The sequence below is a fragment of the Myroides sp. TSA_177.3 genome (genome assembly GCF_052691955.1).
On record NZ_JBQZGD010000004.1, the window covers coordinates 1 to 230,686 of the forward strand.

The following is a 230,686-nucleotide window of genomic DNA, read 5'->3' on the forward strand; positions in this document are numbered from 1 at the left end:
CTAAAGATCATCACCTGCGGAAGTAGCTCAGTTGGTAGAGCTCCAGCCTTCCAAGCTGGTTGTCGCGAGTTCGAGCCTCGTCTTCCGCTCCAAAACTTGATGAAAGTTTCTAAAGATCATCACCTGCGGAAGTAGCTCAGTTGGTAGAGCTCCAGCCTTCCAAGCTGGTTGTCGCGAGTTCGAGCCTCGTCTTCCGCTCAAACAAAAAGCCTGCATTAGCAGGCTTTTTTTATTTTAAATCACTTAGATCTGTATTCGGTGCAACTTCATAAGCTGCTTTGCCTTGTTCAAAGATACGGGCATGGAGTGTTCCTTCTAATATAATGCGGTCACCAGAAACTTTCAACCAGCTTCCTTCTCTTAGTCCTACAACGGGTTGAGAATTTATCGTGTGAAATTCATTAATTCTCGTTTCTCTCGTTTCTCCCATATGGGTAGATCCTTCAATCGGATCCAAATAGTGTGGGTTGATATTGAACGGTACAAAACCAAAAGTTTTGAACGAAGGTGGATAAGTGATAGGCATATCGTTGGTCGTTTCCATCGTTAAACCACAAATATTGCTTCCAGCACTACAACCTAAATAAGGTGTTCCGTTGTTGACCACTTCCGTAATGGTCTGTACTAAATCGTGAGCATATAACTGCTTTACCAATAAAAAAGTATTTCCACCGCCAGTAAAAATTCCCGCAGCTTCTTGAATCGCTTGCTTAGGATCGTCAAATTCGTGCAATCCTTTTACTTGCACATCAATAGATTGAAATGCTTCGCGTACTTTTGCTGTATATTCGTCGTGACTAATTCCACTTGGACGGGCATACGGAATAAAAACAAGTGTTGAACCTGCTTTGAAATGATTTTGTAGTGTTGGTAGTAAGTACTCCAGATATCCTTGATTGTAGATTGTTGAGGTACTGGCTATAATTAAGTTTCTCATGATTGCTTTATTAAGTAGAACAAAAATAGACTTTATTCGGCAAATGAAAAAAGTTGTTTCTTCTGGGTGAATTTTATATTTAACATAACTTTACACGATTAAAATTTTGCTTTATGCTTTTATAAGATATTTTTACGGACTTCATTAATATATTAGTAGATGAGATTAGTTTTAACCTTTTTATTGTTGATAGTAGGAGTAAGCGTATGGGCCCAGAATAGAGTGCCTTTGCAAGGGAAAATCGTATCTCGAAGCAAGGACTTGAAAGGGATTTATGTCTCAAATATCAATACAGGTGATGCCTTGGTAACGGAACCAGGAGGGTATTTTTCAATTCAAGCACAAGAAAAGGATACCTTAATGTTTTCAGGCCCCTTGTTTATTGGTTATCGCTATGTATTGGATGATATTGATTTTAAACGCGATATTGTTTTAATTCCGCTTGAACCCAATGACCTCAATCGACAGTTAAACGAAATTGTTATTACTCATATTTCCTCTTCTTCTTTAGGATTAGTTCCAGAAGGTGCTAGGCGTTATACGCCTGCAGAACGCCGATTGTATACCGCTACTTCGGGATCGGGAATTATTCCTATCAGTGCAATTGTCAATTGGATTAGTGGACGTACAGCTATGTTGAAAAAGGCATTGAAGTATGAAAAACAAGAAATGAGAAAAGATAAGTTCTTGAATATCATGGACGAATATGTGTTGATTAAAGATTATAGTATTCCTAAAGACTACGTCGTTGGTTTTGCCTACTATGTTTCGGATGATGATATTATGTCTGGTTATTTGAATGCAGGTATTACTGAGAAAGATAAAATCTCTTCTAGAACGGGAGTTTTAGCCTTAGAATTTTTAGATTTATTAGGAGATAAAATAAAGGAAGAGCCTCAGCAGAAGAATTTAACAATAGAACAAGTAAATTTAAACGAGCAGAAAGCAACTAAAAAATAATAAACGTTGTAGATTTGTATCTTAACTAAAAATAGAGTTATGTTTGGAATAGGAGGAGGAGAACTGTTTTTTATCATATTAGTCATTTTAATGCTTTTTGGTTCTGATAAAGTACCAGAAATGGCCAGAGCTTTTGGTAAATTTATGGCTCAAGTGAAAAATGCTACAAATGATATCAAACACGAAATCAACAAAAGTGCCGACGAATCAGGTATCAAAAAAGATATTGAAGACGCCTTGAATATAGAGGCTGATATCAACCCTATCAAAGATATCCAACAAGAAATTGAGAAACAAAAAGAGGATATCGAAAATATTACAGGGCCAATTAAAAGAAGAAATTAATGCTAGATCAATTAGTACAATTAGATAAAGAACTACTTATTTATTTTAATGGATTAGGAAGTGAAACTTTCGATCCCTTTTGGTTGTTTATTACGAAACAATTAAACTGGATACCCTTTTTTGTGCTATTGGTTTATTTAACCTATCGCAAAGTCTCTCTGAAAAAATTAGGAGTTATTATTTTGCTATTAGCGGGCTTGGTTGCCTTCACAGATCAGATGACGAATTTAGTGAAATACGCCGTTGCTCGTCCTAGACCTTGTAATACAGAAGATATTCAAGCGTTGATTCGCGTTGTAAAATGTAGCCCATCATTGAGCTTCTTTTCTGGACACGCGTCAAATTCCATGGCAAACATGCTTTTTATGTTTATGGTGCTCAGACGTTACTATAAACATGCCTATTTGGTATTTATCTTTCCTTTAGTATTCGCTTATAGTAGAATCTATTTGACCATGCACTTTCCATTTGATATTTTAGTGGGATATTGTTTTGGTTTGTTATCAGGAACGCTATTCTATCAAATCTTTTTGTGGATTGAAAGAAAATACAACGATAAATTGATATAATAAAAAAGGGATTTGGCTCAAACCAAATCCCTTTTTTTATCGTACTCTCGAAACAGTTAACCCATCTCGAATCGGAAGTAAAATCGTTTCTACTCGAGGATCGTCCTTTAATAGTTTATTGTATTGATCTAAGGCAAGTGTACTTTTATCATTGGCTTTGATTTCTTCAATCACTTTTCCTGACCACAATACATTGTCGGATAAAATAATTCCTCCAGGATTCATTTTGTTAATAATCAATTCAAAGTAATTGCTGTAATTCTGCTTATCAGCATCAATAAAAACTAAATCGTATTTTTTGTCTAATTGAGGAATGATATCTAAAGCACTTCCTACGTGTTGTGTAATTTGTTTACCATAAGGAGATAAATCAAAATACTTGCGTTGAAAGTCATATAGTTCTTCATTGACATCAATAGTGTCTAACATTCCTTCAGGTTGTAAACCTTCAGCTAGGCTCAAAGTTGCGTATCCTGTAAAGGTTCCAATTTCTAAAATATGAGTTGGACGAACCAATTTAGCAATCATACTTAAAAAACGCCCTTGAAAATGACCGCTTAACATTCTCGGTTGTACTACCTTTTGATGCGTCTCTTTGTCAAGTTGTGCCAATAGTTCAGGTTCATTTTCACTGTGGTTTGCAGCGTAATCTTCGAGTTCTTTGGATATAAAGTGCATATAAGAAGCGAATTTAAATTAAGAAAATCAAGTTGCAAAGATAAAAGGCTTTTTGCAATACGGGACTATTTTGTTGTTTTTATAAGAATGCTAGCAAAATCCGTCAAACAAGGAAAAAAAATGGTAAATTTAACTACCAACTAGAATCAAATGTTATGAAAATACTATGGAAATTCCTGAAAGGACTGGCTATTCTTATCGTGGGAATCGTTATTTTAGCTTATGTGTTTAAGGTCGATTACTTATTTACAGCGGTGCGAACCATCTATTTCAATGGATATAAAACAGCATTCTTGGATGATTATCACTATTTCCCAACACGAGACATTCCAGCAGGAAAAGCACAACCCTGGCCTGTGGCTAAGGATTATAATTCCGTTGAACCTACTGCCGTTTTAGCAAGTACTCATAAAGATCTGCAAACCATTGCTTTTTTAATCATTAAGAATGATAGCGTTTGGCATGAAAGTTACTATGATGGGTATACCGCCAATAGTAAAACTAATTCTTTCTCTATGGCAAAGAGTGTAGTGTCAGCGGCTTTAGGAAAAGCTTTGCAACGAGGTGAAATCAAGAGTTTAGATGATAAAGTGATTCAGTATCTTCCAGAGCTAAAAGGAAAATACAAGAATGAGGTAACAGTTGGAGATTTATCTTCGATGGCTTCTGGTTTGGATTGGGATGAAGGGTATTACAGTCCCTTTTCAGTGGTTACACAAGCTTATTTTGATAAAGACCTGCGAGCAGTGATGTTGGGCTTGGATATCAAAGATCAGCCAGGGAAAGAATTTATCTATAAAAGTGGAGATACTCAATTATTGGCCATGGTTTTGGAAAAAGCAACCGGACAAACGCTTGCTGCTTATGTGTCAGAATATTTTTGGAAACCAATGGGAGCTGAAAATGATGCGTTATGGCAAATCGACCACAAAGGAGACGGAATAGAGAAATCATATTGTTGTTTTACAAGTGGAGCCAGAGATTTTGCGCGATTTGGTAAGTTGTATAAAGACTTTGGAAAGTGGAAGGGAGAACAAATCTTAGACAGTACATTTGTGGCTAAATCGATTGTCCCTCGATTTGAATCTAGTCCAGAATATGGCTATGGTTGGTGGTTGAAAAATTACAAAGGACAAGATTTCTTTTATATGCGCGGGCATTTAGGACAGTTTACCATTGTATCGCCAAAAGATAATGTTATTATCGTTCGCTTAGGTCATATTAAAGGACTACAAACAGAGGAGGACCCACATAGTAATGATTTGTACACCTATATTGATGAAGCGTATGCCATGTTAGCGCAACGAAAAAAATAATTATGCTAGATCGAATTAATTTATCTCACATCTTGTTTTTAGATATTGAAACCGTTCCACAAGAACAAGATTTTCAACAGCTCCAAATGGAAGAGCAAGTATTGTATGAAGAGAAAACGCGTTACCAACGCAAAGGAGAAATTACAGCAGAAGAGTTTTATACTCAAGCGGGAATATGGGCAGAATTTGGTAAGATTGTTTGCCTTTCGGTTGGTTATTTTACGTATAAAATGGGAGATCGTCAATTCAGAACCACTTCTTTCATTGGAGAGGAGGTGAAAATTCTTACGGACTTTACGAATCTACTAACGTCTTACTTTAACCGTGGAGAACACTTATTGTGTGGGCATAATGCAAAGGAGTTTGACTTTCCGTATATCGCAAGAAGAATGATTATTCACGGACTAAAAGTACCTGCGAAATTAAATTTAATGGGAAAAAAACCTTGGGAGGTTCCGCATTTAGACACCATGGAAATGTGGAAATTTGGCGATTATAAACATTATACCTCGCTGAAATTATTGACGCACATTTTGCAAATTCCCTCACCGAAGGATGATATTTCAGGAGCAGATGTAGCTCAGGTGTACTACCAGGATAACGACATAGATCGCATTGCACGCTATTGTGAAAAAGATGTCATTGCAGTGGCGCAAATCTTACTGCGTTTACGTGGAGAAAAAATCCTAGAAGAAGATGAAATTATAGCGGTATAAAAAAAAGAGTTAAAAATATTGGAAAACTTGCTTTTTATAAAAAAATAATTTCTAGCTTTGTAAGCAGTAAAAAAATAGAGAAAAAATATATTATGTCAACAATTCAATCGTATTTTCATAAATCAATGTGGTGTTCTACACAAGAGGTGAGTGGATTGGGATTGTTATTTTAAATAGATATAATAATTAGATATACGTAAGCCTCTGTTTGTAAACAGGGGCTTTTTTTTTAAATCATACGCAATGAGACAGCAAATTCAGTATTTATCGAACCCAACATGTTATATGTGGATGTTTATTAAACATTCGCCTAATCGCTTGTTACCAGAACTGAAGCAAAAATCCTAGCGTTTTTTAAATAAAAAATGATTAAGTGTAATATTTCAAGTCCTTTTGGTAACGTACGACGACCAAAAGGACTTTTTTTTTGAGGTAAAGTGTCGTGATTCAAGTAAAAACAAAAAAGCAAAATGAGTAAAAAAGTAGTAAAAGTATTAGGTTTTTCAGTACGAGAAAGTCAGTTGGCAATCAAGACAGCGAACTTTTCATTTACTGTAAAAGATGGAAAAGAGTTGGTCAAAGAAGCCCAAGTGGATTCAGAAGAATTGATCTTAGCTAAATTAGCGGGAAGTATCCATGCAATTGGAAACTTAATCGGTTCGACTTTGAACGTGGATTTGAAATCAATTCAGATTGAGGTAAGTGGCGTATTAGATGAAGCTTTGCAACAAAAACATTTGGATGCTGGGGTTTTTAAAAAAATTGATGTGATTGTGAAACCAACATCAACGGCTTCTATTATTCTATTGAAAGAATGGATAGATGCAGTGAAATTAGCTTGCCCAGTTTTCGCTAATTTTAAAGAACAAACCCCAACTATTGTAACGTTGGTAAAGGAATATGATCATGTAAATGTAGCTTAGTATGTCTGACTTTAGTTTTTTAATTGTGATTTGGTGTTCGCGGTAGAGCGAATAGCTTCTTGCTCCGGCATTAAATCACAATTAAATATCTTATTTTTGTTTAAGACACCGTTAACTCATTTTTATGTCAGAACAAACACCGCTACTTCACGTAAAGGATCTTCAGATTAGTTTTCAACAGAACAAAAATTGGAAACCAATTGTACAGGGAGTGTCTTTTGATTTGCACACCAACCAGATTTTTGGTATTGTGGGTGAATCAGGATCGGGAAAATCGGTCAGTTCTTTGGCATTACTAGGTTTATTACCTGAAAAGCAAAGTAAAATTGTCGGGCAAATCGTGTTTGAAGGACAAGATTTAACAACTTTTACGGAAGAGGAATACCGACAAATTCGAGGGAATAAAATCGCTATGATTTTCCAAGAGCCTATGAGTGCGCTGAATCCTTCGATGCGTTGTGGATATCAGGTGGAAGAAATGCTTCGTTTGCATACCCATTTGAGAGGAACTGCCTTAAAAAATAAGGTGATCGAATTATTTGCTCAAGTAAAATTGCCTGTTCCAGAAGAGGCTTATACTAAATATCCGCATCAATTATCAGGAGGGCAAAAACAACGGGTGGTGATTGCTATGGCGATTGCTTGTAAACCGACGCTGTTAATTGCCGATGAACCAACGACAGCTTTGGATGTTACTGTTCAAAAGGACATTATCTTATTGCTGAAAGAGCTACAAGCGGAGACACAGATGGCCATGATCTTTATCTCCCATGACTTAGGTTTAGTTTCTAGTATTGCGGATGAAGTAATGGTTATGTACCAAGGAAAAGTAGTTGAAAAAGGAGCTACCCAAGCTGTTTTTACTACACCTCAAGAAATTTATACCCAAGCTTTAATTGCCGCTCGACCTTCGAGTGAGGTGCGATTAAGACGCTTGCCTACCATTCAAGATTTTATCGAAAAACGCGTAAGTACTGCGGTTGTTTCTCAAGCAGAACGCCGAGAATTTCAGGAAAAAATCTATTCGAAATCACCTTTGTTAACCGTCAAAGACGTGGGGAAGGAATATGTCTCTACCGTTGGATTATGGGGCAAGAAAACGTTTCGCGCCTTAGATCAAATTAACTTCGAAGTATATGAAGGGGAAACATTGGGATTGGTTGGAGAAAGTGGTTGTGGAAAATCCACGTTAGGGAATGCCATTCTACAACTAGACCCCGCTACTCAAGGGGCTATTTTTTATCAAGGAAAAGATATTACACAAATAAAAGGCAAAGCACTTCGTGCATTGCGCAAGGATATTCAAATCATTTTTCAAGATCCTTTTTCTTCTTTAAATCCAAAGCTGACGGTTGGACAAGCGATCATGGAACCCATGATTGTACATGGACTATTTGGCAATAAAAAAGAGAAGAAACAAAAAGTACTTCAACTTTTGCAACAAGTAGGTTTAACGGAAGAAGCCTTTGATCGTTATCCCCATGAATTTTCTGGGGGACAACGCCAACGTATTGGAATTGCACGTACGATTGCCGTTCATCCCAAATTAATTATCTGTGACGAATCAGTCTCTGCATTGGATATCTCGGTTCAAGCGCAAGTGCTCAACTTGTTGAACGAACTAAAAGAACAATATCAATTTACCTACATCTTTATTTCACATGATTTAGCTGTTGTTAAGTATATGTCAGATCAAGTCATGGTAATGAACAAAGGACAAATCGAAGAAAAAGGAGAAGCCGATGCTTTGTATGCGCATCCTCAATCCGCTTATACGAAAAAGTTGATTGCTTCTATTTTGGAATAATGTTTTTATATTATTGTTTTAATTAAGTTAAAATAGGTTAACTTTAGCTTAATTAAAATAATAAATTATGAAAAAATACACCTTTCTAGCGGGGATGCTTTTAATGGCTACCTTTTCGTGGGCTCAAATAGGCCCTATTCAAAATAATAATGTTTTTCCTGAGTTCGGAAAAGTTGGAATTGGAACTATTCACCCCCAAAGTGCATTACATATTAAAGGGGGTTTATTCTCTTTACAAGGTTCTGAACCTGAGAAAGCAGATCTTTGGATTGATGGAGGGAGACTTTTTATTGGAAATGTAGATCAAAATGCTCTAGGAGATTTTAAGGAAATAAAATATAAGTCAGATGGCTCTTCCATGATTGAATCTCGTTACCCTTTTTACAGACTAGTATTTAATACACCAAATTTCGATCGAAATGTAGTTGACATTGCCTTTGCACATGCCAATTTGGCTTTTTCAGACTTAGCAAAAAAAGGAGATGGTGTGTATCGCTATATCGGGAAGGGAAATCTTATTTTTGGTAATGAAAATGGTTATTCTACTAATACAATAAAATTTACAACCAAAGCTTCAAATGAAACCAAGGCTTCTACCAAACTCTTCATCGGAAATAATGGAAATATTGGAATTGGTACAGAATCACCGGATGCAAAACTTGCGGTTAATGGAGATGTGCATGCTAAAGAAGTGCGAATTGATTTAACAGGATGGCCAGATTATGTTTTTGAGGAGGCTTATGTTTTACCAACAATCGAGGAAGTAGAACGTCATATTAACGAAAAAGGGCATTTAATCAACATTCCTTCTGCAACTGAAGTGGAAACTGGTGGTTTACATGTCAGTGATATGATTAAAAAACAACAGGAGAAAATAGAAGAACTGACGTTGTATATCATTGAATTGAATAAACAACTACAAGAAGTTAAGGCAGTAGTTAATCAAAAAAACTAGACTCAGATGAAAAAAATATTCATACTTTTTGTATGGTGTTTGGGATTATCTGCTCTAGGTCAAGAGAATTTAATTTACCAACAGATACAAAATGAAAAGCTGAACGGAGAAAAATTCACTCTGGTTCAAGGGGCTTTTAAGCCTGATAAATTAGATCCTACTGTAGCGAAAGAGTTTAAAAACAGCAAAGAAGTTGATTTTTTTCAGTTTGATGCAAAAGCAATTTCACATAAAGAACGCTCATTTAGCTTGGATTTACCGTTACACAATAAAACTATGACCTTGGAATTAGTAGCTGTGGATGATAGTTTCTATGATTATGAAGTGGTTATAGATAAAGGGAAAACTATTCCAGCAAATCGAAATATTAAACATTATCGTGGGGTAATTAAAGGTGACCCACAAAGTTTGGTAGCAATAAGTTTTTTTGAAAACGAAATGGGAGGAATTATTGCCGATGAAAAAGGAAACTATAATATTGGATCTTTGCCAAGTAAAAAAGAAGTTATTTTTTATAAAGAAGATAATCTTGTAATGAAAGCTAAAGGAGTATGTGGTGTAAATTATTTAGATGATAATAAAAACGATATTTCGAAGGAGGAAACTTTGGTAAACGAAACAACTTCTCTTTCTAAAAGCAACTGTGTGAAAATCAATTTGGATGTTGGATACGATGTGTATTTAGATAAAAATTCTAATTATACCGCAACGGAACAATATATTTCTACTCTTTTTAATCAGATGGCGGTTTTATTTCAAAATGAAAATATTCGTATTGAAATTTCGGATATGTGGATTTGGACCACTCCAGATCCTCTTTTTAATGCTAGTGATAATAGCGCGCGTCTAAATCTATATTCTAATCATTTATCGGGTAATTTTAACGGTAATGCTAGTATGTATTTGACTAATAGAAGTGATGGAGGAATAGCGAGAAATAATAGTAGTGAAAGTCAATTATGTACAGATAAAAGTAGAAAAATTTGCGTGTCTGGGATATATGGTTTTGTTAATTCTTTGCCGTTGTATTCTAGACCAATAAAAATAATGACACATGAACTAGGCCATGTTTTTGGATCTCCTCATACGCATGATTGTGCTTGGAATGGAAATAATACAGCAATAGATGGATGTGGAGGAGCATTAGGTTCACAATATCGAGATACTAATTGCGCTGATGCTCCTATACCAACAGTTGGGACAATAATGAGTTATTGTAATCATTTAGATAATTCTAGTGTAAGTTTTAGTGCAGGATTTGGACCTCAACCTGGAGACAAAATTAGAACCGTAGTGAGTAATTCAACCCGTTGTATAAATGAATGTGCTACACAGTGTATGTATGACGCATGGGCAAATTCTACAGTATTCTGGTTAAACTCAGATACTAAACAAGTGTCGAATCATATTTTAGCTACAAATAAGATTAAAGCGGGTGGTAAAGCTTCTTATTCAGGTAAATCTATTCTATTGAAAGAAGGGTTTCATGCGATGGTAGGCTCCAGATTTGTAGCAAGAGTTAATCCTTGTACTGAGACTTCTAACGCTGTAATGATGACCAATAGTATTGATGAAGGGATAGAAAATGATGAGGTAACATCTTATATTTCACTCTACCCAAATCCAACCTCAGATCAAGTTACCGTAACCTCAGATCAAGCTATCGTGTTCTGGGAGTTATTTAATGAAATTGGACAAACAAGTAGTCGTGCTAAAGTAAACCACCAGAAGGAGTTTCAAGTGGACCTTACCCAGTTGAAAAAAGGGTTGTATTTGATTCGATTTACGATGGAAGATGGAACAAGTAACAGTCAAAAAATAATGAAAAAATAAAGATGAAAAAAATATTCCCTTACGTACTATTACTTTTTGTTGTGTTGACTTCTTGTAACACAGACGATACAGCAATTCCTTCTTACACTAAAATAACTAAAGAAGAAAAAGAATTATTATTAGGTGATTGGCGATTGAGCGACTATTCCAATACGGAAGGTGATAAGATCGACTTGACTAGAGAAGGACTCTTTGTTCGATATACCTTTACGACAGATAGAAAGGTGATAATTGCAAATGAGTCAAACAAACCGATTGGATCCGCTAGTAATTCCTATTACTTGACTGAAAATGGAACGATGGAATACACGTTTGCGTACGTGAAAAGCTGGGATGAAACAGTCGCTAAAAAAGAGCGATTGCATTTTGAATCCATGTATGATGGTAATCCGAATCTTCAATTTGATATTGAAGTGACACAAAATAAATTAATCTTAACGCATTATGCAGGGGAAATACTTGTATTTGAAAAAATACAAAAAGGAGTAACCTATCCGAAAATTTCAGAAGAAAGTAAAAAATTACTCTTAGGTACCTGGCGTTTAAAAGAAATGGGTGATTTTATGGGTAGAAGAAGGGTGCTTACTGATGAGGAAGTGGTGTTGTATGAATTTAGCTATTATGACAAACTGTTTGTAACGAATCATTCGGTTTCAAAAGAGGGCACATTTGATAGTTTTATACAATCGAGAGTTTCAGATTATGGTTATAAGTATGATTTTGAATGGGAAGAACAAGAAATAATAGTAATAGATGGTTTGGGAGGTTATTTAATGGGAGTTAATCAAGATGCTTTATCTCTTATCGTATCTGATGGTGCTAGGCTTAGGTTTGAACGCATAAGATAAAGAATTAAAAAAGGTCAAAAGCATTGCTTTTGACCTTTTTGATTTATTAAAACCCTTGGTATTCTACTTCTTTTTCGTCGAAAACGATGCCGTTTTCTTCTAATTCTTTTAGAATCGGAGCATATACTTCCTCTTCAATTGGCATTTGTACTCCGGGTGTACTAATAATGCCTTTTAATATTTTTAAAGCTGCAATAGCCAATGGTAAACCAACTGTTTTTGCCATAGCTGTATAGGTCTGATCATCGCCGATACAAATCATCGTAGAGTCAATCTGTTTTTTCTCTCCGTTTAATTCATAACCAATCTTGTGGTACATCACAATCATGTCTTTGTCATCAGGATCCAATGTCCAACTGTCAGCTAATATTTTTTCCAAAATCTGTGCTGGAGTAGCGTTTTTTAAACCAATGATTTTGTTCGGATTGAAAAGGTCTAGTTCTAATAACTTCTCCCATGCAATATCATCTTGGTCAATGTTTAATGCCAATCTCAATTTTGTCTCTACGGTATCCGTCGGATGGTACGGTAAATACAAGTTGATAAACTCACGATATGACATGGTCTCTGAATGGTCGATTACATAACTATCGTCTGTAATTCCCAATTCAACAAATAAGTTCCAGGCTCTTGAATACCCTACGCGGCGAATAGTACCTCTAAAGATCGTTTTCGCATCATCTAAGCCATAAACGCTTTGGTATTTCAATGAATCGCGGTTCGCATACGCTTCAAATTTGCCATAACCTTCCACATTTAAGAACTCCGTACGTCTAAATACTTTGTTGTACGGAATGTATTTGTATTGTCCTTCTTGGATAAATTTAGCAGCACCACCTTGTCCAGCTAAAACCACATTACGCGGGTTCCAAGTAAATTTATAGTTCCATAAGTTGTTGTCTGATTCAGGAGCCATTAATCCCCCGCAAAAAGATTCAAACGAAATTACTTTTCCTCCTTTTGCTTTTACTTCATGAATAATTTTCATGGCACTCATGTGATCGATTCCTGGATCTAGTCCTATCTCGTTCATGAATACAAGGTTATTGGCTTTTACTTCCTCGTCCAAAGCTGCCATAGCTGGACTGATATAAGAAGCGGTAGCTAGATGTTTTTTAAACTGAACACAATCTTTCGCTAATTCGATGTGTAAAGCGGCTGGTAGCATCGAGATAACAATATCTGATTGCTGAACCAAAGCTTGTCTTTGTTCGGTATTAAATAAGTCAAATTCCTTTGCCGTAGCATTTGGATGTCCCATTGCTTTTTTCTCTGCTAAAGCTAAAGACAAATCACAAATGGTTAAATGAAGGTTTTCTGTCGTAGATTTTTCAAGTAAATACTTAATAAGTGATGAGGCAGAACGGCCAGCGCCTACGATTAATATTTCTTTCATTATTTTGTTTTTGGTTGTTTTACGAGTTACGAAAGTAAGGAATTATATAATCATAGGGGCAAAATTTTTGCTAAAAAAGTTTGGAATAAAATTGTCTAAGTGAAGATAATAACGGGCGTTTTTTTCTCGTTAAACACAAAACGAACAGTAGTTTTTAATGGAAAGAATGTGTGGTACGGATATCAGATCGAAGAAAAAGGAAAGAAAAAGGCTTCTATCGATTTTTAATAAGATAGCGTCTTGTTTGATGAACCCTTTTTTAGTTTGGTAAAAAAATAGAAGAGGAGTGAAAAACAAGTAAAAAAAATAAAGAAACCTCAAATTGTGAATAATAGACAACTCCTTCGGGACATGGGGTGTACATTTATTTTTAAGCTTTCTTCGGTGTCGTTTGGTGGATAATTTGTATCTTCGAAAGAAAAATAAATGGGACGAAAAATTATTATAACAGCTACATTATTAGGAGCTTTAGGTATTATTTTAGGCGCCTTTGGAGCACATGGTTTGAAAAAGATTGTCAGTGAAACGGCAGTAGCTTCTTATGAAGTTGGTGTTCGCTATCAGATGTATCACGTCTTTTTTCTCTTGTTTGTCGGTCTTTCTTCTTTCTTCACTGATGCAGTGAAAAAGCGATTGTTTATCTTGACTTTAATCGGAGTAACCTTATTCTCAGGGTCTATTTATCTACTAACGTTCAATGGATTGCCAGGATTTAACGTAAAATTCTTGGGGCCAATTACACCTATTGGAGGAGTTTTCATGATTTTAGCCTGGGTGTATGCTGCAATTCAGACCCTTAAAATGGGAAAAAGTACGAAAATCTAGTTTTGTGCATCGTTATATTAAATTTATTTCTAAGTTTGCATATTAATTAAAAAGACAACATAACATAATGAAAATGGCTAATACGCAATCAATTTCACTTGAAAAATATGGTATTAAAGATGTTGTAGAGATTGTATATAATCCTTCCTACGATCTTTTATATAATGAAGAAATTAAGTCTGACCTACAGGGGTTTGAAAAAGGACAAGTAACTGAATTAGGAGCTGTAAATGTTATGACAGGTGAGTTCACTGGTCGTTCTCCAAAAGATAAATATATCGTAAAGGACTCAGTTACTGAGAATACCGTATGGTGGAATTCTCCAGAATCTCCAAATGATAACAAGCCGATTGACCAAAAAACGTGGGAAGCTTTAAAAGCAACTACGGCAGAAGAGTTGTCAGGAAAAAAACTTTATGTTGTTGACGCTTTCTGTGGTGCGAATGAAAATACGCGCTTGAAAGTAAGATTCATTATGGAGGTAGCATGGCAAGCACATTTTGTGAAAAACATGTTCATCCGTCCTACAGAAGAAGAATTGGCAAACTTCGGTGAGCCTGATTTCGTAGTAATGAATGGTTCTAAAGCGACATTTAAAGATTACAAAGCATACGGATTAAATTCAGAAGTATATATTGCGTTCAATCTAACTGAAAAAGTTCAAATCATTGGTGGTACTTGGTATGGTGGTGAGATGAAAAAAGGATTGTTCTCTATGATGAACTATTATTTACCATTGCAAGGAATGGCTTCAATGCACTGTTCAGCAAACAAAGGTAAAGATGGTGATGTGGCAGTATTCTTCGGATTATCAGGAACAGGAAAAACAACGTTATCAACAGATCCAAAACGCGAGTTGATTGGTGATGATGAGCACGGATGGGATGACGAAGGAGTATTCAACTTCGAAGGAGGTTGTTATGCAAAAACAATTAGCTTAAGCAAAGAAAACGAGCCAGATATCTTTGGTGCGATTCGCCGTGATGCTTTATTGGAAAACGTTACTGTTGATGCGAATGGTGTTATTGACTTTAATGATGGTTCTGTAACACAAAATACACGTGTTTCTTACCCAATTGATCACATTGAAAATATTGTAAAACCAGTTTCTAAAGCAGGTCATGCAACGAAAGTAATCTTCTTAACTGCAGATGCTTTTGGAGTAATGCCTCCTGTTTCAAAATTGACACCGGAACAAACTAAATATTACTTCTTATCTGGATTTACAGCTAAATTAGCAGGTACAGAAAGAGGAGTTACACAGCCAGAACCAACATTCTCAGCTTGTTTTGGTAAAGCATTCTTGTCTTTACACCCAACAAAATACGGAGAAGAGTTAGTGAAGAAAATGGAGGAGCACAATGCGACTGCCTATATGGTTAACACAGGTTGGAACGGAACAGGAAAACGTATTTCTATTAAAGATACACGTGCGATTATTGACAGAATCTTAGATGGTTCTATCGAAAATGCAGAAACGAAAATTATTCCTATTTATAATTTTGTTGTGCCAACAGCTTTAGAAGGAGTAGATACAAATATCTTAGATCCTCGTAACACATACGGTGAAGCAAAAGAGTGGGAAGATAAAGCAAAAGATTTAGCTGCTTTATTTATCAAAAACTTTAATTTGTACACAAATAACGACGCTGGAAAAGCTTTAGTTGAAGCAGGACCACAGTTATAGTAGATATCAAAAAAGAGAGCTTAGGCTCTCTTTTTTTGTTATGAGTAGTTTGGGTTAAGGGTTATGAGGTATGGGTTAACGGTTGTCTTAGAACCACTCTTACCACAACTCATTACCATAACTTACAACCCACAACTCACCCCCATAACCCATAACTCACGACCCATAACCCAAAAAAAAAGTCTTCCTTTAGGAAGACTTTTTTATATTTATTTATTCACTTTCTGAATGTATTTTTCAAGAGCCATGGTCATAGATGGTGCTTCCGGTGATGGAGCCATAATATCCACGCGTAAATCGTGATCTAAGGCTTCTTTTTGCGTTGTTGTACCAAATACTGCAATTCGAGTATTGTCTTGAGAGAAGTCAGGGAAATTCATGAATAATGATTTAATTCCCGTTGGACTAAAGAAAGCCAAAACATCGTATTTTACATCGGCTAAATCAGATAAATCACTCATTACCGTTCTGTAAAATGTTCCTGGAGTCCAATCTACTTTTAATTCGCCTAAAATAGTAGGTACTTCCGCGTTTAATTGATCTGAAGCCGATAATAAGAATTTCTCATCCTTGTATTTTTTAATCAAAGGAGCTAAATCAGCGAAATCTTTCTGACCAACATAAATTTTTCTTTTGCGATATACCACATATTTCTGTAAATAAAAAGCGATAGCTTCTGATTGACAAAAATACTTAAGTGTTTCAGGCACTTTATAGCGCATTTCTTCTGCAACACGAAAGAAATGGTCAACGGAGTTTCTACTCGTTAAAATAACCGCTGTAAAGTTATTTAAATCGATCTTCTGTTGTCTTACGTCCTTAGCAGGTACACCTTCAACGTGTATAAAAGGCCTAAAGTCAATTTTTACTTTATACTTTTGTTCGATCTCAAAGTATGGAGAGTTTTCTACTTTAGGTTCTGGCTGAGAAACCAAAATTGTTTTCACTTTCATAGTTTAATTCTTATTTAGGCTCTAAAGTTTTTAAATGCAAAGTATATTATAAAATAAGGAGCTATTTCAAGGGTGCAAAGATACAAAATAAAATAGAACAACTTATTTAATATCGTTTTTCGATTGTTTTTTATAAATATAACGTATAAACCAAGATTTGTTAAGATTAAAGCAATTCCAAGTAGAGTTATTGCGAATTGGTTGACTATATCGTTGTAAAATAAGAGTAAATCTATTCCCAAAAGATACATACCAATGTAATTTCTATAGGTTGCTTTTTGTAAATTAAAATGGTCTACAAAATCTTCTATCTCAAATGTAATGCCAATTATCTTGTCGATTAAATATTTTCCTATGACAAAAAAACAAGTGAAATTCAAGATTTGGATATACGACAACAAGGTATATTGCTCTATAAACCCAAAGGACTTCGCTGCAATTTGCAAAAAGAAGGTAATGGATAATAACTGAATGGTCAAAAAGGAAAGCGTAAAACTATTGCGTAGATTGGTATTGTCTTTGTAAATCTTCAAATACTTATCCGAAATTACCAAACGAGTAAACTCTGCAAAGCGAACACTAAAAATAGTTCGATTAATAGCAATGATGGAGAAGCCCACGAAAAACAGTAGGGTAGCCCAATCCTTGTTGGCAACAATTCGCTCAGTTAATAGTAAGTTGTCCATATCATTTGCAAAATTAGTAAAAAAATGCATTTGTGAGACTTTGTTAATTATTTAAGGGTTAACTTTCTATAAAAAGGTTATTTTTGTATCCAAAGTAAAGACAATGAACGCAGGACTAGTTATTATTCCTACCTACAATGAGATCGAAAATATCGCGCAAATTATTGAGGCTGTACTCGAATTACCCGAGTGTTTTCACGTGCTTATTGTAGACGATAACTCTCCTGATGGTACGGCAGCAGCGGTTGAACAGTTGCAAGAAAAATACAATGCGCTTCATTTGCTCAAGAGAGAAGGAAAAAATGGATTAGGTACGGCTTATGTAGATGGTTTTAAATGGGCACTACAACGCGATTATGCCTATATTTTTGAAATGGATGCTGATTTTTCTCACAATCCCGCTGATTTGAGTCGATTGTTAGCAAGCTGCCAAGAAAAGGGCGGGATGGTAATTGGATCAAGGTATGTGACGGGAGTGAATGTGGTCAATTGGCCTTTGAACCGCGTATTACTCTCTTATGGAGCATCAATTTATGTACGTTGGATTACCCGTATGCCAGTGAAAGATACAACAGCAGGTTTTGTTTGTTATACAAAGGAAGTTTTAGAAACGATTGATTTAGATAGAATCCGATTTGTAGGTTATGCCTTTCAAATTGAAATGAAATACAGAGTATACGTCAAGCAATTCCCGATTACGGAAGTACCAATTATTTTCACAGATCGAACACGAGGGGAATCTAAAATGTCAAAAGGGATTATCAAAGAAGCTATTTTTGGAGTAATGAATCTAAAAATTAGAAAACTACTAAACAAACTATAATGAGCAACTATTTAATAAAAAATGGAAGCCTTGTCAATGAAGGTATCGTTCAAAAAGGAGATATTCTGATTCAAGAAGGCAAAATAGCAAAAATAGCACAGACTATCGAAGCAACTCCCGATATGCAAGTGATTGATGCAACAGGAAAATATGTTGTTCCTGGAATGATCGATGATCAAGTACATTTCCGTGAGCCAGGCTTAACGCATAAAGGAGATATTGCTTCAGAATCAAGAGCAGCTGTAGCTGGAGGGATTACTTCCTTTATCGAACAACCCAATACAGTTCCCAATGCGGTTACGCAAGAATTGTTGGAACAAAAGTACGAAATAGCGTCTTCAGCATCGTATGCGAATTACTCGTTTATGATGGGGGGAACCAATGATAATTTAGAAGAATTACTACAAACAAACCCACGTAATGTAGCAGGGATTAAATTGTTTTTAGGGTCTTCAACGGGAAATATGTTGGTAGATCGTCAAGATGTACTAGAAAAAATATTTTCCAGTACTTCGATGTTGATTGCAGTTCATGCAGAAGATGAAGGAACAATTCAAGCAAATTTACAACAACATAAGGAACAATACGGAGATGACATCCCTGTGCGATGCCATCCAATTATTCGCAGTGAAGAAGCATGCTATATCTCTTCGTCTAAAGCAATTGAATTAGCAAAGAAAACAGGAGCACGATTACATGTGTTTCATGTATCTACAGGGAAAGAAACAGAGTTATTCCGCAATGATATTCCATTAAAAGACAAGAAAATTACGGCAGAAGTTTGTGTACATCACTTGTGGTTTACAGATAAAGATTATGAAACAAAAGGAAACTTCATCAAGTGGAATCCTGCTGTAAAAAAAGAAAGTGATAGAGAAAAGCTTTGGGAGGCTTTGTTAGATGGTCGTATTGATGTTATTGCAACTGATCACGCGCCACATACGAAAGAAGAGAAAGCAAAAACATATACACAAGCTCCTTCTGGAGGTCCTTTGGTTCAACATGCTTTAATTTCCTTATTTGAAGCAAAAAAACAAGGGCGAATTACAGTTGAAAAAATTGTAGAAAAAACAGCGCATAATCCAGCTATTTTATTTCAAATAGAAAAAAGAGGATTTTTAAAAGAAGGTTATCATGCAGATATCGTTTTAATTGATCCAAATAGCAGCTGGGAAGTAAATCAAGAGAATATTTTGTATAAGTGTGGATGGTCTCCATTTGAAGGAGAGACATTTTCATCTAAAGTGACCCATACTTTTGTTAATGGATGCTTGGTGTATGAAAATGAAGAAGTAAAAGAAATTCGTTGTGGGCAAAGATTGCTTTTTGAACGTTAGTATAAGTAGAAAAATGAAGCAGGTAGTTATAATTTGTTGTATGGCTTTGTTGTTGTTTTCTTGTCAAAAAGATTTAGACAAACCCAACCCATTTATTGAGCAATCAAAAATGGAGGATATTCTATATGATGTAGCGTTGTTGTATGGTATGCAAACAACCAATGCTTTTGCATCAGATACCGTAAAAGCAGTGCAGATCAAAGATATTTTCGATAAATATCAAATTGATAGTTTGACGTTTACAGCAAATAATCGCTACTATGTAAAGTTGAAAAAGGGTGTGTATTTTGATATGCAAACGCGTGTTATGGACCGACTTAAAAAAGATAAAGAAGGAATGGATTCTTTATTGTCAAAAAAAGAATTGGAATTAGCTCCTGTTGCTGCTATTGCAGTTGATTCTATGCCTGTTTTAAAGGCTGATACAGATAAAGTAGAGCCTGTGCCAAATACAGAAGCGGTTCTAGCACCTAAAAAGGCAAAAATAAAGAAGGTTAATGAGACTATGCCTACAATGAAAAGGAAGATATTAGAGCCAGAGGAAGTTAAAAAATAAAGTATTATTAGTTGAATCCTTTACTGATATCAACTAAAAATTCTTGATAAGAAGAGAATGTAAAATCGAGCGTTTGTTCAATTTTAGAAGCATCATAAATAAAACAACTGAAAGAAGCTTTCGCGATAGCACGTGTAAAGCTTCTTTTTTTTCTAGTTAGTATAGAAACAAAAGCATCTAAACGCCAAGCTAAAGCAAGGCCAAACGGGCCTATTTCAAAACTAGCGGGTTTCTTTTGGAGTAAAGCAGCCATATAGTGTAATAGCTCGCGGTTTTTTAAATTATCAGAAACGAGAATATAACGTTCATTCTTGTGTTCACTTTCCATCAGTTGATACATAGCTGATACGACATCTTCAACGGAAACAACAGCCGTAGTCCCAGTTGTATAAAAAGGAAATCCTTGATGTACTTTATAAAATAGTTCGCTACTACCTTCTCTGTAAAATCCGCGTCCAAAAATGACTCCAGGATTGACAATAACGACGTCAAGCCCTTCTTGAGTTCCACGCCAAACTTCCATTTCACCACCAAATTTACTCAATGCATAATCACTGTGATAAAGGGCAGGGTTCCATTCTGTTTGCTCGGTAATGGGAGTAGAGTAATGCAAAGATTCGCCTAAGGCTGCAATAGAACTTATATGACACAATTTTTCAATGGAATGTGCAAGACAAAGGTTGACAATATTAGCTGTTCCTTCAATATTAGTTTTGCGCAGGATTTTTTCATCTCGGGGATCAAAAGAAACCATAGCAGCACAATGGTAAACATGGGTGATGCCTTCAAAAGCGTCTTCTAATGCAGGTAAATCTAGGATATCTGCTTGTTGCCACTGAATGCCTTCGAATAAGTCAAGGACTTGGTGTAGTTCAAATACGTGTTTGGTTTTAGCAATACTCTGTGTATTGCGATAAATAGCACGTATTGATCCTGCTCCTTGTTGGAGAAGATGTAATAGAAGATGACTTCCAACTAAGCCTGTTGCACCAGTAACTAATATCATAATGAACAAATGTAAAGGTTATGTTTTAGAAAGTGAAAGAATTGAACTAAAAGTTTGAAAGTAACGCCCGTATTTTCAGTGTATTGTTTTGAAGCATCTGAAAGCAATAAAAATAGAGATGTGACAAAAAAAAGTTCTAATAGCGTAAGGAATTGGACTATCTTTGCATAAAATATAATTAAATGAAAAATTTTATTGAAGAAGTGACTTGGAGAGGAATGCTCCACGACGTTATGCCAGGCACTGAAGAACATTTGTTGGAGCAGATGCGTGCGGCATATGTGGGAATTGACCCAACAGCGGATTCATTGCATATTGGACATTTAGTAGGTGTAATGCTTTTAAAGCATTTTCAAATGGCAGGACATAAACCAATTGCTTTAATTGGTGGTGCTACAGGAATGGTAGGAGACCCATCTGGAAAATCAAATGAAAGAAATCTATTGTCAGAAGAAGCTTTGCGTCATAATCAAAATGCGATTAAAGCACAGTTAGAGCGCTTTTTAGATTTTAATTCTGGTGCAGAAAATGCTGCGGAACTCGTAAATAATTACGATTGGATGAAAGATTTTTCTTTCCTAGAATTCATCAGAACAGTTGGTAAACACATTACAGTGAACTATATGATGGCAAAGGATTCTGTGAAAAAACGCCTAAATGGTGAATTCCAAGATGGAATGTCATTTACAGAGTTTTGTTATCAATTGTTACAAGGATATGACTTTTTACATTTGTTCCAAGCGAAGCAAGTTACTTTGCAAATGGGAGGTTCAGATCAATGGGGGAACATCACAACGGGTACAGAATTAATTCGCCGTACGATTAGTGAGAAAGCGTATGCTTTAACTTGTCCTTTGATTACTAAAGCAGATGGAACAAAGTTTGGTAAATCGGAAGGTGGAAATATTTGGCTGTCTGCAGAATATACTTCTCCTTATAAATTCTACCAATACTGGGTGAACGTGTCAGATGCAGATGCTGAAAAATACATCAAAATCTTTACGTTTATTGGACGTGAGGAAATTGAAGCATTAGTAAAAGAACACTTAGAAGCACCACATTTACGCGTATTGCAAAAACGATTAGCAGAAGAAGTGACAACGATGGTTCACGGAACTGAAAATCTTGAAAATGCAATTAAAGCTTCGGGTATCTTGTTTGGAAATTCATCAGCGGATGATTTAAAACAACTAGATGCAAAAACATTTTTAGAAGTGTTTGACGGAGTTCCTCAAGCAGAAATTACAAAGGCAGATGTGGAAGCAGGTTTGCCAATTATTGAAGCACTAGCTGGGAAAAGCGGATTCATGCCTTCAAATGGAGAAGCGCGTCGTTCTTTGCAAGCGAATGCTATCGCAGTAAATCGCGACAAAGTAACAGAAGAATACGTAGTCACTACACAAGATTTGATTAATGATCAATTCATCCTCTTGCAAAAAGGAAAAAAGAATTACTTTATTTTACATGTAAAGTAATCAATATAAGTATCATAGAATTAAAAAAAGGTTACCTCTATACAGTTGAGGTAACCTTTTTTTTATAAATCTACCATATACGTGGTATTTACTCTTGTTCTTAGAGCTACTATCTTTGCCTTATCAAAAAACAAATAATAGTTGCTTGATGTTTCATAAAGTTGTGAAAATACAAAGCCTATAATTTAAAAAGTAGTAGTATGCAGTCTATAGTTTTTTTATCGAAAACGACTTCTTTTCTTTATTCTAATCAACATGAAGGGCCTTCTTCCATGTCGATGAAGTGCTGCATGAACTGGTGTTGTTGCTAGCGCAACTTTTATCTTATCTCGGATGTTGAACAGAAACAACATCTCAATCATTTTAAATCTATCACTTTATTATTAATGTATTGCTAGAAACATCTGGCAATCAAAGGGACAATTTATGCAAAAAATTTTACAAATTGTTTTTGTGCTGATGGGGGTTTATCAGTTACAAGCACAGGAGTTTACACTAAAAGGGGCTGTTTCCGATATCGGAGGAAGCTTGCCTGGAGTAAGTGTAACTGTAGTAGAAACAGGTAAAGGAGTTGCCACTGATTTTGATGGAAATTATGCCATTAAGGTGGAGCCCAACCAAACGATTGCGTTTTCTTTTATTGGTTATACCACGCAAAAAGTGAAAATTTCCAATCAAACGGAATTAAATATTTATCTAGAGGCACATGCCGAAAATCTAGAAGAAGTTATTATTCAAGTACCGTATGGTACGGCCAATAAAAAAACGTATACAGGATCAGTTGGATTAGTTAGCGCTAAAACGATTGGACAAACTCAAGTGAGTAATGTTTCAAGAGTTTTAGAAGGTTCGGTAGCAGGGGTTCAGTCTTTTGCAGCAAGTGGGCAACCCGGTTCGGAAGCGGAGATACGCATCCGTGGGATTGGTTCGATTAATGCAGATAGTAAACCTTTATACGTAGTAGATGGAGTGCCTTATGAAGGGGGTCTATCTGCTATTGCTCCGGCAGATATTGAATCTATTTCCGTATTAAAAGATGCGACAGCAGCTACTTTATACGGTTCTAGAGCAGCGAATGGGGTGATTATGATCACAACCAAAAGAGGGGTGAAGAACCAAGAGCCTCAAATTGAAATATCTGCGAAATACGGAACTTCTAGTAGAGCGCGTAGTGATTATAAAACATTGGGAACAAATCAATACATGGAGTTGTATTGGGAAGCAATGCGAAATGGACGTATGGATACAACAGGGGAAGATTGGGCAACCGCTTCTCAGTATGCAACGGATAACTTAATAAATAATTTAGGGATTAATCCTTATGGATTAAACAATCCTCAACCTGTTGGGACGGATGGAAAATTGCGTCCAGGTTTACAACCGCTATGGAATGATAATTGGACAGATGCGTTATCTCAATCCGCTAATTATACCGATGTGAATGTTCGTGTATCAGGGGGTGGAGCAAAATCAAGATATTTCGTGTCAGGAGGTTTTTTAAACAACCAAGGGTACATTAAAGAATCAGGATTCAAACGTTTTAACTTCCGTTCTAATATTGTCATCGATGCTAAGGATTGGTTGGAATTGGGATTGAATGCTTCTGCTTCACATTCTATTCAAGATTATCCAAAACAAGATGATAGTGCGATTGGAAACGTAATTGGCTTTGGACGTAATATGCCTTCTTTTTATCCGATTTATGAGCGTGATTTAACTACTGGGGCTTATCTGTTAGACCCAGAAACAGGAAAGCGTATTTATGACTTTGGAACGTATAGAGCAAGTTCATATGCCCGTCATAACTTAGTTGCGACATTACCATTAGACAAAGCAGAAAATAAATTTGACATCGCAACAGTGCGTACCTATGCTCAAATTAAGTTCTTGGATAATTTGAAGTTTAAAACATCATTGAACATCGATTACAACAGTGAGTACAAACACAATGTAACCAATCCAGAGATCGGACCGTCTAGTGCTACAGGTGGAGGAGTAAGTATGCGCAATACTCGTACTGTTAGTATGACGTATAATAACGTACTGAATTACGATTTAGATTTAGATGATAAAAATAGTTTAGCCTTCATGGTTGGACAAGAGTATTACCAATTCAAGTCAAACTATTTTGGCGGGGCTAGAGAACAAATAGCGATGTTAGGGTATGATCAGCCAGATGCAGCATCTCGATTAGTTGATTTTTATGGTAAAGCAGATGAATATAAAATGTTGAGTTTTTTCGGAAATGCACAATATTCATACGATAAAAAATATTATTTATCAGCTTCTTACCGTGCAGATGGATCTTCTCGTTTTGCTAAAGCAAAACGTTGGGGTGGGTTTTGGTCTGTAGGAGCTTCATGGAGAATTATTGATGAAGACTTTATGCAGAGCTATCGCGATACGTGGTTGAATGAATTAGTGTTCCGTGCTAGTTATGGTGCACAAGGAAATGATAAGGTAGGATATTATGCTTACCAAGAGTTATACGATATCTACAACAACTTAGGAAATCCTGGATTAGTAGCGTCTCGTTTAGAAACACCAGAATTGAGCTGGGAGTCGAACATGAACATGAATATCGGGTTTGATTTTGCTGTATTGGATAACCGATTAAGTGGTACAGTAGAGTATTTTGAGCGTTCTTCTAAAGATTTGTTGTTTAGTAAATCGATTGCTCCGTCTTTAGGATTTACTTCCATCTTAGAAAACGTTGGGAAAATGAAAAACTACGGATTAGAGCTTTCATTAGAAGGATATCCAATCCGAACTGCTGATTGGAAATGGAAATTAGGGATGAACATCACAACCTATAAAAATAAAATTGTTTCTCTTCCATCAGATGAAATGTTTTCGGGAACAAAAAGATGGGCTAAAGGAGGTTCGCTATATGATTTCTATTTGCAAGAATGGGCAGGACCAGACCCACAAACAGGGAAACCAAGATGGTATGGTACAGATGATCAAGGAAATCGCTATATCACGGACAATTACAGTAGTTTAAAAGATACAGACAAAGTGAAAAGTGGAAATTCACTACCGAAGTTTTCGGGAGGATTCAATACAGACTTAAGTTATAAAAATTGGCAAATCGTAGCGAACTTCTCTTATAATATTGGTGGTAAAATTTACAATGGCGATAAAGCAGGTTTAATGAGTAATGATCCAGGTGGAGGAACTTGGAGTGTGGATATGTTAGATCGTTGGACACCTGAGAATCCATATGCAAATGTAGGTCGATTGACTACTGCGGATTCAGGAAGATGGACATACTCTTCTGATCGTTTCTTAGTAGATCGTTCATTCTTGAAATTGAAAACACTTTCTCTTGCGTATAATTTCCCACAAGAGTGGTTAGATAAGGTAAATATCGGACAAGCTTCGTTATATTTACAAGCAGAGAATTTATTTACATGGACCAAACAACAAGGATTAGATCCTGAACAAAATTTTGATGGTACAACATACTATCGTTATCCTGCAATGAAAACCATTTCAGTAGGATTAAATTTAAAACTTTAAGCACATGAAAAATTATATCAATTATACAAAAGTTTTATTCTTACTACTTTCTTTGGGATTGGTTTCTTGTGAATTAGAAACTTCGCCAACAGATGCCATGGAGAAAAAAGAAGTATTTAAAACGGTTTCGGGTAGCGAAAAGGTTTTAAATGGAAGTTGGGGGCAATTGATGGAAACATTCAATTCGTATGCGAACCCTGGATTTGGGTCCTTTTTACGTGCCAGCGATGCAATGGGGAATGATGTTGTATTGCAAACCAATAAATATGGTTTTGGATCACATTATCAATTCAATGCCTTGTATGGAAAAGGGGGGACAAATTCATTGAGTTGGAGTCTGGCCTATAAGACTATCAACAACATGAATAATATCTTGGCTAATATTGATGAGGCACAAGGTGATGGAGGAGAGAGAAGAAGAGTGAAAGGTCAAGCATATGCTTTGAGAGGATTTATGTACTTGCATTTAGCATCATCTTATGCTTTTGCGATTGACCATAATCCAAATGCTTTAACCGCGCCGATTTACTTAGAACCAACTACAGCTAAATCACAGCCTGGAAAAAGAGCAACCGTAACGGAAGTGTATAACCAAGCGCTTAAAGATTTGGAAGAAGCCTTGGTATTAATTCCTGAAGGATATGTTCGTGCACAAAAGTTTCAATTCGATAACAATGTAGTTTTAGGTTTATTGGCTCGAGCAAATTTATACGCTAGAAATTGGGAAAAGGCGAAAGAATATTCGGATCGCTTATTAGTGAAGAATGATTATTTGATGAATGAAATAGAGTATAAATCGGGATTTAATGATGTCAATAACCGCGAGTGGATTTGGGGACATCCACAAACACCAGATCAAAGTGATGCGTCGTACCAATTCCATTTTTTAGATGTTACATCAAAAGATAGCTATTACTACAGCTTTAATGCTGATCCGTACTTTAAAGATTTATTTGAAGATGGTGATTATAGAAAATCAATGATTAATTGGGCGCCAGATCCAGGTGCTGATCTAGCGAAAGCTTCTGTAGTTTGGATGCGTTATGGTAAATTTAAATTTAAAGCAGGTCAAATTGCGGATATTGTATTGATGCGTACATCAGAGATTTATTTAATCAATGCGGAAGCAAAAGCACGCTTAAATGATGGAGATGCAATAAATAAATTAAATGCAGTTAAACAGGCTAGAAATGCTGCTTTGGCAACAAACTTATCTGGAAATGATTTACTAGAAGCAATTTGGCTTGAAAGAAGAAAAGAATTATTCGGAGAAGGATTTAGCTTGGTTGATATTGTAAGAAATCAAAAAGCAGTAGTTCGAAAAAAATATGAACAAAGTAAGGTGGAGTATACGTATGTGGTACGCGATGCAAATGGCAATGAGGAAACAATAACAAAATTAATGACCGCTAATGGGCATTATGCGCTGAATTTCCCAGATCAAAGTCCGTTTGTGGCAAATAGCCCGTATTATTTATACCAAATACCAGCAGTAGAAGAGAGAGAGAATCCGAACCTATAATAGTGAGTGGTTCATTAGTTGTTTATTTTATTCAATCAGTAATGGTGGAAAAGGCTGTCTATTTAGGCAGCCTTTTGCTGTTTATTCCTAATATTATTTCACTAATTTTGTACAACAAAGGTAAAATATGGTGCATATTGCTATTTTAGAAGAGAAAGAATTGGTTCGTTTGGGAATAAAAACGATAGCAGAGCAGGTTGCGCAAGAAGAAATCGTTTGGTATGATTTACAAACCGTGCAAGATATTCGTATGTTCTTGAAAAAGAATAGTTCAGGCTATGTGTTTTTTAATCCAACAACCTATCAATTACTACAACAAGTAGATGTGATTTACGAGTTGAAAAATACGTATGAACGCAGTATATGGGTAATGTGGTTAGAAGAGCTACCTGAGATATGGTTAAAGAAAATGTTGCATATGAAATCTGTTAATGGTTTTAATTTATTGCAACAAAAAGATTCATTACAGGAAATCAAAAAAGGGTTAACGACAGTATGGCGTAGAGAAAATTATATTGCCGCTTGTGTACAGGAAGTCTTTAATTCGTATAAAACGACAGCTTTTAAAGTGGATCAAATTTTGACTAATGCAGAACGAGAAATTTTGAAAGAAATTGCGACAGGTAAAATGACGAAAGAAATTGCAGCAGATCGCAATATTAGCATCCATACCGTAATCACCCACCGAAAGAATATTTTTAAAAAATTGGAAGTGAATAGTGTGCATGATGCTACACGATACGCTATTCGAGCAGGAATCATTACCGTGAATGACTATTATATTTAGATACAAAAAAAACTGCCAAGGCAGTTTTTTGTTTTTTATATCGGTAATGGATTCTTGAAGATATCTTGATTGATTGTATCAATATAGTTCAATACTTCATCGCGTCCTGTTTTGTCTTCGGAAGAAGTGATAAAATAAGGAGGCATTTCTTCCCAAATACCACTTAACAGTTGCTTTTTATAATCGGCAACTAATTGAGGTACTTTCGTTTTTCCTACCTTATCGGCTTTGGTAAAAATGATAGCAAAGGGAATACCAGATTCTCCTAAATACTCCATGAACTCTAAATCAATCTTTTGTGCTTCATGTCTGATGTCAATCAAAACAAAAGCAGAAACTAATTGTCTGCGTTTTTCAAAATACTCTGTGATGAATTTCTGAAAAACACCTTTTGTTTTCTTCGATACTTTAGCATATCCATAGCCTGGTAAATCGACTAAAAACCAATTTGAATTAATCTTAAAGTGGTTAATCAATTGAGTCTTTCCAGGTCTTGAAGAAGTCTTCGCTAAAGATTTTGAATTGGTAAGCATGTTGATTAAAGAAGACTTTCCAACATTGGATCTTCCTATAAATGCATACTCTGGTAAAGGCTCATTCGGGCACTTACTTACTTCAGAGTTACTCATTACAAATGCTGCGGTGTTTATTTTCATTGTTTTATATGTTGCGTTCGTTGAACCACTTATTCAATAGTTCATTGAATTCGTCTGGGTGTTCCATCATAGCGGCATGTCCACACTTATCAATCCAATATAGGTTTGAATCAGGTAGCAATTCGTTAAATTCTACAGCAACTTCCGGTGGAGTTACTTTATCGTTTTTTCCCCAAATTAAACAAGTAGGAACATTTATTTTTGGTAAGTCCTTAGACATATTGTGTCGAATTGCACTTTTGGCAATCGTCAACGTTTTAATCAACTTCATGCGATCATTTACAGTAGCAAAAACATCATCTACGATTTCTTTTGTTGCTACAGCTGGATCATAAAACACATCTTCTGCTTTTTTTCGTATATACTCATAATCCCCGCGCTTTGGATAACTATCACCCATAGCACTCTCGTATAGCCCTGAACTTCCTGTCAGCACCATAGCTTTTAGATATTGAGGATACATTTTAGCAAAATACAACGCAATATGACCTCCAAGCGAGTTACCCAATAAAATAACATCTTTATAACCAATGCGCTCAATAAAGTCTTTGACAAACTTAGCAAAGGCTTTGACATTCGTTTTTAAAATGCTATTGGTATATAAAGGCAGTTCAGGAATAATAACTTTATAGCCTTTTTGAGGAAAGAAATTTGCAACTCCATCGAAATTACTAAGTCCTCCCATTAATCCATGTAAGATGATAATTGGTGTTCCTTCACCAACTTCCACATATCGGAATTTACCGTCTTCTTTTAAAGTTCGCTCCATTAGCTCTTACTTGCGATTTTTAAATTCTTACAAATATACATTTTTAATAGAGACAAATATTGTAATAAAAGGATAAAATACAGGAGGAGGTGAAAAAGAAAAGAGGATAGCTGTAGTTCTTTAGGGAAGATGATGCGTTTATGTGCTAGAAAGGCGCATGGTATCAGTAGGTTAGTTGTTGGTTTATCCCTTAGTCCTGGGTTGAAAAGTTCTTTCGTTTTTGCTTTGTTTCTTTTGTGAAGAAGAGGGATTGGACCTCAAAAAGACAAAATCCTCTTGAAAATAAACGAGATTCTCAAAATTTGCATTAAAACAACTTTTTTCGACTAAAAAAGAGATTAAAATAGGGGCTGTTGCTCGAAAAAGGAACATATAAAATGCAAAGAATTAGAGGTGAAAAAACGTCGTTTTTTGCAAAAAATAGTTTCGGCGTTTTTGGTAGATAAATTCGATAATGATTGTCTTAAAAAGAGATTTTGAGTTAAAACAATGGTAAAAAAATAATGACAGGTTGCGAGATGAAAAACGCCGAATAGTATAGGGATAAGTATGTTCAAATCAAGGAGTTTGATGTAAAAACGGCTAAGTATAAGCAATTAATTCGGCTATTGAAGTCAGTAAATACGCGATTTTTAGAAAACTTATTAACAAAGTGGGTAAAAGTGGGTAAAAGTGGTAAAAAAATAATTACATTTGCTAAGTATATATATATAAACAAATTTTGACGTCGATTATTGGTACATACGAGTGTAAAGTCGATACCAAAGGTAGGGTATTGGTGCCTGCTTCTTTGAAGAAGCAGTTGCCTGCTATGGCCGATGGTTTTGTACTGAAAAGATCGGTGTTTGAGACGTGTTTGGAATTGTGGCCAATGGCTGAATGGGAGAAGATGATGTTGAAGATCAACAAACTGAATCCTTTTGATAAAAAAGTAGATACGTTTATTCGCGCTTTTATGGCGGGAGTTAAACTTGTAGATATTGATGATGCAGGTCGTTTGCTAATTGCAAAGGATCTGTTGCAGTTTGGAAGTATTACGAAAGAAATCGTAATGGCATCCAAAGTGAATATCGTCGAAATATGGGATAAAGACCTGTATGAAGCTACTTTAGAACCAGAGGATTTTGATTTTGGAGCGTTGGCGCAAGAAGTAATGAGTAATATTAGTTTTGATGAGTAAAGATTTATACGCATATCATAGACCTGTTTTGTTAACCGAAACAGTGGATGGATTAAATATCCGTCCCGATGGCGTTTATGTGGATGTGACATTTGGTGGTGGCGGACATTCAAGAGAAATTTTGAGCCGCTTGGGTGAAAATGGGAAATTATTCGCATTTGATCAGGATGATGATGCAGTGAAAAATGCAATTGATGATCCTCGATTCGTCTTGATTAATCAAAACTTTAGACACTTGAAACGCTATTTGAGATTTTATGGTGTACGCGAAGTAGATGGAATCTTAGGTGATTTAGGTGTTTCGTCTCATCAGTTTGATGTTGCAGAACGCGGTTTTTCTACTCGTTTTGCAGGGGACCTCGATATGCGCATGAATCAAAAAGGTGAATTATCAGCGTATCATGTAGTCAATGATTATGACGAGAAAGATTTGCGATATGTGTTGAGCGTATATGGAGAGTTGAACAATGCGGGTGCAATGGCGCATACCATTGTTAATGCACGAGCAAATGGAGAGATAAAAGATACGGATCAACTGAAACAAGTATTGGCTCGATTTCTACCTGCACACAAGACAGCTAAGATTTTAGCGCAAGTGTATCAAGCTATTCGAATTGAAGTAAATCAAGAGATTGAAGTACTAAAAGAATTGTTAGAACAAAGTGTTGAGGTGCTGAAGCCAGAAGGAAGGTTGAGTGTGATTTCATATCATTCATTAGAAGATCGCTTAGTAAAGCGCTTCATGAAGAATGGAATGTTTGAAGGGGAACCAGAACGCGACATGTTTGGAAGATTTGAAGTTCCGTTGAAACAATTAGGAAAACTCATTGTTCCGACAGAGGAAGAAATAGCAGTAAATAACAGAGCTCGATCAGCGAAGTTGAGAATTGCCGAGAAAAAATGAAAAAAACAATAGCAAGTCCAGTAGATGTAATAAAAGCTAAAATTCTCGTGAACGAGAATTCCGCGAAGACGTGGGCCTTTATTATATATGTGATTGTGTTAGGAATGATACTGATTGGAAACACCCAACGATACGAATCGAAAGTGTTTAAAATTGGAAAATTAACCCACGAAGTGAAAATGCTCCGTGCTGAGTTTGTCGCAACGCGATCAGAACTTATGGAACTGAAAATGGAATCGACAATTACTCGAAAATTAGAAGAAGAAGGAATATATCCTTCTGAAACACCACCGCAAAAAATTAAGGTGTTGAGGGAGGTAGACAATAAAACATTTTGGAATAAACTATGGCCCTAGGTAACAAAAATATTTATGTCAATATTTATGTCGTCACTGCGATAGTATTGCTACTAGCAGGAGGGGTAATTTATAGGATGCTATTAATTCAAGGAGTAGAAGGGAGTGAGCTTCGTCAAAAAGCGCGAAGTGAAAACCGAGTGAAAGAGGAAATAATAGAAGCCAATAGAGGAAATGTTTATTCTGCTGATGGAAGCTTATTAGCCACATCAGTGCCGGTCTTTGAAATACGTTTTGACGGGGTTGCACCCAAACAAGAAAACTTTGAAAAAGAAGTAAAACCATTAGCGGATTCGCTAGCTGTGATGTTTCGCAAACCAAGCGCATATTATGAAAATATGTTGCGAAAAGGTAGAGCATCTAAAAGCCGATATATTCTTATCGCTCGAAATTTGAGCTATGTTGAATATGTGCGAATCAAAAATTTCCCTCTTTTTAAACGAGGAGGAAATGGTGGAGGTTTTATTTCTTCTCAAAAAACGGTTCGCCAGCATCCAATTGGAAGAATTGCAAAACGTACCATTGGGTATGAACGCAAGAATGAAGATGGGACATTCGGAAGGGTTGGAATTGAAGGCGCTTTTACAAATTATCTGAGTGGATATGACGGAAAGCGTAAAATGCAAAGTTTAGCGAAGAATCAGTGGAAACCAATTAATGATGAGAATGAAATTGAACCGATTGATGGAAAGGATATCATCTCAACCATTGACGTGTACATTCAAGATATTGCACATCACGCTTTGTTGCAGTCGTTAGAGAAGTACAGCGCAGATCACGGTTGTGTGATTGTAATGGAAACGAAAACGGGCGCTATTCGTGCAATTTCGAATCTTGGACGAGATGAGAAAACGGGAGGGTACTATGAAACGGTGAACTATGCAGTGGGAGAAAAACACGAGCCTGGTTCGACGTTTAAATTAGCCTCACTTTTAGCATTGTTAGAGAAAAAGCAAATAGATACGGCTCGTATTTATGATACAAATGAGGGAGTGGTTCGCTTTTATAATGCAAGAGTACGCGATTCCAAACATGGAGGATATGGTAAAGTTTCCTTAGCAAGGGGAATTGAATTGTCTTCGAATACTGTAATTACACAGGCAGTAGATGAAGCATTTAAAAATGACCCGAAAGTTTTTACGGATTATTTGAGCTCTTTGTGGATGGATAAGCCCTTGGGATTAAAGATAAAAGGAGAAGCAATTCCTTATGTACCTAAGCCAGGAAAAAAAGGATGGAGCGGATTAGCCTTGCCTTGGATGGCTTTTGGATATGGTTTATCAGTAACGCCTTTGCAAACCTTGACCTTATATAATGCAGTAGCTAATGATGGTGAAATGGTCAAACCTTATTTCGTGTCTGAAATCAAAGAATTTGATCAAACGATACAAAAATTTGATAAGGTTGTGTTGAATCCGCAAATTGCCTCACCAGATGTTATTCATCAAGCGAGAGCAATTTTAGAAAATACAGTGAAAAAAGGAACAGGTAGAAAACTGTACTCACCAAACTTTTCTATGGCTGGTAAAACAGGAACCGCACAGGTGAATTATGGAAAAGGAAAAGGATATGGTTCAGACATGTACTATTCTTCTTCTTTTGCTGGATATTTTCCAGCTGATAACCCAAAATATTCGTGTATCGTCGTGATTCATAAACCCGATCGATCTAAGAGTTATTATGGAGCGGATGTAGCAGGACCTGTATTCAAGCGAATTGCGCAGAAAATATATACAGATGTTCCTACAACGAAAGAAATGAGAGACTCCAATGAGGTGCCAACAAGTATTGTAGAAAGTTATCAATCTTTCTTGGTACAAAATCAATTTGGAGAGGCAATGATGCCAGATGTAAGAGGAATGCAAGTCATGGATGCCTTGCCTTTATTGGAGAACTTAGGATTAAAAGTTCAAGTCAAAGGGGTAGGAAAAGTCAAAACGCAATCAATACTAGCAGGACAAAAAATAGATAAGAATCAAAAAGTAGTTTTAGAACTATCGTGAAAAAGATAAAAGACATATTATACAAAGTAGAGATACAGTCTATTGTTGGATCGACAGATGCAACAATAGACCATTTGACTTTTGACTCACGTCAAGTGAAGTCAAACACTTTGTTTATTGCCATAGTAGGTGAAGTAGTGGATGGGCATGCCTATATCAAGCAAGCAATTGAGCAAGGAGCAACGGCTATTGTATGTCAAGTTTTGCCAAGTGATTTGGTAGAAGGTGTAGTCTATGTTGTTGTAGAAGACAGCAACAGAGCTTTAGCGCTTATCGCAGCTAATTTCTATGACAATCCTTCACATAAATTAAAATTAGTTGGTGTAACGGGAACGAACGGAAAAACAACAATCGCAACATTGTTGTATAATATGTTCACCAGTTTAGGATATAAAGTAGGATTACTATCAACAGTAAATATCCGCATAGGAGCAGCGCTTTACGAAACTTCTCATACAACGCCTGATTCAATTACTATTAATGCGTATTTGAATCAAATGGCAGAAGAAGGATGTGAATTCTGCTTTATGGAAGTGAGCTCACATGGTGTGGTTCAACATCGTACATTCGGACTTCATTTTGAAGGAGGAATTTTTACGAATTTGACGCATGACCATTTGGATTACCACAAAACATTTGCCGCTTATCGCGATGCAAAAAAAATGTTCTTTGATCAGTTAGGGAAAACAAGTTTTGCTTTGACTAACCTAGATGATAAAAACGGCCCTATAATGGTACAAAATACCAAAGCAAAGGTTTGTACGTATGCGTTGAAAAACATGGCGGATTACAAAGGGCAAATTCTAGAAAGTCAATTTTCTGGGATGTTGATGAAAATCAACCAGCAAGAATTGTGGGTACAGCTAATCGGTGCATTCAATGCCTCTAATTTATTGGCGGTATTAGGTGCAACAGTAGAATTAGGCGTGCCACAAGAAGAAGCATTGGTACACTTGAGTAAGTTAGCAAGTGTGGAAGGTCGTTTTCAATACATTGTTTCATCTAAGCAGGTGACAGCAATTGTTGATTATGCGCATACTCCGGATGCTTTAGCTAATGTTATTGCAACAATTAATAGCATTCGCACCAACAATGAGCAACTGATTACGGTTGTTGGATGTGGTGGGAATAGAGATAAAACAAAACGCCCAGAAATGGGTAAAATAGCATCTGATTTGAGTAATAGAGTAATCTTTACTTCAGATAACCCTCGATTCGAGGAGCCTGCAGCGATATTGGAAGATATTGAAGCAGGAGTTGAACCACAAAACAAAATGAAAACGGTTGTGGTTGAAGACAGAAAACAAGCGATTAAACTAGCTTGTCAACAAGCCACTGCGGGTGATATTATATTGATTGCAGGGAAAGGGCACGAAACGTATCAAGAGATAAAAGGAGTAAGAAGTCATTTTAGTGACTTAGAAATAGTAAAGGAGTTTTTAGAACTATAGAAAAGGAAGAATAGTTATGTTGTATTACGTATTTCAATACTTAGAAAGTTTTTTCAAGATACCTGGAGCAGGCGTGTTCCAGTATATTACGTTTCGTTCAGGTATGGCGATGATCTTCTCTTTGTTGATCTCCATTATTTACGGAAAGCGAATTATCTCGCGTTTGAGAAAAATGCAAATTGGAGAAACAGTTAGAGAACTAGGTTTAGAAGGACAAAAAGAAAAATCAGGAACCCCAACAATGGGTGGTGTTATCATCATTATTGCAACTTTAATCCCTGTATTATTGTTTGCGAAATTAGATAATATCTATGTGTTGTTACTTATTTTAACAACCATTTGGATGGGAGCTATTGGGTTCTTAGATGATTATATTAAAGTATTTAAGAAAGATAAAGAAGGGCTAAAAGGACGATTTAAAGTGGTGGGCCAAGTTGGTTTAGGACTTATTGTTGGAGCAGTTTTATATTTTAGCCCAGCGGTTACCGTTCGAGAAGTACCATCGAAACACATGCTAAGTGAAGTGGCGATAAGTCAATACGATGTGAAATCTACAGCAACAACAATTCCTTTCTTTAAGAATAACGAGTTTGATTACAGTATGTTAATCAGTTGGATGGGAGAGGACGCGCAGGATTATGCTTGGTTGATTTTTATTCCCATCGTTATTTTTATTGTAACAGCGGTGTCTAATGGGGCGAATTTAACAGATGGAATTGACGGCTTAGCCGCTGGTACCTCTGCAATATCCACTTTTGTGTTGGGTATTTTTGCCTTTATATCGGGGAACGTAATTTTTGCAAATTACCTCGATATCATGTATATCCCCAATTCAGGGGAAATGACCGTCTTTGTCTCCGCGTTTATTGGAGCATTGATTGGATTCTTGTGGTATAATACATTCCCCGCTCAAGTATTTATGGGCGATACAGGAAGTTTAACCATCGGAGGAATTATCGCAGTATTAGCGATAGCCGTACGCAAGGAGTTATTGATTCCAGTGTTATGCGCTGTGTTTTTTGCAGAAACACTATCGGTAGTATTGCAAGTGAGTTATTTTAAATACACGAAAAAGAAATATGGTGAAGGAAGGCGAATATTTTTAATGTCACCCCTACATCACCATTTCCAAAAGAAAGGATACCACGAAAGTAAAATCGTTACCCGTTTTTGGATTATCGCGATTCTTTTAGGTGTATTCTGTGTGATTTCATTAAAACTGAGATAAGACATGAGAGTGGTTATTTTAGGAGGAGGAGAAAGTGGCGTTGGAACAGCTTTATTGGCTATTGAAAAAGGATATGACGCTTTCGTTTCAGATTATGGAATCATCCAAGAAAAATATAAAGAAGTTCTTATACATCATCATATCGATTGGGAAGAACAACAACATACAGAAGCGAAGATATTAAATGCAGATGTGGTTGTAAAAAGCCCTGGAATTCCAGATAAAGCGCCAATCGTAAAAAAAATTGTAGCAGAAGGAATTAAAGTAATTTCTGAAATAGAGTTTGCTTATCCTTTTAATGATGCGTTGTCGGTTGCTATTACAGGAAGTAATGGAAAGACGACAACTACGATGTTAACGTATCATGTTTTACACCGCGGTGGATTAAACGTCGGCTTAGGTGGAAATATTGGTCAAAGTTATGCGGAGCAAGTGAAGGTGGATCCTGCAAAATGTTATGTTTTGGAGTTAAGTAGTTTTCAATTAGATGGTATCGAAACCTACAGACCCCATATTGCAGTAATCACTAATATTAGTCCCGATCATTTAGATCGATACGACTATAAATATGAGAATTATATCGCTTCAAAGTTTCGAATTACGATGAATCAGACCGAAGAGGATTACCTGATTTATGATTATGACGATGTGGAGATTCAGAAATGGTTGAGCGAACATGAGGTAAAAGCACATAAATTACCTTTTTCTATTAAACATAAACTAGAAGAAGGAGCTTATGTGGAAGACGATAAAATTATAGTGAATATGAGTGATGAAAAATTTGTATTACCTATTAAGGAAGTGGCTCTCGAAGGGATGCACAACTTAAAAAATGTTATGGCAGCAACAACAATAGCACAGTTAAAGCGAATTCGAAAAAATGTAATACGTGAAAGTTTGTCAGATTTTCAAGGAGTTGAACATCGTTTAGAGAAAGTACTGAAAGTAGAAAACGTCCAATATATTAACGATTCGAAAGCAACCAATGTAAACGCTACTTTCTTTGCTTTAGAAAGTATGAAAACACCAACGGTTTGGATTGTTGGGGGCGTAGACAAAGGAAATGACTACGATGAGTTGATGCCTTTAGTACGTGAAAAGGTAAAAGCAATTGTTTGTTTGGGTATTGATAACCAAAAAATAAAAGCGGCATATGAAAAGGTTGTAGATGATCTAGTAGAAGTACAATCCATGCATGATGCAGTTGTTCAGGCAAAAGCTTTAGCTGAAGGTGGAGATACTGTTTTACTATCACCAGCTTGTGCAAGTTTCGATTTGTTTACCAGCTATGAAGATAGAGGAAGACAGTTCAAGGAGGAAGTAATGAAATTATAACAATAGATAAATTAGAGGTAGATGATGAAAAAATTACTTTCATTATTACACGGAGATAAGATTATATGGGCATTAGCAATTTTATTGGCCATGCTTTCTTTTTTACCAGTTTATAGTGCAAGTACGAATCTAGTTTATACCATCGGAACGGGAAAGGCAACGACTGATTACTTGTTTCGACATTTCGTTCATTTATTTATTGGAATTTGCATCATGTGGTATTTTCACAAAAGAGACTATGCGCTCTTTCGGAAAATCGCCATTATCGGTATGCCCATTATTGCATTGATCTTGTTGTACACCTTGTTGAAAGGAAATACAATTGGAGGAGCCAATGCAAGTAGATGGCTGAAGATTCCCTTATTAGGGCAGTTTCAACCTTCTTCTACAGCAGCTATTATCTTGCTGATGTATGTGGCGCAATACCTCACCGGCATTAAAGATGAAGTCGTGTCTTTTAAAACATCTTTTTGGCAATTATGGGTTCCCGTATTAGTCATTATAGGATTGATTTTACCAGCCAACTTCTCTACAGCCGCTTTGATCTTTTGTATGGTCTGTGTTTTGGTATTTATTGGAAAATATCCTTTTAAATACTTGCTGTCCATCATCGGAATTGGCGCTTGTGGGATGCTGATGTTTGTGTTAGTGGCTAAAGCTTTTCCAGGGGCATTTCCCAATCGTGTGGATACTTGGATTAGTCGTATTGACCGCTTTACCGGACCGGATGATGGAACACGCGATTTGTATCAAGTAGAAAATGCAAAGATGGCAATTGCTAATGGTGGTTTATTTGGGGTAGGACCTGGTAAAAGTGTTTTGAAAAACTTTTTACCTCAGTCATCTTCGGATTTTATCTATGCCATCATTGTCGAAGAATGGGGATTATTCGGTGGATTAACCATCTTAGGAATTTACCTTTTGCTGTTTTATCGCTTTTTAATTGCGGTACATAAAGCACCCACGCTCTTTGGAAAATTATTAGTCGCCGGATTGGGATTCTATCTCATCTTTCAGGCATTAATTAATATGGGCGTAGCCGTTTCGCTTTTACCTACAACAGGACAAGCTTTACCGCTAGTCAGTAGTGGAGGAACCGCTATTTGGATGACGTGTTTTGCTATTGCCGTAATCTTGAGTGTAACCAAGAAAGAAGCAGAAATACAAGCCGAAGAACAAAAGAAAAAAGAAGAGGAAGCATTGGAACAAGAAATGCTACATGATTTACATATCGAACGATTAGAAAAAAATAGTATAGAAGAATAAAAGCAAATGGAACGTAAACCAAAGTTTATTGTAAGTGGAGGAGGAACAGGAGGGCATATCTTTCCTGCATTGGCAATTGCCGATGAATTGAAAGTGAGATTTCCTGAAGCCGATATTCTTTTTGTAGGGGCAGAAGGAAAAATGGAAATGCAACGTGTGCCTGAAGCAGGATATCCTATCGAAGGATTGTGGATTTCTGGTATTCAACGCAAATTGACACTAGACAATTTGATGTTTCCTTTTAAGTTATTAAGTAGCTTAAAGAAATCAAGAAAGATTGTCAAGCAATTTCAACCGGATGTTGTTATTGGAACTGGAGGATTTGCTAGCGGAGCTGTGGTGAAAGTAGCTGCTGGAAAAGGAATCCCAACACTGGTACAAGAACAAAATTCGTTTCCAGGTATTACGAATAAGCTCCTAGGTAAAGAAGTGGATAAAATATGTGTGGCGTACGATGGATTGGAACAATTTTTCCCAAAGCACAAAATAATAAAAACAGGTAATCCTGTTCGTCAAGGATTACTTGATGTAGCATCAAAAAGAGAAGAAGCTACGGCCTATTTTGGATTGGATCAATCAAAAAATACGCTGTTGGTTTTGGGAGGAAGTTTAGGTGCACGTAGAATTAATCAATTGATCGAAGAACAACTGCCATTATTTAAAGAAATGGGCATACAGTTGATTTGGCAATGTGGGAAGTTCTACTATGAGGAGTATAAGCAGTATGAATCTGCAGAAGTAAAAGTTCGCGCGTTTTTGGATCGCATGGATTTAGCGTATGCAGCCGCAGATAGCATTATTTCTCGTGCAGGGGCTTCATCGGTATCGGAGCTTGCATTGGTTGGAAAAGCAGTGATTTTTATTCCATCACCTAATGTAGCAGAAGATCATCAAACCAAAAATGCGAGAAGCATCGTCGAACAAGATGCCGCACTTTTGATTAAAGAAAGCGAGTTAGCTGATACGTTTGTCACAACGTTCAAAGACTTGTTCAACAATAAAGAAAAACAAATGAAGCTGGGACAAAATTTTAGAAAATTAGCTTTACCCCAAGCAACAAAAGATATAGTAGATCAGATCGTAGAATTAATGAAGAAGTAAGAAATGGATATGAATAGCATTAAGAGCGTATATTTTATAGGAATAGGAGGCATCGGTATGAGTGCTTTAGCTCGTTATTTTAAATTCATTGGAAAAGAAGTTGCAGGATACGATAAAGTATCTACGCAATTAACACAAGAATTAGAAGCCGCAGGAATTGAGATTCACTATGAAGATAATGTAGACTTAATTCGCGCAAATTATAAAGAAGTAGCATCAACGTTAGTTGTAGTTACGCCTGCAGTTCCACAAGAACATTCCGAATGGAATTATTTCAAATCAAATCAATTTGAAATCAAGAAACGTTCAGAAGTATTGGGAATTATTACCAAAGATACCTACTGTTTTGCAGTAGCTGGTACACATGGTAAAACGACGACGACAAGTATCTTAGGACATTTGTTATTTCAAGCAGGATTAGATGTTACCGCATTTGTAGGGGGAGTAGTCGAAAACTACCAAACCAATTTAATCGGAAGCGGTAAAACAATTACAGTAGTAGAGGCAGATGAGTTTGATCGTTCTTTTTTGCGTTTGTTCCCTAATGTAGCCTGTATCACTTCAACAGAAGCGGATCATTTGGATATATTTGGAACGGCAGAAGAAATGTTGGTTGCTTTTAAAGATTTTGCTCAACGTTTACCAGAAGCAAATAAATTATTTGTTACAGAAGTGGTAGACTTAGCTGGAATCCAAGTCGGATTTGGATTGGATTGTAGCTATCAAGCGAAAGATATAAAAGTAGTAGACGGATGGTATGTGTTTGATATCGTAACACCGAAGGAAACGATTCACGATGTTTCTTTTGGTTTACCAGGAAGACACAATTTATCCAATGCACTAATGGCTTTTGCAATGGCAAGTGACTATGGAGTAGATACACAAAAGTTGGTCGAAGGGTTGAAAAGCTTCCGCGGTGTACGCCGAAGATTCTCGTATAAAATTAGACGAGAAGATTTAATTTACATCGATGACTATGCCCATCATCCAACAGAAATCAAAGCCGCAAGTCAGGCCGTTCACGAAATGCACGGAGATAAAAAGATTGTAGCTGTGTTTCAACCACACTTGTACAGTAGAACAAGAGATTTTATGGATGAATTTGCAGCCGCTTTATCTACATTTGACAATGTGATATTGTTGGATATTTATCCTGCACGCGAATTGCCAATTGAGGGAGTTACCTCAGCAAAATTGTTAGCGCAATTAACGTCAAAAGAAAAGCAATTAGTGGCTAAAGAGGAATTAATTACACATTTAAAAGCATCAGATGCTGAGATCATTCTGACGATTGGAGCAGGTGATATTGGAGAAATGGTGCAAGACATAAAAATAGCTTTAGAAAGAAAATAAAAAAAAATGAAAAAATTGTTGAAGAAAATAAAATGGTCAGATTTGCGCATTTTGATGATGCTAGGAGTCTTATTGTTTTTATATTCTTTTAGCAATGACCGAAGCACACACCGTAATTTAAAAGGAGTAGATATTATTTTTAAAGGAGAAGAAACACATTTTGTAACTTCTAGTGATGTAAAAGATATTGTAACGAATAAAAGCGGTAACATTATAGCTCAAGATCGAACAACAGTCGATTTAAATACGTTAGAAAAAGGGGTATTACAAAATAAACTGATTAAAGAAGCGGAGGTATATGTAACCATTGATGGGGTTTTAAAAGTTGAAGTCAATCAAAAAAAAGCGATTGGACGTGTGGTGGGAGAAGTAGAATCGTACTATTTGGATGAAAACGGAAGTCGCATGCCTTTATCTGATAATTATGCGGAACGCGTAGTTCTAGTTGAAGGAAACATTAAGAATGAAGCGCAAGGCGAATTAAAACGCATGTTGGACGTGATTAATGGCGATGAATTTTTAAAACAAGAAATCACAGGAATTAGTATTCAACCTGATGAAGTGATTTATTTGAAAAGTCGAGTAAATAAGTTCCAAATTTTGTTTGGAAGTTTCAATGAAATGGAACGAAAACTTATGAATTACAAAGCTTTTATGCAGTATGCAATGAATGAGAATATAGATATAGATAGTTATAAAAAGATCAATCTGAAATTTACCCAACAAGTGGTGTGTTCAAAATAAAAATTGAGTATGGAAAAAGAAAATATAGCTGTTGGTTTAGACATTGGGACAACGAAGATTGTTGCAATGATTGGTAAAAAAAATGAATACGGGAAGCTCGAAATCTTAGGTTTAGGAAAAGCAAAGAGTTTGGGTGTGAAAAGAGGAGTGGTGAATAATATTACACAAACCATTCAATCGATTCAACATGCGGTGGCTGATGCAGAAACTCAAGCAGGTTATAAGATTAAAAATGTTGTAGTGGGTATTGCTGGTCAACACATCAGAAGTATTCAACACAGTGATTATATTAGTCGTCCAAATCCTGATGAGGTAATTGGAGATAAAGATATTGAACAATTGATTAATCAGGTGCAGAAATTGAGTATGTTGCCAGGAGAAGAGATTATTCATGTTTTACCACAAGAATTTAAAATAGATGGAGAACCGGGAATTAAAGAACCGGTAGGAATGTATGGTAGTCGATTAGAAGCTACGTTTCACGTAGTTGTTGGTCAGGCAGCTTTGATTAAGAACGCAGGACGTTGTATCAAAGATGCGGGCCTTGAACTAGCGGGGATTACCTTAGAACCTTTAGCATCTGCAGAGGCAGTACTGAGCCAAGAAGAGAAAGAAGCAGGAGTTGCTTTGATTGATATAGGTGGAGGTACAACGGATTTAGCTATTTTTAAAGATGGGATTATCCGCCATACTGCTGTAGTGCCTTTTGGAGGAAACGTAATTACAGAAGATATCAAAGAAGGATGTTCGATTATTGAGCGTCAAGCAGAGATTCTAAAAGTAAAATTCGGTTCTGCATGGCCAGGAGAAAATAAGGACAATGAAATTGTCTCTATTCCAGGTTTACGAGGAAAAGAACCCAAAGAAATTTCTTTAAAAAATCTTTCGAAGATTATAAATGCTCGTGTAGAAGAAATTATTCAATTGGTTTTTTCAGAGATTAAGAGTTATGGATATGAAAATCCACAGAAAAAATTAATCGCAGGAATTGTTTTAACAGGAGGAGGTTCAGAACTCAAACACATTAAACAATTAGTCGAATATATTACAGGTATTGATACCCGTATTGGATATCCAAATGAGCATTTAGCTGGAGATTCAAGTTTAGAAGTTTCAAGTCCATTATATGCAACGGGAGTTGGATTGGTGATGGAAAGTGAAAAACACCGCAAAAGAGGTGCTGTTTCAGTAGAAGAATTAAAAGCTGTTGAAACTAAAGTTGAATCAAAACCAGAAGAAAGAAAGGTCGTGTATCCTTCTCCTGTAGAAGAAGAAGTGGTAAATACGCAAAAAGAGCCTGTTGAGCGCGTTATTCAACCTCGTGTTGAAACGATCTCACAACCTAAGGAAGAACAAAAAGAAGGACAGCCAAGTACAAGTACAGCTGATCGCTTCGAAAGTAGTTTCATAGGGAACTTTTTTAGAAAAATTAAAGAATTTATTGAAAAGCAAGAATAATAAAACGATACGTATATGGAGAATACAGATTTCGGAGGAATAAAGTTTGATATGCCTAAGAACCAATCAAACGTTATCAAGGTAATTGGTGTAGGTGGCGGAGGTAGTAACGCGATCAATCACATGTTTAAGCAGGGAATTAAAGGCGTTGATTTCATCGTTTGTAACACGGATTCACAAGCCTTAGAGAATAGTTCAGTTCCTAATAAAATTCAGTTAGGGGTTAACCTAACGGAAGGACTAGGTGCGGGTGCAAACCCAGAAGTTGGACAACAATCTGCTTTAGAGAGTATAGAAGAAATTGAGAAAATGCTAGATACCAATACCAAGATGGTGTTCATCACTGCGGGTATGGGTGGAGGTACAGGGACAGGTGCTGCTCCTGTAATTGCACAACTATCAAAAGAAAGAGATATATTAACGGTTGGTATCGTGACGATTCCTTTCCAATTTGAAGGGAAAGTACGTCAAGAACAAGCGTTAAGAGGAGTTGATCGATTGAGAAAACAAGTGGATTCTCTAATCGTAATCAACAACAATAAATTACGTGAAGTATATGGAAACTTAGGCTTTAAGGCTGGCTTCTCCAAAGCAGATGAGGTATTATCAACTGCTGCCCGTGGTATCGCTGAAGTTATTACGCACCATTATACGCAAAATATTGACTTGAAAGATGCGAAAACAGTATTGTCTGATAGCGGTACCGCTATTATGGGATCTGGAACTGCATCAGGAGACAATAGAGCAAAAGATGCGATTATTGATGCGTTAGATTCTCCATTGCTTAATGATAATAAAATTTCAGGTGCTAAAAACGTATTGTTATTAATCGTTTCTGGAACAAATGAAATTACAATTGATGAAATTGGTGAAATCAATGATCACATCCAAACTGAAGCAGGTCATAATGCAAATATCATTATGGGGGTTGGTGAAGATGAATCATTAGGAGAAGCAATTTCAGTTACTATTATTGCTACGGGATTTAACTACGAGCAACAAAAAAGTATCGTAAATTCATCTGAACCAAAAGTGATTATTCACACGTTAGAAGAAGAGCAAAAAGTAGTGCGTGATTTAACGCAAACAGCTGCTGTATCTTCTTACGGATTTACTACACCTGATCAGCCGTTGCGCGTTTCTACTCCAGAAACAAGCGAACTTGCAGTAGAAAAAGAAGAAGTAAACTACGAAATAGAAACAAGAAAAGTTTTTACGTTAGAGGATGACTACGAAGAAGGAGATGACGATGATGATTTCGGCGGGCCAACAGCTCCTACTCAACCGGTAGGGGAAGTAGATGAGGTTGTGTTTGAAAGAAAATCAGTAGACGCTTCTAACTTAGATGTATTCTTCGAAATTGTAACGCCAAAAGCAGAAGAAAGAACACAAGAGCACAACCAACAGGATCCGATGGCTTCAAAACAAAAAGACATCAGAGATATTCAAGTAATTGACCCTGAGTTTGTCATTGTTACGCCTAAGAAACAAGAAGTGGCTGCACCAATTGTGTACCATTTTGATGAAGAGTTAGCTGAAATGGAAGTATCTGCTGCGGAAGTGGTAGGTCATGCAAATGATGCAATAGCTCAGTCTGCGGCAAAGAAAGAAGAAATCATTCGCTTTTCTTTAGAAGACTATATGGATAAAGAAGAAGAGTTATCTTTAGCTAAACCAGTAGTGAATCACACAGAAGAAATTGCAGAGGAATTTAAATTTTCTGTACGTTCAGAAGGTGCTCCAGTTGTAAATAAAGTAGAGGTAGAAGCTTCTACAGAAGATTACGACGAGATGAATCCGACAGAAATGAGTATTGAAGAATTTACATTGAGAAGCAGAGCGGCAGAGCGAAGAAGAAAAATGAAAGACTTCAATTACAAATTCAACAATTCAACAGCTCATTATTCAGATTTAGAAAAAGAGCCTGCATATAAACGCTTAGGAGTTGATTTGGAAGATGTAAATGATGAAAGTAATAAGTCTAGAATATCATTCGGTGTAGATGGGAATAATGATCCTAAATTGAGATCAAACAATTCATTTTTACACGATAATGTAGATTAAGGAAGAAACCTTTAGGTAATTACTTATAATTTAAAAAAAGCAGCAGTAAACATATGTTTACTGCTGCTTTTTTTTACTTTTTACTACTAATGTTGTAGTTGAATTTTCTCTTGAAATATTTGATATAAAAATCAATTATCTTATGATTATTTCGTAATGATTCCGTTTATTTACGGGTTATTATTTAGTTATATAGCGATTTTGGTATGTTTTTAGATTAAGTACTATTTATTTAATCTAATTATATATGCGGAAATTTTATTTTATTATTCCTGTTTTTTTGTTTCTTTCTTGTTCTAAAGACGATCTTCTGTTAGAACAGAGAAGAAATCAGAGTAAGGATTTGAACAAACAATTAGCAAATGATTGTTTGGATGAAGATAAGTATGGTAATTGCCTAGATGGTGGAGAATCTTTCATTTTACCAGAATTAATCATTGGACCTCCAGGGGCTGGAGGAGGAACGGGAATTAATGATTTGTGGTTGGAAATGTTGCCTTCTATGAGTACCTTTCCTAATGAAGTTGGAGGCTCGTCAGGAGACTCAAATTTGAATAATGGAGATGAGGTTAATCAAAATTCCCCTCAGTATTTGAAGGTGCAGAAAATTTTAAATGACCCTTTAATTATGGCTGAATTGCAAGAGATTTTTATCGAAGCTACACAATCAGCATCAGAGGAAAATGGAAGGAGGGAAGCAGGAGCTTATATTTTCTACGATGAAGCTACAGATAAAATCTATATCGGCAATGTTAAATATGGAGAGCACGTCGAAGGTGGATCTAGTATGAGTGGAACCGTAAAGTTAGGAAATAGTAATGTTGAATTCAATTCAGATGAGAACAATGTCATTCCTCTAAGTGCAATACTTGTAGCCGCCTTTCATACACATACTCCACTGACTTATTTACCTAATAATACTTTTAGAAAAGCAGGTTTTTCATCTTCGGATATTTTATTTGCTAACACGTATAACGTTCCTATTATTGTCATAGACTATATTGGAACAAAAGGAAAAGATGGAAATTTTTATATTCAAGGTGGCCATTCCATAGATGATCCTTCAAATTTCTTTATCTATTACCCGAAACAAAATTAACTATGAAAAAAGTGTATTTATTATTTTTGACACTATTTGTGTCTTTATCTTCTATTTCTCAACCTAATAGTATACATGTGAAAGCGAAATTTCTAGCGGATGAAGTGATCAAGAAGTTGGAATTTACACAACCTTATACGGTCACAAATAGCACACCAGTTTCTTTTGTGGAAAAAACGGCAACGAGTGATTTAAGTGAGAATGAATATGTTGATACACCTTGGTATGGTGCTACAGAGGGAAAAGAGTTTATTGTGGTTGAATATGCGGATCCCAATCAAACTACAGAGTGGGGATATCTATATCAAGTGTACTTCTGGAAGGATCACACCTTGCCATTCATGGTGAATCGAGGGGATGGGATGGGATTGAATTTACGATATGATGGTGACTTACAGCCCTATTATCGTGTTCATTATGCTACAGATTTGCAGATATTCAAATATCCTTCTTTGGTTGAGCCGAATGAAATACTGGAATTATCTTACATAGAAAGTGAGTGGGTGGATCATAGCGATTGGGTGACGGTTACTTCTTATGAATTTAGACCCAACCAAAGTAGAGGGGTTGAATTAATCTCAAGAACAGAGAAACCTTTTCGTGGAAATATCTTAATTACGTATAAAATTAAAGTAGTGGCAGATGATGCATGGGTTATTATTGAAAAAACCCAAGATGGTTATGACTTGAATCCACTATAGCTTTTGATTGGTAAAGGTTATTTGACTATTGAAAGTATGTAAAAAGTACTGTCCTATTGCTATAGAGGCAGTACTTTTTGGTTTAGAATCTTTAGGAAAGTTAAAAATGAGAACTTGAGGTGTTGTTTTCGTATAGGATAGTATGGTAAATTCGTTACTGTATTCAAATATTTATGCGAATTGTTTAATAAACACCTTCTTTTATTTGAATGTGTTCTGTAATTTATTTTTACAACTACTTGGTTTACTGTAAATTGTCGTCTCTTTTTTTAATGTAAAATAGTAACGATGAAAAAAATATACCCTCTTTTTTTTTGTGTATGGATTGCTTTTACTTCTTGTTCTCAGCTCAGTCCAACGCTTGTGAAATCCAAATATACTGCAGATGAAGTTTTACGGAAGTTGGAGTTTACACAACCTTATACCGTCACCACAAGCACGCCTGTTACCTTTGGTGAGAAAATCGTGACGGGTGATTTTAAAACCAGTGATTATAAGGATACTCCCTGGTCTGATGCTAAAAAAGGAAGAGAATTTGTGGTAGTAGAATATGCCGATCCTAAGCAAAAGACAGAATGGGGGTATTTGTATCAAGTGCACCTTTGGAAAGATCGAATCTTGCCTTTTTTTGTTAATCGAGGAGATGGCATGGGATTAAATTTGCACTATCAGCAGGAATCACAACCATATTATAGGGTTAATTATCCTAGGGATTTATATCGGTTTAGTTTTCCAACTTTAGTGGAGCCTAACCAAATATTGAATTTGACGTTTATGGAAAAAGAATGGATCGTACGCAAGGATAAAATAAAGATAAGTTCGTATGTATTCAATGCAGATGAAAGCAATGGCGTAGAATTAATTGCTAGAACAGAAGAACCTTGTAGAGGGAATATTCTGATTACGTATACCATTAAAGTCATTGCAGACGATGCTTGGATTGCTATTGATAAAACGATAAATAGTCACAAAATCAACTGTAGTGAGGCTGATGTTAGACCCTGATACAACAAAAAATCTTCCCATTTGGAAAGTCTTTGTGTAGGATTAGAAACTAACCGCTTTGAATTTTTTAACCTGAACTTCTTTCTCTTTTACTTTCAAGGTAAATGAAACCTCTCTAGATTCACCTACTGCAGTACTGATTTTAACTGCATTTTCCACTACATCCACCTGATTCTGATGTTCTGGATATACAGTTAAGATATAATCTCCTTTAGGCAAATAAAAGGCGTATTTACCTTCATCCGATGTATACGTAGTAAATACTTCTCCTTGGGTATTTTGTGCTGTTATACGTTGCCCTGCTAAGTTCTTGTTGATGGAGAATGAATTCGCTGTATATTCATAAGCAAGACTTCCTGTTATGGTAGTCGTTTGTCTTAAATAAATAATATGAGTCACATCTGAATTCAATTGAATTTTTTCAACCTGAGCAAACCAATGCTTGTCATTTTGTGTTTGAATCGTATAGGTATTCGCAGGTAGTTTTTTGTATTCAATAGTTCCTTCATCAGTCGTAACAAAAGCTTTGTTGTTGATAGTTACGATGCGATGGTTCGCCGGTGTTAAGGTTTGATCTTCATCTTGATAATATACGAGTACTTTTAAATTATAAGATTTCTCATAGAATTTATAAGGCATCAATTGTTTAATCAACCCCACTTGTACATAATTGGTTTGGTTACTAGAAGAATAGCCTCCATAATTATTGTAATTCGTGATATAAATATCAAAGTCTTTCTTAAGCTTGTATTCTACACGGGTATTAAACTGCCAAAAATCACCACTTGTAGTCGTATGGGTATAGTAGCTACTGAATTGAACACCTAAGCGATTGTTGAAAAAACGCTGTCGATAGTTTCCCATAACCATCAAGTTGGTATAGGTATTCAGCGTTTGCACGTCGTAATAAGAAGCATTAATAAGTTCGCTTAAGTTGTTGTAATTGTATTGGTAACTCAACCCAAAATCAAAATATTTATAGTTTAATCCCAGGTTGATTCGATAATGTAAGCGCTCTTGTAGCTCTGTTTCTGTTGTGTAATTTCCTAAATCAATAGACGCATTATATCCTAAGCCTTTTAAGAAGTTACTTTTCGTAAAGGCTGTATTGAGTCGAACTGCATATAAATCTTCCATAGCCGTTGTGTGGTAGTTATAGCGTTTCTCATGGACATATTGTGGACTTACGGCAAGTGTACTTGTTGCGAATCGATACGAATAGCTTAACCCCACCGTATTGGATTGTTGTTTGGCATTATAGGAATTGGTATAGCTGTACTTTGGCGCATAATCAATAAAATGTTGAACGACTCCAACACTGTGTCGGTCAAAATTGCGTCGAACAGTCGTGGCTACTTGAGAAACTCCTTGACGTATGCCTCCGTAATATGGACTACTATAAAAGCTGTTGTGCTGTACCTGATACTTATTGAAATTGGCATATAAATTTAACCCGACAAACAGCCCCAATTGTTTGGATTCTGTTGCTTGTAGTAAAGAAGTCCCTTGATTTAAATCCGCTTGAATAGTTGGTTTATTCCATAAAGTAAAGCTATTGTACGCTAGTATTTTCTTTTCATCATAGCGATGATTGACATCGTAATACAATTGTGCCTGTTTCCAGCGATTCTTTTGTGATTGGAATCCCACCCAAGTATTGTAGCCAATAGAACGATCATTAGGATCGGTAATCAGATATGTTTTATCTAAATACCCCGCTTGAATATAGAGGGAATCACTCACTTTAATATTCGATTGAATCCCACGTCCTTGTTGAGAGAACTCACCCGATTGAAAAATATTACCCGCTTGTACTTGTACTTTTTCTGTTTGAAAGTCAGCAAGGAAGTAGCGCAAATTCATTTTATTTTCTTTATCCCAATGAATCAAGTCAGCAGTTAACCCCAGTTGCGTTTTCTCTGTAAATTGTAAGGTAGCTGAACCAATCAATTGTGTAGCCCCCAGCACGTTTTTTCCCATTACACGGTTTAATTCTACTGTATTGGATTGTGCTGCATAGGCAAGGTTTTGGTCTTCTGCTTTATAGCGTCGTTTTGATTTTAATGAACTAACAGCATAATTGGTACGAGCAATAAAATCGCCATTTTCATATAACAAAGTCGCACTAATATCGAAATCCTCTAATTTAAAAGCCTCTTTGCTAATGCGTTGTTGAATGGAAAGTAAGGTGTCATTTTGCGGTTGAAGGGCAAAATCAAGGGCTAAGGTTTTATCTTTGTACAGTTGAGAAGGTAAGGTCAGAATATAATGAACTTTCTCCGTTGTATTTCCTTTATTTTGAATCAAGGCTTTCAAATAGATACTGTCTCCAACTTGTTGAAATTGGAGTTGGTTTTCTACATTTAAAAGTAGAATACGTCGATTCTTTTGAATTAAAACTGGCTGTTCTACCCAAGGAATAGAAGGGCCAAAATCAGCAGTTAATTTAGCTTTAATGGATAAGTTTCCTTCCATCGCTGTACTTTGGTCTACTTGTGCAATAACGGGCACAAACATCTTTTGACCAGGATTTAATCGCACTACTTTTGTTGGCGAACTCGAAATGCGAATGGATTTAGCATTGCTTTCTATCCCTAGATTTCCTGTCCACGCAGATTGCCCCAAATTGGATAGTTCCAGCGTAGCAGTAACATGCCCTAGTTCATCGGCTTGAGAAGCAGTGGTGGTAAATTTTAAAAAAACAGATGCCCCCTGTGCCCACAACGAAGATGAACCAAGTAAAAAGAAAAAGAAGATAAAAAGCTTTTTAGCCATTAATTCGGAACAATTATAAAATAAAGATAGGTTTCATATCTTCCACTTGCTTGTTGTAGTTCTTTGGTGTTGGGAGGAATACTCAATTCCAAATTGTAGGACATGGATTGACTCCATCTCGGAAAAGAAGCCAAGGCTTGTTCTTGAGCGGATAAGGAGAGTGGTCCAAATAAGGTAACCTCAGAAGCATTTCCGCCTTGAATATTGTTTAATGTGGCTTTTAGTTTTAAAACAGAAACAGGAATACTATTAGACATCGTTGTGTTGTATAGCAGATTATCAGCTGTTTTAACCAATACTTGGTGCCCTTGATAACTTCGAACATATAAAGCATTGTTGATGGTAATTTTTTTACCCTTAACGATGTCTTCTGGAGAGTCAAAATTAAAAATAAATTCATTGGCTCCGTTGCGCAATTCAGCCACCTGATCCCCGTGATTTCCTACATAATTCACTTGGAATCGCGCAACTCCTGGTGAGGAAGTTCTACGGGTGAGTAAAACATCTTTCCCCGAAGTTGTATCATAGAGTGAAAACTCATAAGTACTGCGGTAGATACCATTGGGAATGGTTAAAAGATGCACGCCCCCTCGTAGTGCTAAGTTAAAAGATAGGGTGTAATAGTTCCCTTCAGGAAGTGCTGTTGTACTTTCTACAATAGTACTTTCTTGGAATTTACTCAAAGGTAAGTCTCGTCCTATACTGCTGAATGAAATTTGATTGAAATTACCACTTTGTCTATTGATGCTTAAGCTCGAATTTTCTGCCGGAACACTATAGTTTTCGAACGTATAATCATCGAGTAAACGAACTGTAATTTTCCATTTGGCAGGGGCAGTTACATTAAAATTTCTTCTAAATTGAACCGAAATTTGTCGCTCTTCCGACTTGCCAAATTTTAAATCGTTATAGGAGTTTAGCACCAATTGCCCACCATCGTATACATTGAGGTCATATTGGGCATAAATAAAGGTATGCAAACAACAAGTAAGTGCTAAAAAAAGTTTTTGTTTGAAACTCATAGGGTAAAATCAAGTTCGGCTACTTTCACAGTATTGTCCTTTCCATAAGTCAATTGTACTATAAAAGTGTAGGTGCCTGGTTTTAAATCTTGCGGCAAAGGAAAAGATTGTTTTCTCGAGTCATCAGGTAAGCTATAAAAATCAAGCGTATTCAAGGCTTGTTTTTCTCCTGTTTGTTGATCAAATATTGTAGCTGTGATTTTTCCGTCACTCCACAATAATCCATTATTTTGAAACGAAACATCAATTGCACGCTGGCCATCTGTCGTTTTATTTGGTTCTAAATTTGTAATCTCTACGGATTCTGTATTATTCTGATTGGCATGATATACTTTTAATCCCATGCGAACCGTTACTTTTATTGCAGCTCCATTTTCGTCTACTGCATTCCCTGGATTTAACTGCGTAAAGAAAATCATCGCCGTATGTACAGGTGTGCCAGCATCTAATTGCTGTGGAACATTCAAAATTACCTCTACCTCTTTGATCTCATTTGGTTCAATTACAAAATAAGAATTAGGTAAAACCTGAATCCAAGAGGAAGCAGAATTACGCAAGGTATTAGCTTCCGCAATGTGATTACTTCCATTGGTATCATAATTCCAATCCCCTAAAGAAACTCCTACTTCAACTGCTTTATCATTGGGATTTGCAATACGTACCTTTTGTGTAGCAACCGTACCCGCCGTATTTCGAAAATACATTTTTCCAGGAGAGATGGATAATCCCGCTTGTGCAAATGAAACAATTGAACTCAAAAGAAAGACTAGATAAAATAATTTTCTCATTATAAAGCAATTAATTAATGGGGCAATAAAGTATAAACAATTGTAGTTTGATAACTTCCTGCTTTTTGATTTAATGTTTGACCAATATTTTGAACGGGTATTGTATAATTGACATCTATTTGTTGACTATTCCCTCTATTATTAGATTGAATCATAAGCTGTGGATTAATGGTTAGATCAACGGGATGTAGTTGCAACGGAAAATCCAAGGTCGTAGATGTGGTAATATTCGGTTTAATGCGAATGATGGATACGGGTAAACCAGAAAGCGAATTTTCATATTGGAAATACGCATTAATGGAACGTACCGATAATTCGTAAGGAGTGGAACATTGGATGATTAAGTGATTTTTAAGCATACCTGTTTCTACACCTTTAGCGTATTCAGCACCTTTGTTGAGGTTTATGTCAACAGAAGGATGACTAATTACCAACGACTGTTGTTCTCGAAAATTGAGCACAATTTTAGACTTAGCAGAACCAATTTGAGCTAAGATTGGAGAAGTGGTAAGTAACAAAGTTAAGATAAATAGAGTTTTTTTAAACACGTATATTGTTACAAAGATAAAATAGTATAGGTTATAACAGTACTATAAGTACCCACTGGTTTATTTAATAATTCATCAGAGGCATTCATTTTGTACGAAACATTAAAAGTTCGTTTTACATCACCTGCATTCGATTGGATCATATTGCGTTCGCGCATAGAAAGCGAAACGGGAAGAAGTGTAATATTATCTCTAAAATCACCAATAGCACCTAAGCTAGGGTTGAGTCCAATATGTTCTACTCGAATTTCATCGGCATCATGCATAAGAGGAGCTTGAGCAACTACGCGTATTTCATAGGTTCCACTACTCATCACTTCGATGTGATCTGCTTGATTGCTGATTTTTCCTTTGGTATAATCTTCAACCGTTTCAAAAGATAAATTAACGTGCTGTTGCTGATCGTTAATTTTAATCGATTGGATGGGTTTCAAAATAACATTAAGGTTACTTTGAGCTGAATTTTGCGCAGATAGGACAAAACTAAACAACAGGAATAAAGGGGCTAATATGTTTCGCATTGTATCAAATTATCTAGGTTAAATTTAGCAAAAAAAATCGAATTAATTAAGCAGATTTCTCTAAAATAAAGGCCTTAAAGGTGAAATAGAAGCTAGACTTCTCAATTTTTTAGCACGACCTAGGCGATTTATTTGAACACATGTTGACCCAGTGAAAGGAGCAGATAAAAAAAATCTACTGTTGCAAAAATGAAGCAACAGTAGATAAAATTGGGGCGCTTTTTATATTATAATGCGTATAAATTGTAAGTCACTGTTGTAGTGTAAGTTCCTTCTTTTTTGTCTGTATAAGCAGAAGTTTGACTTGCTGGAATAGCATACTCAACTGCATATCCCATTTTTGCTGTACCTGCAGAAGTCGTGATTAAAGGTGTACTTTCTGTTGTTGCTAATTGTGCAATGTTGTGAGAGGCAGTGAAATTGTTTGGTCCTGCTCCTTCAGCTAAATTAGTATTTCCTTTGATTCTTACTTCTACTGTGTTTACTGGAATAGTTACACCGCTGTTGTTTAAATCGCTACTTGCTACTACTTTGATTTCGTATTTTTGAGTAGCTGTTACTTCTAAGTGATTTTTTAATTCTCCAGAAGTACTTCCTTTTTGAAACTGCTCAACAGTATTCATCGGGATAGTTACAGATGCATTTGTTACGTTAAGTTCGTATACATCTGACAAATTAACGTTTAAGTTGGTAGTGCTTGAACTTTTTTTGTTGCCCTCTTGAGCAAATGATGTTACACTGATAAAAGATAAAGCGGCTACTAATGCTAATTTGAAGGTTGTTTTCATCGTTTTGTTATTTTTTTTAAAGTGTTTTTTTTTACTTGTTTTGATAGGACAAATGTATAGTAGGTTAGCTTCTAAATAAAGGTCAAATCTCGCTAAAGAATTGTCATTTTTCTCTTAATTAGTGAATATTTACTTAAAAATACGGTTTGAAGTCGTGTTTTGAGAATTTAATTCGGTTTTGTTGTCGCAAATGGAAAGATTTTAGAAGTGTTGAAATGTGCTTTTCGATTTTAATTCGGAGGGTTGAGGGTTCGAACCCTTCCGCGGGCGCAAAAAAAAACACCAATGAAACTCATTGGTGCCTGTATGATCTTATAAAAGAGAGGGTACGTTATAAACTCTCGCGGTATTCCTTTGGACTCAGTCCCGTTGCTTTAATGAAAAAGCGAGTGAAATTACTTGAATCTTCAAAGTTTAACTCATACGCAATCTCTTTGATTGTCAAAGGAGTGTGCTTTAATAATAGCTTTACCTCATTCACTACGGCACTCGCAATAATCTTTTTAGGCGTTGTTCCATAAATATCCTTGCTAATTTCGGTAAGCTTTGAAACTGAAATATTCATGTGATCTGCATAAAACTGTACGTTGCGTTCTTTTCGAATATTGGTTTTAATCAGTTCATTAAACTTAATGACATTTTTAAGTTGAGCAGGAGATAACTTTTCCTTATTAAACTCTACATAGGTATTAATATGACAAGCCATAATGAAAAGTAAGACGCGCTCAATAATATTATGAGCAGTCATATAATTCAAATTGCTGTACGTTTTGCTTTGTAATTTCAGTAATGAAATAAAATAGTATTGCGCAAAAGCCGCTTGTTCTGGTTTCAGTGTAATGGAATTTATCGCTTTGGTATTGTCAAAAAAGACACATTTATCCAAAAAGTGACGATCTACTTCTGTACGACAATAGAAGTTGTCCGTAAATTGGACATAACAGAGGGAATAGCTCTCGTCAGCAGTTAAGCGAAATAATTCATTTTTACCCAGAAATAAACAGTCGCCTTCTGTCAATTCTTTTTTGTTGGTAGACATGATCACGGAAACTTTTCCTTTTTGCAGCCAAAGCAATTGATATACGTCGTTGTGCTGTTGAAAAAGATGATCATTTTCAGTCAGATAAGTGGCTGTGCCAGCATCAAATCCATAAATGGATTTTAGTTCAATAGAAGATAACATTATAAGAAGGGGTAAATAGTGTTTTCTAAAATATTTTATTGACTGTAAAAATAGAATTTTCTATGGAATATGAAGGGTTCTCGCTCTATTTTAACGTTTTACCGAGACTAAATAAAGTTAGCCGTTTTCTTTTTTGGATTTTTTTTGGGTAGGAAAGTATAATGGAGCAGAGGGAATTATTTCTTCAAAAAAGGAATAATTTTATTTTTTTTGTAAAAGGAGGATGAATATGTGGGGAGAATAAAAAGTAAAAATAGCGAATTTGTCTTGTTTTCTCGGCTTTTTTATATCTTTGCAAAATCAAATAAATAAGATATGAGTTTACAAGCAAGTATTATGGATGCGATGAAAAGCGCCATGAAATCAAAAGATAGTATCGCTTTAGAAGCACTTAGAGCAGTTAAGGCAGAATTGTTATTAGCGCAAACTCAATCAGGTTCTAAAGAAGAAATTAGCGAAGAGGAAGAGATTAAGATTTTACAAAAATTAGTAAAACAACGCAAAGACAGTGCAGCTATTTTTGCTGAACAAGGAAGAGCGGATTTAGTAGAACCTGAATTAGCACAAGTAGCTGTTATCGAACAATTTTTACCAGCACAGTTGTCTAACGAAGAAGTAGAAGCAATTATTGCTAAAATTATCGCTGATGGAAATCATGCAGGTATGGCTGCTATGGGACAAGTAATGGGAATGGCATCGAAAGAATTAGCTGGTAAAGCTGATGGAAAGACAATTTCAACAATAGTAAAAACACTATTGACAAAATAAATTTTTTGGTTGGTCCGCGTAGTTCAATTGGATAGAATATCAGATTTCGGCTCTGAGGGTTGAGGGTTCGAGCCCTTCCGCGGACGCAATAAAAAAAGCACTTATGAATCTCATAAGTGCTTTTTTTTATGAAAAAAACGTTTTTTAAGCTATTTTTTCTAAAAAGTGATAAAAATCATGTTTTATGCATGCATAGCATCTTACTTTTGTTGTGTAATAAAATACAGCTATAAAGAGAAATTACGTTTCTGTTTATCTTTCTAGTAAACGATGTTTTAGTGTCTTGTTCAAGATGGTTTACAGAAGATAGGGAGAAATGCTATGAAAAAGAAAAAGATATTTTGTAGTTTGTGAGTTTGGCTACAGAATAGCATATTGTTGTTTGAAAAAAAGCACTAATCGCTAGTTAGTGCTTTTTTATTTTTTATACCTATCTCTCGTATTTACAACAACCATGTAAATTGTTATACGCTTCATCTGTTGCTTTTACTGATTCTGTATCATGACCCGCTAAAGCAACTGCTTCTTGTACTTCTTTTCCCGTTGTTTTCTTTGGATTCAAATACACCGTTAGCTGTTGATCTGCAATAGACCAATCTACAGAGCGTACGCCTTTAACGTCTAAAGCTGCTTTTTCAATGCGTTTTTTACACATCTCGCATAAACCTTTCACGCCAATTACTTGTTTTGGTTGTTCTTTTTCTTGTGCAACGATAGCTGCATTCGTAACTAGGAATAGCCCTAGTGTTAAAAATAATTTTTTCATCTTATAAAGAGTTTGAGTTAATTAAAGTTTAAGACGCAAGCCTGCATAATACATTGAGCCTGCAATAGGAGCATAGACCATAGAGGTATCAAAATCAGTATCAAAAGGATTACTAGCACTAACAATTGGATTGCGTTGCTTGTAGTTTCCAATATTTTCCCCACCAACATAAAATTCAAAACGAGGAGAGAATACTTTTGTAATTTGGAAGTTCATCAAAGAATACGGATTTGAAGCTGATTTCATCTGATTCGCAGTAGCATACTCTGCAGTAGAGGTAATACGTTGTTTGCCTAACCAATTGTAAGTGAAATCAAATTTCCAATGTGCACCATTGTCTTGTTCGTTCGTTGTAAACTCTAAATTCGCAAAGAAACGATGTTTGGGTTGATAGGCTTTTTCGAATTTACCTGTCTTTTGATCTGTAGCAATATCGTAGTATTTATAGGCAGAACGAAGATTTAAATTACGCGCTAAGTTATAGTTGATCTCTAGTTGGAAGCTATTTGCATAGGATTTTCCATCTAAGTTGTAAAATAATAACTGATGTGCATCATAATCGGCATCTACCACAATTTGGTTTTCAAAATCTGTACGGTAGAAATCCAATGTTACATCTCCTTTTCGACCAATTAAATGGAAGTTTTGTGTAAAGCTTAATCCATAATTCCATGCAATTTCAGGATCTAAATCATAGATTTTTCCGTTGTTCCCTTCAATTTGGAAGTAGCGATTCGTTGCAAAGAAAATTTGGTTTTCCGCAAATACGTTTGCAAGGCGTTTTCCTCGACCTACTGAAGCACGTAAAACCCCATTTTCCCATGGATTATAGCGCAAATGCAAACGCGGTGTTGCAAATAGCCCCATGCGATTGTGATAATCCACACGCATACCTGCTATAATACTGAAGTCAGTGGTATTGTCATACGTATATTCGTAGAAAGCCCCTAAAGCATTATCTGTGCGGTTGAAATTTGCATCAATACCAGGAACAAATACCTGTTCAGTATATTGGTCTAATGTAAAACTAATTCCCGTAGTGAATTTATGTAGGGTATTGTTGATAATAGAATTGAAAACAAGATTAGAGTATAAGCTATTCTGTTTGATATCATAGAGATTCAATCCAAAATAAGAATCTTGTTTGTGGTAGTTATACGCGACTTGTAATCCTGCACTTTGGAAGGGCACATCTGGAAATACATACCCTAGTTTGGTGGATAAATCGATCTTTTCTGTATTAATCTCTGATACCCAAAGTACTGTAGAGCCCTTGTCTTTCTTTTTGTCGAAATCCACTTGTCCTGCTACTTTATTATCTTTCATATAACGAGCCGTGATAAAACTTACCACCCCTTTCTCTGGGTTGATGTACTGCCAACGATTCATTACATTAATTTGCTCTCCTTTTGGCATATCCAAGAAACCGTCGTGGTTTTTATCGTGGTCACCAGTTCTCAAGTTTCCGTGGATGAATAGAGAAGAACTCCATTTGTCATTTAAACGATAATTTCCATGTACGTTTGCTTCAAAACGTTCATCTGTTGAACCATATAGATTTAAGAAAAACGGACGATCCGTCGCTGGTTTGATTAATTCAGTATTCAATTGACCTGAGATACTTTCATACCCATTGATTACGGTTCCTGCTCCTTTCGTTACTTGGATACTCTCTACCCAAGTTCCTGGTGTAAAAGTCAACCCGTAAATTTGAGAAGCTCCGCGTACCGAAGGAATATTCTCCTCTGCAATCAAAATATAAGGACTAGTTAATCCTAGCATTTTAATTTGCTTAGTTCCAGTAATTGCGTCTGTATAATTGACATCAATGGATGGATTTGTTTCAAAAGCTTCTGAAATATTACAACAAGCCGCTTTGAGTAATTCTCCACTATTCATGGTGAAACTATTTGTTGTTCCCTTAATTGAACGCGTGGTATTGCGTTGTTTCGTTTGGATGATTACTTCATCTAACGATTCTTCTGGTTGTAAAACAAGGTGATAGGATTGTCCTGCTTGTGGAGTAAGTGATTGAGTTTTATACCCGATATAAGAGATGGTTAAGGACTCCTTTTCTACATAAGGCAAGGTGAATTTCCCTTGTGCATCTGTCGCTACACCAATAGATTGATTGGCATAAAAAACAGAAGCACCAATGATTGGGGTATGAGTTTCATCTACGATTTGTCCAGTAATCGTTTGTTGTGCATATAGCGAAGTACCCACTGTGAATACAGCAAGGGTAACTAAATGTTTGATCATTTTTTACGTGTAATTGTTAATACAAAATAGAATTGTTCGACTTACAAAGGGAAGTCAAACGAAAATGTAGTAATAACAGATTACGCGTAGAGAACTAGACGACAATATAGTTGATAGAGTGGAGGAGCATTTGCCTCCATGTAATAGGCTAGTGTTTCCTGTTTTTGTACAGGAAAATCCACTACATACCTAGAGCATTCAGTCCAGCTATAATCAGGAAGAATGAATTCGAAATGCGGAGTATAGACATGCTGAATGTTGTGGTCTGAAGGATTGGATTTAATCAATTCATCTTGACAACATTTTTTATCAGCAAATTTTTTGATGGGTTTTTCAACCGGAGCTTTTGTAGAACAACAAGCTTTTTCTTCTTGTTGTATTTCTTGCTCCATCTCCATTTCCATGGTACATCCCGTATCTTGATGGGTGTGCGTATAACGCAAGGGACTGTAATGTGCTTCGCCTTGACAGTAATGTACACTCATTGACCATCCTATGTTTGAAAATAGGAAAATCAACAGAAACCAAATACTGACAAGTTTTTTCTTTAGCATGAAGCAAAAATAAGAAAAAAAGCATTATTTCGGGAGGGCAAAAAGTTTTTTGTATAAATTATTGGAGAGAAAAAAGAAAAAATGCCTACAACAGAAATTGTACCTTTGGTAGACTAAAAAATAAAACATGCATACGTTATATACCACCCTTTTAGAAGAAGCTACATCTATATTAACCAAAGAAGGTAGTGTGACAGAAAAACTACAGTCCATATGTGATTTATTGGAGGAAAAAGTATCCCATTATGATTGGGTTGGATTTTATTTTGCTGATGCCGAAAAGCGCTTGTTGCATTTAGGTCCTTATACGGGAGAGGCAACAGACCATACTGTTATTCCTTTTGGAAAGGGAATTTGTGGGCAAGTAGCGGAGAGCAACCAAACGTTTCTAGTTGATGATGTGAACGCACAAAGCAATTATATTGCTTGTAGTATGACTGTAAAGTCAGAAATCGTGGTCCCTTTATTTGTGGAAGGAAAAAACATCGGACAAATTGATATCGACTCTCATACGCTTCGTGCATTCACTCAAGAAGATCAATTATTCTTGGAAACACTGAATGAAAAGATTGCCTCTTTATATGTGTAATAAGGTGTAAGCAAGGAACTTATTATTTTTTTGAAAAAAAATATAGAACTGTGATGATGGTTTGAAAAATAAAAGTAACTTTGCAATTGAATTTTAGAGAACTAGAATTCGTACATAAAAATCATTAAAGAATATTGGCATGTATTTAACAAAAGAAAAAAAAGCTGAGATCTTCCAACAACACGGAGGTGTAGCTGCAAACACAGGATCTGCAGAAGGACAAATCGCTTTGTTCACTTACAGAATCTCTCACTTAACTGAGCACTTGAAAAGAAATCGTAAAGATTACAACACGGAGCGTTCATTAGTTCTTTTAGTAGGTAAAAGAAGAAGACTTCTTGACTACTTAAAGAAAACTGAGATTAACAGATATCGTGAGATCATTAAAGTATTGGGTATTAGAAAATAATCAATATAGGAAAGAGGTGCCTGCGCGCCTCTTTTTGTTTTTTTGCCTTTAGCAGAGTTAGATCTGGTTTTTCATTGGGTTTCATATACTACACAACACACAACACAACACACACAACACATTTTACGTCTCTCTTCGGAGAGACAGAAACCCTAAAGTATTAAATTATTATGATTCCTAAGGTAACCAAAGAAATTATCGATTTAGGAGATGGACGTAGCATCTCAATCGAAACGGGGAAATTAGCGAAACAAGCAGATGGTTCTGTTGTTGTTCGTATGGGAGACTGTATGCTTCTTGCTACAGCTGTTTCTGCGAGAACGGCAAATCCTGGTGTGGACTTCCTTCCTTTAACTGTAGATTACAGAGAAAAATTCGCTGCTGCTGGACGTTTTCCAGGAGGCTTTTTTAAACGTGAGGCTCGCCCAAGTGACCAAGAAGTATTGACAATGCGTCTAGTTGACCGTTGTTTACGCCCATTGTTCCCGGACGATTACCACGCGGAAACACAAGTGATGATTCAGTTAATGTCTCATGACGAAAATGTAATGCCTGATGCATTAGCTGGTTTAGCTGCTTCTGCAGCATTAGCGGTATCAGATATTCCTTTTTACAATTCAATCTCTGAGGTAAGAGTTGGACGTGTTGACGGACAATTTATTATCAACCCTTCAAGAGAGCAATTAAATGCTTCTGATATAGATATGATGATCGGAGCTTCTAAAGACTCTGTTTGTATGGTAGAGGGAGAAATGAGAGAAATCTCAGAACAAGAGATGATTGATGCAATTAAATTTGCACATGAAGCTATTAAAGTTCAAATCGAAGCGCAAGAGAAAATGCGTGCAGCTTTAGGTCTTACTTTCCGTGAGTATGAACCAGAAGCTACTGATGTAGAAGTAGAGAAAATCGTTCACGATGCAGCGTATGCTAAATTGTACGAAATCGCTTCTCATGCAAGTGGTAAAAGCGAGCGTGGTGAGAAATTTGCTGAGGTATATGAAGAGGTTAAAGCTTTATTCTCTGAAGAGGATCTAGCAGAAAAAGCAGAGTTAATCAGCACGTATTTCAAAAAGACACAAAAAGAAGCGGTACGTAACTTGATCTTAGATCAAAATATCCGTTTAGATGGTCGTAAAACGACAGAAATCCGCCCGATTTGGAGCGAAGTAGATTACTTACCTTCAGTACACGGATCATCTATCTTTACACGTGGAGAAACACAAGCATTAGCTACAGTAACATTAGGTACATCTAGAGATGCTAATATTATTGACTTACCAAGTGAGCAAGGAGAAGATAGATTCTATTTACACTATAACTTCCCTCCATTCTCAACAGGTGAAGCAAAACCATTAAGAGGTACATCACGTAGAGAAGTAGGTCATGGTAACTTAGCACAACGTGCTTTGAAAAACATGATTCCTGCTGATTGTCCTTATACTATTCGTTTAGTGTCTGAGGTATTAGAGTCAAACGGTTCGTCTTCTATGGCAACAGTTTGTGCGGGTACATTAGCCTTAATGGATGCAGGTATCCAAATGATCAAACCAGTTTCAGGTATCGCAATGGGATTAATCTCAGATTCAAAAACTGGACGTTGGGCTGTATTGTCTGATATCTTAGGTGATGAAGATCACTTAGGAGATATGGACTTTAAAGTAACAGGAACAAAAGATGGTATCACAGCTTGTCAAATGGATATTAAAATCGACGGATTAGCTTATGATATCATGGAGCAAGCATTAAAACAAGCGCTTGAAGGACGTCTACATATCTTAGGATTATTAGAAGAAACAATTGCTACACCTAATGCAACTGTGAAACCAAAAGCACCAAAAATTGTTACAATTGAAATTCCTAAAGATTTCATTGGAGCAGTTATCGGACCTGGAGGTAAAAATATTCAAGCACTTCAAGCTGAAACTGAAACTACAATTGTTATCAACGAAGTAGATGACAAAGGAGTAATCGAAGTTTTAGGTACAAGTCAAGCGGGAATGGACAGAGCAATCCAATCAATCAACAACACAATCTTTGCTCCAGTAGAAGGAGAAGTATACAAAGTGAAAGTTGTAAAAATGTTGGATTTTGGTGCAGTAGTAGAATTTGTACCAGGTAAAGAAACTTTACTTCACGTATCTGAATTGGATTGGAAACGCATTGAAAATCCAGCAGATGTATTGAAATTAGGAGATGAGTTAGAAGTGAAATACATGGGTATTGATCCGAAAACGAAAAAACCAAAAGTTTCTAAAAAGGCACTTTTACCACGTCCTCCAAGAGAAAATAAACCAGAAGGAAACAAACCAGAAGGAGCTCAAGGACCGAAAAAAGAAGAGAAGAAATAATTCCGATCTAGTATATAAAAACACCTCAATCGAGGTGTTTTTTTTGTTTTAAACGGATAGAGGTAGCGTGTTTTCTAGCTTTTTGAGTATCTTTAAAAAAGGAAAAAAAGAAATAATACAATGAGTAAAATAAATATAGGGGTTATTGGTCTAGGTGGTGTTGGTGGGTTTTATGGTGGATTATTAGCCCATCATTTTGAACAAGATGCACAAGTAGATATCCATTTCGTTGCAAGAGGCGAACACGGCAAACAAATAGAAACACATGGACTAACTGTTTTATCTAAAGATAATGTAATCATTGGAAAACCTACACAAGTAGTAGAACGTGTACAAGAGTTGGGGGCAATGGATTTTATCTTGCTTTGTACGAAAGAATATGATCTGGATAGGGTAATTGATGATTTGAAAGCGATTGTGTCTAAAAACACGGTTATTCTTCCTTTATTGAATGGTGTTGAAGCTTTCGAGAAGCTAGATCATCTTTTGGATGCTGAAGTTTGGCAAGGGTGTACGTATATGGTTTCTCGTTTAAAAGAAGCAGGTGTCATTGATAATCCGAGTGGAAGACAAAAGATTGTTTTTGGACGTACAGAAGGGATTACGCCCCAGATGTTACAATTGGATGAATTGCTGAAAGCTGCGGGAATTGTCTCTATTTGTACACAGGATATTGCACGAGAAGTTTGGGAGAAATATATTTTAGTTTCTTCTTCTGCCGTGGCAACGGCATTTTACAATTGTTCTTTTGGTGTTGTGATGCGTGATCATCCTATAACCATACAAGCGTTAGTAACGGAAGCAAGTCAAGTTGCTCAAGCCAAAGGAGTAAACTTAACAGAAGATGTAGTTGAGGTGGTGATGCAGCGTTTAGCAGCAATTCCCTTTGATTCTACGACGTCCATGCATAGTGATTTCTTGAGTAATAAACCCCAAACAGAACTTGAAGTGATGGCGGGTGATTTAATTCGAGAAGGTCTGCGCTTGCAAACGGATGTTCAAACGTATCAGAAACTATATGACGTTTTAAAAGTAAAACAAGGTCATTATACCATATAGCAAATAAAAAGAGCCTTTAAATACAGGCTCTTTTTTTTATTGTGATAGTATCAAGTACGCGATTGTTCCTGCGGATAATGCACAAGGAAGGATTAGCTTTGTCCAAGCTACTTTTTTTCTACAAGCTAAGACAAACCACACCACTGGAATACTGAATAAAGCGGCGAGAAGTGGCAACCATAATAATTCGTATAATGCACCTAACAAAGGCTGTGTATATATACCGTTAGCTCCCCTTCGACTTAAAAATATGAAGCAGAAAATCAGCAAGGTACTTAAGAAAGAACCGCTGTGTAAAACATAGGTTAATTTCGGTGTTTGATTCATCGTTTTTTGTATTGGTTGAGGTAAAGATAACCTTTTTTTGTCTTCATGAAACTATCTTTTTTTTTAATTAGATATTGATAATTAGCTAGTTAAAAATGGAGGAGTTTGGCCATGTCCTAAAAATTGCTTATATTTGCTCTATCAGCTGTAAAGTGATTGATTAAAATCACTTGCAATTAGGCAGTAATCTATAGAGGCTTTTCCTCTTTGTCTAGTAAGAACCCGCTACGGGTTCTCCTATTATTAGGTTGTCTTTCACGATGACCTATCAAATCACTCAGTAAGAGTGTCTGTAAGAGTCTTTGTACAAGATTCTTTCTTTGATGAAATCGAAAATATCGTTTATTAATTAGCTCCATTTCGCATGAAAGTTAGGGGCCTAAAATAGTAGTATATAATGACTAATTTTAAAGTAGGAATTATTGGAGCAGGTCCAAGTGGGCTTGCTATGTTAAGAGCTTTTGAATCAGAACAGAAAAAAGGGAACCCAATCCCTGAGATTAAATGTTACGAAAAACAAGATAACTGGGGTGGAATGTGGAACTATACTTGGCGTACAGGTGTAGGGAAATACGGAGAACCTTTACACGGAAGTATGTATAAATACTTATGGTCGAACGGCCCTAAAGAGTGTTTAGAATTTGCCGATTATACCTTTATGGACCACTTCAAACAACCGCTATCTTCTTATCCTCCAAGAGAAGTTCTCTTTGATTATATTGAAGGGCGAATCAAACAAAGTAACGCAAGAGATTATATTAAATTCAATACGGTAGTCCGTTGGGTGGATTATCTGGAAGATAAAAAACAATTCCGCGTAATCTTTGATGACTTGGTAAAGAATGAAACGTTTGAAGAATTTTTCGATTACCTTGTATTGGGTACGGGACACTTCTCAACCCCTAATATGCCTTTCTTTAAAGGAATTGATCATTTCCCTGGAACAGTAATGCACGCGCATGATTTCCGTGGAGCAGACCAATTTATTGATAAAGACATTCTATTAATTGGAAGTAGTTATTCAGCAGAAGATATCGGGGTACAATGTTTCAAACACGGAAGTAAATCGGTAACCATTTCATATCGTACGAATCCAATTGGCGTTAAATGGCCTAAAGGAGTAGAGGAGAAGACAATTGTTACGCATTTTGAGGATAATAAAGCCTTTTTTAAAGACGGAACATCAAAAGCTTTTGATGCTGTTGTATTGTGTACAGGATATCAACATAAATTCCCGTTCTTGCCAGATAATCTGCGACTAAAAACAAAGAACTGTCTGTATCCAGATAATCTATACAAAGGAGTGGTGTATAATGAAAATGAGCGCTTAATCTTCTTGGGAATGCAAGATCAGTACTATACGTTTAATATGTTTGATGCACAAGCTTGGTTTGCAAGAGATTATATGTTAGGACGTATTGCGTTGCCTACTAAAGAAGAGCGTCAAGCTGATATTGACAAATGGTTGAAAGGGGAAGAATTGACCATGACAAGTAATGAGCAGGTAGATTTCCAAACAGCTTATATTAAAGACTTGATTAATCTTACCGATTATCCAACGTTTAATATTGATAAGGTGGGAGAAATGTTTAAACGCTACTTAGATTCAAAAGAAATTGATATCCTAACGTATCGTGACCAAGTGTATACCTCTGTTATGACGGGTGTAACCGCAGAAGAACACCATACCGTTTGGATGAAAGAACTAGATGATAGTTTAGAGCGTTACTTAGATGAAGTAGAAGTTGATGAGAAAGAACTGAGTAAAGTCAATTATTATTAATCGTTAGCGATTATTGAAATAAATTGTTTTTATAAAGCCTTAGAAACCATGTTTTTAAGGCTTTATATTTTTAGAAGGCAACAAAAAGAAAATATTTTTTAAAATATTGTAACTTTTTGAGGAATGTGTACGTATAACTTATGTAGACCATTAAGGACAAAGACAAATAAGGAGTAAAATACTATGAGACAACTTAAAATTACCAAGCAAGTTACGAATCGTGAAACCGCTTCACTAGATAAGTATTTGCAAGAGATTGGTAAAGTAGATTTGATTACTGCAGATGAAGAGGTAGAATTAGCACAGCGAATTAAAGCTGGTGATCAAAGAGCTTTAGAGAAATTAACTAAGGCTAACTTAAGATTCGTGGTTTCGGTAGCTAAACAATACCAAAACCAAGGGTTGACGCTTCCGGATTTAATTAATGAAGGAAACTTGGGGTTGATTAAAGCCGCACAGCGTTTTGATGAAACTCGTGGTTTTAAATTTATTTCTTACGCAGTTTGGTGGATTAGACAATCTATTTTGTCTGCTTTAGCTGAACAATCTAGAATTGTACGTTTACCATTAAATAAAATTGGTTCGATTAATAAAATTAATAAAATGTACGCGCTGTTAGAGCAGTCTAATGAACGTCCGCCTTCAGCAGAGGAAATCGCTGTAGAATTGGATATGACTGTAAACGACGTAAAAGAGAGTATGAAAAACTCTGGGCGTCATTTATCTATGGATGCTCCTTTAGTAGAAGGAGAGGATTCTAACTTATACGATGTATTGCGTTCAGGTGAATCACCAAACCCAGATCGTGAGTTAATCCACGAATCATTGCGTACAGAGATTGAAAGAGCCTTAGAAACGTTAACACCACGTGAAGCTGATGTTGTTCGTTTGTATTTCGGTTTAGGAGATCAACACCCAATGACATTAGAAGAAATAGGAGAAACGTTTGACTTAACAAGAGAGCGTGTTCGTCAGATTAAAGAAAAAGCGATCCGTCGCTTAAAACATACGTCAAGAAGTAAAATACTGAAAACGTATTTAGGATAATAAAAAAAAGCACTGCTCAGCAGTGCTTTTTTTATGCTTGTATTTCACACGTTGAATAGAATAAAAAAGGGATGCATTCGCATCCCTTTTTTATTACTGTTGATAAACAACATATTTACTATCATCTTCCGTCACTACTTTGGTTAAGTTATGTGAGGAAAGCGCTTTCATGGCTTTATCCCATTTCTTACCACTTAAAGCGGCTTGTTCTTTTAGTGAACCTAGCTCCACTTTGTTTTCGTTTTGCTCTAGAATTTGGATGATGATTTTCTCTTCATCGGATAATTCTACAGTTGGAGCTGTTTTCTCTGGTCTCATTTGAGGGAAGAATAATACTTCTTGAATAGATGGATTATTCGTTAAGAACATGGCTAAACGATCCATTCCAATCCCCATTCCCGAAGTAGGAGGCATTCCGTATTCTAAAGCACGTAAGAAATCTTGATCAATGAACATCGCTTCATCATCTCCACGATCCGCTAAAGCCATTTGAGCTTCAAAACGCTCTCTTTGGTCAATAGGATCATTTAACTCTGAATATGCATTGGCTACTTCTTTTCCACAAACCATCAACTCAAAACGCTCGGTTAATTCTGGATTATCACGGTGTGCTTTGGTTAAGGGAGACATCTCTTTTGGATAATCTGTGATAAACGTAGGTTGGATGTAGTTCCCCTCACATTTTTCCCCGAAAATCTCGTCAATTAATTTTCCTTTCCCCATCGTTTCATCTACAGGAATACCCATACCTAAAGCAGCTTGACGAATTTCATCTTCTGTTTTTCCGGTAATGTCAAAACCAGTAAATTCTTTAATCGAATCAGCCATAGTGATTCGTTTATATGGGGCTTTAAAGTCAATCTCATGTTCGCCAAAAATAGCTTTTGAAGAACCGTTTACTGCCATTGCACAATGCTCTAATAAACGCTCTGTGAAGTCCATCATCCAGTTGTAGTCTTTATAGGCTACATAGATTTCCATTACGGTAAATTCTGGATTATGGGTTCTGTCCATTCCTTCGTTACGGAAGTTTTTAGCGAACTCATAGACTCCGTCAAAACCACCTACGATTAAACGTTTTAAATATAATTCGTTTGCGATACGCAAATACAATGGAATATCCAAGGCGTTGTGATGAGTCATGAATGGACGTGCAGCAGCTCCACCAGGGATAGACTGTAGTACAGGTGTTTCAACCTCCATATAGCCAGATTCATTGAAGAATTGACGCATAGCGTTAAACAACTTCGTACGCTTAATAAACGTTTCTTTAATTGAAGGATTAACAACTAAATCTACATAACGCATTCTGTAACGCAATTCAGGATCCGTAAAAGCATCGAATGTATTACCTTCTGCATCTGTCTTAGGTAATGGTAACGGACGTAAAGATTTACTCAATAGAGAAAGCCCTTGTACACGTACTGTTTTTTCTCCTACTTGTGTTGTAAATAATTCCCCTTCGATACCAATGATATCTCCTAAGTCAATTAGTTTTTTGTAAACTTCGTTATATAAATCTTTGTTCTCACCTGGACAAAGTTCATCTCTGTTGATGTATAATTGAATCTTTCCTTCACTGTCTTGAATGGTTGCGAAAGAAGCTTTTCCTTGAATACGAGAAGACATTAATCTTCCTGCCACAATTACCTTCTTACCTTCTTCAAAACCGTTCTTTATCTGCTTGGATGTATGATTTACTGGAAATAAGTTAGCAGGATAAGGATTCACACCAAGCTCTTGCAATTTTGCGAGCTTCTCTCTTCTGATGATTTCTTGTTCTGAAAGTTGCATAATAATTGTGAATTATGAATTAATTTATAAAGTGCAAATATAGGTAATCTTTAAAAATTAGTACCCATTGTATCTCGCCAAATGTCAGTTAATTAGTCAATTGATCTTTTTGAGCGGATTTCAAGCGTGGGTTTAGCTGAATTTATAGCCGTAATTCATAAAAAATGACGAAATTTGTAGGATATAAATAAGTGATTATGAGTATTTGGAGAGTAATTTTGTCTATTATTTTTCCGCCTATCGCTGTGTATGATAAAGGGTGCGGATCCATAATAATTGTTTTTCTTTTAACCCTAGCAGGTTGGATTCCCGGTGTTATCGGAGCGTTAGTTATTCTTAATAATCCAAAATATAACCGCTAAGTTTGTAAACATGAATAAAGAAGTGACCCTAATTGATTTAGGTGAAAAAGACTATAAAGATACTTGGGCGTATCAAGAAGAGCTTTTTCAATCGGTTTTAGATATCAAAATCAAGAATAGAAGAGAAGAAACGGAAGAACCAACACCCAATTATTTTTTGTTTGTTGAGCACCCTCATGTATATACCTTAGGAAAAAGTGGAGATATGGAGAATCTTTTGCTGGATGAAGAACAATTAAAAGCAAAAGGAGCAACATTCTATAAGATAAATAGAGGAGGAGATATTACGTATCACGGACCAGGTCAGATTGTAGGATATCCCATTTTAGATTTAGAAAACTTTTTTACTGATATCCACAAGTATTTGCGCTTGTTAGAAGAAACGATGATTCTTGTGCTGAAAGATTATGGTATTGAAGCGGGAAGAAGCGAAGGAGAAACGGGCGTTTGGTTAGGCGTAGGAACTCCGTTTGCTAGGAAGATATGTGCGATGGGTGTACGTGCTTCTCGCTGGGTAACAATGCATGGTTTTGCCTTGAATGTCAATTCAGATTTAGGATATTTTGACAATATTATTCCTTGTGGAATCCGCGGAAAAGGGGTGACTTCTTTACATGTGGAATTAGGGGTAAATTACGTAGATGAAGATGAGGTACGCGCTAAAATCATCAAGTACTTTGCCGAATTATTTGAAGCGACTATAAAAGAACAATAACATAATTTATAAAATCCTAAGCGGACTTTCCTCTTGGGATTTTTTTATCTTTGTACAAACAACACAACAGTATGAAAAATATAAAGATAGCGCCATCAGTTTTGGCTGCCGATTTTGCAAATCTACAACGCGATATCGAAATGATTAATGAAAGTCAAGCAGATTGGTTTCACGTTGATATTATGGACGGAGTTTTCGTACCAAACATCTCTTTTGGAATGCCCGTTTTAGCGGCAATCAATAAACATGCAAAGAAAACATTGGATGTGCATTTGATGATTGTAGATCCTGATCGCTATATCAAAACATTTAAAGAATTAGGTACCGATATTTTAACGGTACACTATGAAGCTTGTACGCATTTACACCGTACGATACAAGCTATTAAAGCGGAAGGAATGCAAGCAGGGGTAGCCTTAAATCCACATACACCAGTTGCTGTTTTAGAAGACATCATTCAAGATCTAGATTTAGTTTTGATTATGAGTGTAAACCCAGGGTTTGGCGGACAAAGCTTTATTGAAAATACGTATGAGAAAGTGCGTAAGTTAAAAGCGATGATTGATGCTAAAGGAGCAAATGTAATCATTGAGATTGACGGAGGTGTAAATAGTAAGAATGCCAAAGCATTAGTAGATGCGGGTGCAAGTGCTTTAGTAGCAGGGAATTTTGTATTTAGCGCTGCGGATCCGATGGCAACAATTGCTGATTTGAAAAAAATCGTTGGATAGAAAATAGAGAAAAGAAATGAGTAAGGGAAAACATCTCATTACCTATAATAAAAAAAAGGCTTGAACATTTGTTCAAGCCTTTTTTTTATTATAGGGTGTGAAATTACATCATTCCTGGCATACCTCCGCCCATTGGCATTCCTCCACCGTTTTCGTCTTTAATATCAACTAAAGCACACTCTGTGATAAGGATCATACCTGCAACTGAAGCTGCGTTTTCTAAAGCAACTCTTGTTACTTTCTTAGGATCGATTACACCTGCTTGTAGCATATCGATGTATTCGTTTGTTTTTGCGTTGTATCCGAAGTTATTGTTTCCTTCTAATACTTTAGCCACAACTACAGAACCTTCTAAACCTGCGTTTTCAACAATCGTTCTCAATGGAGACTCTACTGCTTTAGCGATGATTTGGATTCCTGTTTCTTCGTCTGCATTAATTGCGTTGATGCTGTTTAAGTTTGCTTTTGCTCTTAGTAAAGCAACTCCACCACCTGCAACAATTCCTTCTTCAATTGCCGCTCTAGTAGCATGTAAAGCATCGTCTACTCTGTCTTTTTTCTCTTTCATCTCTACTTCCGTAGCAGCTCCTACATATAATACAGCAACACCACCAGCTAATTTAGCTAGACGCTCTTGTAATTTTTCTTTATCATAGTCAGATGTAGTTGTTTCCATCTGTGCTTTGATTTGGTTAACTCTGTTTTGAATCATATCTGATTCTCCACTTCCGCTAACGATTGTTGTGTTGTCTTTGTCAATGTTTACACGTTTACATGTACCTAACATTTCCAATGACGTATTTTCTAACGTATATCCTTGCTCTTCAGAAATTACTACACCACCTGTTAAGATTGCGATATCTTCTAACATTGCTTTTCTTCTATCACCAAAACCAGGTGCTTTTACAGCAGCAATTTTTAAAGCCCCTCTTAATTTGTTTACAACTAAAGTAGAAAGTGCTTCTCCATCAACATCTTCAGCGATGATTAATAGTGGTTTTCCAGACTGAGCAACAGGCTCTAATACAGGAAGTAATTCTTTTAAAGAAGATACTTTTTTGTCGTATAATAAAATGTAAGGAGAATCTAGTTCCACTTCCATTTTTTCTGAATTGGTAACGAAATAAGGAGATAAGTATCCTCTGTCAAATTGCATTCCTTCTACTACATCAACAAATGTTTCAGTACCTTTTGCTTCTTCAACTGTGATTACTCCTTCTTTACCAACTTTCTCAAAAGCTTGAGCGATTAATTCTCCGATGAATTCGTCGTTGTTTGCAGAAATAGAAGCGATTTGTTGGATTTTATCCATTGATCCACCTACTTCTTGTGCTTGGTCTTTTAAATGGTTTACGATTACTTCAACCGCTTTGTCCATTCCGCGTTTTAAGTCCATTGGATTTGCTCCAGCAGCCACGTTTTTCAATCCTTCTTTAACGATAGCTTGCGCTAAAACAGTAGCTGTTGTTGTTCCATCTCCAGCTAAATCGTTTGTTTTAGAAGCAACTTCTTTCACCATTTGAGCACCCATGTTCTCTAATGCGTCTTCTAACTCTACTTCTTTCGCTACAGAAACACCATCTTTCGTTACAGTTGGAGCACCAAATGCTTTTCCGATGATTACGTTTCTTCCTTTTGGTCCTAAAGTTACTTTAACAGCATTTGCTAAAGCGTCAACACCGCGTTTTAAACCTTCGCGTGCTTCAATGTCGAATTTAATATCTTTTGCCATGATTTAGTCTTGTTTTACTTTGTGTGTTACTATTCAATTTATTAAACAATCGCTAAGATGTCATCTTCACGCATGATTAGGTAATCCTTACCTTCTAATTTTAGCTCTGTTCCTGCATACTTACCATACAATACTGTATCGCCTACTTGTACCGTCATGTTGTGGTCTTTTGTACCGTTTCCTACAGCGACTACTGTCCCTTTTTGTGGTTTTTCTTTCGCTGTGTCAGGAATAAAAAGACCAGAAGCAGTTTTTGTTTCTGCTGGTTGAGGTTCAATAAGAACTCTATCCGCAAGTGGTTTAATGTTTAATGCCATAGTGTTTATAGTTTATAAAAATTGAATTATTTATATTAGTTCTAAATGCTATATAAATAGTCATAAAGTGTGCCAAACCTTGTATTGACACCTATTGCCAAAAAAAAATGCCAACTTGACAGCTGGCATTCTATAACGAAAAGTAAAATACTTTCTTATTCTTGTGTAGTTTCAGGTGTTGAAGTCTCGCTAGTAGCTGGAGCTTCAGTTCCTGTTGTTGATTCTGTCGTGTTTTCTGTGTTAGCTGCAGCAGGAACAGTAGGTTGTGCTGGCATTGCTGCGTTAGGATCTAAAAGTTTAGAATCTCCAACTGCACCACCACTAAAGCTAATGCTCGACATTAAGATTAGGATGATTAACACCGCTCCTAAAGTCCAAGTACTCTTATCTAAGAAGTCATTCGTGTTTTTTACACCTCCTGCAACAGTAGATCCTCCAAAAGATGAGTCTAAACCTCCACCTTTAGGATTTTGTACCATAATAACCACAATTAATAAAAAACATACGATAGCAATCAATACTAAAAATACTGTAAATGTGTTCATGCTTATAAACTATTATGTTGTTGTAACGCTTTTATATCTAATATTTGGTTTGCAAAGAAACTACTTTTTTCTGGATATTTCAAAATTAAAATCTCATAAGCTTGTATTGCTTTTTGATATTTTTTTTGCTCCAAATAAATTTTGGCTAAGGTCTCCGTCATTAAACTGGTATTCTCTTGTACCGATAATTCAACATTTATAGGGCTTGCCGTAACTTTTTTTGTTGGGATAATTTTAGGATTTGTTTCGATGAATTTATCAATCATGGCTTGTTTTTTCTCCAAACTTTTTTGAAAATTTTTTTCATCTTCCGTAATTATCTCTTCTTTTTCTTCCTTTTCAGCTTGTATTTCCTCGTTTTTTGTGTCCAATTCACGGACAATTGGCTGTTGTTTGGAAAGCTTTAACCATTCTTGAAACGAGTATTTTTCTCCTGCTTCAAAAGCTAAAGGTTTCCCAATTTCTAGCTTATCTTCTAATTCTTCAATTGGAGAAACTGCTATTTGTTCTTCCTGAACTAGAGGTTCTACTATTGAAATGAATTCCGATTGTACCGTTTCTTCTTCTATTTCTTTTTCCCCGTCATCCACCAAAGAAGGACTTTCTTGTACGATTTCATAAGCAACTTTGGAGATATTTTGCAACAATGTGCTGATATTCTGCTCTGGATCTTTGTCTTTTTCCTTTGCTTCAGGCACAATTTCTTCCTCAATTTCATCTGCTATTTCGATGGATAAAGGAGTGTAAGCGGTAAAATCATCCGAAACAATGAAGCTAAATAAAATGTCGCGGTCTAAGGTATAGGCAGCGGTTTTTTTGAGCTCTTGGTTGTATGAGGTACTTTCATTTGAATAAAGAGCTTTCAGGTACAAACTGCGTATAGCCTGTACATAAGGGTACTGCTCAAGTAATTGTTTTAATTCTTGAATGTCTGAACGCTGTACTTGTGTTGGGTCAGCTAAGTAAGTATGTAAAGTAGCTATATTCAAATTAATTCTTGTTGATCTTTTACCATTTTGCTAAGGATTCATTGAATACATCTTGCGTAATTCTTTCGTAAATTTCGTCTAAGGCTGTATTTAATGTGGCTCCTACTAATTGTGCGTTAGCATCATAGTCATAATAGAAAGAGAAGCGTTTTTCAAAATCATCTTCTGCATTTCGCTTGTTTGTAAAGCGCACGTTAATGGCGATATACAAACGGTTTTGCGCGGCTCTCTGATCTGCAGTTGCTGTCATCGGGCTGATTCGATAATCGACAATTTCACCTTCATAAACTAAATCTGCATCAGAATTAGTTAGGGTTAAACTGGTTTGATTCTGAATCAAATCTTGCAAGGCTAGGGTAAAGGTACGTTCAATTCCTGGCTCAACCAATGGCGCATTATTTTGAAAATAATTCACTTGGAAAGAATCAGCATCAATTTTTCCTGTTCCCGTAAAGTTATAGTACTTACAACTTTGTAAGCCTAAAGTTATAAAAAGAATGATAAGAACTGGTTTAAACTTCATCATTTATAAGTTATATTGTTTAATCTTTCGATATAAAGTTCGTTCTGAAATACCGAGCTCTTCGGCAGCCGCTTTTCTTTTTCCCTTGTTGCGTTCCAAAGATTTGCGGATTAATTCTACTTCTTGTTCTTCCAGATTAAGTGGTTCGTCTTCCACTGTTTCTGCAATTAGGTAATTGTCATCATCATCCTCATTTTCAATAATGGTTGGATGATACGTAGGATGAACTGGTTGTGAAGGGTGTGCAGCATGTGAATTGCTGTTTTCCAACTGTAGAATATCCGAAGGATTAGCCGGATAATCCACCGATTCATTTTTATTACCGTAGATGCGTTGAATCAGGTGCTGATTGCTCTCTTGTACTTGGCCTTTATCTTGTTTTAAGAGCTCTAAGGTCAGTTTTTTTAGATCAGTAATATCATTGCGCATGTCAAAGAGAATTTTGTATAAAATCTCTCGTTCCGTACTGAAATCGCTCTCCGCTTTTTTACTCTGTACTACAGAAGGTAATTGTCTGTCGTGGTTGGGTAAATAAGTCTGTAAAATGGGAAGTGTAATTTCTCTGTTTGTTTCCAATACAGATATTTCCTCTGCCACATTTCGCAATTGTCTGATATTTCCATCCCAGCGATAGCGAATTAAAAAATTAGCTGCATTCGCATCTAAGCGGACAGGAGGCATTTTGTATTTATGCGCAAAATCCGAAGCGAATTTTCTAAACAACAAGTGAATATCTTCTCCTCTTTCTCGAAGTGGAGGCAAGCTAATTTCAATGGTACTCAAACGGTAGTATAAATCCTCTCTAAATTTACCTTTTTGTATGGCGTCAATCATATTGACATTTGTCGCTGCAATAATGCGAATATCCGTTTTTTGAACACGAGAAGAACCTACTTTAATAAATTCTCCATTTTCCAAAATACGCAATAAACGAACTTGAGTAGTTAGTGGTAATTCACCTACTTCATCTAAAAAAATAGTACCCCCATTTGCCTCTTCAAAATAACCTTCTCTCGTGCTAATTGCACCCGTAAAAGCTCCTTTTTCGTGACCAAATAGTTCACTGTCAATCGTTCCTTCAGGAATGGCACCACAGTTTACAGCAATGTATTTGCCGTGCTTGCGGTGGGATAGGGAATGGATGATTTTGGGAATACTTTCTTTCCCAACTCCACTTTCTCCTGTAACTAAAACCGAAATATCCGTTGGTGCAACTTGTATTGCTTTTTGGATGGCACGGTTGAGCTTAGGATCATTACCTATAATTTCAAATCGTTGTTTAATCGCTTGAACATTTTCCATGTAGTGAACTTTTTCGTACTATTTTTTCAAAAGGTGATTAATCTTCTTGCATTGGTGAATAACCAACAGCCTTACCGATTAAGGTAGCAGAAGTACAATCTTCAATGTAAACTTCAACAAAGTCACCTACTTTATAATTTTCTTTCGGGAATACAACCGTTGTATTCTGTGAATTTCTTCCGCTCCATTCTAAATCTGAACGCTTTGAAGTTTTTTCAATCAAAACCTCTACGGTTTGTCCTACAAAACGCTTTGTACGCTCTAAGCTAATCTTACCTTGTACTGCGATAATTTCGCTCAAACGGCGTTTTTTCACTTCTTCTGGAATGTCGTCTTCTAGTTTACGTGCAGCTAATGTACCTGGACGTTCTGAATAAGCAAACATGAAACCAAAATCATAGCGAACATGCTCCATTAATGAAAGCGTATCTTGGTGGTCTTCCTCTGTTTCTGTAGGGAAACCTGTAATCATATCTTGTGAAAGAGAAATGTCTGGAATTAACGCGTAAATCTTATCTACTAATTCGATGTATTCTTCTCTTGTATGTTGACGATTCATCTCTTGTAAGATACGAGTACTTCCTGATTGAACAGGTAAGTGAATGTATTTACAGATGTTGTCGTGATTTGCAATGACCTCAATTACTTCCATGTGCATATCCTGTGGATTTGAAGTCGAAAAACGAAATCTCATCTTCGGGAATTTTGTAGCACATAAGTCTAAAAGCTGAGCGAAATCAACCGCTGTTGCTTTTTGAATTTCTGAGGCTTTGTCATAATCTTTCTTTAATCCTCCTCCATACCAAAGGTAACTATCTACGTTTTGACCTAACAAAGTGATTTCTTTGAAGCCTCTTTCGTATAAATCTTGGATTTCTGAAATAATACTGTGTGGTTCTCTACTGCGTTCACGTCCTCTTGTGAAAGGGACAACACAAAACGTACACATGTTGTCACAACCTCTTGTAATCGATACAAAAGCAGTAACCCCATTACTTTGTAAACGAACAGGAGCAATATCACCATAGGTTTCATCTTTCGATAAAATTACATTGATGGCATCTCTACCTTCATCTACTTCTTTTAAAAGGTTAGGAAGATCTTTGTACGCATCAGGTCCTACAACCATATCCACAATCTTCTCTTCTTCTAAGAATTTACTTTTTAGACGTTCCGCCATACAACCTAAAACACCCACTTTCATTCCTGGGTTTTTTTTCTTTACTCGGTTGTATTGGTCTAAGCGTTTGCGTACTGTTTGTTCAGCTTTGTCGCGAATAGAACAAGTGTTTACTAAAACTAAATCAGCTTCTTCTAAGTTATTGGTTGTATTGTATCCTGCGTCAGATAAAATGGAAGCAACGATTTCACTATCTGAAAAATTCATTTGACAACCATAGCTCTCAATAAAAAGCTTTTTAGTATTGTCTCTATTCTGTTCTAGCTGTAAGCTCGTTCCTTGTTTATTTTCGTCAATTACCTTTTCCATATGATTATTTAAAAGGGAGTTTTATTTTAAGTCACAAAGATAGTTTAATTTTATTTGCTGACAAGTTGACAGCTTTATATTTAAGAAGCTCTTAGCGATTTTATTGTAACGATTAGCTTGTCTTTTATTCCGAAGTTTATATTTGAGCCAAATTGTTGCTTTAAATGTGTGGCTACTATAATCTTGAAGTACGGTTGAGGAATGGTTTGAATAGGTCGCGAGAAAACTAAAAAAGGAGTTGCGTAAGCTTTTTTTTAGTAATAAAAGTTGAGTTTTACGCAGAGATGAATTACGATAATTAATACCAGTAGAAATATAAATTTTGCAATGAAAAGGGGGAGTTATTACTAAGTGAAAAGTCGTTTTTTTTTAGTACAGAAATAAGCGAATTTTCCTTATATTATAGGTGTTCTGAATTTATGTAAAAAGTAAAATACACAAGAAGGTATGCATTAATTACTTTTGTTTTTTTACTTTTGAACGAATTTCTGATTATATAAGGTGTTGGGTAAAAAAAAGAATTTTTTTCTAATCAACGTTAAAAAAGTGTATATTTTTTAAATCATCGGAAAGGATTTTAAGAGAAAGTATGAATTATATCGGTTGAAGTAGAAATATTAAGAAAAAACGCATATTTTTGCTTCACAAAAGAATGAAGTATGGCAAAGAATTTAGTGATCGTGGAGTCGCCTGCAAAGGCAAAAACAATTGAGAAATTTTTAGGAAAAGATTATCAGGTAGAATCTAGTTATGGACATATAGCGGATTTACCTTCTAAAGAGATAGGGGTTAATGTAGAAGATAATTTTAAACCCAAATATGAGGTTTCTAGTGATAAGAAAGCAGTAGTAAAGAAACTAAAAGATCTTTCTAAAAATGCAGAAGTTGTTTGGTTAGCTTCCGATGAGGACCGTGAGGGTGAGGCTATTGCTTGGCATTTGGCAGAAGAGTTAAAACTAGATCAAAATAAAACAAAACGCATTGTTTTTCACGAAATTACTAAGTCAGCAATTCTAAAAGCGATTGATAACCCAAGAGGGATTAATTATAATTTAGTAAATGCACAACAAGCTAGACGTGTATTAGACCGTTTAGTGGGGTATGAATTATCACCCGTATTGTGGAAAAAAGTAAAAGGAGGGTTATCTGCTGGACGTGTTCAGTCTGTAGCCGTTCGATTAATTGTTGAAAGAGAAAAAGAAATCAACGATTTTAAAATCGAATCTTCTTATGTTATAACGGCAGAATTTAAAACTGCTGAAGGCAAAGTTGTCAAAGCAAGATTATCAAAGAATTTTGCTAGTGAACAAGAAGCCAAAGATTTTCTAAACCTTAATATAGGAGCAAACTATGCCATTAAGGATTTAGAAACAAAACCCGCTAAAAAATCACCAGCCGCACCATTTACAACATCAACCTTACAACAGGAAGCAGCGCGTAAGTTGTATTATTCTGTTGGACAGACCATGATGTTAGCACAGCGTTTGTACGAAGAAGGATATATCACCTATATGAGAACAGATAGTGTGAATTTATCTGAAGAAGCGACAAAAGCAGCTGCTGCTGAAATTGCAAAATCATACGGTGCAGAATATGTACAATCAAGAAGTTATGTAACAAAGAGCAAAGGAGCACAAGAAGCGCACGAGGCAATTAGACCTACGAATATGGCTTTGCACTCCGTGCCTTTAGATAGAGATCAAGCGCGTTTGTACGATTTGATCTGGAAACGTACGTTAGCTTCTCAGATGAGTGATGCTAAATTGGAGCGTACGAATGTGAAAATCGGTGCGAATAAATACAGCGACTTGTTCGTAGCTACAGGTGAGGTATTGTTATTTGACGGGTTCTTAAAGGTATACTTAGAAGGACATGATGATGAAGAGGAAGAAGTAGAAGGAATTTTACCACACTTAAAAGTAGGAGAGTCACTTTTATCTAATGCAATCGTGGCAACTCAACGTTTTAGTAAACCTGCCGCTCGTTATACAGAAGCTTCTTTAGTAAAGAAGTTAGAGGAATTAGGAATTGGACGACCATCTACCTATGCACCAACGATTTCTACAATTATTGCACGTAATTATGTAGAAAAAGGAACAACAGAAGGAAAAGAGCGCAATTATAAAGTAATGACGCTAGCTCAAGCTGCTGTGACTGAAAAAGTGTTGGTGGAAAAAACAGGGTCAGATAAAGGAAAAATGATTCCGACTGATATTGGAATTATTGTCAACGATTTCTTAGTGAAGAACTTCAAGACAATCTTAGATTATAACTTTACGGCAAAAGTAGAAGAAGATTTTGATGCTATTGCTGCTGGAGAGGAAGATTGGGCAAAGATGATGCGTGAGTTTTACGATCACTTTCATCCAACAGTAAAAGATGTAGAAGAAAATGCAGAGCGTGAATCAGGGGAACGTATTTTAGGTACTGATCCTGCTTCTGGAAAACCAGTATTAGTTCGTTTAGGAAAATTCGGGCCTATGGCTCAAATTGGTGATGCTGAAGATGAAAATAAACAATTTGCAAGTTTAGCGCCAGATCAAAATATTGGAACAATTACTTTGGAAGAAGCGTTAAAGCTATTCTTATTACCTCGCATGTTAGGGGAATATAAAGGAGAAGAAGTAGAAGTAAATAATGGACGATTTGGTCCTTATGTACGCGTTGGAAAAACGTTTATTTCTTTGCCAAAAGGATTGGAGCCACTAGATGTGTCTTATGAAAAAGCATTAGAGTTTATTCAAGAAAAAGAGGAAGCAGATAGACCAATTGCTACTTATCAAGATTTACCAGTACAAAAAGGTGTAGGGCGATTTGGTCCTTACTTGAAGTGGAATAATATCTTTATCAATGTCAATAAGAAATACAACTTCGATAATTTATCGAATCAAGATATTACTGAATTGATTGAAGATAAAATTCAGAAAGAAAAAGATAAGGTGATTCACGATTGGACAGCAGAAGGCATCCGCGTGGAGAAAGCAAGATGGGGAAGATCAGTTATCTTAAAAGGTAAAGTAAAAATAGAGTTATCTAAGGATGTTGATGCACAAGCTTTGACGTTGGATGAGGTCAAAGCGATGATTGAGGCGAAAACACCTGCAAAGAAAACAAAGGCTACAGCAGCTAAAAAACCGGCAGCTAAAAAAGCTACAACGAAGAAAACAACGACCAAGAAATAATTGAATAGTAAGGCATGTTAGAACTTTTACGTCCAGTTAGTATTGAATTTAGAAATTACATCGATGGATTACCTAGCCAAAGTTTAGGTAAAAAAGTTTATTTCCATTCTGGTGGTACTTTCGATAAGTACGAGCAATATAAAATCGCTATTATAGGTGTAACTGATAATAGAGGATTAGCTTCGGAACCTGCTATGGTGGACCTGATGAAAGTTAGAAAAGCTTTTTATACGTTATTTCCTGGGAATTGGAATGTTCGAATAGCAGATTTAGGGGATATTACACCTGGTGAATCGATGGAAGATACTTATTTTCTATTAAGGAAAATTGTAGAAGATTTAGTAAAGAACGGAACAATTCCTGTGGTGATAGGAGGAAGCCAAGATTTGACCTATGCGTTATATCGAGGTTATGATAAATTAGAACAAATGGTGAACCTCGTTTGCATCGATCATAAATTAGATGTAGCAAAAGATGGAGGCCATGCGGCGGAAAGTTTCTTGTCGAGAATAATTCTAGAAGAACCGAATAATTTGTTTAATTTTTCAAACTTAGGCTACCAAACGTATTATAATTCGCAAGAAGAGATCGATTTAATTGAAAGTTTATACTTTGAAGCGTACCGAGTTGGAGAAATTATTAATAATATTGCATTGGCGGAACCGGTATTGCGTGATGCTGATATTGTAAGTATCGACGTCAACGCTGTAAAGTCAAGTGATTCAGGGAATTTTGCAACCTATAATCCCAACGGATTTGACGGAAGAGAAATTTGTTCTTTGGCTCGTTATAGTGGATTAAGCGATAAAGTTAGTACTTTTGGAATATTTAATTATAATAATCAAACAAATGAAACGTTATTATTAGGACAAATATTGTGGTATTTTATTGAAGGCGTTAATTATCGCTACAATGAATATCCATTTGCCTGTAAGGATAATTATATAAAGTATATAGTACCTTTTGATGATTACGAGAATTTGATATTTTACAAGAGCGATATTTCCGGAAGATGGTGGATAGAAGTGAATGTTGGGACGAGTGTTAATGAAAAGTTAACAAAGAAAATCTTGCTACCTTGTAGCTATGAAGATTACGAAAAGGCGACCGCTCAGCAATTACCTGATAGATGGTGGAGAGCATTTAAAAAGAGTTTAGTTTAAGCTTGAAAAATTTAACATTTACATATGTTAAATATAAACTAAATTTTTTTTAGCTTTGTTTTTGAAAATTAAAAATAATTGAATACGTTTACATTTTTAAGAAGTATATAAGAAAACCTAAATAATATATGAAGAAGATCATTACGTTAGGAGCAGTTTTAGCTTTGGTATGCAGCTGTGGTACTGGAGATCGAGGTGAGTTGTTAGGCGGAGTAGAAGGTAAGAGATGGTCAACTACGAAGCCTCATGGTATGTCTTTAGTTCCAGGTGGAACTTTTACAATGGGACAATCAAACGAAGATTTCCTTGGTGCACAGGATGCTCCAACAAAAACGGTAACTGTTGGTTCATTCTACATGGATGAGACTGCCGTTACAAACAACCAGTACAGAAAATTTGTGGATTGGGTAAAGGATTCGGTTATCCGAACTCGTTTAGCTATTGCTGCAGATGATATGGGATTGACTCCAGATGGTGGTGGAATTGGTGCTTATGCATTTTTAGATAATGAAGAAAATCTAGATCGTATGACGCCTTATCAAAGATATATGTACGAAAATTACTACAGCATGGATAGCAGCGATGATATGTATGCAGGTAGAAGATTGAATAAAAAAGTGAACTTACCTGTATCGGTAGATCGTTACCCAGACGAATATTATGTTGAAGTAATGGACTCTTTATACATTCCAGCTTCTGAAACATATAACGGATTAGGTATGTTCGATGCTTCTAAAATTAAATTCAAATACACTTATGTGGATTTAGAAGGAGCAATGAAAGATAAAGGAGTTGATCCTCGTGGAAAACGTAGCAGACATTTAAAAACGGAAACGTTATTAATCTATCCTGATACAACACGTTGGATTAAAGAATTCCAATACTCTTATAACGAGCCAATGCACAATGATTATTTCTGGCACGAAGCTTTTGGTGAATATCCTGTTGTGGGTGTAAACTGGAATCAAGCTAGAGCATTTGCAGCATGGAGAACGTTATATAAAAACACATTCTTACGTTCAAAACGTTTACCTTCTGAAGTACATGAGTACAGATTACCAATGGAAAGCGAATGGGAATTTGCAGCTAGAGGTGGTTTAGAAGGAGCTATGTATCCTTGGGGAGGCCCATATACAACAGATGAAAAAGGTTGTTTTATGGCAAACTTCAAACCTAGCCGTTTTGACTATGCAGCGGATGGAGCTACTTATACAGCTGAAGCACGTGCTTATCCACCAAACGGATATAATTTATACAATATGTCTGGAAACGTTGCAGAGTGGACAAGTTCACCGTATGATTCATCATCATATGATTTCATGTCAAGCTTAAAACCAAAAAACAGAAGATCAGATACGCCATTAAAAGTAGTTAGAGGGGGATCTTGGAGAGACCCAGCTTATATGTTACAAGTTGCTACACGTGATTCAGAATACGCAGATTCTGCTAGATCATACATCGGATTTAGAACAGTACAATCTGTTTCAGGATCTATGTCTAGAAGCAATGCGTCTAAAATGGCTAGATAACCAGAACCAAAACAATTATAGATTATAGACAAACAATTAAAACAATTAAAAAATTATGGCAATACCTAAAAAAGTAATGAACTTCTGTTATGGAATGGGGGCTTCAGTTGTAATTATCGGTGCATTATTTAAGATTACGCACATGGAGTTAGGTCCAATTAATGGAAATAATATGCTAACTTTAGGATTGGTTGTAGAAGCTCTTATTTTTGCGATATCTGCTTTTGAACCAGTTGATGACGAGTTAGATTGGTCTAAAGTGTATCCAGAATTAAAAGGTGGAGAGCCAACACAAGTTAGAGGCGGTGGTAGTGCTGTAGGATTTGTTGGCGGTGGAACAACAGAAGAACAAGGTATGTTATCTAAAAAATTAGATGATTTATTGAAAGAAGCGAAAATTGACGGTGAGTTAATGAATAGTTTAAGCAAAAGTATCAGAAACTTTGAAGCAGCATCAAAAGAGATTGCTCCAACAGTTGACTCTGTAGCTTCTACTAGAAAATATGCGGAAGAAATGTCAATGGCTGCTGCTCAATTGGAATCTTTAAACTCAATGTATAAAGTACAATTGGAAAGTGCTACTCGTAACGCTGAAATCAATAAAGAAGTTGCCGAAAATAATATCAAATTAAAAGAGCAAATGTCTGCTTTAACAAGCAACTTGTCTTCATTAAACACTGTTTATGGAGGTATGCTTTCTGCAATGGGAAACCGCGGTGCTAATTAATTTATAATCAGATAAAGTTATAAATAATGGCAGGAGGAGCAAAATTGACACCTAGACAGAAGATGATTAACCTTATGTATCTGATTTTCATCGCGATGATGGCTCTTCAGATGTCAAAAGAGGTTTTATCAGCTTTTGGTATGGTAAACGATAAATTTGAAGCGGCGAACGAAGCTGCGAACACAAATAATACTAGCTTGTTAGAAAGTTTAGAGGTGAGAGCTTCTGATGATCCAACACGCTTTGGAGAACCTTACAAAAGAGCGCAAAAAGTTGCGGTAATAACAAAAGAATTTTTTGATTATATCAATACCGTTAAAACAATGATTACAGCTCCTTTAGAAGAACAACGTATCGATGGTAAATTACCAGCGGAGCGTATGGAAAAAGGAGATGTAATTGATCAAGCTTGGTTTACTGGAGATAAATATTCTGCGCAAGGAGAAGAATTTATTGGAGCAATTGAAAAGTATAAGAGTGATATTAAATCTGTTTTAGAAGAAGATAATGCTTATCAACTTATTACAATTGAATTGCAAAATAGATTTGATTTAGCTGATGTAAAAGATGGAGAAGGAATTGTAAAGCCTTATTTAAATTACAATTTCCAAGGATTTCCAGCAATTGCATCGTTGACTAAATTGTCTACAATGCAAAATGATGCAAAAGTAATTGAGCATGATTTTTACAATTTATTGTTAGGGAATACATTGAGCCAAGCGGCTTCAATGCGTAACTATAAAGCAATTGTTATCTCTGAAAAATCAGCTTATTTCGCTGGAGAGCAGTATAAAGGAATTGTTGTTTTAGGACGCTATGACCAATCAACAGTACCAACAGAGGTTACTGTAAACGGACAAAAAGTTGATTTATCTAAAGCATTAGATAATGGACGTGTGAATTTAGGATTTAGTACTGGAAACGTTGGTGAACATGAATTTAAAGGTGAATTCACATTCATGGAAAACGGACAAGCAATTCCAGTTGACTTTGTAGGAAATTACGTTGTAGTTCCTAAACCTAATCAAGCGAACATCTCTGCAGATAAAATGAACGTGGTGTACCGTGGGGTAACAAACCCAATGACAATCTCTTTTGCTGGTATTTCTGATGATAAAGTAGTAGCTTCTGCTCCTGGTTTATCTAAAGGAGGAAAAGCAGGACAGTATAACATGCGTCCACAAGCAGGTAGAGAGGTTACAATCAATGTGACTGGAAAATTACCTGACGGAACATCTGTAAGCGATAAAAAAGTATTTAGAATTAAAGATATTCCTGCACCTCGTGGTACAGTTCGTGGTGAATACGCTGCGAAAGGACCTAAGTCTAACTTAGAAGTAGTTACCATCGGTGCAAAATTAGAAGATTTTGATTTTGAATTAGGTTTAACAGTTACAGGATTTGTATTGCAAGTTCCAGGACAACCATCTGTGGTAGTTCAAGGGAATAGAATGAATGACAGAGCGAAAGCTGCGATTTCTAAAGCAAGACTCGGAGATGTAGTTGTTATTTCTGATATCAAGGTACGTTTAGACGGTGCAAGTGATTATGCATTGAAGAAAACAGCACCTTGTACATTCGAAATCATGTAATTTCGAAATAAATAAAAGAAGAAAACTTTGAATAATATGAACTGGAAAAAAATTTCACTATTTGTAGCATTTTCAATATTCTCATTGCAATCATTTGCACAAAGCAACTTATTAAATGCTAAGTCTGCTGAGGAAATTGGAATGAAAAGTATTCAAGATATATACGTACAAAGCGAAGGACCAATTCCATACGGGTATGTAGCAGATAAGGATATCCTATTTGGTATTAAAGTATGGGAAAACATTTCTCTTGAAGAGAAAGCTAATGAGTCTTATTACTATCCAATCGAAGAGGTATCTGGAGATGGAAGAAAATCAATGTTCCAAGCTTTGATTGATGGTATTAAGTCTGGAACTATCACAGAAGTATACGATGATAGTGACTTTAAAAGAAAAAGAACATTAAAGGAACTTGAAACATCTTTCGTGAAAGTTGATACTACAGATGCTGGTATTGAATACTATAATGCTGGTGAAAAAATTCCAGAGGAATATATTCAACGTATTGAATTACGTCCATCTGATGTAAAGTCGTATCACGTTTTGGGATTGTGGTTTTTTGACCGCAATGAGGGACAATTAAAATATCGTTTATTAGGAATTGCTCCAGTAGTAGTTGACTTATACACGAAAGGAGCTGATGTAGAAAACGCAGTAGAGCTTTTCTGGATTTTCTTCCCAGATGCTAGAACTACTTTGTTCGATGCTCAGGTATTTAACTCTAAAAACCCAATGAATCCTATGAACTTTGATCATTTGTTAAACGCTAGACGCTTTAGCTCTACGATTTACAAAGCAGATAATCAATATGGAGATTCTCGTATTAACGATTACATCAAAGGTGGAGAGTTAAGTCAATTATTTGAAGGCGAACGCATCAAAGAATTGATCAGAAACCTTGAAGATGATTTATGGAATTACTAATTTTGTAATTACTAATTTATAAAGCTCTTATCTAAATTAGATAAGAGCTTTTTTTATGATTTCAATTATGGTGGATTATATTGTTGTAGGAACGGGATTAGCGGGCATTGCATTTACTGAAAAGTTGGCTCAAGAAGGAAAAACGTTTGTTGTGATTGATTCAGAAGAACGTTCTTCTTCGTTAATTGCTGGAGGTATGTACAATCCTGTTGTACTCAAACGCTTTACGGATGTTTGGAAAGTGAAGGAACAATTGGCTATAGCTGAAGTGTTCTATCCTGCCTTAGAAGCAAAATTGCAGGTGAAATGCTGGTATCCGATGGACTTATATCGTCGTCTAGCTTCTATTGAAGAACAGAATAATTGGTTTCAAGCAGCTGATCGACCAAATTTAAATACCTTTTTATCGCCCGAAATTATAAAGATGCAACTAGATGGAGTAGATTTGTCCTTCGGTTTAGGAAAAGTAAAGGCAACAGGGTATCTGGAAACAGATGATTTAATTCCTGCTTATCGCCGTTATTTGACACAAATTGGATGTTACAAAAAGGAAACTTTTGATTACGACCAGTTGTTATATCATGAAAATGGTATTTCATATAAGGGGATTGAAGCTGGGCGCATTGTATTTGCAGAAGGTTTTGGTCTATTGCAAAATCCCTTTTTTAAAGAATTGCCCCTGGATGGAACAAAAGGAGAGTTGATGATTGTTAAGATTCCAGGTTTGAAATGTGATTTTATGTTGAAAGCAGGTGTATTTTTGATTCCGATTGGAGAGGATAAATACAAACTAGGCGCTACATATAACTGGGAGGATAAAACAGATGTTCCTACAAAAGAAGGAAGAGAAGAACTAATCGAAGGATTGAAGAGTTTTATTGATTTGGATTTTGAAATAGTGGAACATATTGCGGGGATTCGTCCTACGGTGAAAGATCGCCGTCCTTTGTTGGGAAGAAGTTTAGAATCAGATCGTATTTTTGTGTTGAATGGATTGGGGACACGTGGGGTTTTACTCGCACCTTATTTGGCAGAACAATTATATAATTACATAGAAAAAGATAGGGCGTTGGAGGAAAATATCTCCATCCATCGCTACAAAAAGTTTAAATTAAAGAAGTAGTATTTATGTTGAATATACATAATTTGTCTGTTTCGTTTGCAGGAGAATATTTATTTGAAAACGTAACATTCAAAATTGGGGCTGGTGACCGCGTTGGTTTGGTTGGGAAAAATGGAGCTGGAAAGTCAACGATGTTGAAACTTTTATCCCGCGATATGGAACCAGATACAGGAAGTATCGCCATGGAAAAAGAGCTTAAAATTGGGTTTTTACGTCAGGATATTGATTTTATTCCTGGAAGAACGGTACTAGAAGAAGCCTACCAAGCCTTTGTTGAAATTAAAGAAGTCGAAGCGGCATTAGATCGCGTGAATAAAGAATTAGCTGAACGCACCGATTATGAATCAGAATCGTACAGCGAGTTAATTGAGAAATTAAGTGATTTAACCCATCGTTATGAAATTATCGGTGGATATAATTACGTGGGTAATACAGAGCGTATCTTACAAGGATTAGGATTTAAACGCGAAGATTTTGAGAATCTTACAGATACCTTTTCTGGAGGATGGCGTATGCGTATCGAATTAGCAAAATTGTTGTTACAAGATAATGATGTGCTTTTACTCGATGAGCCAACCAACCACTTGGATATTGAAAGTATCATTTGGTTGGAGCAATTTCTAAGAAGTTATCCAGGAGCCGTGGTGATTATTTCCCACGATAAAATGTTCTTAGATAACGTGACGAATCGCACCATTGAAATATCATTAGGTAAGATTTACGATTTTGATAAACCATATTCTGCCTATTTGTTGTTGCGCGAAGAATTGCGTGAAATGCAATTAGCGACTCAAAAAAATCAAGCAAAAAAAATAGAGGAGACTGAGAAGCTAATTGAGCGTTTCCGCTACAAAGCTTCCAAAGCTGCAATGGCGCAATCGCTAATTAAGAAATTAGACAAGGTTGAGCGTATTGAGGTTGATGAAGATGATAATGCTGTAATGAATATTTCGTTTCCTGTGAGCATTGATCCAGGTAAGGTTGTATTGGAAATGGAAGGAGTTACCAAGCGCTTTGGTGATAAGGTCATTTTTAAAGATGTTGATTTTTTAATTGAACGCGGAAGTAAGATTGCGTTTGTTGGACAAAATGGACAAGGAAAATCCACATTGATTAAAGCGGTCATGAAAGAGTTTGAATATGATGGAACAATTAAATTGGGACATAACGTTCAAATTGGATATTTCGCTCAGAATCAAGCAGACTATCTAGATGGAGAGAAAACCCTTTTAGATACGATGTTAGACGCTGCAACAGATGGAAATCGCGTAAAAGTACGCGATATGTTAGGTGCTTTCTTATTTAGAGGAGATGATGTAGAGAAGAAAGTAAAAGTGCTATCTGGAGGAGAGCGAAATCGCTTGGCTTTATGTCGTATGCTACTTTCGCCTATCAATGTCTTGCTGATGGATGAGCCGACCAACCACTTGGATATAAAATCGAAGAATGTGTTGAAACAGGCTTTGCTAAACTTTAAAGGTACCTTGATTTTGGTTTCGCACGACCGTGATTTCCTACAGGGATTAACTAATTTGGTTTATGAATTCAAAGATCAAAAGATTAAAGAATACTTGGGGGATATCAACTATTTCTTAGAAGAACGCAAAGCGCAAAATATGCGTGAAATCGAAAAGAAAAGTGAGAAGAAAGAGCCTCAAGTTGAAGTGAAAGTCGAGGTAAAGAAAGTCGAAGCTTTATCATACGAAGATCAAAAGAAGCAAAAAACGCTTCAAAATAGATTGAGTAAAATAGAAAGTGAAATCAATGAACTTGAAAAGAAAGTCGCTAAAGACGATGAACGATTAGCCGTTGATTATGAAAAACTGATGCAAGATGAGAGCTTTTTTAAAGCCTATGAGCAGAACAAAAAGAAAATAGAAGCATTGATGCAGGAATGGGAAGATATAGCTGCAGAGTTGATGTAAATGAATATAGAGAAGGTTTGTGTGATTCACACAGACCTTTTTTTATGGTCTCGGTTTAAGATTAGTAGTTTTTGCTTACATTTAATAAAAAATCACAATGAAAGTATATCGAACATTTTGGGTTTTAGGTATGGTTTGCCTCGGGTTATGGAGCACAACAACTGCCGCACAAACGAAACAAAAAACAGATTTATCGGCTGCAATGCCAACCAAGGTTGGGCTTCAAGACATCGATAAGTTGCATTACAATTTTGCAATTGAAGTGGAAAACCAATTGTATGGTGGATATAGCTTCTTGAGCATAAACCCAAAGAGTTTTGCTACCATCAAAGTAGAGGAAGGTCTTTTTTCAGTTGGAACGACTACCTATGAGAAGAAGATTATCCTTCCACTGAAAGAAGGACATAAATCGAATTTAGTAGTCTTGGAACAGTGGGCCAAACAAAATATAAGCTACAAAGGGAAATTGATTTTTATGATCGATGGAGTGGTGTTGAATACGCAGCCTAATTTAGTGTTATTGGATCAAAATTATATTGTGGATTATGCCGTTGTTCCTTTGGATCAGTTGGATTTAAAAGAAGTTACGGCTGTTGTTCAGTTGAGAATGAAATCCGAAGCTAATTTTAAGACGATGTCTGCAGCGAAAAAAAGGAAACGTGAATAAAATAACAGTGAAAGTAGAAGGATAGGAGGAGTATTTGGAACGAAGATTAAAAGTGTTGTATCTTTAGTGGTTATAGCTAAACGCTCAACGTTATTCAATTATGAGTATAAAGGAGTGCTAAACGCCAATGAAATAAGTATAAAAGAAAGTAAATGAAATTATTTGATATTTTTAAAAAGAAAAAAGAACAACCCTCTACTTTTCCTGAAAATGAATTAGAACGTTATTTGATAGAAGGAGCATCTAGTATTGATGCACAGAAATATTTTTACCAAAAGTTAATGTGGAATCAACTGATTGTGTTGACTCCAGATGGTATGGAATTAGAAGAAGGAGAGCAAACAGTCGGAGGAAATACCACTGTCAAATTGGTGTCTTTTGATGGAGGGCATATTCCTGTATTTACCTCGTTGAATCGCGTTTTTGATCAGGATATTATCAAGGAAAAAGTATCTTACATTAGTTTGAAGGGACAGGATTTGTTCAGTATGACTAAAGGTTCTACTTTCATTTTAAATCCTTATTCACCGTATCATAAAGAATTATTACCTGCAGAGATTGAGCAGTTGATGAATGGCACGATATACGATCAAATTGATGCAGACGAAGCAGAAAGACAACATATTGAACAATTCAATACCCTCTATGATCTAGCTTGTGAAAAACAAAAGGACCTGATACTATTAGGCGGGTACCGCATGCAGGAATTGAATGCTAAAGATCAAGGAAGATTAGAAGAGTCAGTACATTATTTTGAACAATGTCTAGCGTTAATCGAAGATCATTGGCCTAGTATGGTGTTAATGGCAAAAGCATTGCAGCGCTTGGAACGTCATGAAGAAGCATTTGCCTTATTAGAAAAAGCGTTTGTGATTAATGAAGAGAATCACTCTATTCCGATGGAAGCTGCTTTAGAAGCCGTTCATTTACAAGATTTGGAAAAGGCTTTGTATTATTCAGCAGCTTCTATGGAACGAAAGCCCAATGATTTTGCTTTGATGGGTAATCACGCGATGAATTTAGTATTGGCAGAACGTGATGGGGAAGCCTTGGCATTGATTGAAGAAGCCTTAGTGTTAGAACCCAAGGATGAAGTCAATGAAAATATAAAAAATTTAATTAAGGAAGTGATGGCCGGTACTCGTAAACGACCAACAATGGAGGAAACTGTGAACGGTTAATAGTAAACCGTTCGTCGTAAACCAAAAAAAAAGACTTAATCGTTAGATTAAGTCTTTTGGCTTAGTAGCGGGAACAGGACTCGAACCTGTGACCTTCGGGTTATGAGCCCGACGAGCTGCCTACTGCTCTATCCCGCGCTATTGTGGTGCAAATATACAAACTAATAATGGTATAAAACAAATAAAAAGAACAAATAGTTTTATAAATTATTTGAATTGTATGTTAACTTGTTGATTGTTAGCTTTGTATGTTGTTTTTTTAATTCAAAATATCGCTCGATCCTACTTTTGAAAGGTGTTTTTTGACATCTTCTTTCGCTTTTTCTTTCATTTGCAAGAGGAGTTGATGAATATCATTTGGACTATAATCATTCAACGGGCCAAAAACTTCCGCTTGTTCTACCCCTACACCACAATAAGCCAATATGCCTTCTTTTAATGGAATTGAACCACTAGTGTGATATACGGATTGATGAATTTCTGGGGATAAGTCGCCCATGGTTACTATAATACGTGCTGTTTTACCTTGTAAAAGCCCTTCTGTATGTGTTGAAGTGTGATGTTTAAACACTAATCCTGGTAAAAATAGACGATCAAAGAACCCTTTCATAATTGCAGGCATACCCACCCACCACATCGGATGTATCCAAACTTGATGGGTACTCCAATAGATATCATCTAATGCACGGAGTAAATCAGGTTCTAATTCCATGCGTTTTGCATAGCCGTACTGGAGGTTGGGATTAAAGTGTAATTCACCAATAGCGAGATAACGCATAGTGGCGCCTAAAGCTTGAGCAGTTTCGATATAGGTTTGTGCTAAGGTAGCATTAAGACTAGTTGGATTTGGATGTCCATTGATGACTAGGAGATTCATATGATTATCGGATAAAAATGGTTTTTAAATAAGTAAGTTGTTCTTGCCAAAAGTCGCGTGCCATGGCGGTTGGAAAAAAGTCAAATACATGCGTTGCACCTTTTACTTCAAAAAAGGTTGTTGGAACTTGAGCTTCCTTGAGTTGATCAACATATTGTTTTGCCTCATCCTTGAGAGGATCAAACTCCGCTACAATTAAAGTAGTTGGAGGAAGATTTTTAAAATTCGATTGCAAGTAAGGTACAGCATATGGAAGTGGAGCCTCATGATGGTGGGCTAAATAGTACTTCCACATGAAAGAGGCAGCAGCCTTGGTTTGCATAGGAGCATCAGCTAAGGTCTGCATGGAAGGCGTGAGTAAACGATGATCCATCGGAGGATAGAGCAAATATTGATGCTGTAGTACAACTTCTTTTTTGTCTCGAGCTAGATGAGCGAGTGAAGCAGCAATAGTCCCGCCTGCACTACTTCCGCCAATGCTGATGTTTTCTTTATTTCCTCCCAATTGACCTGCTTCTTGCGCCACCCAAAGTAATGCATCATAAGCATCTTCTAAGGCTGCTGGAAATGGATGTTCAGGTGCTAAACGATAATCAACTGATACAATTGAAATATTCAAGGCTAACGCCATAGGGTAAAAAATAAAATCATATTGTTCTGGAGTACCATAAATAAAAGCACCTCCATGAAAATACATCAACACGGGAAGATTACTTTGTCCCAATGGACGGTAGGTTCTTAATCTAATGGTTCGATGAAGCTCTCGTGAGGGGATTTCAAGGTTTTCAACGACCAGACCCTCTGGAATTGCCAAAGGCTCTTCGGTATCTGCCAATTGTTGTTCTTCGATGCGAATTTGAGCAGGGTTATGAGCTAGTAAATAGTCATAGTCAATTTGGCTATAAGGACTTTCGTTAATGGCTTGTAGCAGCTCGATGGATATATCTTGTTGTATCATATTAAAATTCAATTACTATTTTTCCTACGGTACGTCCGCTTTCTAGTTGGAGATGGGCTTGAGGTAATTCCTCAAAAGAATAAATGTGCGAGAGATGGGGTTTGATATGACCTGTTGCTAATAGTTGAGCAATCTGCTTCATATCCTCTTGACTAGAATACACTGACATAAAATAACAAGCGTGTAGAAATTTAGCTTGTGCCTTTTGTTCATCTTCTTTTGTATGCCCAGAGGGTAGAGCGACAATGGTTCCAAAAGGTTTGAGTATCGCAACGGATTTTTGAAAATTTGAACCTCCAATCGCTTCTAAGACAAAATCAAGGTTACTCAATTCTTTTTCAAAATCAACTTCGTGGTAATCCAGATGCTCGTCTGCGCCCAAAGAAAACACAAAATTCTTATTGGCTGCGGAAGATGTTGCAATAACGTACGCACCAAGGTGTTTCGCGATTTGTACAGCAAAATGTCCAACACCACCAGCAGCGGCATGAATAAGTAAACGATCATGAGGACGTAATTTCCCGTAAGCTGTAAAAGCCTGCCAAGCCGTCAATGCGGCTAGTGTACTCGCAGCAGCTTCTGCATGGGAAATATTGGTAGGTTTTAACGCTAAATGATGAGTGGGTGCAGCGACGTATGCTGCATACGTTTGGCCATGCCCTACAAAGTTGACCATACCAAATACTTCATCTCCAATGGAAAAATCAGTCACATCGCTACCTATTTGTACGACAACTCCTGAAATATCCCATCCTAAAATTAAGGGATGATGTTGAAGCAGCTGTTCCGCTAAGGGAGCTTGACGGGCGCGAACTTTTACATCTACTGGATTGATGCTAATCGCTTTGGTTTGAATGAGTACTTCATTCGCTTGCGGTTGGGGAATTGGAATATCTTTATACTGGAGGTGTTCGATTCCTCCAAATCCTTCTAATGTAATGGCTTTCATCATCTTCTATTTTGTTTTAAGCAAAAATAGACTGATAAAACGAAGTTTATTAGGTATAAATCAAGTGTATTTCGGTATCTTTGCAGTATGGCAAAAGAGAATATGTACCAGGCCCTTGAGGTGTATTATGAAAAAGTAGAGGTTTGTCCTTTGCGCGATAGGCAGTTTAATTTTTTTGAACTCGTTTATGTCATTTCAGGAAAAGGGAGTCATGCTGTAAATGGCAATCGCATTTTATTTAAAGTAGGGGATTTGTTCTTGATTACTCCCCAAGATTGCCATGAATTTGATTTAGAGGGGATGTGTGAATTTATGGTGATTCGTTTTGGCGAATCCTATGTCAAGGAATATCAGTGGAAGAGTATTGATCATATTGAATGCTTGTTGTATTACGCTTCTCATTTATCCGCTTCAGTGTTAGTACATGAAGAAGATAAACGCCTTGTGGCTCAATTGATGCAAACCCTACAAGAAGTATTGAAGGTGGAGTTGATGTATAATGAAGATTTAATTCGGCCAATTGTCAATGCGATATTGGTAATTGCTGCTCGTAATATAGCTCGAATTCAATTGAAACCCCTAGAGGTTACTACCGATGCGAAAATTGTGCAAATACTCAACTACATCCAAGAACACATTCGCGAACCAGAACAGTTGAAAGTGGCCGTAGTTGCAGCGCGTTTTGGACTTTCAGAAACATATTTGGGAAGTTATTTCCGCAAACAAGCAGGCGAATCCTTTCAAGCGTATATCTCAGCATATAAAATTCGACTAATTGAACATCGTTTGCTCTTTAGTGAAATGCGAATCAATGAAATTGTCCATGAATTTGGATTCGCAGATGAAAGTCATTGCAATAAATTTTTCAAACGACATAAAGGAATGAGTATGTCAGCTTTTCGAAAGATGGAAATAGTAAAAAGTTAATAGAACAAAATTAGTTCTCTTTTTGCTTCTCTGAATGTTGAATTATGTTATCGATTGTTTTATTAGATAATGCAACAAAGTCAGATTTTTTAAAATCCCAAATACTCTTGTACTCTTCTGAAACTATGATATGGGTTCCCCAGTTAACGTACGGGGCGTATAGCATTAGGGTACATACATCAGTTGCGGTGGGTAAATGACCCGTTTCAGATGTGTGAGAGTGCATTGTACTTAGAATAGTATGGTTACCTTCTGTTGCTTCGGTTTGGATAGGAATAATATTTTGATGTAATTGTTTTTTTGTACGGATCTTATTTTTTTTATCGAAAGTAATCAGATAATCATTGCCAAAAATGACAACTCCACCCGTAGTTGGGCCAGTAAGAACATAAACTTTTTTCTCCTTTTCATGAATGAGGGGAACCAAGTTTAAATTAGTGTTTTTATATCGTTTAAAAAGCGTGTCGTTAGCAATAGCTTCTAATGCAATTTGCCTAATTGTATACAAATCTAATTCCTTTTGGCTAAAAGGACGTTCTTTTATGTCAACCTTCGCTTGTTGTACGTTATAATCTTTATTAAAAGTAATAGTGCCTAGTACTTGCGGGTTTGGTGTTTTGGAAAAAAAGATACAAATAGAAGCTTCTTCTTCTACATAGGAAAGATAACCTCCAATATTTTCTTTGTTGCTATATTGAGAAAGGAATAGATCTGTACCATACCAAGATGCCATTTCGGAGCGATATAGGCGGATTCCTTCATCAAGAATTTCTTTATGTTGCTTATCTATTTTTGATTGAGCAAAACAAGAGATTAAAGAAAAAGTGAATAAGATGACAATAAAATGTTTCATGGTGAATAAGATGATGTAATTAGCTAAGGTAAAACATTATCTCATTAATATTAAATAAAAAGCATCCCAGGTGGAATGCTTTTTTATGTATTTAAATGTGTGAAATTATTTCATCTATATCAACTCGATTCATATAATTAGAATCGATAAACGTATAAGTAATGGTTCCTGTTTGATCCAATACAAAAACTGCAGGAATTGGTAGTTCATTGTGATCATTTCCATTGAAAGAAGAAAGGGTGATACCTAAATTTTGATAGATAGGAAGTACGAAGTCTTGCAAGGAAAAAGAAATACCCAATTGTTTAGCTAAACTATTGTCTTGATCGGTCAAGACATCAAAACCTAGCGCATGGTTGTTTTTTAATTCTTCATTATACGTTGTCACCTGTGGTGAAATAGCAACTAATGTAGCTCCTTTTAGGTCGTGTAAACGATCTTGTAAAGCTTTTAATTCAAGATTACAGTACGGACACCAATTTCCTCGAAAGAAAGCAAGGATAACACTTCCTTTTTTTAAGAGTTCTTTTAGTTCAACTGGCTGATTAAGCGTATTCGGAAGTTTAAAATTAGGGAAAACTTGGCCTACTTTTGGAGCTTTATTTTCTAATCCTTGACTTTTTAAATCGGCAATAGATTGACCAAAGGCTTCCAGTATCTCTGTAGGTAATTGAGAAGCTAGATTTTCATTTAGCGCTTCAATTTGTTGGGCTAATGTTGTCATGTTTACGATATTTTACCTGCAAATTTTTTGAAATAAAAGCAGAATAGCAATACCGCATATTTTTGTCCCTAAGGGATAAAAAAGTCAATATTAAAGTAGGGTAGGGATGTCGTCAAAAAAAAAGATTAATAAAATAGATGAAGAGATAGGCTTATATAATCTCAGAGGGATGTAAATTGGTCAAAAAGATAATTTTTACATCATTTCCTATTTTACTCTTGTTCCATTCACCGTAAACTGTATTTGCTCCAAGTTTTGTACTTAATCCGTAAACTATCAACAGTTCACCGTAAACCAAAAAAAAGACCTAATCGTTAGATTAAGTCTTTTTGGCTTAGTAGCGGGAACAGGACTCGAACCTGTGACCTTCGGGTTATGAGCCCGACGAGCTGCCTACTGCTCTATCCCGCGCTATTGTGGTACAAAGATACAAACTAATATGAGTACAAACCAAGTAAATCAAAGAAAAACTTTTGATAAAAAAGGCTAAGTTGGCCTTTGTTTGTTCTAATCTGCTGGGCAATAGGGGGATGTGTGGCGATATTTTTTTTAAATTATTTGAGTATGTTGTTCGCTTGGTCGTATAATTGGCTTTTTTCCTCTAAAACAGCAATAGCATTGGCACTGATGTAAGGTTGTAACGCTTTAAATTTCGCTTCAGGCCAATCATAAAGGTTTAATTGTAGTAAGCGTGTGATGGTTGCTTCATCAAATCTCGTTTTGATGGGCTTTGCAGGATTGCCTGCTACAAGTGTATATGGAGCTACATCTTTAGTTACTACTGCTCCGGAGGCAATTATAGCTCCTTCTCCTATCGTAATGCCAGGCATAATCATTGCACGCATACCAATCCAAGCCCCATCGCCAATAGTAGTATCTCCTTTTCCTTCATAAGATTCTACAATGGTTTCAATAAAGGGATATAAGCTAAACCAATCAGTGCGGTGTGTATTGTTACCTCCCATTAAGATTACTGCTTCTGCAGCAATGCAAACATAAGAACCAATATAAAGTTGATCAATGGGCCAAGCGGGTTCCCATTGGCTCGCACTATAAGCATCTCCATATAAATAACGTACAACACTTTCTTCAAATGAACCACTCCAAGCGGCACTGTAATAACTTGTACTTCCTTTAATGTGTATATTGGGATTTTTAACCGTTTCGTGTAAATATTCTACTATCGACCAATGTTTTTGGTTTGTAATCATAAAATTGTATTTGCTTTAAAAAAGATAAAGCTAGTAAAATCGCATATAAATCAAAATTTTGATCCCTAAAAAAGCCTTTTGGGAAGGATTTAAGTCGAGTTCTTTCATTTTTTTTCAACTATCTCATTGATAAAAACTACCTTTGTAGCGAAAAATATATTTTTATGGCACATAAAGCTGGATTTGTGAACATTATAGGTAATCCCAATGTAGGGAAATCTACCCTAATGAATGCATTAGTAGGAGAGCGATTATCAATAATTACATCAAAAGCACAAACAACAAGACATCGTATTCTAGGAATTGTAAATGAAGAGGAGTATCAAATTGTATTTTCGGATACCCCTGGTATTATTAAACCAGCATATGAATTACAAGCTTCGATGATGGACTTTGTAAAATCTGCTTTTGAAGACGCAGATGTCTTGATTTATATGGTAGAGGTTGGAGAAAAAGAATTGAAAGACGAAGCTTTTTTCAATCGAATTATTCACTCTAAAGTGCCTATCTTATTGTTGTTGAATAAAATTGATAAATCCAATCAAGTTCAATTAGAGGAACAAGTAGAATTGTGGACATCAAAAGTGCCTAATGCTGAGATTTTTCCTATTTCGGCTTTAGAAAAATTTAATACACAAGCCGTATTTGATCGCATTTTGGAGCTAATTCCAGAATCGCCACCTTATTATGCAAAGGATGCTTTGACAGATAAGTCAGAACGTTTCTTTGTTAATGAAATCATTCGCGAGAAGATTTTATTGAATTACGATAAAGAGATTCCTTATGCCGTAGAAGTTGAGACAGAAGAATTCTTAGAAGAAGAGGAGATCATTCGCATCAAAGCCATTATTATGGTGGAACGCGATACACAAAAGGGAATTTTGATTGGTCATAAAGGAGCTGCATTGAAAAAGGTAGGAATTGCTGCCCGTATAGAAATGGAGAAATTCTTTGATAAAAAAGTGCATTTAGAGCTTTTTGTGAAGGTGAATAAAGATTGGAGATCGAGCGATTATCAGTTGAAACGTTTCGGATACAATCAAAAAAAATAGAGAAATTAAATAATAGCGTCAAATATTGCATTGAAATATTAACTTTGCGAGATATTTAAATAGTATATGAGTAGTATAGTAGCCATAGTTGGGAGACCAAACGTAGGGAAATCCACTTTCTTTAATCGCTTGATTCAAAGGAGAGAGGCAATTGTAGATTCGGTTAGCGGGGTAACCCGTGATAGAAACTACGGCAAATCAGAATGGAATGGAAGAGAGTTTTCTGTCATTGATACAGGAGGATATATAAAAGGTTCTGATGATGTTTTTGAAGAAGAAATCAGACGCCAAGTAGCATTAGCTATTGAAGAGGCTGATGTTATCATATTTGTAGTTGATGTAGAGGAGGGAATTACTCCAATGGATGCTGAGGTAGCTAAATTATTACACCGTGAAACAAAACCTGTTTTTGTTGCAGTGAATAAGGTAGATAGTGGAAAGCGCATGGAAGATACCTATGAGTTCTACAATTTAGGATTGGGTGAAATTTATCCAATTGCCGGAATGAGCGGTAGTGGAACAGGTGATTTATTAGATGAAGTAATCAAAGTATTACCAGAAGAGGAAGTAAGAGAAGAGAGTGAAGATGGTGATCTACCTCGTTTTGCAGTAGTAGGGCGTCCAAATGCTGGAAAATCAAGTTTTATCAATGCTTTAATTGGTGAAGATCGTTATATCGTAACAGATATTGCTGGTACAACAAGAGATGCTATTGATACGCGTTTTACTCAATTTGGATTTGACTTTAATTTAGTTGATACTGCGGGGATCCGTAGAAAGACAAAAGTAAAAGAAGATTTGGAGTTCTATTCTGTTATGCGTTCTATTCGCGCTATCGAACACAGTGATGTTTGTATCCTGATGGTAGACGCTACGAGAGGGTTTGAAGGACAAGATCAAAATATTTTCTGGTTAGCAGAGAAAAATAGAAAAGGAATTGTTATTTTAGTAAATAAGTGGGACTTGATTGACAAGGACACACTAACGTCAAAACAATTCGAGGATAAAATTCGCGAAAGCATTGCTCCGTTTACGGATGTGCCTATTGTGTTCACGTCAACTATTACAAAACAACGTTTATTAAAAGCGTTAGAAACTGCAGTTCAAGTATATGAAAATAGAAAAAATCGCATTTCTACGTCTAAATTTAATGAAACGATGTTGCCAATCATTGAGCATACTCCTCCTCCAGCAATCAAAGGAAAGTATATCAAGATTAAATATTGTATGCAGTTGCCAACACCATCGCCTCAATTTGTGTTTTTTGCTAATTTACCTCAATATATTAAAGATCCTTATAAAAGGTTTGTTGAGAATAAATTACGCGAAATCTATGACTTTAGCGGTGTGCCTATAGATATCTATTTTAGACAAAAATAATTGTAATTATACTAAAATATACGGTCTTTGTTTGTGAGAACAAAGACCGTTTTTTATTGCTATGAAGAAACTAATTTGCATCTTAACTGTTCTTATTACCCAGCTGATATTCAGCCAATCAACAGTTATCTTCAAAGGTCAATTGACAGATTCTGTGAAAAATCCATTAGAAGCCGTTACGGTTTATCTCGTGAAAGAAAAAGACAATGCTGTACTAGAATACAATATGTCGAATGCGGAAGGAAAGTTTGATTTAAAAATAAAACTCCCAGAGGAAAAAATACTCTTCAAAGCTAGTATGGTTGGATTCAAACCTTATACTAAAGCAATAGAGAAAACAGGAGAATCGACCTATGATTTAGGAGTGATACGCTTACAAGAATTGGTAACTAGTTTGGATGAATTAGTTATTACAGCAGATGTTCCTCCAATTCGCGTGAAAAAAGATACCTTAGAGTTTAATGCGTCTTCTTTTTCCGTTCGCCCTGATGCTAATCTTGAACAATTGTTGAAGCAATTGCCCGGTTTTCAGATTGATGAAGACAAGAAGATTACTGTAAATGGGAAAGAAGTAAAGGAGATATTGGTTAATGGAAAACCATTTTTTGGAGAAGATGGCAAAATTGCTTTAGAAAATTTGCCTTCGGAAATCATCAATAAAGTTCAAGTAACAGATAAGAAAACGAAAAAAGAAAAATTTACTGGAGAGCGAGCAAAATCAGAAGATGCCAGTATCAACATTACGATTGATGAAGAGCATAATAAGGGATACTTCGGAAAGATAACTGGAGGGTATGGCTCAGATGAACGATATGAAAGTAGTTTGTTCTTTAATACGTTTTTCGATAAAACTCAGTTGAATGTGATAGGTTCTGCTAATAATATTAATGCTGTTGGCTTTTCAATGGATGAGGTGTTTGATAATATGCGGATGGGGAAGAGCTCGGGCGGAATTACAGAATCGAGAATGTTGGGGGTAAACTTCGTACAAGATGTCAATACCAAGCTGAAGGTTAACGGTAGTTATAATTACAATTTTTCGGATACTGAAAGTAAAAATCGATCAACAGTAACACAGTTTTTACCTTCTGGAGAGTTTGTGAATAATTCTGAATCGGCATCTAATAGCGACTCGGAAGGGCATTCTGCGAATGTGTCGATAGATTATATAGGGGAGAAGGATTCCTTTTATATTATGCCTAATTTTCAAACCAACTATTCCCGTTCAGTAACGAGCTCGAAAGATCAAGCCCTTAATGAAGTAGGGGAGTTGTTGAATGATAGCGAATCTAATGCAACAAGTAAGGGGGATAGTAATTCTTTTTCCAATGCCATGCGCTATATGCGAAAATTGAAAAGAGATCGACAGTTCTTTACACTTGAATTTATGAACACAAATAGTATAAATACGAGTGATGCGCTACAAGAATCAACGACGCGTTTTTATAAATCGGAACAAGAAGATGATATTCGTCGCCAATTTCAAGCACAAAACAATACCAATGATACCTACCGTTTTGCAATGGAGTATAGTCAGCCGATTACAGATTCATTGACGTTGTTGGTGGGAAGTAATTGGGATCGAAATCAAACAATTACGGATTCAAAAGTATTTGATTATGATGAAGCAACACAGGAGTATTCAGAGTTAAATACATTGCAAACGAATCGTTATAATACAGTTCAAACAACAGTAGCACCCTACGTAGGATTGAATTATAAATATAAAAAGTGGTTTGCTGATTTTAATACGTCTACGAATATTGTAAAGAATAGTGTAGAAGCCCTATATAACAATCAGATTTACTCTTTGGATAAGAAATATATCGACCCAAATGTGCGTCTTAATTTGAGTTATGCTATGGGAAGGGGGAGTTATTTCTGGATGATGTATAACTATAATGTCAGCTATCAAAGTGCAGCGCAATTGTTAGATATTGTAGATATAAGTAATCCACTACATACGTCGGTAGGAAATCCTGATTTGCGCCCAACAGGGAATCATGGAGTGAATCTGAGTTACCGATCGTATAACTTCCAAACGCGATCAGGTTATTCCCTGAATGGTAATATCAACTTCATGAATAATAGCATTGTGAATGCTGTAGATTACGACGAGGATAGAAAGAGTATTTCTACTTATAAAAACGTTTCTGGAGCATATAATTGGTCTTTATATGGATCTTGGTATCGATCAGAAAAATGGGAGGCTTTGACGATGCGTTATGGTGTTAATTTGCGTTACAATCAGAATGTCAATAAAGGATATATTGATGGAGTAACGTATGATGCAATTACCAATGGAATAAGCCCAAGAGTATATGTGAATTTGGATTACGGAGAATTGTTTCGAATTTCACCTTCGTATAACTACAATAGAAGTTGGTCGAGCTATAAGAATTTTACTATAGATCGTGCAAGTAATTTCGTTCACAATGCAGCATTGGAAACAGTGGTGTATTGGCCGAGTAAATTCACGATAGGAAATGATTTTACGTATACCTATAATTCTCAAATTGCTTCAGGCTACAATCGAGATTTCTATATGTGGAATGTGAGTTTAGCGTATGAGTTTTTTAATGACCGCTTTAAAGCTAAAGTTAAAGTATATGATATGTTGAATCAAAATACAAGTTCAAGACGAACAATTGACGCGACATCTATTGTGGATTCAGAAAGTTTAGTGCTTAAACGCTATGTGATGTTTTCCTTGACGTATAGTTTAAAAGCGTTTGGAAGTAAAGAAATGAGAGGGAATAGAGGAGGCTTTGGCGGACCAGGAGGAAGCCGTAGAGGAACTGTTATACAAAGAGGAGGATATTAAAAATAAATAAGGGGGATGTTGATCAACATCCCCCTTATTGTTTTATTTGATGGATTACCAGCTTCCACTTGATCCACCACCAGAGAAACCTCCACCTCCGAAGCCGCCGCCAAATCCGCCGCCGCCGCCAAAGCTTCCACCTCCACCAAAACCTCCGCCTCCGGAGCTTCTGCCAAGGTTACTGAGGATAACCATGCTGGTTAAATCATCTAAGAAACCACGGTGACCAGAGTTACCTCGACCACCTCCATTGTTTTTTCCTTTGTTAAATAGAATTGTACCCACTATCAAAGCGATAATCGCTATCAAGCAAAATAATCCCCCTATTTCATTGTCGCCATCCATACGAGCATCTTTATCCGCTTGGTATGTTCCGGCAAGCATTTCCATAATTCCATCTACTCCTTCATTGAGACCCGCATAGTAATCCCCTCGTTTAAATTCGGGAATAATCCTATTTCGAATCAATTCTCCTCCTTGTCCTGCTGTAATTTGCACTTCAGCACCATACCCTGGGTAAATACCTATTTGTCTTTCTTCCGCAGCCATTAGGATTAAAACACCATTGTCTTTCCCTTTTTTACCAATACCCCAGGTTTGTCCCCATTTAGGTCCTAGAATACCAATACTCTCTCCTTTTAGAGAAGGAATGATAATGACTACAATCTGCGTTGAGGTTGTGTCACTATAGTTGATTAACTTTTGTTCTAATGCTTTATTTTGTTGACTGCTTAGAAGTTGAGCATAATCATAAACTGCTGTTTGTTTCGTACCCGTAGGCTTGGTTGGAATATCAAATTGCGCATAATTGACTTGCGACCAAAGTAAAAGGAAAGCAAATACAACAAATGATAGGACTCTGTTCTGTAGTTTTCGCATGTTGAGTTAAGCTTTTGATATTTCGTTTGATAGTTCATTTTTGTTTTCGCCTTCAGCAGGGAAATACACTTTTAATTGACTACCTGCTTTGAGAATTCCATAAATAAGCCCCTGTTTGAATAATCCTTGTTTGAAGTGATTAATAACAAGTTCTTTGGTTCCTTCCCAAAAATTTTCTGCCTTTACGCGTTGATCAATTCCTTTGTCGCCAAGAATCACAAAAGCTTTGGAGCTTAAACAGATATAGAACAAAACCCCATTTGCATGTGTGGTTTTGTCCATAGCAAGTTCAAAAAATACTTCCTGAGCTCTTGTATAGGGTTCTTTTGTTGTTTTTGTTTCAATGTGAACCCTGATTTCTCCTGTGGTATTTTTCTCCGCTTGTGTAATGGCCGCTATAATTTCTTGTTCATCCGAAGGACTTAGAAATTGATGAATTGGTTGCATAATTAATTAGAATTTTACTTTTGGTGCATTTTCAGCTCCAGCTTCTGCTTTAAAGAATGGTCGTTCTGCATAGCCATTCAAGAAAAATTTATTAGGTACTTTTAAAATATATCCATTATACACTTGTACTGTCTCATTGAAGCGACTACGCTGTGTAAAGATTTGATTTTCAGTACTCGCTAATTCATCTTGTAATTTCAAGAAGTTTTGATTCGTTTTTAAGTCAGGATATTTTTCTACCGTAACTAATAAACGTCCCAATGCGCTAGAAACTCCAGATTGTGTTTGCTGGAAGTTTGCTAATTGTGCTTCTGTCATATTTGTTGGATCAATCGAAACGGAAGTTGCCTTCGCTCTTGCATTCACAACTGCTTCTAAGGTTGATTTCTCAAAATCAGCTGCTCCTTTTACTGTTTCTACTAAGTTTCCAATTAAGTCATTTCTTCTTTGGTAGGCACCTTCAACATCTGCCCATGATTTATCCACGGCTTGTTTGTGTCCTAAAGCTGTATTTTGATAATTCATGGATAACAAGAAGTATCCGCCAATTAATACAACTAATACGATGATAATAGGTAACGCTTTTTTCATTTGCTTTTTTCTGTTTTAAAGTTCGTTTTTTATACTTATTAATGTTTCTTTGATGTATTCTAATCGCTTGATGATTTCAAGGTTGTCCACGGCTTCTTTTGGTTTGAGTTTTAGTTGTTCCTTGGCTCCCTCTAAGGTGAATCCTCTCTCTTTGACTAGATGGTAAATTAATTCAAAGTTTTTGACATCCTGCTGCGAGAACATGCGATTCCCTTTGGCATTCTTTTTGGGCTTGATGATGTCAAATTCTTTTTCCCAAAAACGAATCAAAGAAGTGTTGACGTCAAAAGCTTTTGCAAGCTCGCCAATACTGTAATATCTTTTTTCAGGTAAATTAACTTTCATTAGTCTAGAGATTGATTTTCGTGATTAGCTTCTTGTAATAATAATTCAAATTCTTTGGCTGAAATATCGCCATAGTAGTAATTCAATGGATTCACAGGATTTCCTTTGTAGTGAACTTCATAGTGTAAATGCGGACCAGAACTTCGCCCTGTACTTCCTGCATAACCGATGATGTCCCCTCTTTTTACGGTTTGTCCTTGTTTAACGTTATACTTACTCAAGTGGGCATAACGCGTTTGATATCCATATCCGTGTTCCACCTCAATTAAATTTCCATAACCAGAAAGTTGATTGTTGGCTCTTGTTACTCGCCCATCTCCCGTAGCATAAATAGGGGTTCCAATGTTGACAGAAAAGTCCATACCCGAGTGGAACTTCTTAATCTTCGTAAAAGGGTCACTGCGATAACCATAACCTGAAGCCATGTGTTTTAGACTTTCATTCTTTACGGGTTGAATAGCCGGAATAGCCGCTAATAATTTTTCTTTTCCTTTTGCTAGATTAATGATATCATCCAATGAACGTGATTGTATTGCGGTTTGTTTAGCAATGAGATCGATTTTTTCAGTTGTCAATCGCAATAGCTTTTCGTTTTGTAAGTTTTTAAACTCTTTATAGCGATTAATTCCTCCCAATCCCGCTTTGCGTTGCTCCTCTGGAATAGGAGCGGTGTTGAAGTAAGCCCTGTAGATTTCGTTATCACGAACTTCAAGTTCATCTAAAACTTCCGCAATAAGATCAATTTTTTTATTGAGTAAGGTATAGTTGGTTTTAAATTCTGCAACCTCTCTTTCTAACATCTTCTCTTTGGGTGTCGCTAGGATATTGGAATTAATTAAAATAAATAATCCCAATAAACCAAAGGCAGCCGCAGATAGGATAAACAAGAATATGTTTACGATTCTCTTAGAAGATTTGGGGCGTATTCTGTGAAACGCTAACTTTTCGGAATCGTAATAATATTTTACCTTAGCCATAATTTAAAAAACACTATTTTTGCACTAATTTTGTAAACACCCTTGTTTGGTTTAAAAAGGCGTTAAACAACAAATTTAAACAATGTTTTGGTTTAATACTTGGTTAAATAACAAATGGGAATAAAAAATTAACACATTTTGTTGGTCAATACAGGGTTATACAATACAATTAGCAAGTTATTTAAATGTTTGATAGAAAATATTAGTTTCCGAAAATATGAAATCACAAGAAATTCGTCAGAAGTTTTTAAACTTTTTTGAAGAAAAGGGACATTTAATCGTTCCTTCAGCACCGATCGTTTTAAAAGACGATCCAACTCTAATGTTTAACAACTCTGGGATGGCCCAGTTTAAAGAATATTTTTTAGGAAACGCCACGCCGAAAAGCAAACGTATAGCAGATACACAAAAATGTTTACGTGTTTCTGGAAAGCACAATGATTTAGAAGATGTAGGTTTCGACACGTATCACCATACGATGTTCGAGATGTTAGGGAACTGGTCATTTGGAGATTACTTCAAAAAAGAAGCAATCGCTTGGGCATGGGAATTTTTAACGGAAGTTTTAAAACTAGAAAAAGATCGCCTATATGTGTCCGTTTTCGAAGGAAATCCTGCTGAAAATGTACCATTTGATCAAGAGGCTTTTGATCTTTGGAAACAGTATGTAGCTGAAGACCGTATTATTCTAGGAAATAAAAAAGATAACTTTTGGGAAATGGGAGATCAAGGGCCTTGCGGACCTTGTTCTGAAATTCACATTGATTTGCGTACTGATGCAGAAAGAGCAGCCGTTTCAGGTTTTTCTTTAGTTAATGCGGATCACCCTCAAGTAGTAGAGATTTGGAATAACGTATTCATGGAATTCAACCGTAAAGCGGATGGTTCTTTGGAGAAATTACCAGCTCAGCATGTGGATACTGGAATGGGATTTGAGCGTTTGTGTATGGCTATGCAAGGCGTAACATCTAACTATGACACAGATGTATTTACACCTTTAATCCGAAAAGTAGAAGAAATCACTGGATTGAAATACACAGACAATACAGTAAAAGACATTACAGAACAACAAAATAAAACCAATATTGCCATTCGCGTAATCGTGGATCACGTTCGCGCAGTTGCTTTCGCTATTGCTGATGGACAATTACCATCAAATAATGGAGCGGGGTATGTTATTCGCCGTATTTTACGTCGTGCAATTCGCTACGGATTTACGTTTTTAGGAACAAAAGAACCTTTTATCTACCAATTAGTGGAAGTGCTAGCGGTACAGATGGGAGCTTTCTTCCCTGAAATCGTTGCACAAAAAACGTTGGTTGAAAATGTAATCAAAGAAGAAGAAGCTTCATTCTTGCGTACGTTAGAACAAGGATTACATTTATTGGATCAAGTGATTGAGAAAACGAATGGAAAGGTAGTAGATGGAGCAAAAGCATTTGAATTGTATGATACTTTTGGATTCCCTATTGACTTAACAGCATTAATCCTAAGAGAAAAAGGATTCGAATTAGATGAGAAAGGATTTGAAGTTGCTATGAATGAACAAAAGACACGTTCAAGAGCAGCATCAGAAGTATCTACCGATGACTGGACGATTCTAATTGGCGGTAATGTAGAGCAATTTGTTGGTTACGATCAATTAGAAAATCAAGTAAAAATTACGCGTTACAGAAAAGTAGATAGCAAGAAAGATGGAAAATTATTCCAGTTGGTACTTGATTCGACGCCATTCTATCCAGAAGGGGGAGGTCAAGTAGGAGATTGTGGATTAATCGTTTCTGCGAATGAGGCTATTCAGGTTATTGATACTAAAAAAGAAAACAATTTAATTTTACATATTGTAAGAGAATTGCCTGCTAATGTAGAAGGAACTTTTACAGCAAAAGTAGATGTAGAGGCTCGTCAACAATCCATGGCGAACCACTCAGCAACACACTTATTGCACCAAGCGTTGCGTACCATTTTAGGAACGCATGTAGAGCAAAAAGGTTCTTTAGTGTCTCCTACACATTTGCGTTTTGACTTTTCGCACTTTGCTAAAGTTACTGAAGAGGAATTACAACAAGTGGAAGATTTCGTTAACAGTCGTATTCACGAGCAATTACCGTTAATTGAAAGACGCAGTATTCCTTTTAATCAAGCTGTAGCTGAAGGTGCAATGGCACTTTTTGGTGAGAAATACGGAGATGAAGTACGTGCTATTCGCTTTGGTGAAAGTATGGAATTATGTGGAGGAACGCACGTTCAAAATACTGCTGATATTTGGCAGTTTAAAATTGTAAGTGAAGGGGCTGTAGCAGCTGGAATTCGCCGTATTGAAGCGATTACTAATAAAGCGGCACGAGCTTTTTATGCAGATCAAGAAAATACGCTAAAAGAATTAAAAGCAGTATTAAAAAATCCACAAGATACATTGAAAGCAGTTGTGGCTCTACAAGATGAAAATGCAAAACTTAAAAAGCAAGTTGAGCAATTGTTGAAAGAGAAAGCTAAAAATCTAAAAGGAGAGTTGAAAGGACAAATTCAACTGATCAATGAAGTGTCTTTCTTAGCTGTAGAAGTAGATTTAGATGCGAATGGAGCAAAAGACTTAGCTTATGAATTAGGAAGTGAGTTGACTAATCTTTATGTGGTGTTTGGATCTAATGCCAATGATAAACCAATGTTAACGTGTTACGTTTCTAAAGAAATTGTTGAGGCAAAAGGATTAAATGCAGGTCAAATCGTTCGTGAGTTAGGAAAATACATCCAAGGGGGTGGAGGAGGACAAGCTTTCTTCGCAACAGCAGGAGGTAAAAATCCAGCTGGAATAAAAGAAGCTATCAGTCATGCTATTGATTATTTGAAATAATATAATGATAAAAAAAAGATTCCTATTCGTAGGAATCTTTTTTTCTTATACCTAGTAGAAATGAATTTCAGTACCGTTGTTCCCTTATCCTATACAGGAAAAAAGATTACTTATGAAGATAAAATCCTTTGTCTAGGCTCTTGTTTTGCTGTAAATATTGGAGAGAAGTTTAAAGCGTATCAATTTCAGCAAACCATCAATCCTTTTGGTATTTTATTTCATCCAAAGGCTATAGAAAAGTTGGTGGAATATGCCGTGAAAGGGTATGAGTTTACTGCTTCAGATGTTTTTGAACACCAGGAAATTTGGAGTTCTTTTGTTGCGCATTCTGATTTAAATGAACTGGAGCAAGAGGATATCGTTACTAAATTGAATGTCAAATTATTCGATTTGCAGGTCGCTTTACGAGAAAGTGCTTTCATTACACTTACTTTTGGTACAGCTTGGGTATATGCGGTAAAAGAAACTGGAGAAATTGTAGCAAATTGCCATAAAGTACCCAATACACAGTTTGAGAAACGCTTGCTCTCTTATGAAGAAGTGTTGGTAAGCTATCAACACATCATTACGTTGATTCGCACGGTGAATAGTGAGGCACAAATTTTGTGTTCTATATCACCTGTACGTCATATCAAAGATGGTTTTGTGGAGAATCAACGCAGTAAAAGTATTTTACTTGCTGCTTTGCACTGTGCATTTGATGCTTTACAAGATACGAAAGTAAGCTATATTCCCGTTTATGAAATGATGATGGATGAATTACGCGATTATCGTTTCTATAAGGAAGATTTGATCCACCCCAATGCTATTGCAATTCAATACATCTGGGAACGCTTTGTTGCGCATTATATCGATGAACAAATGTATGCTGTAATGAAAAAAGTAGATGAGGTTCAGAAAGGATTGAATCATCGCCCTTTTAATCCAACTGCAGAACAACATTTGAAGTTTTTAGATACGTTAATTGAAAAAATTGACGATTTATTAGAGCGTTATCCGTTTATGAGTTTTAGATAATTAGTGTAGGTTATGAGAAAAGTATTCAAAGTTGTATTTTCTTTCTTTATTGTGCTATTCTTCATGTTTATGGGAGTAGTGGTTTATCAATATACATTCGGTAAATCAACGAGTAACGTAGAATATAATTCGGATTTGATTCAGGAACAATTGAAAAACGTGAGTAAATTGATTGTGACTGAAGCGAATTACACACAAGTCATGACCTATCAAGATCAACAGAAGTATTTGTTGAATCTTGTTTCTTTTACAAAAAAAGCAGTGGTTATTGTCAATGCAAAAGCAACAGTGGAGTATGATTTAACGCAATTGCAATACCAAATTGATGAAGAGCACAAGGTGGTTCAGTTGTTGCATATTCCAGAACCAGAAATTCACATTTATCCAGATTACAAATTATACGACGTAGAAACGAGTACATTCAATCCATTTACGGGAGAAGATTACAATAAGATTAATGCCAAGATAAAAGAGGATTTACAACGCAAGATTGAGCAATCTAGCTTAAAGTCAAATGCAGAAAATCGCTTAACAAGTGAATTGGGAAAATTATTAGTCGTGACTAATATGTTGGGATGGCGTTTGGAATATCAAGGAAACACCATAAAAAAAGAAAGTGACTTGTCAGTCACTTTCCCTATGTAAATTATGCTTGTTCAATGATACTTACTCCGTCTACAATCAAATGAGCAACCTTTGGCCTTTCAACTTTTAATTGTTCTAGACGATTCATCGCTTTTTGATAGAGCGCTTCCTCTTTGTTTTGTTTAGCTAGTTCTAGAATCTCAACAGTTAACAACCAATCTGAAGAATAAGTTGAAATCAACGTATCTAAAATGGTGTTTAAATCAGTTGCTTTGTTGTCTTCACGCATCAAACGGACCGCTTGGTAAAGTCCTTCTAATTTTATTTTTTCTTCGTCTCTTTTGGCTTTAATTGTTTTAGATGAAGGAACGTGGTTGACTAAATCAAAACTCTTATAGTCTGCAGGTCCAGAAAAAGCAGAAATTATATCTGCACCCACGGCCATATCATATGTACCCCATTCAGGTTGGAATAAAACTGTATCGCCGTGTTTAACCGTACAATCTCTAAAGCTAATTAAAATAATTTTGCCATGGATATTGCGGATACCTGTAATATTTGTTCCAGATACGGTAATATCGCCCTCAAATTCTAATGTTACGGGTTGTCCTTCAAATAAGTTATAGGCTTTTAAATCACGTGGACTCATATCTTCAATGGCTAAGTTGATGCCTTTTAAACGACCTAAAGCCGTACCAAAACCATGAGGATGTGTTTCTGTTCCGTGTCCAACGAGTTCTTTTTCTCTATAAGATAATGCTGTGGCTCCAGTTGTTTGTACATATGCAGGCTTACCTTCATGTTCAATTACATTAGTAAAGTGTCCTGAAATCTGAATACCCGTATTCAATTCAATAGTACCTAAGGCTTTAGAGTCAATTAATTTCTGAATTCCTTCTAATCCACCTTTGCGCAATGCCATTTTGTTGGCGAAATTCTCTAAGACTTCACTTAAAAATGCGAAATCTGGTGTTACATAGAGTTGAGGTTGAGGTTTAGTGATGTCAAAACCTTGAGTAGCAGATTCAATTGTGTATGGTAGTTTAACTACGTTATCCGTCATACACCAAGCGCTCTCTCCAATAGAAGACAATAGTCCAGCCCCGTATATTTTAGGATTGTCCACGGTTCCAATTAAACCATATTCTACAGTCCACCAGTGCAAGTTTCGAATTAAAGCCATTTCTGATGGTGCTGTTGTAATTGCTTGTAAGCGATCAACTTCATCTTCTGCCTTTTTAATATCTTCTTCAGCTACACCTTCTGCTTCTTTTAAGATGGATAATAAACGGATAGCTTCGTAAATTTCATAATCATGAGCAGATGAAATGGCTTTACAGCCAATTTCTCCAAAACGTCTTAAGTATTCTGCGTATTCAGGATTAGCAATAATAGGAGCATGCCCAGCTCCTTCGTGAATGATATCAGGAGCAGGAGTGTATTCAATATTTTCTAATTGTCTAATGTCTGAAGCAATAACAAGTACTTTGTAGGCTTGAAATTCCATAAAGGCATTAGGTGGAATAAAACCATCTACTGCGACAGCTGCCCAACCAATTTCCTTTAAGATTCTATTCATACCATACATACTTGGAATTGATTCAACCGAGATTCCCGTTTTACTTAATCCTTCCAAATAAGTGTCGTGAGCTACTTTAGATAGGTAGTCGACGTTTTTACGCATGACGTAGCGCCATACCGCTTGGTTGATAGGAGTATAGTCCTCATAGTCTTGTGGCTTGATGAATTGCTTCAAGTGAGGAGGTAATCGGTCTATTAATTCGTTGCTTTCGTATTCTTTTGCGTTCATAGTATTCTAAAAGTAGTTTGGTTGCGGTAAATATAAGGAAAAAGATGAATGTATTAAAAGCTCTTATTTTTTCAAGTGATAAAGAGGTAATAATTGAAACAGAAAGAATATTTTACGATTTATAAAATGTTAAAATGTGGTAATGATAATTATATGGTTAAAGATTTTATTTTATAGGGATTAATATGTTAAATTTTTTGTCTAAAAATAAGGTTTATTGTATAATATTTAGGTGTTAGTTTAGAATGTTAGGGAACATTAAAGATAATATTAACTAATTTTTTTTTTAGTTTCAAAAATGTTTTTATATTGCAACACAATTATTAACTAATTAAAGCAAATATTTATGAAAAAATTATTTATGTTTTTGGCTGTAGCTGGTTTGGCTACATTCGGAGCTTCTTGTAGCAGCGACGATAGCAAAAATGATGATCCAAAGCAAAAAGACTTAGTTTTATCAGGAAAAACTGACGTAAAAGAAGGTGACGCTGTTACATTTACAGTAAAAGTAGGTGACAAAGCAGAAGCTGGAACTGATCTTTATGTTGCAGGTGAGAAAGTTTCAAACCCATACACTTTTACTAAAAAAGGAGAATACAAAGTTCAAGCTAAGAAAAATGGTTTCAATGACAGTAACGTATTAACTGTTAAAGTATCAGAGAAAGATATTGTAACTCCAGATCCTAAAACATTAGTATTGTCAGTAGCTGGTGCTTCTGAAGTAGAAGAAGGAGCAGAAGTGAACTTTATTGTTAAAGATGGTTCTGGTGCTGTTGTAGCTGGAGTAGTGATTAAAAAAGGTACTGAAGTTGTATCAAATCCTTGGATTGCAGCTGGAGAAGGTACATTTAAATTCGTAGCTTCAAAAGAAGGATATGAAAATAGTAATGAAGTTTCAGTTAAAGTTAATGCATCTACAGTTGCTGGTGAAAATCAATTAGTTTTAGAAGGAATTACATATAATTTAGATTTCTCTCAAATGACAATTAATGGTGTTAAACAAACTGATGGGACATTTTTACCAAAACAATACCCATTAAATGGAGGTGGTTTTGCTTACATTTATGGTGTAAACATTATTGACCAAACGGAAGCAAATTGGAATAGCCGTAAAATTTTCACAAGATTTGAATTTGCTATCCCTCAAGTAGCAGGACAGGCTACAAAGAATCCTTTTAATACACCTGTTTCAGAGTGGATAATTATAGATTTATTTGCAATTAAAGGACAAGAAGTTTATTCAGATGTAACTGAAGATACAACATTCAGAGTAGCAGCTGTTTTAGAGAATACAGTTTTTATGTTGGATTCTCAAGGAGAATTTACACAACCAACTGCTAATAAATATGATATAAAGTATAATAAAACAACTGATGCTTTATATTATAGTGAAGTTCCAGCTGGGGATGCTAGTTTAACTGCAGTAAAAGCAAACAAAAAGTCTAATAGAGTAGCTAAAGTTGCTACAGTAAGAGCGAACTAGTTTCAAGTAAAAAAATAATAAATAGAATAATAGGGGTGCCTCAAACTTGAGACACCCCTATTTTTTATTCAAGCAATTGAACGAGAGTTGCTTTGTGTGTATAGTTTTCTTAGATATAGATATGTTGAATTATTTTTTCATATTGAATAGGATATATACATTGTTTATATATTTATGTTTTATAAATTGATTGTTTATTAAAGAAAAAAAATGATTATTTATATATAATAGGTGTTTTAGTTGTTTTGTAATTGTAGTTTTATGAGTAATAACGATAATAGATGTGTTTTTCTAGACCTTATGTATAAAAATGGAGCTTAATTTGAAATGTTTTTATGGTAAATATAAATGCCCTAAGAAGTTGAATACTTCTCAGGGCATTTATATTTTAATCACTCTTTTTGTGTAATTTATTTTATTTCTGTAATTCAGGCGGATACGTACTCAATATTTTCTGTACAAAATCCTGAATTTTTGCTTCTTTCTTTTCAGGTGTATTGGCGTTGTCTATATAGCCTGTTCCAATCCCTTGCCATATTAAAGCCTTTTTATTTGTGTCGATGAAGTCAATGTATAGTTTTCCTTCTATTGATGTGGATACTGTTGTTGAATTAGGCCCCCAGTACGGTGCATAACCCCATCCATAGTAGCCATATCTCGAGTAGAAGTAATCGTTGTTTGTGGTAACGTTTACTTGCTGTTGTGATTTAGTAAAAATATTTACTAACAATTGAGGGTTACTATCTGTTTTAGTAAAACCTTTAGCCGTCATTTCTTGGTCAATCGCAAGAAGAATGCGTTTTTTATCCAAGTCGTTTAATTTTACATTATCAATACCTTCTTTAAAAAAAGCATAGGTTTTGTATGCTGTAAAATTGATGTTTTTGTCATAATCGGCACTAACACGTACACTACTACAAGAAGCTGTAAAAATACTGACAGCTGCAAGAATTAGAAATTTTGATACCGTTTTCATCGCTTACTTATTTTTTGTGAGTTAATTCAATAAACTATCATCAACGATATTTGGAATTGTAACCTTTAATAACGGTTCAATCTCCATGGCACGCTTAATAGCAAAAGTAGCCTCTTTGTTTCGAGCCCAGTTGCGTCGTGCAATACCGTTGTTTACATCCCAGAATAACATAGATCTTAATTTTTCATCGGATTCTTTAGAACCATCTAAAAGCATGCCAAATCCTCCGTTGATTACTTCTCCCCATCCAACGCCACCGCCATTGTGGATAGAAACCCAAGTAGCGCCTCTAAAGCTATCGCCAATCACGTTTTGAATAGCCATATCAGCGGTGTATCTAGAACCATCATAAATGTTAGATGTTTCACGGTATGGGGAATCTGTTCCCGATACATCGTGGTGATCACGCCCCAAAACTACTGGACCAATTATTCCTTCTTTAATCGCTTTGTTAAAAGCTTCTGCAATTTTAATGCGGCCTTCTGAATCAGCATATAAAATACGTGCCTGTGATCCAACAACTAGTTTGTTTTCTTGTGCACCTTTAATCCAACGGATATTATCAGCCATTTGTTGCTGAATTTCTGCTGGTGAGTTTTGCATAATCTCTTCTAATACGCGGCAAGCAATTTCATCTGTTTTAGCTAAATCTTCTGGTTTTCCTGAAGCACATACCCATCGGAAAGGACCAAAACCATAATCAAAACACATCGGTCCCATGATATCTTGTACATAACTAGGATATTTAAAATCGATGCCATTTGCAGCCATTACCTCTGCTCCAGCTCTAGAGGCTTCTAGCAGAAAGGCATTTCCATAGTCAAAGAAATACGTTCCTCTAGCGGTGTGTTTATTAATCGCTGCCGCTTGTCTGCGTAATGATTCTTGTACTTTTTCTTTGAATAAAGTTGGGTTATTAGCCATCATGTCATTTGCTTCTTCAAAAGATAGTCCTACAGGGTAATATCCTCCAGCCCAAGGGTTGTGTAAAGAGGTTTGATCAGATCCTAAATGAACAAATAGGTTGTCTTCTGCAAATTTCTCCCATACTTCAACTATATTTCCTTGGAAAGCAATCGATACGATTTCTTTGTGCTCTTGTGCTTGTTTTACGCGTTGTACTAACGCATTGAGATCCGTAACCACTTCATCCACCCATCCTTGAGAGTGTCTCGTGTGTACTGCTTTTGGATTTACTTCCGCACAAACGGTAATACATCCTGCAATATTACCTGCTTTAGGCTGTGCTCCACTCATTCCTCCTAATCCAGAAGTTACAAATAACTTACCTGTAAGGTCCTCACCGTTTTTAGCAATTTTACGACCTCCATTTAATACGGTGATTGTTGTTCCATGCACAATTCCCTGTGGGCCGATGTACATATAACTTCCAGCTGTCATCTGACCATATTGTGTTACGCCTAAGGCGTTGAATTTTTCCCAATCATCAGGTTTAGAATAGTTCGGAATCATCATTCCATTGGTTACTACAACGCGTGGTGCTTTAGCATGTGAAGGGAATAATCCCATCGGGTGCCCTGAATACATGACTAACGTTTGCTCGTCCGTCATTTCAGCTAGATAGCGCATGGTTAGTAAGTATTGTGCCCAATTTGAAAAAACGGCCCCATTACCACCATAGGTGATCAATTCATGTGGGTGTTGTGCAACTGCATAATCCAAATTATTCTGAATCATCAACATAATTGCTTTAGCCTGTGTAGAATTTCCTGGATACTCTTCTATTGGTCTTGCATACATCTTGTAATCGGGTCTAAAGCGATACATGTAAATACGACCATATGTTTCTAATTCTTCTTTAAACTCTTGGATTAACTCGGAATGATGTTTAGCATCAAAATAACGTAAAGCATTTCGCAAGGCAAGTTTCTTTTCCTCTTCTGTCAATATTTCTTTGCGTTTTGGAGCGTGATTAATTGCCGGATCATACTCCTTCTTTGCTGGTAGCTCATTTGGAATTCCTTGTAGAATTTGTTCCTTAAAAGTCATTTTCTGAGTTTTTTGTGATTAATTATTTATGTGTTTTTTAAGTAAAAACCTAAAAACTATTAACTAGTTTTGTTGCGTAGTCTAGCTTTGGATTTTGACTCGTTTTTGCGTAGGTAAGTTACTAAAAACTCTTGTATTATTTGTTTTAATATTTATACAAAAAAAAACGTTTTTAGTTAAACCTATCGTAAATTAATCGATTGTAAATGTGATAGGTAATGATAGATTTGTTTTCAAAAGAGAAGGTGCCAACGGTAAAAGTAGAGCGTTCATTCAGCAATGGAATTGAATTGTTTATTCGCAGAGAAGACCTATTGCATCCGGAAGTGTCAGGTAACAAATTCCGAAAATTGAAATACAATATGGAAGCGGCTGTATCAGAAGGGCATCGACAAGTGTTGACTTTTGGAGGAGCGTATTCCAATCATATTGCAGCAACAGCTGCGGCTGGAAGAATAGTAGGGATGCAAACCATTGGTGTAATTCGAGGAGAGGAAATCCAAGAAAACTACCGAGAGAACCCAACGTTGAAAAAAGCGGAAGAGGATGGAATGCGTTTTAAATTCGTAACGCGAACGGAGTACAGAACGAAAGATTCAACTGCTTTTTTAGCCAAGTTAGCAGAAGAGTTTGGTGATTTTTACTTGGTTCCAGAAGGAGGGACAAATGAAAAAGCAATCAAGGGGACGGAGGAAATTTTGAAGGAAGAAGATAGGATCTATGATTATGTGTGTTGTGCAGTGGGAACTGGAGGCACGATAGCAGGAATTGTCAATCGTTCTTTTTTACATCAACAGGTTATCGGTTTTCCTGCATTGAAAGGGGATTTTCTAATGAAGGAAATTAAGAAGTATGTAAACAAAGAAAACTGGAGATTGGAAACAGCGTATCACTTTGGAGGATATGCAAAATATAATGCTGATTTACTGCAATTTATACGCCATTTTGAACGAGATACAGGAATTCTTTTAGACCCAATTTATACAGGTAAACTACTTTTTGGTATCTTTGATTTAATTGAGCAAAATCAATTTAAAAAAGACAGTAAGATTCTCGCCATTCACACGGGGGGCTTGCAGGGGTGGAATGAAAAAATAAAATAGCTATATGATAAAAAAAATCCTTTTACTGTTCTGTTTACTCGCACTTGTAAGTTGTGGGGTGAAGAACAATTCCAAACTTACGGGGAGGAAGTCGAAAACGAAAGAGTTGGTCTCTAAGGAGCAATATCGAGCACAACAAAAAAAGGTTGAAGAACAACGTCGCATTCAAGATGATGCGAAACGAGAACGAGATAAACGTACAGCAGCTAAGAACAGTGAAACGTTAGAAGCTACTTCGCGAATTTCTGTGACCGCTGATATGATTCAAGATTATATTTTACAGTATAAAGACATTGCGAAGGACAATATGTCTTCTTATGGTATTCCTGCAAGTATTACCTTGGCACAAGGGGTATTGGAATCTGGATCAGGACAGGGAACGTTGAGTCGAAATGCAAATAATCACTTTGGGATTAAATGTCATAAAGAATGGGATGGGCCATCCGTTCGTCATACTGATGATGCACCAGATGAGTGTTTTAGAAAATATGACGCACCAGAGGAGTCTTATCGCGATCACTCTCAATTTTTGGTGTCACGTAGCCGTTATAATGATTTATTTCTCTTAGAAAAAGATGATTATGAAGGATGGGCGCATGGTTTGAAAAAAGCAGGTTATGCAACAGATCCTAAATATGCTAATAAGTTGATTAGCTTGATTGAGCGTTATACTTTGGATCAATATGATCGTGAAGTATTGGGATTGACTTCACCAAGACCTAAAAAAGAAATAGAGAAAAAAGCAGAAACAAAAGTGGAGACCAAAGCGAAGGCAGAAACGAAAGCTGGAGCTAAAACCCATGTCGTTCAAAAAGGAGATACTTTGTATTCGATATCAAAAAAATACAATACAACTGTAGCAAAACTACAGAAAACAAATAAACTTGATGGGACTAATCTATCGATTGGTCAACGCTTAAAATTATAAAACACTATGTTATATCAAAGAAGTAGTCAGCTTTTTGCAGAAGCTGAAAAAGTTATTCCTGGTGGAGTAAACTCACCAGTTAGAGCATTCAAATCTGTAGGGGGAACTCCTATATTTGTTCAAGAAGCTAAGGGAGCTTATTTGTATGATGTGGATGGAAATAGACTCGTTGATTATATTAATTCTTGGGGTCCAATGTTGTTGGGACACGCGTATCCACCAGTAGTGGAAGCGGTAATTGAAAAAGCTAAAAAGGGTACTTCTTTTGGTATGCCAACAGAAATAGAAACAGAAATTGCTGCATTGGCGGTTTCTATGGTACCTAATATTGATAAAATACGCTTTGTGAATTCTGGTACAGAAGCATGTATGAGTGCGATTCGTTTAGCGAGAGGTTATACGGATAGAGAAAAGATAATTAAATTCAAAGGATGTTATCATGGACACTCTGATTCCTTTTTAATTCAAGCAGGTAGTGGAGCAGTAACATTTGGTTCACCAAATAGCCCTGGTGTAACACAAGGAACGGCAAAAGATACTTTATTAGCTACGTATAATGATTTAGCAAATGTTGCTTCTATTTTAGAAGCCAATAAAGGCGAGGTAGCGGCTATTATTATTGAGCCTGTTGCAGGAAATATGGGGTGTATTCCTCCAAAGCCTGGCTTCTTAGAAGGATTACGTCAGTTATGTGATACGCATGGAACGTTGTTAATTTTTGACGAAGTTATGACGGGGTTCCGTTTGGCACGTGGTGGTGCACAAGAGTTATTTGGTGTTCGCGCTGACTTGGTTACTTTCGGAAAAGTAATTGGTGGTGGATTGCCAGTGGGAGCTTTTGCAGGTTCTGCTCAGGTAATGGATTATTTAGCGCCTGTTGGACCTGTATATCAAGCAGGAACACTCTCTGGGAATCCTTTAGCAATGGCTGCTGGATTGGCGATGTTACAAGCAATTAACAATGATTTAGCGGTGTTTGAGCGCTTAGAAAAAAAAACAGCGTATTTAGAACAAGGAATACGTCGTGTATTGGAAGCAAAGCAAATAAAGTATACGATTAACCGCGTAGGATCCATGATTTCTGTGTTCTTTGATGAACGAGAGGTGGTCGATTTTGATACGGCAGGTTATGGGAATAATGATCAGTTTAAAACATTTTTTCACGGCCTGTTAAAAGAAGGAGTTTACATCGCTCCATCTTCTTATGAAACATGGTTTATTACGGATGCTTTGACGTATGATGATTTAGACTTTACGATTCAAGCAGTTGAGAAAGTATTCGCTTAACAATAGGATACAAGCATAAAAAAAAGACTCTTTTTACTAGTAAAAAGAGTCTTTTTTTTATGCTATAATTCTAATTTTAACTGATCAGGTAAAAGCTTGAATGATTTTCGATGATATTTACAAGGACCGTATTCTAAAATAGCAGCTCGGTGTTCTTGTGTTGGATATCCTTTGTTTTTTTTCCAATTGTACATAGGAAATTCTTCGTGGATTTGATTCATGTAATCATCCCGATACGTTTTGGCTAATACAGATGCAGCAGCTAAACTTAGGTATTTGGCATCTCCTTTGACAATACACTGATGAGGAATAGAGGGAATGGGGGTAAATTTATTTCCATCTACGATTAAGAAATCAGGTATAGGGCGCAGTTGATGTACACTTTCATGCATGGCTTTTATGGCAGCATGTAAAATGTTTAATTCTTCAATAACATCTTCGTGTAAATGTGTTACGCCATAACTTAGAGCCTGCTCTTCAATAATGCTTCTTAAAGCATAACGATTTTTAGCCGAAAGTTGTTTGGAATCATTTAAGATCTCATTGGCGAAATCTGGGGGAAGAATGACAGCAGCAGCAGTTACTGGGCCTGCAATACAGCCTCTGCCAGCTTCATCTGTTCCGGCTTCATATTGTGATTCTGAAAAATGATGTAATAACATAAGCGAAAATATGAAGAACAAAGGTAAGGTTCTACAAGTGAATCCAAAGGCTGAAAAGGTAATATTTGCTAAGAAATCCATTAAATAAATCATAACAACTTAAAATTTAACATTTGATGAAAGTTATAGCCTTTTGGCTTGTTTTGTCTTTGTTTGTTGATAGCTAGTTGGTTGTGTTTTTTTGTGAAAACACGAGCGATTTTGTTGCTGTTAAATGTGAAGGGAATGATAAGGCTTTATTAAGTTTTTTAATGAAAGGTCGTGTGGGAATTATTTGAATTTTTAATTTGTTTTTTTATTGATTTATTTTTTTTAATATAATTTCATTGATTTTATTTCTATTCTTTAGTAATTCGTTGGTTTGTTTCTAGTTAATGATAGGAAAAGTTAACTAGGTTTTAGTTTAGTTTTTTATGTTTGCGAACTAACTAATTCAATTTAAATAATGAGATCAAAGTTAAAATGGACTTTAGTGCTATTTATGGTACTATTTGTGCAATTTTCATTCGCTCAGGAAAAAACGCTAAAAGGGGTTGTGACTGAGGATGGATACCCGTTACCAGGGGTTACTGTTGTTATCAAAGGGACAACAATGGGGACTCAAACGGATTTAGATGGAAACTATGCTATTAAAGTGAACCAAGGAGAGGTGGTTGTGTTTTCGTTTATAGGATTAAAGAATGTTGAACATAAAGTTGCTGCTGCAAACACATTTAATGTGGTAATGAAAGCAGAAGATAGTGTTCTTGATGAGGTTGTAGTAGTAGCGTATGGTACTGCTTCAAAAGAATCAGTAACAGGGTCAATTGCTGTTGTAAAATCGGAAGATATTCAGAAGAGACCTGCGACGAATGCAATTGGGGCTTTAGAAGGTACCGCTGCAGGGGTTCAGGTTAATAATACATCCGGACAACCTGGGGCGGAGCCAGAAGTTCGTATTCGTGGATTTACTTCATTAAGAGGTAAAGTGAATGGAGTGGACGCAAACTCGCCGTTGTATGTAGTGGATGGTGTACCATATGGAGGAAGTATTACAGATATTAACCCTGCGGATATAGAAAGTATGTCAGTATTGAAAGATGCTTCATCAACAACATTATATGGTAATAGAGCTTCTAATGGAGTAATTTTGATTACAACTAAGAAAGGAAATAAAGCAGGAGGATCGTTTAATATAGATATGAAACAAGGTGTCTATGTTAGAGGTATCAAGGAGTATGATCGTGTAGGTGCAGATGATTTTATGAATACGATGTGGACAGGTTACAGAAATGGACAGGTTACAAGTGGGAAATCAGTAGCAGAGGCTAACGATGCAGCAAATGCTAATTTAGTTAATGAGATTTTAAAAGCAAATATTTATAATTTACCTGCAAATCAATTGTTTGAAAATGGTAAATTAAAAAGTAACGCTCAAATACTTGATGGATATAGAGGGGATTTAGATTGGTATAAGCCAATTGAAAGAACAGGTTACTATCAAGATATTAATATGAACGGACGTGTTTCTAACGATAAAGGAGGGGCTTATTTTTCTGCAGGATTTTTGAATAATGAAGCTTATTTTAAAAATTCTGATTTTACCCGTTTTACAGGACGTACTAATGCAGATTATCAAGTAAACGACTGGTTGAAAGTAGGAACAAATTTATCTGGATCACATCAAGTTTCTAATGGAATTACTGCATCAGCAGATAATTCTAATAGTTATGCGAATCCTTTTATGTTTGCAAGAGGAATTGCTCCTATTTATTCTGTGCATATGCATGATCCATCAACTGGAGCATATTTATATGATGAAACAGGTAGTTTAATGTACGATGATGGAACGAAATCTAGAGCACAATATGTTGGAAGACATGTGGTTTGGGAAAATGATCTAAATAGCCGTGAGACAATCCGCAATACATTTAGCGGACAAGTTTTTGCAGATATAAAATTTTTAAACGATTTCACATTTACAATTCGCGGTGATTTAAATACGCGTAATACAGAAGAACGTCACTATGATAACGGGATTATTGGTGATGGAGCTGGAACTAATGGGCGTAGTAGAAGAACGATGTATCGTTACAAAACGTATACAGCTCAACAATTGTTAAACTGGAATAAAGATTTCGGTCAGCACAATGTTCAGGCATTAGTAGGGCATGAAAACTACAGTACAGAATATACCTATTTGTATACAATGAAATCAAATCAAACGTTCCCAGGAATGGTAGATTTGATTAACTTCAATGATGTGACCAATTTATATGACTATACGAATATTTATAGAACTGAAGGATATTTATCTCGTGTTAAATATAATTATGCAAATAAATATTTTGTTGAAGGATCGTTCAGAAGAGATGGTTCGTCAAAATTCCACAAGGACAATAGATGGGGTAACTTCTGGTCAGCTGGAGCTAGCTGGGTTGTAAGTAATGAAAGCTTTTTTAATGTTTCATTTATGGATCATTTAAAAATTAGAGCTTCTTATGGTGAAGTAGGTAATGACATGGCGGCAACATTTTATGCTTATCAAGATTTATATGCTATCGATAAAAACGGTGGTGCTACAGCATTGTATAAATCACAAAATGGTAATAAAGATTTAAAATGGGAAACTTCTTCTTCTTTTGATGTTGCATTAGATACAAGATTGTTTAACCGCGTGAATTTATCTTTGGAATATTTTGACAAACGTTCACAAAATCTATTGACTGATTTAAATCAACCTTTGTCAAATGGATCAACTACTCCAACAGAAGGAGCTTCAAAAATTGTTTCAAATATTGGAAGTATTTCAAATAGAGGAATTGAGATTGCTTTTGATGTAGATGTGATTAAAAAAGGAGATTGGAGATGGAATATTGGTGCCAATGCAACTTGGTTGAAAAATAAAGTGGTGGAGTTAGCACCTGAAAATAGAAAAGATGGTATTCAAACAACATCTTTCCATAAAGCTATGGAAGGTAAAAGTGTTCATGAATTCTATTTGTATCAATATGTTGGAGTAGATCAAATGACGGGTAATGCGCTTTATGAAATCAATAAGGATAAATATAGTGTTGGGAAAAATGATGATGGTAAAGAAGTAATCGATAGTAAGTATGTTACGACAATTAATGGTAATGACTACACGACTTATACGACTTATGCTAAAAAAGATTTCTCAGGTAGTGCAATTCCAAAAGTATCAGGTAGTTTCAATACGATGTTATCATACAAAAACTTCTCTTTATCTGCCTTATTTACCTACAGTATTGGTGGAAAAGTTTATGATAATTCATACCAAGACTTAATGAGTGTAAGTGCAAACCCAGGAGCTATTCACAGTGATATTTTAGGAGCTTGGAATGGTGCCCCAGAAGGAATGACAGAAGGATCTGCTAATCGCATTGATCCAAATGGTATTCCAGTAGTAGATTTTAATAGAGATACTTATACAAGAGGGGATTTATCGACTAGATGGTTAAAAGATGCTTCTTATTTGGTAGTTAAAAATATTAATGTTAGCTACGAAATGCCTAAAGAAACAATGGAGAAAATTGGAGTTAGTGGTATGCGTTTAACATTAGGGGTTGAGAATTTAGCCACTTTTACAAAACGTCAAGGGATGAATCCACAACAAACGTTTAATGGGGTATTATATAATACATATGTTACACCACGTACATTTACATTAGGTGTTAATGTGGCTTTTTAATCAATAAAAAAAAGGAATAATGAAAATTAAATATATAAAATATCTTACACTAGCAACAGTTCTGGCTTTTGCTTCTTGTAGTAAAGATTACCTAGATACTTATCCAACAGACGAGACTTCGCCAACAACTGTTTTTAAGACAACAGAGATGGTGGAAATGGCTGTGAATGGATTGGCTAAATTGATGGTTACTCAGCATATTTCTCAAGGATTTAATGGGGAAGGAACTATCAAAATGTATTATGGTGAATACTCTGGAAATAACTTCAGAGTAAACTTACCAGGATGGGCACCTATTATTAATGGCGTGTATTTTGACAATACGACTTCTATTTATGATTATTATCCTTGGCATTATTACTATATGTTGATTACAAATGCGAATCAAATTATAGATCAAGTTGATGCTGCTGAAGGAACTGATGCTAAGAAAAAACAGTTAAAAGCACAAGCGCTAGGTTATAGAGCATATAGCTATACAATGTTAGCACAATTATATGGATATCGTTGGGATGATAGCAATAACGGGGCACAAGAATGTTTGATTTTAAGACGTTCAATGAATGATCCTGTAAGCATGCCATTGTCTAGTTTAGCGGAGGTATACAAAGCAATTTATGAAGATTTAGACCAGGCACTTGTTTTGGCAGATGAAAGTGGATTAGATCGCAAAAAATTCTTTGAAATGAACCAAGATGTGTATCATGCGATTTATGCTAGAGCAGCTTTAGCTAAAAAGGATTATCCGACAGCTGAAAAACATGCTGTATTAGCACGAGCAAGTTATCCATTAATGAATGAGGCACAGTATAAGGATGGATTTGCAAACCCAACTTCTGAGTGGATTTGGGGTAGTTATGGAGCTTCTGATGAGCAATTGCATTTTTATGCTTACCATGCTTATATAGCATATAACTCTTCAGCTAGTGCTGTTCGTGTTTATCCAAAACGCATTAGTAAAGAACTTTTTGATCAAATTCCTGATACAGATATCCGTAAAGGGTTGTTCTTGGATCCTAAAGAGTATGAGGGGGAATATTCATTAACGACAGGTGAGGTGGAAAAACCAGAAACTTCTAAGATGGATAAAGATACAAGAGCGAAATATCCAGAATTGCGTTCAGATGCTTTAGTGGCAGCTTATATGCAGTTTAAGATTAAAGCAAATGATATGCCAGGAGTTGGGAATATCAACCATTTCCGTTCATCAGAGATGTATTTAATTGAAGCAGAAGCACAGTATTTTCAACAAAATATTGCTGCGGCAAAAGCTACATTAACAGAGTTGAATAAAACGTCTGGTCGTGATACAGCATATGATAATGCAGCGTTAACGGATGCAGAGCTTTTCAAACAAATTGTAAACTATCGTGGGTTAGAGTTATGGGGTGAAGGATTTGATTGGTTTGATATGAAACGTTGGAACTTAGATATTGATCGTAAAGAAGGTGGTAAAGGTGGTAATTATGTGAGTAGCTTAGCAGTTAAAATACCTGCTAATATTGGACATAAATGGACTTGGAAAATACCAGCTCGTGAAGTAGACTATAATTCAGAGTTAAAATAAACTAGTGTTGAACTATAATAGTAGTTTAGAAAAAGGTCGAGATTTGTCTCGACCTTTTTATTTGGAGTTGATTTTTTAAAGTATAGTGTTGCTGATAAAACTTAAAGTGTATTAAACTTGTTTAAAAACTATCTTAATGTAAAGGGCTAACTTATTTAGTTCCTGTATTTTTGGAGATAAATTATTATAGTAATGAATAAATTATTGACCTTGTTGAGTTGTATTTTAGTAACAGCTCCTTTTGTTGTGTCTTGTAGTTCTTCTGATGATAATGAGGGAGGGGAGCCTACTCAGAAAGTGATTCAAGCTGAATTTAAACTCAATGTTGTTCCTGCTATTGAAGCAACAATTGATAATATTCGTCTGATGTCTGCAACTTCTTCAGAGGCTACTTTTTTTACTTTATATGATAGTTTTCTTTTTGATATCCGCAAGGTGAATAGCGAAGGGAAAATTGACATTATCGTAGAAGCTGAATATTTGAAAGATTTTGATGTTAAGAATGTTAAGTTAGATGATAAAATAACGCTAGATAAACAAGGGAATTTTTATACAATCTTGACGAATAAAAGCCAGCCTAATCGAAAAACAATTTGGAAATTTGACGCACAGAGTAAAAGAGTACTTCCTTTTGCTAAAGTACAAAATGGTGATTTAAAATTTATTTCGTTTTGGCCTGCACAAAATAAATTGCTTGTTCAAGATGAAGGGAAAATTTATACCTTAGGGTTGAATGAACAAGAAGATGAGCTGTCATTTTTTATTGGAGGACCTAATGGATCATCCTCTCAACCTAAAGATGGTACAGGAATAGAGGCTTCTGTTCGATTAAATACTCCTGTGTCCTATATTGACCAAGATTTTTATATTTTGGAAAGTGATCGTTTTTTGAGAAAGATATCCTATGCTAAGGATGAAGCTAAAGCAAAAACAATCTCTGTTTTTGAATCAGGGGCTTTCGCTTATTTAACAATGAATAGTGCTACTCAGTTCTATATTGATAGAAAAAAACCTGAAATAGGTTTGTCTGAAGGGGCGTTTGATACACAAGAAATAAAATCGTATTTTTTTACCAAAAATGAATTTTATGGATTTCCGATTGCCTATCAAGGTCAAGTAGATCATGAAATTCTAGTAAGCACAGCTATGCATGTTATTTTAGGTGGTGATAAGAATGGTGTGAAGTTATATACGATGAATACTTACATACCAGTTGGTTCGTCTATGTGGTCTGCAAGTAAAAAATCAATCGTCTTTATCAAAGACTTTAACTATCAAATAAACCACGTAAAGCGCCTTAAATTATAGCGTAAATCAATGGTTTTTAGAAAGGTGTCTGATTCTTAAGGATCAGACACCTTTTTGTTTGCTATCAGAAGCGGTCTAGCTAATTATTTATTTTTTAACAGTAGTGGGGTTATTAGGTAAAATATAGAAATCATTTTTGAATTTCTTTCTATGTATCAATAATTTGTTTGGATTAACTCTTCTTTTTAATAGCTATTATGAGAAAAATGTTAGATAGTATTCGTTAATGAAAAAATAGGAATAATGCTAAAAATATATTAAATGTTTGCTTAGTCTAATATTTGGATACTTGATGTTAGTGTTCAGGATTGTGTTTAAAATGATTGTATTTTAATTAAATTGGCGATAAATATATGAATTATGTATATTTATTTCGTTAGTGTTTGCTTTTTTGTTGATGTGTCGTGTATATGCTAAAACGGTTCTGCTAAAAAAGGTTTAGTTTTGTTTAACTAACTAATCAATTTTTTAAGAATGAGATCGAAGATTAAGTGGATTTATGCGTGCATCATGATCTTACTGGTACAAGTAGGATTTGCGCAGGAAAAAACACTATCGGGAGTGGTATCAGAAGAAGGTATGCCACTACCAGGGGTGACGGTTGTGATTCAAGGAACCCAGATGGGGACACAAACCGATTTAGATGGTAAATATTCCATAAAAGCCAAGCAAGGTGAAGTGCTTGTCTTTTCGTTTATTGGAATGAAAGATGTGAAGCATACCGTTGGGGGTGCTAATGTGTTTAACGTAGCCATGGTTGCTGATGAACATCAATTGGAGGAAGTAGTTGTTACAGCTATGGGAATCAAGCGAAGTGCAAAAGCTTTAGGATACGCAACACAAGAATTAAAAGCGGCTGATATCAACAAAACTGAAAACAGTAGTTTATCAGGTGCTTTACAAGGAAAGCTAGCAGGTGTTCAAATCACTCCATCAAGTGGTGCGCCTGGAGCGTCTTCTCAAATTGTAATTCGTGGAGCTCGTTCTTTTACAGGGAATAATACGCCTTTGTACGTAATTGACGGAATGCCAATCGAATCAACAGCGCCAATTTCTACAGGAAATAGTACGTCAGGAGCAGATATTGCTAACCGTGCGATAGATATTGATCCGAGTGATATTGAAACAATCAATATCTTAAAAGGACAAGCGGCTTCAGCTTTATATGGTATCCGTGCATCTAATGGAGTAGTGGTAATTACAACCAAAAGCGGTAGAGGGCTAAAAGAAGGAAAACCTGTAATTAGTTTTACGTCAACGAGTAGTTTTGAGACCTTATCTAAAAAACCTAGTTTACAAAAAACTTACGCGCAAGGTGTAGATGGAAAATATGATCCTACAAGTTCTATGTCTTGGGGACCTAAAATTTCTGAATTGCCAAATGACCCTAAATATGGAGGGAATGTTGCTAATGATATAAACGGAGGTGTTTTGCGACCAGGACAATACTATGTACCTCAATTAGCAAAAGCAGGATTAGATCCTTGGGTGAAACCAGGAGTATACGATAATATTGATGATTATTTTAGAACAGGTAAAACCTTGACAAATAACTTTAATATTAGCCAAAACACAGGGAAAACAAATTACTCTTTTGGTTTAGCAAATACAACACAAGAAGGGATTATGCCAGGTACGGAAATGAAACGTACGACGATTAAATTCTCGGGTGAAACGAAGTTAAACTCAGAATGGACGACTGGTTTTGCGGGTAGTTATATTACGAGTGATGTTCAAAAAGCTTCTGCGGCAAATAACTCTGTATTGCCAGGAGTTTGGGGAGCACCTGTAAGTTATAATCAAAAAGGAACCCCAATTCATACACCAGAGAGTATTTATGAACAAATACACTTTAGAACAGGTTCATTTAATAATCCTTTTTGGGCAGCGGAACACAATGAGTTTTCTGAAAAAACAGGTCGTTTTTATGGAAATGCCAATATTGCCTATGCACCAGAAATTAGTACAGATGGTTCTAAAAACTTAACCTTCCGTTACCAAGCTGGGGTAGATACGTATACAACACATTATCGCGATGTATATGAATTTGGATCAGGACATAATATGGCTGGAACTACAGCGAATTTGAACTTATATGGAGTGACTAATACGGTGACGAACTCCTTATTTACTATCAACTACGATATGCTATTGGGAGACGATTTCCGTTTTGACATCATGGTTGGAAATGAATTTAATGAGACTAGCCTAAAAATGTATGATGATTTTGGAGGAGGACTGAATTTTGGAGGATGGCCAACGATTGGAAATGCGGTGTCAGTAACATCTGAAGAGACACGTCGTATGAAACGTAATGTTGGGTTTTTCTCGAATGTAGGTTTCTCATACCGTGATATGTTATTCTTGAATGGTACTATTCGTAAAGACATTGTGTCTACCATGCCAAGAGGAAATAGAGACTTTGTATACCCTTCGGTATCTTTAGGTTTTGTGTTGACAGAACTAGAAGGATTAAAAGGGAAGAGTGGTTTGAGCTTTGCAAAATTGAGAGCATCTTATGCTGAAGTAGGACAGGCAGGAGATTATTACAATGATTATTTCTATACACCTAGCTATGCTGGTGGATTCTGGTCTAGTAATCCTGTATTGTATCCACTAAATGGAGCAGCGGGTTATATTCCATATTCAACAATTTATGATCCCAATTTAAAACCGCAAAATACCAAATCATGGGAGTTTGGTGGAGACTTTAGATTCTTTGATAATCGTTTTGGAATTGACTATACTTTCTCACGTCAAGATGTGAAGGACCAAATTTTTCCAGTGCCTTTAGCGGGATCAACAGGGGCAGCTAGTTTTATGACAAATGGTGGTAAAATTCATACAATTGCGCATGAAATTACCGCTTTTGTAACACCAATCCAAACGCAAGATTGGCAATGGACCATCAATGCTAACTTCTCTAAAATTGATTCTAAAGTAGATGAATTGAAAGAAGGAGTAGAGAATATCATGTTGGGAGGATTTGTGGAACCACAAATTCGTGCGCAAGCAGGAGATCGTTTCCCTGTAATTTATGGAAACTCATTCGCTCGTAACGAACAAGGAGATATTTTAGTGGATGAAAATGGTATGCCAATTCTCGGAGTAACAAAAGCGTTAGGAGAGGTGGCACCTAAATTTATCTTAGGAGGTTCTACGAGTTTAACTTGGAAAAGTTGGAACTTAAGTGCAACAGTGGAATGGAAAAACGGTGGAAAAATGTACAGCGGATCCAATATGGGAATGAAACTATATGGAACAGCTGCAAGTACAGGAAATCGTGATCAATCATTCGTATTCAATGGGGTTCGTGAACAAGCAGATGGATCTTATGTAAAAAATGACGTAGCAATTACAAGTGAGACACGTGCAGATTATGAAAATGTGATGAGTAATATTACAGAGAGTAATGTATACGATGCGAGCTTTGTGAAACTACGCGATGTAAGCTTGGGGTATAAGTTTGAGAAAATTTGGAAAGACAAAGTTGATTTGAGAGTATCTGCTTTTGCGCGTAACATATTGTTGTGGTCAAAAATGCCAAACTTAGATCCAGAAGCGTCTCAAGGAAATAATAACATGAGTGGTGGTTTTGAACATTATTCAATCCCTCAAGCCAAAAGTATTGGTTTCTCAGTAAATGTTACATTTTAATTAGAAGTGAAAAATGAAAAGAATTAAATATATTTTAGCAAGTATCGTCATTGGAGCTTTGTCCTTGCAATCGTGTTCCGAAGATAAAATGGACGATATAAATAAAAACAAAAATAATCCTGAATTTGTTGAGTCTCGATTTATACTTACGGAAGTAATGACGAAAACAGGATTCTATGTTACAGGATCAGATTTAGCTTTTTATGCATCAATTTATACCGAATTGTTGGGAGGCGCTCATGCTCAGTTTTATAATGCGCAAGAGCGTTTAGGTGAACCAGCTTTAAGTACGACGTATAATAATCTGTGGAATGCTATCTATGTTAATCTTCGTAGCTTGAAAATGGTTGAACAAAAATGTTCGGAAGGTGGAGCAGAAGCGGGAAATTATAATGCCTTGGGTGTAGCCCAAATTTTAAAAGCGTATAATTTAGCTTTACTAACGGATTTGTTTGGAGATGTACCTTATTCGGAAGCACTAGAACCTTTAAAGAACCCTCAAGCAAAGATAGATAAGCAAGAAGATTTGTATAAAGAAGTTTTTCGTTTATTAGATGATGCAGTTGTGAATTTAGCCAAGGAATCAAAATATCCAAGTATTGGAAAACAGGATTTGATTTATAAAAATGGAAACTCAGAGAGTTGGATAAAAGCAGCCTATGGATTGAAAGCACGTTATTTAATGCGACTGTCTGCTAAAAATCCTGATTATCAAGGGGTGATTGATAATGTAAATAAGTCTTTTGCTAATAGTATTGAAGATTTTAACTATCAAGTACCAGGAGTTGATTATCCGTTTTATACGGTGTTTCAAGCTAGAGAAGGTATGTTTTCATCTAAAACCTATTATGATTTAATGAAACGTTTAGACCCAGAGGATCCACGTTTAAATGATTATTTTGTAAAAGTAGGAAAAGAAAATCCAACGGTAGTATTAGTAGATCATGGTGGAAGAGTAACTCAATCACAAAGTACATATTCACCATCAGGGTTAAGTTGGGGAACGAGTAGTGATTTAGCTAATGCAACTAATGCTGTTTACTTAATGAGTTATCACGAATTGTTGTTCTTGAAAGCGGAAGCTCAGGTGCGTTTAGGTATCCCAGAAGCCAATGCTACGTTACAAGCAGCAGTTGATGCAGGCTACATAAATAAAAAACAAAAGTTTACGTATGTGCGTTTTACTCCAAGTACTGATCCAAACATTCCAGATCCAGAGAATGGGTATAATCGAAATTTACCTAAAAATCTAACAGGAGAAGAGCTATTAAAACGCATTGCAGAAGAGAAGTATTTATCTGCTTTTGAAGTAGAAAGTATTGAAATGTACAACGACATTAGAAGATGGAAAGCAATGGGTGAAAACTTAATTGAGTTGCAACATAAAGACCCAACTAAATTTCCTAAGCGCTTTGCATACGGAAACTCAGATGTATCAAACAACCCACACGTAAGAGCTGCTTACGGTGATGGAAGTTATGTATACACAGAAGATGTTTGGTGGGCAGGTGGAACTAGATAAACTGAAACAGTAAACTAGTTTAGATATAGAAAAGAGGAAGTCGAGAGGCTTCCTCTTTTTTTATGGATATAACTTAAAAAATAGTTTATCGAATAACTGATACAAAGGATGGACGGAGAAAAATGGAGTACGCTGTTTTTTTACTTGGTAAGGCAGATGAAATAAAGGATTTTTAATTCATTTGTAAAGAATTTTATTTGTTTGTAATTGTGTTTGTATTTTGAATTAATGGTGGTTCTGTTAGGTTGTTAGTGATTAAAATGGTAATAATCTAGAGATAATGATAATGAATAGTTAATTTATCTCTGGGATTTGTTAAAAATATTGTTTAAGTTTGTTTAACTAACTAATCAATTTTTTAGAATGAGATCAAAGATTAAGTGGATGTACACGTGCATGTTGATCTTACTGGTACAAGTAGGATTTGCACAAGAGAAAACACTGTCTGGAGTGGTTACAGAAGATGGTATGCCACTACCAGGGGTGACGGTAGTGATTCAAGGAACTCAATTGGGTACACAAACCGATTTAGATGGTAAATATTCCTTAAAAGCAAAACCAGGACAAGTACTTGTGTTTTCTTTTATTGGAATGAAAGAAGTGAAACATACGGTTGGAAATGCCAATGTGTTTAATGCTGCGCTTCATGCAGAAGGGAGTGAGCTGGATGAAGTTGTAGTATTAGCTTACGGTCAAGTAAAGACTAAAAACGAAGTTACAGGTAACGTTGTTGCTGTAAAAGGGGAAGTAATTGCAGGTACACCAGTTGTTTCTGCAGACCAAGCTTTACAAGGGCGTGTTGCGGGTTTACAAATGGCTACTACTTCAGGGTCTCCAGGAGCAACACAAAATATCCGTATTCGTGGACGTAATTCTGTTTCTGCAACAAATGAGCCGTTGTACGTTATTGATGGTATTCCTGTTATTAACTCAAATTTGGCTGATAGCGATGATGTAACGAGTTTATCGCCATTAGCAGCAATTAATCCTGAAGATATTGAGTCGATGACAGTTTTAAAAGATGCTGGAGCTACTTCTGTGTATGGTGCTCGTGGATCGAATGGGGTAATTTTAATTACGACGAAAAAAGGAAAAAGAGGAGAACCAAGCTATAGCTTTAGATCATCAATTGGATTCCAAAACAAAGCAGTAAAAGGACCTCGTTTCTTGTCATCAAGAGAAAAAGGAGATTTGTGGGTTGAGGCACTTTACAATACTTTAGGTGGTGAAGAGGCAGGAATTACTAAACAATGGGTGATTGATAATTATGAGACGGAGGATGTGATGGATCGTTATGATTTGTTTATGTATTGGAGAGATAATGGAATGCAGAATTATGATTGGTCAGAAATGGTAAAAGTGAAAAATGCACCCATGTCAAGTTTAAACTTTTCTGTAAATGGAGGAGATGAGAAAGGTACTTATATGGCTTCTATCGGACATGAAAAATCTGAAGGTGTTGTAATCGGAACGGATTTTAGGAGGGTAACTGGATCCTTTAATTTTACACGTAACCTGAGCGATAAAATTGATATTAGACTAGGAGCAAATGTTTCTAATATCAAACAAAACGGAATCTTAGAAGGAGGAGCATTTTTTAGTAATCCAAACTTATCCTCTATGTTCATGAATCCTTGGGCTGCACCTTATAATGAAGATGGGTCATATAATATTGCTAATGCAAGATTAGGTGGATTACCAAATATTTTGTACACAACAAATCAAAATTTGAATCAAAACGATTTTACACGAGTTATTTCAAATAATGCAATTGGATATAAAATTTTAGATAATTTAAAGTTTGAGTCTGCAATTGGTTTAGATTATACCTTGGCAAATTTTCAATCATATTATAATCCAGTACATGGTGATGGAAGAGCTACAGGAGGATCAACAGCTCAGTCAGATCGTAGAGTATTCAATTATGTATGGCAAAATTCATTAAACTATAACTTTTACTTAGGAGAGAATCATCGTTTTGACGTAAAAGCTTTAATGGAGTATCAAAAAAATAAATTCAATAGACTTTCTGGTTCCGGACAGGTTTTACCTCCGGGGTTAACTACTTTAGGTGGATCGGCTGCTAATTATACAGCTGACTCTGAATACTATGATTGGATGCAATTGAGTTATTTAGGATTGGTGAATTATTCCTATGCAAATAAGTATTTAGTTGATTTAACAATCAGACAGGAAGGTTCTTCTCGTTTTTCAAGTAAAGATCGTTGGGGAACATTCTGGGCAGTTGGTGCTGCGTGGAATATCCACCAAGAAGATTTCTTATTAGATTCTAATGCAATTAGTACATTGCGCTTAAGAGGGTCTTATGGTTCCACTGGAAACTCTTCTATTAATGCTAATATGTATCAACACTTATTAGCTAAAGCTGCATATAATAATGAAGCGGGATTGATTAGTACACAAATTGGAGGAGAGTTAGGATGGGAGAAACAGAATAAACTCGATTTTGGATTAGAATTTGGATTTATTGATAATCGTATTACGGGTAGTTTTGCTTATTACCAAAGTAAAACTAAAGACTTGTTGTATAGTTTGCCATTATCAATGACTTCAGGATTTTCTCAAAAGTGGATTAACCAAGGGAAATTAGAAAATAGCGGGGTTGAGGCTGAATTAAATGTTGAGATTATTCGTTCAAAAGATTTTAACTGGTCTATTGGTGCGAATGTTGGAACTGTGCGTAATAGATTAACTGAAATGCCAACGGCAATTAAATCTTATACAGCAGATAAAGAAGGGCGATTAATCAACGAATGGTATATGCCAACTTATGCAGGGGTGGATCCACAAACTGGTGCTGCTCAATGGTATGCAGCAGATGGTACAAAAACGAACGTATATGGAAAAGCCGAAAAGCGCTTCCAAGGTGCTAGTGGTTTGCCAAAGGTATCAGGAGGATTTAATACGCATGTTGATTTTAAAGGATTTTATTTAGATGCCTTATTCACGTTTGCAACAGGATATAAAGTATATGATATATGGTCTCAAATTACACATGAAACTACAAATACATCCTTATATTCTTATAATGCAAATAGTGAGTTGTTAGATCGTTGGCAAAAGCCTGGTGATATAACAGATGTTCCAAAGTTGACTTTTTCAGGTGAAAGAGATGTGAATAATAATTATACACAACCATCATCAAGATTTTTATATGATGGAGATCACATCCGTTTGAGACAAATTACTTTTGGATATAATTTTACTAAACAGGCTGCTAAATCAATTGGTGTAGATGGAATTAATTTATCTGTCTCAGCTTTAAATCCATTGACATGGGTGAAAGATGGGCGTTTAAAATATGATCCAGAAGTGAATGCAACAGGAAATATCGAACTAGCTTCCCCTCCGTTGAAATCAGTAGTATTCTCTCTTAACGTTAAATTTTAATTACGATGAAAAGAACACTTAAACAAATTGGAATTTTTGTTGCTATAGCAAGTATTTCTTTAGCATCATGTTCATTAGATCCAAAATTATCAGAAAATATAGATTATGGTAAAACACCTATATCTACCGAAGAAGAATTACAAGCGAGTATTATAGGTACATACGCTTTAATGGCTGATGCTAAATATTATGGAAATAACATAATTGCTTATTCTGATGTTAGATCAGAAAATGCTTACTCTGATGGGAGAAGTAATCGCCTAGGAAATGTGTCATCTTTCGGATTGACAACTTCTGCGAGATATGTTGCAGATACATGGCAACAAATTTATTTGGTAATTTCTGAAACAAATCGTGCGATAGAAGCAAATGTAACTGAAGATGCATCAATAAAAAATTTAAAAGGACAAGCATATGTTTTACGAGCATTAGCACATTACGATGCATTGCGTATCTATGGTCAGCAATATGTAAATAACAAGGGACTAGATGGATTGGGTATTCCGTATATTACAAAGTATGCTGCCATTGATGCTAAAGTTACACGTGGGACAGTAGCTGCAAATAGAGCAGATATTTATGCTGATTTTGATAAAGGGATTGCTCTTTTAACAGAGGCAAATAGTCAAGATAAGGTTAAGATTTCTTTAGCCGCAGCCTATGGATTAAAAGCTAGAGTAGCGTTATTCTTTTCTAACTGGGATAATGCTGACTTACTTGTTGCAAAAGAAAATGCTCAACAAGCAATGGACAATAGTAATTCAAATATACTAGGACGCTTTGCTTATGTAAGTTCATACTCAGCGGATGATGCACAAGCAAATTCAATTTTTGAACTAAAACAATCAGGGGTAGATAATCCAGGTACAGACTCTTTATTTTATGTTTACGCAGAAGAAAAAGATGGTTATGGCGATATTTTAGTGAATTTTAAAGTTGAAGATTTATTTGGTGTGGATGCTCCAAAAGATATTTTAGATGGAGAGGGTAAAGTTATTGAAACGATTCCAGCAAATGATATTCGTGCTGATAGAGATATGATTGCTATTAGAGCAAACGAGTTACGTAACGTAGGAAAGTATCCTAAAATGGCGTCTAATTTGAAATTAATGCGTTATGAAGAATTAGTGTTGATTTTTATTGAAGCAGATTTTCGTATAACTAATGGAGCAACACCAGAGGGATTAGAATACTTAAATTTACTTAAGAAAAATCGTCTAACAACATTTACTGATTTGACAACCTATACTTTAGATGATATTCGTATTGAAAGACAAAAAGAGTTGTTATTTGAAGGATTCGGTTTTGAAGATTTAATGCGTTTTCATTTACCAATAACTAATATTTATGGAACCTTTACATATGGTGAAGATATATTAGCTTTCCCAATTCCTCAATCTGAAATTAATGCAAGTGGTATTCCACAAAATGAAGGATATTAATCGTATCTAATTATAAACTAAAAGGAGTATGTTTTTACATACTCCTTTTTTATTGCCTTAAATTGACTCATTACCATCATTATAATAAAAATAAATTTACCTTTGCTTAAATTTAGAATTTTATGCGAAAGTATCTTTACTTGGTTTTCTGTTTCCTGAGCTTTGGTTTCTTAGCTCATGCTCAGTTTCAACCAACGAGACTGGATCGTGGTAATACAACGAATTTTGGAGATCCAAATGACCCTTATAATAATTTTGGTAATCAAAACAACCAAAATCCACAAGAAGAAAATAAAGAACCAAGAAGTTTAAGAGAAAAAGTAAAGAAAGATTCTATTGCTCCCATCAAGGATTATAAGATCATTACGATCCTACGTGATACGATTGCTGTGGATACTGCCCTTACTTTAAAAAGTTATTATAAGTTTAATTATCTACGCAAAGATAATTTTGGTTTATTGCCGTTTGCCAATGAAGGACAAACCTATGCTACCTTAAAATACAGTCAAAAAGTAAATAATGTTCTCCCTGGTTTTGGTTTTGAAGCCAAACACTTCAATTACATGAAAGCCGAGGACATCACGTACCACTCAAGTCCAACACCACGTACAGAATTGTATTATAAAACAGTGATGAAGCAAGGACAGAGTTTAGATGCATTCATTACGTTGAATACTAGTGAACACCTGAATATGTTTTTGGCATATAAAGGAATGCGTTCTTTAGGAAAGTATATGAGTCAGTTGTCTTCTACAGGGAATTTCCGCATTGGAGGAAGTTATTATTCCCCAAATAAACGATATGTGTTGTTTACTCACTTTGTCGCTCAAGATATCTTGAACCAGGAAAATGGAGGAATTACAGACTTAGATTTATTTGAAACAAGTGAGAAACCTTATAACAAACGCGAACGCCTCAATGTGTACTTCCGTGATGGAGAATCGCTTTTGAAGGGAAAACGATTGTTTTTACACCACGAATATCAGTTGAATAGTTCATTGGCTAATGGGATTTTATTGACGCATGAATTTACTTATGAAGATAAATTCTTTGAATATTATCAGAAGGATTTAAATAGTACCTATACCCAAAAAGATCGATTCGGTGCTTCTTTTAAATCTACGATTTCCAATAAAACAAAGTATTATACATTATCTAATAAAGTGGGAGCAGCTTTCCAATCAGGCCTTTTAGGAAGAGTGGAAGTATATGCTGATTTTTATAAATACAATTATCAATATAACAGTGTAGCGAATATCAATGGAGGATTCATTCCGAACCTACTAGAAAAAAACATGACGCTAATAGGAGGAAAGTATACCTATAAAAAAGAAAATTGGAACGCCTTTTTATTGGTCTATAATTCATTAGGAAACGATAATACAAGTAATATCCAAGCGAATATCGATTATGCCTTAGCAGATAATATTGGATTACAAGCGGGCTATCAAAAGTTGAGCCGCATGGGGAATTTAAATTACTATTTGTATCAAAGTGATTATTTACATTACAATTGGAACAATAGTTTTAATAATGAAAAAATCAACCAATTTGATGCAACCTTGACAACCCCTTGGGTAACGCTTGAAGGAAGTTATCAAGTGATTAAAGATAAGTTGTATTTCTCCAATGACAATCCGGTGTACAATGATTTTGGTATAGCCAAGCAATTGTTGATTACACCTAAACAATATGGTAAAACAATTAACTTCTTATCACTACAAGCATCCAAAGAGATTAAATTTGGACGATTCGGATTGGATAATACCATCTTGTATCAAGAAGTAGATCAAGAAGATAATATCCTCAATGTACCCAAATTGCTAACACGTAATACCTTGTACTACAGAGGAGCTTTATTTGATAAAGCATTGAAATTTCAAACGGGAATTACATTTACCTATTTCAGTAAATTCTACGGGAATGATTACAATCCTGTAATTGGAGATTTCTATGTACAAGACAAAGTGAAAATAGGGGATTATCCAGTCTTCGATTTCTTTATTGATATGAAAGTGCGTACAGCGCGTATTTATTTAATCCTAGAGCATTTTAATGCGAGTATGTCTGGATATAAATATTACACCGCACCCAATTATCCCTATAAAGACTTTACGTTTAGATTTGGTTTAGTTTGGAACTTCTTTAGTTAAAATAGAGTAAGGTTGACCAGCAGGTCAACCTTTTTTTATTCCAAGTACGCGCTTTGGTTAGGTTTTTGTTGCTGTTGTATTACCAACCAACAAAACAGACGATAATGAAAGAAGCTTTTGTACAATATGTTTGGGAGAAGCAATTGTTTACCACGCCATGCTTGCAGACAATACAAAGGCAAGAAATTAGGGTGATCTACCCTGGACAGTGGTCTACCTTAGCAGGTCCCGATTTTTTTAACGCACAAGTGTCAATTGAAGGACAAGTGTGGGCAGGGAATGTTGAAATTCACTTGCAATCATCGGATTGGTTCCGTCATCACCATGAACAAGATAGTCGATACGATAATGTGATTTTACATGTAGTCTGGGAATACGATACTCCAGTGTTTAATTCGAGAGGAGAAGAAATTCCTACTCTTGTTGTGGCTACTTATGTACAACCTTCCATATTAAATCAGCGAGAGCGTCTTTTCACTCCCAAGTCAACCATTAACTGTCAATCACTTGTAAAAGACAGTTTATCTCCTATTGCTTGGCTCAAGTGGAAAGAAACTTTGTATGTAGAACGCTTGGAAGATAAAGCCATAAAAATACAGTTGCTTTTACAGGAAACAACCAATGATTGGAATCAGGTGCTATGGTGTTTCTTGGCTAAAAATTTTGGATTAAATATCAATGGAGATGCTTTCTTATCCATAGCAAAAGCGTTGCCTATTCAAATTTTGCTTAAGGAAGGGGATGAGTTACTCCATATTGAAGCCTTGCTCTTTGGAATGGCAGGTTTTTTAAAAGAAGACCAAGAAGAAATACTAGATCGCTATTATTGGGATCTAGTGAAACGATGGAAATTTTATCAACAGAAATATCAATTACAAGAGCGCAATGCAAAAGAACTCCACTTCTTTAAACTTCGCCCAATCAACTTTCCCACCATTCGTTTAGCACAATTAGCGTATTGGTTTTACCATCAGAAATACAATTTTGCCGTATTGCTTCAAGCGCGAGATAGTAAAGAGTTAAAACAGATGCTCCAAGCAGATGTTAGCCCGTATTGGCAAGAACACTATATGTTTGGAAAAGAAGGAAAGCGTACCACAAAGCGGTTGTCCAATACCTTTCAAGAACTAGTGCTGCTCAATACAATCATTCCGATGCAATATGTATTTGCATGCCACAAAGGAAGTATAGAGGATGTGGAACGCATTATTGAAATGAGCTGGCAACTCAAAATGGAGTCCAATGCAATTACGACTTTATTTCAGAAGGAAGGTGTGAGTTTAGAAAGCGCTTTTGATTCACAAGCCATGATTCATTTAAACAAAAACTATTGTGTGATGAATAAATGTTTGTCTTGCGCGGTTGGCTTAGCAATTTTAAATAAAAAGAACTAAATTTGTATTACGACAAAGAAGTTAGAAGATGATTAATAATTTGCGTTATTTTTTGGAAAAACACGGATTCAAAGTATCTACCCGTTTGGGAGATCGCTTGGGGATTCGCGTTTCCAATATTCGCCTCTTTTTTATTTATCTTTCCTTTTTTACTTTAGGGTTGGCTTTTGCACTTTATCTCACGTTAGCTTTTGTAGTGCGCTTGAAAGATCTAGTTTATACCAAACGAAGCTCTGTTTTTGATCTGTAATTCAAGTGAAGTAGACCCAATCTTTGTGAAGTAATACACATGTATACATGTCGTATGAAATGGAACAAATACTTTTATCATTGGTATTATTATACCCAATCCCAAAAGCGAGGGTTCATCGCTTTATTAATCGTCTTTTTTGCTGTACAATTGTTGTTGTATTGGTATGACCACCAACCACGCAATAGAGGAAGAGAAGTGAGTTTAGTTGAAGGGCATCATAGGATTCAAAAGGAGATAGATAGCTTGCGTCTGCTACAAACAGCAAAGAAAGATACCATTTATCCTTTTAACCCGAATTACCTTACCGATTATAAAGGATATATACTCGAATTAACCTTAGAAGAATTAGATCGTTTGTTTGCGTATCGAACGGCGAATCATTATGTCAATTCCAGTCAAGAGTTTCAAGAAGTAACAGGTGTTTCTGATGCCTGGCTTGCAAAATATAGCCGTTATTTTGTCTTTGGAAATCGACGGAAATACACTTCAACAACCAACGATACACGAGAATTAGCAGGTAAACCCAAAGAGAAGACTAAACCAATAGTTATGCAAGATATCAATCGCGCAACGATAGAAACATTGCAAGAGATTTATGGTATTGGACCCGCATTGTCCAAGCGAATTATTGATGATCGCACCAAATGGGGTGGTTATGTTCACATCGATCAGCTAAAATTTGTCTATGGATTATCGGAACAAGTAATTGCTTCGCTTTTACAACAATATGCAGTCCTTTCTTCCCCTTCGATTACACCAATTGATTTGAATAATGCAACTGTAAATGATTTGAAAAATATACCTTATTTAAATTATTATCTCGCAAGAGAGATCATTAAATATAGAAGTTTACACGGAGATTTCGTTAATAAAGAACAATTAAAAGAAATTGAAAAAATTCCACTTGACAAGATTCATATAATTAGTTTATATTTGGAAATTAGGAATTAAATTAAACAACCATGAATTTTGAATACAATGAAACTCAAGCAATGATTGCTGAGTCTATTAGAGATTTTGCAGAACAAAATATTCGTCCATATATTATGGAATGGGATGAAGCGCAGATTTTTCCAGTTGATTTATTTAAGAAATTAGGAGAAATGGGATATATGGGAGTGCTTGTTCCAGAAGAATACGGAGGATCAGGACTTAATTATCATGAATATATTACAATTGTAGAAGAAATATCAAAAGTAGATTCATCAATTGGTTTATCAGTTGCTGCTCATAATTCATTATGTACCAATCATATTTTGACGTTTGGTAACGAGGAGCAAAAGAAAAAATGGTTGCCAAAATTAGCTACAGCAGAGTGGATTGGTGCTTGGGGATTAACAGAGCACAATACAGGATCTGATGCTGGAGGAATGAATACAACAGCAGTAAAAGATGGAGATCACTGGGTGTTAAATGGAGCGAAAAACTTTATTACACACGCAATTTCTGGAAACGTAGCAGTTGTAATTGCTCGTACAGGAGAAAAAGGAGATTCACGTGGAATGACTGCTTTCGTTATTGAAAAAGGAACACCAGGATTCTCTAGTGGTAGAAAAGAAAATAAATTGGGAATGCGCGCTTCAGAAACAGCAGAGTTGATTTTTGACAACTGTCGTATTTCAGATGCAAACCGTTTAGGAGAAGTTGGCGAAGGATTTATCCAAGCGATGAAAGTGTTGGATGGTGGTCGTATCTCAATTGGAGCTTTATCTTTAGGAATTGCTAAAGGAGCTTATGAAGCAGCATTAAAGTATTCAAAAGAAAGAGTGCAGTTTGGAAAACCAATTAGCGATTTCCAAGCAATCGGATTCAAATTAGCAGATATGGCTACAGAAATCGAAGCATCTGAATTGTTATTACACAAAGCAGCTTTCTTGAAAAACAACAATAAACCAATGACAAAATTAGGAGCTATGGCTAAAATGTATGCTTCTGAGGTTTGTGTGAAAGTTTCTACAGATGCAATCCAAATCCACGGTGGATACGGATATACAAAAGATTTCCCAGTAGAGAAATTCTTCCGTGACTCTAAATTATGTACAATTGGAGAAGGAACAACAGAAATTCAAAAACTAGTGATTTCTAGAAATATTTTAAAAGAGTAGTTTCTTATAGATAAATTAAAAAAGGTCAACCGTTGGGTTGACCTTTTTTTATGTGTATTTGTTCAAAATTCATTGGATCTAGACCGCTTCTTCAGTTATATTTTCAGATTTGCCTTCACTGAACTTCGTAACCATTAAACTCAAAGCGCCATCTCCCGTTATATTACAAGCCGTACCAAAACTATCTTGTAAAGCAAAAATGGTTAAGGTCAAGGCAATTCCAGCATCGTCAAAACCAAGTACAGAACTGATAATTCCCAAAGATGCCATAACTGTACCACCAGGAACCCCAGGAGCACCGATGGCAAAAATTCCCAATAACAAAATAAAGAGAATCATGGTACCAAGATCAGGCATCGTACCGTATAATACTTGAGAAACGGTCATCACAAAAAACACCTCCGTTAGTACAGAACCGCATAAGTGAATATTGGAAAAGAAAGGAATAGTAAAGTTCGTAATAGAAGGACGAAGTACTTTACTTTGATGTGCAGAATGTAAGGCTACCCCTAATGTAGCTGCTGAAGACATCGTTCCTACAGCGGTTAGATAAGCCGGACCATAATGCTTTAGAACTTCCCATGGGTTCTTTTTACTGTAAATCCCCGCAATTGTATAGAGTACCGCTAACCAGACAAAATGAGCAACAATAACAATTAGAATCACAGTTAAGAATACAGGAAGTTGCGATTGAATCGACCCTTCATAACTAAGTAGAGCAAAATTACTCATGATGTAAAAAGGCAGGATGGGAATCAACACGCGATTGACTAACAGCAAGACAATATCCTTAAACTGGTCAAAAGCCTTTTCTAAAGGTTTAGCCTCTGTCCAAAGTATACCAATACCAATCATTAAAGCTAACGTCAAGGAAGTCATTACACCAAATACAGGCGGAATATCTAACTTGAAAAGCATTGCCGGAAGTTCCTTTAAATCGTTAGCAGAATTCGCGATTTCTAATCGAGGAATTAGTTCATAACCCAATGTTGAGCTAAAAAAACCAGCTCCTATACTCGATAGGTAGGCAATTAAAACAGAAAAACTGATAATCTTAACCGAGTCCTTATTGAGTTTGGTAATGGATGATACAACAAATCCTAGGATAATGAGGGGAACCAAAAACAAGATGAGTTGCCCTAAAATATGACGCATCGATAGAATAATCTGTAGGAGCGTATCATTTAAGTAGCCTCCAATTAATAGCCCTACAATAACTCCGAGCAGCAATCGAATGATGGTATTGTTTAGTATTTTTTTCATAGTCAATATTTGAATAGAATTAAAGGTAAAAATAAAAAGTGAAGATTGGTTTTATAGCAAAAGAAAAGTAAAATACCATATAGATGGTAGACATAGAAATCAAGTAGGAGAGAGATGGTTATGATACTCAAATATTTCAACTCAGTTCATTCATTAATCAAATATAAATTCGAAGGTAAAGGAAGGTAAGTAAAAAGTAAAAAAGGGGATGAATAACTGTTGTACGGTGTTTGGATACCCCTAGTTTACCGTTCGCGCATTTAAATATACCGTTCACGCATCCTTTTTTGGGGAAGGATTGGTTGTAAACTACGTTTGCATTGTAATTCAGAATAGAAAAAAGATGAAAACACTGTTTGGTTTGTTGCTGGTTTTAGGTTGGTTTACAATACAGGCTCAACATAGGCAACTATCAGGAATTGTACGAGACAAGAAAAATAAGCCGATTGAACAGGTGAATGTATACTTAGAAGGAAGTTTTGATGGAGCACTGTCTGATGCACAGGGGTATTTTTCATTTGAAGTAGAAGATAGTCTTGTGGAAGGGGTATTGAAATTGAAACATCCACACTACCGTAGTTTAACTGTTCCTGTTCAATTTCAACAAAAGGAGGTGTATGAATTTGTTATGGAGCAAGGGGAAGATGTATTGGGGGAGATTGTAATAAAAGCAGTTGGGAGTGCTAAAAGAGGACGAACAGAAGCTCTTGTTTTTACGGCTATGGATGTAGTGAGTACAGCTGGGAGTCCAGGTAATATCATAGGAGCTTTGAGTACTTTACCAGGTGCTCAAGTTAATGGGGAAGATGGGCGATTATTAATCCGCGGTGGAAAAGCAGATGAAAGTGCTATTTATGTGAATGGCATTAAGGTCGCTCAACCCTATACAGCTGCTGTCGGTAATATGCCTGTGCGTTCAAAATTTAACCCTTTTCTGTTTAAAGGAATGTCTTTCTCAGCTGGAGGATACAGTGCAGAATTTGGAGATGCGTTATCGGGAATTTTGCAACTAGATATTGCGGAAGATATTGATCCTTCGCGTAAAGATATATCAATATCAACAGTTGGAGCGAGTTTTGGAGAAACGCGCCAATGGAAGAAAAATTCATTATCCTATCATTTGAATTACCTCAATTTAGGTGCTTATACGGCTGTGGTTAAACAGCGATACAAAAGTAAAAAGCCATTTTCCACAAGTTCAGGTGAGATAGTATATAAACGAGCGATTCAAGAGGGTGGATATATGCTGTATGCGGCAGCGGATTATACGACAATGGCATATGAGCAAACGGTAAAACCAAGTTATCGCGTGGATACGCTTGCCCTTCAAGCGAATACAATCGATGTAAATAGTTTGTATTTTAAGAAACTCTCTCCTTTTATGCGATTGGATATTGGCACAGGGGTTGGATATTCCAAGAATAGAGGTGAACAAAATGAAGGTTACCTCCATAGCGAACGTTGGAATCTCAATCAAAAGATCAAGTTGTCTTATCAATGGAGTGGACGTTTGCAATCCATAGGGGGTATGGATATCCAAGTGGGCCAAGTGGATTTTGTTCAAGGGATGAAACAGCTAAAAAAGCAGGACAAAATACAAACAAATCAATTTGCTTTGTTTTTCGAAAATCAATGGCGTATCAGTTCTGATTTAACTTGGAGAGCAGGAGTACGCATCAATAAGGCAAATTCAATTTCGAAAGGGGTGATTGAACCTCGAACCATGTTGACGTATCAAGTTAATCCCAAGCAACAAATCTCTTTCTCTTATGGTATCTTTCATCAAGCGTTGAATGCAGAACAAATGCGTTATATCGAACAAGAGGATTGGATGCAAGCCCATCACTACATCTTAAATTACACCTATACTTTTAGAAAGCGGGTATTGAGAGCAGAAGTCTTTTATAAAGACTATCACAAGCTATTATTGACGTCATCAACTGGAACAGCTGCTTACACGCAAGATGGAACGGGATATGCTAAAGGATTTGATATTTTTTGGAAAGATAATATCACGTTTAAAAACTTCAATTATTGGATTACCTATACCTATTTGGATTCTCAGAGAAAGGAAATGCAAAGAAGGGAGTGGGGACAGCCGTCTTATGTAACCAAGCACAATCTCGCTGTGGTAACAAAGTATTGGATAGATGCTTGGAAGTCTCAAGTAAGCATGACATATAACTATAGTTCACCACGTCTTTTTTACAGCGGAGATGCAAGCTTAACGGCATCGTATGCCAGTAGTCCCATTCACAATGTAAGCATGAGTTGGGCCTATGTGTTACAAGCGCAAAAGATCATTTTTGTATCTGTGGATAATTTATTAGGACGCAATCCGACTTATGCATACCAATTCAATGCAAAAGGAGGGCAACCCGATTTGGTTCAACCTTCGGCAAAGCGATTTATCTATGTAGGGTTTATGTGGACAATTAGCGCAGATAAGAAAGCAAATCAAATAGAAAATCTATAACAACGAATTAGTGGACGAACGATTCAACTTGCAAGGATCTCCACCACCAATCGAATTTATTTTACATCTTAAATTTATTTTTATGAAAAAGGTTTTACTTTTAATTTTTAGTTGCTGTAGTTTGATGTCTTTTGGGCAGACAACTTATGAGAAGGGAATGCAAAAAGCCATGCAAGAATGGCAAGGCGGAAATAGTCAAGGCGCTTTAGCTATTTTAGAGCGAATTGCAGATGCTAACCCAGAGGATTGGATTCCGGCCTATTACCAAGTGTTTATTGCAATAACCCAAGGATTTCAGAACCCTCAAGACGAAGCGGTAGAAGAAAAGGTAATGAACAATCGCCTTGTAATTGAACGATGGTTGGCTCAAGGGGGTGAGGAATGGTATGTATTGCAAGGAATGAATGAAACGCTGGATCTTATGACGGACCCAATGAATAAAGGAATGAAACAAAGTGGAGTAATTATCAAAGCGTATGAAAAGGCGTTGGAGTTAAACCCTGCTAATCCTAGAGCCCTTTATAGTTTAGCTAGTTTTTATTTAAATAGTTCTAAATTTATGAAGGTAGATACAACATACTGTATGGGCTTATTGAATAAAGCGATAGTACAATTTGACCAACAAAAAAGTGAAGTGCCTTTTTATCCTAAATGGGGCAAAGAATGGGCACTCAAGACACAAGCGTCATTTGCTAATCAGCAGGAGACATCAAATAAATAAAGCATGGTTATTTAGAACAAGAAGAGGATATGAAGATTAATTGGTATCGACATCTAGCATTGGCTATTAATTTTGGAGTGATGAGTAGCTTGTCTACGTCGTATTATTATTTTAATAAAGGAAAAAACTTAACGCAAGCTTCTTTTTCGGATTATATCTTTTCAAAAAATGCCTTGCTTTCTTTTCTGATTACCATGTGTATTTATGGAACTAATGTTGCAACGAGTTTATTGTTGAGTTTTTACTTGGATAAGAGAGAACAGAAAACGCAGGTGCCACTGAGCCGAAAAGTTAGAAATATTTTATTTTTCAGCAATGGACTAGTTGTTTCTATTGTATCCTACTATTTCTTTTTGAGTGTGTTGTTGTGGTTTTTTTACAACGTTCCTTTTCAATCTTTTTATGCTGGAGAAAATCTTCATTTTAGTGATTTCTTAGGTGTTGTGCTAATTAGCTTTTTTATTATCATGATTGTCTTTGTATTTTCCTATCATGATCAGCTGAGAGTGCTCGAAATAAAAAACAAAGAAATGGAAATTGCGCTACAGAAGAGTCAGATTGCTCACATGAAAGAACAGCTATCCCCGCACTTTTTATTTAACAACCTCAATGTACTCATTAGCACGATTCAAGAAGATCCGGTCAAAGCAGAGCAATTTGCTCGTTCTTTTTCTAAAATCTACCGCTATGTATTAGAGCGATTGGATTATGCTTCTTGTGCCTTGGAGGAAGAAGTCGCTTTTATTCAAGATTATGTCTATCTTTTAAATGTGAGATATGATCAGGCTGTTGATTTTAAAATTAGTGATGAGGTAGCGCAATGGGGAGCAACACAAATACCTACTTTGAGCTTGCAATTGCTTATAGAAAATGTAATCAAGCACAATGCAATTCCATCTGAGGGGAAAATTGCAGTAACTTTGAGTGTTGTCGATGGAAATCTAGTCATGAGCAATGAAAAATATGCAAAACCCAAATCAGAAGATTCTACGGGATTGGGGTTGCAAAATTTATCCAATCGCTGTCAATTGCTATTTCAGAAAAAAGTCGAAATAGAAGATGTAGCGCATCAGTTTACAGTGCGTATTCCACTACAGAGCAAGTAAAGCATATGAACATAGTAATTATAGAAGACGAAAAACCAGCAGCAAGATTATTGATTAGAGAGCTGGCCAAAATAGGATTTGATGTACAAGAAACTTTGCATTCGGTTAGTGAAGCGATTCCTTGGTTGATGCAACACGAAGAACCCGATTTGATATTTGCCGATATTCAATTAACAGATGGATTGTCTTTGGAAATATTCGAGCAAATAAAATTGAAACACGCGGCTATTATTTTTGTAACGAGTTTTGATCATTATGCTATCAAGGCATTTAAATTGAATAGCATTGATTATTTATTGAAGCCTATTGATCCTACAGAATTAGTAAGAGCTATAGGGAAGTATAAAACACAATACCATAAAATCGGACAACAAGTAGAGGTATTGAAGCAGACGTTGCAAGGAACGAGTTACCCCAAGCGATTAATTGTCAAGTTGGGGATGCAACTAAAAGTGATTTTGGTGGATGAGGTGGTTTGTTTTTATAGAGAAGACCGAGGAGTGTATAGTGTAACGAGAGAGGGAAAAACACATCTTCTAGAAGAGCCGTCTATTGAGGCGATCTTAAAGATGGTGGATCCTTCGAAATTCTTTCGTGTGAATCGTTATCAGATTGTAGCGATTGACTGTATTGAGCAAATCATTCAATTATCGACGGCTCGACTGAAACTAGTTTTACTGAACTATAGCGAAGAGGTGATTGTCAGTAGGGAGCGTGTTGTGGAATTTAAGCTGTGGTTAGGGGCGAATTAGGACTCCCTTTTACTTGCTTTAACTTGTTGTTGAAGAACTTAATTAGGAGAAAAGACGATGGGGTAATAAAAAAAGGTGGAATAAAATTTTATTTTTTTGTTGCGTTGTATAAAAAAAGCTTTACTTTTGCATCACCAAATGAGAGGAGGTGTATGAAAACATGTTGATCATTCCAATTAAAGACGGAGAAAATATTGATAGAGCACTAAAGCGCTACAAAAGAAAATTTGACAGAACAGGTACGTTACGTCAATTAAGATCTCGTCAACACTTTACAAAACCATCGGTTTTAAAAAGAGACAAGATGCAAAAAGCAGAGTATATCCAACACTTAAGAGATTCAGTAGAAATCTAGACTTAAACGATGGATTAAATTATAAGGCCGTTGTAATAAAGTATTATCTTTGTTACAACGGTTTTTTTATGGACAAAAATTTAGAGAAATTTCTGGAGTACTTACAGAAGGAGAAAAATTATTCTTCTCATACCATAGAGGCATATCAACAGGATATCGCTTCTTTTTTAGTTTTTGTAGCGGAATCAGAACAAGATTATTTGATAATCAAATACGATGCAGTGCGTTTGTGGATTGTTGCCTTGATGGAAGTGAATCTAAGCAAGCGTTCTATTAATAGAAAAATGAGTGCACTTAAAGCGTTCTATAAATTTTTGATGAAGATAGGAGAGGTAGAGGTGAGTCCATTGCAACAACATAAAACACTCAAAGTGGAAAAGAAGTTGCAATTGCCTTTTTCTGTAGCTGAGGTTGATGCTGTTCGACTCTCTTTGGAGCGTCAAGAAGGATTTGATGCACTACGGGATTTGGTTATTGTAGAAATGTTATACTGTTTAGGACTGCGAAGAAGTGAACTATGTGGGGTGCAGGTAGCAGATGTGGATTTTTATACGCGTATGATTCGCATAACTGGAAAGGGAAATAAGGTTCGCTATGTGCCTATGATTGAGCAATTGCTTGTGCTTTTAAAACGCTATAAGGCAGAGCGAGAGATTGTTTTGAGGGATGTTCAGAAAATTAACGATTTTTTAATAGATAGTAAGGGTGCTAAAGTTGATGAAATATTTGTTTATCGAATGATTAATTTATATTTTAGTAAGACAACAACAAAGGAGAAAAATAGTCCTCATATGTTGAGGCATGCTTTCGCAACGCATCTCTTAGAAAATGGTGCAGATATCAACTCTATCAAAGAGTTGATGGGGCATCAAAGCTTAGCTTCGACAGAAGTATATGCTCATGTCAATTTGAAAGAATTGAAAGAGACTTATATGAAGACGCATCCTAGGTTGAAGAAAAAAAAATAGAAAACCTTAAAAACAGAAAGTTATGAAAGTAAACATTCAAGCCGTTAATTTTAACGTAGATCGTAAGTTAGTAGATTTTATCAACGAAAGAATGCTGAAAGTAGGTAAGTTTTACGATAAAGTGATTTCTGTCGATGTATTTTTGAAAGTAGAAAATACCAATGAGAAAGAAAATAAAACAGTTGAGGTGAAATTATTAGTTCCAGGAGACGATATTGTTGCTAAAAAAACATGCAAAACTTTTGAGGAGGGTGTTGATTTGGGTGCCGATGCGATTGAACGCATGGTTGTGAAGTATAAAGAGAAAATGAAAGCACATTAATGGAAAAAAATCAGTAAATTGTTTTTTTTAATCAATAAAATATATACATTTGCAGTCCGTTAGAAATAGCGGACTTTTTCTATTGAGTAAAATGCCGGTGTAGCTCAGCTGGCTAGAGCAGCTGATTTGTAATCAGCAGGTCGTGGGTTCGAGTCCCTCTATCGGCTCAAAGAAAAGAAACAAACACAAGGTTTGAGGGGAGATACTCAAGCGGCCAACGAGGACGGACTGTAAATCCGTTGGGAAACCTTCGCAGGTTCGAATCCTGCTCTCCCCACGACTAAATATAAAAATGCATAAGCCGGTGTAGCTCAGGGGTAGAGTGCTTCCTTGGTAAGGAAGAGGTCACGGGTTCAAATCCCGTCATTGGCTCAGGTTTTTTTATTATATTTGAACACTAATTATATAACTAAGATTAAATTATTAGATCATGGCAAAGGAAACTTTTGATCGTTCGAAACCGCACTTAAACATCGGTACTATCGGACACGTTGACCACGGTAAAACTACTACTACTGCTGCTATTACTAAAGTTTTAGCTGACGCAGGATTCTCAGAAGCTCGTTCATTTGATTCAATTGATAATGCTCCAGAAGAAAAAGAGCGTGGTATTACAATTAATACTTCTCACGTAGAGTACCAAACTAAAAACCGTCACTATGCACACGTTGACTGTCCAGGTCACGCGGATTACGTGAAAAACATGGTTACTGGTGCTGCTCAAATGGATGGTGCTATCTTAGTAGTTGCTGCTACTGATGGACCAATGCCACAAACTCGTGAGCACATCTTATTAGGACGCCAAGTAGGTATTCCTAGAATTGTTGTTTTCTTAAACAAAGTTGACTTAGTAGATGACGCTGAGTTATTAGAGCTTGTTGAAATGGAAGTTAGAGATTTATTATCTTTCTACCAATACGACGGTGATAATGGACCAGTAGTTCAAGGTTCTGCTTTAGGAGCTTTAAACGGAGAGCAAAAATGGGTTGATGCATTATTACAATTAATGGATGAAGTTGACGCTTGGATCGAAGAGCCAGTACGTGACAACGAAAAACCATTCTTAATGCCAGTAGAAGACGTATTTACAATTACAGGACGTGGAACTGTTGCTACAGGACGTATCGAAACTGGAGTTGCTAATACAGGAGATGCTGTTGAAATCATCGGTATGGGAGCTGACAAATTAACTTCTACTGTAACAGGAGTTGAGATGTTCCGTAAAATCTTAGACCGTGGTGAAGCTGGAGATAACGTAGGTTTATTATTGAGAGGTATTGACAAAACTGATATCCGTCGTGGTATGGTTATTTGTAAACCAGGTTCAGTAAAACCACACGCTAAATTCAAAGCTGAGGTTTATATCTTGAAAAAAGAAGAAGGTGGACGTCACACTCCATTCCATAACAATTACCGTCCACAGTTCTACGTACGTACAACTGACGTAACTGGAACTATCCAATTACCAGAAGGAACTGAAATGGTTATGCCTGGAGATAACTTAACTATCACTGTTGAGTTGTTAAGCCCAATCGCATTATCAATCGGTCTACGTTTCGCTATCCGTGAAGGTGGTAGAACAGTAGGTGCTGGTCAGGTAACTGAAATTTTAGACTAATTCTTTAGTATAAATAAATTTTTAAAGTCAGCGGGCTAACCGCTGACTTTTATAACAAACGGGTGTAGTTCAAGGGTAGAATAGCGGTCTCCAAAACCGTTGATGGGGGTTCGAATCCCTCCACCCGTGCAAAAACAATATAACATGGCAAAGGTATTTAATTACATATCAGAAGCTTTTACAGAACTTAAATCAAATGTAACTTGGTCTCCTTGGGCTGAAGTGCAAAAGTATACAATCGTGATTGCAATTTTTGCAATCGTATTGGCACTTGCTACTTGGGGAGTGGATAGTTTATTTGGGGACTTGTTAGGGAAGTTTTATAATTGGATAAGATCATAAGGAGATAATATTATGGCTGATACAAATGTCAAAAAATGGTATGTGGTTCGTGCGGTAAGTGGACAAGAGAATAAGGTGAAGAATTATATCGAAACTGAAATTTCTCGTTTAGGGTTGTCAGATTATCTTTCGCAAGTTTTAGTACCAACTGAAAAAGTGGTGTCTGAAGACAAGAACGGTAAGAAGAAAACAACAGAACGTGTCTATTTTCCAGGCTATGTGATGATTGAGGCTAACTTGACAGGTGAGGTTCCGCATGCTATTAAATCAATAACTGGTGTTATTGGATTCTTAGGAGAAACAAGAGGGGGGGACCCAGTTCCTTTAAGAGAATCAGAAGTGAATCGCATGTTAGGAAAAGTCGATGAATTGGCTGTTAAAGTTGATTCAGGTGCTATTCCTTATGAAGTTGGTGAGTCAGTAAAAGTGACTGATGGTCCATTTAAAGGTTTCGATGCAACTATCGAAAATATAAATGAAGACAAGCGTAAGCTAGAGGTAATGGTGAAGATTTTTGGAAGAAAGACACCTTTGGAATTAAGCTTTACACAAGTAGAAAAAATATAATGTTACATAGACGCATCTTTGCTTCCAAAAGAGATGTGCTAAATTTTTTTAGAAATGGCAAAAGAAATTAGTAAAGTAGTTAAACTACAAGTTAAGGGAGGTGCTGCGAATCCTTCGCCACCGGTTGGACCTGCTTTGGGGGCTGCTGGAGTTAACATCATGGAGTTCTGTAAGCAATTTAATGCTAGAACACAAGATAAACCCGGTAAAGTTTTACCAGTACAAATTACTGTGTACAAAGACAAATCATTTGACTTTGTTGTTAAAACGCCACCTGCTGCTGTTCAATTATTAGAGGCTGCAAAAGTGAAATCTGGATCTGGTGAGCCTAATAGAAAAAAAGTAGCTAGCGTAACTTGGGAACAAGTTCGTGCTATCGCAGAAGACAAAATGCCGGATTTAAACGCATTTTCTGTTGAATCAGCGATGTCAATGATCGCGGGTACTGCAAGATCTATGGGTATATCAGTAACGGGAACAGCTCCTTTTTAATTGTAAAAGAAAAAAGAAATGGCAAAATTAACAAAAAAGCAAAAGGAAGCTGCTGCTAAAATTGAGAAAGGTAGATTTTATTCTTTGAAAGAAGGTTCTACTTTAATTAAAGAAGTTGCTTCTGCAAAATTTGACGAATCTGTTGATATCGCAGTGCGTTTGGGTGTAGATCCACGTAAAGCAAATCAAATGGTGCGTGGGGTAGTTACTTTACCACACGGAACTGGAAAAGATGTTAGAGTGTTAGCATTAGTTACTCCAGATAAAGAAGCTGAAGCTACAGCTGCTGGGGCTGACTATGTTGGATTAGATGAGTACCTACAAAAAATTAAAGACGGTTGGACAGATGTTGATGTAATCATCACTATGCCTGCTGTTATGGGTAAATTAGGACCATTAGGACGTATTTTAGGTCCTAGAGGATTAATGCCTAACCCTAAAACTGGTACTGTAACTATGGACGTAGCGAAAGCAGTTCAAGAAGTGAAAGCTGGTAAAATCGATTTTAAAGTTGATAAAACGGGAATCGTTCACGCAGGTATTGGAAAAGTATCATTTAGTGCTGATATGATTCAAGAGAACGCAGCTGAATTGATTCAAACATTAATCAAATTAAAACCAACAGCAGCTAAAGGTACTTATGTTAAGTCTATTCATATATCTAGTACTATGAGCCCTGCTATTGCTTTAGACCCTAAAGCAGTATAATTGGTAGAAAAAATTTTTACTTATGACTAGAGAACAAAAAGCAGTAGCGATAGAAGACATTAAAGGAAAATTAGCTGATGCTAATATCTTTTATATTGCTGATATTTCAGGATTAAATGCAGAGGTTACTACTAACTTGAGAAGAGCTTGTAACAAAGCTGGAATCAAAGTAGAAGTAGTTAAGAATACGTTGCTTGCTAAAGCAATGGAATCATCTGAGAGAAACTATGAGGATTTAGCTTCAGTATTAAAAGGAAACAGTGCTATCTTTATTTCGGACGTTGCTAACGGACCGGCTAAAATCATCAAAGATTTTAGAAAGAAAAGCGATAAACCTTCATTAAAAGGAGCTTATATTAACGAAGAAATCTACATTGGTGATAATCAATTAGACGCGTTAGTAGCTATTAAATCTAAAGAGGAAGTTATTGGAGAAATCATCGGATTACTACAATCACCAGCTCAAAGAGTTATCTCAGCTCTACAAAATCAATTCAAAGACGAAGAATAAAAAAAGATTCTTGTGTTTGAATGTTCCATAAACGAACGCACATTAATAAATTATATTTTTACAAATCATTTAAACGATAGAAAAAATGGCAGATTTGAAACAATTCGCAGAACAATTGGTTAACTTAACAGTTAAAGAAGTTAACGAATTAGCAACTATATTAAAAGACGAATACGGAATTGAGCCTGCAGCTGCTGCTGTAGTTGTAGCTGCTGGTGGAGACGCTGGAGCTGCTGAAGAGCAAACTGAATTCACAGTTGTATTAAAAGAAGCTGGTGCTTCTAAATTAGCAGTAGTTAAAGCTGTTAAAGAATTAACTGGTTTAGGTCTTAAAGAAGCTAAAGATATGGTTGATTCAGTTCCTGCAAACATCAAAGAAGGTGTTTCTAAAGATGAGGCTGAAGGTCTTAAAAAAGCATTGGAAGAAGCTGGAGCTGTTGTTGAGCTTAAATAAGCTTATTAACCAAAATATTTTAGGTTTAGGTCTTGGGAGCAATCCCAAAGGCCTAAACCATTTTGCGTATAAAGTGATTTGTGCGTAAATCTTATTAAACATTATAAACAAAATTTATTGTCCATTGATGATCACAAATCAGAATGAAAGATTAAATTTTGCCTCTACAAAGAATATTCCTGCTTATCCAGATTTCTTGGATATCCAGGTTAAATCTTTTAAAGATTTCTTTCAGTTAGAAACGAAATCAGAAGAAAGAGGTAATGAAGGTTTATATAATACCTTCATGGAGAACTTCCCGATCACTGATACGAGAAATCAGTTTGTATTGGAGTTTCTTGATTACTTTGTTGATCCTCCTCGCTATTCAATTGAAGAATGTATTGATAGAGGACTAACGTATAGCGTTCCGTTAAAAGCGCGTTTAAAATTATACTGTACTGACCCTGAACACGAGGATTTTGAAACTATCGTTCAAGATGTGTATTTAGGAACAATACCGTATATGACGCCTAGCGGTACATTTGTAATCAATGGAGCTGAGCGTGTGGTAGTGTCTCAATTACACCGTTCACCTGGTGTGTTCTTTGGACAGTCATTCCATGCTAATGGAACTAAGTTGTATTCGGCGAGAGTAATTCCTTTCAAAGGATCATGGATTGAGTTTGCTACTGATATCAATAGCGTAATGTACGCGTACATTGATAGAAAGAAAAAATTACCTGTTACTACCTTATTCCGTGCTATCGGATTCGAAAGAGACAAGGATATCCTAGAGATTTTCGACCTAGCAGAAGAGGTTAAAGTATCAAAAACAGGGTTGAAAAAATACATCGGTCGTCGTCTTGCTGCACGTGTGTTAAATACATGGCATGAGGACTTCGTAGATGAAGATACAGGAGAAGTAGTTTCAATTGAGAGAAATGAGATTATCTTAGACCGTGATACAGTCCTAGATAAAGATAATGTCGAAGAAATCATTGAGGCGAACGTTAAGAATATCCTCCTACATAAAGAAGACAATAATCAGGCAGATTATGCCATCATTCATAATACATTACAGAAGGACCCTACAAACTCTGAAAAAGAGGCTGTAGAGCACATCTACCGTCAGTTGCGTAACGCAGAACCGCCTGATGAGGAAACTGCACGTGGTATTATTGATAAATTATTCTTCTCCGACCAACGTTACAATCTAGGTGAGGTAGGTCGTTACAGAATGAATAAGAAACTTAATCTTGATACCCCAATTGACAAACAGGTATTGACAAAAGAGGATATTATCACTATTGTTAAATACTTGATTGAATTAATTAACTCTAAAGCTGAAATTGATGATATTGACCACTTATCAAACCGTCGTGTACGTACTGTAGGTGAGCAATTATCAGCACAATTTGGTGTTGGTTTAGCACGTATGGCTAGAACAATTCGCGAGCGTATGAACGTACGTGACAACGAAGTGTTTACTCCAATCGACTTAATTAACGCGAAGACGTTATCGTCAGTGATTAATTCATTTTTCGGAACAAACCAGTTATCTCAGTTCATGGACCAAACGAATCCATTGGCAGAGATTACACACAAACGTCGTTTATCTGCTCTAGGACCTGGAGGTTTATCTAGAGAAAGAGCCGGATTCGAGGTACGTGACGTTCACTATACACACTACGGACGTTTATGTCCTATTGAAACGCCAGAGGGACCAAACATTGGTTTGATTTCATCTCTTGCGGTGTATGCAAAAGTGAATAATATGGGATTCATCGAAACACCTTACCGCCCAGTTGTGGATGGAAAAGTGGATATCGTGAATGCTCCAACTTATTTGAGTGCTGAAGAAGAAGAAGGAATGTTAATCGCACAAGCGAACGTTCCGATGGATAACGAAGGAAACATCACAGAAGAACGTGTAGTTGTAAAAGAAGAAGGGGATTTCCCAGTGGTTGAACCGAAAGACTTACACTATACAGACGTTTCTCCTAACCAGATTGCTTCTATCTCAGCTTCATTGATTCCATTCTTAGAGCACGATGATGCGAACCGTGCGTTGATGGGATCGAACATGATGCGTCAGGCTGTGCCTTTATTACGTGCGGATTCTCCAATCGTAGGTACAGGTTTAGAAAGACAAGTTGCTTCAGATTCACGTGTTTTAATTAACGCAGAAGGTGAAGGTGTTGTTGAGTATGTAGATGCACAGAAAATTATTATTAAGTACGATCGTACGGATGATGAGCGTTTAATCAGCTTTGATCCAGACGAAAAAGTATATAATCTAATTAAGTTTAGAAAAACGAACCAAAGTACTTGTATCAACTTGAAACCTATCGTTCGCAAAGGAGATAGAGTAACAAGAGGTCAAGTATTATGTGAAGGATATGCTACACAAAATGGAGAGTTAGCTCTTGGACGTAACTTACAAGTGGCATTTATGCCATGGAAAGGGTACAACTTCGAGGATGCTATCGTAATTTCAGAGAAAGTAGTACGTGAAGATATCTTTACTTCTATCCATATCGATGACTATACCTTAGAGGTGAGAGATACAAAATTAGGAAACGAAGAGTTGACTAATGATATCCCGAACGTAAGTGAGGAAGCAACGAAGGATTTAGATGAAAATGGTATGATCCGCATCGGTGCTGAAGTGAAGCCTGGTGATATCCTTATTGGTAAAATTACACCGAAAGGTGAATCTGATCCAACACCTGAAGAGAAGTTATTACGCGCAATCTTCGGTGATAAAGCTGGAGATGTTAAAGATGCATCGTTAAAAGCTTCACCTTCATTAAGAGGGGTGGTATTAGATAAGAAATTATTTGCAAGAGCTGTAAAAGACAAACGCAAACGTTCTAAAGATAAAGATGATTTAGCTTTACTAGAAACTAAATTCGAAGTGAAGTTCAATGAATTGAAAGATCGTTTAGTTGAAAAATTATTCTTCATCGTGAATGGTAAAACATCTCAAGGTGTATTGAATGATTTAGGAGAGGAAATCTTACCAAAAGGAAAGAAATTCACTCAAAAAATGTTACATGCAGTGGATGATTTCGCTCACTTAACGAAAGGACAATGGACAGTTGATGAAGAAACAAACAGTATGATTACTGACTTGATTCACAACTACAAAATTAAGTTGAATGACTTACAAGGTGCTTTACGTAGAGAGAAATTTATGATTACTGTTGGGGATGAATTACCATCAGGAATCTTAAAACTTGCAAAAGTTTATATTGCTAAAAAACGTAAGTTAAAAGTTGGGGATAAGATGGCAGGACGTCACGGTAACAAAGGTATTGTTGCTAGAATCGTTCGCGATGAAGACATGCCATTCTTAGAAGACGGTACACCAGTTGATATCGTGTTAAACCCATTAGGGGTACCATCTCGTATGAACATTGGTCAGATTTATGAAACTGTTTTAGGATGGGCTGGACAAAAATTGGGTAAAAAATATGCTACTCCAATTTTCGACGGTGCAAACTTAGATCAAATCAATGCCCTTACAGATGAAGCTGGTATTCCTAGATTTGGACATACTTATTTGTACGATGGAGGAACTGGAGAGCGTTTCCACCAAAGAGCAACAGTAGGAGTTATTTACATGTTGAAATTAGGACACATGGTTGATGATAAGATGCACGCGCGTTCAATCGGACCATACTCTTTAATTACGCAACAACCATTAGGAGGTAAAGCTCAATTTGGAGGTCAGCGTTTTGGAGAGATGGAGGTTTGGGCTCTAGAAGCATACGGAGCATCAAGTACATTACGTGAGATTTTGACGGTAAAATCAGATGACGTTATTGGTAGAGCGAAAACTTACGAAGCTATCGTTAAAGGTGAAACTATGCCAGAACCAGGATTACCTGAATCATTCAATGTATTAATGCATGAATTAAAAGGTCTTGGACTAGACATCAGATTAGAAGAATAAACTATAGATTTTAGAGTAAGCAGTTTTTTTGCTGCTTACTCTTTATCATACACTTTAACAAGTAAGTTTACCATGAATAGAAATAAAGAGAAAAATACCGTAAAAAGGTTTAATAAAATCTCAATTGGTTTAGCTTCACCTGAATCGATTCTTGCTGAATCAAGAGGGGAAGTTCTAAAGCCAGAAACAATTAACTATCGTACGCATAAACCAGAACGTGATGGTTTATTCTGCGAGCGTATTTTTGGACCTGTAAAGGATTACGAGTGTGCTTGTGGTAAGTATAAAAGAATTCGCTACAAAGGAATCGTTTGTGACCGTTGTGGTGTTGAAGTTACTGAAAAGAAAGTACGTAGAGATAGAGTAGGGCATATCAACCTTGTTGTGCCTATTGCACATATTTGGTATTTCCGTTCTTTACCTAATAAAATTGGTTACATCTTAGGGCTTCCTTCTAAGAAGCTTGATATGATTATTTACTACGAGCGATATGTAGTAATTCAACCAGGTATTGCTAAAAATGCTGAGGGTGAACAATTAAATCGCCTTGATTTCTTAACAGAAGAAGAGTATTTGAATATTGCTGATTCTCTTCCGATGGAAAATCAATTCTTAGATGATACAGATCCAAATAAATTCATCGCTAAAATGGGTGCTGAATGTATCATGGATTTATTAGCAACAACTGATTTAGATCAATTGTCGTATACATTGCGTCATGCTGCTAATAACGAAACATCTAAACAAAGAAAAACTGAAGCATTAAAACGTCTTCAAGTGGTTGAGGCTTTCCGTGAATCAAACGAGAATCGCGAGAATAGACCAGAATGGATGATCTTAAAAGTTATTCCAGTTATTCCACCTGAATTACGTCCATTAGTGCCATTAGATGGTGGTCGTTTTGCAACGTCGGATTTGAACGATTTATATCGTCGTGTAATTATCCGTAACAACCGTTTAAAACGATTAATGGAAATTAAAGCTCCTGAAGTAATCTTGCGTAATGAAAAACGTATGCTTCAAGAGGCTGTGGATTCATTGTTCGATAACACTAGAAAATCTTCTGCTGTTAAAACAGAATCTAACCGTCCATTAAAATCATTATCTGATTCATTAAAAGGTAAACAAGGACGTTTCCGTCAAAACTTACTAGGTAAGCGTGTGGATTATTCTGCTCGTTCGGTAATTGTCGTTGGACCTGAATTGAAATTATATGAATGTGGATTGCCAAAAGATATGGCAGCTGAACTTTACAAACCTTTTGTTATCCGTAAGTTGATTGAAAGAGGAATTGTAAAAACAGTAAAATCTGCGAAGAAAATTATTGATAAAAGAGAACCAGTAGTTTGGGATATCTTAGAAAACGTAATTAAAGGTCACCCAGTTCTATTGAACCGTGCTCCTACGTTGCACCGTTTAGGTATTCAAGCATTCCAACCTAAATTGATTGAAGGTAAAGCGATTCAGTTACACCCATTAGTGTGTACGGCGTTTAACGCGGATTTCGATGGTGACCAGATGGCCGTTCACTTACCGTTAGGGCCTGAGGCAATCTTGGAATCTCAATTATTAATGTTGGCTTCACATAATATTTTGAACCCAGCGAATGGTGCGCCTATCACAGTACCTTCTCAAGACATGGTACTTGGTCTTTACTATATGACTAAGTTACGTAAGTCTACACCAGAAGAAATTGTAAAAGGAGAAGGATTAACATTCTACTCTGTAGAGGAAGTACACATTGCAATCAACGAAGGGAAACTTGACTTGAATGCTGGGGTAAAAGTACGTGCTAAAGATTATAACGAAAAAGGTGAATTAGCGTATAGAATCATTGAAACAACGGCTGGACGTATCTTGTTCAACGAGGTAGTTCCTGAAAAAGCAGGTTATATCAATGAGGTATTAACGAAAAAATCACTTCGTGATATTATTGGAGGTATTTTAGCTACAACTGATGTACCTACAACAGCTGCATTCTTAGATGATATCAAAGGAATGGGGTATGGTTACGCTTTCCGAGGAGGATTATCATTCAGTTTAGGTGATATTATCGTTCCAGGGAAAAAACAAGATTTGATTGATGATGCAAACCAACAAGTAGATCATATTACAATGAACTATAACATGGGGCTTATCACAAATAACGAGCGTTACAACCAAGTTATTGACGTTTGGACTTCAACGAACGCCATGTTGACTGAATTAGCAATGAAGAACATTCGCGAAGATAAACAAGGATTTAACTCAGTATACATGATGTTGGATTCTGGAGCGAGGGGTTCTAAAGAGCAGATTCGTCAGTTAACAGGTATGCGTGGTTTGATGGCTAAGCCGAAAAAATCAACAGCAGGTGGTGGTGAAATTATCGAAAACCCGATTCTTTCTAACTTTAAAGAAGGTCTATCGATTTTAGAGTATTTCATTTCTACTCACGGTGCTCGTAAAGGTCTTGCGGATACGGCTTTAAAAACAGCGGATGCTGGATATTTAACTCGTCGTCTACATGACGTTGCACAAGATGTTATCGTTAACTCTGTAGATTGTGGTACTTTAAGAGGTATTGATGTAATGCCATTAAAGAAAAACGAAGAGGTAATCGAAACGTTAGGAGAAAGAGTATTAGGACGTGTTGCGTTAAACAACGTAGTGAATCCATTAAACTCAGAAGTAATTGTTGGTGCTGGTGAGGAAATCACTGAAGCTATTGCTAAAGCAATCAACGCTGCTCCTATCGAATCAGTTGAAGTTCGTTCTCCATTAACTTGTGAGGCTAAAGTTGGTATCTGTGCGAAATGTTATGGACGTAACTTAGCTACGGCTAGAATGGTTCAAAAAGGAGAAGCTGTTGGAGTTGTTGCTGCTCAATCAATTGGGGAGCCAGGTACACAGTTAACACTGAGAACGTTCCACGTAGGGGGTACGGCAGGAAATATTTCTGAAACATCTACAATCAATGCTAAATTCAAAGGTCGTTTAGAGATCGAAGAACTTAGAACAGTTGAAGGTGAAGATAATGATGGAAAAGCAATCAACATCGTAATTTCTCGTTCTACAGAGGTGAAATTGTTCGATCCAAATACTGGAATTTTGTTAACTACAAACAACATTCCTTATGGTTCTACAATCTATGTAAACGATGGTGATGTGGTTGAAGAAGGAGCTATGATCTGTAAATGGGACCCTTATAACGGTGTAATCGTTTCTGAGTTCACAGGTAAAGTTGCTTATGAAGATATCGAGCAAGGACAAACGTTCATGGTTGAAATCGATGAGCAAACTGGTTTCCAAGAGAAAGTAATTAGCGAATCAAGAAACAAAAAATTAATTCCTACTTTATTAATTTATGGTAAAGATGGTGAGTTAATTCGTTCATACAACTTACCAGTAGGTTCTCACTTAATGGTAAACGATGGGGAGAAAATTAAAGCTGGTAAAGTATTAGTTAAGATTCCTCGTCATACATCAAAAGCAGGGGATATTACAGGAGGTTTACCTCGTATTACTGAGCTTTTAGAAGCGCGTAATCCGTCGAACCCAGCTGTAGTTTCTGAAATTGATGGAGTTGTATCTTTCGGTAAGGTGAAGAGAGGTAACAGAGAAATCGTTGTTGAATCTAGAACAGGTGATGTAAGAAAGTATTTAGTTAAACTTTCTAACCAAATCTTAGTACAAGAGAATGACTTCGTAAGAGCTGGTGTACCTTTATCAGATGGAGCAATTACTCCAGATGATATTTTACGTATCCAAGGACCTTCTGCTGTACAGCAGTACTTAGTAAACGAGATCCAAGAGGTGTACCGTTTACAAGGGGTAAAAATTAATGACAAACACTTTGAGGTTGTTATTAGACAAATGATGCGTAAAGTTCAAATCCAAGATCCAGGAGATACTTTGTTCTTAGAAGATCAATTGGTTCACACAAGTGACTTTATCGTTGAAAACGACCGTTTATTCGGTATGAAAGTTGTTGTTGATGCTGGTGAATCTGAGAACTTGAAAGAAGGACAAATTGTTTCAATGAGAGAATTACGCGATGAGAATTCATTGTTAAAACGTGAAGATAAAAACCTAGTAATTTCTAGAGATGTTATGCCAGCAACTGGTACACCAATTCTACAAGGTATTACTAGAGCTTCCCTACAAACGAAGTCATTTATCTCTGCAGCGTCGTTCCAGGAAACAACAAAAGTATTAAACGAAGCAGCAGTTGCTGGTAAGATTGATACATTAATGGGATTAAAAGAAAACGTTATTGTTGGACATAGAATCCCTGCAGGTACTGGTATGCGTGAGTATGAAAGTATCATTGTTTCTTCAAATGAAAATGGAGATTTATTAACGCAAGAACAAGAATTAAATTTCTAAACCATGGCTGAAGAACAAAATAATTTCAACATTGAGTTGGATGAAGTAACGGCAGAAGGAACCTATTCAAATCTGGCAATAATCAATCATTCAAATACTGAATTTGTTGTCGATTTTGTTAACATTATGCCAGGTGTACCAAAAGCAAAAGTGAAGTCGAGAATCATCTTAACTCCACAACATGCAAAAAGACTTTTACGAGCTCTAGAAGATAATATCAATAGGTTTGAACAGTCAAATGGTGAGATCAGAGATTATGAAGCTAGTAATAATTCAATGCCACCAATCAATTTTGGACCCAAAGGAGAAGCTTAATTAGCGCTATATAGAAAAGCCTCGCACGAAAGTGCGAGGCTTTTTTTATGTTTACTGTGGAATGACGCCGTTTGACAAAAAAAGATGGTTTACAATTTCTTGATGTTTTCGTTGCATGTACTTGTAAGAAGATCAAATGTTATCTCAACATTAAAGTTGTTTGGATGCCTCTTTGATTGTCTTTTTACCGCTGTATCGGCCGTTTTTATGCTAAATATGAGGTTTATATTCATTAGGGGAGGATTGTATTGCATTGTTTGTTTAAAATTGAGCATTTGGTCTGGAAGTATAGGAGAATCACATCCACTTGTTGAATGTGATGTAGCTTGGATTTCATAACCTAAAATTGATATAGGTTAACTATAGCTTAATCCAATTTTATTGGAATTACCGCCGAAATAGATTTGTTTTGTTCTAGCAAAATGAAAGAACTACGCAACACAACGTGTATAGGTGTAAGTGTAAGGAAATACAAAAATAGCAAAGCTAAATGTGAGCGATAGTGCATTTCATCTGACCTTACAATAAAGCCAAAATTAGGATAGTCGTTGTTACCACCCGGTTTATATTCGTATAAAAAGAAAGTAATGACCTAATTTATATTTTATTTTAAGCGTGAATCGAGCCCTTTGAAGAGAAATTCTCTAGAAGGGCTTATTTTTTGGAATAAAGAGAACCTTTTGACTGGGAGATGAGAAAGAATTTCGGGTTTAATTCTAGGGAGAAATTACGGTGAATTTTAGGAATAGAAAGTACAAGTAAATTTGAACTACTTCTTTCGTATAAAAAAGAGGAAAGGACTGTGAATAATTGGATGAAAAGGAGATTGTGAGGCTATATTTGTAGTAGTGTTAAGGGGATATGTTTAGCTAAAATTAAATATTTTCTTAAAATATATAAAGAATAATAACTGTAATTTAAAATACTTCAAATAAATTTTTCAATCTAAAGTAGATGTGCTATTTTTGCCTTTCCACAGTATAGTGGGTATTTAGCAAAGTCTGTATTTAGAGTAGCTGATCTACTCATGAAAAGTAAAGTCATATGAAAGAAATTACAAAAGAAGTTTATCTAAAGTGGTATGAAGACATGCTATTTTGGAGAAAGTTTGAAGATAAACTTGCCGCTTTATATATTCAACAAAAAGTAAGAGGATTCTTACACTTGTATAATGGGCAAGAAGCTGTTTTGGCTGGAGCTTTACACGCAATGGATTTGTCAAAAGACAAAATGATTACAGCATACAGAAATCACGTACAACCAATCGGATTGGGTGTTGACCCAAGAAGAATCATGGCAGAGTTATTAGGAAAAGGAACAGGTACTTCTCAAGGTTTGGGAGGATCGATGCACATCTTTTCTAAAGAGCACAACTTCTATGGTGGACATGGTATTGTAGGTGGACAAATTCCTTTGGGAGCTGGATTAGCATTCGCAGATAAATATTTTGATAGAAAAGCAGTAACCATGTGCTACTTCGGTGATGGTGCAGCACGTCAAGGATCATTGCATGAGACTTTCAATATGGCAATGAACTGGAAATTACCAGTTGTATTTATTATTGAAAATAATGGATATGCAATGGGAACTTCTGTTGAGCGTACAGCAAATCACTCAGAAATCTGGAAATTGGGATTAGGATATGAAATGCCTAGTGGACCAGTAGACGGAATGAACCCAGTAAAAGTAGCAGAAGCTATGTACGAAGCAATCGAAAGAGCGCGTCGTGGAGATGGACCTACTTTACTAGAAATGAAAACATACCGATACAGAGGTCACTCGATGTCGGATGCACAAAATTACCGTTCAAAAGAAGAGGTTGAAGAATACAAAAAAATAGATCCAATTACGCAAGTTTTAGATGTGATTAAAGCAAATGGTTACGCTACAGAAAGCGAAATCGAGGCTATGGATCAACGTGTGAAAGACTTAGTAGTTGAATGTGAGAAGTTCGCTGAAGAGTCTCCGTTCCCTGAGTTGAACGTAATGTACGACGTAGTATACGATCAAGAGAATTATCCTTTTTTACCTCATAGATTATAATAAAATAATATGGCAGAAGTAATTACAATGCCACGCTTAAGCGACACCATGACAGAAGGTGTTGTTGCAGCTTGGTTAAAGAAAGTTGGAGATAAGATTTCTGAAGGAGATATCCTTGCTGAAATCGAAACAGACAAAGCAACAATGGAATTTGAATCTTTCTATGAAGGAACATTGTTATACATTGGATTACAAGAAGGAGAAGCTGCTCCAGTTGACTCGCTTCTTGCTATTATTGGAAATGAAGGTGAAGATATTTCTGCTTTAATTGGCGGAGGTGCGGCTCCAGCTGCTGAAAAAGTAGCAGAAGTTGAAGCTCCCAAAGCAGAAGAAAAAACGACTACTGCAGCACCAGCTATTCCAGCAGGTGTGAAAGTAATCACGATGCCGCGTTTAAGTGATACGATGACAGAAGGAACTGTGGCTAGCTGGATTAAAAAAGTAGGAGATAAAATTGAAGAAGGTGATATCTTAGCGGAAATTGAGACAGATAAAGCAACAATGGAATTTGAAGCTTTCGAATCAGGAACGTTATTATACATTGGAATACAAGAAGGTGAATCAGCGCCTATTGATAGCGTATTAGCTATTTTAGGGCCTGCAGGAACTGATGTTACTGCTCTAGTTGAAGGAGCGAAAAACGGTGGAGTTGCTACAACAGCAACTGAGACACCAGTTGAAGCACCAAAAGCAGCGGAATCTGTAGCAGCACCAGTTGCAACAGAAACTGCAACAGGAGGAAGAGTATTCGTTTCTCCTTTAGCTAAAAAGATAGCTGAAGAGAAAGGAATTAACTTGACTCAAGTAAAAGGTTCAGGTGAAAACGGACGTATTATCAAACGCGACGTTGAAAACTTTGTTCCAACGGCAGCACAAGCTCCTGCACAAACAGCAGCTCCAGTTGCACAAGCAACGGCAACAGTGGCAGCAGTACAACCATTTATTCCTGCTGGAGAAGTAAGTTCAGAAGAAGTGAAGAACTCGCAAATGCGCAAAACAATTGCACGTCGCTTAGCGGAATCTAAATTTACTGCCCCTCACTATTATTTAACAATCGAAATTGACATGGATAATGCTATGGCTTCTCGTAAGTTAATTAATGAATTACCTGACACAAAAGTATCGTTCAATGATATGGTGGTTAAAGCTTGTGCAATGGCCTTGCGTAAACACCCTCAAGTAAATACACAATGGACAGATAATGCTACTATTTACAACCACCACATCAATGTTGGAGTTGCAGTAGCAGTAGAGGATGGATTAGTAGTACCTGTATTGCCTTTTACAGACCAAATGTCGTTAACTCACATTGGAGCAAAAGTAAAAGAATTAGCGGGTAAAGCGAAAACGAAAAAACTTACACCTGCAGAAATGGATGGTAGTACGTTTACAGTTTCTAACTTAGGAATGTTCGGAATCCAATCGTTTACTTCAATTATCAACCAGCCAAACTCTGCAATTTTATCTGTAGGAGCTATTGTTGAAAAACCAGTAGTGAAAAACGGACAAATTGTAGTTGGTAATACAATGACTGTTACATTGGCTTGTGATCACAGAACAGTAGATGGTGCTACAGGAGCACAATTCTTACAAACATTAAAAAGTTATATTGAAAACCCAGTTACGATGCTGGCGTAATCAAAAAATATAGAATTGAAATAAAAAGCTTGCATTTTGCAGGCTTTTTTTTGTTTTTTTAGTATTAGTTTCTACGAAAAGGCTGTAAAATACCGAGGGTATTTTGTATTTTTGATACCATGTTTAAAGTGAGATATTTTAGTTTTTTATTAGCGATTGTAGCTACATCATGTGGGGTGTCGTCTAAGTTATCAAGGGAAGCGGAAAGAGAGGTTTCTGCATTGAAAATTCAAACTACGTTGAATTATTTAGCATCGGATGAATTGCTAGGGAGAGATTCTGGGAAGGATGGAAATGTACAAGCTGCTACATATTTAGCGGAAGAACTTCAAGCGTATGGGATCAAGCCATATTTTACGAGCTATGAAGATAAGTTAGTAGAAGTGGAAAATACATGGAATGTGGTTGGGGTTATTCCAGGCCAAGATCCCGAACTGAAGAATGAAATTGTTGTTCTAGGCGCGCATTACGACCATATTGGCATTCAGAAACCGGTAGCAGGAGATTCTATTGCAAACGGAGCGAATGACAATGCTTCTGGAGTGAGTATCGTATTAGAGTTAGCGCGAAATCTGGCAAAAAAAGAAATGAAACGCACAGTTTTAGTTTGTTTCTTTACTGCGGAAGAATTAGGACTTTTAGGTTCAACACACTTAGCAAATCGATTAAAAGAAGAAGAAGCAAATGTCGTTATGATGTTGAATTTTGAGATGCTTGGGGTTCCAATGAAGCGAGAATACACAACCTTTATCACTGGATATGACCAAAGTAATTTGGCAGCCAAAATAAATGAAATAGCAGGCGAAAATTTGGCAGGGCGATTTGAGGATGCAGAAGCAATGCAATTGTTTAAGCGTTCTGATAATTATCCTTTTTATTTAGCCTTTACTATACCAAGTCAAACCTTCAGCTCTTCTGATTTTGAGAATTTCAAATACTATCATCATGTCAAAGATGAAGCGCATTTGATGGATGTACCCTTTATGACAGAACTAACTAAAAAATTTATTCCTGTCGTAGAAAAATTGATTAACTTACCTTCTGGTGAAATTAGATTGAAAAACTAAAGATGAAACATATAATTGTTACGGGAACAAGCCGCGGTATTGGTTTAGAAACCGCAAAAATATTAGCGAGCAGAGGACATAAGATTTTAGCCGTTTCTCGAAAAAAAGCAGCTGAATTAGCAGCTTATAAAAATGTTACCTGTCTAGAAATAGATCTTACTATTGAAGCAGATCTTCAAAAAGTAAGTGACTATGTTGCTACGGAATGGGGGCATATTGATATTCTGATTAATAATGCAGGGGCTTTAGTAAATAAACCTTTTGAAGAAATCACAACAGAAGAATTCGAATGGGTATACAAGGTCAATGTATTTGGTTTGGCGCGTTTAGTACAATTGTGTATCCCACATTTTGTAGTAAATAGTCATGTTGTGACTATTAGCAGTATGGGAGGAGTACAAGGAACAATGAAATTTGGTGGTTTGGCAGCTTATAGTTCAAGCAAAGGAGCCGTTATCATCTTAAGTGAATTGTTAGCAGAAGAATACAAAGAGATGGGCATTGCATTTAATGTGATTGCCTTAGGAGCGGTTCAAACTGAAATGTTAGAAGAAGCTTTTCCAGGGTATCAAGCACCTTTAATGCCAGAAGAAATTGGAGAATACATAAGTGATTTTGCACTTACAGGAAATAAATATTTTAATGGTAAAGTACTACAAGCATCTAGTACGACACCTTAAAAATAAATAGATTGATTACGATACTCAGGCCTTATTTACCGGAATCAGCCTTAGAGGCAGCTTTTGAATTAATCAAGCATTACCACATTCATTTGAAAATAGTGAATGAAAGAGTAACGCGACATGGGGATTATACCAGAGGACTAGATGGCAAGCATTTAATTACCATTAATTCCAATTTAAATCCCTATCGCTTTTTAATGACTTTAATTCACGAGATTGCCCATTTGGTTGCTTTTCAGAAATATGGACGTCATATCAAACCACATGGAGTGGAGTGGAAACAAACATTTCGCTTGCTTATGTTGCCTTTTTTAAGACCAGAGGTTTTCCCAGATCGATTGTTGCCTCTTTTGGCCAATCATTTTAGAAACCCTTCGGCAAGTAGCGATACAGATGAGCGCTTGTCGATTGCCATGCGCATGTACGATAAAGTAGAAAAAAGTAGCAACCATTGTTTTGTATATGAAATTCCTTTAGGAAGCCATTTTAAAACTTATAATGGCAAAGTGTTTAAACGCGGTCCATTGCGTGTAAAAAGATTTGAGTGTTTAGAAGTAGCAACAGGGCGATTATTTGTCTTTAAGGCAAACGCTGAAGTTGAAATGATGACACATTATGTTGTAAAACAATAAGAAGAATAGTATGAGTTCGAATTATTATGCTGTTGTAATGGCGGGAGGAGTTGGTTCGCGTTTTTGGCCAGTAAGCACTCCAGAATTTCCTAAACAGTTCCACGATATGTTGGGATCAGGTGAAACACTGATTCAAAAAACATTCATGCGATTGTCTCAGTTAATACCGAAAGAGAATATCTTGATTTTAACCCATGAGAATTACAAAACAATCGTTCAGGAGCAATTGCCTTCAGTAGAACCCGATAATATCATTTTAGAACCTGCCATGCGAAATACCGCACCGTGTATTTTGTATGCTGCAATGAAAATTAAAAAACTCAATCCCGATGCAGTGATGGTCGTTGCACCGAGTGATCACTGGATAGAAGATGAGCTTCAATTTGTATCGAATTTACAACGTACGTTTGACGTTTGTGAAAGAGATCAAGTATTGATGACGTTGGGAATCTTACCTACTTTTCCTAATACAGGATATGGGTATATTGAATTTAATAAGTTAGATTCTAGACCCATCAAAAAAGTAGTACAGTTCCGAGAGAAACCAGATTATGTAACCGCAAGAAAGTTTATTCAAAGTAGACATTTTCTGTGGAATTCAGGAATTTTCGTGTGGAGTGTGAGTGCAATATTAGATGCTTTTTCGAATTTTCAGCCAGAAATGACCGCGCTTTTTGAAGCGGGATATGACTTGTTTAATACAGATCAGGAAAAATCGTACATTGACGAGCATTATTCAGAAGCAGAGAATATCTCTATTGATTATGCAGTGATGGAAAAAGCCAATAATGTTTATGTTTTACCCGCAACTTTTGATTGGAATGATTTAGGAACTTGGGGATCGTTATACGAAAAACTACCAAAGGATATTTCAGACAATGCAGTGGTAAATGCTCAGGTGTATTTCAATAATGCAACCAACAACATTGTACGTACTGATAAAGGAAAATGCGTAGTGGTTGATGGGTTAAATGATTACATTGTAGTAGACAAGGAGGATATCCTCTTAATCTATCCAAAGAAAAAAGAACAAGAAATTAAAACGGTTAGTCAATACATAACGACTAAAAAAGAGAAATAAAAAAAAGTCCTTGGCATGCCAAGGACTTTTTTTATACTTGATCACTTAGTGCTTTCATAAAGGCTACTATAGCTTGAATTTCTTGATCGGTTAAATCTAATGGAGTGTCAGGAAGGGTTTGATTTTCTACATCCAAACCTAAGCCAAGACCACCTCCTTTGTTGTAGAAGTCCATGACTTCTTCAAGCGTCTCATATACTCCATTATGCATATAAGGACCGCTTTCGTTGATATTTCGAACGGTAGGTGTTTTAAATGAGTGCTTCAATTGGTCCAAATCTGTATTGAATACATAACGACCCAAATCACCATCTAATTGGGTACCTGCTTTGTCTTTTGGAACACCGAGAATTTCTTGCTCAGAACTTCTGAAGTAAGGAGAAACAGTTCCATTAAATACAGGCAGAAAGTGACAAGTAGCACATTGAGCTTTTCCTACAAATAGATTAAACCCTTGTTGTTCTTGTGCGGTCATAGCTGTTTTATTTCCTCTCATATATAGATCAAATCTAGAGTTGAAGGTAGAAAGCGAACGGATATAAGAAGCCAGTGCATTTTCTACTTGCCAAACAGCAATCGGAGCATCGGTTTGATAGGCTTGAGCAAAGTGCTTTTTATAGGCCTCACTTTGATTTAATACCTGGACAATCTCTTGTAAATTACCGTGCATCTCATCCTTATTGGTAATGACATCTGAGGTTTGACTTTCTAGTGTCACACTGCGCATATCCCAAAATTGACCGTGATAGTAAGCGGCATAATTTAAAGATAAAGCATTTCTATGCAAAGGATTCCCCGTTAAATCCAGCGAAGTTTTTCTGTTTTCGCTGAAGGCTTTATCAGGATGGTGGCAAGTGGCACAACTTCTCGTATTCTCTTTTGATAATTGTTGATCAAAAAACAATTCCTTTCCTAACGCAATTTTACTTGATGTTGGATAATAGGTACTATCCGGTAAAAAAGCATTGAGATTAATGGTATTGGCATCAAATAAAGAACCTGTTTCACCCCCAATGACTTGATTGGTTTGTAAAAAAGGAATCGCTAATTCGCGTTGTAAAGCAACAATTTCTTTGGCTAAAGGATCTAAATACTTCAAAATGAAAGTAAGGTAGTCAAAGGAGTTTTTCGCAGGATTAGCTTGGCATAAAGCGATTGCTTCTGTTAGCAATTGATCGATTGTCTCATAAGCTTGTGTAGTTGTCCATGCCTTAGAGGTTTGTATCGCCTGACCAACGCCTGATAAACTAGCGGTAGCTTCGATAAATTGCAATTTACTTGCAGGGGTATCAAAACCTGTAATACCTAACGTAGTGATTTGGAAAATTTCCAATTTCAGCGCTTCTAGTACAGAAGCAGGTTCAAAGGTAATAGCCTCAAAGTTTTTGTGGATTTTGTTCGATAAGTTTTTGAGCTTTCGTGATTGTAGCAACAGTTCCTCTTTTGAGGTGCTATCATAGACGGGATAAAGGAATTCTTCAACCACTTGAAATCCTTCTGCAGGAATGAATTTGTTTTCGTCTAAATCGAGTTGATCTAATGCAGGACCATTAATAGCTGCTGCTGTATGAGGTAGAAAATAGGATACCGCCCATTCAATTTTTTTATAAGCAAGTCTGCTGGCAATAAATCTTTGTCTAATTTGCGTACTATCTTGATTATGTTCTATAGCGTGAATAAGTTGGTCGATGTTGGAACTAAGTGTATCTACTTGTTCTACCAAATAAGTATTGTAAGTAAGGGATTGATAGGTGTCTTTTTTTTGACAACTTGTGATTCCAATTGCAAGCATAAACAAAAGGAAGTAGGGTTTTAGGTGCTGCATAGTATAAAAAGACACTTTACACGCTAGTGATAGCATGTAAAGTGTAGTAAATGGTACATTATTTTTCGACGTTGCGAATGATTACGACTTGTCCGCCTTCTTTGTTTTTGTTTACGCCAGCTTTATCTGCGTTCATAAACTCCTCTTTTTGCCAAGTATGAGAGTGGATATTCACCGCAAACGTATTTGGAATCCCTGTTAAGTCCGAAATATCTTCCATAGCACCAAATTCCCAAGAACCAAACTTTTGTAAATTACCTGATTGGTTGTAATTCGCTTGCCATTGCGCATCTTGTCTGTTGTGTTTCATATTCAACCACGGCTTGTATGTTCCATCTGAAATTTTATATTGCCAGATATAAGAATCGTGTTTCGCATCTGCGTAGTAAGAATCACCATCTTCTTGAATATAAACGTAGTTTTCTGTAACACAAAGGTTATCAGGGTTGATAAGATTATGTCCTGGGTTGCTATCTCCTTCTGCTGCAACAGATAGTTTACCTGTTAGCATATTATTTTTGTCTAAAACTAATTTGTATACACGTCCCCACATGGTGAAACCGTCTACTGGATTTCCTCCGCTAGCTTGTCCTGTTGCAGTGAAGTACATTTCGTTTCCTTTATTCGCTCCTTTGCGGTAGTCGATGTCTTCTACACGTGAAAAACGAATCACACCCAACTCCATATTTTTTTGATTGATTTGTGCACCCGTTAGATTCTTAGCATTTGGAATTTCTACGAATTCTACGTCATATTCCATGCCTTTCGTCATATCCATTTCCGTATACCCACCAGATTTTCTCTTTAGTGCATATAATTTTCCATCGTGTAAATCGCCTTGATTTCCTACATACATCAATAATTGTCCCGCACTTTGGTGGCTTGAACCATATCCTTGATCTTCTCCAATTACGATATACGTTTTCCCTTTAGAAACATCCATAGGTAAAGGAACTGCATTTTCCATACTCGCTTTTCCTAAAGCTGGTAAAACGCGATCTGTTGAGGATTTTAAATCTGTTGAACCTAAAGGATCAATAGCATGTACCATACTTTCTTCACCAGATTCACCAGCTGTTAAAAATACAGGACCAAATCCGTGTAGTTCTGGTTTAGCTAAGGTTGCAGAACATAAACGCGTGATTCCACCAATTCCATCTACGATATATTCTCCTTTGACAGGTTTGAAGGTCTTATCTAAATAAACACGAGAAACGGATTGCATGATTTCATGATTCGTAATCATCAAATAACCCTCTCCATTTGGATCTTTCATAAAACCAGCACCATCAGGTTGACCGCCAAATACAAATTCTGGAGATCCTTCTAATTGATCTTCACTAGAAATAAGAGAAAAGATTTCCAAGTTGCTAAAACCAGGCATTGCATAAACAAATGCTGGGGTTTTAGAATGATTTTTTAAAACCACAGGATTTTTAGGGTCTACTGGTTTAGGCTCCTCTGTAACAGGATCTTTATCTGTTACTTTGTTGTCGTCATTGTTACACGATGTGGTAGCAAGGGTCAATAGGAAACTCGCAGTCAATAGCGTTAGTGTGTTGTTTACTTTCATTTTTGTTTATTTTTGTTAGAGCAAACATAGGGGTTGAAAGTATCTGTAGGGTTATTGATACTTTACCAAATCTTTAACAAAAAAGAGTAGGGGTATTGGTTTTTCAAGCAAGGAATTGATTTGGAAAGTGGAGAAGGAATTAGCTCATAAAAGAGTTAAAACTTTTATTATCCACACATTAATGCGTACTTTGATTATTCTTATTTTATAAAAATAAAGGCAATGAATCCGATGGAAATGATATTAACTCAAGATTACCGCTCAATTGTAGGATTTGCATTCCTGCTTAATCTGGCCTTGATGTTGGGATCAATCTTGTTTTACTTTTTGTGGCATGCTTTAAAAAAGAGCCATACTGAAGTTAATGCGTATCAACCGATTGTTTCATCTGATGTTTGGGCGGTAGTAACGACATTGATTTGCAATATTGTCATCTTTGTTTTAGGTGCTTTTTTGTGGAGAGAAGGGTATTTGTCTGTGGATTTCAATAAAGGAAATGTTGGAACAATACTCTTACAGCTATTGGCTTTGATTTTAGTAGTTGATTTTTGGATGTACGTTTTTCATAAACTAGCACATAGTAAATTCTTATACCGTTTTATTCACGAAAAACACCATGAACACGTCGGGGTAAATGCGTTGAGTCTGTTTGTGCTTAGTCCTTTAGAAGCAACAGGTTTTGGATTCATGTTGCTGCTCATTCTATTGTGTTATCCTTTTCACTATCTCAGTGTAGGATTGTATTTTATCATTAATGTAGTATGGGGGACAATTGGTCATTTTAATCGCGTACAAACTGTTGCACGTAAAGGATGGATGACTTGGTTAGGTACAGCCAGTTTTCACAATATGCACCATATTGAACCACAGAAGAACTTCGGGTTTTATACTACATTGTGGGATCGATTATTTCAAACACATCAAACAACAACGTATAAAGGGAATAATAAGACATAAAAAAACCAGTAATTGGCTATTACTGGTTTAGTATAAAGTTAAACGCGCTTGGAAAAGTGCGTTTTGTTATTTGATTTATTGTTTAAGACTTGCTGCTGCTTTTAAAACTGCATCTCTTAATCCATTTTTATAAGCAATCATCTGATTGCGAATTTCTTCATTTTGGCTACCTAAAATTTGCAAAGCCAAAAGACCTGCATTTTTTCCACCATTTAGAGCCACTGTTGCTACAGGTACTCCACCTGGCATTTGTAAGATAGAAAGAACACTATCCCATCCATCAATTGAATTGCTTGACTTAACAGGTACTCCAATCACAGGAAGTGGAGACATAGAAGCAACCATTCCTGGTAAATGTGCTGCACCACCAGCTCCAGCAATAATCACTTGAATCCCTCTGTTGTGTGCGTGTGAAGAAAAATCAACTAATTTCTCTGGCGTACGGTGTGCTGAAACAATATCAACTTCCACTTCTACCCCAAATTCTTTGATGATATCGATTGCATCTTGCATGATAGGCATATCTGAAATACTGCCCATTACTACGGCTATTTTCATATCTTATTGACTGATTACTTTAATCGTTTCTTTTACTTTTTGAGCGATTTCTCTCGCTTTATTCATATCGCTATTTACGATAGTAACATGACCCATTTTTCGGAAAGGTCTTGTTTCTCTTTTACCATAAATATGAGGAGTAACTCCAGGAATAGCTAAGATTTCATTCATTCCCTCGTAGTATACCTGTCCGGTGTGTCCTTCTGCACCCACTAGATTCACCATAACACCAGCAACTTTGCTATCTGTATTACCTAAAGGTAAGTCTAAAATAGCGCGGATGTGTTGTTCAAATTGTGAAGTATAACTCGCTTCAATAGAATAATGGCCTGAATTATGCGGACGAGGAGCAACTTCGTTGACTAAAATTTCGTCCTCTTGTGTTTGAAACATCTCCACAGCTAATAATCCAACGTGATTGAATTTCTCAGAAACCGTTAAGGCAATTGCTCGTGCTTTTTCTGCAACAGTTGCATCAATACGCGCTGGGCAGATTACATATTCGACTTGATTCGCCTCAGGGTGAAATTCCATTTCTACCACAGGGAAAGTTTTAATTTCTCCAGATGCTGAACGCGCTACAATCACAGCTAATTCGTTTTTGAACGGAATCATAGTCTCAGCAATACACTCTACTTCTGGTAATGCAGTAAGATCTGCAACAGAACGAACAACTTTTACTCCGTTTCCATCATACCCAAATTGCGCCGATTTCCATACAAAAGGAACAGATACCGTTTGTTGATTTACTGCAGCAACTAAATCCGCTTTAGAGGTAAAACGCACATAAGGAGCAGTAGGAATATGGTGTGAAGTATAGAAATCTTTTTGCTTGCCTTTGTTTTGAATCAAACGCAAAGTCTCAGGAGCAGGATATACTTTTACACCTTCTTGCTGTAATTGATCCAACGCTTCTAGGTTTACTCCTTCAATTTCGATGGTTAAAACATCTACTTTTTTTCCAAAGCGATAAACCGTTTCATAGTCCATTAAGTCTCCTTGAAAAAATTGGTGTGCACCAAATTGTGCAGGAGCTTCTTTACTTGGATCTAATATGAAAGTAGCAATGTCAAATTTGCGTGTATCGTATAAAAGCATTTTGCCTAGTTGACCGCCTCCTAATATTCCCAAGCGAAAATCAGTTGAATAATAATTCATTGTGTTGTTGTAATTGTGTTTATGCAAAGATATACTAAATCGAATGGTGTACATAAAATAGAACCAAAAAAAGTGGTTTAGGCTTGAGATAAGATAATACAAGCTGGAGTAACAGGGGATAAGGCCTATGATAGGAGAATGCAGTAGTTTTAACTTTTATTGATTTGTTTTATTATTTATTGAAACCGAACTTGTTTTTAATTCTAATACGCGAGTTTTACGAGTGTGAAAAAAAACTTAAAACAAAACTTGTTTAGTTAAAAAATTAACTTATATTTGAAATCGATATAACATGGTACAACGTATTAGAAGATAATATATACCCTTGATCTGGTGTATAAAAAATAATCTTAACAATAAAACTTATTAGCTTTGGTTTTAGAGTTAGATTGAATTAGTTTGTTTTAGACGTAGCGTTTGAAGAAAGCGCTACGTTTTTTTTGTTTACGGGTTTGCGGTTTGTTCTTGATGTGATTTTACCAACTTCGCCTTTTCATCCCCTCACCAAGCTCACGTAACAAAATGAATTTGTTTGGAATTCATCTGTTAAGGAGTATAAATGTGCTGTATCTTTTTTGTATATTTGCAAATTATCAATTCAATTGTTTATGGAAATTCAAGTTTTAGACAAGACTTTTGTTCCTTTTATTTCGGAAAAACAGATTCAAGAAAGATTAGGGGAGATTGCAAATGATATTTTGCGTGATATGAATGGGGAAATACCAATCTTCATTGGTGTTTTGAATGGATCTTTCATGGTGGTTTCGGATTTAGTTAAGCAATATAAAGGCAGCTGTGAGATGAGTTTTGTTAAGATGGCTTCATACATCGGGACTCAATCAAGCAATCAAGTAAATCAACTTTTAGGTTTGGATATTGATGTGACGGATCGACGTGTAATTATTATTGAAGACATCGTAGATACGGGAAATACATTAGTAGCGCTAAAAAAACTTTTTGAACAACAACGTCCAAAAGAAGTTAGAATTTGTACGTTGTGCTTAAAGCCAGAAGCTTACACCAAAGACATTAAACTAGATTATGTCGCTTTTGAAATTGAAAATAAATTCATCGTGGGGTATGGGATGGATTATGATAAACACGGAAGAAACATTCCGGAAATTTATCAAATTAAAGAGTAATAAACAGTAACAGCATAAATAAAGTATAGTAGCATGATTGCAATAGTTTTATTTGGAAAACCTGGTGCAGGAAAAGGCACACAGGCAGAATTTCTTAAAGAAAAATACAATTTAACTCATATTTCTACCGGAGATGTGTTTCGTTATAATCTAAAAAATGGAACAGAATTAGGAAAACAGGCCAAGGTCTTTATGGATAGAGCAGAATTGGTACCAGATTCTATTACAATTAATATGCTTGCAGATGAAGTAGAAAAAAACATGGATAAGGCAGGGTTCTTATTTGATGGTTTTCCACGTACAATTCAACAAGCAGAAGCATTAGAAGCTTTATTAAAAGAAAAAAATATTCGTTTTGTAGGAACAGTTGGATTAGAAGCAAATGATGATGTTTTAGTACAACGTATCCTAGAAAGAGGAAAAACAAGTGGAAGAGCAGATGATCAAGATGAGAAAATCATCAGAAGCCGCTATGAAGAATACAACGAAAAAACAGCGCCATTAATTGACTATTATACAGGAAAAAACTGTTATAATTCAGTAGATGGTATCGGGACTGTTGAAGAGATTACAACGAGATTAAGCAGCGTAATTGACCGTTTGATTTAATCGATCTCTTGGATAAAAAAGACAAAAACAAAGAGAAGGTAATAAAATAAAAGATGACTGAAGGGAATTTTGTAGACTACGTAAAAATCTATGTGGCCTCAGGAAAAGGTGGAAGAGGTTCTACGCATTTACACCGTGAAAAATTTATTGAAAAAGGAGGTCCTGATGGTGGAGATGGTGGACGTGGAGGTCATGTCTATATTGTCGGTAACGAAGGACTATGGACGTTATATCACTTAAAATTCATGCGCCATATCAAAGCGGGGCACGGAGGTGATGGTGGTAGTTCAAGAAGTACGGGTGCTGACGGAGATGATCGAGTTATTGAAGTACCTTTAGGAACAGTTGTAAAAGATAAAGAAACAGGAGAAATCCTGTTCGAAATTACTGAACATAACGAAAAACGAATCCTCGGAAAAGGTGGAAAAGGTGGTTTAGGAAACTGGCATTTTAGAACGTCAACGAACCAAACCCCTCGTTATGCGCAACCAGGGATGCCAGGAGAAGAACTCGATATTATTTTAGAGTTGAAAGTATTGGCAGATGTTGGTTTAGTAGGGTTTCCAAACGCAGGTAAGTCAACGTTGTTGTCTGTGCTAACTTCTGCAAAACCAAAAATTGCAGATTATCCGTTTACAACGCTAAAACCCAATTTGGGAATTGTAGCTTACCGTGATTTTAAATCGTTTGTGATTGCAGATATTCCTGGAATTATCGAAGGAGCTGCAGAAGGAAAAGGTTTAGGACATTATTTCTTACGTCATATTGAACGAAATTCTACACTTCTTTTTATGGTGCCTGCAGATGCTGAAGACATCAAAAAAGAATACGAAATTCTTTTGGATGAGCTGAGACGATACAATCCTGAAATGCTGGATAAAGATCGTCTATTAGTCATTACCAAATCAGATATGTTGGATGCAGAGCTCCAAACAGAAATGAAAGCAGAATTAGATGAAGAACTAGAAGGAGTGCCTTATATGTTTATATCGGCAGTTGCTCAACAAGGTCTTCAAGAACTAAAAGATAAATTGTGGCAAATGTTAAATAACTAGCCCTGAAAGCGAGATTTTAAAATCTCGCTTTTTTTGTGGCTATATCTGTTTAAAAATGGTTATAATTTTGTTAAAAACAGGCGCGTTATTTGGCTTTGATTAGTTTTTTTTTGATTTTTTTATATATTTACCCTCAATAGAAATATTTGAAAAAAGAGAAATAAAGCTCATTTATGCTATTCATTATTTTACTCACTTTTGTACTAGCTTTTAGTACACTTTTTTTGAAGGGGTTAGGACGTTCTAAGTTTACAGGATTATTAACTTTAATACCATTAAGTCTTTTCTTTTATTTCCTGTCCTATTTGCCAAAAATACAGTCAGGAAAAGAAGTCATGCTTTTTAGAAATGAATGGGTACCTTCCTTAGGTATCGCTTTTGACTTTAAACTAGATGGATTATCGCTCTTATTCTCCCTGTTGATTACAGGAATCGGAACACTCGTGTATTGGTATGCTTCTTACTATCTTAAAGGACATGTCTATATTCATCGATTTTTTGCCTACCTCGGACTCTTTATGGGCGCCATGCTCGGTGTCGTACTATCAGATAACTTAATTTCCCTATTTGTATTCTGGGAATTGACCAGTATTACTTCTTTCTTCTTGATTGGATTTAATAACGAAGAAGAGGATTCGCGTAAAAGTGCACTCTGGGCACTTGGAATTACGGGCTTAGGTGGATTCTTCTTACTCTCCTTCGCGGCAGTGATGGGAAGTATCGCAGGAAGTTATTCCATTCATGAACTGCTAACACAATCAGACTTCTTAAAAGAACATGCTTCTTATGGGGTATTGTTGTTCTTCTTGTTCATGGGAGCCTTTACTAAATCAGCTCAATTTCCTTTTCATTTTTGGTTGCCTGGAGCAATGAAAGCCCCTACACCAGTATCGGCTTATTTGCACTCAGCAACTATGGTAAAAGCGGGAATCTATCTTTTAGCGCGTTTTACGCCTATTTTAGGGGACCATGTGTATTGGAATACCACTTTGCAAGTAATCGGTGGTTTAACCATGCTATTTGGTGCTATACACTCGGTATTCCGAAAAGATATGAAAGGAATCCTCGCGTATACCACAATTTCTGCCTTGGGACTGATTGTTTTCTTACTTGGTGTAGGATCAGAAAAAGCGATTTACGCAGCAAGTATCTTTATTTTAGTACACGCGTTGTATAAAGCAACTCTTTTCTTGGTAACAGGAACGGTAGATCATCAAACACATACAAGAGATATCAATCAACTAGGAGGATTGCGTAAAACAATGCCTGCTTTAGCGGGGGCTGCCTTGATTGCGGCTTTATCTAGCGCGGGAATTCCATTGACTTTTGGATTTATTGGAAAGGAAATCATTTATGATGCAACGTATACCTATCCAATTAATGAATGGGCATTAGTCTTTACTGGAGCTGCTGTACTAACGAATATATTCTTGACAGCATCGGGTTTCCTCGTAGGGATTAAACCGTTTTTTGGAAAAGTAAAAAAAGCTTGCCAAGATGTGCCTAAACCATCTATTCAAATGTGGTTACCTCCTGTAATCTTAGCTGTACTAAGTGTTGTATTTGGAGTATTACCTCAATTAGTAAATGAAGGAGTACTTGCATCGGTAGTTCGAGCGATTGGCGGAAAACCAATCGATATGGAATTGGCGCTATGGCATGGATTCAATGAAATCGTAGCCCTAAGCGGTGGAACTATTCTTTTGGGGACTGCCTTGTATTTCGTGTTTAAAGGATACAAAAATTCGTTGGCTGTAGTTTCGCCTTTCTATAACCTTTCTCCACAGCATATCTTTGGTTTTGTCGTTGAGAAATTTAGATTATTTGCCTATACGTATACTCGATTATTTCAAAGTGGATATTTACGAATCTATTTGATGGTGATTATTGTATTCTTTATTGGGTTAGTAGGGTATAAGCTATTTGCAGATGTGCCTTTGCGTGTTAATACTGAAGGATTATCTGAATTTAGGGTATATGAATTGGTTGTATTCTTAATTACAGTGATTGCTATTTTCTTTGCAATCAATACGCCATCTCGTTTGTCTGCCATTGCAGCAACAGGAGTAGTAGGCTACTGTATTTGTTTAATCTTTGTGTTTTACGGAGCACCTGATTTAGCGATGACACAGTTTGCCATCGATACGCTGACGGTGGTTTTATTTGTCCTGGTATTATTTAAATTACCTGGTTTCTTGAAACTGAGTAATCGTAGAATCCAATTCAGAGATGCTGTGGTTTCGATCGCTTTTGGTGGATTAATCTCCCTAATTACTTTACAAGCTTTAGTATCTCCAGCAGATAAAGAAATCAGTAGATATTATGCTGAAAATGCATACATTTTAGCCAAGGGGAAAAACGTAGTTAACGTAATCCTCGTGGATTTTAGAGGGTTTGATACATTAATTGAGACTATTGTACTTTCAATCGCTGCATTAGGAGTATATGGTCTTTTAAAATACAGAACGAAGGATGAGGAAATATCAGAATAAACACCACGTTTTAGATTCAACAATCTTGCGTACGGCAACCAATTATTTATTGCCTTTATTGATTCTGTTCTCCTTGTTTGTATTGTTGAGAGGACATTATCTTTCTGGAGGAGGATTTGTAGGAGGATTAATCGCTTCTATTGCCTTCGTATTGCACTCTTTTGCGTATAGTACCAAACAGACCTTAGCCTTGTTTCAATTTTCGCCTATGCGTTTAATTGGTATTGGTCTGTCATTGTCTATTATAAGCGCAATATTACCCGTTTTTTTAGGGCTACCCGTGATGACTGGGGTATGGTTTGCCGAATCAGTCGCCGTGATTGGCGCAGTAGGTACCGCCTTGTTTTTTGATATCGGGGTTTATCTCGTTGTAATTGGTGTTGTGTTGACAATCCTATTTACAATCGCAGAAAATGTTTAATTAATTAGAAGCATTTACATGGAATTATTACTCGTAGTTTTAGTAGGTATATTATATTCTGCAGGCGTTTATTTAATGTTCCGCAGAAGTATGGTGAAGTTACTCCTCGGATTAATGATGTTGGGAAATGGCGCCAATATCCTTATTTTCTTAATGGGAGAATTAACCAAAGGAAAAGCACCAATTATTGATGAAGAACATAAACAGTTCTTTGATGCTTATGCCGATCCCGTGCCACAAGCACTAATTTTAACCGCAATTGTAATCAGTTTCGGTTTAACCGCTTTCGCTATTGTTTTATTGAATAAGGTATATAGTACAACCGGTACAGATGATTTAGATTCCCTTAATATTCAAGATTTAGATATATGATTTCAAACTTCATATTAGCGCCAATTTTTGCTCATATGTTTACGGCGGTTGTTTTATTAATTTTTTGGAAGAATGTCAAAATCCAAAAAATAATAAGCATCGTTGGTAATAGTATTGCTTTTCTGTTGTGTTGGAATTTATTTGCCGCAACATGGGAGTATGGTGCAATTACATTACAATTGGGGAGTTGGAAAGCTCCTTTTGGTATCACCTTCGTAGCGGATACACTGAGTGCGGTGATGGTGCTCCTCACAGCAACCGTAGCACTAGCCGTAGGGATTTACTCCACATCTGCGATTAATATTAGCCGTATCAAATTCGGGTATTTTATTATTTTCCACTTTTTGATTATGGGATTGTTAGGTGCTTTCTTAACGGGAGACATCTTCAATTTATATGTTTGGTTTGAGGTCGTGATTATCTCTTCTTTTGTCTTGTTAACCTTAGGAGGGAAGAAAAGACAGATGGAGTCTGCAGTCAAGTATGTGACCATGAATATGCTGGCTTCAACTATTTTCCTAACGGCCATTGGAATTTTATACGGAATTACAGGAAGTTTAAATATTGCCGATTTAGCGCATCAAGTAGCTATTGTTGAAAATAGAGGATTAGTGTCCGTAACAGCTTTGCTGTTCTTTGTTGGGTTTGGTATTAAATCCGCCGTATTCCCAATGTATTTTTGGTTGCCTTCTTCTTATCATACACCGCCATCGGCAATTGGAGCCATTTTTGGTGGATTGTTGACCAAAATGGGAGTGTACTCCATGTTTAGAGTGTTTACCATCATATTTCAACCGGACGATTTTGTCTTAGGTGTTTTTGTGGTGATTGCCATTCTAACTATGATTAGTGGTGCTTTAGGGGCAATTAATAAAAGAAATATCCGCCGTATCCTTTCTTACTTTATTGTATGTCACATCGGATACTTAATTGCGGGATTTGGTTTGTATACAGAACTCGCCTTTGTAGGGGTTATCTTCTACTTAATTCACGATGTCATTGTCAAAAGTAACCTTTTTATGATGAGTGGATTGATACAGAAAATTAGAGAAACACAAGATATTAACCGTTTAGGAGGATTGTATAAAGACTATCCAAAATTGTCCATCTTGTTCGCTGTTATTCTGTTTTCTTTGGTAGGAATTCCTCCTTTATCTGGATTCTGGCCTAAAATTATGCTATTCCAAGAAGCATTCCGATTAGAACAGTACGTTTTATTAGGGACGTTAATCTTCGCAAGTTTCGTTACTTTATTTATCGTGGCGCGAATCTGGTCTGAAGTATTCTGGAAAGACCTACCTAAACCCAATAGTGAAGAAATTGACCACTTTGCACCTTTTGTGAGCTCCGGAAAAGTAGCCTTAATTTTACCAGTAGTCGCTTTAGCAGGAGTATCCCTCTTTATAGGATTAAATGCACCGTTAATTTTCGAAGTTTCTGAACGTGTAGCACATGAAATGATGAATCCTTCGATATATATAGAATCAGTTTTACAAGGCATAAAATAACGAGAAGTATGTTAAAATATTTTTTACTTAATATCTTATTGACCTTTGTTTGGGTTGCGCTAACAGGACAACTAAACTACGCCAACTTCTTCTTTGGAGGGGTAGCCGGTTTCTTTATCCTATGGATGTTAACGAAAACCTCTTCCAATAAAGCCGATAAGGAATACTTTTATCGCGTACCTAAAATTATCGTTTTTATTTTTTACTTTTTTGTGGATATGCTACAAGCAAATTTACAAGTGGCGATTGATGTAATTACACCCAATTATCATACAACGCCAGGGATTATTAAGTACGAAATCGATGCGGAAACAGATTTTGAAATTACCATGTTAGCGAATATTATTGCGCTTACACCCGGAACAATGGTAATTGATATTGCAGACGATAAAAGCCATATCTTTATTCATACCATGTATCTGAAGGATAAAGATAAATTCATTCAACGCATGAAAGAAAGAACTGAAAAGAAACTATTAGCTATTTTACGATGAGAGTAGAAACCTATTTGATCTATGTGGTAATGCCTATCATCTGTTTGTCCTTAATCTTAATTTTTATTCGATTTTTAAAAGGACCAACAGTGGCGGATCGCGTCGTGGCTATTGATTTACTTATTACCGTAGGAGTTGGATTTATTGGACTATTTAGTTTAATCGCCAATAACCCTATTTTCTTAGACGTGGCGGTCATCATGGCGCTAATTGCGTTCTTGAGTACTGTAGCCTTTTCGTTTTACCTAGATAAAAGAGATAGAGATGACTGATTTACTAATCATGATATTGAGCACACTAGGAGCAATTTTTATTTTAATTGCTTCTATCGGTATTTTTAGAATGCCCGATTTTTATACAAGACTTTCCATTACAATCAAAGCGGCAACATTGGGAATCGGATGTATTCTCGGAGCTGCAGCGATTCACTTTTCGGAGTTCTCTATTACAACCAAAGTGTTTGCGATTGTCTTCTTTTTATTTATTACCTCGCCAGTGGCTGCATTCTTAATCGCAAGAACCGCGTATATGACAGGAATTAAACTGTGGAACAAGTCTGTAATCGACGAACTAAAAGACAAATACGGTTTTGATGAATCTTGTGTAATAGAAGAGAAAAACACTAATTTGAATCCGAATACCAATAAAAATGATGAAGAGAAGGATTAATTATTTTGTTTATTAAACTATCTTCGCAAACTAAGTAACATACTATTATAATTATGAAAAAAATCGTTTTATTACTGACCGCATTTTTACTTGTTGCGCCTATCAAATTGAAGGCCGATGAGGGAATGTGGTTTTTAATGTTCATTGAGCGTTTGAATCAACGCGATATGGAAAAAATGGGATTACAGCTTACAGCTGAAGAAATTTACAGTATTAATAACCATTCATTAAAAGATGCAATTGTGCAATTTGATGGTGGATGTACTGCAGAAATAATCTCAAATCAAGGACTGGTTTTGACAAACCACCACTGTGGATATGATAAGATTGCTAGCTTATCTACACCAAAGGATGATATTTTAACTAACGGGTTCTGGGCGAAAGACAAAGCATCAGAAAGACCAGCAAAAGGTTTATCTGTTCGTTTCTTCGTTCGTATGGATGACGTGACTAAACGCATCATCTCGCAGGTTAATAATAACATGACGGAAGAGGAAAGAGAAAAAGTAATCAACCAAGAGATTGCTAAAATTCAAAAAGAAAATGATGGCGGTGGAAAATATACCGTATCAGTAAAATCTTTCTTCCAAGGAAATGAATACTACTATTTCGTATATGAAGATTATAATGATGTTCGTTTAGTAGGTACACCTCCTAATAGTATTGGAAAATTCGGTGGAGATACTGACAACTGGGAGTGGCCACGTCACACAGGAGATTTCTCTATGTTCCGTGTTTACACAGATAAAAATGGTAACCCAGCAGAATATGATGCTGCAAACGTTCCAATGAAACCGAAACATGCGTTACCAGTTTCTATCGCTGGAATTAAAGAAGGTGACTTCTCTATGATCTTAGGATACCCTGGAAGAACAAACCGTTGGATGCCTGCACAAGGAGTAGAGCAAAATATTAAATTCGCATACCCAGCTTGGGTAGAGGGATCTAAATTAGGAATGGATGTGATGAAAAAACACATGGCTAATGATGATGCAGTGCGTTTAAATTATGCTTCTAAATATGCAGGTGTAGCAAACTACTGGAAAAACAGACAAGGGATGATTGATGCTTTAAATCAACACCAAACAGTAGCGACTAAAACAGCAGCAGAAAAAGAATTCCAACGTTGGGCAGATAAAAAAGAGAATAAAGAAGAGTTTGGTAATGTAATTAGCGATATCAATGCTTTCTATAATGCGACTAACACAAAAGCACGTCATGACAATTATTTAATGACGCTATTGCGTACTTCTGCATTAGCTGCTACTCCTTACCGTTTATCTGGTGGAATGGAAGCTTATGCTGCAGGAGATGATAAGAAAAGAAAAGAAATGCGCGAAGAGTTCACTGCTTATGTAAATGAGATCTATGACGGACAAAACGAAGCATTAGAAAAAGAAATGTTAGCAAAACAATTAGAATTGTATGCTACAAAATCTGAAGGATATGAAATCGCTCCTTATGTAGCTCAAATCCAAAAAGAGTACAATGGAGATTTTGAAAAATTTGCGGATAAGGTATTTGAAGAAAGTGTTTTTGCAAACAAAGAAAGAGTATTAGCGTTCTTAGATTACCCAACAACTGTAACAATTAGTAGAGATCCATTATTGAAATTATCGGTTTCTATTATGGAGCAATACCGTGCGAAAAGTGACGAATTGGCTAAACTAGAAGATAAGTATCAAAAAGCATATCGTCTGTTTGTTGATGGTGTAAGACGTAGTAACCCAACAGGGAAATACTATCCAGATGCTAACTCAACATTGCGTTTAACTTATGGAACAGTAAAAGGTTTACCAAGAGGTGAAAAAGTTAATGATGCAAAAGAAAACTGGTATACAACATTAAAAGGTACAGTTGCTAAACATATACCAGGAGATGAAGAGTTTGATGTACCACAAAAATTAATGGATTTGTACAAAGCTGGTAATTACGGTATGTATGCAGATAAAGAAGGACACTTACCAGTAAACTTCCTAACAAACCACGATATTACAGGAGGTAACTCTGGTTCACCTGTATTAAATGGCAAAGGAGAGTTAATTGGATTGGCTTTTGACGGAAACATCGAAGCAATGGCAGGAGACGTAATTTACGACCCAGAATTACAACGTACAATCAACGTTGATATTCGTTATGTATTGTTTATTATTGACAAGTTTGCTGATGCAAAACACATCATCGAAGAGATGAACATTGTGAAAAAATAAATAGAGAGACAGTAGTAAACCAATGTTTACTACTGTTTTTTTATAGGCTTTATGTTTTCAAACAATAAGGCACAAATAAAAACAGCTTGCATTTGCAAGCTGTTTTTATTTTTTTAAGTCAATCCTAACAGAGGTAGAAAAGCATATAAAAAGAAAAGACAAAGTATAACGATATCGACAACTAGTATTTTTTTGTTGTAAAGTCTAGTAGGTAGTAAAAGCAACATACCTCTTGAAACCCCAACATAAACAAAAAATAAAAATATCGAATAGCTATAAGGATTAATCAACTCTTTTTTACCCCTTACTAAGGCCATAAAGTCTCGGGTTAATCCTCTACTTTTACACAAAGCTTCTGGCAGTCCTTCACAAGCGGAACGAATGCTTAGCGTGGTTGAGGTTGTGGTAGTGAGTAGAAAAATATACCCAAACAAACACAGCATAAGCAAGAAAAAAATCCAATTGATAATCCTGTAATTTGTCACTCTTTATTCTGCTACTTGTTCTTCTATGTATAAACTGTCTTCTTGATTTTGAAGTGAATCTGACTCATCTTCTTCGTAGTATTCGTAATCTTGATTATTCATACTATCTAACTCTTTCTGAACTTCATCAATGTTTTTGATTGCTGCTGTTGTTACAGATGCAAATAGAAGTCCCCAAAGTAAAATGATAGTGAAGCTTATCGCTCCAAGAACTAGACCAGCAACTCCTAAACCTTTAGATTCGCTGTGTTTCTTTGCGCTAGAAATAGCCAAGATTCCCAATACAATAGCTGCAATTGAAACAATAATTGCAATCATTCCAAAGCAAGGGATGAAAGAAGCAGGTAAAGCAATAATACCTGAAACAAGTGATATAATACCTAAAACTTGTGTGTTATTACCACTTTTCTGTGGTGGTAATGGTGGCGGAATGTAATTGTCCATAGGGCGATTTTTTGAATAAAATTTTGACGAAAATACGATATATTTTTTCTTAAATGTTAATAAAATAGTAAAAATGACGGGTGAGTGTGGAACTTAAAGTTGAATTTGACGGCAAAATACCTGAAAGTAAAGAAGTAATGTGTTAGAGAAATTAAAAAAATCAAAGACAAGAATCAACTGTTTTTTCATGAAGCATTGTAAAAAGTAACCTGTTTTTCAGTAATAAAATCGTAATTTTAACGCCAATTACAAATCGACTTAAATAGATAGATAATGCGCATACATTTTATTGCAATCGGAGGAAGTGCCATGCACAATTTAGCTTTAGCCTTACATGCAAAAGGCGATGTTGTTACTGGAAGTGATGATGCTATTTTTGAACCCTCTAAAACACGATTAGCAAAACAAGGCTTGTTGCCAGAACAAGAAGGATGGTATACAGAGAAAATTACAGCTGATATTGATGCTGTAATCTTGGGTATGCATGCAAAAGAAGATAATCCAGAGTTGATTAAAGCAAAAGAATTAGGGCTCAAAATATATTCATACCCTGAGTTTATTTATGAGCATGCAAAAAATAAAACGCGTGTAGTTATTGGTGGATCTCATGGTAAAACAACCATTACTTCTATGGTGTTACACGTATTGAATTACCACGGTGTTGAGGTAGACTATCTAGTAGGTGCACAACTAGAAGGATTTGATCGTATGGTCAATCTAACAGATGAGAATGATTTTATGCTGATAGAAGGGGATGAATACTTGTCTTCTCCTATTGATAGACGACCAAAGTTTCATCTATATGAACCGAATATTGCACTGCTTAGTGGTATTGCTTGGGATCATATTAATGTGTTTCCAACATTCGAGAACTACGTAGATCAATTCCGTATTTTTATTGATAAAATTACCAATGGAGGTATTTTAATCTACAACGAAGAGGACGCTATAGTAAAGCAAATTGCAGAAGAAAGCACAAATCCTATTCGCAAGATTCCTTATACAACATTGGAAAATGAAATTGTAGATGGAGTCGCTTATCTAGTTACTTCAGAAGGACCAATGCCATTAGAAGTATTTGGTCAACACAATATAAATAATATTAGTGGAGCTAAATGGGTATGCCAAAACATGGGGATCGATGAAGATGATTTCTTCGATGCAATTACAAGTTTTAAAGGAGCTTCTAAACGCTTAGAAAAATTGTATGATGAAGGAACTACAGTGGTGTATAAAGACTTTGCACATTCACCAAGTAAAGTAAAAGCAACAATGAAGGCAGTTCGCGAACAATACCCTAACAAACAGTTAGTGGCTTGTTTAGAATTGCATACCTATAGCAGTTTAAATGCGGACTTCTTATCAGAGTATAAAGGAAGTTTAGATGCGGCTGATCAAGCAGTAGTGTTTTATTCTTTAGATGCACTAAAGATCAAACGCATGCCTGAAATTACAGCCGAGCAAATGAAAACTGCTTTTGAATTGCCTGCTTTGACAACATATACCAATGCAGATGATTTTAAAACCTACATCAAAGCGCTAGATTTAAAAGATAGTGTATTGCTATTTATGAGTTCCGGAGATTATGGTGGACTTGATTTGAATGAATTTGTTCAAACCTTATAACTAAAACAAAAAATCCTTTCATTGAAAGGATTTTTTGTTTTTAGACTTTTAGTAATCGAAGAATTAGAGCAAAGGTATGGAGATGTGGAGTGATTTTTGAAGTAGGTAGGGTAGTCCTACTAAGTATACAACCATGTCCGATACAAAAAAACCGATTAACGCTTGGGCGGAAGACGATCGCCCTAGAGAAAAACTCATGCTCAAAGGAAAAAGCGCTTTGAGTGATGCAGAACTAATTGCTATTTTAATTGGTTCAGGAAATAAAGAGGAATCCGCAATAGACCTCAGTCGTCGAATTTTAAAAGACAATGAATCCAGTTTAGCAGAACTGGCAAGACAATCCGTCTTAAACTTGCAGCGCTTTAAAGGAATCGGAGAAGCCAAAGCAATTGCTATTGTAGCCGCATTAGAATTAGGACAACGTCGACGAATCGCAGATAAATTGAGTAGAAATAAAATAGGCTCTAGTCAAGATGTATTTGAATTGATGCAACCTAAAATAGGAGAGCTGACGCATGAAGAATTCTGGGTTATCTTTTTGAATAATGCCAATCACGTCCGAGGGGTAGTGGCCAATCATACTGAACCTTTCATCAAACACCAGCTCATTGATACGGTCAATATCAGTAAAGGTGGCATGACAGGAACGGTGGTTGACTTGAGAATTTTATTTAAACTGGCATTGGAAAAACAAGCTACGGCCGTAATTCTGGTACACAACCATCCTTCAGGTAAACTTTTACCCAGTGAAGCGGATATTCAGATTACTAAAAAAATTAAAGAAGCTGGGAATATCATGGACATTGCCATTTTAGATCATCTCATCATTACAGAGTATGATTATTATAGTTTTGCGGATCATGGACGATTCTAATAGGTCTTGTTTTTTTCAAAATGTGTACTTTTGTAACTTTAATTGGAAATAGTACCGATGTATTTAAAAAAGTTTGAACATAAAACCGATATATTTTTTGACCTGGATCATACGCTATGGGATTTTGAGAAGAATTCAGCTTTAGCTTTTGAGCAAGTGTTACATGAAATGAAATTGCCTTTTACCATTGAGCAATTCTTGAATTACTATGTAAGTATCAATGCAGAATATTGGGATCGCTATAGCTTGAATCAAATTTCACAAGCTGAGCTTCGCATAGGAAGAATTCGCGATACTTTCAATTCCTTAGATTATACTACATCTGTAGATCGTATGTTAGAAGTAGGAGATCGATACCTTTCTTACCTGCCGGATTATAACCATTTATTTGATGGCGCAATCGAAATTTTAGAATACTTGCAAGAAAAGTATAAGTTGCATATCATCACCAATGGGTTTGATCAAGTACAAGCGAGAAAAATAAAAAATTCAGGAATGGAGGGGTACTTTCAAACCATCACCAATTCCGAGTTAGCAGGGGTGAAAAAACCAGATGCTAAAATCTTTACTTATGCCTTGCAATTGGCAAAAGCTCAGGTACAGGATACGGTTATGATTGGGGATAATCTTTTAGCAGATATCGAAGGAGCACAGAATGTAGGAATGGATGTGATTTATTACAATGAGCACCATAAAACAGTTCCGACAACATTGCCTCAAGTCAATACCTTATTAGATATAAAAAGCCTGCTATAAGAGCAGGCTTTTGTATTAGTAGTTGTATTTGAATTGCCATCTATTTTTTAAGAAATCACGTGTGCCGTTTTCTCTGCTGTTCTGTCCAGGTTCATATAAAACAGTTCCACTTAATTCTGTTGGTAGGAACTCCTGATTGACAAAATTGTTGGGATAATCATGGGAGTACTTGTAGTCTTCCCCATACCCTAATTCCTTCATTAATTTGGTAGGCGCATTGCGCAAGTGAATAGGAACAGATAAATCCCCCGTTTGCTTTACGAGTTGTTGGGCTTTGCCAATAGCCATATAGGTAGAATTGCTTTTGGGTGAAGTCGCTAAATAAATGGCACATTGACTCAATAAGATTCTACTTTCTGGATACCCAATTACAGACACCGCCTGAAAGGTGTTCGTCGCCATAATTAAAGCCGTTGGGTTTGCATTGCCAATATCTTCAGAGGCAGCAATAACCAAACGACGAGCAATAAATTTTACATCTTCCCCGCCTTCAATCATACGAGCTAACCAATAGACAGCCCCGTTGGGATCGCTCCCGCGAATAGACTTGATAAAAGCCGACACAATATCGTAGTGTTGTTCTCCCGTTTTGTCATAAAGCACTGTGTTTTTCTGAACTACTTGCATGACATAATCATTCGTCAATACTACATCGTCTCCTGTTGTGGCATTCACAATTAGCTCAAAGGTGTTTAATAACTTTCGCCCATCTCCACCCGATACGCGAAAGAGCGCTTCGGTCTCTTGTAAGGTGATGCGTTTCGATCGCAAGAATGAATCTTTTTCAATCGCACGATCTAATAAAGAACGCAAGTCCTCTTTTGTAAAGGCGTGTAGGGTGTAAACCTGACATCTAGAAAGCAAAGCAGGGATGACTTCAAAACTAGGGTTTTCTGTGGTTGCTCCAATAAGGGTGATCCAACCGCGTTCAACCGCAGCTAAAAGAGAATCTTGTTGCGATTTGCTGAAGCGGTGAATCTCATCTATAAACAAGATGGGATTGCGAGCCGTAAATAAGCCGTGATTAGACTTGGCCTTCTCAATAACTTCTCGCACATCTTTAACACCAGAATTGATTGCACTCAAAACATAAAAAGGACGCTGACTCTCTTTAGCCATAATTTCAGCTAACGTTGTCTTTCCTGTACCTGGAGGCCCCCAAAATAGCAAAGAAGGAATAAAGCCAGTTTGTAATTGCTTCGTTAATATTCCTTGTTCACCCACTAAATGAGCCTGACTAACATAGTCAGCCAAGGTTTGTGGTCGTACTCTTTCTGCTAATGGTGCATCCATGACAATATGATTTTGAGAAACACAAAAATACAACCTATAATGCCGAATAAAAAACAGTCAGCCAAAATTGTGCGGAAAACCATGTGGTTTGTATGGTTGATTTGAAAGACTATTTTATATCTTTATGTTTTATGTACTAACGAAAGCATGCGAATGAAAGATAAACAACTTGTATTAACAGCTGATTTGATTATACTACCCATACTATTCATGATGGTGATATGGAGTGTGTATTGGTTGGATTGGAAGGACTATTTACAACTCTATCAATATGGCGTTTATCCTCGTACCTTGACAGGATTGAGAGGAATTCTTTTTAGTCCTTTTATCCATGGAGGGCTCAAACATATTTACAACAACTCAGTGGCTTTATTTGTCTTGTTATTGCTGTTGCAATTTTTTTATAAGAAACAAGTATGGCAAGTGCTAGGGTGGGGGATTTTGTTATCTGGATTTGGAACATGGTTGATCGCTCGTGAAAGTTATCATATCGGTGCAAGTGGATTGATTTATGTATTAGTGAGCTATATGTTTTTCAAAGGAATACAAACCAAGTACTTTCGTTTAGTTGCTCTATCACTTTTAATTGTTGTCCTCTATGGGAGTATGATTTGGTATGTCTTTCCGGATATTGAGGAAGGAATCTCTTGGGAAGGACACTTGAGTGGGTTTATTACGGGAATGATTTTGTCTTTTGTATTGAAGAATCCCGTATACGCAGAGGCTGTATATAAATACGATTGGCAATCGCCAAATTATAAGCCAGACCTTGATCCCTTTATGCAGTGTTTTGATGAAAATGGAAACTTTATAATTATTCCAAAGGAAGTCCAAAAAGCAATTGATTTAAAAAACCCCTATCGAACAACATTGCCTATTGTTTATGGGAAATGAGGAAATGAGAAAAAATGATGAGAAGGTGAGGCGATGTGAGTTAAAAAAAGTAAGAAGTGTGGGAGTATTGCAAAAGCAAAAAATAACTTCATTCCAAAATCGGAAACATTATCTTAGGGTATTGTATAAGGTTTCTTCGACTTTCCTTGGAGATTCCTTCGACATTCCTTCGACAAAAGGGTGTGTTTTCCTAGGAATCTCCAAGCATTGTCCAAGGAATGTCCAACAAAGCTACTACTAAACTACTAATAAGGTATTACTAAGGTATTACTAAGTCTTTGCGATAGATAATAAAGAATAGATTTCATTCTTGTGCTTGTAGAGGCATTTACCCTTGTGTTTTGCAGTGTGAAATAATAGAACATCGTTTAAAAATAAAAAGGAACGGATTGCAATTGCAATCCGTTCCTTTTTATTTTTAAACGTTACTATAAGTTCAAGCTTTTCTCACAACCCATCACCCTTAACCCATAACTCATAACTCATAACCTCATAACCCATAACTCACAACTTATCTACGCTGTCTGATAATTTCATATAGAAATGCACCACAAGCAACAGATACGTTTAGAGAGTCAATATTACTAAACATAGGAAGTTTAGCTTTCTCATCGATGATTTTTAATACAGATGGATTGATTCCTCTGTCCTCACTACCCATGATAATAGCCAAAGGAATATTTAAATCTACATCGTAAATTTCCTTTTCTGCTTTTTCAGTTGCGCCTATTGTCATCACCCCAGATCCTTGTAAATAGAAAACAGCATCTTTAATGTGGTCTACTTTACAAATTGGAATGTTGAATACAGCACCAGCAGAAGTTTTGATGGTATCTCCATTTACAGGAGCAGCGCCATTTTTAGAAATGATAATCCCATCAGCCCCACAACAAACTGCTGTACGAATGATAGCACCAAAATTACGCGCATCTGATAATTGATCCAAAACAACAAATAGCGGTTTTTCTTTTTGCTCTAATGTCGTTTCAACTAGTGTTTCTAAAGTAACAAAAGTAATAGGTGCAATCGTTCCGATAGCCCCTTGGTGATTTTTCTTCGTTAAGCGATTCAGTTTCTCAATAGGCACATAAGAGAAATTAATGTTATTTCTCTTCAATGACTTGATTAACTCATTCATTAATTCACCTTGAGCATCCTTTTGTAAGAATACTTTATCTATATCTTTTCCTGCTTCAATGGCTTCGATTATCGCACGAATACCAAAAATTTGATTCTCCTGATCCATGGTGCAAATGTAGCTATATTTTTAATAATCATTTGATGTTTTTTGTTTTACAATCAAACTTTTGTGTCCACTGCTAAGTGAATTGTGAAAGAAGATTAAAAGAGGGTTTTAAACCCAATGTGTATGGTTGTGTTGTCAAAGGAAAAAGGAATCCCCGGCTGTTTACCATTGGCAAAAGAAAGATTGAAGTAACTAGAAGACGTAATGAATCCCAAGCCCATCCCGATACTATATAAGGTGTTCTTTTGATTTAAAGGTTTATATTCCTGTATGGCGTAATCAAATATCGTATGCAGATACAAACTAGGATGAACTAAAAATCGATACTCCGTATTAATTAAGTTGAGCTGATTGGCCAGTAAGCTGTTTTCTTGAAAACCACGTAGCGATTGTGTACCACCAAAACGATACAATTCATTCACGAGATAATCCTTGCTAAAGAGGGAGTAATAGGTCCAGTTGATGTAGAAAAAGTGCTTAGGCGCTAATTCAATATTTTTATTCGCTTGGAGCTGGATGATGTACTGCGATTCTTTTTCCTCTTCTGTAGTACGACTACCTGTACCGACTAAGGCATCTAAAGAATAATTGACAGGAAATAAAGGTAAGTAACTTCTCTTCTTAATAAGAGTGTAATTAAGCGTATAAAATTTGCTGTCAAAATTTTCCATGGAAGGCAAGATACTATTGGTGGTAGACGAAGTACTTTGATAACCTACTTTAATATTCTGGTTGTACTGAATCGCATAACCGATTTGTAGAGCGAGCTTAGTGTTTTGGTAAATCGTATCTTGTTTTTGTATATTCAGTTGACCACTTAGATTGAGAGGAGTATTAAATAAGTAAACAAAAGAAGTCTTGAAATCAAATTGTGTTTGTTTGTTCGCATCACTTCTCCAATAGAGTTGAAGAGTTTCTCCTTTATTCAATACATTGTTAAGGGCTAAATCCAAATAACCCGCTAATGTAAATTTTTCATTTTCATCTGTGCTAAACCCCATAAAACCATCAAAAGTATTGGTGTTTACTTTATCTAGGTAGAGATATAACGTGGTATTATCATCGGTAAATAGCGTTTCGGGTGTTTTATACTGCTTTAAGAAATCCAATTCATTTAAGGTCTCAGTTAAATTAGAAACGAGTTGGTCGCTATACGGTTTATTGAGGTAACGCTTCGTTACCTGTTTGATGATTTTTTCTGGAACCTTACCACTGCTTTGAATCGCAATGTCATTTAATTTTCTACTTTGTGCTAAATTGAGTTGGAGGTCACAATATAAAATGTTATTTTGGACGTTATGATTGCTCAATTGTAGAGCAGACATCCCTAAACCTTCTTGATCCAATTTCAGGGTGTATTGTTGCAGCTTGGTTGAGAGCAATTCAAAATCGAAGCGAATACTGTCTTGGGTAAAACCAAGTCGTTGTTGAAGGGATGGGTCTAAGTTCTTATTTGATAAAACAACTTGACGAATAGGTTCTCCTAATATATAGGTATAGACTAAGACTTCTTCTTGTTGTTCTTTTTCCTTTTTGAAAGACAAAAAACCTTTTCGATACAACAGTTGGTCAACGCTATCTACTGTTTGTTTAATGGATTGTAAATCAGGATGATTTTTTTTGTATCCCAAGTTGTGAAGTAATTCACGCTCTTTCGCTTGTGCTGAAGTTAGTTCAAGCGTCAGGTTTGTATTTTGGCCATAAGAGCCTAAACACAGGAATAGCAAGAAAAAAAAAGAGAGAATAGACTTGAACACTTGGACGATATATTTACGTGTAAAGTAAAATAAAAAAAGTAAGAAGCTGAGGCTTAAAGAATAAAATAAATAAATTACTTGAAAATTAATAAATTGTCTTTTGAAAAAAGAAAAAAACTTTCTACATTTGCAACCCCGTATATAATGGGGAATAATATATTGTAGAAATTATTAATAAACATTATGCCAACAATTCAACAATTAGTAAGAACAGGGAGAACCCAATTAACTAAGAAGAGTAAATCGGTTGCTTTGGATTCTTGTCCTCAAAGAAGAGGAGTTTGTACGCGTGTTTATACTACTACACCTAAAAAACCTAACTCTGCAATGCGTAAAGTTGCAAGGGTACGTTTGACAAATGGTAATGAAGTAAACGCTTACATCCCAGGAGAAGGACACAATTTACAAGAGCACTCGATAGTATTAGTTAGAGGAGGAAGGGTAAAAGATTTGCCAGGTGTTAGATACCACATCGTACGTGGAGCTTTGGATACTGCTGGAGTAAACGGTAGAACTCAAAGAAGATCTAAATATGGTGCAAAACGCCCTAAAGACAAAAAATAATCGTTTAAACGTTTAAGAAAAAGACATGAGAAAAAGACAGGCGAAAAAGAGACCTCTTTTACCAGATCCGAAATTTAATGATCAATTAGTGACGCGTTTTGTAAATAACTTAATGTGGGACGGTAAGAAGTCTACGGCTTTTAAAGTATTTTATGATGCTTTAGCAATCGTTGAAGAGAAAAAACAAGATGAGGAGAAAACTTCATTGGAAATTTGGAAAGAGGCTTTAACTAACGTTATGCCACACGTAGAGGTTCGTTCTCGTCGTGTTGGAGGTGCTACATTCCAAATTCCTATGCAAATTCGTCCAGATAGAAAAATTTCTATGGCAATGAAATGGATGATTTTGTATGCGAGAAGAAGAAATGAGAAATCCATGGCTGCAAGATTAGCTTCTGAAATTTTAGCTGCTGCTAAAGAAGAAGGTGCTGCAGTTAAAAAGAGAATGGATACGCATAAAATGGCTGAGGCTAATAAAGCGTTCTCTCACTTTAGATTTTAATCCATACAGAAAAATTATACAATGGCAAGAGATTTAAAATATACAAGAAATATTGGTATCGCTGCTCACATCGATGCTGGTAAAACAACTACTACAGAACGTATTTTGTTCTATACAGGTAAAAACCATAAAATGGGAGAAACTCACGAAGGATCTTCTACTATGGACTGGATGGAGCAAGAAGCGGAAAGAGGTATTACTATTACTTCAGCAGCGACTACTTGTACTTGGAATTTCCCAACAAAACAAGGTGAGAAGATAGCTGAGTCTATGGAGTACCACTTCAATATTATTGATACTCCGGGGCACGTTGACTTTACAGTAGAGGTGAACCGTTCTTTACGTGTATTAGATGGATTAGTATTCTTATTTAGTGCAGTTGATGGTGTTGAGCCACAATCTGAAACTAACTGGAGATTAGCTGATAACTATAAAGTTCCTCGTATGGGGTTCGTTAATAAAATGGACCGTCAAGGAGCTAACTTCTTAGCAGTATGTCAACAAGTTAAAGATATGTTGAAATCAAACGCTGTGCCAATCGTTTTACCAATTGGTGATGAAGCAGATTTCAAAGGTATCGTTGACTTAGTGAAAAACCGCGCAATCGTATGGCATGATGAAAATCATGGTTCTACTTTTGACGTTGTTGATATTCCTGCTGATATGATCGATGATGTTAAACAATACAGAGGTCAATTAATCGAGGAGATCGCGGCTTATGACGAGAACCTTCTTGAAAAATATATGGAAGATGAGAACTCAATTACTGAGGACGAAATTCACAGAGCATTACGTGCTGCTACATTAGATATGAGCATCATCCCAATGTCTTGTGGATCATCATTCAAAAACAAAGGTGTTCAGTTTATGTTAGATGCTGTTTGTCGTTACTTACCTTCTCCAATGGATAAGGAAGCTATCGAAGGAACAAATCCTGATACTGAAGAGCCAGTTGTACGTAAGCCATCAGTTACTGAGCCGTTTGCTGCATTAGCATTTAAAATCGCTACCGATCCTTTCGTAGGTCGTTTAGCTTTCTTTAGAGCTTATTCAGGACACTTAGATGCTGGTTCTTATGTATTGAACACGCGTTCTGGTAACAAAGAGCGTATTTCTCGTATCTACCAAATGCACGCAAACAAACAAAATCCAATCGAATATATTGAGGCTGGAGATATTGGAGCTGCTGTAGGATTCAAGGATATCAAAACTGGAGATACTTTATGTGATGAAAAACATCCTATCGTATTAGAAAGTATGGACTTCCCTGATCCAGTAATTGGTATCGCTATTGAGCCAAAAACAAAAGCGGATATGGATAAAATGGGTACTGCTTTAGCTAAATTAGCAGAAGAGGATCCAACATTTACTGTAAAAACAGATAAAGCTTCTGGACAAACAGTTATCTCTGGTATGGGTGAGTTACACTTAGATGTATTAATCGACCGTATGAAACGTGAATTCAAAGTTGAAGTAAACCAAGGTGAGCCTCAAGTTGAATACAAAGAAACACTTACGCGCGCTGCTCAACACAGAGAGTCTTACAAAAAACAATCTGGTGGACGTGGTAAATTCGCGGATATCGTATTTACAATTGGACCTGCTGATGAAGTGGATGGAAAACCATTCGTTGGATTACAGTTCGTAAATGAGGTAAAAGGTGGTAACGTACCAAAAGAATATATTCCTTCTGTAGAAAAAGGATTCAAAGAAGCGATGAAACAAGGACCTTTAGCAGGTTTCGAAATGGATTCGATGAAAGTTACTTTAACAGACGGTTCTTATCACGCGGTTGACTCGGATGCATTATCATTCGAATTGGCAGCGAAAATGGGTTACAAAGCTGCTGCTAAAGCTGCTGGTGCTGTAATTCTTGAGCCGATCATGAAATTAGAAGTATTGACTCCTGAAGAAAACATGGGTGATATCGTTGGGGATTTGAACCGTCGTCGTGGACAAATCAACAGCATGGATGATAGAAATGGAGCAAAAGTTGTTAAAGCTTCTGTGCCATTATCAGAAATGTTCGGATATGTAACTACATTGAGAACGTTATCATCAGGTAGAGCTACTTCTACAATGGAGTTCTCTCACTACTCTGAAACACCATCAAACATTTCAGAGGCTGTAATCACTAAAGCAAAAGGAAACGCTTAATTTTAGAGAAAAATGAGTCAAAAAATCAGAATAAAATTAAAATCTTACGATCATATGTTGGTTGATAAATCAGCAGAGAAAATCGTAAAAACTGTAAAAAGTACAGGTGCAGTAGTAACAGGTCCAATTCCGTTACCAACTGATAAAAAAATCTTTACTGTATTACGTTCACCACACGTAAACAAAAAAGCTAGAGAGCAATTTGAAGTTAGTTCTTACAAAAGATTGTTAGATATTTATTCTTCTTCTTCTAAAACAATTGATGCTTTAATGAAATTAGAGTTACCAAGCGGTGTAGAAGTTGAGATTAAAGTGTGATAATCCGAAAGTAATTTCAAGAAAAATAAAAGATTAGGGATTAAGTATTAGTGTGGAAATACGCTAATGCTTAATTCTTTTAAATAAGTTTCAAATAATTTAATTAAATATTTATGTCTGGGTTAATTGGTAAAAAAATCGGCATGACTAGTATTTTCGACGAAAATGGAAAAAACATTCCATGTACAGTAATCGAAGTTGGTCCATGTGTCGTTACCCAAGTCAGAACCAATGAGGTTGACGGGTATGAAGCGTTACAACTTGGTTTCGATGACAAGACAGAGAAACACGCTACTAAAGCTGAGTTAGGTCACTTTAAGAAAGCGGGAACATCTGCTAAAAGAAAAGTCGTTGAAATCAAAGAATTCGAAGGAGAGCACAAATTAGGTGATGTTATCACTGTTGATTTGTTCGCTGAAGGAGAATTCGTAGACGTTCAAGGTGTATCTAAAGGAAAAGGTTTCCAAGGGGTTGTTAAACGTCATGGATTTGGCGGAGTAGGTCAAGTTACTCACGGTCAAAAAAACCGTTTAAGAGCGCCAGGTTCTGTAGGAGCTTCTTCTTATCCATCTAGAGTATTCAAAGGAATGCGCATGGCAGGAAGAACTGGAGGAGAAAATGTAACAGTACAAAATCTTAGAGTTTTAAAAGTAGTGGCTGATAAGAACCTACTTGTTGTAAAAGGAGCTATTCCAGGACACAAAAACTCTTATGTAATCATTCAGAAGTAATGGAAGTAAAAGTTTTAGATATTACAGGGAAAGATACTGGAAGAAAAGTTGAACTTTTAGATTCAGTATTCGGAATTGAGCCAAATAATCACGCAGTATATCTTGATGTTAAACAATATTTAGCAAATCAAAGACAAGGTACACATAAAGCTAAAGAAAGAGCTGAAATCTCTGGAAGTACGCGTAAGATTAAAAAGCAAAAAGGAACTGGAACGGCGAGAGCAGGAAGCATCAAGTCACCAGTATTCAGAGGAGGAGGAAGAGTTTTCGGGCCAAGACCAAGAAACTATTCTTTCAAATTGAATAAGAACTTAAAACGCTTAGCTAGAAAATCAGCGTTTTCAATTAAGGTTCGCGAAGAGAACTTAATCGTTTTAGAAAACTTTAACTTCGAAGCTCCAAGCACTAAAAATTTCATTAGTGTATTGAAAGCTTTAGGGTTAGAAAATAAAAAATCTCTATTTGTGTTGGGTGAATCAAATAAAAATGTATATTTGTCATCACGCAATTTAGAGAAGGCTGCTGTTGTAACTAACTCAGAATTAAGTACTTACGCTATTTTAAACGCGGGAAGCTTAGTCTTGACAGAAGGATCTGTGGCTGGAATTGTTGAAAATTTAAGCAAATAATAAGAACATGAGTGTTTTAATTAAGCCTATAATTACAGAAAAAGTAACAAAAGACGGTGAAATTTTTGGCCGTTATGGTTTCGTAGTTGATAGAAGAGCGAACAAAATTGAGATCAAAAAAGCGGTAGAAGCTACTTATGGTGTTAGTGTTGTTAACGTGAATACTATGAACTATGGTGCTAAGCGTTCTGTTAAATATACAAAAAGCGGTATGATTAACGCTAAAACTAATGCTTTCAAAAAAGCAATAGTTGAATTGAAAGAAGGAGATAATATAGACTTTTATTCAAATATCTAATAAATAATGTCAGTTAGAAAATTAAAACCTATTACCCCAGGTCAGCGTTTTAGAGTTGTAAATAGTTTTGACGCTATAACAACTGATAAGCCGGAGCGTAGTTTACTAGCACCGAAAAAAAAATCTGGAGGTAGAAATAGTCAAGGAAAAATGACCATGCGCTACACAGGTGGTGGTCATAAACAAAGATATCGTATCATCGATTTCAAAAGAACAAAAGAAGGAGTTCCTGCAATTGTTAAAACAATCGAGTATGATCCAAACCGTTCAGCATTTATTTCATTACTTGCTTATGCGGATGGAGCTAAAACTTACGTTATCGCACAAGCTGGTCTTAAAGTTGGACAAACTGTAGTTTCAGGACCAGATGCATCACCTGAAGTAGGTAATGCAATGCCTTTAAGTAAAATTCCTTTAGGAACTGTTATTTCTTGTATTGAACTACGTCCTGGACAAGGAGCAGTAATTGCTCGTTCAGCTGGTACTTTCGCACAATTAGTAGCAAGAGATGGTAAGTATGCAACAATTAAAATGCCTTCTGGTGAGGTGCGTTTAATTTTGTTAACTTGTATGGCTACTATTGGAGCTGTATCGAACCACGATCACCAATTAATCGTTTCTGGTAAAGCTGGTAGATCTAGATGGTTAGGTAGAAGACCTAGAACAAGAGCTGTAGCTATGAACCCGGTAGATCACCCAATGGGAGGTGGAGAAGGTCGTTCTTCTGGAGGACATCCACGTTCAAGAAACGGGATGCCTGCTAAAGGTTATAGAACTCGTTCTAAAGTTAAGTCGAGTAACAAGTATATCGTTGAACGTAGAAAGAAATAAAAGAGTAAGACATGGCACGTTCGTTAAAAAAAGGACCTTATGTTCACTTTAAATTAGAGAAGAAAGTTCTTAAAAATGTAGAGTCTGGAAATAAAGCTGTTATCAAAACTTGGTCAAGAGCTTCTATGATTACTCCAGATTTCGTTGGACAGACTATCGCAGTACATAATGGTCGTCAATTTGTTCCTGTATATGTAACAGAGAACATGGTTGGACACAAATTAGGGGAATTTTCACCAACAAGATCGTTTAGAGGTCACGCTGGTGCAAAGAATAAAGGTAAAAAATAATAAGAAGCTATGGGAGTTCGTAAAAGAGAAAGAGCTGAGCAAATTAAAGAAGCTAATAAGCAGGTTGCTTTTGCTAAGCTAAACAATTGCCCTACTTCTCCAAGAAAAATGCGCTTAGTAGCGGATTTAGTAAGAGGACAGAAAGTAGAAAAAGCTCTAAATATATTGAAATTCAGCACAAAAGACGCTTCTCGTAACTTAGAGAAATTACTTTTGTCTGCAATTGCAAACTGGCAAGCAAAAAACAGCGAAGAAAACATGGAAGAAGCTGGACTTTTTGTAAAAGAAATTAGAGTAGATGGAGGAATGATGTTGAAAAGACTTCGTCCTGCACCTCAAGGAAGAGCACACAGAATAAGAAAACGTTCTAATCACGTGACAATCGTATTAGGATCTAATAATAACACACAAAGCAATTAATAAACAGTATGGGACAAAAAACTAATCCGATCGGGAATCGCCTTGGTATTATTAGAGGATGGGACTCAAACTGGTATGGTGGAAATGATTACGGTGACAAAATCGCTGAGGATCACAAAATCAGAAAGTATATCCATGCTCGTTTATCAAAAGCTAGTGTATCAAAAGTAATCATCGAGAGAACTTTGAAACTTGTAACCGTTACTATCACTACTGCTAGACCTGGTATCATTATCGGAAAAGGTGGACAAGAGGTAGACAAGTTGAAAGAGGAATTGAAAAAGATTACTGATAAGGAAGTTCAAATCAATATCTTTGAAATTAAAAGACCTGAACTTGACGCGTTTTTAGTGGCTGCTAGTATCGCTCGTCAAATCGAAAACAGAATTTCTTACCGTAGAGCAATCCGTATGGCTATTGGTGCTGCGATGAGAATGAATGCTGAAGGAATCAAAGTAATGATTTCTGGTCGTTTGAATGGTGCTGAAATGGCACGTTCAGAATCTTTCAAAGAAGGAAGAATTCCATTATCTACTTTCAGAGCCGACATCGATTATGCACTTGCTGAAGCTCATACTACTTACGGTAGAATGGGAATTAAAGTGTGGATCATGAAAGGTGAGGTTTACGGTAAAAGAGATCTTTCTCCGTTAGCTGGTATGGATAAAAAACAATCTAAATCACCAGCAGGATCTAGTAAAGGTAGACCTAACCAACGCAAAAGAAAGTAATTTTTAAACTGAAGAAAAATGTTACAGCCTAAAAGAACAAAATACCGTAAGGTACAGAAAGGTAAGATGAAAGGGATTTCCCAAAGAGGGCATGAACTTTCTAATGGGATGTTCGGAATTAAATCTTTAGATTCAGCATTTATCACTTCTCGTCAAATCGAGGCTGCACGTATCGCTGCAACTCGTTTCATGAAACGTGAAGGACAATTATGGATCAAGATTTTCCCAGACAAACCAATCACTAAGAAGCCTCTTGAAGTGCGTATGGGTAAAGGTAAGGGTGCAGTAGAATACTGGGTTGCTGTGGTAAAACCAGGAAAAATAATGTTTGAGGTTGGTGGTGTTCCACTATCTGTAGCGAAAGAAGCTTTACGCTTAGCTGCTCAAAAACTTCCTGTGAAAACAAAATTTATAATTGCTAGAGATTTCGAAGCATAATAGAAATTTATCATGAAACAATCTGAAATAGTAAACCTATCTGTAGCTGATTTACAAGAGCAATTAAAAGAGTTGACTAACGCATTAAATAGCTTAAAAGCTACTCACGCAATTTCTCCAATCGAGAATCCTCTTCAAATCAGAAAGGTGAGAAGAACAATTGCTAGAGTGAATACTGAGCTAAGCAAAAGAGAGTTACAATAATTGTATTCTGCCAAAAGATGGAAAATAGAAAAGAAAGAAAAGAAAGAATAGGTGTTGTTACTAGTAACAAAATGGAGAAATCTATTGTTGTTTCTGAAGTAAAAAAAGTAAAACACCCATTATATGGAAAGTTCGTGAAGCAAACTAAAAAATATGTGGCTCACGACGAAACGAACAACTGCAACATTGGTGATACAGTTAGAATTATGGAGACTCGTCCATTATCTAAATCAAAATGTTGGAGATTAGTTGAAATCATTGAAAGAGCGAAATAATTATGGTACAACAAGAATCTAGACTTAAAGTAGCAGATAACACGGGAGCAAAAGAGGTTTTGACTATCCGTGTGTTAGGTGGGACAAAGCGTCGTTACGCTTCAGTAGGGGATAAAATTGTAGTAAGTATCAAAGACGCAACTCCAAACGGAAGTGTGAAAAAAGGTACTGTTTCTACTGCTGTAGTTGTTCGCACTAAAAAAGAGGTTAGAAGAGCTGATGGATCATACATTAGATTCGATGATAACGCTTGCGTATTGTTAAATGCTGCAGGTGAAATGAAAGGAACTCGTGTTTTTGGACCAGTAGCAAGAGAACTTCGTGAAAAACAATTCATGAAAATTGTATCATTAGCACCTGAGGTGTTGTAATTCGTTCTAAACATGATTAAGCTAAAGATAAAAACAGGAGATACTGTACGTGTTATCGCTGGAGATCACAAAGGATCTGAAGGAAAAATCGTACGTGTATTACGCGAAAAGAACAAAGCTATTGTTGAAGGGGTAAACATCATTTCTAAGCATGTTAAGCCTAGTGCTACAAACCCTCAAGGTGGTATTGTTAAAAAAGAGGCTCCTATCCACATTTCTAACTTAGCGATCGTAGATCCTAAGACAAACGATACTACGAAAGTAGCTATCCAAAGAGATGAAAATGGAAAAAATGTAAGAGTTTCTAAAAAATCAAATCAAGTATTATAGTTATGGCTTATATACCAAGACTTAAAGAAGAATATAATAGCAGAGTGATCTCTGCTCTTAAAGAGGAGTTTGGATACAAGAACATTATGCAAGTTCCTAAACTTGAGAAAATTGTTGTTAGCCGTGGTGTTGGTGCAGCTGTATCTGACAAAAAATTAGTTGATTACGCAGTAGAGGAATTAACTAAAATTACAGGACAAAAAGCAGTAGCTACTATTTCTAAGAAAGACGTTGCTTCTTTCAAATTGAGAAAAGGAATGCCAATTGGAGCTAAAGTTACTTTACGTGGCGAAAGAATGTACGAATTCTTAGACCGTTTAGTTACTTCTGCTTTACCACGAGTGAGAGATTTCTCTGGTATCAAATCTGATGGATTCGACGGTAGAGGAAATTATAACTTAGGTGTAACTGAGCAAATTATTTTCCCTGAAATCAATATTGATAAAGTAAACAAAATCGCTGGTTTTGATATTACGTTTGTAACATCTGCTAACACAGATAAAGAAGCTAAATCTTTACTAGTTGAATTAGGATTACCTTTTAAAAAGAATTAAGAGTTATGGCTAAAGAATCAATGAAAGCCCGTGAGGTTAAAAGACAAGCATTAGTAGCTAAATATGCTGATAAAAGAAAAGCTCTTTTAGAAGCTGGTGACTACGAAGGGTTACAAAAATTACCTAAAAATGCTTCTCCTGTACGTTTACACAACAGATGTAAATTAACTGGAAGACCTAGAGGGTATATGCGTCAATTCGGTATTTCTCGTGTTACTTTCCGTGAGATGGCTAACCAAGGGTTAATACCAGGAGTTAAAAAGGCAAGTTGGTAATTAAGATTTAAAGGTAAAAACAATGTATACAGATCCAATAGCAGATTTCCTTACAAGAATTAGAAATGCTGTGCGTGCAAACCACAAAGTGGTAGAGATCCCAGCATCTAACTTCAAAAAAGAAATCACGAAAATTTTATTCGATCAAGGATATATCTTAAGCTATAAATTTGATGATAGTACAGTTCAAGGTACAATCAAAATAGCTTTGAAATACGATAAAGACACAAAAGAGTCTGTGATTAGAGATATCCAAAGAATTAGTAAACCAGGTTTGCGTAAATACGCTTCTGCAACTGACCTTCCAAGAATCTTAAACGGTTTAGGAATTGCGATTGTTTCAACATCAAAAGGATTGATGACTGGAAAACAAGCAAAACAATTGAATGTTGGTGGTGAAGTAGTTTGTTACGTATACTAATTTAAAAAGACTAAGAAATGTCAAGAATAGGAAAAAGTCCGATAACAATTCCTGCTGGTGTAACAGTTGATGTTCAAGAAGGCGTTATTGTTGTTAAAGGTAAATTAGGAGAGCTTACTCAGAAATTCGATACAGTTAGTGTTAAAGTAGAAGATAATCAAGTTGTTGTAGAAAGATCATCTGACGATAAAGATGAAAGATCTAAACACGGATTATACCGTAGCTTAATTAACAATATGATTACTGGTGTTTCTGAAGGATTTACTGTAACTTTAGAGTTTGTAGGGGTAGGTTACCGTGCTTCAAACCAAGGGCAAAAGCTAGACTTAGCTTTAGGATTCTCTCACAATATCGTGATGGATATCGCTCCTGAAGTTGTAGTTGAAACAATATCAGAAAAAGGGAAAAACCCTCTAGTAAAATTGACTTCTCACGACAAACAATTAGTAGGTCAAGTAGCTGCAAAAATCCGTTCTTTCCGTAAGCCAGAGCCTTACAAAGGAAAAGGAATCAAATTTGTAGGTGAGGAATTAAGAAGAAAAGCAGGTAAATCAGCTTAAAAATTAAGACTATGTCATTAACAAAATCTGAAAGAAGACAACGTATAAAGTTCAGAATTAGAAAGACAGTTAGCGGTACACCTGCTAGAACTAGACTTTCTGTATTCAGAAGTAATAAAGAAATCTATGCACAAATCATAGATGACGTAAATGGAGTAACTTTAGTGTCAGCATCGTCAAGAGAAGCTGGGATAACAAGAGGAACCAATGTTGAAACTGCTGCATCGGTTGGAAAACTAATCGCAGACAAAGCTTTAAAAGCAGGTATCGAAACTGTATCTTTTGATAGAAACGGTTATTTATACCACGGACGTGTTAAATCATTAGCAGACGGCGCTAGAGAAGCTGGATTAAAATTCTAATTAGTTATGTATCAAAATTATAAAAACGTAGAATTTGTAAAACCAAGCGGTCTTGATTTAAAAGATCGTTTGGTTAGTGTAAACCGTGTTACTAAAGTAACAAAAGGGGGAAGAGCTTTTGGTTTTTCTGCTGTTGTTGTTGTAGGTGACGAAAACGGTGTAGTGGGTCACGGTTTAGGTAAATCTAAAGATGTATCTGAGGCTATTGCTAAAGCAGTTGAAGATGCTAAGAAAAACTTAGTTAAAGTTCCATTAAACGGACATACTATTCCGCACGAACAAAAAGGTAAATTCAGTGGAGCGCGTGTATTGTTGATGCCAGCATCATTAGGTACGGGAGTTATTGCTGGAGGTTCTGTGAGAGCGGTAGTTGAAGCTGTAGGAATTACAGATTTATTATCTAAGTCTCAAGGTTCTTCGAATCCACATAACGTGGTGAAAGCTACTTTCGATGCTTTATTACGATTAAGAAGTGCTTCTACAGTTGCAAAACAAAGAGGAATTTCTTTAGAAAAAGTATTTAAAGGTTAATTTGAAAGATTATGTCGAAAATCAAAATAAAACAAGTAAAAAGCCAAATTAAATGTCCTCTTAACCAAAAGAGAACATTAGAGGCTTTAGGACTTCGTAAGATTGGTCAAGTAGTTGAACATGATGCTTCTACTGCAATCTTAGGAATGGTAAATAAAGTTCAACACTTAGTTTCTGTAGAAGAAATTAAATAATATTCGCAATAGATGAATTTAAGTAATTTACAACCAGCAAACGGTTCAGTACACAACCAAAACAAACGTGTTGGTCGTGGTGAAGGTTCTGGAAAAGGAGGAACTTCTACAAAAGGACATAAAGGTGCTAAATCACGTTCAGGTTATTCGAAAAAGATCGGATTTGAAGGAGGACAAATGCCACTTCAAAGACGTGTACCTAAATTCGGTTTCAAAAACATTAACAGAGTTGAGTACGCTGTAATTAACTTAGAGGCTTTACAAGGTCTTGTTGATAGCGGAAAAGTAACTGATACTGTAGATTTTTCTCAATTAGTTGATTTAGGATTAGCTACTAAAAACAGTTTAGTTAAGGTTTTAGGACGTGGAGAGCTAAAAGCAAAATTAAAAGTTTCTGCTCATAAATTTTCAGCTTCTGCCCAAGCAGCTATTGAAGCAGCAGGAGGAGAAGTTGTAACGTTATAAAATCTTAGTGAACAGGATGAAGAAGTTTTTTGAAACATTAGCCAGTATCTGGAAAATTGAAGAGTTAAAAAATAAAATCTTAATCACATTAGGACTATTACTTGTGTACCGTTTTGGTACACAAGTTACTCTACCAGGTATTGATGCAACGAAATTGCAAGCGTTGACTGATCAAACGGATCAAGGAATCGGATGGTTAATTAACGTTTTTACAGGTGGTGCATTTGCACAGGCATCTGTTTTTGCTTTAGGTATTATGCCTTACATTTCTGCTTCCATTGTGGTGCAGCTGATGGGAATTGCGGTTCCTTATCTGCAAAAATTACAAAATGATGGAGAAAGCGGTAGAAAGAAAATGAATCAAATTACAAGATGGTTAACTATCGGTATTACCTTATTACAAGGACCTAGTTACATTTATAACTTGTATGTGCAATTGCCATCAGATGCATTTTTGCTAGGTTTTAATTCTTTCTCATTCTTGTTTTCTTCAGTAATGATACTAACTGCCGGAACTATCTTTGCCATGTGGTTAGGAGAAAAAATTACTGATAAAGGGATTGGAAATGGTATTTCGTTATTAATTATGGTTGGTATTATTGCAAGACTTCCAATGTCTTTCATTCAAGAATTCCAATCACGTATTACAGAAAATAACGGAGGACCAATGTTAGTTGTTATTGAAGTAATTTTATGGTTATTGATTATCGTAGCTTGTATCTATTTGACATTAGCTGTACGAAGAATTCCAGTACAATACGCTCGTAGAAGCGCTTCTGGAACGTATGATCAATCCATGTTAGGAGGAAACCGTCAGTGGATTCCTTTGAAACTAAATGCTTCAGGAGTTATGCCAATTATCTTCGCGCAAGCGATCATGTTTGTGCCTGCTGCTGTAGCTGGTTTGTCAACTTCGGATACTGCAAAATCAATTAGTAATACATTCCACAATGTATTTGGTTGGGAGTATAATTTACTTTTTGCTTTATTAATCATTATTTTTACGTACTTTTACACCGCGATTACAGTACCTACTAATAAAATGGCAGATGACTTGAAGCGAAGTGGTGGTTTTATTCCAGGGGTTAAGCCTGGTTCTGAGACTGCAGATTTCTTAGATAGAATTATGTCATTGATCACTTTTCCTGGGTCTTTATATCTTGCAATCATTGCTGTTTTCCCAGCAATCATTGTTAGCATCTTAGGGGTTCAACAAGGATGGGCGATGTTTTATGGTGGTACTTCACTATTAATTATGGTGAGTGTTGTAATTGATACAATCCAACAAGTTAACTCATATCTATTAAACAAACAGTATGATAGTATGATGACAAGTGGTAAAAATAGAAGAGCGACAGCTTAAATTTTATGGCAAAACAATCAGCAATAGAACAAGACGGAGCAATAATCGAAGCATTGTCTAATGCAATGTTCCGTGTAGAATTAGAAAATGGTCACGTTGTTATCGCGCACATCTCAGGTAAAATGCGTATGCACTACATTAAGTTGTTGCCTGGTGATAGAGTGAAACTGGAAATGAGTCCATATGACTTGACCAAAGCAAGAATTACTTATAGATATTAAAGAGGCTATTAAAATGAAAGTAAGAGCATCAGTTAAAAAAAGAAGTGCCGAGTGCATCATAGTACGTAGAAAAGGTAGACTTTACGTTATTAATAAAAAGAATCCTAGATTTAAACAAAGACAAGGATAATTATGGCAAGAATCGCAGGGGTAGACATACCTAAATACAAAAGAGGAGTTATTGCTTTAACTTATATCTTCGGGATTGGTTCTAGTAGAGCTAAAGAAATTTTAGCAGCAGCTAATGTTGATGAAGATAAGAAAGTACAAGATTGGAATGATGACGAGATCGGAGCTATCCGTGAAGCAGTAGGTCATTTCAAAATTGAAGGTGAATTACGTTCAGAGATTTCTTTAAACATCAAACGTTTAATGGATATCGGTTGTTACAGAGGAATCCGTCATAGAACTGGACTTCCATTAAGAGGACAAAGAACGAAGAATAACTCGAGAACGAGAAAAGGTAAAAGAAAAACTGTTGCTAACAAGAAAAAAGCAACTAAATAATAAGTAGTAATATGGCTAAAGCGAATACAAAAAAGCGTAAAGTTGTTGTAGAAACAACAGGTGAAGCTCATATTAATGCAACATTCAACAATATCATTATTTCTTTGACTAACAAGAAAGGTGAAGTAATCTCTTGGTCGTCTGCAGGTAAAATGGGATTCAGAGGTTCTAAAAAGAACACTCCGTATGCTGCTCAGATGGCTGCTGAAGATTGTGGTAGAGTTGCACTTGAGGCAGGATTGAAAAAAGTAAAAGTTTATGTAAAAGGTCCAGGGAACGGAAGAGAATCTGCAATCAGATCTTTACATAATGGTGGAATCGAAGTAACTGAGATTATCGATATTACTCCAATCCCACACAACGGATGTCGTCCTCCTAAGAGAAGAAGAGTTTAATTTATAGTATAACCAAAGGTAGGATAGATTATCGGAGGAAAGTGACCTGAATTCATAATCCCTACCTTTTTTTTATTTTGAAAAATGGCAAGATATACTGGTCCACAAACAAAAATCGCTCGTAAATTCGGCGAAGCTATTTTCGGAGATGATAAATCATTCGAAAAAAGAAACTACCCTCCAGGACAGCACGGATTAGCTAAAAAAAGAGCTAAAAAATCTGAATATGCTATCCAGTTAATGGAGAAACAAAAAGCAAAATACACATACGGTATCTTAGAAAAGCAATTCCGTAATATTTACAAGAAAGCTGCGGCTGCTCGTGGAGTTACTGGTGAGGTATTGATTCAATTGTGTGAATCGAGATTAGATAACGTAGTTTACAGAATGGGAATTGCTCCTTCTCGTAGAGCTGCACGTCAAGTAGTTTCTCACAGACATATCACAGTGAACGGTGAAGTAGTGAATATTCCTTCTTACCAATTAAAAGCTGGTGATAAAGTTGCTGTTCGTGAAAAATCTAAATCTTTAGAAGTTATCGAACGTTCGTTATCTAATTCTAGTTCTGTTTACGAATGGATTACTTGGAATCCTGAAACTTTAGAAGGTACTTTCGTTGCTGTACCTCAAAGACTTCAAGTTCCAGAAAACATCAAAGAACAGTTAATCGTAGAGTTGTACAACAAATAATAATTGACATTCAGTCGAAACAAATATGGCAATATTTAATTTTCAAAAGCCCGATAAAGTTATCATGATTGATTCGACCGATTTTAGAGGTAAATTCGAATTTAGACCTTTAGAACCGGGATATGGATTGACTATTGGTAATGCATTGAGAAGAGTACTTCTGTCTTCGTTAGAGGGGTATGCTATTACTTCAGTACGTATCGAAGGAGTTGATCACGAATTTTCTACCATCGCTGGTGTTGTTGAGGATGTTACTGAAATTATCCTTAACCTTAAGCAAGTACGTTTTAAACGTCAGGTGGAAGATATAGATAATGAATCTGTAAGTATCACTTTTTCAGGGAAAGAACAAATGACTGCTGGGGATTTCCAGAAGTATATTTCTAATTTCCAAGTATTAAATCCGGAGTTAGTTATCTTCAATTGCGAAAGCAGTGTAAGTATTACAATGGATTTAACAATCGAAAAGGGTAGAGGTTACGTTGCTGCAGAGGAGAATAGAAAACCAAATGCACCAATCGGAACAATTTTCACAGATTCGATTTATACTCCAGTTAAGAACGTTAAGTATGCTATAGAAAATTACCGTGTGGAGCAAAAAACTGACTACGAAAAGTTAGTTTTTGATATCACTACAGACGGTTCTATTCATCCAAAAGACGCCTTAACAGAAGCAGCTAAAACATTGATTCATCATTTTATGCTGTTCTCAGACGAGAGAATTACTTTAGAGGCTGATGAAATTGCTCAAACTGAATCATACGATGAAGAATCATTGCATATGAGACAGCTTCTAAAAACTAAATTGGTAGATTTAGATCTTTCAGTTCGAGCGTTAAATTGTTTAAAGGCGGCTGAAGTAGATACATTAGGAGATTTAGTATCTTTCAACAAAAACGATTTGATGAAATTCAGAAACTTCGGTAAGAAGTCATTATCTGAATTAGAAGAATTAGTTGCTGTGAAAGGATTAAATTTTGGTATGGATCTATCAAAATACAAATTAGATAAAGAATAATCTAGACCGCTAAAGTCTAAATTCGATAACGCAATGAGACACGGAAAAAAAATAAATCACTTAGGTAGAAAAGCTGGACATAGAAATTCTATGTTAGCTAATATGGCTTGTTCTTTGATTGAGCACAAGCGTATCAATACTACTGTAGCTAAAGCAAAAGCATTAAAACAATATATTGAACCTTTAGTAACTAAATCTAAAACTGACGATACTCATAATCGTCGTGTTGTTTTCTCTTACTTGAGAAGCAAAGAAGCTGTTACTGAATTGTTCAGAGAGGTTGCTCAAAAAGTTGGTGATCGTCCAGGAGGATATACACGTATCATCAAGTTAGGTAACCGTTTAGGAGATAACGCTGATATGGCTATGATTGAATTCGTTGACTTCAACGAAATCTACAATGTAGCTAAGAAAGAAGCTAAGAAAACTACTCGTAGAGGTAGAAAGAAAGCTGAAACTGTTGACGCTCCTCAAGCTGAAGCTACTACAACTGAAACAGAAACAAATGAATAATAATTCATTATATATGTTTTCATTATAAAATTAAAAGGACATTCTTTTTAGAATGTCCTTTTTTTTGCTTTATTTTTGCATCACTACAATACAACTTACACATGGAATATAAAAGAAAAGAAGACGGTATCATTGTTTTAGCAGATGGCACCGTTTTTTATGGGAAATCAATTGGTATTAAAGGAACAGCTTTTGGTGAAATTTGCTTTAATACTGGAATGACAGGGTATCAAGAAGTATTTACTGATCCGTCATACTACGGACAAATTATGCTTTCTACTAATCCTCATATCGGTAACTACGGAGTTAATGCAGATGAAGTAGATTCTGATGGAATCAAGATTGCTGGATTAGTATGTAAGAATTTTAGCTACGAATATTCTCGCCCTGGTGCAGATGGTAGTTTATACGATTATTTTGATGCACATCAATTAGTTGCTATCTCGGATGTGGATACAAGAGCTTTGACTGCTTATATCCGTGACAATGGTGCGATGAACGCAGTTTTGAGCACAGATGGTAAATCAGTTGAAGAACTAAAAACTTTATTGAAGGAAGTGCCTTCTATGGAAGGATTAGAACTTTCTTCTGTGGTTTCAACAAAAGAACCTTATTTTTATGGTAACCCTGAAAGTAAATACCGTGTATCTGTTTTAGATCTTGGTATCAAAACAAATATCTTACGTTGTTTAGCGGAGCGTGATTGCTATATCCAAGTATTTCCATACAATAGTTCGTATGAAGACTTATTGGCTTTCAATCCAAACGGAATCTTCTTATCTAACGGGCCTGGTGATCCACAAGCTTTAGCTGATAAAGGAGTATTAACGGTAGTTAAACAAGTTGTAGAAGGAAATTTACCTGTTTTTGGTATTTGTTTAGGGCATCAGTTAATCTGTTTATCTCAAGGTGTAGGTACTTACAAAATGTTCAGTGGACATAGAGGAGTAAACCACCCAGTATTAAATGTATTGACTGGTAAGGGTGAAATTACATCTCAAAATCATGGATTTGCTGTGATTAAAGAGGAGTTGACAAACCACCCAACGTTAGAAATTTCACATTTGCATTTAAATGACCAAACCGTGGCTGGTGTTCGCATGAAAAACAAAGCTGTTTTCTCAGTTCAGTACCACCCAGAATCTAGTCCTGGACCACACGATTCAAGATATTTATTCGACGATTTCGTTTCGAATATGAGTAAAAATTAAAACCTCCTTTTCTTGCTAAAAGGATTTGAAAAAGTAAAATACACAACACAATAGTCAACGGTCATCTACCACAGATAGCTTAGACTAATTAATAACACACACTTTAATTATGAGTACAATTTTAAGCGTTCACGCACGTCAAATTTTAGATTCTAGAGGTAATCCAACTGTTGAAGTTGATGTGATTACAAGTAATGGAAGTTTAGGAAGAGCTGCTGTTCCATCAGGAGCTTCTACAGGAGAGCACGAAGCTGTCGAATTAAGAGACGGTGGAAAAGCTTTTATGGGTAAAGGCGTTTTAAAAGCTGTTGAAAACGTGAACACGATTATTGCTGAAAATATTGTAGGTTTAAGCGTATTTGAACAAAACTATATCGATCAGTTGATGATTGACTTAGATGGTACACCAAATAAAGGAAATTTAGGTGCTAACGCAATTCTTGGAGTTTCTTTAGCTGTTGCTAAAGCTGCTGCTGCTGAATTGGGGATGCCTTTATATCGTTATGTAGGTGGTGTTTCTGCAAATACGTTGCCTGTACCCATGATGAATATTATCAATGGTGGATCTCACTCGGATGCTCCTATCGCATTCCAAGAGTTTATGATTATGCCTGTAAAAGCAATCACGTTTTTACACGCAATGCAAATGGGAACAGAAATTTTCCATCACTTGAAAAAAGTATTACACGACAGACAGCTAAGTACTGCTGTTGGTGATGAAGGAGGATTCGCTCCAACGTTAAAAGGAACGGAAGATGCTTTAGATTCTATTAAAGTAGCAGTAGAGAATGCTGGATACCGTTTCGGTGATGAAATCATGCTAGCTTTAGACTGTGCAGCTTCTGAATTCTATGTAAATGGAAAATACGATTATACTAAATTTGAAGGTGATTTAGGTAAAGTACGCAGTTCACAAGAGCAAGCGGACTATTTAGCTGAATTAGCTGCTAAATACCCTATTATCTCTATTGAAGATGGAATGCATGAAGATGATTGGGAAGGATGGAAATACTTGACAGAGAAAATCGGAGATAAAGTACAATTAGTAGGAGATGATTTATTCGTAACGAATGTTACGCGTTTAGAAAGAGGAATCAATGAAGGTATTGGAAATTCAATTCTAATTAAAGTAAATCAAATTGGAACGTTGACAGAAACGATTGCAGCAGTTAATATGGCGAAAAACGCTGGATATACTTCTGTAATGTCACACCGTTCAGGAGAAACTGAAGATAGTACAATTGCAGATTTAGCAGTAGCTTTAAACTGTGGCCAAATTAAAACAGGTTCTGCTTCGCGTTCAGATCGTATGGCAAAATACAACCAATTGCTTCGTATTGAGGAAGAATTGGGAGATGTTGCTTATTATCCACAAGAAAAGGCATTTAAAATCAACTAATTTTATCAAATTAATAAAAAAGCTCCAACTTATCATGTTGGAGCTTTTTTTGTAAAAAATCTACTTATTTATTATTTTTTTAATAGTATATTGTAGATTGAAATACAATTGTTTCTAACAATATATTTTTATAGAAATAGTACCGAAAATGTTGTGAATCAATGATTATTATTAGCTTTTATATCTTGTATGTAAGCATAATATTTCTTATCTTTCCAACTGCAAAAAACATTTTAAATGTTTTAATTATATAAATAAAAAGTAAATAAAAAATAACAATATGTCTAAAACAGCTTTTATAGAAGTTGATGGTCAAAGACACGAACTGCCAGTATTAGTTGGTACTGAAAACGAAGTAGCAATTGATATCTTAAAATTACGTGCTTTAACAGGGGCTATCACTTTAGATCCAGGGTATAAAAATTCTGGTTCATGCCAAAGTGCAATTACTTTCCTAGATGGAGAACAAGGAATTTTAAGATATAGAGGCTATTCAATCGAGGACCTTGCTGCTAAATCTAACTTTTTAGAAGTTTCTTATTTAATTATTTTCGGAGAGTTACCAACGCAAGAGCAATTAACTCAATTTGAAAAAGATATTCGCAAGTATTCGTTAGTAAACGAAGAAATGAAAAATATCATTGACGGATTCCCGAAAACAGCACACCCAATGGGTGTATTAGCTTCTTTAACAAGCGCACTAACTGCTTTTAACCCAAAAGTTGTTGATGCAGACTGTGAAAAGAGTTTATATGAAGCTGTGTGCAAAACGATGAGTAAATTCTTAGTTATTGCAACATGGACATATAGAAAAGCAAAAGGATACCCATTGAACTATTATGATAACACAAAAAGTTATGTAGATAGTTTCTTACAGTTAATGTTTGCTTTGCCAACTGAACCATATGAAATGGATCCAGTTGTTAAAAATGCAGTAGATAAATTATTTATATTACATGCTGATCACGAACAAAACTGTTCTACTGCTACAGTAAGAATGGTAGGTTCATCGCATGCTGGATTATTCGCTTCAATTTCAGCTGGAGTATCTGCACTTTGGGGACCACTTCACGGTGGTGCTAACCAAGCAGTACTTGAGATGTTAGAAGCAATCCAAAATGATGGTGGTGATGTTGAGAAATACATCAACAAAGCAAAAGACAAAGATGATCCGTTCCGTTTAATGGGATTCGGTCACCGCGTTTACAAAAACTTCGATCCAAGAGCACGTATCATTAAAAAAGCTGCAGATGAAGTATTAGCTAAATTAGGAGTTGATGATCCTGTTTTAGATATTGCTAAACAATTAGAAGCAGCAGCATTAAAAGATCCTTACTTCGTGGATCGTCACTTATATCCAAACGTAGATTTCTACTCTGGAATTATCTACAGAGCATTAGGTATCCCAACAGAGATGTTTACAGTAATGTTTGCTATCGGTCGTTTACCAGGATGGATCGCACAATGGAAAGAAATGAGAATCAACAAAGAACCTATCGGACGTCCACGTCAATTGTATGTTGGAGAACCTTTAAGAGAATTTGTTCCAATGGACCAAAGAAAATAATTTGCTGTCCAGCATAAAATAGAAAAGGAAATGAGCAATCATTTCCTTTTTTTATTGATTTTGAGTGATAGGAGGTTTGGAAATTACTGATCTTAGTGGATGGTTATTTTGATGAATGCCTAACAAGATTATGCTTACTTTCATCATACCGCTAGAAAAAAGTAAAAACACACAAAAACAACTTTTTATCAAAAGGGGTTTTACTATATTTGTACAAAATGACAGCATATGTTACAATTAAATGTAAAAAATGAAACCTCTCGTTTGCGGGCTGTGGTCCTAGGCACTGCCGTTAGTAATGGACCCACCCCAACAATTGAAGAAGCTTATGATCCGAAATCACTGGAACATATCAAAGCTGGTACCTATCCAGTTGAAGCTGATATGGTACGTGAGATGGAAGCTTTTAATCAGGTTTTTGAAAAATACGAGGTAAAGGTATATCGACCTGAAATTATTGAAGACTACAATCAAATCTTTACTCGAGACATTGGATTCGTGATTGATAATAAATTTATCAAAGCCAATATACTTCCCGATCGAGACAGAGAATTAGACGCTATAAACTACGTTTTAGACCAAATAAATCCCAACGATATTATATCCGCACCAGAGGAAATGCATTTCGAAGGTGGTGATGTAATGTTGTGGAACGATCATATCTTTATTGGATCATACAAACGTCCAGATTATCGCAATTATATTACTGCTCGTACCAACGAATTAGGCGTTGAATTTATCCGTGAATTATTTCCAAATAAGATAATCAAGAGCTTTGATTTAGTAAAATCAAAAGTAGAACCAAGAGACAATGCCCTACATTTAGATTGTTGTTTCCAACCTGTAGGTTTGGATAAAGCAATTATCTATAAAGGAGGTTTTTATGATGAGAAGGAATATCAATATTTAGTTGATATCTTTGGTGAAGCGAATTTGTTCCAAATTACAAGAGAAGAAATGTATCACATGAATTCAAATATCTTCTCTATCGCTCCAGACGTTGTTGTATCAGAACGAAACTTTACGCGTTTGAACAATTGGTTAAGAAACCATAATATTACAGTAGAGGAAATCCCATATGCCGAAATTGCAAAACAAGAAGGTTTATTGAGATGTTCTACACTGCCTTTAATAAGAGATTAATTTGAATAGTATGAAACAGATAACAAATAATATTCTGATGATTCGTCCTGTTGCTTTTCGTATGAATGAGCAAACAGCAGTGAATAACTATTACCAAAAGGTTTTAGACAATTTAACTCCAGCAACAGTAAATGCAAAAGCACAACAAGAATTTGATGCTTTCGTTGAAAAGTTACGCGCTGTAGGAGTACATGTTACGGTAGTAGATGATACAGTAGATCCGGATACACCAGATAGTATTTTTCCAAACAACTGGATCTCTTTCCACGAATCTGGAGAAGTTGTTTTGTATCCTATGTTTGCTGAAAATAGACGATTAGAAAGACGCGAAGATATCTTGGATATTTTAGAGGAACAAGGATTTGAAATCAACGATATTTGGGATTATACGTCTGCGGAAGAAGACGATTTGTTTTTAGAAGGAACAGGAAACCTTTTATTAGACAGAACCAATGAAATCGCTTATTGTGCTTTATCTCCACGTGCAGATGAAGGTTTAGTGATTGAGTTTTGTGAAGATTTTGAAATGAACCCTGTTATCTTTGAAGCATTCCAAACCGTTGATGGGGAGCGTAAAAATATCTACCACACCAATGTAATGATGTGTTTAGGGGATACATTCGCCGTTATTTGTGCTGATACAATTGATGATAAACAAGAAAGAAAAATTGTCTTGAATCACTTAAAAGAATCTGGAAAAGAAGTTGTTCTTATTACAGAAGATCAAGTAAACAATTTTGCAGGTAATATGTTACAAGTATTAGGTGCAAATGACGAAAAATACTTGGTGATGTCTACACAAGCTTATAATAGCTTAACAGATGGACAGATTAAAACACTTGAAAAACACGCAAAAATTCTACACAGCAGCTTAGATACTATTGAAGCATGTGGTGGTGGAAGTGCAAGATGCATGATGGCAGAAGTGTTCTTACCTAAAAACTAGAAGCTCAGCGTATAGATTGAAAAGCGAAGTTGTTAACTTCGCTTTTTTTATTAAAAATATATTATTTAAAATCAATTTAAATAATATATTTTCTTATCTTTGCAATTAAGAATCTATCTAAATAAAAGACTTTACATATAAATGAAACGTTCACTACTGCTTGCAACAGGTACCTTACTTACTTTAAGTTCGACTGTAGTTGCTCAAACAAATGATACGATCAAAGAGCCAGACCAAAAGTTGGAAGAAATTGTAATTTCAGGTCAATATAATCCTCAGTCGATCAATAAAGCTGTCAACAACGTAACTGTTCTAAATAGGCAAAGAATTGAAAATTTAGGCGCTGTTACTTTAGCGGATGCTTTAAATCAAGTAATGAATATTTCTATTTTACCTAATGCAGGTACAGGTCGTTCAACCGTTAAAATGTTTGGTCTAGACGCCCAATATTTTACCATTCTTATTGATAATGTACCGATGATTTCAGATGAAGGATTCGGGAATAATACGGACTTAACGCAAATCAATCTTGACGATATTGAACAGATTGAAATCGTTGAAGGAGCAATGGGGGTTGACTATGGTGCTAATGCAGTAACGGGAATTATCAATATCATCACCAAAAAGAATAACATCAACGATTGGAATGTCAATTTCTTTGTACAAGAAGAAACTGTAGGAAGTGAATATGACCTAAAGAATAAAGGGAAGCATATTCAGGGTATTACTGTGGGACATAATATCAATGATAATTTATATGCTAGTATCTCCTATACGCATAATGATTTTAAAGGATGGTATGACGATAGAAAAGGATTTACCTACTATGGTGATGAAGATAAAAGAGGACATGAGTGGTTGCCAAAAAATCAGAATAACGTAAAAGGTTTTTTAAACTATCACCATAAATCTTATCGTGTGTATTATAAGTTTGAATACTTTGATGAGCGCATGAAAGACTATGCTAAATTGTTCAATATTAATGAAGATCCAATCTTTGAAACAATTAATCCAGTAGCCGTAGACCGTATTTTGAATACACAACGTTGGTCGAATGTATTGAATACTTCTGGAAATTGGAATGATTGGTTGCGATTTGATTTATCTTTCTCTTATCAAAAACAAGAAAGAGAGACCAATAAATATAGATATCGTATTATGTACGATGAAAAATTTGATAAAAGCTCATTTAAAAGTGAAAGTAGAGAAGTGTTTTTCTCAAGAGGTACGTTTAGTGACTTTATCAAATTAGATGCAGCGAAATTTCAAGTAGGATACGAGATAGCCTATACGAATGGTTATTCTGCCATGTCAGAACAGCTAGCTGAAAATCCACAGAAAAAAGCATTGGGAAGCTATGATTTTTACGCTTCCTCTGAAATCAATGTTTTACCGCGCTTGATGGTGCGTCCAGGGTATCGCTTGATGACTTCAAATACATTTGACAGCCAACATGCTATGAGCTTGGTATTGAAATACGTTCTTCCAGGTGATTACGAGATTCGCGGTACAATTGGTACTTCTCCTCGTTTGCCAAATTATGAAGAATTGTATACCTACTTTGTCGATGTGAATCACGATTTACAAGGGAACGAAAATTTAAAGCCAGAAAAAGGAAAAACGTTATTTCTAAACTTTAAGAAAACGTTTTCATTGGGAGATAATATAGAATTGAGTAACAGTTTAACAGGTCGTTATTTAGAGGTTTCGGATAAGATTGATTTAATTGAAGTTGTAAATCCAGATGGATTGAAATTCATTTATGAGAATACAGATTTATACCGCAACATTGGAGCAACGTTCTTGAGTCAATTAAGCTGGAATTCTTTTGATTTTGGACTTGGTTTTACCATGTCAGGAGTTTCTCAAGAAATTCACAAAGCACCTAAAGGAACAGATAAGTATTTATATACTCCTGAAGTAACTGCAAACATCAATTATCGTTTGGAGAAAACGGGAACTAATTTTTCTTTATACTATAAATTTAATGGAGAAGAGGAACGTTTCAAAAAAGGATCGGATGAATTTGGTGAGTATTATGCAAAAGGAAAACAAGAAAGTTATTCTTGGTTAGACTTTAGTGTAAGACAACCGTTCTTCAAAAATATGTTGTATGCAACAGTAGGAGTGAGAAACCTATTTGATATCAAAGATATTCGCTCAACAACGAGTGGAGCTACAGCACACGCAGGAGGCTCAACAACAAATCCAATTGGATATGGAACAAGCTTCTTTATTAAGTTACAATATAAATTAGGATTTTAATTATGAAGAAGTATAAATTAGGAAAACTTGTTATTGCAATTGTTGCACTTGTTTTTTTCAGTTCATGTGAGAAAGATTCTAATAATGGAAATAGTGATGTTCGCGATTTCATTGTAGCTTTTGATGACCCTTCTATTCCTTATAGAGAAATTGAAACAACGCGTCAAGTGGAGTTAGTTTTTTCTGAAATGGCACAGGGAGAAGGAAGTATTGAAATTCAGATTATTCCTAGTAAGGCTATATATGGGGTAGATTTTGCTACCGTACCAGCAGCAGCCAATCATAAATTAGTTGTTCCTTTTTCTAAAGGAATGAAAAGTACATCGTTTACCTTCGAAAATTTAATTTTTCCATATGATCGAATGGACAAGACCATTCAGTTCAATATCGAAAAAGTAAATTATAGCGAGAAGACACCAAAAATCCAAGGGTATAATGTCATGATGATTAGTTTTGACACTTCATTGGGTGGAATTATGGCACCGAATGTTGGTGGTCCAACACAACCAAATCAGGTTTATGTTGATCTAGGTGGAAAAGCAATGTATGAAGTGAAACGCAATTCATGGGATTTAGCCTTTGATAGTGGAAATGAATTTAGAGTTCGTTTGAATGGTTCAGTATATATGGCTGCGGGTACAATCAAAGGAGTGAATACAATCGATGATGTACGCGACGATAATACGATTCGCGAGATGAAAAATGTAGTGAAAATCGGAACTTTTGATCCAGCGAATTTAGAATATATTGATGACCCATCGGGAGATCCTTCTAAAACGGCGATTCACGCAATTTCAGATATTGATGCAAATAACAAAGTGTATTTGGTTAATATGGGCTTTGATCCAGGAATGGATGCCGTTGAACCAGGATCGGTTTTAGTGACAGGTAAAGAACGCGGTTGGAAAAAAGTACGTATCCTAAAACGTGAAGGCGGTTATCTATTGCAGTATGCAGATATCAATGATAGTACGCATAAAGAGGTAATGATACCAAAATCACCTGGATTTAATTTTACCTTCTATAGCTTCAATACAAATAGTATCGTACAAGTTGAGCCAAGTAAAGCAAAATGGGATTTAAACTTTACGGTCTTTACAAATAAAGTAGATCAGGCTGGAGATCCAAAAGGATCATATGGATACTCTGACTTTATTGTACAGAATAGTTATGGTGGTGTAAAAGCGTATAAAGTAACTATACCAGCAGGTGATAAGAATTTCTATAAAGCTTATAATCTACAAAGTGTAGATGAAAGCGCATTATCCAACGATTTTACTACAATAGGTGGTACATGGAGAGAAGTAGCAAATGCAAAAGTGTTGTATAAAAATGTCTTTTATGTAATCAAAGATGCAAAAGGGAATTATTATAAAATGAGAATGCTAGATTTCTTCAATGAAAAAGGAGATCGTGGATACCCAAAATTTGAATATGCTCTATTGAGATAAAAAATAGTTAAGAGTATATAGAGGTTAGTTGTCGCACTCTATATGTTGAATTCAATCGAATGGCAAATAGCTTTTTGTATTTGTTCTTTATTGAGTTGTTAGTTTATTTTTGTTAGGAAAACCCCGAAATGATCTTTCGGGGTTTTTCGTTTTCAAATCCTTCTTTTTTAGTGGAGTAACTGAAAAATAATATGACGATATATTATGTGGACTCATTCTAAATAACTATATTTGGACAAAATTAAAAGGAATGAGTAATTTAGATTTAAATGAGGTAGCAAATCAACTGCGATGCCCTTCTGGACAGGCAGGTGAAGAGTTGGCAGAAGTAATGTTTAAATCAAATAGCAACATGATTTACAAAACGATAGATCGGTTGCAACTGCACCAGGAAGATATTGTCTTAGAAATTGGATTTGGCAGTGCCAAACATTTGCCTTACATTTTTTCAACTGCTCAAGATCTTCAGTATTATGGCGTAGAAATTTCTAGCTTAATGTTAGAAATGGCGATGAAAGTAAAGGAATCGTTGAGCCAAGAAAAAATAGAATTGCAATTGTCAGAAGAATTAAACACACTTTCTTATCCAGATAAGTTTTTTAATCATTGTTTTTCCGTAAATACAGTTTATTTCTGGAAGGATCCAGTTAAGTATTTTACAGAGATTTATCGCGTGCTTAAACCTGGAGGAAGTATAGCACTGTCGTATATACGAGAAGATTTCGCGCAACAACAACCATTTGCTAAAGAAGATGTTTTTCATTTTTATCGAACAGAATGGTTAATCCGAATTATGACTAATATAGGTTATAGCCATGTAGAACGTTGGCAGTATATTGAAAATACATTAGATAAAGTAGGTAATAAAGTAATTCGACCTTTTGTTGTATTAAAAGGGAAGAAGTGAGTTTTAAGTTAGGTCTATTGTTAAAAATGAGTTTATGAATTTTGTAAACGAGTTTATATTATTTTAACTTCGCGTAATTATATTACCCCAAAAAGGAGATTCAAATTGATCTCCTTTATTTATTCATAGACAACACACAAAATAATGGAATTATTACGTCAACGAATTCTTCAAGATGGTAGATGTTTTGAAGGAGGAATTTTAAAAGTAGATAGCTTTATCAATCACCAAATGGACCCTGTTTTAATGAAGTCTATTGGAGTAGAGTTTGTCCGTCGATTTGCAGGAACTAAAGTAAACAAGATTATGACCATTGAAGCAAGTGGAATCGCACCTGCGATCATGACAGGATATTTGCTCAATCTTCCTGTGGTATTTGCAAAGAAAAAGAAACCTAGTACGATGGAGCATATGTTGCACACGCAAATCCACTCTTTTACAAAAGATAGAACGTATGATGTAGTGATTAGCAATGATTTTCTAACTCCTGATGATCACGTACTTTTTGTAGATGACTTCCTAGCATATGGAAATGCTGCTGTAGGAGTATTAGATTTGATCGAACAATCTGGAGCTACTTTAGTTGGAATGGGCTTTATCATTGAAAAAGCTTTTCAAGAAGGACGAAAGTTGCTAGAAGAAAAAGGTGTTCGCGTTGAATCCTTAGCTATTATTGATGATCTTTCTAATTGTACGATTACAATTCGATAAAAATACAAGGCCTCTTCCTTAAGAAGGGGCTTTTTTTATGGGGAGTAGCAGCTTTGGGATTTCGAAATGTTAAACTATTTCTATTGGATTAGTGTATTCTTTTTTTATTGATTACTTTAATAGCTTACAAAAACTAATTCACCAGATTAAGTATTATGAATAAAAATATAGCCTATTCTTTCCTCGATTTAGCCGTTATTGGCGCCGAAAAATCGACGAAAGAAACATTAAACAATGTCTTAGTTACCGCTCAACATGCCGAGCAACTCAATTATACTCGTTTTTGGGTAGCTGAACATCACAATATGCCGCATATTGCAAGTTCAGCTACTTCAGTTCTGATTGGTTATATCGCAGGAGGAACAGAAAAAATACGCGTGGGATCCGGGGGGATTATGTTACCCAATCACCCTCCTTTGGTCATTGCGGAGCAATTTGGTACTTTGGAATCATTGTATCCCAATAGAATTGACTTAGGATTGGGAAGAGCGCCAGGTACAGATCAGCTCACCGCAATGGCGTTGAGAAGAAATGATACGATGAGTGCCAATTTCTTTCCACAGCAAATTCAAGAATTAAAAACGTTTTTTAGTGCCTCTAATGCTGAAGCAAAAGTAAGAGCCTTTCCTGGAGAAGGATTGGATATTCCGTTTTGGATTTTGGGATCGAGTACGGATAGCGCATATTTGGCTGCCGAATTGGGATTGCCTTATGCTTTTGCTAGTCATTTTGCTCCTGATCAGATTCAAATGGCTGGTAAAATCTATAGAAATAATTTTAAACCTTCAGCGCAATTAGATAAACCGTACTTTATGCCTTGTGTCAATGCTATTTTAGCGGACTCTGCACATGAAGCTGAAAAATTAGCGACTTCTTTTTATCGCATGTTTTTGGGAATTATCAGAAATGATAGAAAACCTTTACAACCACCTATCGAATCTATGCAAGGAATCTGGAATGTACAAGAGGAGGCTGCGGTTTACAATATGACCGCTTGTTCTTTTATTGGAACGAAAGAAGAGATGCTGCCAGAACTCAATCGCTTCTGTGAAGTACTAGAAGTGGATGAACTAATGATCACAACACCAATCTATGATTATGACAAGCGCAAGTACAGCATGCAACTATTTGCAGAAGTCATGCAAAATTTGGAACAATCTTAATTTTGTATGTATTTTTGTTGGACTAAATCAAAATACATATGATCAAGAAAATTGGAACCTTAGTACTTCTTCTTACGGTATTGGTGGGATGTAATAATAAAACCGCTTATACGGAAATTGTACATGATGATAAATTTAGTGTTGAAGTTCCCAGCACTATGCAAAAGACTAGAGGACTAAATGGAGATGCAACTCTTCAATTGCAAAATGTACAAGAAGAACTTTATATGATCGTCATTAAAGAAAATAAAAATGAGATTGATGAGTTATTCAAAGCAACAACAGGAGAAGGAGAAGATATATTCACTCAGTTTTCAAGTACAACACTGGAATATTTGACTTCTACATTAGAACAACTTGAGCCAAGCGAATTGAAACTTCAAGATCGTCCAATTCATAACTTGCCTGCAAGAGTAGCTGATTTTACAGCGAGAATTGGAGGATTAGATGTTTATTATAAGTTTGCTGCTTTTGAAGGAAAAGAAGATTACTATCAAGTATTGGTTTGGACTTTAAAAGAATACAA

At 36.1% G+C, this 230,686-nt stretch carries 211 protein-coding genes and 9 tRNA genes (1 of these 220 cut by a window edge); 167 read left to right on the top strand and 53 right to left on the bottom strand.

Annotation, left to right across the window (positions count from 1 at the left end):
- Nucleotides 1-16 precede the first annotated feature (16 nt).
- A tRNA-Gly gene (locus ACUTSE_RS05485) sits at nt 17-92 on the top strand.
- Between the two features lie 33 nt (nt 93-125).
- Nucleotides 126-198, top strand: a tRNA-Gly gene (locus ACUTSE_RS05490).
- Nucleotides 199-229: 31 nt separating this feature from the next.
- On the opposite strand, the gene pepE is transcribed toward ACUTSE_RS05490, so the two are convergent.
- A complete protein-coding gene (gene pepE / locus ACUTSE_RS05495) occupies nt 230-937 on the bottom strand; it encodes a dipeptidase PepE (protein WP_445639512.1) in 708 nt (235 codons plus the stop codon).
- A 159-nt stretch (nt 938-1,096) separates the two neighbouring features.
- On the opposite strand from pepE, the gene ACUTSE_RS05500 reads away from it, so the two are divergent.
- The 3 genes from ACUTSE_RS05500 to ACUTSE_RS05510 are packed head-to-tail and all read left to right on the top strand — an operon-like array spanning nt 1,097 to nt 2,811.
- A complete protein-coding gene (locus ACUTSE_RS05500) occupies nt 1,097-1,897 on the top strand; it encodes a hypothetical protein (RefSeq protein WP_445639513.1) in 801 nt (266 codons plus the stop codon).
- Nucleotides 1,898-1,936: 39 nt separating this feature from the next.
- A complete protein-coding gene (locus ACUTSE_RS05505) occupies nt 1,937-2,242 on the top strand; it encodes a Sec-independent protein translocase subunit TatA/TatB (RefSeq protein ID WP_002987759.1) in 306 nt (101 codons plus the stop codon).
- The gene (locus ACUTSE_RS05510) at nt 2,242-2,811 is read left to right on the top strand and encodes a phosphatase PAP2 family protein (RefSeq protein ID WP_353104238.1); all 570 of its coding nucleotides are present in this window, start codon (nt 2,242-2,244) and stop codon (nt 2,809-2,811) included. The genes ACUTSE_RS05505 and ACUTSE_RS05510 overlap by 1 nt, the downstream gene beginning before the upstream one ends.
- A gap of 36 nt (nt 2,812-2,847) precedes the next feature.
- Here the strand turns inward: ACUTSE_RS05510 and ACUTSE_RS05515 are convergent, their stop codons facing one another.
- Nucleotides 2,848-3,489 carry an O-methyltransferase gene (locus ACUTSE_RS05515; protein WP_002987755.1) on the bottom strand — a complete coding sequence of 214 codons (642 nt, stop codon included), beginning with the start codon at nt 3,487-3,489 and terminating at the stop codon, nt 2,848-2,850.
- Between the two features lie 155 nt (nt 3,490-3,644).
- Between ACUTSE_RS05515 and ACUTSE_RS05520 the strand changes: the two genes are divergently transcribed.
- From ACUTSE_RS05520 to ACUTSE_RS05550, 7 genes are all read left to right on the top strand, one after another.
- Nucleotides 3,645-4,805: a serine hydrolase domain-containing protein gene (locus ACUTSE_RS05520; protein WP_445639514.1), complete on the top strand. Its 1,161-nt coding sequence runs from the start codon at nt 3,645-3,647 to the stop codon at nt 4,803-4,805.
- Nucleotides 4,806-4,807: 2 nt separating this feature from the next.
- A complete protein-coding gene (locus ACUTSE_RS05525; RefSeq protein ID WP_445639515.1) occupies nt 4,808-5,521 on the top strand; it encodes a 3'-5' exonuclease in 714 nt (237 codons plus the stop codon).
- A gap of 470 nt (nt 5,522-5,991) precedes the next feature.
- The gene (locus tag ACUTSE_RS05530) at nt 5,992-6,444 is read left to right on the top strand and encodes an OsmC family protein (RefSeq protein ID WP_445639516.1); all 453 of its coding nucleotides are present in this window, start codon (nt 5,992-5,994) and stop codon (nt 6,442-6,444) included.
- 124 nt (nt 6,445-6,568) lie between these two features.
- Nucleotides 6,569-8,251, top strand: a complete 1,683-nt coding sequence (locus ACUTSE_RS05535) for an ABC transporter ATP-binding protein (protein WP_445639517.1) — start codon at nt 6,569-6,571, stop codon at nt 8,249-8,251.
- A 67-nt stretch (nt 8,252-8,318) separates the two neighbouring features.
- The gene (locus tag ACUTSE_RS05540) at nt 8,319-9,206 is read left to right on the top strand and encodes a hypothetical protein (protein ID WP_445639518.1); all 888 of its coding nucleotides are present in this window, start codon (nt 8,319-8,321) and stop codon (nt 9,204-9,206) included.
- 6 nt (nt 9,207-9,212) lie between these two features.
- On the top strand, nt 9,213-11,039 hold the full coding sequence (locus ACUTSE_RS05545; RefSeq protein ID WP_445639519.1) for a zinc-dependent metalloprotease: 1,827 nt from the start codon (nt 9,213-9,215) through the stop codon (nt 11,037-11,039).
- Nucleotides 11,040-11,041: 2 nt separating this feature from the next.
- Nucleotides 11,042-11,887, top strand: coding sequence for a hypothetical protein (locus tag ACUTSE_RS05550; RefSeq protein ID WP_445639520.1), 846 nt, complete (start codon nt 11,042-11,044; stop codon nt 11,885-11,887).
- 46 nt (nt 11,888-11,933) lie between these two features.
- Here the strand turns inward: ACUTSE_RS05550 and ACUTSE_RS05555 are convergent, their stop codons facing one another.
- Nucleotides 11,934-13,283, bottom strand: coding sequence for a saccharopine dehydrogenase family protein (locus ACUTSE_RS05555; RefSeq protein ID WP_115091822.1), 1,350 nt, complete (start codon nt 13,281-13,283; stop codon nt 11,934-11,936).
- Between the two features lie 426 nt (nt 13,284-13,709).
- Here ACUTSE_RS05555 and ACUTSE_RS05560 point away from each other — a divergent pair, with 426 nt between their 5' ends.
- Together ACUTSE_RS05560 and pckA are read left to right on the top strand one after the other, a co-directional pair.
- Nucleotides 13,710-14,108, top strand: a complete 399-nt coding sequence (locus ACUTSE_RS05560; protein WP_002987741.1) for a DUF423 domain-containing protein — start codon at nt 13,710-13,712, stop codon at nt 14,106-14,108.
- Between the two features lie 67 nt (nt 14,109-14,175).
- Nucleotides 14,176-15,795, top strand: coding sequence for a phosphoenolpyruvate carboxykinase (ATP) (gene pckA / locus ACUTSE_RS05565; RefSeq protein WP_445639521.1), 1,620 nt, complete (start codon nt 14,176-14,178; stop codon nt 15,793-15,795).
- A 209-nt stretch (nt 15,796-16,004) separates the two neighbouring features.
- Here the strand turns inward: pckA and ACUTSE_RS05570 are convergent, their stop codons facing one another.
- A complete protein-coding gene (locus ACUTSE_RS05570) occupies nt 16,005-16,748 on the bottom strand; it encodes a uroporphyrinogen-III synthase (protein ID WP_006264750.1) in 744 nt (247 codons plus the stop codon).
- Between the two features lie 14 nt (nt 16,749-16,762).
- A complete protein-coding gene (locus ACUTSE_RS05575; protein WP_060873920.1) occupies nt 16,763-17,434 on the bottom strand; it encodes a DUF4271 domain-containing protein in 672 nt (223 codons plus the stop codon).
- Between the two features lie 103 nt (nt 17,435-17,537).
- Here ACUTSE_RS05575 and ACUTSE_RS05580 point away from each other — a divergent pair, with 103 nt between their 5' ends.
- The 3 genes from ACUTSE_RS05580 to ACUTSE_RS05590 are packed head-to-tail and all read left to right on the top strand — an operon-like array spanning nt 17,538 to nt 20,150.
- Nucleotides 17,538-18,257 carry a polyprenol monophosphomannose synthase gene (locus tag ACUTSE_RS05580; protein ID WP_445639522.1) on the top strand — a complete coding sequence of 240 codons (720 nt, stop codon included), beginning with the start codon at nt 17,538-17,540 and terminating at the stop codon, nt 18,255-18,257.
- The gene (locus ACUTSE_RS05585) at nt 18,257-19,594 is read left to right on the top strand and encodes a dihydroorotase (RefSeq protein ID WP_445639523.1); all 1,338 of its coding nucleotides are present in this window, start codon (nt 18,257-18,259) and stop codon (nt 19,592-19,594) included. Before ACUTSE_RS05580 ends, ACUTSE_RS05585 begins: the two co-directional genes overlap by 1 nt.
- A 13-nt stretch (nt 19,595-19,607) precedes the next feature.
- Entirely contained in the window at nt 19,608-20,150 is a 543-nt protein-coding gene (locus ACUTSE_RS05590; protein WP_445639524.1) for a DUF4296 domain-containing protein, read from the top strand.
- 7 nt (nt 20,151-20,157) lie between these two features.
- Here the strand turns inward: ACUTSE_RS05590 and ACUTSE_RS05595 are convergent, their stop codons facing one another.
- Nucleotides 20,158-21,156, bottom strand: a complete 999-nt coding sequence (locus ACUTSE_RS05595) for an NAD-dependent epimerase/dehydratase family protein (RefSeq protein ID WP_445639525.1) — start codon at nt 21,154-21,156, stop codon at nt 20,158-20,160.
- A 182-nt stretch (nt 21,157-21,338) separates the two neighbouring features.
- On the opposite strand from ACUTSE_RS05595, the gene tyrS reads away from it, so the two are divergent.
- The 4 genes from tyrS to ACUTSE_RS05615 all read left to right on the top strand — a co-directional run bounded on the left by tyrS (nt 21,339) and on the right by ACUTSE_RS05615 (nt 28,462).
- The gene (tyrS, locus tag ACUTSE_RS05600) at nt 21,339-22,631 is read left to right on the top strand and encodes a tyrosine--tRNA ligase (protein WP_002987725.1); all 1,293 of its coding nucleotides are present in this window, start codon (nt 21,339-21,341) and stop codon (nt 22,629-22,631) included.
- 426 nt (nt 22,632-23,057) lie between these two features.
- Nucleotides 23,058-26,153, top strand: coding sequence for a SusC/RagA family TonB-linked outer membrane protein (locus ACUTSE_RS05605; RefSeq protein ID WP_445639526.1), 3,096 nt, complete (start codon nt 23,058-23,060; stop codon nt 26,151-26,153).
- 4 nt (nt 26,154-26,157) lie between these two features.
- Nucleotides 26,158-27,675, top strand: coding sequence for a RagB/SusD family nutrient uptake outer membrane protein (locus ACUTSE_RS05610; RefSeq protein ID WP_445639527.1), 1,518 nt, complete (start codon nt 26,158-26,160; stop codon nt 27,673-27,675).
- Between the two features lie 127 nt (nt 27,676-27,802).
- On the top strand, nt 27,803-28,462 hold the full coding sequence (locus tag ACUTSE_RS05615; protein WP_445639528.1) for a response regulator transcription factor: 660 nt from the start codon (nt 27,803-27,805) through the stop codon (nt 28,460-28,462).
- A 35-nt stretch (nt 28,463-28,497) separates the two neighbouring features.
- On the opposite strand, the gene yihA is transcribed toward ACUTSE_RS05615, so the two are convergent.
- Nucleotides 28,498-29,118, bottom strand: a complete 621-nt coding sequence (gene yihA / locus ACUTSE_RS05620) for a ribosome biogenesis GTP-binding protein YihA/YsxC (protein ID WP_002987719.1) — start codon at nt 29,116-29,118, stop codon at nt 28,498-28,500.
- A gap of 4 nt (nt 29,119-29,122) precedes the next feature.
- Complete coding sequence (locus tag ACUTSE_RS05625) at nt 29,123-29,887, bottom strand: alpha/beta fold hydrolase (RefSeq protein WP_002987717.1); 765 nt, start codon at nt 29,885-29,887, stop codon at nt 29,123-29,125.
- Between the two features lie 721 nt (nt 29,888-30,608).
- Between ACUTSE_RS05625 and mraZ the strand changes: the two genes are divergently transcribed.
- From mraZ to ACUTSE_RS05705, 16 genes are all read left to right on the top strand, one after another.
- Nucleotides 30,609-31,067 (top strand): division/cell wall cluster transcriptional repressor MraZ, encoded by a 459-nt coding sequence (gene mraZ / locus ACUTSE_RS05630; protein ID WP_445639529.1) that lies wholly within the window; start codon nt 30,609-30,611, stop codon nt 31,065-31,067.
- Complete coding sequence (gene rsmH, locus ACUTSE_RS05635) at nt 31,060-31,971, top strand: 16S rRNA (cytosine(1402)-N(4))-methyltransferase RsmH (protein WP_002987713.1); 912 nt, start codon at nt 31,060-31,062, stop codon at nt 31,969-31,971. The genes mraZ and rsmH overlap by 8 nt, the downstream gene beginning before the upstream one ends.
- A complete protein-coding gene (locus ACUTSE_RS05640; protein ID WP_002987710.1) occupies nt 31,968-32,327 on the top strand; it encodes an FtsL-like putative cell division protein in 360 nt (119 codons plus the stop codon). The genes rsmH and ACUTSE_RS05640 overlap by 4 nt, the downstream gene beginning before the upstream one ends.
- Complete coding sequence (locus ACUTSE_RS05645) at nt 32,318-34,330, top strand: penicillin-binding protein (protein WP_115091809.1); 2,013 nt, start codon at nt 32,318-32,320, stop codon at nt 34,328-34,330. The genes ACUTSE_RS05640 and ACUTSE_RS05645 overlap by 10 nt, the downstream gene beginning before the upstream one ends.
- Complete coding sequence (locus tag ACUTSE_RS05650; RefSeq protein WP_445639530.1) at nt 34,327-35,781, top strand: UDP-N-acetylmuramoyl-L-alanyl-D-glutamate--2,6-diaminopimelate ligase; 1,455 nt, start codon at nt 34,327-34,329, stop codon at nt 35,779-35,781. The genes ACUTSE_RS05645 and ACUTSE_RS05650 overlap by 4 nt, the downstream gene beginning before the upstream one ends.
- 16 nt (nt 35,782-35,797) lie before the next feature.
- Entirely contained in the window at nt 35,798-37,009 is a 1,212-nt protein-coding gene (mraY, locus tag ACUTSE_RS05655; protein ID WP_445639531.1) for a phospho-N-acetylmuramoyl-pentapeptide-transferase, read from the top strand.
- Between the two features lie 3 nt (nt 37,010-37,012).
- The gene (murD, locus tag ACUTSE_RS05660) at nt 37,013-38,344 is read left to right on the top strand and encodes a UDP-N-acetylmuramoyl-L-alanine--D-glutamate ligase (RefSeq protein WP_445639532.1); all 1,332 of its coding nucleotides are present in this window, start codon (nt 37,013-37,015) and stop codon (nt 38,342-38,344) included.
- 24 nt (nt 38,345-38,368) lie between these two features.
- A complete protein-coding gene (locus tag ACUTSE_RS05665) occupies nt 38,369-39,610 on the top strand; it encodes an FtsW/RodA/SpoVE family cell cycle protein (protein WP_036462663.1) in 1,242 nt (413 codons plus the stop codon).
- Nucleotides 39,611-39,616: 6 nt separating this feature from the next.
- Nucleotides 39,617-40,711, top strand: a complete 1,095-nt coding sequence (murG, locus tag ACUTSE_RS05670) for an undecaprenyldiphospho-muramoylpentapeptide beta-N-acetylglucosaminyltransferase (protein ID WP_002987698.1) — start codon at nt 39,617-39,619, stop codon at nt 40,709-40,711.
- Between the two features lie 3 nt (nt 40,712-40,714).
- Nucleotides 40,715-42,064, top strand: a complete 1,350-nt coding sequence (gene murC, locus ACUTSE_RS05675) for a UDP-N-acetylmuramate--L-alanine ligase (protein ID WP_445639533.1) — start codon at nt 40,715-40,717, stop codon at nt 42,062-42,064.
- Between the two features lie 6 nt (nt 42,065-42,070).
- On the top strand, nt 42,071-42,808 hold the full coding sequence (locus ACUTSE_RS05680) for a cell division protein FtsQ/DivIB (RefSeq protein WP_115091802.1): 738 nt from the start codon (nt 42,071-42,073) through the stop codon (nt 42,806-42,808).
- Between the two features lie 9 nt (nt 42,809-42,817).
- The gene (gene ftsA / locus ACUTSE_RS05685; RefSeq protein ID WP_002987694.1) at nt 42,818-44,266 is read left to right on the top strand and encodes a cell division protein FtsA; all 1,449 of its coding nucleotides are present in this window, start codon (nt 42,818-42,820) and stop codon (nt 44,264-44,266) included.
- Nucleotides 44,267-44,281: 15 nt separating this feature from the next.
- Entirely contained in the window at nt 44,282-46,330 is a 2,049-nt protein-coding gene (gene ftsZ / locus ACUTSE_RS05690) for a cell division protein FtsZ (protein WP_445639534.1), read from the top strand.
- A 247-nt stretch (nt 46,331-46,577) separates the two neighbouring features.
- Nucleotides 46,578-47,429 carry a hypothetical protein gene (locus ACUTSE_RS05695; RefSeq protein WP_445639535.1) on the top strand — a complete coding sequence of 284 codons (852 nt, stop codon included), beginning with the start codon at nt 46,578-46,580 and terminating at the stop codon, nt 47,427-47,429.
- Between the two features lie 2 nt (nt 47,430-47,431).
- The gene (locus ACUTSE_RS05700) at nt 47,432-48,130 is read left to right on the top strand and encodes a hypothetical protein (RefSeq protein ID WP_445639536.1); all 699 of its coding nucleotides are present in this window, start codon (nt 47,432-47,434) and stop codon (nt 48,128-48,130) included.
- Between the two features lie 288 nt (nt 48,131-48,418).
- On the top strand, nt 48,419-49,135 hold the full coding sequence (locus ACUTSE_RS05705; protein WP_445639537.1) for a hypothetical protein: 717 nt from the start codon (nt 48,419-48,421) through the stop codon (nt 49,133-49,135).
- A gap of 42 nt (nt 49,136-49,177) precedes the next feature.
- Here the strand turns inward: ACUTSE_RS05705 and ACUTSE_RS05710 are convergent, their stop codons facing one another.
- The 7 genes from ACUTSE_RS05710 to ACUTSE_RS05740 form a co-directional block, all read right to left on the bottom strand.
- The gene (locus ACUTSE_RS05710) at nt 49,178-51,910 is read right to left on the bottom strand and encodes a hypothetical protein (RefSeq protein WP_445639538.1); all 2,733 of its coding nucleotides are present in this window, start codon (nt 51,908-51,910) and stop codon (nt 49,178-49,180) included.
- On the bottom strand, nt 51,910-52,932 hold the full coding sequence (locus ACUTSE_RS05715) for a hypothetical protein (RefSeq protein WP_002987682.1): 1,023 nt from the start codon (nt 52,930-52,932) through the stop codon (nt 51,910-51,912). Before ACUTSE_RS05715 ends, ACUTSE_RS05710 begins: the two co-directional genes overlap by 1 nt.
- Nucleotides 52,929-53,720, bottom strand: a complete 792-nt coding sequence (locus ACUTSE_RS05720) for a hypothetical protein (RefSeq protein ID WP_002987679.1) — start codon at nt 53,718-53,720, stop codon at nt 52,929-52,931. Before ACUTSE_RS05720 ends, ACUTSE_RS05715 begins: the two co-directional genes overlap by 4 nt.
- A 14-nt stretch (nt 53,721-53,734) precedes the next feature.
- On the bottom strand, nt 53,735-54,268 hold the full coding sequence (locus ACUTSE_RS05725; protein WP_445639539.1) for a hypothetical protein: 534 nt from the start codon (nt 54,266-54,268) through the stop codon (nt 53,735-53,737).
- A gap of 8 nt (nt 54,269-54,276) precedes the next feature.
- Nucleotides 54,277-54,789: a hypothetical protein gene (locus tag ACUTSE_RS05730; RefSeq protein WP_283827686.1), complete on the bottom strand. Its 513-nt coding sequence runs from the start codon at nt 54,787-54,789 to the stop codon at nt 54,277-54,279.
- A 227-nt stretch (nt 54,790-55,016) separates the two neighbouring features.
- The gene (locus ACUTSE_RS05735; protein ID WP_002987670.1) at nt 55,017-55,577 is read right to left on the bottom strand and encodes a hypothetical protein; all 561 of its coding nucleotides are present in this window, start codon (nt 55,575-55,577) and stop codon (nt 55,017-55,019) included.
- A 331-nt stretch (nt 55,578-55,908) separates the two neighbouring features.
- Complete coding sequence (locus ACUTSE_RS05740) at nt 55,909-56,760, bottom strand: helix-turn-helix domain-containing protein (protein WP_445639540.1); 852 nt, start codon at nt 56,758-56,760, stop codon at nt 55,909-55,911.
- A 315-nt stretch (nt 56,761-57,075) separates the two neighbouring features.
- Here ACUTSE_RS05740 and ACUTSE_RS05745 point away from each other — a divergent pair, with 315 nt between their 5' ends.
- On the top strand, nt 57,076-57,528 hold the full coding sequence (locus tag ACUTSE_RS05745; RefSeq protein ID WP_002987665.1) for a GatB/YqeY domain-containing protein: 453 nt from the start codon (nt 57,076-57,078) through the stop codon (nt 57,526-57,528).
- Nucleotides 57,529-57,540: 12 nt separating this feature from the next.
- Nucleotides 57,541-57,614: transfer RNA gene (locus ACUTSE_RS05750), tRNA-Arg, on the top strand.
- Between the two features lie 344 nt (nt 57,615-57,958).
- On the opposite strand, the gene ACUTSE_RS05755 is transcribed toward ACUTSE_RS05750, so the two are convergent.
- The 3 genes from ACUTSE_RS05755 to ACUTSE_RS05765 all read right to left on the bottom strand — a co-directional run bounded on the left by ACUTSE_RS05755 (nt 57,959) and on the right by ACUTSE_RS05765 (nt 61,110).
- Complete coding sequence (locus ACUTSE_RS05755; RefSeq protein ID WP_445639541.1) at nt 57,959-58,294, bottom strand: heavy-metal-associated domain-containing protein; 336 nt, start codon at nt 58,292-58,294, stop codon at nt 57,959-57,961.
- A gap of 21 nt (nt 58,295-58,315) precedes the next feature.
- A complete protein-coding gene (locus ACUTSE_RS05760) occupies nt 58,316-60,556 on the bottom strand; it encodes a TonB-dependent receptor domain-containing protein (RefSeq protein ID WP_445639542.1) in 2,241 nt (746 codons plus the stop codon).
- Between the two features lie 80 nt (nt 60,557-60,636).
- On the bottom strand, nt 60,637-61,110 hold the full coding sequence (locus ACUTSE_RS05765; protein WP_445639543.1) for an HYC_CC_PP family protein: 474 nt from the start codon (nt 61,108-61,110) through the stop codon (nt 60,637-60,639).
- Between the two features lie 127 nt (nt 61,111-61,237).
- Here ACUTSE_RS05765 and ACUTSE_RS05770 point away from each other — a divergent pair, with 127 nt between their 5' ends.
- The 4 genes from ACUTSE_RS05770 (at nt 61,238) to ACUTSE_RS05785 (ending at nt 65,518) form a co-directional block, all read left to right on the top strand.
- A complete protein-coding gene (locus ACUTSE_RS05770; protein WP_445639544.1) occupies nt 61,238-61,699 on the top strand; it encodes a GAF domain-containing protein in 462 nt (153 codons plus the stop codon).
- A gap of 139 nt (nt 61,700-61,838) precedes the next feature.
- Nucleotides 61,839-62,108, top strand: a complete 270-nt coding sequence (rpsO, locus tag ACUTSE_RS05775; RefSeq protein WP_002987657.1) for a 30S ribosomal protein S15 — start codon at nt 61,839-61,841, stop codon at nt 62,106-62,108.
- A gap of 170 nt (nt 62,109-62,278) precedes the next feature.
- Entirely contained in the window at nt 62,279-64,459 is a 2,181-nt protein-coding gene (locus ACUTSE_RS05780) for a polyribonucleotide nucleotidyltransferase (protein ID WP_445639545.1), read from the top strand.
- 120 nt (nt 64,460-64,579) lie between these two features.
- Nucleotides 64,580-65,518: a ketopantoate reductase family protein gene (locus ACUTSE_RS05785; RefSeq protein ID WP_445639546.1), complete on the top strand. Its 939-nt coding sequence runs from the start codon at nt 64,580-64,582 to the stop codon at nt 65,516-65,518.
- Between the two features lie 36 nt (nt 65,519-65,554).
- Here ACUTSE_RS05785 and ACUTSE_RS05790 read toward each other — a convergent pair whose 3' ends face one another.
- A complete protein-coding gene (locus ACUTSE_RS05790; RefSeq protein ID WP_445639547.1) occupies nt 65,555-65,845 on the bottom strand; it encodes a hypothetical protein in 291 nt (96 codons plus the stop codon).
- Between the two features lie 397 nt (nt 65,846-66,242).
- On the opposite strand from ACUTSE_RS05790, the gene ACUTSE_RS05795 reads away from it, so the two are divergent.
- Together ACUTSE_RS05795 and ACUTSE_RS05800 are read left to right on the top strand one after the other, a co-directional pair.
- Nucleotides 66,243-67,628, top strand: a complete 1,386-nt coding sequence (locus ACUTSE_RS05795; protein WP_445639548.1) for an NAD(P)-binding domain-containing protein — start codon at nt 66,243-66,245, stop codon at nt 67,626-67,628.
- 183 nt (nt 67,629-67,811) lie between these two features.
- Nucleotides 67,812-68,675, top strand: a complete 864-nt coding sequence (locus ACUTSE_RS05800; RefSeq protein WP_002987652.1) for a sigma-70 family RNA polymerase sigma factor — start codon at nt 67,812-67,814, stop codon at nt 68,673-68,675.
- 93 nt (nt 68,676-68,768) lie between these two features.
- On the opposite strand, the gene lysS is transcribed toward ACUTSE_RS05800, so the two are convergent.
- On the bottom strand, nt 68,769-70,469 hold the full coding sequence (gene lysS / locus ACUTSE_RS05805) for a lysine--tRNA ligase (protein ID WP_445639549.1): 1,701 nt from the start codon (nt 70,467-70,469) through the stop codon (nt 68,769-68,771).
- 197 nt (nt 70,470-70,666) lie between these two features.
- On the opposite strand from lysS, the gene ACUTSE_RS05810 reads away from it, so the two are divergent.
- From ACUTSE_RS05810 to rpe, 3 genes are all read left to right on the top strand, one after another.
- Nucleotides 70,667-70,831 carry a YqaE/Pmp3 family membrane protein gene (locus tag ACUTSE_RS05810; protein ID WP_002987648.1) on the top strand — a complete coding sequence of 55 codons (165 nt, stop codon included), beginning with the start codon at nt 70,667-70,669 and terminating at the stop codon, nt 70,829-70,831.
- 10 nt (nt 70,832-70,841) lie between these two features.
- On the top strand, nt 70,842-71,546 hold the full coding sequence (lipB, locus tag ACUTSE_RS05815; protein WP_002987647.1) for a lipoyl(octanoyl) transferase LipB: 705 nt from the start codon (nt 70,842-70,844) through the stop codon (nt 71,544-71,546).
- A 71-nt stretch (nt 71,547-71,617) separates the two neighbouring features.
- Nucleotides 71,618-72,277 carry a ribulose-phosphate 3-epimerase gene (gene rpe, locus ACUTSE_RS05820; protein WP_445639550.1) on the top strand — a complete coding sequence of 220 codons (660 nt, stop codon included), beginning with the start codon at nt 71,618-71,620 and terminating at the stop codon, nt 72,275-72,277.
- Nucleotides 72,278-72,380: 103 nt separating this feature from the next.
- On the opposite strand, the gene groL is transcribed toward rpe, so the two are convergent.
- The 7 genes from groL to miaB form a co-directional block, all read right to left on the bottom strand.
- The gene (groL, locus tag ACUTSE_RS05825) at nt 72,381-74,009 is read right to left on the bottom strand and encodes a chaperonin GroEL (protein WP_002987643.1); all 1,629 of its coding nucleotides are present in this window, start codon (nt 74,007-74,009) and stop codon (nt 72,381-72,383) included.
- A 41-nt stretch (nt 74,010-74,050) separates the two neighbouring features.
- A complete protein-coding gene (locus ACUTSE_RS05830) occupies nt 74,051-74,326 on the bottom strand; it encodes a co-chaperone GroES (RefSeq protein WP_002987642.1) in 276 nt (91 codons plus the stop codon).
- A 155-nt stretch (nt 74,327-74,481) separates the two neighbouring features.
- Nucleotides 74,482-74,871 (bottom strand): preprotein translocase subunit SecG, encoded by a 390-nt coding sequence (gene secG / locus ACUTSE_RS05835; protein WP_002987641.1) that lies wholly within the window; start codon nt 74,869-74,871, stop codon nt 74,482-74,484.
- A 2-nt stretch (nt 74,872-74,873) separates the two neighbouring features.
- Nucleotides 74,874-75,860: a tetratricopeptide repeat protein gene (locus ACUTSE_RS05840; RefSeq protein WP_445639551.1), complete on the bottom strand. Its 987-nt coding sequence runs from the start codon at nt 75,858-75,860 to the stop codon at nt 74,874-74,876.
- 19 nt (nt 75,861-75,879) lie between these two features.
- Nucleotides 75,880-76,383, bottom strand: coding sequence for an LptE family protein (locus ACUTSE_RS05845; RefSeq protein WP_002987639.1), 504 nt, complete (start codon nt 76,381-76,383; stop codon nt 75,880-75,882).
- A gap of 3 nt (nt 76,384-76,386) precedes the next feature.
- Entirely contained in the window at nt 76,387-77,685 is a 1,299-nt protein-coding gene (locus tag ACUTSE_RS05850; RefSeq protein ID WP_002987638.1) for a sigma-54 interaction domain-containing protein, read from the bottom strand.
- A gap of 37 nt (nt 77,686-77,722) precedes the next feature.
- Nucleotides 77,723-79,174 carry a tRNA (N6-isopentenyl adenosine(37)-C2)-methylthiotransferase MiaB gene (miaB, locus tag ACUTSE_RS05855; protein WP_002987637.1) on the bottom strand — a complete coding sequence of 484 codons (1,452 nt, stop codon included), beginning with the start codon at nt 79,172-79,174 and terminating at the stop codon, nt 77,723-77,725.
- 659 nt (nt 79,175-79,833) lie between these two features.
- Between miaB and topA the strand changes: the two genes are divergently transcribed.
- The 10 genes from topA (at nt 79,834) to ACUTSE_RS05905 (ending at nt 93,187) form a co-directional block, all read left to right on the top strand.
- A complete protein-coding gene (gene topA / locus ACUTSE_RS05860; protein ID WP_002987636.1) occupies nt 79,834-82,356 on the top strand; it encodes a type I DNA topoisomerase in 2,523 nt (840 codons plus the stop codon).
- A gap of 14 nt (nt 82,357-82,370) precedes the next feature.
- Nucleotides 82,371-83,519 carry a formimidoylglutamase gene (locus ACUTSE_RS05865; protein WP_445639552.1) on the top strand — a complete coding sequence of 383 codons (1,149 nt, stop codon included), beginning with the start codon at nt 82,371-82,373 and terminating at the stop codon, nt 83,517-83,519.
- Between the two features lie 128 nt (nt 83,520-83,647).
- The gene (gene porK / locus ACUTSE_RS05870; protein ID WP_115091774.1) at nt 83,648-85,048 is read left to right on the top strand and encodes a type IX secretion system lipoprotein PorK/GldK; all 1,401 of its coding nucleotides are present in this window, start codon (nt 83,648-83,650) and stop codon (nt 85,046-85,048) included.
- A gap of 55 nt (nt 85,049-85,103) precedes the next feature.
- Nucleotides 85,104-85,775: a type IX secretion system motor protein PorL/GldL gene (gene porL, locus ACUTSE_RS05875; protein WP_060873966.1), complete on the top strand. Its 672-nt coding sequence runs from the start codon at nt 85,104-85,106 to the stop codon at nt 85,773-85,775.
- A 26-nt stretch (nt 85,776-85,801) separates the two neighbouring features.
- On the top strand, nt 85,802-87,367 hold the full coding sequence (porM, locus tag ACUTSE_RS05880; protein WP_445639553.1) for a type IX secretion system motor protein PorM/GldM: 1,566 nt from the start codon (nt 85,802-85,804) through the stop codon (nt 87,365-87,367).
- Nucleotides 87,368-87,403: 36 nt separating this feature from the next.
- A complete protein-coding gene (porN, locus tag ACUTSE_RS05885) occupies nt 87,404-88,291 on the top strand; it encodes a type IX secretion system ring protein PorN/GldN (protein WP_002987631.1) in 888 nt (295 codons plus the stop codon).
- 55 nt (nt 88,292-88,346) lie between these two features.
- Nucleotides 88,347-89,414, top strand: coding sequence for an NAD(P)/FAD-dependent oxidoreductase (locus ACUTSE_RS05890; RefSeq protein ID WP_445639554.1), 1,068 nt, complete (start codon nt 88,347-88,349; stop codon nt 89,412-89,414).
- A gap of 5 nt (nt 89,415-89,419) precedes the next feature.
- Complete coding sequence (abc-f, locus tag ACUTSE_RS05895; RefSeq protein ID WP_445639555.1) at nt 89,420-91,339, top strand: ribosomal protection-like ABC-F family protein; 1,920 nt, start codon at nt 89,420-89,422, stop codon at nt 91,337-91,339.
- 97 nt (nt 91,340-91,436) lie between these two features.
- Nucleotides 91,437-92,006 (top strand): hypothetical protein, encoded by a 570-nt coding sequence (locus ACUTSE_RS05900; protein ID WP_445639556.1) that lies wholly within the window; start codon nt 91,437-91,439, stop codon nt 92,004-92,006.
- 152 nt (nt 92,007-92,158) lie between these two features.
- Nucleotides 92,159-93,187 (top strand): SseB family protein, encoded by a 1,029-nt coding sequence (locus tag ACUTSE_RS05905; protein WP_445639557.1) that lies wholly within the window; start codon nt 92,159-92,161, stop codon nt 93,185-93,187.
- A 65-nt stretch (nt 93,188-93,252) separates the two neighbouring features.
- On the opposite strand, the gene ACUTSE_RS05910 is transcribed toward ACUTSE_RS05905, so the two are convergent.
- The 4 genes from ACUTSE_RS05910 to ACUTSE_RS05925 all read right to left on the bottom strand — a co-directional run bounded on the left by ACUTSE_RS05910 (nt 93,253) and on the right by ACUTSE_RS05925 (nt 95,971).
- A tRNA-Met gene (locus ACUTSE_RS05910) sits at nt 93,253-93,325 on the bottom strand.
- Nucleotides 93,326-93,446: 121 nt separating this feature from the next.
- Nucleotides 93,447-94,064, bottom strand: a complete 618-nt coding sequence (locus tag ACUTSE_RS05915; RefSeq protein ID WP_445639558.1) for an NAD(P)H-dependent oxidoreductase — start codon at nt 94,062-94,064, stop codon at nt 93,447-93,449.
- Between the two features lie 4 nt (nt 94,065-94,068).
- Nucleotides 94,069-95,022 carry an alpha/beta hydrolase gene (locus tag ACUTSE_RS05920; protein ID WP_445639559.1) on the bottom strand — a complete coding sequence of 318 codons (954 nt, stop codon included), beginning with the start codon at nt 95,020-95,022 and terminating at the stop codon, nt 94,069-94,071.
- A 1-nt stretch (nt 95,023) separates the two neighbouring features.
- A complete protein-coding gene (locus tag ACUTSE_RS05925) occupies nt 95,024-95,971 on the bottom strand; it encodes an NADP-dependent oxidoreductase (protein ID WP_445639623.1) in 948 nt (315 codons plus the stop codon).
- 87 nt (nt 95,972-96,058) lie between these two features.
- On the opposite strand from ACUTSE_RS05925, the gene ACUTSE_RS05930 reads away from it, so the two are divergent.
- Complete coding sequence (locus ACUTSE_RS05930; RefSeq protein ID WP_445639560.1) at nt 96,059-96,898, top strand: helix-turn-helix domain-containing protein; 840 nt, start codon at nt 96,059-96,061, stop codon at nt 96,896-96,898.
- A gap of 10 nt (nt 96,899-96,908) precedes the next feature.
- On the opposite strand, the gene ACUTSE_RS05935 is transcribed toward ACUTSE_RS05930, so the two are convergent.
- The 4 genes from ACUTSE_RS05935 to ACUTSE_RS05950 all read right to left on the bottom strand — a co-directional run bounded on the left by ACUTSE_RS05935 (nt 96,909) and on the right by ACUTSE_RS05950 (nt 99,686).
- A complete protein-coding gene (locus ACUTSE_RS05935) occupies nt 96,909-97,751 on the bottom strand; it encodes a hypothetical protein (protein ID WP_445639561.1) in 843 nt (280 codons plus the stop codon).
- 91 nt (nt 97,752-97,842) lie between these two features.
- The gene (locus ACUTSE_RS05940) at nt 97,843-98,475 is read right to left on the bottom strand and encodes a peroxiredoxin-like family protein (protein WP_445639562.1); all 633 of its coding nucleotides are present in this window, start codon (nt 98,473-98,475) and stop codon (nt 97,843-97,845) included.
- Nucleotides 98,476-98,813: 338 nt separating this feature from the next.
- A tRNA-Met gene (locus tag ACUTSE_RS05945) sits at nt 98,814-98,886 on the bottom strand.
- Between the two features lie 143 nt (nt 98,887-99,029).
- On the bottom strand, nt 99,030-99,686 hold the full coding sequence (locus ACUTSE_RS05950; protein ID WP_445639563.1) for a CatB-related O-acetyltransferase: 657 nt from the start codon (nt 99,684-99,686) through the stop codon (nt 99,030-99,032).
- Between the two features lie 164 nt (nt 99,687-99,850).
- Between ACUTSE_RS05950 and era the strand changes: the two genes are divergently transcribed.
- The 3 genes from era to ACUTSE_RS05965 all read left to right on the top strand — a co-directional run bounded on the left by era (nt 99,851) and on the right by ACUTSE_RS05965 (nt 104,942).
- The gene (gene era, locus ACUTSE_RS05955) at nt 99,851-100,738 is read left to right on the top strand and encodes a GTPase Era (RefSeq protein ID WP_002987618.1); all 888 of its coding nucleotides are present in this window, start codon (nt 99,851-99,853) and stop codon (nt 100,736-100,738) included.
- A 66-nt stretch (nt 100,739-100,804) separates the two neighbouring features.
- Nucleotides 100,805-102,118 carry a ribosome biogenesis GTPase Der gene (gene der, locus ACUTSE_RS05960; protein WP_445639564.1) on the top strand — a complete coding sequence of 438 codons (1,314 nt, stop codon included), beginning with the start codon at nt 100,805-100,807 and terminating at the stop codon, nt 102,116-102,118.
- 61 nt (nt 102,119-102,179) lie between these two features.
- On the top strand, nt 102,180-104,942 hold the full coding sequence (locus ACUTSE_RS05965; protein ID WP_445639565.1) for an outer membrane beta-barrel protein: 2,763 nt from the start codon (nt 102,180-102,182) through the stop codon (nt 104,940-104,942).
- Nucleotides 104,943-104,996: 54 nt separating this feature from the next.
- On the opposite strand, the gene ACUTSE_RS05970 is transcribed toward ACUTSE_RS05965, so the two are convergent.
- The 5 genes from ACUTSE_RS05970 to ACUTSE_RS05990 are packed head-to-tail and all read right to left on the bottom strand — an operon-like array spanning nt 104,997 to nt 108,181.
- Nucleotides 104,997-105,821, bottom strand: a complete 825-nt coding sequence (locus ACUTSE_RS05970) for a TPM domain-containing protein (RefSeq protein WP_445639566.1) — start codon at nt 105,819-105,821, stop codon at nt 104,997-104,999.
- A 6-nt stretch (nt 105,822-105,827) separates the two neighbouring features.
- Nucleotides 105,828-106,268 (bottom strand): TPM domain-containing protein, encoded by a 441-nt coding sequence (locus ACUTSE_RS05975; RefSeq protein ID WP_115091761.1) that lies wholly within the window; start codon nt 106,266-106,268, stop codon nt 105,828-105,830.
- A gap of 6 nt (nt 106,269-106,274) precedes the next feature.
- Nucleotides 106,275-106,859, bottom strand: a complete 585-nt coding sequence (locus ACUTSE_RS05980) for a LemA family protein (RefSeq protein ID WP_002987613.1) — start codon at nt 106,857-106,859, stop codon at nt 106,275-106,277.
- Between the two features lie 15 nt (nt 106,860-106,874).
- On the bottom strand, nt 106,875-107,204 hold the full coding sequence (locus ACUTSE_RS05985) for a MerR family transcriptional regulator (protein ID WP_002987612.1): 330 nt from the start codon (nt 107,202-107,204) through the stop codon (nt 106,875-106,877).
- Nucleotides 107,204-108,181, bottom strand: a complete 978-nt coding sequence (locus ACUTSE_RS05990; RefSeq protein WP_445639567.1) for a M23 family metallopeptidase — start codon at nt 108,179-108,181, stop codon at nt 107,204-107,206. The genes ACUTSE_RS05985 and ACUTSE_RS05990 overlap by 1 nt, the downstream gene beginning before the upstream one ends.
- 217 nt (nt 108,182-108,398) lie before the next feature.
- Between ACUTSE_RS05990 and alaS the strand changes: the two genes are divergently transcribed.
- From alaS to ACUTSE_RS06005, 3 genes are read left to right on the top strand one after another with little or no spacing between them, the layout of a single operon-like run.
- Nucleotides 108,399-111,035, top strand: coding sequence for an alanine--tRNA ligase (alaS, locus tag ACUTSE_RS05995; RefSeq protein WP_445639568.1), 2,637 nt, complete (start codon nt 108,399-108,401; stop codon nt 111,033-111,035).
- A gap of 60 nt (nt 111,036-111,095) precedes the next feature.
- The gene (locus ACUTSE_RS06000; RefSeq protein ID WP_445639569.1) at nt 111,096-112,052 is read left to right on the top strand and encodes a GSCFA domain-containing protein; all 957 of its coding nucleotides are present in this window, start codon (nt 111,096-111,098) and stop codon (nt 112,050-112,052) included.
- Between the two features lie 12 nt (nt 112,053-112,064).
- A complete protein-coding gene (locus ACUTSE_RS06005) occupies nt 112,065-112,697 on the top strand; it encodes a DUF4230 domain-containing protein (RefSeq protein WP_445639570.1) in 633 nt (210 codons plus the stop codon).
- A gap of 1 nt (nt 112,698) precedes the next feature.
- Here ACUTSE_RS06005 and ACUTSE_RS06010 read toward each other — a convergent pair whose 3' ends face one another.
- On the bottom strand, nt 112,699-114,447 hold the full coding sequence (locus ACUTSE_RS06010; protein WP_445639571.1) for an aromatic amino acid hydroxylase: 1,749 nt from the start codon (nt 114,445-114,447) through the stop codon (nt 112,699-112,701).
- A gap of 346 nt (nt 114,448-114,793) precedes the next feature.
- On the opposite strand from ACUTSE_RS06010, the gene ACUTSE_RS06015 reads away from it, so the two are divergent.
- A complete protein-coding gene (locus ACUTSE_RS06015) occupies nt 114,794-115,930 on the top strand; it encodes a hypothetical protein (RefSeq protein WP_445639572.1) in 1,137 nt (378 codons plus the stop codon).
- Between the two features lie 415 nt (nt 115,931-116,345).
- Here ACUTSE_RS06015 and ACUTSE_RS06020 read toward each other — a convergent pair whose 3' ends face one another.
- Together ACUTSE_RS06020 and ACUTSE_RS06025 are read right to left on the bottom strand one after the other, a co-directional pair.
- Nucleotides 116,346-116,906 carry a DUF4136 domain-containing protein gene (locus ACUTSE_RS06020; protein ID WP_445639573.1) on the bottom strand — a complete coding sequence of 187 codons (561 nt, stop codon included), beginning with the start codon at nt 116,904-116,906 and terminating at the stop codon, nt 116,346-116,348.
- Between the two features lie 21 nt (nt 116,907-116,927).
- Entirely contained in the window at nt 116,928-118,916 is a 1,989-nt protein-coding gene (locus ACUTSE_RS06025; RefSeq protein WP_445639574.1) for a urocanate hydratase, read from the bottom strand.
- 218 nt (nt 118,917-119,134) lie between these two features.
- Here ACUTSE_RS06025 and ACUTSE_RS06030 point away from each other — a divergent pair, with 218 nt between their 5' ends.
- Genes ACUTSE_RS06030 through hemL form a run of 3 tightly spaced genes read left to right on the top strand, consistent with a single transcriptional unit; the run spans nt 119,135 to nt 122,234 of the window.
- Nucleotides 119,135-120,019: a 1-aminocyclopropane-1-carboxylate deaminase/D-cysteine desulfhydrase gene (locus tag ACUTSE_RS06030; protein WP_445639575.1), complete on the top strand. Its 885-nt coding sequence runs from the start codon at nt 119,135-119,137 to the stop codon at nt 120,017-120,019.
- A 4-nt stretch (nt 120,020-120,023) separates the two neighbouring features.
- Nucleotides 120,024-120,947, top strand: coding sequence for a glucosaminidase domain-containing protein (locus tag ACUTSE_RS06035; RefSeq protein ID WP_445639576.1), 924 nt, complete (start codon nt 120,024-120,026; stop codon nt 120,945-120,947).
- A 6-nt stretch (nt 120,948-120,953) separates the two neighbouring features.
- Nucleotides 120,954-122,234: a glutamate-1-semialdehyde 2,1-aminomutase gene (gene hemL, locus ACUTSE_RS06040; protein WP_445639577.1), complete on the top strand. Its 1,281-nt coding sequence runs from the start codon at nt 120,954-120,956 to the stop codon at nt 122,232-122,234.
- A 62-nt stretch (nt 122,235-122,296) separates the two neighbouring features.
- Here hemL and ACUTSE_RS06045 read toward each other — a convergent pair whose 3' ends face one another.
- On the bottom strand, nt 122,297-122,896 hold the full coding sequence (locus ACUTSE_RS06045) for a ribonuclease HII (RefSeq protein WP_445639624.1): 600 nt from the start codon (nt 122,894-122,896) through the stop codon (nt 122,297-122,299).
- A 445-nt stretch (nt 122,897-123,341) separates the two neighbouring features.
- Between ACUTSE_RS06045 and ACUTSE_RS06050 the strand changes: the two genes are divergently transcribed.
- From ACUTSE_RS06050 to ACUTSE_RS06105, 12 genes are all read left to right on the top strand, one after another.
- On the top strand, nt 123,342-126,587 hold the full coding sequence (locus tag ACUTSE_RS06050) for a SusC/RagA family TonB-linked outer membrane protein (protein ID WP_445639578.1): 3,246 nt from the start codon (nt 123,342-123,344) through the stop codon (nt 126,585-126,587).
- 19 nt (nt 126,588-126,606) lie between these two features.
- Nucleotides 126,607-128,154, top strand: coding sequence for a RagB/SusD family nutrient uptake outer membrane protein (locus ACUTSE_RS06055; RefSeq protein ID WP_445639579.1), 1,548 nt, complete (start codon nt 126,607-126,609; stop codon nt 128,152-128,154).
- Nucleotides 128,155-128,346: 192 nt separating this feature from the next.
- The gene (locus ACUTSE_RS06060; RefSeq protein ID WP_445639580.1) at nt 128,347-129,462 is read left to right on the top strand and encodes a hypothetical protein; all 1,116 of its coding nucleotides are present in this window, start codon (nt 128,347-128,349) and stop codon (nt 129,460-129,462) included.
- Between the two features lie 474 nt (nt 129,463-129,936).
- Nucleotides 129,937-133,119: a SusC/RagA family TonB-linked outer membrane protein gene (locus ACUTSE_RS06065; RefSeq protein WP_445639581.1), complete on the top strand. Its 3,183-nt coding sequence runs from the start codon at nt 129,937-129,939 to the stop codon at nt 133,117-133,119.
- A gap of 13 nt (nt 133,120-133,132) precedes the next feature.
- A complete protein-coding gene (locus tag ACUTSE_RS06070; protein ID WP_445639582.1) occupies nt 133,133-134,641 on the top strand; it encodes a SusD/RagB family nutrient-binding outer membrane lipoprotein in 1,509 nt (502 codons plus the stop codon).
- Between the two features lie 363 nt (nt 134,642-135,004).
- Nucleotides 135,005-138,052 carry a SusC/RagA family TonB-linked outer membrane protein gene (locus tag ACUTSE_RS06075; protein ID WP_445639583.1) on the top strand — a complete coding sequence of 1,016 codons (3,048 nt, stop codon included), beginning with the start codon at nt 135,005-135,007 and terminating at the stop codon, nt 138,050-138,052.
- A 5-nt stretch (nt 138,053-138,057) separates the two neighbouring features.
- Nucleotides 138,058-139,494, top strand: coding sequence for a RagB/SusD family nutrient uptake outer membrane protein (locus tag ACUTSE_RS06080; protein ID WP_445639584.1), 1,437 nt, complete (start codon nt 138,058-138,060; stop codon nt 139,492-139,494).
- A 122-nt stretch (nt 139,495-139,616) separates the two neighbouring features.
- Complete coding sequence (locus ACUTSE_RS06085; RefSeq protein ID WP_445639585.1) at nt 139,617-141,647, top strand: putative porin; 2,031 nt, start codon at nt 139,617-139,619, stop codon at nt 141,645-141,647.
- Nucleotides 141,648-141,751: 104 nt separating this feature from the next.
- Entirely contained in the window at nt 141,752-143,041 is a 1,290-nt protein-coding gene (locus tag ACUTSE_RS06090; protein ID WP_445639586.1) for a DUF2851 family protein, read from the top strand.
- Nucleotides 143,042-143,069: 28 nt separating this feature from the next.
- Nucleotides 143,070-143,291, top strand: coding sequence for a hypothetical protein (locus ACUTSE_RS06095; protein ID WP_002987586.1), 222 nt, complete (start codon nt 143,070-143,072; stop codon nt 143,289-143,291).
- Between the two features lie 54 nt (nt 143,292-143,345).
- Nucleotides 143,346-144,245: a ComEA family DNA-binding protein gene (locus ACUTSE_RS06100; protein ID WP_445639587.1), complete on the top strand. Its 900-nt coding sequence runs from the start codon at nt 143,346-143,348 to the stop codon at nt 144,243-144,245.
- Between the two features lie 11 nt (nt 144,246-144,256).
- A complete protein-coding gene (locus ACUTSE_RS06105; protein ID WP_002987583.1) occupies nt 144,257-145,399 on the top strand; it encodes an acyl-CoA dehydrogenase family protein in 1,143 nt (380 codons plus the stop codon).
- A gap of 78 nt (nt 145,400-145,477) precedes the next feature.
- On the opposite strand, the gene ACUTSE_RS06110 is transcribed toward ACUTSE_RS06105, so the two are convergent.
- On the bottom strand, nt 145,478-146,662 hold the full coding sequence (locus tag ACUTSE_RS06110; protein WP_002987581.1) for a dicarboxylate/amino acid:cation symporter: 1,185 nt from the start codon (nt 146,660-146,662) through the stop codon (nt 145,478-145,480).
- A 343-nt stretch (nt 146,663-147,005) separates the two neighbouring features.
- On the opposite strand from ACUTSE_RS06110, the gene ACUTSE_RS06115 reads away from it, so the two are divergent.
- From ACUTSE_RS06115 to ACUTSE_RS06245, 27 genes are all read left to right on the top strand, one after another.
- Nucleotides 147,006-149,138: a TonB-dependent receptor gene (locus ACUTSE_RS06115; protein WP_445639588.1), complete on the top strand. Its 2,133-nt coding sequence runs from the start codon at nt 147,006-147,008 to the stop codon at nt 149,136-149,138.
- Between the two features lie 82 nt (nt 149,139-149,220).
- A complete protein-coding gene (locus tag ACUTSE_RS06120) occupies nt 149,221-149,859 on the top strand; it encodes a tetratricopeptide repeat protein (RefSeq protein WP_445639589.1) in 639 nt (212 codons plus the stop codon).
- 29 nt (nt 149,860-149,888) lie between these two features.
- A complete protein-coding gene (locus ACUTSE_RS06125) occupies nt 149,889-150,965 on the top strand; it encodes a sensor histidine kinase (RefSeq protein ID WP_445639590.1) in 1,077 nt (358 codons plus the stop codon).
- Nucleotides 150,966-150,970: 5 nt separating this feature from the next.
- Entirely contained in the window at nt 150,971-151,717 is a 747-nt protein-coding gene (locus ACUTSE_RS06130; RefSeq protein ID WP_445639591.1) for a LytR/AlgR family response regulator transcription factor, read from the top strand.
- 160 nt (nt 151,718-151,877) lie between these two features.
- Complete coding sequence (rpsU, locus tag ACUTSE_RS06135) at nt 151,878-152,072, top strand: 30S ribosomal protein S21 (RefSeq protein WP_002987575.1); 195 nt, start codon at nt 151,878-151,880, stop codon at nt 152,070-152,072.
- A 68-nt stretch (nt 152,073-152,140) separates the two neighbouring features.
- A complete protein-coding gene (locus ACUTSE_RS06140; RefSeq protein ID WP_445639592.1) occupies nt 152,141-153,040 on the top strand; it encodes a tyrosine-type recombinase/integrase in 900 nt (299 codons plus the stop codon).
- Nucleotides 153,041-153,062: 22 nt separating this feature from the next.
- Entirely contained in the window at nt 153,063-153,362 is a 300-nt protein-coding gene (gene hpf / locus ACUTSE_RS06145; RefSeq protein ID WP_002987573.1) for a ribosome hibernation-promoting factor, HPF/YfiA family, read from the top strand.
- Nucleotides 153,363-153,455: 93 nt separating this feature from the next.
- A tRNA-Thr gene (locus tag ACUTSE_RS06150) sits at nt 153,456-153,529 on the top strand.
- A 29-nt stretch (nt 153,530-153,558) separates the two neighbouring features.
- A tRNA-Tyr gene (locus tag ACUTSE_RS06155) sits at nt 153,559-153,639 on the top strand.
- 23 nt (nt 153,640-153,662) lie between these two features.
- Nucleotides 153,663-153,734, top strand: a tRNA-Thr gene (locus ACUTSE_RS06160).
- Between the two features lie 58 nt (nt 153,735-153,792).
- On the top strand, nt 153,793-154,980 hold the full coding sequence (gene tuf, locus ACUTSE_RS06165) for an elongation factor Tu (RefSeq protein ID WP_002987571.1): 1,188 nt from the start codon (nt 153,793-153,795) through the stop codon (nt 154,978-154,980).
- Between the two features lie 58 nt (nt 154,981-155,038).
- Nucleotides 155,039-155,109, top strand: a tRNA-Trp gene (locus ACUTSE_RS06170).
- A 15-nt stretch (nt 155,110-155,124) separates the two neighbouring features.
- Nucleotides 155,125-155,322 carry a preprotein translocase subunit SecE gene (secE, locus tag ACUTSE_RS06175; protein ID WP_002987570.1) on the top strand — a complete coding sequence of 66 codons (198 nt, stop codon included), beginning with the start codon at nt 155,125-155,127 and terminating at the stop codon, nt 155,320-155,322.
- A 12-nt stretch (nt 155,323-155,334) separates the two neighbouring features.
- On the top strand, nt 155,335-155,889 hold the full coding sequence (gene nusG, locus ACUTSE_RS06180) for a transcription termination/antitermination protein NusG (protein WP_002987569.1): 555 nt from the start codon (nt 155,335-155,337) through the stop codon (nt 155,887-155,889).
- 54 nt (nt 155,890-155,943) lie between these two features.
- The gene (gene rplK, locus ACUTSE_RS06185) at nt 155,944-156,381 is read left to right on the top strand and encodes a 50S ribosomal protein L11 (RefSeq protein WP_002987568.1); all 438 of its coding nucleotides are present in this window, start codon (nt 155,944-155,946) and stop codon (nt 156,379-156,381) included.
- 18 nt (nt 156,382-156,399) lie between these two features.
- The gene (gene rplA, locus ACUTSE_RS06190) at nt 156,400-157,089 is read left to right on the top strand and encodes a 50S ribosomal protein L1 (RefSeq protein WP_115091729.1); all 690 of its coding nucleotides are present in this window, start codon (nt 156,400-156,402) and stop codon (nt 157,087-157,089) included.
- A gap of 22 nt (nt 157,090-157,111) precedes the next feature.
- Nucleotides 157,112-157,600, top strand: a complete 489-nt coding sequence (rplJ, locus tag ACUTSE_RS06195; protein ID WP_002987566.1) for a 50S ribosomal protein L10 — start codon at nt 157,112-157,114, stop codon at nt 157,598-157,600.
- Nucleotides 157,601-157,685: 85 nt separating this feature from the next.
- Nucleotides 157,686-158,054, top strand: a complete 369-nt coding sequence (rplL, locus tag ACUTSE_RS06200) for a 50S ribosomal protein L7/L12 (RefSeq protein WP_002987565.1) — start codon at nt 157,686-157,688, stop codon at nt 158,052-158,054.
- Between the two features lie 127 nt (nt 158,055-158,181).
- On the top strand, nt 158,182-161,994 hold the full coding sequence (gene rpoB, locus ACUTSE_RS06205) for a DNA-directed RNA polymerase subunit beta (RefSeq protein ID WP_002987563.1): 3,813 nt from the start codon (nt 158,182-158,184) through the stop codon (nt 161,992-161,994).
- Nucleotides 161,995-162,066: 72 nt separating this feature from the next.
- Nucleotides 162,067-166,362, top strand: a complete 4,296-nt coding sequence (gene rpoC, locus ACUTSE_RS06210) for a DNA-directed RNA polymerase subunit beta' (protein WP_445639593.1) — start codon at nt 162,067-162,069, stop codon at nt 166,360-166,362.
- 3 nt (nt 166,363-166,365) lie between these two features.
- Nucleotides 166,366-166,677: a DUF3467 domain-containing protein gene (locus ACUTSE_RS06215; protein ID WP_002987560.1), complete on the top strand. Its 312-nt coding sequence runs from the start codon at nt 166,366-166,368 to the stop codon at nt 166,675-166,677.
- A 1,044-nt stretch (nt 166,678-167,721) separates the two neighbouring features.
- On the top strand, nt 167,722-168,720 hold the full coding sequence (gene pdhA, locus ACUTSE_RS06220) for a pyruvate dehydrogenase (acetyl-transferring) E1 component subunit alpha (protein WP_002987559.1): 999 nt from the start codon (nt 167,722-167,724) through the stop codon (nt 168,718-168,720).
- Between the two features lie 9 nt (nt 168,721-168,729).
- A complete protein-coding gene (locus ACUTSE_RS06225) occupies nt 168,730-170,358 on the top strand; it encodes a pyruvate dehydrogenase complex dihydrolipoamide acetyltransferase (RefSeq protein WP_445639594.1) in 1,629 nt (542 codons plus the stop codon).
- Between the two features lie 119 nt (nt 170,359-170,477).
- On the top strand, nt 170,478-171,425 hold the full coding sequence (locus ACUTSE_RS06230) for a M28 family metallopeptidase (protein WP_445639595.1): 948 nt from the start codon (nt 170,478-170,480) through the stop codon (nt 171,423-171,425).
- 2 nt (nt 171,426-171,427) lie between these two features.
- A complete protein-coding gene (locus ACUTSE_RS06235) occupies nt 171,428-172,105 on the top strand; it encodes an SDR family NAD(P)-dependent oxidoreductase (protein ID WP_445639596.1) in 678 nt (225 codons plus the stop codon).
- A gap of 11 nt (nt 172,106-172,116) precedes the next feature.
- Complete coding sequence (locus ACUTSE_RS06240; RefSeq protein ID WP_002987555.1) at nt 172,117-172,740, top strand: SprT-like domain-containing protein; 624 nt, start codon at nt 172,117-172,119, stop codon at nt 172,738-172,740.
- A gap of 10 nt (nt 172,741-172,750) precedes the next feature.
- Nucleotides 172,751-173,821, top strand: a complete 1,071-nt coding sequence (locus ACUTSE_RS06245; protein ID WP_445639597.1) for a mannose-1-phosphate guanylyltransferase — start codon at nt 172,751-172,753, stop codon at nt 173,819-173,821.
- Between the two features lie 31 nt (nt 173,822-173,852).
- Here ACUTSE_RS06245 and ACUTSE_RS06250 read toward each other — a convergent pair whose 3' ends face one another.
- Nucleotides 173,853-175,613 (bottom strand): cytochrome c peroxidase, encoded by a 1,761-nt coding sequence (locus ACUTSE_RS06250; RefSeq protein WP_445639598.1) that lies wholly within the window; start codon nt 175,611-175,613, stop codon nt 173,853-173,855.
- Between the two features lie 91 nt (nt 175,614-175,704).
- On the bottom strand, nt 175,705-177,219 hold the full coding sequence (locus ACUTSE_RS06255) for a hypothetical protein (RefSeq protein ID WP_445639599.1): 1,515 nt from the start codon (nt 177,217-177,219) through the stop codon (nt 175,705-175,707).
- 222 nt (nt 177,220-177,441) lie between these two features.
- On the opposite strand from ACUTSE_RS06255, the gene ACUTSE_RS06260 reads away from it, so the two are divergent.
- Complete coding sequence (locus ACUTSE_RS06260; RefSeq protein WP_445639600.1) at nt 177,442-178,176, top strand: sterol desaturase family protein; 735 nt, start codon at nt 177,442-177,444, stop codon at nt 178,174-178,176.
- A 75-nt stretch (nt 178,177-178,251) separates the two neighbouring features.
- On the opposite strand, the gene purE is transcribed toward ACUTSE_RS06260, so the two are convergent.
- Together purE and ACUTSE_RS06270 are read right to left on the bottom strand one after the other, a co-directional pair.
- Nucleotides 178,252-178,734, bottom strand: coding sequence for a 5-(carboxyamino)imidazole ribonucleotide mutase (purE, locus tag ACUTSE_RS06265; RefSeq protein WP_002987549.1), 483 nt, complete (start codon nt 178,732-178,734; stop codon nt 178,252-178,254).
- A 3-nt stretch (nt 178,735-178,737) separates the two neighbouring features.
- Nucleotides 178,738-179,892 (bottom strand): 5-(carboxyamino)imidazole ribonucleotide synthase, encoded by a 1,155-nt coding sequence (locus tag ACUTSE_RS06270; protein ID WP_445639601.1) that lies wholly within the window; start codon nt 179,890-179,892, stop codon nt 178,738-178,740.
- Nucleotides 179,893-180,500: 608 nt separating this feature from the next.
- Between ACUTSE_RS06270 and hpt the strand changes: the two genes are divergently transcribed.
- The 11 genes from hpt to ACUTSE_RS06325 all read left to right on the top strand — a co-directional run bounded on the left by hpt (nt 180,501) and on the right by ACUTSE_RS06325 (nt 190,864).
- Complete coding sequence (hpt, locus tag ACUTSE_RS06275; protein WP_445639602.1) at nt 180,501-181,034, top strand: hypoxanthine phosphoribosyltransferase; 534 nt, start codon at nt 180,501-180,503, stop codon at nt 181,032-181,034.
- A gap of 33 nt (nt 181,035-181,067) precedes the next feature.
- Nucleotides 181,068-181,643: an adenylate kinase gene (locus ACUTSE_RS06280; RefSeq protein ID WP_445639603.1), complete on the top strand. Its 576-nt coding sequence runs from the start codon at nt 181,068-181,070 to the stop codon at nt 181,641-181,643.
- Nucleotides 181,644-181,696: 53 nt separating this feature from the next.
- The gene (gene obgE / locus ACUTSE_RS06285) at nt 181,697-182,698 is read left to right on the top strand and encodes a GTPase ObgE (RefSeq protein WP_002987544.1); all 1,002 of its coding nucleotides are present in this window, start codon (nt 181,697-181,699) and stop codon (nt 182,696-182,698) included.
- A gap of 173 nt (nt 182,699-182,871) precedes the next feature.
- Nucleotides 182,872-185,190, top strand: a complete 2,319-nt coding sequence (locus ACUTSE_RS06290; RefSeq protein ID WP_445639604.1) for a putative monovalent cation/H+ antiporter subunit A — start codon at nt 182,872-182,874, stop codon at nt 185,188-185,190.
- A complete protein-coding gene (locus ACUTSE_RS06295) occupies nt 185,171-185,611 on the top strand; it encodes a Na+/H+ antiporter subunit B (RefSeq protein ID WP_002987541.1) in 441 nt (146 codons plus the stop codon). Before ACUTSE_RS06290 ends, ACUTSE_RS06295 begins: the two co-directional genes overlap by 20 nt.
- A gap of 18 nt (nt 185,612-185,629) precedes the next feature.
- Nucleotides 185,630-185,983, top strand: a complete 354-nt coding sequence (locus tag ACUTSE_RS06300) for a Na+/H+ antiporter subunit C (protein ID WP_002987540.1) — start codon at nt 185,630-185,632, stop codon at nt 185,981-185,983.
- On the top strand, nt 185,980-187,491 hold the full coding sequence (locus ACUTSE_RS06305; protein WP_445639605.1) for a proton-conducting transporter transmembrane domain-containing protein: 1,512 nt from the start codon (nt 185,980-185,982) through the stop codon (nt 187,489-187,491). Before ACUTSE_RS06300 ends, ACUTSE_RS06305 begins: the two co-directional genes overlap by 4 nt.
- Nucleotides 187,492-187,499: 8 nt before the next feature.
- On the top strand, nt 187,500-187,985 hold the full coding sequence (locus ACUTSE_RS06310; RefSeq protein ID WP_002987538.1) for a Na+/H+ antiporter subunit E: 486 nt from the start codon (nt 187,500-187,502) through the stop codon (nt 187,983-187,985).
- Nucleotides 187,982-188,257 carry a cation:proton antiporter gene (locus tag ACUTSE_RS06315; protein ID WP_002987537.1) on the top strand — a complete coding sequence of 92 codons (276 nt, stop codon included), beginning with the start codon at nt 187,982-187,984 and terminating at the stop codon, nt 188,255-188,257. Before ACUTSE_RS06310 ends, ACUTSE_RS06315 begins: the two co-directional genes overlap by 4 nt.
- Complete coding sequence (gene mnhG / locus ACUTSE_RS06320) at nt 188,250-188,654, top strand: monovalent cation/H(+) antiporter subunit G (RefSeq protein ID WP_445639606.1); 405 nt, start codon at nt 188,250-188,252, stop codon at nt 188,652-188,654. Before ACUTSE_RS06315 ends, mnhG begins: the two co-directional genes overlap by 8 nt.
- Before the next feature lie 53 nt (nt 188,655-188,707).
- Complete coding sequence (locus ACUTSE_RS06325; protein WP_445639607.1) at nt 188,708-190,864, top strand: S46 family peptidase; 2,157 nt, start codon at nt 188,708-188,710, stop codon at nt 190,862-190,864.
- A 488-nt stretch (nt 190,865-191,352) separates the two neighbouring features.
- On the opposite strand, the gene ACUTSE_RS06330 is transcribed toward ACUTSE_RS06325, so the two are convergent.
- Nucleotides 191,353-191,793 (bottom strand): DUF4190 domain-containing protein, encoded by a 441-nt coding sequence (locus tag ACUTSE_RS06330; protein WP_002987533.1) that lies wholly within the window; start codon nt 191,791-191,793, stop codon nt 191,353-191,355.
- 273 nt (nt 191,794-192,066) lie between these two features.
- Here ACUTSE_RS06330 and ACUTSE_RS06335 point away from each other — a divergent pair, with 273 nt between their 5' ends.
- The 3 genes from ACUTSE_RS06335 (at nt 192,067) to ACUTSE_RS06345 (ending at nt 195,049) form a co-directional block, all read left to right on the top strand.
- Nucleotides 192,067-193,419 carry a UDP-N-acetylmuramate--L-alanine ligase gene (locus tag ACUTSE_RS06335; RefSeq protein WP_445639608.1) on the top strand — a complete coding sequence of 451 codons (1,353 nt, stop codon included), beginning with the start codon at nt 192,067-192,069 and terminating at the stop codon, nt 193,417-193,419.
- A 133-nt stretch (nt 193,420-193,552) separates the two neighbouring features.
- Nucleotides 193,553-194,293 (top strand): JAB domain-containing protein, encoded by a 741-nt coding sequence (locus tag ACUTSE_RS06340; protein WP_445639609.1) that lies wholly within the window; start codon nt 193,553-193,555, stop codon nt 194,291-194,293.
- A gap of 57 nt (nt 194,294-194,350) precedes the next feature.
- Nucleotides 194,351-195,049 carry a YjjG family noncanonical pyrimidine nucleotidase gene (locus ACUTSE_RS06345; RefSeq protein ID WP_115091708.1) on the top strand — a complete coding sequence of 233 codons (699 nt, stop codon included), beginning with the start codon at nt 194,351-194,353 and terminating at the stop codon, nt 195,047-195,049.
- Nucleotides 195,050-195,064: 15 nt separating this feature from the next.
- Here the strand turns inward: ACUTSE_RS06345 and ACUTSE_RS06350 are convergent, their stop codons facing one another.
- The gene (locus ACUTSE_RS06350; protein ID WP_445639610.1) at nt 195,065-196,342 is read right to left on the bottom strand and encodes a replication-associated recombination protein A; all 1,278 of its coding nucleotides are present in this window, start codon (nt 196,340-196,342) and stop codon (nt 195,065-195,067) included.
- Between the two features lie 153 nt (nt 196,343-196,495).
- Between ACUTSE_RS06350 and ACUTSE_RS06355 the strand changes: the two genes are divergently transcribed.
- A complete protein-coding gene (locus ACUTSE_RS06355; protein WP_445639611.1) occupies nt 196,496-197,236 on the top strand; it encodes a rhomboid family intramembrane serine protease in 741 nt (246 codons plus the stop codon).
- 511 nt (nt 197,237-197,747) lie between these two features.
- On the opposite strand, the gene rlmB is transcribed toward ACUTSE_RS06355, so the two are convergent.
- On the bottom strand, nt 197,748-198,482 hold the full coding sequence (gene rlmB, locus ACUTSE_RS06360; RefSeq protein WP_002987526.1) for a 23S rRNA (guanosine(2251)-2'-O)-methyltransferase RlmB: 735 nt from the start codon (nt 198,480-198,482) through the stop codon (nt 197,748-197,750).
- Nucleotides 198,483-198,577: 95 nt separating this feature from the next.
- Nucleotides 198,578-200,239, bottom strand: coding sequence for a hypothetical protein (locus tag ACUTSE_RS06365; protein WP_445639612.1), 1,662 nt, complete (start codon nt 200,237-200,239; stop codon nt 198,578-198,580).
- Nucleotides 200,240-200,422: 183 nt separating this feature from the next.
- Here ACUTSE_RS06365 and rpsL point away from each other — a divergent pair, with 183 nt between their 5' ends.
- From rpsL to ACUTSE_RS06580, 43 genes are all read left to right on the top strand, one after another.
- Nucleotides 200,423-200,803 (top strand): 30S ribosomal protein S12, encoded by a 381-nt coding sequence (gene rpsL / locus ACUTSE_RS06370; RefSeq protein ID WP_002987523.1) that lies wholly within the window; start codon nt 200,423-200,425, stop codon nt 200,801-200,803.
- 25 nt (nt 200,804-200,828) lie between these two features.
- Nucleotides 200,829-201,305: a 30S ribosomal protein S7 gene (gene rpsG / locus ACUTSE_RS06375; RefSeq protein ID WP_002987522.1), complete on the top strand. Its 477-nt coding sequence runs from the start codon at nt 200,829-200,831 to the stop codon at nt 201,303-201,305.
- 21 nt (nt 201,306-201,326) lie between these two features.
- Nucleotides 201,327-203,462, top strand: coding sequence for an elongation factor G (gene fusA, locus ACUTSE_RS06380; protein WP_445639613.1), 2,136 nt, complete (start codon nt 201,327-201,329; stop codon nt 203,460-203,462).
- A gap of 12 nt (nt 203,463-203,474) precedes the next feature.
- Nucleotides 203,475-203,780, top strand: coding sequence for a 30S ribosomal protein S10 (gene rpsJ / locus ACUTSE_RS06385; protein WP_002987520.1), 306 nt, complete (start codon nt 203,475-203,477; stop codon nt 203,778-203,780).
- Between the two features lie 113 nt (nt 203,781-203,893).
- Nucleotides 203,894-204,511 carry a 50S ribosomal protein L3 gene (gene rplC / locus ACUTSE_RS06390; RefSeq protein ID WP_115091703.1) on the top strand — a complete coding sequence of 206 codons (618 nt, stop codon included), beginning with the start codon at nt 203,894-203,896 and terminating at the stop codon, nt 204,509-204,511.
- Entirely contained in the window at nt 204,511-205,140 is a 630-nt protein-coding gene (rplD, locus tag ACUTSE_RS06395) for a 50S ribosomal protein L4 (RefSeq protein WP_002987518.1), read from the top strand. Before rplC ends, rplD begins: the two co-directional genes overlap by 1 nt.
- A gap of 7 nt (nt 205,141-205,147) precedes the next feature.
- Nucleotides 205,148-205,438: a 50S ribosomal protein L23 gene (gene rplW, locus ACUTSE_RS06400; RefSeq protein WP_002987517.1), complete on the top strand. Its 291-nt coding sequence runs from the start codon at nt 205,148-205,150 to the stop codon at nt 205,436-205,438.
- 6 nt (nt 205,439-205,444) lie between these two features.
- Complete coding sequence (gene rplB, locus ACUTSE_RS06405; RefSeq protein ID WP_002987516.1) at nt 205,445-206,269, top strand: 50S ribosomal protein L2; 825 nt, start codon at nt 205,445-205,447, stop codon at nt 206,267-206,269.
- Between the two features lie 11 nt (nt 206,270-206,280).
- A complete protein-coding gene (gene rpsS, locus ACUTSE_RS06410; protein ID WP_002987514.1) occupies nt 206,281-206,559 on the top strand; it encodes a 30S ribosomal protein S19 in 279 nt (92 codons plus the stop codon).
- 9 nt (nt 206,560-206,568) lie between these two features.
- Nucleotides 206,569-206,979, top strand: coding sequence for a 50S ribosomal protein L22 (gene rplV / locus ACUTSE_RS06415; protein WP_002987512.1), 411 nt, complete (start codon nt 206,569-206,571; stop codon nt 206,977-206,979).
- Nucleotides 206,980-206,987: 8 nt separating this feature from the next.
- Nucleotides 206,988-207,710 (top strand): 30S ribosomal protein S3, encoded by a 723-nt coding sequence (gene rpsC / locus ACUTSE_RS06420; protein WP_002987511.1) that lies wholly within the window; start codon nt 206,988-206,990, stop codon nt 207,708-207,710.
- 18 nt (nt 207,711-207,728) lie between these two features.
- Nucleotides 207,729-208,148: a 50S ribosomal protein L16 gene (gene rplP, locus ACUTSE_RS06425; RefSeq protein ID WP_002987510.1), complete on the top strand. Its 420-nt coding sequence runs from the start codon at nt 207,729-207,731 to the stop codon at nt 208,146-208,148.
- Between the two features lie 12 nt (nt 208,149-208,160).
- Nucleotides 208,161-208,352, top strand: a complete 192-nt coding sequence (gene rpmC, locus ACUTSE_RS06430) for a 50S ribosomal protein L29 (RefSeq protein ID WP_002987509.1) — start codon at nt 208,161-208,163, stop codon at nt 208,350-208,352.
- A gap of 17 nt (nt 208,353-208,369) precedes the next feature.
- Nucleotides 208,370-208,627 carry a 30S ribosomal protein S17 gene (rpsQ, locus tag ACUTSE_RS06435; RefSeq protein WP_002987508.1) on the top strand — a complete coding sequence of 86 codons (258 nt, stop codon included), beginning with the start codon at nt 208,370-208,372 and terminating at the stop codon, nt 208,625-208,627.
- 2 nt (nt 208,628-208,629) lie between these two features.
- Nucleotides 208,630-208,998, top strand: a complete 369-nt coding sequence (rplN, locus tag ACUTSE_RS06440) for a 50S ribosomal protein L14 (protein WP_002987507.1) — start codon at nt 208,630-208,632, stop codon at nt 208,996-208,998.
- Nucleotides 208,999-209,010: 12 nt separating this feature from the next.
- Nucleotides 209,011-209,328 (top strand): 50S ribosomal protein L24, encoded by a 318-nt coding sequence (rplX, locus tag ACUTSE_RS06445; protein WP_445639614.1) that lies wholly within the window; start codon nt 209,011-209,013, stop codon nt 209,326-209,328.
- Nucleotides 209,329-209,330: 2 nt separating this feature from the next.
- A complete protein-coding gene (gene rplE / locus ACUTSE_RS06450; protein ID WP_002987504.1) occupies nt 209,331-209,882 on the top strand; it encodes a 50S ribosomal protein L5 in 552 nt (183 codons plus the stop codon).
- Nucleotides 209,883-209,887: 5 nt separating this feature from the next.
- Nucleotides 209,888-210,157, top strand: coding sequence for a 30S ribosomal protein S14 (gene rpsN / locus ACUTSE_RS06455; protein WP_002987503.1), 270 nt, complete (start codon nt 209,888-209,890; stop codon nt 210,155-210,157).
- Between the two features lie 22 nt (nt 210,158-210,179).
- Nucleotides 210,180-210,578, top strand: coding sequence for a 30S ribosomal protein S8 (rpsH, locus tag ACUTSE_RS06460; protein ID WP_002987500.1), 399 nt, complete (start codon nt 210,180-210,182; stop codon nt 210,576-210,578).
- Between the two features lie 17 nt (nt 210,579-210,595).
- On the top strand, nt 210,596-211,138 hold the full coding sequence (rplF, locus tag ACUTSE_RS06465) for a 50S ribosomal protein L6 (protein WP_002987499.1): 543 nt from the start codon (nt 210,596-210,598) through the stop codon (nt 211,136-211,138).
- Nucleotides 211,139-211,149: 11 nt separating this feature from the next.
- A complete protein-coding gene (rplR, locus tag ACUTSE_RS06470; RefSeq protein ID WP_002987498.1) occupies nt 211,150-211,500 on the top strand; it encodes a 50S ribosomal protein L18 in 351 nt (116 codons plus the stop codon).
- Between the two features lie 6 nt (nt 211,501-211,506).
- Nucleotides 211,507-212,031, top strand: a complete 525-nt coding sequence (gene rpsE, locus ACUTSE_RS06475) for a 30S ribosomal protein S5 (protein ID WP_002987497.1) — start codon at nt 211,507-211,509, stop codon at nt 212,029-212,031.
- Nucleotides 212,032-212,042: 11 nt separating this feature from the next.
- Nucleotides 212,043-212,225: a 50S ribosomal protein L30 gene (gene rpmD, locus ACUTSE_RS06480; RefSeq protein WP_002987496.1), complete on the top strand. Its 183-nt coding sequence runs from the start codon at nt 212,043-212,045 to the stop codon at nt 212,223-212,225.
- 12 nt (nt 212,226-212,237) lie between these two features.
- Complete coding sequence (gene rplO, locus ACUTSE_RS06485; RefSeq protein ID WP_002987495.1) at nt 212,238-212,690, top strand: 50S ribosomal protein L15; 453 nt, start codon at nt 212,238-212,240, stop codon at nt 212,688-212,690.
- 16 nt (nt 212,691-212,706) lie between these two features.
- Nucleotides 212,707-214,053, top strand: a complete 1,347-nt coding sequence (secY, locus tag ACUTSE_RS06490) for a preprotein translocase subunit SecY (RefSeq protein ID WP_002987494.1) — start codon at nt 212,707-212,709, stop codon at nt 214,051-214,053.
- Nucleotides 214,054-214,058: 5 nt separating this feature from the next.
- Entirely contained in the window at nt 214,059-214,274 is a 216-nt protein-coding gene (infA, locus tag ACUTSE_RS06495) for a translation initiation factor IF-1 (RefSeq protein ID WP_002987492.1), read from the top strand.
- Nucleotides 214,275-214,287: 13 nt separating this feature from the next.
- Nucleotides 214,288-214,404, top strand: coding sequence for a type B 50S ribosomal protein L36 (ykgO, locus tag ACUTSE_RS06500; protein ID WP_002987490.1), 117 nt, complete (start codon nt 214,288-214,290; stop codon nt 214,402-214,404).
- A 2-nt stretch (nt 214,405-214,406) separates the two neighbouring features.
- Entirely contained in the window at nt 214,407-214,781 is a 375-nt protein-coding gene (gene rpsM, locus ACUTSE_RS06505) for a 30S ribosomal protein S13 (RefSeq protein ID WP_115091697.1), read from the top strand.
- An 11-nt stretch (nt 214,782-214,792) separates the two neighbouring features.
- A complete protein-coding gene (gene rpsK, locus ACUTSE_RS06510) occupies nt 214,793-215,176 on the top strand; it encodes a 30S ribosomal protein S11 (RefSeq protein ID WP_002987484.1) in 384 nt (127 codons plus the stop codon).
- A gap of 84 nt (nt 215,177-215,260) precedes the next feature.
- Nucleotides 215,261-215,866 (top strand): 30S ribosomal protein S4, encoded by a 606-nt coding sequence (rpsD, locus tag ACUTSE_RS06515; protein ID WP_002987483.1) that lies wholly within the window; start codon nt 215,261-215,263, stop codon nt 215,864-215,866.
- Between the two features lie 25 nt (nt 215,867-215,891).
- Nucleotides 215,892-216,884 (top strand): DNA-directed RNA polymerase subunit alpha, encoded by a 993-nt coding sequence (locus ACUTSE_RS06520; protein ID WP_445639615.1) that lies wholly within the window; start codon nt 215,892-215,894, stop codon nt 216,882-216,884.
- A gap of 33 nt (nt 216,885-216,917) precedes the next feature.
- Entirely contained in the window at nt 216,918-217,397 is a 480-nt protein-coding gene (rplQ, locus tag ACUTSE_RS06525; RefSeq protein ID WP_002987480.1) for a 50S ribosomal protein L17, read from the top strand.
- Nucleotides 217,398-217,498: 101 nt separating this feature from the next.
- Complete coding sequence (gene carA, locus ACUTSE_RS06530) at nt 217,499-218,608, top strand: glutamine-hydrolyzing carbamoyl-phosphate synthase small subunit (protein ID WP_445639616.1); 1,110 nt, start codon at nt 217,499-217,501, stop codon at nt 218,606-218,608.
- A 109-nt stretch (nt 218,609-218,717) separates the two neighbouring features.
- Complete coding sequence (gene eno / locus ACUTSE_RS06535) at nt 218,718-220,007, top strand: phosphopyruvate hydratase (RefSeq protein ID WP_002987478.1); 1,290 nt, start codon at nt 218,718-218,720, stop codon at nt 220,005-220,007.
- A gap of 280 nt (nt 220,008-220,287) precedes the next feature.
- The gene (locus tag ACUTSE_RS06540; RefSeq protein ID WP_445639617.1) at nt 220,288-221,574 is read left to right on the top strand and encodes a citrate synthase; all 1,287 of its coding nucleotides are present in this window, start codon (nt 220,288-220,290) and stop codon (nt 221,572-221,574) included.
- A 228-nt stretch (nt 221,575-221,802) separates the two neighbouring features.
- Nucleotides 221,803-222,717: a dimethylarginine dimethylaminohydrolase family protein gene (locus ACUTSE_RS06545; RefSeq protein WP_445639618.1), complete on the top strand. Its 915-nt coding sequence runs from the start codon at nt 221,803-221,805 to the stop codon at nt 222,715-222,717.
- Nucleotides 222,718-222,727: 10 nt separating this feature from the next.
- Entirely contained in the window at nt 222,728-223,663 is a 936-nt protein-coding gene (gene ctlX, locus ACUTSE_RS06550) for a citrulline utilization hydrolase CtlX (protein WP_002987470.1), read from the top strand.
- A 141-nt stretch (nt 223,664-223,804) separates the two neighbouring features.
- A complete protein-coding gene (locus ACUTSE_RS06555; RefSeq protein WP_445639619.1) occupies nt 223,805-225,928 on the top strand; it encodes a TonB-dependent receptor plug domain-containing protein in 2,124 nt (707 codons plus the stop codon).
- Nucleotides 225,929-225,930: 2 nt separating this feature from the next.
- A complete protein-coding gene (locus ACUTSE_RS06560; protein WP_445639620.1) occupies nt 225,931-227,379 on the top strand; it encodes an HmuY family protein in 1,449 nt (482 codons plus the stop codon).
- A gap of 250 nt (nt 227,380-227,629) precedes the next feature.
- Complete coding sequence (locus ACUTSE_RS06565; RefSeq protein ID WP_002987462.1) at nt 227,630-228,286, top strand: class I SAM-dependent methyltransferase; 657 nt, start codon at nt 227,630-227,632, stop codon at nt 228,284-228,286.
- Nucleotides 228,287-228,430: 144 nt separating this feature from the next.
- Nucleotides 228,431-228,997, top strand: coding sequence for a xanthine phosphoribosyltransferase (xpt, locus tag ACUTSE_RS06570; protein WP_002987460.1), 567 nt, complete (start codon nt 228,431-228,433; stop codon nt 228,995-228,997).
- 155 nt (nt 228,998-229,152) lie between these two features.
- The gene (locus ACUTSE_RS06575; RefSeq protein ID WP_115091688.1) at nt 229,153-230,160 is read left to right on the top strand and encodes an LLM class flavin-dependent oxidoreductase; all 1,008 of its coding nucleotides are present in this window, start codon (nt 229,153-229,155) and stop codon (nt 230,158-230,160) included.
- A gap of 38 nt (nt 230,161-230,198) precedes the next feature.
- Nucleotides 230,199-230,686, top strand: partial view of a hypothetical protein gene (locus tag ACUTSE_RS06580; protein ID WP_445639621.1) — the 5' portion only. 61 nt of this gene lie beyond the right edge of the window; the window shows 488 of its 549 coding nt (coding positions 1-488); it begins with the start codon at nt 230,199-230,201; its stop codon lies off the right edge, out of view.

Bases quoted from the DNA above. Each gene is read 5' to 3' on its own strand.
- pepE (WP_445639512.1), bottom strand. From the start codon at position 937: ATGAGAAACTTAATTATAGCCAGTACCTCAACAATCTACAATCAAGGA.
- ACUTSE_RS05500 (WP_445639513.1), top strand. From the start codon at position 1,097: ATGAGATTAGTTTTAACCTTTTTATTGTTGATAGTAGGAGTAAGCGTA.
- ACUTSE_RS05505 (WP_002987759.1), top strand. From the start codon at position 1,937: ATGTTTGGAATAGGAGGAGGAGAACTGTTTTTTATCATATTAGTCATT.
- ACUTSE_RS05510 (WP_353104238.1), top strand. From the start codon at position 2,242: ATGCTAGATCAATTAGTACAATTAGATAAAGAACTACTTATTTATTTT.
- ACUTSE_RS05515 (WP_002987755.1), bottom strand. From the start codon at position 3,489: ATGCACTTTATATCCAAAGAACTCGAAGATTACGCTGCAAACCACAGT.
- ACUTSE_RS05520 (WP_445639514.1), top strand. From the start codon at position 3,645: ATGAAAATACTATGGAAATTCCTGAAAGGACTGGCTATTCTTATCGTG.
- ACUTSE_RS05525 (WP_445639515.1), top strand. From the start codon at position 4,808: ATGCTAGATCGAATTAATTTATCTCACATCTTGTTTTTAGATATTGAA.
- ACUTSE_RS05530 (WP_445639516.1), top strand. From the start codon at position 5,992: ATGAGTAAAAAAGTAGTAAAAGTATTAGGTTTTTCAGTACGAGAAAGT.
- ACUTSE_RS05535 (WP_445639517.1), top strand. From the start codon at position 6,569: ATGTCAGAACAAACACCGCTACTTCACGTAAAGGATCTTCAGATTAGT.
- ACUTSE_RS05540 (WP_445639518.1), top strand. From the start codon at position 8,319: ATGAAAAAATACACCTTTCTAGCGGGGATGCTTTTAATGGCTACCTTT.
- ACUTSE_RS05545 (WP_445639519.1), top strand. From the start codon at position 9,213: ATGAAAAAAATATTCATACTTTTTGTATGGTGTTTGGGATTATCTGCT.
- ACUTSE_RS05550 (WP_445639520.1), top strand. From the start codon at position 11,042: ATGAAAAAAATATTCCCTTACGTACTATTACTTTTTGTTGTGTTGACT.
- ACUTSE_RS05555 (WP_115091822.1), bottom strand. From the start codon at position 13,283: ATGAAAGAAATATTAATCGTAGGCGCTGGCCGTTCTGCCTCATCACTT.
- ACUTSE_RS05560 (WP_002987741.1), top strand. From the start codon at position 13,710: ATGGGACGAAAAATTATTATAACAGCTACATTATTAGGAGCTTTAGGT.
- pckA (WP_445639521.1), top strand. From the start codon at position 14,176: ATGAAAATGGCTAATACGCAATCAATTTCACTTGAAAAATATGGTATT.
- ACUTSE_RS05570 (WP_006264750.1), bottom strand. From the start codon at position 16,748: ATGAAAGTGAAAACAATTTTGGTTTCTCAGCCAGAACCTAAAGTAGAA.
- ACUTSE_RS05575 (WP_060873920.1), bottom strand. From the start codon at position 17,434: ATGGACAACTTACTATTAACTGAGCGAATTGTTGCCAACAAGGATTGG.
- ACUTSE_RS05580 (WP_445639522.1), top strand. From the start codon at position 17,538: ATGAACGCAGGACTAGTTATTATTCCTACCTACAATGAGATCGAAAAT.
- ACUTSE_RS05585 (WP_445639523.1), top strand. From the start codon at position 18,257: ATGAGCAACTATTTAATAAAAAATGGAAGCCTTGTCAATGAAGGTATC.
- ACUTSE_RS05590 (WP_445639524.1), top strand. From the start codon at position 19,608: ATGAAGCAGGTAGTTATAATTTGTTGTATGGCTTTGTTGTTGTTTTCT.
- ACUTSE_RS05595 (WP_445639525.1), bottom strand. From the start codon at position 21,156: ATGATATTAGTTACTGGTGCAACAGGCTTAGTTGGAAGTCATCTTCTA.
- tyrS (WP_002987725.1), top strand. From the start codon at position 21,339: ATGAAAAATTTTATTGAAGAAGTGACTTGGAGAGGAATGCTCCACGAC.
- ACUTSE_RS05605 (WP_445639526.1), top strand. From the start codon at position 23,058: ATGCAAAAAATTTTACAAATTGTTTTTGTGCTGATGGGGGTTTATCAG.
- ACUTSE_RS05610 (WP_445639527.1), top strand. From the start codon at position 26,158: ATGAAAAATTATATCAATTATACAAAAGTTTTATTCTTACTACTTTCT.
- ACUTSE_RS05615 (WP_445639528.1), top strand. From the start codon at position 27,803: ATGGTGCATATTGCTATTTTAGAAGAGAAAGAATTGGTTCGTTTGGGA.
- yihA (WP_002987719.1), bottom strand. From the start codon at position 29,118: ATGAAAATAAACACCGCAGCATTTGTAATGAGTAACTCTGAAGTAAGT.
- ACUTSE_RS05625 (WP_002987717.1), bottom strand. From the start codon at position 29,887: ATGGAGCGAACTTTAAAAGAAGACGGTAAATTCCGATATGTGGAAGTT.
- rsmH (WP_002987713.1), top strand. From the start codon at position 31,060: ATGAGTAAAGATTTATACGCATATCATAGACCTGTTTTGTTAACCGAA.
- ACUTSE_RS05640 (WP_002987710.1), top strand. From the start codon at position 31,968: ATGAAAAAAACAATAGCAAGTCCAGTAGATGTAATAAAAGCTAAAATT.
- ACUTSE_RS05645 (WP_115091809.1), top strand. From the start codon at position 32,318: ATGGCCCTAGGTAACAAAAATATTTATGTCAATATTTATGTCGTCACT.
- mraY (WP_445639531.1), top strand. From the start codon at position 35,798: ATGTTGTATTACGTATTTCAATACTTAGAAAGTTTTTTCAAGATACCT.
- murD (WP_445639532.1), top strand. From the start codon at position 37,013: ATGAGAGTGGTTATTTTAGGAGGAGGAGAAAGTGGCGTTGGAACAGCT.
- ACUTSE_RS05665 (WP_036462663.1), top strand. From the start codon at position 38,369: ATGAAAAAATTACTTTCATTATTACACGGAGATAAGATTATATGGGCA.
- murG (WP_002987698.1), top strand. From the start codon at position 39,617: ATGGAACGTAAACCAAAGTTTATTGTAAGTGGAGGAGGAACAGGAGGG.
- murC (WP_445639533.1), top strand. From the start codon at position 40,715: ATGGATATGAATAGCATTAAGAGCGTATATTTTATAGGAATAGGAGGC.
- ACUTSE_RS05680 (WP_115091802.1), top strand. From the start codon at position 42,071: ATGAAAAAATTGTTGAAGAAAATAAAATGGTCAGATTTGCGCATTTTG.
- ftsA (WP_002987694.1), top strand. From the start codon at position 42,818: ATGGAAAAAGAAAATATAGCTGTTGGTTTAGACATTGGGACAACGAAG.
- ftsZ (WP_445639534.1), top strand. From the start codon at position 44,282: ATGGAGAATACAGATTTCGGAGGAATAAAGTTTGATATGCCTAAGAAC.
- ACUTSE_RS05695 (WP_445639535.1), top strand. From the start codon at position 46,578: ATGCGGAAATTTTATTTTATTATTCCTGTTTTTTTGTTTCTTTCTTGT.
- ACUTSE_RS05700 (WP_445639536.1), top strand. From the start codon at position 47,432: ATGAAAAAAGTGTATTTATTATTTTTGACACTATTTGTGTCTTTATCT.
- ACUTSE_RS05705 (WP_445639537.1), top strand. From the start codon at position 48,419: ATGAAAAAAATATACCCTCTTTTTTTTTGTGTATGGATTGCTTTTACT.
- ACUTSE_RS05710 (WP_445639538.1), bottom strand. From the start codon at position 51,910: ATGGCTAAAAAGCTTTTTATCTTCTTTTTCTTTTTACTTGGTTCATCT.
- ACUTSE_RS05715 (WP_002987682.1), bottom strand. From the start codon at position 52,932: ATGAGTTTCAAACAAAAACTTTTTTTAGCACTTACTTGTTGTTTGCAT.
- ACUTSE_RS05720 (WP_002987679.1), bottom strand. From the start codon at position 53,720: ATGAGAAAATTATTTTATCTAGTCTTTCTTTTGAGTTCAATTGTTTCA.
- ACUTSE_RS05730 (WP_283827686.1), bottom strand. From the start codon at position 54,789: ATGCGAAACATATTAGCCCCTTTATTCCTGTTGTTTAGTTTTGTCCTA.
- ACUTSE_RS05735 (WP_002987670.1), bottom strand. From the start codon at position 55,577: ATGAAAACAACCTTCAAATTAGCATTAGTAGCCGCTTTATCTTTTATC.
- ACUTSE_RS05740 (WP_445639540.1), bottom strand. From the start codon at position 56,760: ATGTTATCTTCTATTGAACTAAAATCCATTTATGGATTTGATGCTGGC.
- ACUTSE_RS05745 (WP_002987665.1), top strand. From the start codon at position 57,076: ATGAGTTTACAAGCAAGTATTATGGATGCGATGAAAAGCGCCATGAAA.
- ACUTSE_RS05755 (WP_445639541.1), bottom strand. From the start codon at position 58,294: ATGAAAAAATTATTTTTAACACTAGGGCTATTCCTAGTTACGAATGCA.
- ACUTSE_RS05760 (WP_445639542.1), bottom strand. From the start codon at position 60,556: ATGATCAAACATTTAGTTACCCTTGCTGTATTCACAGTGGGTACTTCG.
- ACUTSE_RS05765 (WP_445639543.1), bottom strand. From the start codon at position 61,110: ATGCTAAAGAAAAAACTTGTCAGTATTTGGTTTCTGTTGATTTTCCTA.
- ACUTSE_RS05770 (WP_445639544.1), top strand. From the start codon at position 61,238: ATGCATACGTTATATACCACCCTTTTAGAAGAAGCTACATCTATATTA.
- rpsO (WP_002987657.1), top strand. From the start codon at position 61,839: ATGTATTTAACAAAAGAAAAAAAAGCTGAGATCTTCCAACAACACGGA.
- ACUTSE_RS05780 (WP_445639545.1), top strand. From the start codon at position 62,279: ATGATTCCTAAGGTAACCAAAGAAATTATCGATTTAGGAGATGGACGT.
- ACUTSE_RS05785 (WP_445639546.1), top strand. From the start codon at position 64,580: ATGAGTAAAATAAATATAGGGGTTATTGGTCTAGGTGGTGTTGGTGGG.
- ACUTSE_RS05790 (WP_445639547.1), bottom strand. From the start codon at position 65,845: ATGAATCAAACACCGAAATTAACCTATGTTTTACACAGCGGTTCTTTC.
- ACUTSE_RS05795 (WP_445639548.1), top strand. From the start codon at position 66,243: ATGACTAATTTTAAAGTAGGAATTATTGGAGCAGGTCCAAGTGGGCTT.
- ACUTSE_RS05800 (WP_002987652.1), top strand. From the start codon at position 67,812: ATGAGACAACTTAAAATTACCAAGCAAGTTACGAATCGTGAAACCGCT.
- lysS (WP_445639549.1), bottom strand. From the start codon at position 70,469: ATGCAACTTTCAGAACAAGAAATCATCAGAAGAGAGAAGCTCGCAAAA.
- ACUTSE_RS05810 (WP_002987648.1), top strand. From the start codon at position 70,667: ATGAGTATTTGGAGAGTAATTTTGTCTATTATTTTTCCGCCTATCGCT.
- lipB (WP_002987647.1), top strand. From the start codon at position 70,842: ATGAATAAAGAAGTGACCCTAATTGATTTAGGTGAAAAAGACTATAAA.
- rpe (WP_445639550.1), top strand. From the start codon at position 71,618: ATGAAAAATATAAAGATAGCGCCATCAGTTTTGGCTGCCGATTTTGCA.
- groL (WP_002987643.1), bottom strand. From the start codon at position 74,009: ATGGCAAAAGATATTAAATTCGACATTGAAGCACGCGAAGGTTTAAAA.
- ACUTSE_RS05830 (WP_002987642.1), bottom strand. From the start codon at position 74,326: ATGGCATTAAACATTAAACCACTTGCGGATAGAGTTCTTATTGAACCT.
- secG (WP_002987641.1), bottom strand. From the start codon at position 74,871: ATGAACACATTTACAGTATTTTTAGTATTGATTGCTATCGTATGTTTT.
- ACUTSE_RS05845 (WP_002987639.1), bottom strand. From the start codon at position 76,383: ATGAAGTTTAAACCAGTTCTTATCATTCTTTTTATAACTTTAGGCTTA.
- ACUTSE_RS05850 (WP_002987638.1), bottom strand. From the start codon at position 77,685: ATGGAAAATGTTCAAGCGATTAAACAACGATTTGAAATTATAGGTAAT.
- miaB (WP_002987637.1), bottom strand. From the start codon at position 79,174: ATGGAAAAGGTAATTGACGAAAATAAACAAGGAACGAGCTTACAGCTA.
- topA (WP_002987636.1), top strand. From the start codon at position 79,834: ATGGCAAAGAATTTAGTGATCGTGGAGTCGCCTGCAAAGGCAAAAACA.
- ACUTSE_RS05865 (WP_445639552.1), top strand. From the start codon at position 82,371: ATGTTAGAACTTTTACGTCCAGTTAGTATTGAATTTAGAAATTACATC.
- porK (WP_115091774.1), top strand. From the start codon at position 83,648: ATGAAGAAGATCATTACGTTAGGAGCAGTTTTAGCTTTGGTATGCAGC.
- porL (WP_060873966.1), top strand. From the start codon at position 85,104: ATGGCAATACCTAAAAAAGTAATGAACTTCTGTTATGGAATGGGGGCT.
- porM (WP_445639553.1), top strand. From the start codon at position 85,802: ATGGCAGGAGGAGCAAAATTGACACCTAGACAGAAGATGATTAACCTT.
- porN (WP_002987631.1), top strand. From the start codon at position 87,404: ATGAACTGGAAAAAAATTTCACTATTTGTAGCATTTTCAATATTCTCA.
- ACUTSE_RS05890 (WP_445639554.1), top strand. From the start codon at position 88,347: ATGATTTCAATTATGGTGGATTATATTGTTGTAGGAACGGGATTAGCG.
- abc-f (WP_445639555.1), top strand. From the start codon at position 89,420: ATGTTGAATATACATAATTTGTCTGTTTCGTTTGCAGGAGAATATTTA.
- ACUTSE_RS05900 (WP_445639556.1), top strand. From the start codon at position 91,437: ATGAAAGTATATCGAACATTTTGGGTTTTAGGTATGGTTTGCCTCGGG.
- ACUTSE_RS05905 (WP_445639557.1), top strand. From the start codon at position 92,159: ATGAAATTATTTGATATTTTTAAAAAGAAAAAAGAACAACCCTCTACT.
- ACUTSE_RS05915 (WP_445639558.1), bottom strand. From the start codon at position 94,064: ATGAATCTCCTAGTCATCAATGGACATCCAAATCCAACTAGTCTTAAT.
- ACUTSE_RS05920 (WP_445639559.1), bottom strand. From the start codon at position 95,022: ATGATACAACAAGATATATCCATCGAGCTGCTACAAGCCATTAACGAA.
- ACUTSE_RS05925 (WP_445639623.1), bottom strand. From the start codon at position 95,971: ATGAAAGCCATTACATTAGAAGGATTTGGAGGAATCGAACACCTCCAG.
- ACUTSE_RS05930 (WP_445639560.1), top strand. From the start codon at position 96,059: ATGGCAAAAGAGAATATGTACCAGGCCCTTGAGGTGTATTATGAAAAA.
- ACUTSE_RS05935 (WP_445639561.1), bottom strand. From the start codon at position 97,751: ATGAAACATTTTATTGTCATCTTATTCACTTTTTCTTTAATCTCTTGT.
- ACUTSE_RS05940 (WP_445639562.1), bottom strand. From the start codon at position 98,475: ATGACAACATTAGCCCAACAAATTGAAGCGCTAAATGAAAATCTAGCT.
- ACUTSE_RS05950 (WP_445639563.1), bottom strand. From the start codon at position 99,686: ATGATTACAAACCAAAAACATTGGTCGATAGTAGAATATTTACACGAA.
- era (WP_002987618.1), top strand. From the start codon at position 99,851: ATGGCACATAAAGCTGGATTTGTGAACATTATAGGTAATCCCAATGTA.
- der (WP_445639564.1), top strand. From the start codon at position 100,805: ATGAGTAGTATAGTAGCCATAGTTGGGAGACCAAACGTAGGGAAATCC.
- ACUTSE_RS05965 (WP_445639565.1), top strand. From the start codon at position 102,180: ATGAAGAAACTAATTTGCATCTTAACTGTTCTTATTACCCAGCTGATA.
- ACUTSE_RS05970 (WP_445639566.1), bottom strand. From the start codon at position 105,821: ATGCGAAAACTACAGAACAGAGTCCTATCATTTGTTGTATTTGCTTTC.
- ACUTSE_RS05975 (WP_115091761.1), bottom strand. From the start codon at position 106,268: ATGCAACCAATTCATCAATTTCTAAGTCCTTCGGATGAACAAGAAATT.
- ACUTSE_RS05980 (WP_002987613.1), bottom strand. From the start codon at position 106,859: ATGAAAAAAGCGTTACCTATTATCATCGTATTAGTTGTATTAATTGGC.
- ACUTSE_RS05985 (WP_002987612.1), bottom strand. From the start codon at position 107,204: ATGAAAGTTAATTTACCTGAAAAAAGATATTACAGTATTGGCGAGCTT.
- ACUTSE_RS05990 (WP_445639567.1), bottom strand. From the start codon at position 108,181: ATGGCTAAGGTAAAATATTATTACGATTCCGAAAAGTTAGCGTTTCAC.
- alaS (WP_445639568.1), top strand. From the start codon at position 108,399: ATGAAATCACAAGAAATTCGTCAGAAGTTTTTAAACTTTTTTGAAGAA.
- ACUTSE_RS06000 (WP_445639569.1), top strand. From the start codon at position 111,096: ATGAATTTCAGTACCGTTGTTCCCTTATCCTATACAGGAAAAAAGATT.
- ACUTSE_RS06005 (WP_445639570.1), top strand. From the start codon at position 112,065: ATGAGAAAAGTATTCAAAGTTGTATTTTCTTTCTTTATTGTGCTATTC.
- ACUTSE_RS06010 (WP_445639571.1), bottom strand. From the start codon at position 114,447: ATGAACGCAAAAGAATACGAAAGCAACGAATTAATAGACCGATTACCT.
- ACUTSE_RS06015 (WP_445639572.1), top strand. From the start codon at position 114,794: ATGAAAAAATTATTTATGTTTTTGGCTGTAGCTGGTTTGGCTACATTC.
- ACUTSE_RS06020 (WP_445639573.1), bottom strand. From the start codon at position 116,906: ATGAAAACGGTATCAAAATTTCTAATTCTTGCAGCTGTCAGTATTTTT.
- ACUTSE_RS06025 (WP_445639574.1), bottom strand. From the start codon at position 118,916: ATGACTTTTAAGGAACAAATTCTACAAGGAATTCCAAATGAGCTACCA.
- ACUTSE_RS06030 (WP_445639575.1), top strand. From the start codon at position 119,135: ATGATAGATTTGTTTTCAAAAGAGAAGGTGCCAACGGTAAAAGTAGAG.
- ACUTSE_RS06035 (WP_445639576.1), top strand. From the start codon at position 120,024: ATGATAAAAAAAATCCTTTTACTGTTCTGTTTACTCGCACTTGTAAGT.
- hemL (WP_445639577.1), top strand. From the start codon at position 120,954: ATGTTATATCAAAGAAGTAGTCAGCTTTTTGCAGAAGCTGAAAAAGTT.
- ACUTSE_RS06045 (WP_445639624.1), bottom strand. From the start codon at position 122,896: ATGTTATTACATCATTTTTCAGAATCACAATATGAAGCCGGAACAGAT.
- ACUTSE_RS06050 (WP_445639578.1), top strand. From the start codon at position 123,342: ATGAGATCAAAGTTAAAATGGACTTTAGTGCTATTTATGGTACTATTT.
- ACUTSE_RS06055 (WP_445639579.1), top strand. From the start codon at position 126,607: ATGAAAATTAAATATATAAAATATCTTACACTAGCAACAGTTCTGGCT.
- ACUTSE_RS06060 (WP_445639580.1), top strand. From the start codon at position 128,347: ATGAATAAATTATTGACCTTGTTGAGTTGTATTTTAGTAACAGCTCCT.
- ACUTSE_RS06065 (WP_445639581.1), top strand. From the start codon at position 129,937: ATGAGATCGAAGATTAAGTGGATTTATGCGTGCATCATGATCTTACTG.
- ACUTSE_RS06070 (WP_445639582.1), top strand. From the start codon at position 133,133: ATGAAAAGAATTAAATATATTTTAGCAAGTATCGTCATTGGAGCTTTG.
- ACUTSE_RS06075 (WP_445639583.1), top strand. From the start codon at position 135,005: ATGAGATCAAAGATTAAGTGGATGTACACGTGCATGTTGATCTTACTG.
- ACUTSE_RS06080 (WP_445639584.1), top strand. From the start codon at position 138,058: ATGAAAAGAACACTTAAACAAATTGGAATTTTTGTTGCTATAGCAAGT.
- ACUTSE_RS06085 (WP_445639585.1), top strand. From the start codon at position 139,617: ATGCGAAAGTATCTTTACTTGGTTTTCTGTTTCCTGAGCTTTGGTTTC.
- ACUTSE_RS06090 (WP_445639586.1), top strand. From the start codon at position 141,752: ATGAAAGAAGCTTTTGTACAATATGTTTGGGAGAAGCAATTGTTTACC.
- ACUTSE_RS06095 (WP_002987586.1), top strand. From the start codon at position 143,070: ATGATTAATAATTTGCGTTATTTTTTGGAAAAACACGGATTCAAAGTA.
- ACUTSE_RS06100 (WP_445639587.1), top strand. From the start codon at position 143,346: ATGAAATGGAACAAATACTTTTATCATTGGTATTATTATACCCAATCC.
- ACUTSE_RS06105 (WP_002987583.1), top strand. From the start codon at position 144,257: ATGAATTTTGAATACAATGAAACTCAAGCAATGATTGCTGAGTCTATT.
- ACUTSE_RS06110 (WP_002987581.1), bottom strand. From the start codon at position 146,662: ATGAAAAAAATACTAAACAATACCATCATTCGATTGCTGCTCGGAGTT.
- ACUTSE_RS06115 (WP_445639588.1), top strand. From the start codon at position 147,006: ATGAAAACACTGTTTGGTTTGTTGCTGGTTTTAGGTTGGTTTACAATA.
- ACUTSE_RS06120 (WP_445639589.1), top strand. From the start codon at position 149,221: ATGAAAAAGGTTTTACTTTTAATTTTTAGTTGCTGTAGTTTGATGTCT.
- ACUTSE_RS06125 (WP_445639590.1), top strand. From the start codon at position 149,889: ATGAAGATTAATTGGTATCGACATCTAGCATTGGCTATTAATTTTGGA.
- ACUTSE_RS06130 (WP_445639591.1), top strand. From the start codon at position 150,971: ATGAACATAGTAATTATAGAAGACGAAAAACCAGCAGCAAGATTATTG.
- rpsU (WP_002987575.1), top strand. From the start codon at position 151,878: ATGTTGATCATTCCAATTAAAGACGGAGAAAATATTGATAGAGCACTA.
- ACUTSE_RS06140 (WP_445639592.1), top strand. From the start codon at position 152,141: ATGGACAAAAATTTAGAGAAATTTCTGGAGTACTTACAGAAGGAGAAA.
- hpf (WP_002987573.1), top strand. From the start codon at position 153,063: ATGAAAGTAAACATTCAAGCCGTTAATTTTAACGTAGATCGTAAGTTA.
- tuf (WP_002987571.1), top strand. From the start codon at position 153,793: ATGGCAAAGGAAACTTTTGATCGTTCGAAACCGCACTTAAACATCGGT.
- secE (WP_002987570.1), top strand. From the start codon at position 155,125: ATGGCAAAGGTATTTAATTACATATCAGAAGCTTTTACAGAACTTAAA.
- nusG (WP_002987569.1), top strand. From the start codon at position 155,335: ATGGCTGATACAAATGTCAAAAAATGGTATGTGGTTCGTGCGGTAAGT.
- rplK (WP_002987568.1), top strand. From the start codon at position 155,944: ATGGCAAAAGAAATTAGTAAAGTAGTTAAACTACAAGTTAAGGGAGGT.
- rplA (WP_115091729.1), top strand. From the start codon at position 156,400: ATGGCAAAATTAACAAAAAAGCAAAAGGAAGCTGCTGCTAAAATTGAG.
- rplJ (WP_002987566.1), top strand. From the start codon at position 157,112: ATGACTAGAGAACAAAAAGCAGTAGCGATAGAAGACATTAAAGGAAAA.
- rplL (WP_002987565.1), top strand. From the start codon at position 157,686: ATGGCAGATTTGAAACAATTCGCAGAACAATTGGTTAACTTAACAGTT.
- rpoB (WP_002987563.1), top strand. From the start codon at position 158,182: ATGATCACAAATCAGAATGAAAGATTAAATTTTGCCTCTACAAAGAAT.
- rpoC (WP_445639593.1), top strand. From the start codon at position 162,067: ATGAATAGAAATAAAGAGAAAAATACCGTAAAAAGGTTTAATAAAATC.
- ACUTSE_RS06215 (WP_002987560.1), top strand. From the start codon at position 166,366: ATGGCTGAAGAACAAAATAATTTCAACATTGAGTTGGATGAAGTAACG.
- pdhA (WP_002987559.1), top strand. From the start codon at position 167,722: ATGAAAGAAATTACAAAAGAAGTTTATCTAAAGTGGTATGAAGACATG.
- ACUTSE_RS06225 (WP_445639594.1), top strand. From the start codon at position 168,730: ATGGCAGAAGTAATTACAATGCCACGCTTAAGCGACACCATGACAGAA.
- ACUTSE_RS06230 (WP_445639595.1), top strand. From the start codon at position 170,478: ATGTTTAAAGTGAGATATTTTAGTTTTTTATTAGCGATTGTAGCTACA.
- ACUTSE_RS06235 (WP_445639596.1), top strand. From the start codon at position 171,428: ATGAAACATATAATTGTTACGGGAACAAGCCGCGGTATTGGTTTAGAA.
- ACUTSE_RS06245 (WP_445639597.1), top strand. From the start codon at position 172,751: ATGAGTTCGAATTATTATGCTGTTGTAATGGCGGGAGGAGTTGGTTCG.
- ACUTSE_RS06250 (WP_445639598.1), bottom strand. From the start codon at position 175,613: ATGCTTGCAATTGGAATCACAAGTTGTCAAAAAAAAGACACCTATCAA.
- ACUTSE_RS06255 (WP_445639599.1), bottom strand. From the start codon at position 177,219: ATGAAAGTAAACAACACACTAACGCTATTGACTGCGAGTTTCCTATTG.
- ACUTSE_RS06260 (WP_445639600.1), top strand. From the start codon at position 177,442: ATGAATCCGATGGAAATGATATTAACTCAAGATTACCGCTCAATTGTA.
- purE (WP_002987549.1), bottom strand. From the start codon at position 178,734: ATGAAAATAGCCGTAGTAATGGGCAGTATTTCAGATATGCCTATCATG.
- ACUTSE_RS06270 (WP_445639601.1), bottom strand. From the start codon at position 179,892: ATGAATTATTATTCAACTGATTTTCGCTTGGGAATATTAGGAGGCGGT.
- hpt (WP_445639602.1), top strand. From the start codon at position 180,501: ATGGAAATTCAAGTTTTAGACAAGACTTTTGTTCCTTTTATTTCGGAA.
- ACUTSE_RS06280 (WP_445639603.1), top strand. From the start codon at position 181,068: ATGATTGCAATAGTTTTATTTGGAAAACCTGGTGCAGGAAAAGGCACA.
- obgE (WP_002987544.1), top strand. From the start codon at position 181,697: ATGACTGAAGGGAATTTTGTAGACTACGTAAAAATCTATGTGGCCTCA.
- ACUTSE_RS06290 (WP_445639604.1), top strand. From the start codon at position 182,872: ATGCTATTCATTATTTTACTCACTTTTGTACTAGCTTTTAGTACACTT.
- ACUTSE_RS06295 (WP_002987541.1), top strand. From the start codon at position 185,171: ATGAGGAAATATCAGAATAAACACCACGTTTTAGATTCAACAATCTTG.
- ACUTSE_RS06300 (WP_002987540.1), top strand. From the start codon at position 185,630: ATGGAATTATTACTCGTAGTTTTAGTAGGTATATTATATTCTGCAGGC.
- ACUTSE_RS06305 (WP_445639605.1), top strand. From the start codon at position 185,980: ATGATTTCAAACTTCATATTAGCGCCAATTTTTGCTCATATGTTTACG.
- ACUTSE_RS06310 (WP_002987538.1), top strand. From the start codon at position 187,500: ATGTTAAAATATTTTTTACTTAATATCTTATTGACCTTTGTTTGGGTT.
- ACUTSE_RS06315 (WP_002987537.1), top strand. From the start codon at position 187,982: ATGAGAGTAGAAACCTATTTGATCTATGTGGTAATGCCTATCATCTGT.
- mnhG (WP_445639606.1), top strand. From the start codon at position 188,250: ATGACTGATTTACTAATCATGATATTGAGCACACTAGGAGCAATTTTT.
- ACUTSE_RS06325 (WP_445639607.1), top strand. From the start codon at position 188,708: ATGAAAAAAATCGTTTTATTACTGACCGCATTTTTACTTGTTGCGCCT.
- ACUTSE_RS06330 (WP_002987533.1), bottom strand. From the start codon at position 191,793: ATGGACAATTACATTCCGCCACCATTACCACCACAGAAAAGTGGTAAT.
- ACUTSE_RS06335 (WP_445639608.1), top strand. From the start codon at position 192,067: ATGCGCATACATTTTATTGCAATCGGAGGAAGTGCCATGCACAATTTA.
- ACUTSE_RS06340 (WP_445639609.1), top strand. From the start codon at position 193,553: ATGTCCGATACAAAAAAACCGATTAACGCTTGGGCGGAAGACGATCGC.
- ACUTSE_RS06345 (WP_115091708.1), top strand. From the start codon at position 194,351: ATGTATTTAAAAAAGTTTGAACATAAAACCGATATATTTTTTGACCTG.
- ACUTSE_RS06350 (WP_445639610.1), bottom strand. From the start codon at position 196,342: ATGGATGCACCATTAGCAGAAAGAGTACGACCACAAACCTTGGCTGAC.
- ACUTSE_RS06355 (WP_445639611.1), top strand. From the start codon at position 196,496: ATGAAAGATAAACAACTTGTATTAACAGCTGATTTGATTATACTACCC.
- rlmB (WP_002987526.1), bottom strand. From the start codon at position 198,482: ATGGATCAGGAGAATCAAATTTTTGGTATTCGTGCGATAATCGAAGCC.
- rpsL (WP_002987523.1), top strand. From the start codon at position 200,423: ATGCCAACAATTCAACAATTAGTAAGAACAGGGAGAACCCAATTAACT.
- rpsG (WP_002987522.1), top strand. From the start codon at position 200,829: ATGAGAAAAAGACAGGCGAAAAAGAGACCTCTTTTACCAGATCCGAAA.
- fusA (WP_445639613.1), top strand. From the start codon at position 201,327: ATGGCAAGAGATTTAAAATATACAAGAAATATTGGTATCGCTGCTCAC.
- rpsJ (WP_002987520.1), top strand. From the start codon at position 203,475: ATGAGTCAAAAAATCAGAATAAAATTAAAATCTTACGATCATATGTTG.
- rplC (WP_115091703.1), top strand. From the start codon at position 203,894: ATGTCTGGGTTAATTGGTAAAAAAATCGGCATGACTAGTATTTTCGAC.
- rplD (WP_002987518.1), top strand. From the start codon at position 204,511: ATGGAAGTAAAAGTTTTAGATATTACAGGGAAAGATACTGGAAGAAAA.
- rplW (WP_002987517.1), top strand. From the start codon at position 205,148: ATGAGTGTTTTAATTAAGCCTATAATTACAGAAAAAGTAACAAAAGAC.
- rplB (WP_002987516.1), top strand. From the start codon at position 205,445: ATGTCAGTTAGAAAATTAAAACCTATTACCCCAGGTCAGCGTTTTAGA.
- rpsS (WP_002987514.1), top strand. From the start codon at position 206,281: ATGGCACGTTCGTTAAAAAAAGGACCTTATGTTCACTTTAAATTAGAG.
- rplV (WP_002987512.1), top strand. From the start codon at position 206,569: ATGGGAGTTCGTAAAAGAGAAAGAGCTGAGCAAATTAAAGAAGCTAAT.
- rpsC (WP_002987511.1), top strand. From the start codon at position 206,988: ATGGGACAAAAAACTAATCCGATCGGGAATCGCCTTGGTATTATTAGA.
- rplP (WP_002987510.1), top strand. From the start codon at position 207,729: ATGTTACAGCCTAAAAGAACAAAATACCGTAAGGTACAGAAAGGTAAG.
- rpmC (WP_002987509.1), top strand. From the start codon at position 208,161: ATGAAACAATCTGAAATAGTAAACCTATCTGTAGCTGATTTACAAGAG.
- rpsQ (WP_002987508.1), top strand. From the start codon at position 208,370: ATGGAAAATAGAAAAGAAAGAAAAGAAAGAATAGGTGTTGTTACTAGT.
- rplN (WP_002987507.1), top strand. From the start codon at position 208,630: ATGGTACAACAAGAATCTAGACTTAAAGTAGCAGATAACACGGGAGCA.
- rplX (WP_445639614.1), top strand. From the start codon at position 209,011: ATGATTAAGCTAAAGATAAAAACAGGAGATACTGTACGTGTTATCGCT.
- rplE (WP_002987504.1), top strand. From the start codon at position 209,331: ATGGCTTATATACCAAGACTTAAAGAAGAATATAATAGCAGAGTGATC.
- rpsN (WP_002987503.1), top strand. From the start codon at position 209,888: ATGGCTAAAGAATCAATGAAAGCCCGTGAGGTTAAAAGACAAGCATTA.
- rpsH (WP_002987500.1), top strand. From the start codon at position 210,180: ATGTATACAGATCCAATAGCAGATTTCCTTACAAGAATTAGAAATGCT.
- rplF (WP_002987499.1), top strand. From the start codon at position 210,596: ATGTCAAGAATAGGAAAAAGTCCGATAACAATTCCTGCTGGTGTAACA.
- rplR (WP_002987498.1), top strand. From the start codon at position 211,150: ATGTCATTAACAAAATCTGAAAGAAGACAACGTATAAAGTTCAGAATT.
- rpsE (WP_002987497.1), top strand. From the start codon at position 211,507: ATGTATCAAAATTATAAAAACGTAGAATTTGTAAAACCAAGCGGTCTT.
- rpmD (WP_002987496.1), top strand. From the start codon at position 212,043: ATGTCGAAAATCAAAATAAAACAAGTAAAAAGCCAAATTAAATGTCCT.
- rplO (WP_002987495.1), top strand. From the start codon at position 212,238: ATGAATTTAAGTAATTTACAACCAGCAAACGGTTCAGTACACAACCAA.
- secY (WP_002987494.1), top strand. From the start codon at position 212,707: ATGAAGAAGTTTTTTGAAACATTAGCCAGTATCTGGAAAATTGAAGAG.
- infA (WP_002987492.1), top strand. From the start codon at position 214,059: ATGGCAAAACAATCAGCAATAGAACAAGACGGAGCAATAATCGAAGCA.
- ykgO (WP_002987490.1), top strand. From the start codon at position 214,288: ATGAAAGTAAGAGCATCAGTTAAAAAAAGAAGTGCCGAGTGCATCATA.
- rpsM (WP_115091697.1), top strand. From the start codon at position 214,407: ATGGCAAGAATCGCAGGGGTAGACATACCTAAATACAAAAGAGGAGTT.
- rpsK (WP_002987484.1), top strand. From the start codon at position 214,793: ATGGCTAAAGCGAATACAAAAAAGCGTAAAGTTGTTGTAGAAACAACA.
- rpsD (WP_002987483.1), top strand. From the start codon at position 215,261: ATGGCAAGATATACTGGTCCACAAACAAAAATCGCTCGTAAATTCGGC.
- ACUTSE_RS06520 (WP_445639615.1), top strand. From the start codon at position 215,892: ATGGCAATATTTAATTTTCAAAAGCCCGATAAAGTTATCATGATTGAT.
- rplQ (WP_002987480.1), top strand. From the start codon at position 216,918: ATGAGACACGGAAAAAAAATAAATCACTTAGGTAGAAAAGCTGGACAT.
- carA (WP_445639616.1), top strand. From the start codon at position 217,499: ATGGAATATAAAAGAAAAGAAGACGGTATCATTGTTTTAGCAGATGGC.
- eno (WP_002987478.1), top strand. From the start codon at position 218,718: ATGAGTACAATTTTAAGCGTTCACGCACGTCAAATTTTAGATTCTAGA.
- ACUTSE_RS06540 (WP_445639617.1), top strand. From the start codon at position 220,288: ATGTCTAAAACAGCTTTTATAGAAGTTGATGGTCAAAGACACGAACTG.
- ACUTSE_RS06545 (WP_445639618.1), top strand. From the start codon at position 221,803: ATGTTACAATTAAATGTAAAAAATGAAACCTCTCGTTTGCGGGCTGTG.
- ctlX (WP_002987470.1), top strand. From the start codon at position 222,728: ATGAAACAGATAACAAATAATATTCTGATGATTCGTCCTGTTGCTTTT.
- ACUTSE_RS06555 (WP_445639619.1), top strand. From the start codon at position 223,805: ATGAAACGTTCACTACTGCTTGCAACAGGTACCTTACTTACTTTAAGT.
- ACUTSE_RS06560 (WP_445639620.1), top strand. From the start codon at position 225,931: ATGAAGAAGTATAAATTAGGAAAACTTGTTATTGCAATTGTTGCACTT.
- ACUTSE_RS06565 (WP_002987462.1), top strand. From the start codon at position 227,630: ATGAGTAATTTAGATTTAAATGAGGTAGCAAATCAACTGCGATGCCCT.
- xpt (WP_002987460.1), top strand. From the start codon at position 228,431: ATGGAATTATTACGTCAACGAATTCTTCAAGATGGTAGATGTTTTGAA.
- ACUTSE_RS06575 (WP_115091688.1), top strand. From the start codon at position 229,153: ATGAATAAAAATATAGCCTATTCTTTCCTCGATTTAGCCGTTATTGGC.